This window comes from Luteibacter sp. 9135, assembly GCF_000745005.1.
Classification (GTDB): Bacteria; Pseudomonadota; Gammaproteobacteria; order Xanthomonadales; family Rhodanobacteraceae; genus Luteibacter.
In genome coordinates this window covers 2,646,882-2,877,567 of sequence record NZ_JQNB01000001.1, presented here as the reverse complement: position 1 = coordinate 2,877,567, position 230,686 = coordinate 2,646,882, and the positions used below count along the sequence as shown (strand labels likewise).

The 230,686-nt window shown below is 66.6% G+C and carries 200 protein-coding genes, 5 tRNA genes and 1 pseudogene (2 of these 206 only partly in view); 75 read left to right on the top strand and 131 right to left on the bottom strand.

What is annotated here, in order from left to right; genetic code table 11:
* The 8 genes from FA89_RS12410 to pdeM all read left to right on the top strand — a co-directional run.
* On the top strand, positions 1–16 hold the end of the coding sequence (locus FA89_RS12410; protein ID WP_036140874.1) for a GGDEF domain-containing protein. It extends 1,475 nt beyond the left edge of the window; only the last 16 of its 1,491 coding nucleotides appear in the window; its start codon lies off the left edge, out of view; the stop codon is at positions 14–16.
* 3 nt (positions 17–19) lie between these two features.
* Positions 20–496, top strand: a complete 477-nt coding sequence (locus tag FA89_RS12405; RefSeq protein WP_036140873.1) for a hypothetical protein — start codon at positions 20–22, stop codon at positions 494–496.
* Positions 493–1,089, top strand: coding sequence for an IMPACT family protein (locus FA89_RS12400; protein WP_036140872.1), 597 nt, complete (start codon positions 493–495; stop codon positions 1,087–1,089). Before FA89_RS12405 ends, FA89_RS12400 begins: the two co-directional genes overlap by 4 nt.
* Positions 1,090–1,162: 73 nt before the next feature.
* Positions 1,163–2,926 (top strand): ABC transporter transmembrane domain-containing protein, encoded by a 1,764-nt coding sequence (locus tag FA89_RS12395; protein WP_036140871.1) that lies wholly within the window; start codon positions 1,163–1,165, stop codon positions 2,924–2,926.
* A gap of 58 nt (positions 2,927–2,984) precedes the next feature.
* Positions 2,985–4,007, top strand: coding sequence for a ligase-associated DNA damage response exonuclease (locus FA89_RS12390; protein ID WP_036140870.1), 1,023 nt, complete (start codon positions 2,985–2,987; stop codon positions 4,005–4,007).
* Complete coding sequence (locus FA89_RS12385) at positions 4,007–5,605, top strand: ATP-dependent DNA ligase (RefSeq protein ID WP_036140869.1); 1,599 nt, start codon at positions 4,007–4,009, stop codon at positions 5,603–5,605. The genes FA89_RS12390 and FA89_RS12385 overlap by 1 nt, the downstream gene beginning before the upstream one ends.
* The gene (locus tag FA89_RS12380; protein WP_036140868.1) at positions 5,562–8,000 is read left to right on the top strand and encodes a ligase-associated DNA damage response DEXH box helicase; all 2,439 of its coding nucleotides are present in this window, start codon (positions 5,562–5,564) and stop codon (positions 7,998–8,000) included. The genes FA89_RS12385 and FA89_RS12380 overlap by 44 nt, the downstream gene beginning before the upstream one ends.
* Positions 7,997–8,644: a ligase-associated DNA damage response endonuclease PdeM gene (gene pdeM, locus FA89_RS12375; RefSeq protein ID WP_036140867.1), complete on the top strand. Its 648-nt coding sequence runs from the start codon at positions 7,997–7,999 to the stop codon at positions 8,642–8,644. The genes FA89_RS12380 and pdeM overlap by 4 nt, the downstream gene beginning before the upstream one ends.
* 98 nt (positions 8,645–8,742) lie before the next feature.
* On the opposite strand, the gene FA89_RS12370 is transcribed toward pdeM, so the two are convergent.
* The 12 genes from FA89_RS12370 to FA89_RS12315 form a co-directional block, all read right to left on the bottom strand.
* Positions 8,743–9,459 carry a copper homeostasis protein CutC gene (locus FA89_RS12370; RefSeq protein WP_036140866.1) on the bottom strand — a complete coding sequence of 239 codons (717 nt, stop codon included), beginning with the start codon at positions 9,457–9,459 and terminating at the stop codon, positions 8,743–8,745.
* 1 nt (position 9,460) lies between these two features.
* Positions 9,461–10,492, bottom strand: a complete 1,032-nt coding sequence (locus FA89_RS12365) for a N(4)-(beta-N-acetylglucosaminyl)-L-asparaginase (RefSeq protein ID WP_036140865.1) — start codon at positions 10,490–10,492, stop codon at positions 9,461–9,463.
* Positions 10,493–10,528: 36 nt separating this feature from the next.
* Positions 10,529–10,726 carry a hypothetical protein gene (locus FA89_RS12360; RefSeq protein ID WP_036140864.1) on the bottom strand — a complete coding sequence of 66 codons (198 nt, stop codon included), beginning with the start codon at positions 10,724–10,726 and terminating at the stop codon, positions 10,529–10,531.
* Positions 10,723–11,229 carry a prepilin-type N-terminal cleavage/methylation domain-containing protein gene (locus FA89_RS12355; protein WP_036140863.1) on the bottom strand — a complete coding sequence of 169 codons (507 nt, stop codon included), beginning with the start codon at positions 11,227–11,229 and terminating at the stop codon, positions 10,723–10,725. The genes FA89_RS12360 and FA89_RS12355 overlap by 4 nt, the downstream gene beginning before the upstream one ends.
* Complete coding sequence (locus FA89_RS12350) at positions 11,226–11,645, bottom strand: hypothetical protein (RefSeq protein ID WP_185754335.1); 420 nt, start codon at positions 11,643–11,645, stop codon at positions 11,226–11,228. The genes FA89_RS12355 and FA89_RS12350 overlap by 4 nt, the downstream gene beginning before the upstream one ends.
* A gap of 342 nt (positions 11,646–11,987) precedes the next feature.
* Positions 11,988–12,734, bottom strand: a complete 747-nt coding sequence (locus tag FA89_RS12345; RefSeq protein ID WP_036140861.1) for an S-methyl-5'-thioinosine phosphorylase — start codon at positions 12,732–12,734, stop codon at positions 11,988–11,990.
* A gap of 5 nt (positions 12,735–12,739) precedes the next feature.
* Entirely contained in the window at positions 12,740–13,291 is a 552-nt protein-coding gene (locus FA89_RS12340; protein ID WP_036140860.1) for a hypoxanthine-guanine phosphoribosyltransferase, read from the bottom strand.
* A 7-nt stretch (positions 13,292–13,298) separates the two neighbouring features.
* The gene (nagZ, locus tag FA89_RS12335; protein ID WP_036140859.1) at positions 13,299–14,300 is read right to left on the bottom strand and encodes a beta-N-acetylhexosaminidase; all 1,002 of its coding nucleotides are present in this window, start codon (positions 14,298–14,300) and stop codon (positions 13,299–13,301) included.
* The gene (locus FA89_RS12330; protein ID WP_036140858.1) at positions 14,294–14,818 is read right to left on the bottom strand and encodes a CYTH domain-containing protein; all 525 of its coding nucleotides are present in this window, start codon (positions 14,816–14,818) and stop codon (positions 14,294–14,296) included. Before FA89_RS12330 ends, nagZ begins: the two co-directional genes overlap by 7 nt.
* Positions 14,819–14,831: 13 nt before the next feature.
* Positions 14,832–16,130: a 23S rRNA (uracil(1939)-C(5))-methyltransferase RlmD gene (rlmD, locus tag FA89_RS12325; protein WP_036140857.1), complete on the bottom strand. Its 1,299-nt coding sequence runs from the start codon at positions 16,128–16,130 to the stop codon at positions 14,832–14,834.
* An 87-nt stretch (positions 16,131–16,217) separates the two neighbouring features.
* Entirely contained in the window at positions 16,218–16,823 is a 606-nt protein-coding gene (locus FA89_RS12320; RefSeq protein WP_036140856.1) for a YdbL family protein, read from the bottom strand.
* Positions 16,824–16,853: 30 nt separating this feature from the next.
* Entirely contained in the window at positions 16,854–18,875 is a 2,022-nt protein-coding gene (locus FA89_RS12315; protein ID WP_036140855.1) for a hypothetical protein, read from the bottom strand.
* 45 nt (positions 18,876–18,920) lie between these two features.
* Between FA89_RS12315 and FA89_RS12310 the strand changes: the two genes are divergently transcribed.
* Entirely contained in the window at positions 18,921–19,670 is a 750-nt protein-coding gene (locus tag FA89_RS12310) for a response regulator (RefSeq protein WP_036140854.1), read from the top strand.
* On the opposite strand, the gene recO is transcribed toward FA89_RS12310, so the two are convergent.
* The 9 genes from recO to rpoE form a co-directional block, all read right to left on the bottom strand.
* Complete coding sequence (gene recO / locus FA89_RS12305) at positions 19,667–20,359, bottom strand: DNA repair protein RecO (RefSeq protein ID WP_036140853.1); 693 nt, start codon at positions 20,357–20,359, stop codon at positions 19,667–19,669. The genes FA89_RS12310 and recO overlap by 4 nt on opposite strands.
* Before the next feature lie 21 nt (positions 20,360–20,380).
* Entirely contained in the window at positions 20,381–21,313 is a 933-nt protein-coding gene (gene era / locus FA89_RS12300; RefSeq protein ID WP_036140852.1) for a GTPase Era, read from the bottom strand.
* Positions 21,303–21,962 (bottom strand): ribonuclease III, encoded by a 660-nt coding sequence (rnc, locus tag FA89_RS12295; RefSeq protein WP_036140851.1) that lies wholly within the window; start codon positions 21,960–21,962, stop codon positions 21,303–21,305. Before rnc ends, era begins: the two co-directional genes overlap by 11 nt.
* A 9-nt stretch (positions 21,963–21,971) precedes the next feature.
* Positions 21,972–22,349, bottom strand: a complete 378-nt coding sequence (locus FA89_RS12290; RefSeq protein ID WP_036140850.1) for a DUF4845 domain-containing protein — start codon at positions 22,347–22,349, stop codon at positions 21,972–21,974.
* Between the two features lie 138 nt (positions 22,350–22,487).
* Positions 22,488–23,390 carry a signal peptidase I gene (gene lepB / locus FA89_RS12285; RefSeq protein WP_036140849.1) on the bottom strand — a complete coding sequence of 301 codons (903 nt, stop codon included), beginning with the start codon at positions 23,388–23,390 and terminating at the stop codon, positions 22,488–22,490.
* Between the two features lie 94 nt (positions 23,391–23,484).
* A complete protein-coding gene (gene lepA / locus FA89_RS12280) occupies positions 23,485–25,278 on the bottom strand; it encodes a translation elongation factor 4 (protein ID WP_036140848.1) in 1,794 nt (597 codons plus the stop codon).
* Positions 25,279–25,411: 133 nt separating this feature from the next.
* Positions 25,412–26,848: a Do family serine endopeptidase gene (locus FA89_RS12275; protein ID WP_036140847.1), complete on the bottom strand. Its 1,437-nt coding sequence runs from the start codon at positions 26,846–26,848 to the stop codon at positions 25,412–25,414.
* 112 nt (positions 26,849–26,960) lie between these two features.
* Positions 26,961–27,602 carry a sigma-E factor negative regulatory protein gene (locus tag FA89_RS12270; protein ID WP_036140846.1) on the bottom strand — a complete coding sequence of 214 codons (642 nt, stop codon included), beginning with the start codon at positions 27,600–27,602 and terminating at the stop codon, positions 26,961–26,963.
* Positions 27,599–28,195 carry an RNA polymerase sigma factor RpoE gene (gene rpoE / locus FA89_RS12265; RefSeq protein ID WP_036140845.1) on the bottom strand — a complete coding sequence of 199 codons (597 nt, stop codon included), beginning with the start codon at positions 28,193–28,195 and terminating at the stop codon, positions 27,599–27,601. Before rpoE ends, FA89_RS12270 begins: the two co-directional genes overlap by 4 nt.
* A gap of 236 nt (positions 28,196–28,431) precedes the next feature.
* Here rpoE and FA89_RS12260 point away from each other — a divergent pair, with 236 nt between their 5' ends.
* The gene (locus tag FA89_RS12260) at positions 28,432–28,800 is read left to right on the top strand and encodes a DUF427 domain-containing protein (protein ID WP_036140844.1); all 369 of its coding nucleotides are present in this window, start codon (positions 28,432–28,434) and stop codon (positions 28,798–28,800) included.
* A gap of 8 nt (positions 28,801–28,808) precedes the next feature.
* Here FA89_RS12260 and FA89_RS12255 read toward each other — a convergent pair whose 3' ends face one another.
* Together FA89_RS12255 and FA89_RS12250 are read right to left on the bottom strand one after the other, a co-directional pair.
* Positions 28,809–31,352 (bottom strand): putative bifunctional diguanylate cyclase/phosphodiesterase, encoded by a 2,544-nt coding sequence (locus FA89_RS12255; RefSeq protein WP_240003891.1) that lies wholly within the window; start codon positions 31,350–31,352, stop codon positions 28,809–28,811.
* Between the two features lie 3 nt (positions 31,353–31,355).
* On the bottom strand, positions 31,356–31,838 hold the full coding sequence (locus tag FA89_RS12250; RefSeq protein ID WP_185754334.1) for a hypothetical protein: 483 nt from the start codon (positions 31,836–31,838) through the stop codon (positions 31,356–31,358).
* A 127-nt stretch (positions 31,839–31,965) separates the two neighbouring features.
* On the opposite strand from FA89_RS12250, the gene FA89_RS12245 reads away from it, so the two are divergent.
* Positions 31,966–34,023: a 3-hydroxyacyl-CoA dehydrogenase NAD-binding domain-containing protein gene (locus tag FA89_RS12245; RefSeq protein WP_036140842.1), complete on the top strand. Its 2,058-nt coding sequence runs from the start codon at positions 31,966–31,968 to the stop codon at positions 34,021–34,023.
* Between the two features lie 33 nt (positions 34,024–34,056).
* Here the strand turns inward: FA89_RS12245 and FA89_RS12240 are convergent, their stop codons facing one another.
* The 5 genes from FA89_RS12240 to FA89_RS12220 form a co-directional block, all read right to left on the bottom strand.
* Positions 34,057–34,806 carry a DUF2058 family protein gene (locus tag FA89_RS12240; RefSeq protein WP_036140841.1) on the bottom strand — a complete coding sequence of 250 codons (750 nt, stop codon included), beginning with the start codon at positions 34,804–34,806 and terminating at the stop codon, positions 34,057–34,059.
* 23 nt (positions 34,807–34,829) lie between these two features.
* Positions 34,830–35,045, bottom strand: a complete 216-nt coding sequence (locus FA89_RS12235; RefSeq protein ID WP_036144230.1) for a SlyX family protein — start codon at positions 35,043–35,045, stop codon at positions 34,830–34,832.
* Positions 35,038–36,387: a UDP-glucose dehydrogenase family protein gene (locus tag FA89_RS12230; RefSeq protein ID WP_036140840.1), complete on the bottom strand. Its 1,350-nt coding sequence runs from the start codon at positions 36,385–36,387 to the stop codon at positions 35,038–35,040. The genes FA89_RS12235 and FA89_RS12230 overlap by 8 nt, the downstream gene beginning before the upstream one ends.
* Positions 36,388–36,499: 112 nt before the next feature.
* Positions 36,500–37,276, bottom strand: a complete 777-nt coding sequence (locus FA89_RS12225) for an FKBP-type peptidyl-prolyl cis-trans isomerase (RefSeq protein ID WP_036140839.1) — start codon at positions 37,274–37,276, stop codon at positions 36,500–36,502.
* Positions 37,277–37,441: 165 nt separating this feature from the next.
* The gene (locus FA89_RS12220) at positions 37,442–39,202 is read right to left on the bottom strand and encodes a cation:proton antiporter (RefSeq protein WP_036140838.1); all 1,761 of its coding nucleotides are present in this window, start codon (positions 39,200–39,202) and stop codon (positions 37,442–37,444) included.
* A gap of 205 nt (positions 39,203–39,407) precedes the next feature.
* Between FA89_RS12220 and FA89_RS12215 the strand changes: the two genes are divergently transcribed.
* From FA89_RS12215 to FA89_RS12205, 3 genes are all read left to right on the top strand, one after another.
* A tRNA-Ala gene (locus FA89_RS12215) sits at positions 39,408–39,483 on the top strand.
* A gap of 11 nt (positions 39,484–39,494) precedes the next feature.
* Positions 39,495–39,570 (top strand) — tRNA-Glu (locus FA89_RS12210).
* Positions 39,571–39,640: 70 nt separating this feature from the next.
* Positions 39,641–39,717, top strand: a tRNA-Asp gene (locus FA89_RS12205).
* Positions 39,718–39,950: 233 nt separating this feature from the next.
* Here the strand turns inward: FA89_RS12205 and FA89_RS12200 are convergent.
* Complete coding sequence (locus FA89_RS12200) at positions 39,951–40,424, bottom strand: DUF1249 domain-containing protein (RefSeq protein WP_036140837.1); 474 nt, start codon at positions 40,422–40,424, stop codon at positions 39,951–39,953.
* A gap of 32 nt (positions 40,425–40,456) precedes the next feature.
* Entirely contained in the window at positions 40,457–41,272 is an 816-nt protein-coding gene (ppsR, locus tag FA89_RS12195; RefSeq protein WP_036140836.1) for a posphoenolpyruvate synthetase regulatory kinase/phosphorylase PpsR, read from the bottom strand.
* Positions 41,273–41,453: 181 nt separating this feature from the next.
* Here ppsR and ppsA point away from each other — a divergent pair, with 181 nt between their 5' ends.
* The gene (gene ppsA, locus FA89_RS12190; protein WP_036140835.1) at positions 41,454–43,826 is read left to right on the top strand and encodes a phosphoenolpyruvate synthase; all 2,373 of its coding nucleotides are present in this window, start codon (positions 41,454–41,456) and stop codon (positions 43,824–43,826) included.
* A 59-nt stretch (positions 43,827–43,885) separates the two neighbouring features.
* On the opposite strand, the gene FA89_RS12185 is transcribed toward ppsA, so the two are convergent.
* The 4 genes from FA89_RS12185 to FA89_RS19255 all read right to left on the bottom strand — a co-directional run bounded on the left by FA89_RS12185 (position 43,886) and on the right by FA89_RS19255 (position 47,023).
* Positions 43,886–44,656 (bottom strand): DeoR/GlpR family DNA-binding transcription regulator, encoded by a 771-nt coding sequence (locus tag FA89_RS12185; RefSeq protein ID WP_036140834.1) that lies wholly within the window; start codon positions 44,654–44,656, stop codon positions 43,886–43,888.
* Positions 44,653–45,273, bottom strand: coding sequence for an HAD family hydrolase (locus tag FA89_RS12180; protein WP_036140833.1), 621 nt, complete (start codon positions 45,271–45,273; stop codon positions 44,653–44,655). Before FA89_RS12180 ends, FA89_RS12185 begins: the two co-directional genes overlap by 4 nt.
* Before the next feature lie 12 nt (positions 45,274–45,285).
* Positions 45,286–46,407, bottom strand: a complete 1,122-nt coding sequence (locus FA89_RS12175) for an MFS transporter (protein WP_036140832.1) — start codon at positions 46,405–46,407, stop codon at positions 45,286–45,288.
* Between the two features lie 76 nt (positions 46,408–46,483).
* On the bottom strand, positions 46,484–47,023 hold the full coding sequence (locus FA89_RS19255) for a hypothetical protein (RefSeq protein ID WP_185754333.1): 540 nt from the start codon (positions 47,021–47,023) through the stop codon (positions 46,484–46,486).
* A 73-nt stretch (positions 47,024–47,096) separates the two neighbouring features.
* Here FA89_RS19255 and lexA point away from each other — a divergent pair, with 73 nt between their 5' ends.
* The 4 genes from lexA (at position 47,097) to FA89_RS12150 (ending at position 52,982) form a co-directional block, all read left to right on the top strand.
* Positions 47,097–47,723, top strand: a complete 627-nt coding sequence (gene lexA, locus FA89_RS12165; RefSeq protein WP_036140831.1) for a transcriptional repressor LexA — start codon at positions 47,097–47,099, stop codon at positions 47,721–47,723.
* Positions 47,724–47,725: 2 nt separating this feature from the next.
* Positions 47,726–48,355 (top strand): translesion DNA synthesis-associated protein ImuA, encoded by a 630-nt coding sequence (gene imuA / locus FA89_RS12160; RefSeq protein ID WP_036140830.1) that lies wholly within the window; start codon positions 47,726–47,728, stop codon positions 48,353–48,355.
* 73 nt (positions 48,356–48,428) lie between these two features.
* On the top strand, positions 48,429–49,838 hold the full coding sequence (locus FA89_RS12155) for a Y-family DNA polymerase (RefSeq protein WP_036140829.1): 1,410 nt from the start codon (positions 48,429–48,431) through the stop codon (positions 49,836–49,838).
* A 6-nt stretch (positions 49,839–49,844) separates the two neighbouring features.
* Positions 49,845–52,982, top strand: coding sequence for an error-prone DNA polymerase (locus tag FA89_RS12150; RefSeq protein ID WP_240003890.1), 3,138 nt, complete (start codon positions 49,845–49,847; stop codon positions 52,980–52,982).
* 48 nt (positions 52,983–53,030) lie between these two features.
* On the opposite strand, the gene FA89_RS20210 is transcribed toward FA89_RS12150, so the two are convergent.
* The 3 genes from FA89_RS20210 to FA89_RS12135 all read right to left on the bottom strand — a co-directional run bounded on the left by FA89_RS20210 (position 53,031) and on the right by FA89_RS12135 (position 54,941).
* Positions 53,031–53,471 carry a hypothetical protein gene (locus FA89_RS20210; RefSeq protein ID WP_185754332.1) on the bottom strand — a complete coding sequence of 147 codons (441 nt, stop codon included), beginning with the start codon at positions 53,469–53,471 and terminating at the stop codon, positions 53,031–53,033.
* 85 nt (positions 53,472–53,556) lie between these two features.
* On the bottom strand, positions 53,557–53,781 hold the full coding sequence (locus tag FA89_RS12140; protein ID WP_036144222.1) for an RNA-binding S4 domain-containing protein: 225 nt from the start codon (positions 53,779–53,781) through the stop codon (positions 53,557–53,559).
* Between the two features lie 47 nt (positions 53,782–53,828).
* A complete protein-coding gene (locus FA89_RS12135; RefSeq protein ID WP_036140827.1) occupies positions 53,829–54,941 on the bottom strand; it encodes an S-(hydroxymethyl)glutathione dehydrogenase/class III alcohol dehydrogenase in 1,113 nt (370 codons plus the stop codon).
* 131 nt (positions 54,942–55,072) lie between these two features.
* On the opposite strand from FA89_RS12135, the gene FA89_RS12130 reads away from it, so the two are divergent.
* From FA89_RS12130 to FA89_RS12120, 4 genes are all read left to right on the top strand, one after another.
* On the top strand, positions 55,073–55,969 hold the full coding sequence (locus tag FA89_RS12130; protein ID WP_036140826.1) for a LysR family transcriptional regulator: 897 nt from the start codon (positions 55,073–55,075) through the stop codon (positions 55,967–55,969).
* 389 nt (positions 55,970–56,358) lie between these two features.
* Entirely contained in the window at positions 56,359–56,520 is a 162-nt protein-coding gene (locus tag FA89_RS20205) for a hypothetical protein (protein ID WP_185754331.1), read from the top strand.
* A 615-nt stretch (positions 56,521–57,135) separates the two neighbouring features.
* Positions 57,136–57,741, top strand: a complete 606-nt coding sequence (locus FA89_RS12125; protein ID WP_036140825.1) for a flavodoxin family protein — start codon at positions 57,136–57,138, stop codon at positions 57,739–57,741.
* A gap of 104 nt (positions 57,742–57,845) precedes the next feature.
* A complete protein-coding gene (locus FA89_RS12120; RefSeq protein WP_036140824.1) occupies positions 57,846–58,028 on the top strand; it encodes a CsbD family protein in 183 nt (60 codons plus the stop codon).
* Between the two features lie 58 nt (positions 58,029–58,086).
* Here FA89_RS12120 and FA89_RS20805 read toward each other — a convergent pair whose 3' ends face one another.
* Positions 58,087–58,212: a hypothetical protein gene (locus FA89_RS20805; protein WP_255349640.1), complete on the bottom strand. Its 126-nt coding sequence runs from the start codon at positions 58,210–58,212 to the stop codon at positions 58,087–58,089.
* Positions 58,213–58,388: 176 nt separating this feature from the next.
* Here FA89_RS20805 and FA89_RS20200 point away from each other — a divergent pair, with 176 nt between their 5' ends.
* Entirely contained in the window at positions 58,389–58,538 is a 150-nt protein-coding gene (locus tag FA89_RS20200) for a hypothetical protein (protein ID WP_185754330.1), read from the top strand.
* On the opposite strand, the gene FA89_RS20195 is transcribed toward FA89_RS20200, so the two are convergent.
* Positions 58,535–58,711, bottom strand: a complete 177-nt coding sequence (locus tag FA89_RS20195) for a hypothetical protein (RefSeq protein ID WP_185754329.1) — start codon at positions 58,709–58,711, stop codon at positions 58,535–58,537. The two genes, FA89_RS20200 and FA89_RS20195, sit on opposite strands and share 4 nt — an antisense overlap.
* Before the next feature lie 210 nt (positions 58,712–58,921).
* Between FA89_RS20195 and FA89_RS12115 the strand changes: the two genes are divergently transcribed.
* Complete coding sequence (locus FA89_RS12115; protein ID WP_036140823.1) at positions 58,922–59,635, top strand: Crp/Fnr family transcriptional regulator; 714 nt, start codon at positions 58,922–58,924, stop codon at positions 59,633–59,635.
* Here the strand turns inward: FA89_RS12115 and FA89_RS12110 are convergent.
* The 4 genes and pseudogenes from FA89_RS12110 to FA89_RS12095 form a co-directional block, all read right to left on the bottom strand.
* Positions 59,632–59,913, bottom strand: a complete 282-nt coding sequence (locus FA89_RS12110) for a DUF3820 family protein (RefSeq protein WP_051938721.1) — start codon at positions 59,911–59,913, stop codon at positions 59,632–59,634. The genes FA89_RS12115 and FA89_RS12110 overlap by 4 nt on opposite strands.
* Positions 59,906–60,142 carry a hypothetical protein gene (locus FA89_RS12105; RefSeq protein ID WP_036140822.1) on the bottom strand — a complete coding sequence of 79 codons (237 nt, stop codon included), beginning with the start codon at positions 60,140–60,142 and terminating at the stop codon, positions 59,906–59,908. Before FA89_RS12105 ends, FA89_RS12110 begins: the two co-directional genes overlap by 8 nt.
* Positions 60,143–60,210: 68 nt before the next feature.
* Entirely contained in the window at positions 60,211–60,456 is a 246-nt protein-coding gene (locus FA89_RS12100; RefSeq protein WP_036140821.1) for a DUF2188 domain-containing protein, read from the bottom strand.
* Positions 60,457–60,607: 151 nt separating this feature from the next.
* Positions 60,608–61,336 (bottom strand): annotated as a pseudogene (locus tag FA89_RS12095) (NADPH-dependent F420 reductase); the annotation flags it as partial.
* A gap of 114 nt (positions 61,337–61,450) precedes the next feature.
* On the opposite strand from FA89_RS12095, the gene FA89_RS12090 reads away from it, so the two are divergent.
* Positions 61,451–62,473, top strand: coding sequence for a TraB/GumN family protein (locus FA89_RS12090; protein WP_036140819.1), 1,023 nt, complete (start codon positions 61,451–61,453; stop codon positions 62,471–62,473).
* Here FA89_RS12090 and FA89_RS12085 read toward each other — a convergent pair.
* From FA89_RS12085 to FA89_RS12070, 4 genes are all read right to left on the bottom strand, one after another.
* On the bottom strand, positions 62,440–63,462 hold the full coding sequence (locus FA89_RS12085; protein WP_036140818.1) for a DUF4105 domain-containing protein: 1,023 nt from the start codon (positions 63,460–63,462) through the stop codon (positions 62,440–62,442). The genes FA89_RS12090 and FA89_RS12085 overlap by 34 nt on opposite strands.
* 32 nt (positions 63,463–63,494) lie before the next feature.
* A complete protein-coding gene (locus FA89_RS12080; protein WP_036140817.1) occupies positions 63,495–63,908 on the bottom strand; it encodes a PAS domain S-box protein in 414 nt (137 codons plus the stop codon).
* 1 nt (position 63,909) lies between these two features.
* A complete protein-coding gene (locus FA89_RS12075) occupies positions 63,910–64,281 on the bottom strand; it encodes a response regulator (protein WP_036140816.1) in 372 nt (123 codons plus the stop codon).
* 115 nt (positions 64,282–64,396) lie between these two features.
* Positions 64,397–64,927: a tetratricopeptide repeat protein gene (locus FA89_RS12070; RefSeq protein WP_185754328.1), complete on the bottom strand. Its 531-nt coding sequence runs from the start codon at positions 64,925–64,927 to the stop codon at positions 64,397–64,399.
* A gap of 125 nt (positions 64,928–65,052) precedes the next feature.
* Here FA89_RS12070 and FA89_RS12065 point away from each other — a divergent pair, with 125 nt between their 5' ends.
* Entirely contained in the window at positions 65,053–66,033 is a 981-nt protein-coding gene (locus FA89_RS12065; protein WP_036140814.1) for an NAD(P)H-quinone oxidoreductase, read from the top strand.
* 12 nt (positions 66,034–66,045) lie between these two features.
* Here FA89_RS12065 and FA89_RS12060 read toward each other — a convergent pair whose 3' ends face one another.
* The 5 genes from FA89_RS12060 to tpiA form a co-directional block, all read right to left on the bottom strand.
* Complete coding sequence (locus FA89_RS12060) at positions 66,046–66,504, bottom strand: hypothetical protein (protein WP_036140813.1); 459 nt, start codon at positions 66,502–66,504, stop codon at positions 66,046–66,048.
* 19 nt (positions 66,505–66,523) lie between these two features.
* Positions 66,524–68,587, bottom strand: coding sequence for a putative bifunctional diguanylate cyclase/phosphodiesterase (locus tag FA89_RS12055; protein ID WP_036140812.1), 2,064 nt, complete (start codon positions 68,585–68,587; stop codon positions 66,524–66,526).
* A 194-nt stretch (positions 68,588–68,781) separates the two neighbouring features.
* Positions 68,782–68,866: transfer RNA gene (locus FA89_RS12050), tRNA-Leu, on the bottom strand.
* Between the two features lie 33 nt (positions 68,867–68,899).
* Positions 68,900–69,319, bottom strand: a complete 420-nt coding sequence (gene secG, locus FA89_RS12045) for a preprotein translocase subunit SecG (protein WP_036140811.1) — start codon at positions 69,317–69,319, stop codon at positions 68,900–68,902.
* 24 nt (positions 69,320–69,343) lie between these two features.
* Positions 69,344–70,093, bottom strand: coding sequence for a triose-phosphate isomerase (gene tpiA / locus FA89_RS12040; protein WP_036140810.1), 750 nt, complete (start codon positions 70,091–70,093; stop codon positions 69,344–69,346).
* Between the two features lie 160 nt (positions 70,094–70,253).
* On the opposite strand from tpiA, the gene FA89_RS12035 reads away from it, so the two are divergent.
* Positions 70,254–72,707, top strand: coding sequence for a DUF3772 domain-containing protein (locus tag FA89_RS12035; protein ID WP_036140809.1), 2,454 nt, complete (start codon positions 70,254–70,256; stop codon positions 72,705–72,707).
* 4 nt (positions 72,708–72,711) lie between these two features.
* On the opposite strand, the gene FA89_RS12030 is transcribed toward FA89_RS12035, so the two are convergent.
* The 5 genes from FA89_RS12030 to FA89_RS12010 all read right to left on the bottom strand — a co-directional run bounded on the left by FA89_RS12030 (position 72,712) and on the right by FA89_RS12010 (position 79,857).
* Positions 72,712–74,349, bottom strand: a complete 1,638-nt coding sequence (locus tag FA89_RS12030; protein ID WP_185754327.1) for a serine hydrolase — start codon at positions 74,347–74,349, stop codon at positions 72,712–72,714.
* A gap of 64 nt (positions 74,350–74,413) precedes the next feature.
* Positions 74,414–75,319 carry a DMT family transporter gene (locus FA89_RS12025; protein WP_036140808.1) on the bottom strand — a complete coding sequence of 302 codons (906 nt, stop codon included), beginning with the start codon at positions 75,317–75,319 and terminating at the stop codon, positions 74,414–74,416.
* 103 nt (positions 75,320–75,422) lie between these two features.
* Positions 75,423–77,255 carry an ABC transporter ATP-binding protein gene (locus tag FA89_RS12020; RefSeq protein WP_036140807.1) on the bottom strand — a complete coding sequence of 611 codons (1,833 nt, stop codon included), beginning with the start codon at positions 77,253–77,255 and terminating at the stop codon, positions 75,423–75,425.
* Between the two features lie 23 nt (positions 77,256–77,278).
* Positions 77,279–77,923 (bottom strand): Pr6Pr family membrane protein, encoded by a 645-nt coding sequence (locus FA89_RS12015; protein WP_036140806.1) that lies wholly within the window; start codon positions 77,921–77,923, stop codon positions 77,279–77,281.
* A 2-nt stretch (positions 77,924–77,925) separates the two neighbouring features.
* On the bottom strand, positions 77,926–79,857 hold the full coding sequence (locus FA89_RS12010; protein WP_036140805.1) for a M1 family metallopeptidase: 1,932 nt from the start codon (positions 79,855–79,857) through the stop codon (positions 77,926–77,928).
* Between the two features lie 161 nt (positions 79,858–80,018).
* Between FA89_RS12010 and FA89_RS12005 the strand changes: the two genes are divergently transcribed.
* Positions 80,019–80,990, top strand: coding sequence for a glutathione S-transferase family protein (locus FA89_RS12005; protein WP_036140804.1), 972 nt, complete (start codon positions 80,019–80,021; stop codon positions 80,988–80,990).
* A 71-nt stretch (positions 80,991–81,061) separates the two neighbouring features.
* Positions 81,062–82,066: a phosphogluconate dehydrogenase (NAD(+)-dependent, decarboxylating) gene (gene gnd, locus FA89_RS12000; protein WP_036140803.1), complete on the top strand. Its 1,005-nt coding sequence runs from the start codon at positions 81,062–81,064 to the stop codon at positions 82,064–82,066.
* 256 nt (positions 82,067–82,322) lie between these two features.
* On the opposite strand, the gene FA89_RS11995 is transcribed toward gnd, so the two are convergent.
* The 5 genes from FA89_RS11995 to FA89_RS11975 all read right to left on the bottom strand — a co-directional run bounded on the left by FA89_RS11995 (position 82,323) and on the right by FA89_RS11975 (position 88,078).
* Positions 82,323–83,291 (bottom strand): cation diffusion facilitator family transporter, encoded by a 969-nt coding sequence (locus tag FA89_RS11995; protein ID WP_036140802.1) that lies wholly within the window; start codon positions 83,289–83,291, stop codon positions 82,323–82,325.
* A gap of 90 nt (positions 83,292–83,381) precedes the next feature.
* Complete coding sequence (locus tag FA89_RS11990) at positions 83,382–84,365, bottom strand: malate dehydrogenase (protein WP_036140801.1); 984 nt, start codon at positions 84,363–84,365, stop codon at positions 83,382–83,384.
* A 37-nt stretch (positions 84,366–84,402) separates the two neighbouring features.
* A complete protein-coding gene (locus FA89_RS11985) occupies positions 84,403–85,602 on the bottom strand; it encodes an aminotransferase class I/II-fold pyridoxal phosphate-dependent enzyme (RefSeq protein WP_036140800.1) in 1,200 nt (399 codons plus the stop codon).
* A gap of 99 nt (positions 85,603–85,701) precedes the next feature.
* Positions 85,702–86,208: a peptidylprolyl isomerase gene (locus tag FA89_RS11980; protein ID WP_036140799.1), complete on the bottom strand. Its 507-nt coding sequence runs from the start codon at positions 86,206–86,208 to the stop codon at positions 85,702–85,704.
* A 127-nt stretch (positions 86,209–86,335) separates the two neighbouring features.
* Positions 86,336–88,078, bottom strand: a complete 1,743-nt coding sequence (locus tag FA89_RS11975; protein ID WP_036140798.1) for a 3-hydroxybutyrate oligomer hydrolase family protein — start codon at positions 88,076–88,078, stop codon at positions 86,336–86,338.
* Between the two features lie 202 nt (positions 88,079–88,280).
* Between FA89_RS11975 and FA89_RS11970 the strand changes: the two genes are divergently transcribed.
* The gene (locus tag FA89_RS11970; RefSeq protein WP_036140797.1) at positions 88,281–88,712 is read left to right on the top strand and encodes a hypothetical protein; all 432 of its coding nucleotides are present in this window, start codon (positions 88,281–88,283) and stop codon (positions 88,710–88,712) included.
* On the opposite strand, the gene FA89_RS11965 is transcribed toward FA89_RS11970, so the two are convergent.
* Positions 88,690–89,979 (bottom strand): glycosyltransferase, encoded by a 1,290-nt coding sequence (locus FA89_RS11965; protein ID WP_036140796.1) that lies wholly within the window; start codon positions 89,977–89,979, stop codon positions 88,690–88,692. The two genes, FA89_RS11970 and FA89_RS11965, sit on opposite strands and share 23 nt — an antisense overlap.
* Positions 89,980–90,126: 147 nt before the next feature.
* Between FA89_RS11965 and FA89_RS19250 the strand changes: the two genes are divergently transcribed.
* Together FA89_RS19250 and typA are read left to right on the top strand one after the other, a co-directional pair.
* On the top strand, positions 90,127–92,319 hold the full coding sequence (locus tag FA89_RS19250; RefSeq protein ID WP_051938720.1) for a pilin: 2,193 nt from the start codon (positions 90,127–90,129) through the stop codon (positions 92,317–92,319).
* 127 nt (positions 92,320–92,446) lie between these two features.
* Positions 92,447–94,291, top strand: a complete 1,845-nt coding sequence (gene typA / locus FA89_RS11955; RefSeq protein WP_036140795.1) for a translational GTPase TypA — start codon at positions 92,447–92,449, stop codon at positions 94,289–94,291.
* Between the two features lie 113 nt (positions 94,292–94,404).
* Here the strand turns inward: typA and FA89_RS19660 are convergent, their stop codons facing one another.
* Together FA89_RS19660 and FA89_RS11945 are read right to left on the bottom strand one after the other, a co-directional pair.
* Positions 94,405–95,553, bottom strand: coding sequence for a M35 family metallo-endopeptidase (locus FA89_RS19660; RefSeq protein ID WP_081916509.1), 1,149 nt, complete (start codon positions 95,551–95,553; stop codon positions 94,405–94,407).
* 370 nt (positions 95,554–95,923) lie between these two features.
* Positions 95,924–96,997: a mechanosensitive ion channel family protein gene (locus FA89_RS11945; RefSeq protein ID WP_185754326.1), complete on the bottom strand. Its 1,074-nt coding sequence runs from the start codon at positions 96,995–96,997 to the stop codon at positions 95,924–95,926.
* A gap of 71 nt (positions 96,998–97,068) precedes the next feature.
* Between FA89_RS11945 and FA89_RS11940 the strand changes: the two genes are divergently transcribed.
* Complete coding sequence (locus FA89_RS11940) at positions 97,069–97,599, top strand: mismatch-specific DNA-glycosylase (protein WP_036140793.1); 531 nt, start codon at positions 97,069–97,071, stop codon at positions 97,597–97,599.
* Here the strand turns inward: FA89_RS11940 and FA89_RS11935 are convergent.
* Together FA89_RS11935 and FA89_RS11930 are read right to left on the bottom strand one after the other, a co-directional pair.
* Positions 97,575–98,807, bottom strand: coding sequence for a cytochrome c (locus FA89_RS11935; RefSeq protein ID WP_051938719.1), 1,233 nt, complete (start codon positions 98,805–98,807; stop codon positions 97,575–97,577). The two genes, FA89_RS11940 and FA89_RS11935, sit on opposite strands and share 25 nt — an antisense overlap.
* A 4-nt stretch (positions 98,808–98,811) precedes the next feature.
* Positions 98,812–99,513 carry a c-type cytochrome gene (locus FA89_RS11930; RefSeq protein WP_051938718.1) on the bottom strand — a complete coding sequence of 234 codons (702 nt, stop codon included), beginning with the start codon at positions 99,511–99,513 and terminating at the stop codon, positions 98,812–98,814.
* A 129-nt stretch (positions 99,514–99,642) separates the two neighbouring features.
* Here FA89_RS11930 and FA89_RS11925 point away from each other — a divergent pair, with 129 nt between their 5' ends.
* Complete coding sequence (locus FA89_RS11925) at positions 99,643–101,226, top strand: amidase (RefSeq protein WP_036140792.1); 1,584 nt, start codon at positions 99,643–99,645, stop codon at positions 101,224–101,226.
* 22 nt (positions 101,227–101,248) lie between these two features.
* Here the strand turns inward: FA89_RS11925 and FA89_RS11920 are convergent, their stop codons facing one another.
* From FA89_RS11920 to cmk, 9 genes are all read right to left on the bottom strand, one after another.
* Entirely contained in the window at positions 101,249–101,653 is a 405-nt protein-coding gene (locus FA89_RS11920; protein ID WP_036140791.1) for a DUF2628 domain-containing protein, read from the bottom strand.
* A 127-nt stretch (positions 101,654–101,780) separates the two neighbouring features.
* Positions 101,781–102,659: a UTP--glucose-1-phosphate uridylyltransferase GalU gene (gene galU, locus FA89_RS11915; protein WP_036140790.1), complete on the bottom strand. Its 879-nt coding sequence runs from the start codon at positions 102,657–102,659 to the stop codon at positions 101,781–101,783.
* On the bottom strand, positions 102,656–104,554 hold the full coding sequence (locus FA89_RS11910) for a polysaccharide biosynthesis protein (RefSeq protein WP_036140789.1): 1,899 nt from the start codon (positions 104,552–104,554) through the stop codon (positions 102,656–102,658). Before FA89_RS11910 ends, galU begins: the two co-directional genes overlap by 4 nt.
* Complete coding sequence (locus FA89_RS11905) at positions 104,541–105,578, bottom strand: MraY family glycosyltransferase (protein WP_240003889.1); 1,038 nt, start codon at positions 105,576–105,578, stop codon at positions 104,541–104,543. The genes FA89_RS11910 and FA89_RS11905 overlap by 14 nt, the downstream gene beginning before the upstream one ends.
* Positions 105,575–106,747 carry a lipopolysaccharide assembly protein LapB gene (gene lapB / locus FA89_RS11900; protein ID WP_036140788.1) on the bottom strand — a complete coding sequence of 391 codons (1,173 nt, stop codon included), beginning with the start codon at positions 106,745–106,747 and terminating at the stop codon, positions 105,575–105,577. The genes FA89_RS11905 and lapB overlap by 4 nt, the downstream gene beginning before the upstream one ends.
* Positions 106,744–107,004, bottom strand: a complete 261-nt coding sequence (locus tag FA89_RS11895) for a lipopolysaccharide assembly protein LapA domain-containing protein (protein WP_036140787.1) — start codon at positions 107,002–107,004, stop codon at positions 106,744–106,746. The genes lapB and FA89_RS11895 overlap by 4 nt, the downstream gene beginning before the upstream one ends.
* 73 nt (positions 107,005–107,077) lie before the next feature.
* Complete coding sequence (locus FA89_RS11890; protein WP_036140786.1) at positions 107,078–107,380, bottom strand: integration host factor subunit beta; 303 nt, start codon at positions 107,378–107,380, stop codon at positions 107,078–107,080.
* Positions 107,381–107,464: 84 nt separating this feature from the next.
* On the bottom strand, positions 107,465–109,138 hold the full coding sequence (gene rpsA, locus FA89_RS11885) for a 30S ribosomal protein S1 (RefSeq protein WP_036140785.1): 1,674 nt from the start codon (positions 109,136–109,138) through the stop codon (positions 107,465–107,467).
* Between the two features lie 169 nt (positions 109,139–109,307).
* The gene (gene cmk / locus FA89_RS11880; protein WP_081916507.1) at positions 109,308–109,988 is read right to left on the bottom strand and encodes a (d)CMP kinase; all 681 of its coding nucleotides are present in this window, start codon (positions 109,986–109,988) and stop codon (positions 109,308–109,310) included.
* Between the two features lie 119 nt (positions 109,989–110,107).
* Here cmk and FA89_RS11875 point away from each other — a divergent pair, with 119 nt between their 5' ends.
* The 4 genes from FA89_RS11875 to FA89_RS11855 all read left to right on the top strand — a co-directional run bounded on the left by FA89_RS11875 (position 110,108) and on the right by FA89_RS11855 (position 113,244).
* Entirely contained in the window at positions 110,108–110,371 is a 264-nt protein-coding gene (locus tag FA89_RS11875) for an acyl-CoA-binding protein (RefSeq protein ID WP_036140784.1), read from the top strand.
* Positions 110,372–110,738: 367 nt separating this feature from the next.
* Positions 110,739–111,877 (top strand): IS3 family transposase gene (locus tag FA89_RS11865; protein WP_185754187.1). Its coding sequence is split into 2 segments (ribosomal slippage): positions 110,739–110,985 and positions 110,985–111,877, totalling 1,140 coding nucleotides; the frame shifts between segments, so codons are not numbered across the junction.
* Positions 111,878–112,078: 201 nt separating this feature from the next.
* Positions 112,079–112,384 (top strand): transposase, encoded by a 306-nt coding sequence (locus tag FA89_RS11860; protein WP_036137204.1) that lies wholly within the window; start codon positions 112,079–112,081, stop codon positions 112,382–112,384.
* On the top strand, positions 112,375–113,244 hold the full coding sequence (locus FA89_RS11855; RefSeq protein WP_185754475.1) for an IS3 family transposase: 870 nt from the start codon (positions 112,375–112,377) through the stop codon (positions 113,242–113,244). Before FA89_RS11860 ends, FA89_RS11855 begins: the two co-directional genes overlap by 10 nt.
* 568 nt (positions 113,245–113,812) lie before the next feature.
* On the opposite strand, the gene treY is transcribed toward FA89_RS11855, so the two are convergent.
* From treY to asnB, 15 genes are all read right to left on the bottom strand, one after another.
* Entirely contained in the window at positions 113,813–116,422 is a 2,610-nt protein-coding gene (gene treY, locus FA89_RS11850) for a malto-oligosyltrehalose synthase (protein ID WP_036140783.1), read from the bottom strand.
* Complete coding sequence (gene malQ / locus FA89_RS11845; protein WP_051938716.1) at positions 116,419–118,497, bottom strand: 4-alpha-glucanotransferase; 2,079 nt, start codon at positions 118,495–118,497, stop codon at positions 116,419–116,421. The genes treY and malQ overlap by 4 nt, the downstream gene beginning before the upstream one ends.
* A gap of 3 nt (positions 118,498–118,500) precedes the next feature.
* On the bottom strand, positions 118,501–120,252 hold the full coding sequence (treZ, locus tag FA89_RS11840; protein WP_036140782.1) for a malto-oligosyltrehalose trehalohydrolase: 1,752 nt from the start codon (positions 120,250–120,252) through the stop codon (positions 118,501–118,503).
* A complete protein-coding gene (gene glgX / locus FA89_RS11835) occupies positions 120,249–122,357 on the bottom strand; it encodes a glycogen debranching protein GlgX (RefSeq protein WP_036140781.1) in 2,109 nt (702 codons plus the stop codon). Before glgX ends, treZ begins: the two co-directional genes overlap by 4 nt.
* Positions 122,358–122,368: 11 nt before the next feature.
* A complete protein-coding gene (gene glgB, locus FA89_RS11830; RefSeq protein ID WP_036140780.1) occupies positions 122,369–124,555 on the bottom strand; it encodes a 1,4-alpha-glucan branching protein GlgB in 2,187 nt (728 codons plus the stop codon).
* Complete coding sequence (treS, locus tag FA89_RS11825; RefSeq protein ID WP_051938715.1) at positions 124,552–127,869, bottom strand: maltose alpha-D-glucosyltransferase; 3,318 nt, start codon at positions 127,867–127,869, stop codon at positions 124,552–124,554. Before treS ends, glgB begins: the two co-directional genes overlap by 4 nt.
* A 3-nt stretch (positions 127,870–127,872) precedes the next feature.
* Positions 127,873–131,154: a maltotransferase domain-containing protein gene (locus FA89_RS11820; RefSeq protein WP_036140779.1), complete on the bottom strand. Its 3,282-nt coding sequence runs from the start codon at positions 131,152–131,154 to the stop codon at positions 127,873–127,875.
* Positions 131,155–131,300: 146 nt separating this feature from the next.
* Positions 131,301–131,936, bottom strand: coding sequence for an FMN-binding negative transcriptional regulator (locus tag FA89_RS11815; protein WP_036140778.1), 636 nt, complete (start codon positions 131,934–131,936; stop codon positions 131,301–131,303).
* 1 nt (position 131,937) lies between these two features.
* Positions 131,938–133,035: a cell division protein ZipA gene (gene zipA, locus FA89_RS11810; protein ID WP_036140777.1), complete on the bottom strand. Its 1,098-nt coding sequence runs from the start codon at positions 133,033–133,035 to the stop codon at positions 131,938–131,940.
* 26 nt (positions 133,036–133,061) lie between these two features.
* On the bottom strand, positions 133,062–136,562 hold the full coding sequence (gene smc / locus FA89_RS11805; protein ID WP_036140776.1) for a chromosome segregation protein SMC: 3,501 nt from the start codon (positions 136,560–136,562) through the stop codon (positions 133,062–133,064).
* A gap of 67 nt (positions 136,563–136,629) precedes the next feature.
* On the bottom strand, positions 136,630–136,893 hold the full coding sequence (locus FA89_RS11800) for a BolA family protein (protein ID WP_036140775.1): 264 nt from the start codon (positions 136,891–136,893) through the stop codon (positions 136,630–136,632).
* Positions 136,890–137,189 carry a YciI family protein gene (locus FA89_RS11795; RefSeq protein ID WP_036140774.1) on the bottom strand — a complete coding sequence of 100 codons (300 nt, stop codon included), beginning with the start codon at positions 137,187–137,189 and terminating at the stop codon, positions 136,890–136,892. Before FA89_RS11795 ends, FA89_RS11800 begins: the two co-directional genes overlap by 4 nt.
* 25 nt (positions 137,190–137,214) lie before the next feature.
* Positions 137,215–138,741 (bottom strand): lysine--tRNA ligase, encoded by a 1,527-nt coding sequence (lysS, locus tag FA89_RS11790; protein WP_036140773.1) that lies wholly within the window; start codon positions 138,739–138,741, stop codon positions 137,215–137,217.
* A 57-nt stretch (positions 138,742–138,798) separates the two neighbouring features.
* Positions 138,799–139,924, bottom strand: a protein-coding gene (gene prfB, locus FA89_RS11785) for a peptide chain release factor 2 (RefSeq protein WP_185754325.1) whose coding sequence is annotated in 2 segments (ribosomal slippage) — positions 138,799–139,848 and positions 139,850–139,924 — 1,125 coding nt in all. Because the reading frame shifts where the segments join, the coding sequence is not laid out codon by codon here.
* A gap of 217 nt (positions 139,925–140,141) precedes the next feature.
* Positions 140,142–141,812 (bottom strand): asparagine synthase B, encoded by a 1,671-nt coding sequence (asnB, locus tag FA89_RS11780; protein ID WP_036140772.1) that lies wholly within the window; start codon positions 141,810–141,812, stop codon positions 140,142–140,144.
* Between the two features lie 367 nt (positions 141,813–142,179).
* On the opposite strand from asnB, the gene FA89_RS11775 reads away from it, so the two are divergent.
* Positions 142,180–142,617 (top strand): hypothetical protein, encoded by a 438-nt coding sequence (locus tag FA89_RS11775; protein ID WP_036140771.1) that lies wholly within the window; start codon positions 142,180–142,182, stop codon positions 142,615–142,617.
* Here the strand turns inward: FA89_RS11775 and FA89_RS11770 are convergent.
* A complete protein-coding gene (locus FA89_RS11770; RefSeq protein ID WP_081916505.1) occupies positions 142,581–143,939 on the bottom strand; it encodes a formimidoylglutamate deiminase in 1,359 nt (452 codons plus the stop codon). The genes FA89_RS11775 and FA89_RS11770 overlap by 37 nt on opposite strands.
* Positions 143,940–144,109: 170 nt before the next feature.
* On the opposite strand from FA89_RS11770, the gene FA89_RS11765 reads away from it, so the two are divergent.
* From FA89_RS11765 to FA89_RS11755, 3 genes are all read left to right on the top strand, one after another.
* Positions 144,110–145,513 (top strand): chloride channel protein, encoded by a 1,404-nt coding sequence (locus FA89_RS11765; RefSeq protein ID WP_441295039.1) that lies wholly within the window; start codon positions 144,110–144,112, stop codon positions 145,511–145,513.
* Positions 145,510–146,754 carry an imidazolonepropionase gene (gene hutI / locus FA89_RS11760; protein ID WP_036140769.1) on the top strand — a complete coding sequence of 415 codons (1,245 nt, stop codon included), beginning with the start codon at positions 145,510–145,512 and terminating at the stop codon, positions 146,752–146,754. The genes FA89_RS11765 and hutI overlap by 4 nt, the downstream gene beginning before the upstream one ends.
* Before the next feature lie 125 nt (positions 146,755–146,879).
* On the top strand, positions 146,880–147,605 hold the full coding sequence (locus tag FA89_RS11755; RefSeq protein WP_036140768.1) for a hypothetical protein: 726 nt from the start codon (positions 146,880–146,882) through the stop codon (positions 147,603–147,605).
* A 63-nt stretch (positions 147,606–147,668) separates the two neighbouring features.
* Here the strand turns inward: FA89_RS11755 and FA89_RS19655 are convergent, their stop codons facing one another.
* The 3 genes from FA89_RS19655 to FA89_RS11745 all read right to left on the bottom strand — a co-directional run bounded on the left by FA89_RS19655 (position 147,669) and on the right by FA89_RS11745 (position 149,364).
* Positions 147,669–147,836 (bottom strand): 30S ribosomal protein THX, encoded by a 168-nt coding sequence (locus FA89_RS19655; protein ID WP_081916503.1) that lies wholly within the window; start codon positions 147,834–147,836, stop codon positions 147,669–147,671.
* Between the two features lie 93 nt (positions 147,837–147,929).
* The gene (locus tag FA89_RS11750; protein WP_036140767.1) at positions 147,930–148,871 is read right to left on the bottom strand and encodes a cation diffusion facilitator family transporter; all 942 of its coding nucleotides are present in this window, start codon (positions 148,869–148,871) and stop codon (positions 147,930–147,932) included.
* A gap of 37 nt (positions 148,872–148,908) precedes the next feature.
* A complete protein-coding gene (locus tag FA89_RS11745) occupies positions 148,909–149,364 on the bottom strand; it encodes a MerC domain-containing protein (protein ID WP_051939094.1) in 456 nt (151 codons plus the stop codon).
* A gap of 87 nt (positions 149,365–149,451) precedes the next feature.
* Between FA89_RS11745 and FA89_RS11740 the strand changes: the two genes are divergently transcribed.
* Positions 149,452–151,464, top strand: coding sequence for a TonB-dependent receptor (locus tag FA89_RS11740; RefSeq protein ID WP_036140766.1), 2,013 nt, complete (start codon positions 149,452–149,454; stop codon positions 151,462–151,464).
* A gap of 133 nt (positions 151,465–151,597) precedes the next feature.
* Here FA89_RS11740 and FA89_RS11735 read toward each other — a convergent pair whose 3' ends face one another.
* From FA89_RS11735 to gltX, 3 genes are read right to left on the bottom strand one after another with little or no spacing between them, the layout of a single operon-like run.
* Entirely contained in the window at positions 151,598–152,077 is a 480-nt protein-coding gene (locus tag FA89_RS11735) for a transcriptional repressor (RefSeq protein WP_185754513.1), read from the bottom strand.
* A 34-nt stretch (positions 152,078–152,111) separates the two neighbouring features.
* Positions 152,112–152,396 (bottom strand): hypothetical protein, encoded by a 285-nt coding sequence (locus FA89_RS11730; RefSeq protein ID WP_036140764.1) that lies wholly within the window; start codon positions 152,394–152,396, stop codon positions 152,112–152,114.
* Positions 152,389–153,792, bottom strand: a complete 1,404-nt coding sequence (gltX, locus tag FA89_RS11725) for a glutamate--tRNA ligase (protein WP_036144194.1) — start codon at positions 153,790–153,792, stop codon at positions 152,389–152,391. The genes FA89_RS11730 and gltX overlap by 8 nt, the downstream gene beginning before the upstream one ends.
* 143 nt (positions 153,793–153,935) lie before the next feature.
* On the opposite strand from gltX, the gene FA89_RS11720 reads away from it, so the two are divergent.
* Together FA89_RS11720 and FA89_RS11715 are read left to right on the top strand one after the other, a co-directional pair.
* On the top strand, positions 153,936–155,096 hold the full coding sequence (locus FA89_RS11720; protein WP_036140763.1) for a glycosyltransferase family 4 protein: 1,161 nt from the start codon (positions 153,936–153,938) through the stop codon (positions 155,094–155,096).
* Positions 155,068–155,610, top strand: a complete 543-nt coding sequence (locus FA89_RS11715) for a phosphatase PAP2 family protein (protein ID WP_036140762.1) — start codon at positions 155,068–155,070, stop codon at positions 155,608–155,610. The genes FA89_RS11720 and FA89_RS11715 overlap by 29 nt, the downstream gene beginning before the upstream one ends.
* Before the next feature lie 4 nt (positions 155,611–155,614).
* Here the strand turns inward: FA89_RS11715 and accD are convergent, their stop codons facing one another.
* The 5 genes from accD to truA are packed head-to-tail and all read right to left on the bottom strand — an operon-like array spanning position 155,615 to position 159,912.
* Positions 155,615–156,487 carry an acetyl-CoA carboxylase, carboxyltransferase subunit beta gene (gene accD, locus FA89_RS11710; RefSeq protein WP_036140761.1) on the bottom strand — a complete coding sequence of 291 codons (873 nt, stop codon included), beginning with the start codon at positions 156,485–156,487 and terminating at the stop codon, positions 155,615–155,617.
* A 27-nt stretch (positions 156,488–156,514) separates the two neighbouring features.
* Complete coding sequence (gene trpA / locus FA89_RS11705; protein ID WP_036140760.1) at positions 156,515–157,315, bottom strand: tryptophan synthase subunit alpha; 801 nt, start codon at positions 157,313–157,315, stop codon at positions 156,515–156,517.
* Positions 157,315–158,526: a tryptophan synthase subunit beta gene (gene trpB, locus FA89_RS11700; RefSeq protein WP_036140759.1), complete on the bottom strand. Its 1,212-nt coding sequence runs from the start codon at positions 158,524–158,526 to the stop codon at positions 157,315–157,317. Before trpB ends, trpA begins: the two co-directional genes overlap by 1 nt.
* A gap of 13 nt (positions 158,527–158,539) precedes the next feature.
* Positions 158,540–159,148, bottom strand: coding sequence for a phosphoribosylanthranilate isomerase (locus tag FA89_RS11695; protein WP_036140758.1), 609 nt, complete (start codon positions 159,146–159,148; stop codon positions 158,540–158,542).
* Entirely contained in the window at positions 159,145–159,912 is a 768-nt protein-coding gene (gene truA, locus FA89_RS11690; RefSeq protein ID WP_036144191.1) for a tRNA pseudouridine(38-40) synthase TruA, read from the bottom strand. Before truA ends, FA89_RS11695 begins: the two co-directional genes overlap by 4 nt.
* 137 nt (positions 159,913–160,049) lie before the next feature.
* Between truA and bla the strand changes: the two genes are divergently transcribed.
* On the top strand, positions 160,050–161,123 hold the full coding sequence (gene bla, locus FA89_RS11685; protein ID WP_240003888.1) for a subclass B3 metallo-beta-lactamase: 1,074 nt from the start codon (positions 160,050–160,052) through the stop codon (positions 161,121–161,123).
* A 165-nt stretch (positions 161,124–161,288) separates the two neighbouring features.
* Here bla and FA89_RS11680 read toward each other — a convergent pair whose 3' ends face one another.
* From FA89_RS11680 to FA89_RS11675, 3 genes are read right to left on the bottom strand one after another with little or no spacing between them, the layout of a single operon-like run.
* Complete coding sequence (locus tag FA89_RS11680) at positions 161,289–161,624, bottom strand: helix-turn-helix domain-containing transcriptional regulator (RefSeq protein WP_036140757.1); 336 nt, start codon at positions 161,622–161,624, stop codon at positions 161,289–161,291.
* Positions 161,625–161,666: 42 nt separating this feature from the next.
* A complete protein-coding gene (locus tag FA89_RS20475) occupies positions 161,667–161,840 on the bottom strand; it encodes a hypothetical protein (protein ID WP_221174298.1) in 174 nt (57 codons plus the stop codon).
* Positions 161,841–161,842: 2 nt separating this feature from the next.
* Positions 161,843–162,070 (bottom strand): hypothetical protein, encoded by a 228-nt coding sequence (locus FA89_RS11675; protein WP_221174297.1) that lies wholly within the window; start codon positions 162,068–162,070, stop codon positions 161,843–161,845.
* Positions 162,071–162,348: 278 nt separating this feature from the next.
* On the opposite strand from FA89_RS11675, the gene FA89_RS11670 reads away from it, so the two are divergent.
* Positions 162,349–163,377, top strand: a complete 1,029-nt coding sequence (locus FA89_RS11670) for a metallophosphoesterase (protein WP_036144187.1) — start codon at positions 162,349–162,351, stop codon at positions 163,375–163,377.
* A gap of 69 nt (positions 163,378–163,446) precedes the next feature.
* Here FA89_RS11670 and FA89_RS11665 read toward each other — a convergent pair whose 3' ends face one another.
* From FA89_RS11665 to hisN, 8 genes are all read right to left on the bottom strand, one after another.
* A complete protein-coding gene (locus tag FA89_RS11665; protein ID WP_036140756.1) occupies positions 163,447–166,143 on the bottom strand; it encodes a FimV/HubP family polar landmark protein in 2,697 nt (898 codons plus the stop codon).
* A gap of 192 nt (positions 166,144–166,335) precedes the next feature.
* Complete coding sequence (locus FA89_RS11660; RefSeq protein ID WP_036140755.1) at positions 166,336–166,611, bottom strand: hypothetical protein; 276 nt, start codon at positions 166,609–166,611, stop codon at positions 166,336–166,338.
* A complete protein-coding gene (locus tag FA89_RS11655; protein ID WP_036140754.1) occupies positions 166,611–167,639 on the bottom strand; it encodes an aspartate-semialdehyde dehydrogenase in 1,029 nt (342 codons plus the stop codon). The genes FA89_RS11660 and FA89_RS11655 overlap by 1 nt, the downstream gene beginning before the upstream one ends.
* A complete protein-coding gene (locus FA89_RS11650) occupies positions 167,636–168,670 on the bottom strand; it encodes a 2-hydroxyacid dehydrogenase (RefSeq protein WP_036140753.1) in 1,035 nt (344 codons plus the stop codon). The genes FA89_RS11655 and FA89_RS11650 overlap by 4 nt, the downstream gene beginning before the upstream one ends.
* Positions 168,667–169,776 carry a chorismate synthase gene (gene aroC, locus FA89_RS11645; protein WP_036140752.1) on the bottom strand — a complete coding sequence of 370 codons (1,110 nt, stop codon included), beginning with the start codon at positions 169,774–169,776 and terminating at the stop codon, positions 168,667–168,669. Before aroC ends, FA89_RS11650 begins: the two co-directional genes overlap by 4 nt.
* A gap of 16 nt (positions 169,777–169,792) precedes the next feature.
* Positions 169,793–170,713: a 50S ribosomal protein L3 N(5)-glutamine methyltransferase gene (gene prmB / locus FA89_RS11640; protein ID WP_036140751.1), complete on the bottom strand. Its 921-nt coding sequence runs from the start codon at positions 170,711–170,713 to the stop codon at positions 169,793–169,795.
* A 524-nt stretch (positions 170,714–171,237) separates the two neighbouring features.
* Positions 171,238–173,388, bottom strand: coding sequence for a phosphocholine-specific phospholipase C (locus FA89_RS11635; RefSeq protein WP_036140750.1), 2,151 nt, complete (start codon positions 173,386–173,388; stop codon positions 171,238–171,240).
* A gap of 5 nt (positions 173,389–173,393) precedes the next feature.
* The gene (gene hisN / locus FA89_RS11630) at positions 173,394–174,185 is read right to left on the bottom strand and encodes a histidinol-phosphatase (protein ID WP_036140749.1); all 792 of its coding nucleotides are present in this window, start codon (positions 174,183–174,185) and stop codon (positions 173,394–173,396) included.
* Positions 174,186–174,393: 208 nt separating this feature from the next.
* Between hisN and FA89_RS11625 the strand changes: the two genes are divergently transcribed.
* The 8 genes from FA89_RS11625 (at position 174,394) to FA89_RS11590 (ending at position 185,282) form a co-directional block, all read left to right on the top strand.
* Positions 174,394–175,371, top strand: coding sequence for an ABC transporter substrate-binding protein (locus FA89_RS11625; RefSeq protein WP_221174296.1), 978 nt, complete (start codon positions 174,394–174,396; stop codon positions 175,369–175,371).
* Between the two features lie 28 nt (positions 175,372–175,399).
* Positions 175,400–176,401, top strand: coding sequence for an ABC transporter ATP-binding protein (locus FA89_RS11620; protein ID WP_036140747.1), 1,002 nt, complete (start codon positions 175,400–175,402; stop codon positions 176,399–176,401).
* Complete coding sequence (locus tag FA89_RS11615) at positions 176,398–178,029, top strand: ABC transporter permease subunit (RefSeq protein WP_051938713.1); 1,632 nt, start codon at positions 176,398–176,400, stop codon at positions 178,027–178,029. The genes FA89_RS11620 and FA89_RS11615 overlap by 4 nt, the downstream gene beginning before the upstream one ends.
* Positions 178,019–178,774, top strand: a complete 756-nt coding sequence (locus FA89_RS11610; protein ID WP_036140746.1) for a DeoR/GlpR family DNA-binding transcription regulator — start codon at positions 178,019–178,021, stop codon at positions 178,772–178,774. The genes FA89_RS11615 and FA89_RS11610 overlap by 11 nt, the downstream gene beginning before the upstream one ends.
* Positions 178,775–178,840: 66 nt before the next feature.
* Positions 178,841–181,855 (top strand): TonB-dependent receptor, encoded by a 3,015-nt coding sequence (locus tag FA89_RS11605; RefSeq protein ID WP_036140745.1) that lies wholly within the window; start codon positions 178,841–178,843, stop codon positions 181,853–181,855.
* A 10-nt stretch (positions 181,856–181,865) separates the two neighbouring features.
* Positions 181,866–183,809: a CocE/NonD family hydrolase gene (locus FA89_RS11600; RefSeq protein ID WP_036140744.1), complete on the top strand. Its 1,944-nt coding sequence runs from the start codon at positions 181,866–181,868 to the stop codon at positions 183,807–183,809.
* A 44-nt stretch (positions 183,810–183,853) separates the two neighbouring features.
* Positions 183,854–184,708, top strand: a complete 855-nt coding sequence (gene asd, locus FA89_RS11595; protein ID WP_036140743.1) for an archaetidylserine decarboxylase — start codon at positions 183,854–183,856, stop codon at positions 184,706–184,708.
* Between the two features lie 130 nt (positions 184,709–184,838).
* The gene (locus FA89_RS11590) at positions 184,839–185,282 is read left to right on the top strand and encodes a hypothetical protein (protein WP_036140742.1); all 444 of its coding nucleotides are present in this window, start codon (positions 184,839–184,841) and stop codon (positions 185,280–185,282) included.
* A 17-nt stretch (positions 185,283–185,299) separates the two neighbouring features.
* Here FA89_RS11590 and FA89_RS11585 read toward each other — a convergent pair whose 3' ends face one another.
* A complete protein-coding gene (locus FA89_RS11585) occupies positions 185,300–186,841 on the bottom strand; it encodes a transglycosylase SLT domain-containing protein (protein WP_036140741.1) in 1,542 nt (513 codons plus the stop codon).
* Positions 186,842–187,091: 250 nt separating this feature from the next.
* Between FA89_RS11585 and greB the strand changes: the two genes are divergently transcribed.
* A complete protein-coding gene (gene greB, locus FA89_RS11580; protein WP_036140740.1) occupies positions 187,092–187,592 on the top strand; it encodes a transcription elongation factor GreB in 501 nt (166 codons plus the stop codon).
* On the opposite strand, the gene FA89_RS11575 is transcribed toward greB, so the two are convergent.
* Positions 187,583–191,125, bottom strand: coding sequence for an ATP-binding protein (locus FA89_RS11575; protein ID WP_036140739.1), 3,543 nt, complete (start codon positions 191,123–191,125; stop codon positions 187,583–187,585). The two genes, greB and FA89_RS11575, sit on opposite strands and share 10 nt — an antisense overlap.
* 109 nt (positions 191,126–191,234) lie before the next feature.
* Between FA89_RS11575 and FA89_RS11570 the strand changes: the two genes are divergently transcribed.
* The gene (locus FA89_RS11570) at positions 191,235–191,888 is read left to right on the top strand and encodes a response regulator (RefSeq protein ID WP_036140738.1); all 654 of its coding nucleotides are present in this window, start codon (positions 191,235–191,237) and stop codon (positions 191,886–191,888) included.
* Here FA89_RS11570 and FA89_RS11565 read toward each other — a convergent pair.
* A complete protein-coding gene (locus FA89_RS11565; RefSeq protein WP_036140737.1) occupies positions 191,877–192,665 on the bottom strand; it encodes a DUF3025 domain-containing protein in 789 nt (262 codons plus the stop codon). The two genes, FA89_RS11570 and FA89_RS11565, sit on opposite strands and share 12 nt — an antisense overlap.
* A gap of 4 nt (positions 192,666–192,669) precedes the next feature.
* Entirely contained in the window at positions 192,670–193,986 is a 1,317-nt protein-coding gene (gene rimO / locus FA89_RS11560) for a 30S ribosomal protein S12 methylthiotransferase RimO (protein ID WP_036140736.1), read from the bottom strand.
* A gap of 858 nt (positions 193,987–194,844) precedes the next feature.
* Between rimO and FA89_RS11545 the strand changes: the two genes are divergently transcribed.
* The 3 genes from FA89_RS11545 to FA89_RS19245 all read left to right on the top strand — a co-directional run bounded on the left by FA89_RS11545 (position 194,845) and on the right by FA89_RS19245 (position 196,604).
* On the top strand, positions 194,845–195,228 hold the full coding sequence (locus tag FA89_RS11545; protein ID WP_221174295.1) for a VOC family protein: 384 nt from the start codon (positions 194,845–194,847) through the stop codon (positions 195,226–195,228).
* 294 nt (positions 195,229–195,522) lie between these two features.
* The gene (locus FA89_RS11535; protein ID WP_036140732.1) at positions 195,523–196,194 is read left to right on the top strand and encodes a dienelactone hydrolase family protein; all 672 of its coding nucleotides are present in this window, start codon (positions 195,523–195,525) and stop codon (positions 196,192–196,194) included.
* On the top strand, positions 196,191–196,604 hold the full coding sequence (locus FA89_RS19245; protein ID WP_051938711.1) for an HIT domain-containing protein: 414 nt from the start codon (positions 196,191–196,193) through the stop codon (positions 196,602–196,604). Before FA89_RS11535 ends, FA89_RS19245 begins: the two co-directional genes overlap by 4 nt.
* A gap of 175 nt (positions 196,605–196,779) precedes the next feature.
* On the opposite strand, the gene FA89_RS11525 is transcribed toward FA89_RS19245, so the two are convergent.
* The 3 genes from FA89_RS11525 to apbC all read right to left on the bottom strand — a co-directional run bounded on the left by FA89_RS11525 (position 196,780) and on the right by apbC (position 199,066).
* Positions 196,780–197,271 (bottom strand): hypothetical protein, encoded by a 492-nt coding sequence (locus FA89_RS11525; protein ID WP_036140731.1) that lies wholly within the window; start codon positions 197,269–197,271, stop codon positions 196,780–196,782.
* Between the two features lie 83 nt (positions 197,272–197,354).
* Positions 197,355–197,921 (bottom strand): dCTP deaminase, encoded by a 567-nt coding sequence (gene dcd, locus FA89_RS11520; protein WP_036140730.1) that lies wholly within the window; start codon positions 197,919–197,921, stop codon positions 197,355–197,357.
* A gap of 59 nt (positions 197,922–197,980) precedes the next feature.
* Entirely contained in the window at positions 197,981–199,066 is a 1,086-nt protein-coding gene (gene apbC, locus FA89_RS11515; protein WP_036140729.1) for an iron-sulfur cluster carrier protein ApbC, read from the bottom strand.
* A gap of 186 nt (positions 199,067–199,252) precedes the next feature.
* Here apbC and FA89_RS11510 point away from each other — a divergent pair, with 186 nt between their 5' ends.
* From FA89_RS11510 to nth, 4 genes are all read left to right on the top strand, one after another.
* On the top strand, positions 199,253–199,705 hold the full coding sequence (locus FA89_RS11510; RefSeq protein ID WP_036140728.1) for a DUF2147 domain-containing protein: 453 nt from the start codon (positions 199,253–199,255) through the stop codon (positions 199,703–199,705).
* A gap of 157 nt (positions 199,706–199,862) precedes the next feature.
* The gene (gene metG / locus FA89_RS11505) at positions 199,863–201,980 is read left to right on the top strand and encodes a methionine--tRNA ligase (protein WP_036140727.1); all 2,118 of its coding nucleotides are present in this window, start codon (positions 199,863–199,865) and stop codon (positions 201,978–201,980) included.
* Between the two features lie 25 nt (positions 201,981–202,005).
* Entirely contained in the window at positions 202,006–202,614 is a 609-nt protein-coding gene (locus FA89_RS11500; protein ID WP_036140726.1) for an RnfABCDGE type electron transport complex subunit B, read from the top strand.
* Positions 202,611–203,249, top strand: a complete 639-nt coding sequence (gene nth, locus FA89_RS11495; protein WP_036140725.1) for an endonuclease III — start codon at positions 202,611–202,613, stop codon at positions 203,247–203,249. Before FA89_RS11500 ends, nth begins: the two co-directional genes overlap by 4 nt.
* A 298-nt stretch (positions 203,250–203,547) precedes the next feature.
* Here nth and FA89_RS11490 read toward each other — a convergent pair whose 3' ends face one another.
* The 4 genes from FA89_RS11490 to FA89_RS11475 all read right to left on the bottom strand — a co-directional run bounded on the left by FA89_RS11490 (position 203,548) and on the right by FA89_RS11475 (position 207,962).
* Positions 203,548–205,065, bottom strand: coding sequence for a SulP family inorganic anion transporter (locus FA89_RS11490; protein ID WP_036140724.1), 1,518 nt, complete (start codon positions 205,063–205,065; stop codon positions 203,548–203,550).
* 12 nt (positions 205,066–205,077) lie between these two features.
* Complete coding sequence (locus FA89_RS11485) at positions 205,078–205,767, bottom strand: carbonic anhydrase (RefSeq protein WP_036140723.1); 690 nt, start codon at positions 205,765–205,767, stop codon at positions 205,078–205,080.
* 176 nt (positions 205,768–205,943) lie between these two features.
* Positions 205,944–206,315 carry a hypothetical protein gene (locus FA89_RS11480; RefSeq protein WP_036140722.1) on the bottom strand — a complete coding sequence of 124 codons (372 nt, stop codon included), beginning with the start codon at positions 206,313–206,315 and terminating at the stop codon, positions 205,944–205,946.
* Positions 206,316–206,576: 261 nt separating this feature from the next.
* Positions 206,577–207,962: a hypothetical protein gene (locus FA89_RS11475; protein WP_036140721.1), complete on the bottom strand. Its 1,386-nt coding sequence runs from the start codon at positions 207,960–207,962 to the stop codon at positions 206,577–206,579.
* A gap of 203 nt (positions 207,963–208,165) precedes the next feature.
* Between FA89_RS11475 and rnt the strand changes: the two genes are divergently transcribed.
* The 6 genes from rnt to phoU all read left to right on the top strand — a co-directional run bounded on the left by rnt (position 208,166) and on the right by phoU (position 213,568).
* Positions 208,166–208,825, top strand: a complete 660-nt coding sequence (gene rnt, locus FA89_RS11470; RefSeq protein WP_036140720.1) for a ribonuclease T — start codon at positions 208,166–208,168, stop codon at positions 208,823–208,825.
* Positions 208,826–208,970: 145 nt separating this feature from the next.
* Positions 208,971–209,987 (top strand): phosphate ABC transporter substrate-binding protein PstS, encoded by a 1,017-nt coding sequence (gene pstS / locus FA89_RS11465; RefSeq protein WP_036140719.1) that lies wholly within the window; start codon positions 208,971–208,973, stop codon positions 209,985–209,987.
* 120 nt (positions 209,988–210,107) lie between these two features.
* Positions 210,108–211,139: a phosphate ABC transporter permease subunit PstC gene (pstC, locus tag FA89_RS11460; protein ID WP_036140718.1), complete on the top strand. Its 1,032-nt coding sequence runs from the start codon at positions 210,108–210,110 to the stop codon at positions 211,137–211,139.
* Positions 211,139–212,008: a phosphate ABC transporter permease PstA gene (gene pstA, locus FA89_RS11455; RefSeq protein WP_036140717.1), complete on the top strand. Its 870-nt coding sequence runs from the start codon at positions 211,139–211,141 to the stop codon at positions 212,006–212,008. The genes pstC and pstA overlap by 1 nt, the downstream gene beginning before the upstream one ends.
* The gene (pstB, locus tag FA89_RS11450; RefSeq protein ID WP_036140716.1) at positions 212,001–212,834 is read left to right on the top strand and encodes a phosphate ABC transporter ATP-binding protein PstB; all 834 of its coding nucleotides are present in this window, start codon (positions 212,001–212,003) and stop codon (positions 212,832–212,834) included. Before pstA ends, pstB begins: the two co-directional genes overlap by 8 nt.
* Positions 212,835–212,860: 26 nt before the next feature.
* On the top strand, positions 212,861–213,568 hold the full coding sequence (gene phoU, locus FA89_RS11445; RefSeq protein ID WP_036140715.1) for a phosphate signaling complex protein PhoU: 708 nt from the start codon (positions 212,861–212,863) through the stop codon (positions 213,566–213,568).
* Positions 213,569–213,758: 190 nt separating this feature from the next.
* Here the strand turns inward: phoU and sugE are convergent, their stop codons facing one another.
* The 4 genes from sugE to rnr all read right to left on the bottom strand — a co-directional run bounded on the left by sugE (position 213,759) and on the right by rnr (position 218,135).
* Positions 213,759–214,082: a quaternary ammonium compound efflux SMR transporter SugE gene (sugE, locus tag FA89_RS11440; protein ID WP_036140714.1), complete on the bottom strand. Its 324-nt coding sequence runs from the start codon at positions 214,080–214,082 to the stop codon at positions 213,759–213,761.
* Positions 214,083–214,219: 137 nt separating this feature from the next.
* The gene (locus tag FA89_RS11435) at positions 214,220–214,537 is read right to left on the bottom strand and encodes a CBU_0592 family membrane protein (protein WP_051938710.1); all 318 of its coding nucleotides are present in this window, start codon (positions 214,535–214,537) and stop codon (positions 214,220–214,222) included.
* On the bottom strand, positions 214,534–215,280 hold the full coding sequence (rlmB, locus tag FA89_RS11430; protein ID WP_036140713.1) for a 23S rRNA (guanosine(2251)-2'-O)-methyltransferase RlmB: 747 nt from the start codon (positions 215,278–215,280) through the stop codon (positions 214,534–214,536). Before rlmB ends, FA89_RS11435 begins: the two co-directional genes overlap by 4 nt.
* The gene (gene rnr, locus FA89_RS11425) at positions 215,277–218,135 is read right to left on the bottom strand and encodes a ribonuclease R (RefSeq protein ID WP_343123034.1); all 2,859 of its coding nucleotides are present in this window, start codon (positions 218,133–218,135) and stop codon (positions 215,277–215,279) included. The genes rlmB and rnr overlap by 4 nt, the downstream gene beginning before the upstream one ends.
* A gap of 120 nt (positions 218,136–218,255) precedes the next feature.
* Here rnr and FA89_RS11420 point away from each other — a divergent pair.
* The 3 genes from FA89_RS11420 (at position 218,256) to FA89_RS11410 (ending at position 219,980) form a co-directional block, all read left to right on the top strand.
* Positions 218,256–218,340: transfer RNA gene (locus tag FA89_RS11420), tRNA-Leu, on the top strand.
* A 101-nt stretch (positions 218,341–218,441) separates the two neighbouring features.
* A complete protein-coding gene (locus FA89_RS11415) occupies positions 218,442–219,524 on the top strand; it encodes a DUF4272 domain-containing protein (protein ID WP_051938709.1) in 1,083 nt (360 codons plus the stop codon).
* A gap of 9 nt (positions 219,525–219,533) precedes the next feature.
* Positions 219,534–219,980, top strand: a complete 447-nt coding sequence (locus FA89_RS11410; protein WP_081916495.1) for an HIT family protein — start codon at positions 219,534–219,536, stop codon at positions 219,978–219,980.
* A gap of 52 nt (positions 219,981–220,032) precedes the next feature.
* Here FA89_RS11410 and FA89_RS11405 read toward each other — a convergent pair whose 3' ends face one another.
* Positions 220,033–220,638 carry a helix-turn-helix domain-containing protein gene (locus tag FA89_RS11405; protein ID WP_036140712.1) on the bottom strand — a complete coding sequence of 202 codons (606 nt, stop codon included), beginning with the start codon at positions 220,636–220,638 and terminating at the stop codon, positions 220,033–220,035.
* A 54-nt stretch (positions 220,639–220,692) separates the two neighbouring features.
* On the opposite strand from FA89_RS11405, the gene FA89_RS11400 reads away from it, so the two are divergent.
* The gene (locus FA89_RS11400; RefSeq protein WP_036140711.1) at positions 220,693–221,313 is read left to right on the top strand and encodes a LysE family translocator; all 621 of its coding nucleotides are present in this window, start codon (positions 220,693–220,695) and stop codon (positions 221,311–221,313) included.
* A gap of 56 nt (positions 221,314–221,369) precedes the next feature.
* Here FA89_RS11400 and FA89_RS11395 read toward each other — a convergent pair whose 3' ends face one another.
* Positions 221,370–230,686: the 3' portion of a non-ribosomal peptide synthetase gene (locus FA89_RS11395; RefSeq protein WP_081916493.1), read on the bottom strand. It continues 1,459 nt past the right edge of the window; only the last 9,317 of its 10,776 coding nucleotides appear in the window; its start codon lies off the right edge, out of view; its stop codon occupies positions 221,370–221,372.

Sequence of the window (230,686 nt, the reverse complement as noted above, 5' to 3'; positions counted from 1 at the left end):
AACCTCGCGGGCCTGACGCGTGTCGCGACGCTGGCCCTGGATCGTCGGAGCGGGCATCGTGCTCGTGCTGACACTGGTATGGGCCATCGCGTGGCAGGCGCGCGATACCCGGCCGCTGGCGCTACGTCCCGAGGGCCGCACGTCAGCACCCCTGGCCGTCTCGCCCGCCGGTCGCCTTCCGTCACGGTCGCCCGGTGCCATCGAGCCGCGCACCCCCGCCAGCGCAGGATCCGCCGCCGCGACGCCTGCATCGCCCGGTCCTGTGGCGTCGTCGACCCGCTCTAACCTCCGGAAGGCCCCGGCGGTCGATGGCACGTGGCGGGATGAAGCGCGGTATCCTGCGACACCCGTGCTGCCACCGGACGATGCCGTCGGCGAGATCCGCCGGTTGCTCGGGCGCGGCGAACGCGCCGAGGCGTTGCGCCAGCTGCGCGACCTTCGCCGCCGGCATCCCCGTTACGACCTGCCACAGGACCTGCTCGATCTCCACCCATGAGTGTGCCGTTGGATACCCTCGCCGCACCGTGGCGGCACGAGGAAGACATCAGGAAAAGCCGTTTCCTCGCCCAGGCAGCGCCGGTGGCGTCGGCGGAGGATGCCCTCGCCTGGTTCGGGACGGTCGGTGACCCGAACGCCACGCACAACTGCTGGGCCTACCGGGTGGGCGATGCCTACCGCTTCCATGACGACGGCGAACCCGGCGGCACGGCCGGACGCCCCATCCTGCAGGCGATCGACGGCCAGGGCTGCGACCGCGTGGCCGTGCTGGTGACGCGCTGGTACGGCGGCATCAAGCTGGGCGCGGGTGGCCTCGCCCGTGCCTACGGCGGCAGCGCCGCCGAGTGCCTGCGACTGGCGCCGCGCACGACCATCGTCCAGGTCGGCCGGCTGGGCCTGCACTGCGACTTTGCCGAGCTGGCCCTGGTGACGGCACGGATACGCGACATGGATGGAACGGTGGAGGACGAAACCTTCGTCGCCGACGGTGCCGACCTGGTCGTGAGTGCGCCGGTGGACCGCCTGGAAGCGCTTGCGGCGCGTATCGTGGACCTCTCGCGCGGCCGGATCGCGCCCAGGCGCGTCGACTGAGCCGCCCGCGCATGTTGAATACGCCCTCCCCCGGCCCCATCCGGTGGCGGATGACCCAAAGAATGGACCACGCATGACCGTCGAGCGCAGGGAAAAGTCGAAGAAGGTCGGCGTGCTCCGCAACCTCTGGCCGTTCCTCCGGCCGCACAAGTCACTGGCCATCGGCTGGCTGGTGTTCCTGGGCATCTCCTCCGGTGCGTCGCTCACCTTGCCGGTCGCCGTGCGACACATCATCGACCACGGCTTCCTCGCCTCCAACCTGGCCTCCATCAACGGCACCTTCCTGGGCCTGTTCGGCGTCGCCATCGTGCTGGCCATCGCCACGGCGGCCCGCTACTACTGCATCGCGTTGCTGGGCGAGCGTTCGCTGGCCGAACTGCGCAGCTCCCTGTACCGCCACGTCATCGGCCTGGATGTGGGTTTCTTCGAAAGCACGCGCGTGGGCGAGCTCACCTCGCGCCTGGGTACGGACACCGAGGTGGTGCAGACCCTGATCGGCTCCGGCATTTCCGTGGCGCTGCGCAGCGCGGTCATGCTGATCGGCGCCGCCGTGGCCATGGCCTGGACCAGCCCACGTCTGGCCGGGCTCACCGCCCTGGTCATTCCTGCCGTGATGCTGCCCATCCTGGTGTTCGGTCGTCGCGTGCAGAAGCTGTCACGCTCCAGCCAGGATCGCATCGCGGATGCGGCGGCCGTCGCCAACGAAACCCTCAACGCGGCCCAGGCGGTCAAGGCCTATGCGCGCGAACCCACTGAAAGCCGGCGCTACTCGGAGGCGATCGCCCTGGCCCTCGCCACGGCGCGTCGCCGTATCGGCATGCGCTCGCTACTCACGGCGGCGGTGATCGTGCTGATCTTCGGCGCGATCACGCTGGTGCTCTGGGCCGGCGCGCGTGATGTCATCGCAGGCGAGCTCGCCCCAGGCGTGCTCAGCCAGTTCGTGCTCTATGCGATCTTCGCCGCCGGGTCCGTGGCCGGGCTTTCCGAAGTCTGGGGCGACGTGCTGCGCGCCGCCGGCGCAATGGAGCGCATCGGTGAGCTGTTCGCCGAAACCGCCACCATCGCCACGCCCGCCGCGCCGGAACCGCTGCCCACGCCCGTCACCGGCGCCTTGCGTTTCGACCACGTGCAGTTCCGCTATCCGTCACGTCCCGACGTGGCCGCGCTGTCGGATTTCGACCTTAGCATCGCGCCGGGCGAAACCGTGGCGCTGGTGGGGCCGTCGGGTGCGGGCAAGAGCACCGTGCTGAGCCTGCTGTTGCGCTTCCACGATCCGGTGTCCGGGTCCATCCGCCTGGATGGCGTCGACCTGCGCGCGCTGGCCTTGCCGGAACTGCGCGGCGCCATCGCCCTGGTGCCGCAGGAGACCGTGATCTTCGGCGGCAGCGCCGCCGACAACATCCGCTTCGGCCGCGAAGACGCGACCGCCGACGAAGTGCGCGAGGCCGCACGCCTTGCCGAAGCCGACGGCTTCCTCTCCGCCCTGCCCGACGGCTACGACGCGGCGCTGGGTGAGCGCGGGGTGCGGCTGTCCGGTGGACAGAAGCAGCGCATCGCCATCGCGCGGGCGATCCTGCGCGATGCGCCGTTGCTGCTGCTGGACGAGGCCACATCTGCCCTGGACGCACAGTCGGAAGCGGCTATCCAGCAGGCGCTGGAACGCCTCGAAAAGGGCCGCACCACGCTGGTGATCGCGCATCGCCTGGCCACCGTGCAGCGCGCCGATCGCATCGTGGTGATGGACGGCGGCCGCATCATCGCGCAAGGCACGCATGAATCGCTGCTGCGCGAGGGTGGCCTCTACGCGGAACTGGCGCGGTTGCAGTTCGTCGCCTGACCCGCCGCGTTTCGCTCTGCGCACGTCGCGTTGACGTGCGGCTGCCTAACGTCGGCGGATGGACAGCGACGTGCTGCTACCCCGCCCCCAGGGCCTCTATTGCCCCGCCGGCGACTTCTACATCGATCCGATGCAGCCGGTGCCGCGGGCGGTGGTGACGCACGCCCACGGCGACCATGCGCGCTCCGGAAGCGGCCTCTATCACGTGGCGCGAGCCGGCGGCGGATTGATGCGTGAGCGGCTCGGTGCCGCCTCGGTCATCCAGGAATATGCCTACGGTGAGCGTTTCACGCTCGGCAACACGGTGATTTCGCTGCATCCGTCGGGCCACGTGCTGGGCGCCGCGCAGATCCGCATCGAGACGCCCGACTTGGTCGCGGTAGTCTCCGGCGACTACAAGCGCGATCCCGACCCGACCTGCGTGCCGTTCGAGCCGGTGCCGTGCGACATATTCGTCACCGAATCCACCTTCGGCCTGCCGATCTACCGCTGGCCACCGATGTCCCGCGTCATCGACGACATGCTGGCCTGGCTGGACGAGTGCGCGGCACGCGGCGTGCCCGCGGTGCTGTTCTGCTACGCCCTGGGCAAGGCCCAGCGCATCCTGGCCGAACTGGCCCTGCGTACGGATCGCACCGTGCACCTGCACGGCGCCATGGTGCGACTGGTCGAGGCGTATCGCGATGCGGGTATCCGCATGGTGCCTACCCAACCCGTGAGCGACTCGGCCAAGGGTCGCGACTTCGCGGGTGAACTGGTCATGGCGCCTCCCTCCGCGGCCGGCGCACCCTGGATGAAACGCTTCGGCAAGGCATCGACCGGGTTCGCCTCGGGGTGGATGCAGGTGCGCGGGGCGCGTCGCCGTCGCGGCTACGATCGCGGCTTCATCGTGTCCGATCACGCCGACTGGCCCGGCCTGATCCGCAGTGTCGAGGACTGCGGCGCGAAGCGTATCTACGTGACCCACGGCGACGGCGAGGCGTTGATCCATTACCTGCGCGACAAGGGCCACGACGCCCGTGCGCTGCGTTCGCTGGGCGGCAGCATGCCCGACGAGCGCAGTAGCGAGGAAGGCGACTGATGCGCCGCTTCGCCCGGTTGTTCGAGGCGCTGGACCGGACGGCGTCCACCACCGCCAAGCGCGAGGCGATGGCGACGTACTTCGCCGATGCACCGGCGGAAGACGCGGCGTGGGCGGTATACGTGCTGGGCGGCGGCAAGCTGAAGCGCACCGCCAGCTCGACCGAGATGCGCACCGCGCTGGCCATCGAAACCGGGTATGCCGACTGGCTGATCGACGACAGCTACCAGCACGTCGGCGACCTGGCCGAGACCATCGCGCTGATGTTGCCCGGTACCGACGACGACGAGAACGAGGACACCGCCCTGCACGTATGGATGGAGGCGCGCCTGCCCTCGCTGGGCAAGCTGGAGGCCGGCGAGCGGATCGCCATGCTGCGCGAGTGGTGGCGGTCCACCCCGAAGGAACAGATCTTCCTCGTCAACAAGCTGCTCACCGGGTCGCTGCGCGTCGGCGTGTCGCAACGGCTGGTGGTACAGGCACTGGCCCAGTGGTCGGCGCTTGCCACCGACCTCATCGCCCATCGCATGAGCGGCACGTGGAAACCCAGTGCGGAGGCGTTTCAAGCACTTGCCGGACCCGAGCGCGACGACGAACACGCGGGTGAACGCCCCTACCCCTTTTTCCTGGCCTCGCCGCTCGAACAGGACGTCGATGCGCTCGGTGCGATCGACGACTGGCTGGCCGAATGGAAGTGGGACGGCATCCGCGCGCAGCTCATGCGCCGTGCCGAAGGTGCGCTGATCTGGTCTCGCGGCGAGGAGCGCATGGACGGCCGCTTTCCGGAACTGGAGCTGGCCGCGGCCGCCCTGCCCGACGGCTGCGTCATCGATGGCGAGATCCTGGCCTGGTCGCCGGGCGAGGACCATCCGCTGTTGTTCGCCGCCCTGCAGAAACGTATCGGCAAGCTCAAGCCCGGTCCGAAACTGCTGGCCGACACGCCGGTGCGCCTGATGGCGTACGACCTGCTGGAACTCGACGGGCACGACCTGCGCGAGCGTCCGCTGGCGGAGCGACGTTTGCTGCTCGAACGCCTCATCGCATCGCATGGTCCCACGCTGACGCTGTCGCCCGAAGCGCGCGCAAGCGACTGGGCAAGCCTGGCTCAGTGGCGCACCGAATCGCGCGAGCGGCGCACGGAGGGGTTGATGCTGAAGCGGCGCGACTCGCCCTATCGCGTCGGCCGCAAACGAGGCGACTGGTGGAAGTGGAAGGTGGAGCCTTACACGGTGGACGCCGTGCTGCTCTATGCGCAGCCCGGCCATGGCCGGCGCTCCGGCCTGTTCACCGACTACACCTTCGGCGTCTGGGACGGGGAGACGCTGGTCCCTGTCGCCAAGGCGTATTCCGGCCTGGACGACGCCGAGATCGGCCGGCTCGATCGCTGGATACGCGCACACACCATCGACCGTTTCGGCCCGGTCCGCTCGGTCGAACCCACGCATGTCTTCGAACTCGCCTTCGAGGCGATCCAGGCCTCCGGCCGTCACAAGGCCGGCGTGGCCGTGCGCTTCCCGCGCATCCTCCGCTGGCGCACCGACCTGGCGATCCGCGATGCCGACAAACTCGACGACCTCCGCCGCCTGGCGGCGGGCTGAGGCACGCCTCGTCGCGTGGTTCGCCACGCAGGAACGAAAACCCGCCGCGTTCCAGCGCGCGGCATGGCGCGCATGGGCCGAAGGCCGTAACGGTCTTATCCATGCACCCACCGGCACCGGCAAGACCCTGGCAGCGGCCGGCGGCCCGCTGATCGACGCCGTGCTGCGTCCGCAGAGCGGGTTGCAGTTGCTCTGGATCACGCCGCTGCGTTCGCTGGCCACCGACACCGCGCAACACCTCACCGCCGCCGTCGAGGCGATGGAGCTACCGTGGCGGGTGCTTCGCCGCACGGGCGACAGCGGCAGCGCCGAGCGCGCCCGCCTGCGCCGGGGTGCCTGCGAACTGCTGGTAACCACGCCGGAAAGCCTCGCGCTGCTGCTCAGCTACCCCGATGCGCGCGAGCGGTTCGCCTCGCTGCGCGGCATCGTGGTGGACGAATGGCACGAACTGCTCGGCAACAAGCGCGGCATCCTGCTGCAACTGGGACTCACGCGCCTGCGCCACTGGCTGCCGCAACTGCGCACCTGGGGCCTCTCGGCCACGCTGGGCAACCTGGACGAAGCCCTGCACGCGCTATCCGGCGACGGCGTGCTGATCGGTGGCGGTGGCCGCAAGAAGACCGTGATCGAGACTGCCCTGCCGGAAGGTGGCGAGCGCTTCCCGTGGGCCGGGCACCTTGGCCTGTCGCAACTGCCGCGTGTGTTGAAAGCCGTGCTGGACGCCCGCAGCAGCCTCGTCTTCGCCAACACGCGCTCGCAGGCGGAGCTGTGGCACGAAGCGCTGGCCTCGGTATGGCCGGAGGCACCCGAATCGCTGGCGCTTCATCACGGCTCGATCGATCCGAAGTTGCGCCTGGCTACCGAGGAAAAACTGCGCCAGGGCGCACTGCGTTGCGTGGTCGCCACGTCCAGCCTCGACCTGGGCGTGGATTTTGCCAGCGTGGAGCGGGTGATCCAGATCGGCAGCCCGAAAAGCGTCGCCCGCCTGCTCCAGCGCGCCGGGCGCAGCGGCCACCGGCCGGGGCTGCCTTCGAAGATCCTGTGCGTACCCACCCACCTGCTCGAGCTGGCCGAGATCGCCGCCGCGCGACGCGCACTGGCCGAAGGTCACCTGGAGCCGCGTCACCCGATGCGCGGCTGCCTGGACGTGCTGGCCCAGCACCTGCTGACGATGGCACTGGGCGGCGGCTTCACGGCCGATGAGGCCTACACGGAGATCACCTCGTCGCTGGCGTACGCCTCGCTACCGCGCGAGCGTTTCGACGCCGTGCTGTCCTATCTGCGCACCGGTGGCTCCGCGCTCGCCAGTTACCCGGAGTATCGCAAGCTGGCCGATACGGAAGGCCGCTTCCATGTCGAGAGCGGTCGCGTCGCCCGTATGCACCGTCTGTCCATCGGCACGATCACGTCGGACGGTAGCCTGGCCGTGCGTTACATGAAGGGCGCGCGGCTGGGCACGGTGGAAGAGAGTTTCCTGTCGCGCCTGCGTCCCGGCGATCGCTTCCTCTTCGCCGGCCGCCACCTCGAACTGGTGCGCGTGCGCGACATGACCGCCTACGTGCGCCCCGCACCCAACCGCCGCGGTGGCGTGCCGCGCTGGATGGGCGGTCGGCTGCCTCTGTCGGGCGAACTGTCCGACGAACTGCGTCGCACGCTGGCCGGCGAAGGCCGCGAAGCCGAGATGCGCGCCCTCGCCCCCTTGCTGGATATCCAGCGCCGGCAATCCAGCGTGCCGTCCATGGATGCCACGCTGTGCGAGCGAACACGCACCCGCGAGGGCGATTACCTGTTCGTCTACCCGTTCGCGGGCCGGCTGGCACACGAGGGCCTGGCCGCCGTACTCGCGCTGCGCCTCGCGCGCATCCAGCCGGGCGACTACGGCTACGCCGTCAACGACTACGGGCTCACGATCACGGCCGCGCGCATGCCCGCACTGGACGCGGAAGCGATGCGCGTCCTGCTGCATCCGCAAGGCCTGCGCAGCGACATCCGTGCAAGCGTCAACCTGTCGGAGCTGGCCAAGCGCCAGTTCCGTGAGATCGCGCGTGTCGCCGGGCTGGTCTTCAACGGCTACCCGGCGCACAACAAGACGATGCGGCAGCTGCAGGCATCCAGTGGCTTGCTGTACGACGTGCTGCGTCGTCACGATCCCGAGCATCCCCTGCTGTGGCAGGCCGAACGCGAAGTGCTCGACCAACAGCTCGACTACACGCGCCTGCGCCATTGCCTGGTGCGCATCGCGCGTGCGCAGCTGCTGTGGAACGAGCCCAAGCGGCTCAGCCCGCTGGCGTTTCCACTATGGGTGGAGCGACTACGTGGCGGCATCGCCGCCGACGACTGGAAGAGCCGTGTCGAACGCATGCTGGCCAAGCTGGAAGCAGGCGCCGGATCATGAACACACTGGACATCGAGGTGGCCGGCGAACGGCTCACGTTGCATGGCGAACGTGCGATCCACTGGTCGGCCCGACGCACGCTCATGGTCACCGACGTGCACTTCGGCAAGGGCGCCGTGTTCCGCCGTGCCGGCATCGCGGTGCCCAGCGGCGATACGGACGACGACCTGGCACGCCTGGACGCGCTGATCGCCACGTTCCAGCCGGAAACGCTGGTCGTGTTGGGCGATATGGTGCACGGCGCCGCGACGGAACGCAGCGCGTGGGTTTCGCGTGTGCGCGCCTGGCGCGAGGCACATGCCGGGGTGGCGATGATACTTGTCGCCGGCAACCACGACCGGCACTTCGACGTGGGCACGCTGGGCGTGGAGGTGCGGCCGGATCGCATGCATGCGCCACCGTTCGTGCTGGCCCATCATCCCGAGCCGCATGCCGATGGCTACACGCTATCGGGCCACGTGCACCCGGGGGTCGTGGTGCGCGACGGCTGGCGCAAGCATCGCCTGCCCGCCTTCGTGTTCGACCGCCACGTCGGCATGCTGCCGGCCTTCGGCACCCTCACCGGCCTGCACGAGACGCCGCCCGCGCCCGGCCGCCGCATTGTCGCGGTGACACCGGGGGGGCTGTTGCCGGTCAAGGTTTAGAGCGCTCGCCTGGATGTTGTGCATGGCCTCGTTCGCTGTAGGTGGGCTGAGGGTTCGCCCACATCGTGGGCTCCTACGCCAGCCCACATCGTGGTCTCCTACGCCAGCGCGGCGACGATGGCCCTTACCGTGTCCACGTCGGTACGCGTCTCGCCTGCGCCCATGCCCAGTGCATCGGCCGGCGACCGCATGCCCGAGGGTAGCCGCCGCTTCGCCGACGCATGGAACTCGCGCGCACGCGTCGCGGCCCGCAGGTTGTCGGCGTTACCCGGCTCGATGCCGGCGCCGGGCATCACCACGATACGATCGCCGGCCTGCGCGACCAGCTGCGCGATCGAGGCCGCGCCCGCCACGGCACTCTGCATGCCGCCCGATGTGAGAACCCGCTCGAAGCCGAGATCGATGACGGTTTCCAGGGCTTCACGGCGATCGGGCACCAGGTCGAAGGCACGATGGAAGGTGACGCCCATCCTGCCCGCCGCACGCACGAACAAGGCGCACGCCTCGGTATCCACGTCGCCCTCCGCCGTAAGCGCGCCGACGACGACGCCGTCGCAGCCCAGGTCGCGGCAGTGTTCGATGTCGTCGAGCATGCACTCGATCTCGATGTTCTCGTAGAGGAAGTCGCCCCCGCGCGGGCGGATAAGGACATAGAGCGGGATGGTCAGCCCCTCGCGCGCGAGCATGATCGTGCCATGCGAGGGGGTTACACCCCCCTCTTCCAGGCTGGCGCACAGTTCGATGCGCCCGGCGCCGCCTTCCTGCGCCGCGAACGCCGAGGCGACGGAATTGGCTGCCACTTCGAGCAACGCCATCTCAGTAGGTGCTCTTGCCGGGATGCAGGGCATCCTGCTTCGACGCATCGCACACCGCGTACGAGAAGCCCTTCTGGATCGACCACGCGCCCACGTTGCCCTTCTTGTCGAGGGCGAGGAAGCCGACCTGGAGATCCTTCGCCTGCGGCTTGCGCCGGAGGATGCGTTCCACCGCCTCGCGGCAGGCGTCTTCGGGTGATCGGCCCTGGCGCATCAATTCCACGACCAGGAAGCTGCCGACGTTACGGATCACTTCCTCGCCCACGCCGGTGGAGGTTGCCGCGCCCACCTCGTTGTCGACATACAGGCCTGCGCCGATGATCGGGCTGTCGCCGACACGGCCGTGCAGCTTCCACGCCATGCCGCTGGTGGTGCAGGCACCGGAGAGATTGCCCCTGGCATCGATGGCGAGCATGCCGATGGTGTCGTGGTTGCTGGCATCGCCCGGCGTGCCGCCTGGACCGGCGTTGTAACTCTTCACTTCGCTGTTGGCCACCGGCTTGTACTTCGCCGACTTGAGCCACTCGTGCCAGGCCTTGTCCGACTCGGGCGTAAGCAGTTCCTCGCGGGGAAAGCCCTGCTCGAGCGCGAATTGCAGCGCGCCGTCGCCGACCAGCAGCACGTGCGGCGTACGCTCCATGACGCGGCGCGCGACGGAGATGGGATGCGCGATGTGCTCGATCGCCGCGACGGCGCCGCAGTTGCCGTTCTCGTCCATGATGCTGGCATCGAGCGTGACCTTGCCGTCCCGGTCGGGATAGCCGGCGCGTCCCACGCTGTGGTTGCGCAGGTCGGCCTCGGGCACGCGTGCGCCGGCTTCGACCGCATCCAGCGACCGACCGCCGCCGGCGAGCACCTTCCACGCGGCCTGGTTGGCGGCTACGCCGAAGTCCCACGTGGAACACACGCGCGGCAGCATGCCGCCGGCCGGGGGCTGCTTCGCCGCGCCCGCCACATCCGCCGCCAGACCCTTGGCAGTCAACGCCATGCCCGAAGCGACCGTCGCCCCCTGAAGAAACCGCCTGCGATCCATGGAACCCTCATGTGCGACGACGCGCCGGTTGCGCCTTTACCGATGGTCGCATGCGGCGACATCCTCCTGCCAGCGAGCCCGGTCATGCCCGACGGCGACGCAGACGCGGTCCCGGTATTCGGCGGCGGCCAGGCGCCGCGAGGCCGCACCGCGTGACAAGCCTGCACCGATCAGGCTGAGAGCGGCCAGCATGACCAAGACGAAGACCAGTACGCAACCACGCGGACGCTTCATTGGCGTTTCGCCACGACGCGAGAAAAACGCGTGCCATCGGCGAGGATCACGCCTACCTCCAGCAGGCGTGCCGTGTCCCTGTGACGTTCCTGGAACGGAAGGCGTCTCACCTGCCCGGCAGCATCGGGCAGGTCGGCGACGACATCGAGGCGAACGATCCCCTCGATCAGTGACTCGCACTGCTTTACGCACCGTCGCAGCCCGTCACCGACCAACCAGTCCGCGACGTCCGTGTGCAGCAGATACGACCGATACGGGCGATGCCTGACGGTGACATCGCAGTCCCTTGCCTCCGTGCAGGCAAGCCACCGGGACGAGTTGGCAAGATCCTCCGCGAGCACGGCCAGCGCCATACGCGCGGCATCCTCGCGCTGGACCCGATCGAGATGACGACGCGACGCCATACCGGCCGCCCCTGCCCCCGTCGCGACGACCGCTGCCACCATGCCCGCCACGGCGAGCGAGACCAGCAGTTCCACGAGGCTAGACCCGTGCTGGCTCACGGCCGGAACGATGTGGCGGCGACGACATGGCGGCCGAGCGTGACACGCACGAGGCAGCCCGAGATGTCCTCGCAGCGGACGACGGACGCCGTGGACGATCCGACGTGCCGACGAAGGCTGGCGCGGAACCGCGCGAGGTCGTCGGCGGCAAGCTGGTCAGGCGTGCAGCCGCCCGCGCAACCGGCGTCCGATGGCGTGGTGGCGTTGTAGGAACCGCCTGACACACCGAGCGGATTGGCGCGCATGCGCTCGCGCAGATCGGCGATGGCGGTCACGGTGGCCATCGTCCGCGATGCCGCCGCATCCATGGCCATCGACGCGTGGAACCACGCCCCGCTGGCCGCGCTGCCGACGGCAAACACCGACAGGGCAGTCAGTGATTCAATCAGTGAGGCACCGTGGCAGTGAGGTTTCATGGAGCTAGCGTGGGCCAGTCGCGCCCTGCCCGCTGCGGGTCCAGGGTGGGGTATCGCGTCGGCTATGCACCGCAGCCCGCGCGCAACGTTGCCGCAGGGCGACGCACGGCATCGGCCGCCGCGTCATGCCTGGTTTCGGCGTACGTCATCGCACCGCAGGATGGCAACGGGCGTAGGGTTCGCGTATCGCGGACATCGTCCGCTCCTACACAGCGCCACGTAGGAGCGGACGATGTCCGCGATCCACGGTTGTAGCAGCAGACGATGTCCGCGATCTGAAGTGCGGAAACATACGATGCCCGCAATCCGCGGTTGTAGGAGCGGACGATGTCCGCGAAATGCCTACAAGACTGCCAGCAAACGCCCAAGAATAGCCGGAACGTTGGCCGTCGCAGCGGCCAGGTGGGCGAAGATTTCCTCGATGCTGATCTCCGCCTCGTCGCCGGCGCCGGCGGCGAAGTTGGCCACCAGTGCCAGGCAGGCGAATTCCAGGTCCAGCTCGCGGGCAAGCACGGCCTCGGGCATGCCGGTCATGCCGACCAGGTCGCAGCCGTCGCGCTTCATCCGCGCGATCTCCGCGCGCGTCTCCAGGCGCGGCCCCTGGGTCACGCCGTGGCAACCGCCATCGATGATCGCCAGGCCCTCGGCGCGCGCCGCGGCCAGCAGGGCCTGGCGCAGTGCGGCGCTGTAGGGCTCGCTGAAATCGATGTGCCGCACCTCGGCACCCTCGACATCGTTGAAGCTGGTGTAGCGGCCATGCGTGTAATCGATGATCTGGTCGGGCACCACCAGCGTGCGGGGGCCCATGTCGTCGCGGATGCCGCCCACGGCGTTGACGGCCACCACGCGCCGCGCGCCCATCGCATGCAGGGCCCACAGGTTGGCGCGGTAGTTCACCCGATGCGGCGGCACGGTGTGGCTTTCGCCGTGACGGGCGAGGAAGGCGAGCCGCCTGCCGCGGAAGTCGCCCGTCACGACGTCACCCGAGGCCGGGCCGAACGGCGTCTGCACGGCGTGCCGCTCGGTGTTTTCCAGGCCTTCGAACTGATAGAGGCCACTGCCACCGATCACGGCCAGGTCGATGCTCATCGGAATCAGTCCTTCAACGCGTGGATGGCGGGCAGGTTACGCGCCTGCTCGTGGTAATCCATGCCGTACCCGAACACGTAGCGATCGGGCAGGTCCACGCCGTTGAAATCGGCCTCGATGCCATGCGCGCGGCGATCGTGGCGCTTGGTGCAAAGCACGGCCAGCAACACCCGCTTCGCGCCCATCTCGACGCACGCATCGCGCACCGCCTTCAGCGTATGGCCTTCATCGAGGATGTCGTCCACCAGCAGCACCGTGCGCTCGTGCAGCGGCACTTCCGGACGACGCAGCCAGTGCAGGTCGCTGCCGCTGGTTTCCCCGCGGTAACGCGTGGCGTGCACGTAGTCGAACTCGAGGTCCGTGCGTATCGACAGCGCCAGCTGGCCGGCGAACACCAGCGCGCCGTGCATCACGGTGAGGAACACCGGCACTTCGCCGTCGAGCGCGTGGTCGATCTCGCGGCCCATGCGGGCGATCTCGGTGTCGAGCTGTTCGCGATTGAAGAGGATGTCGGAGTGCGCAAGCGCATGGTCGAGCGAGGCGGTGGTGGTGGTCATGATCGGATCAGGGCTCCAAGGCGGTCACGCGCGCGATGAATCGATCGCGCTGGGGATTGTGGACGAGGCCTTCCCAGGTGGAACCGATCGCACCGCGCAGCGGGGCGATACGTTCGACCGGTGAAGGGCGACGGTGCTGCACCGCCACGATCGCCTCGGGAACGACATCGGGAAAACAGGCGAGTACGAGGTCGCAACCCGCATCGAGGTTGGCGGCCACGCGGGCGGCCACGCCGCCGACACTGCCGGCGGCGGCCATGCTGATGTCGTCGCCGACGACGCAACCGCCGAACCCGAGCTCACCGCGCAGGATCTCCTCGATCCACACGTGCGAGTAACCGGCTGGCTGGTCGTCCACCGCGGTATAGACGACATGCGCCGCCATGACGGCCTCGGCACGTGCCTCGATGCCGGCGATGAAGGGCTGCAGGTCGGTCGCGAAGATATCGTGCTTGCTGCGCGGATCGACGGCGGATGCGAGATGCGTGTCCTCGCGCACCGAGCCATGCCCGGGGAAGTGCTTGAGCACGGCGGCCATGCCGCCCAGGTGCATGCCGCGCACGTAGGCCTGGACCAGCTCGGCGGCAACCGCCGGGTCCGCATGCAGCGCCCGGTTGCCGATGGCGGCGTTGCCGCGTTCGAGGTCGGCCACGGGTGCGAAACTGAAATCGACGCCGATGGCGCGCATCTCGCTGGCCATGATCCACGCGTGTTCCTCGGCCCGGTCGATCGCGGCGCCGGGGTCGCTGTCGTGCAGCCTGCCCAGCGCGGACAACGGCGGTAGCCGCGTGAATCCTTCGCGGAAGCGCTGCACGCGGCCGCCTTCCTGGTCCACGCAGATGAGGATCTCATCGCCGGCCACCTGACGCACGTGGTCGATCAGGGCCGTGACCTGCTCGCGCGAGGCGAAGTTGCGCGAGAAGAGGATCACCCCGGACACGCCGTGGGCCGTCAGCAAGACGTGCTCGTGCGGCTCCAGTTGCGTCCCCGATAGACCGATGATCAGCATGCCATGTCCTCCGTGCCGTCCCGTTCCGCATCCGACCAGTCGCTGTACGGTCGGTCGATCAGGTTGACGTTGTAATAGCGCAGCGTGCCGCTGACCTCGCGGCCGAGCCATGCCGGTGTCGGGTAGGCCGCGTCCGTGGACGGCAGTTCCACCTCGGCGACGATCAGGCCGGCGTTGGCGCCGACGAACTCGTCGATCTCGAAGTGTGTGCCTTCGACCATGACATGATGACGAATCTTCTCCACGCGACCGTCGGCCAGGTCATCCAGCATGCGCGCGGCATCAGCCACCGGCACGGGGTATTCGTATTCCTGCCGCTCGATACCCAGCGTGGCCGACTTGATGTTGAGCCAGGCCTGCTCGCCGGACACGCGCAGCCGTACCGACGACTTCGCCTGTCCGGATGCCACGGCCGCGCCACTGATGAGGTAACCCTGTGCCATGCGCTCGCTGCGCACGATCTGCTTGCGCCAGGCGTCGCTGGCCAGGAGGAACTTGCGCTCGATCTCGATGCCCATGGGGTCTCCGGGGTCAGCGGCGCTCGAACAGCGCGATGGATTCGACGTGGGCGGTGTGCGGAAACATGTCCATCACCCCCGCGGCGGCGAGACGAAATCCCTTCTGCACGAGGATGCCCGCGTCGCGCGCCAGCGATCCCGGATGGCAGGAGACGTAGACGACGCGGTCGGTGCCCTTGCGCGGCAGGTACTCCAGCAGCTCGTTGGCGCCGGCGCGGGGCGGGTCCAGCAGGATCTTGTCCCAGGCCTGCTTCGCCCAGGACTCGTTGCGCTGGTCCTCGAACAGGTTGGCTACCTGGAACGAGGCATGGCCCAGGCCGTTGCGCGCGGCATTGGCCGACGCCCGTTCCACCAGCCCGTGCTCGCCTTCCACGCCCACCACCTCGGCGGCGTAACGTGCGATCGGCAGCGTGAAGTTGCCCAGGCCGCAGAACAGATCGAGCACGCGATCGGCCGGTTGCAGGTCCAGCAGCTCCAGGGTGCGCGCCAGCATGCGCTGGTTCATGCCCGCATTGACCTGCACGAAATCCAGCGGGAGGAACTCCAGCTCCACATCCTGGGCGGGAATGGCAAAGGCAAGACGCGGCGCCTCCGGCCACAACGGATGCACCGTGCTGTGGTTGCCCGGCTGCAGGTAGATGGCCAGGCCATGCGCCTTGCCGAAATCCACCAGCGCCTGGCGATCGGCCTCGGTCAGCGGCGCGAGGTGGCGGAAGACCAGCGCGACGGTGTCGTCGCCGGCGGCGAACTCGATCTGCGGAATGTCGTGCGCGGCGGACAAGCCGCCCACCAGTGCCGCGATCAAGCCCACCTTGGGGCCCAGCGCGGGATGGATCACTTCGCAATGTTCGATGTCGGCGACGAAACGCGGGTTGGATTCCTCGCGGAAACCGACCAGCACGCGTTCCTTCTTCGCCACGTAGCGCACCGAAAAACGGCCCTTGCGGCGGTATGCCCACGGCTCGCCGGCCAGCGGTGGCAACCACGCATCCGGCGTAACCTTGCCGATGCGTTCGAAGTTCTCGGCAAGCACACGCTGTTTCGCGGCGATCTGCGCGGCGGGCGCCATGTGCTGCAACGCGCAGCCGCTGCACTGGCCGTAATGGCGGCATTTCGGCTCGACACGCGCGGGGGAGGCCTCGACGATGCCGACGAGATCGGCCTCGTCGTACTTGCGGTGGCGCTTGTGATATACCAGCCGTACGCGCTCGCCCGGCAACGTGCCGGGCACGAACGTGGCCTTGTTGTCGATGCGGGCAACGCCCCGGCCGTCGTGGGTGAGGCCGATGATGGTGGCTTCGAATTCGATCATGCGCTCTGAAACGTAAAGCCCGGACGACGAAGGCCCGGGCTGGCTGGGAGGACGCCCGCGCGATGGCGGGCGGTCCTGGCGGGTGCCTTACTTGCGCTTCCAGGCACCGGAGGCATCGCGATAATACCAGCCCGGCGGCGCGCGCTGGACCCAGCCGTCCGCGAATGCCTTGCGGATCTGCGGCTCCCATTCCGGGTGACCGTTGGCCTTGGCGACGGCGGCATACAGGGCATCGCGGTCGCTGTTTTCCTGGTCGACCAGGCCGTTGGCCTGCGAGCGCTGGTCCAGCGGTAACGCGCTGGCATCGCGCACGGCGACCAGGCCGTTGGCCGTAAAGCCCACCGCGCCACTGTCGAACAATGCCTTCAGTTGGCCGCCGAAGCGGCTAGTCATGCGCAGCCGGATGGCGTCCGTTTCCGGAGTGCGCACCTGTATATCCGGCGATTCCGCCGCCTGCGCCGAGGGGATCACCAGGTCCAGCAGGGACGCCGAGGGCTGCTTGCCCGTTGCGGCCGGACGGGCTTTTTCCGGCGTGGCGGACGGTTTGGCAACGCCGCTGTCGTCGAGCACGGTGCCGATGAACTGGTCGGCCGCCTTCTGCGCCGCGGCTTCGGGAAAATAGACGTTGATGGTGACGCAGCCGACCAGGGCGACGGCGGTGGCAGCCATGAGAGCGATGAACGATTTACGCATGGTTTTTCCTTGTGGGGGCGGCTTGCCCGCTCAACGGACCACCGGGCCATCGCCCTGGGTGGCGGCTTGCAGGCGGCGCACCAGGGTGGGCCAGTCGACCTCACGCTGGTGACCGACCACGGTCAGGCGGGGCAACCCGCTTCCTTCGACGATAGTGTAGCCATCCTTCGCGGCGCCCAGTCCTCCCATGGCGCATACATCGCCGCGCAGGCGGCACGACAGCCCGATGCGCTTGTAGCCGAACGTCTTGAAGATCTTCAGCACCGTGCCCTGCAGGCCCGCGGCGATACCGCCCCCGCCGACGGAGGTGAGGTTGTTCACCGCCTTCTGGCTGATCCGGCCGCCACCGCCCGCCAGCAGGTGGGCGTCGAACGCGGCGGGCTGCCAGGCGACCAGGCGCAGGTTGTCGATGCCGCCATCCAGTCGGCCGGTGATGCTGCCGAAGTCGAAGACGGAGGTCATGAGGCCCAGGTCCAACTGGCGCAGCGAGAGCGTGCCGGTGAGGATCGGCGCCACGCCGAACGGCTGCGCGAGGCTCATGCCGGTGATGTCGACGAAACCGTCGAATATGTTCAGCGACAAGCCGCCGGCCATTTCCACGCGATCGTCTACATAGCGAAGCGACGGCACCGCGCCGCCCAGCGTACCCTTGAATTCCGGCCAGCCCAGTGCGCGACAGAATGCGGCCATGTCGATTTGCGTCAGCACCAGCGAGGTCTGCAGGCGGTCGCCCGCGGTGGCCGCGGGCTTCCACGCCAGGCGCTGTACTCGCAGCTGGCCATCCAGGACGGGAATGACCAGCGGTGCCAGCAGGCCCAGCGTGCCGCCGGTGCTGCGCAGTGCCGCCTCGGCGGCGCCATTCGGAATCCGCTGCATCTGCAAGGCACGCCAGCCGAGCTTCGTGGCGGGGCGATCCTCCGTGGCACTCCAGTCGACCGCGCCATGCAGGCCCTGCACCCCGAAGCGTCCTTCGCCGTTGGAGATATCCAGCCCCGTGGTCTGGAACGCGAAGGCCTGGGGGCCTTTCGCGCCCATCGTGAGGTGCCCCGTGACATCGCCCCTGGCATCGAGCGCATCGACGCCGAAGCTGCGAGCCAGGCCTTTACCGTAGCGTGCATAGGCGGCGGGAAAGCGTGCATCGAAACGGTCCAGCCGGAGCGAGGCGAGACTACCGTCCGCCGCGAGGCCTACCTCACCTTCCAGTTGCAGGGCGTCGGGATCGGTCAGCCTCAGGCGCCGGATCGCCATGGCACCCTTCTGCGCCCGGGTGGAAAACGACAACTGCACCGGGTGGGCGGGAAGATCGACATACAGGGGGCCCAGCAGCAACGAGCCACCGCGCAGCGCGGCGTCGAGTTCGATGACGGTGGCCTCCGCCTGGCTGTCCACACCGAGCCGACCGCTGCCCGACACCGTTTCACCGGCCAGCGTGCCGCCCGGGCTGTCGAAGCCCACGCCAGCCAGCGCGAACTGGCCGCCGGCCTGCACGCCGCCGGGAAGCAGGTCGAGCGCCAGGTCGGCATCCACCCGGCCGGTCGTCAGGCGACCGGACCACACCGTCGAGAGCAGCCCTTGCAACCAACCGGCAGGCAGGTCTTTCAGGGTGATCTGCGCATGGGTGGTCTGGTCCATCGGCATCGCCACGCGGGCCAGCGAGGCATCCTGGCGCACGGTCAGCTCCAGCGTGTTCGCGGCGGTGTCGGCCACCATGCGTACGGTGGCCCGCGGCCAGGGGTCGCCCGACGCACCGCGCATACGCAGGTTGCCCGCGAACGTCCAGCGACCGGGCTCGTCGCGGGCAAGCGTGCCGTCCAGGTCCAGCGTGGCCTTGTGCCAGCCCATGGCGGCCAGGTCGGCTCGCTGCACGGTCAGGGCGACGCCCACGCCATCGCCCGCGGCGGTCAGGTCGGCATGCAGTCCGTCCAGCACCACGCCGGGTAACGACATGCCCTCCGCGTCCACGGACACGGTCGCCCGCGCCCCATCCGCGCCGACCAGGGCGACCAGAACGATGAACAGGAAGCTGAACGTGCGGGTTGATACCGGGAACATGCTCCGCCATTCTGCCAAATCAAGATGAACAACACGGAACGTTGCATGATCGAGCAGTATCTGTCCGCCCCTTCCGCGCCGACGCCACGGCATGTCCTGGTGGCTGACGACGACGAGGCTACCCGTGTGTTCCTGGCGCAGGCGCTGCGATCGCTCGGCTATCGGGTAGACGTCGCGGCCGATGGCGACCGCGCCCTGGACCTCGCCAGGCGACAGCCGTTCGACGCGCTCCTGCTGGATTGCCGCATGCCGGGCGCCGGTGCCGAGGCCTTGCTGCCGGCGCTGCGCGCCGATCCTTCCGCCCGGTCGCGCGACGCCGTGGCCCTGGCCACCAGCGCGGAGATTCCCGCCCGTTTGCGCGAGGCCTTGCTGGCGGCGGGCTTCGCCGGCGTGATCGAAAAACCCTGCCAGCTCGCGGCGCTCAGCCACGCACTAGCCGCCACGCTCGGCATCGAGGGACATCTGCAGGTGCTGGACGACGACGCGGGGCGCGCGGCCAGTGGCGATGCCATCACCCTGCTGGCACTGCGCCAGTTGCTGCGTGTCGAACTGGTCGAACTGGAGGCCGCGCTGGACGACCTGGCGCGTCGTCCGACCGACCTGATCGACCGCCTGCATCGCCTGCGTTCCGCTTGCGGGTTCTGCGGTACCGCGCGCCTGGGTGCCCAGGCCAGGGCCTTGCAAAACCACGTGCTGGAAACCCGCACCGTCGTTCCGCTCGCTGCCATAGAGCGCTTCCGCTACGAACTGAACGAGGCGTTGGCCGCCCTGCCCCGCGACACGCCCGCCGTTTAACGCAGCACGCGCCAGGCCTTCAGCTCGCCGCCGCCCAGGTGGAAGGAAATGATCTGGCGCATCATGCGGCGCAGCGAGGCCAGCCCCGCCACGTCGGGGGAGCGGTCGGCGGCCAGCGCCAGCAGATCGGCGCCGCGAATGCCGCGGGCATCGCCCGCGCGTCCGGGGCGTACCCCCGACTCCGGGTCGTAGAAGTAGGTGAGCGCCGGGTCCAGCGGCTCACCATCGATGGCGTCGATATCCAGCGGCAGCGCATAACCCAGCGCGTCCAGCATGTCGCGCTCGAAGCGGCGCAGCGTCCAGGCCAGGGCATCGCCCGTCGCCATGCGGCGCAACGTGCGCTCGTAGTGCGCGAACAGCGTGGGGTTGGGGTCCTGGCGGCCGGTCAGCCGCACCACCAGTTCGTTGAGGTAGAGGCCGGCCATGCCCGCGTCGCCCGTCAGGCGTTGCGGCGCGCCCACGTGCTCGGCCGTGCGCAGCGTGGCCAGTTCTCCCTTGAGGATGAGGTCGAGCTCCACCCGCTGGAACGGCTCCAGCTGCGCACGCTGCAATCGCGCGCCTTCCTTGCGCACCCCGCGGGCGACCACGCCCAGGCGGCCGTGGTCGCGGGTCAGGCACTCCACCAACAGGGATGTCTCCCGGTAGGGCCGGGCGTGCAGGACGAAGGCGGGCTGCTGTTCGACGCGCATGACGCGGTACGGCGCGCCGGCTTATTCGTAACCGAAGCGCTTGAGCAGGTTCTCGTCGTCCGCCCAGCCTTCGCGTACCTTCACCCACAGCTTGAGGAACACCTTGCGCTCGAACAGGTGCTCCATGCCCTTGCGCGCCGAGGTGCCGATCGCCTTGAGCTGGGCGCCGCCGTTGCCGATGACGATGGCTTTCTGGCCGTCGCGCTCGACCCAGATCACCGCATGCACCTCGGCCACGCCATCCGGGCGGTCCTCGAACTGTTCGATTTCCACCGTGGTGGCGTAAGGCAGTTCCTGGTCCAGGCGCAGCATGAGCTGCTCGCGGACCATTTCCGCGGCGAGGAAACGCTCGCTGCGGTCGGTGATCTCGTCTTCGCCATAGACGGCCGGCTGCACGGGCAGGCGCTTGAGGATGCCTTTTTCCAGGCCTTCCAGGCCCTTCGACTTCAGGGCGCTGACGTAATAGACATCGTCGAATGGGTGCTTGGTCATCAGGTCGGCCACGAACGGCAGCATCGCCGTCTTGTCCTTCTGCAGGTCCACCTTGTTGATGGCCAGCAGGCGCGTCATGCCCTCCTGTTCGGCGAGTGCCGCATACATCGCGGCGTCCTCGTCGGTCCAGCGACCGGCCTCGATCACCTGCACAGCGAGATCGACCTCGGTGATCGCGGCGCGCGCGGCACGGTTGATGCTGCGGTTCATCGCACGCTTGGCGCCGCGGTGCAGGCCAGGCGTGTCGACGTAGAGGATCTGGCCCGCGGGCTTGGTCGAGATGCCCAGGATGCGATGGCGGGTGGTCTGCGGACGATGGCTCACGATGCTCAGGCGCACGCCGATCATGGCGTTGAGCAGCGTGGACTTGCCGACGTTGGGTCGACCGGACAGCGCCACGTAACCGCAGCGGAAGTCGCCGTCGACGGGGGTGTCGTTCTCGGGAGTATTGTTATCGTTCATTCTTTTTTTCCAGCAATCGGCGTAGCACCGCTTCCGCGGCGTCCTGTTCGGCGGCACGCCGGCTGCCGCCGCGTCCTTCCACGCGGATCGGTTCCGGTTCGTCGATGCAGCAGCTGACGTCGAAGGTCTTGGCGTGGTCTTCGCCGTAGCTGTCGGTGAGTTCGTAGACGGGCAGCGGCAAGCCCCTGCCCTGCAGCCACTCCTGCAGGCGCGTCTTGGCGTCCTTGCTGGAGCGTTTGAGTTCGGCCACGCGCGGCATGAACAGCCGGCGCACGACCTGGCGACAGGCGTCGAAGCCGTCATCCATGTAGACGGCGGCAATCAGCGCCTCGAAGGCGTCGGAGAGGATGGAATCGCGGCGGAAGCCGCCGCTCTTCAGTTCGCCCGGACCCAGCTTGAGCACGTCGCCCAGTGCCAGCTCGCGCGCGATCACCGCCAGGGCCTCGCCGTTGACCAGTTGCGCGCGCAGGCGGGAAAGTTCGCCCTCGCTGGCATTGGGGTGCACCTCGAAGAGCAGCTCGGCGACGATGGCGCCCAGCAGCGCGTCACCGAGGAATTCCATCCGCTCGTTGTTCGGCTTGCCGACGCTCCGGTGGGTGAGCGCCAGCGCCGCGAGGGTCGGATTACGGAAGGAATGCGGGAACTGCACGAGACCTCATCATTGCCCGACGGCACTCTTGAGCGGGACCGAATGGTCGAAATGCAACAGGAAGGAAATGTTGTAGAGGAACGGAATCTGCTTGTCGTAGTCCACGTGCAGCACCGCGCCGTTGTTGGCACGCTCCACCGTCACGTCCTGTGGCTTGATCGTCGAATCGTCGACGTACTGGAAGCTCATCTTGAAGGCCAGTTGGCGACGTGCCTGGCCGACGTCCTCGTTGCCACCCTCGGTCGACATCTGGTTCATGGCCTTCACCACGCCCATGTACTCGATGTACGACGGCACCAGCTTCATCGCCATGAACGCGAAGAAACCCAGCACCGCCAGGAGGATGACGAAACCGATGAGGGTGATACCCGATTGCCTGGATTTCATGCGTGTGTTCCGCCGAGGACGGCGGCTCCCCTGTTCAAGACCGTGAATGGCAACGGGGCGCGCGGGCGCCCCGGAGCGGAGATTACCTTGTCCACGGCCATCCGCAACGTTATGCCGCGCAATAGGGCCATGCCGCCGTCAATGGATGACCTTGCCCATCTTCGAGAAGTCGAGGATACCGTTGCCCAGCCCACGCCAGGCCATCCAGACGAAGAACGCCTTGCCCACCAGGTTTTCCTCCGGCATGCAGCCCCACCAGCGGCTGTCGGTGCTGTTCATGCGGTTGTCGCCCATGACGATGTAGCAGCCCTTGGGCACCTCGGAAGGCACCATGGCGTTGGGGATGTCCATCGGCACGTTGTAGGCGGGGGTCAGGGCGATCGTGTGGTTGATGCTGCCCAGGTGCTCCGTGTACAGGTGCGAGCCGTAGGTCATCAGCATGCGGTCTTCCGGGCGGTTCATGTTGCCCTTGAACGCACCGAGATCGTCGGCGCCGACCCGCTCGCCATTGATATAGAGCTCGCTGCCGCGGGTCTCGATGCGATCGCCCGGCAGGCCGATCACGCGCTTGATCCAGTTTTCGCCGGGCACCGGCGCGTGGGGATCGGCGCAGGAGACATCGCCACTGCGGATAGTGCGGCCGCTTTCGTCCCGGCAGAGGTAACCGGGGAAGCGGAAGACCACGACATCGCCACGACGCGGCTCACCGTTTTCCAGCAGCTTGTTGTTGAACGCGGGCATGCGCAGGCCATAGGCGAACTTGTTCACCAGGATGAAGTCGCCGACATCCAGCGTGGGCATCATCGAGCCGGAGGGAATCCGGAACGGCTCCGCCACGAACGAGCGTAGCAGCAGCACGACGAGGATCACCGGGAACAGCGACCGCGCCCAGTCGACCGGCCACGGCTCGGGTTGTTCGGTGCCGGAGGCTTCGGTACGCGCACGGCGCGCCTTGGCGAGGAAGAGCCAGTCGATCAGCCAGATCACGCCGAACAGCACCGTGAGGCCGAGAAGAATCGCCGAAAAATCGAATGACGCCATGCCAACTCCGTAAGTCGTGTCGAGGGGCCGGTGGCCCGTTCCGGCGCGTCCGGCGCCGGCTATCCGTGATGAAACGCCGTCGCAGCCGGTAAGGCTACTTGTTGTCCTGCCTGAGCACCGCCAGGAAGGCTTCCTGGGGGATTTCGACGCTGCCGACCTGCTTCATGCGCTTCTTGCCTTCCTTCTGTTTCTCGAGCAGTTTCTTCTTGCGCGAGACATCGCCGCCGTAGCACTTGGCCAGCACGTTCTTGCGCAACGCCTTCACCGTGGAACGCGCGATCACCGCCGCACCGATCGCGGCCTGGATGGCCACGTCGAACTGCTGCCGGGGGATCAGGTCCTTCATCCGCTCCACCAGTTCCCGCCCGCGGCGGTCGGCGTGCGAACGATGCACGATGAGGCTGAGCGCGTCCACGCGATCGCCGTTGATGAGCACATCCACACGCACGAACGGGCCCGCGTCGAAACGCTCCAGTTGGTAGTCCATAGAGGCATAGCCGCGGGATACCGACTTCAGGCGATCGAAGAAATCCAGGACCACTTCGGCCAGCGGCAGCTCGTAGGTCACCTGCACCTGCGTGGCCAGGTACTGGATGGTGCGCTGCACGCCGCGTTTTTCCTCGCACAGCTTGATGACGTTGCCGACGTACTCACCGGGGGTGAGGATATTGGCGACGATGATCGGCTCGCGGATCTCGACGATCTGCTGCGGCGGCGGCAACTTGGCCGGGTTATCCATCGCCAGGATGGTGCCGTCGGTCTTGGCCACCTCGTACACCACCGTGGGCGCGGTGGTGATCAGGTTGAGGTCGTACTCGCGCTCCAGGCGCTCCTGCACGATCTCCATGTGCAGCATGCCGAGGAAGCCGCAGCGAAAGCCGAAGCCCATCGCCTCGGAGCTTTCCGGCTCGAAGAACATCGCGGCGTCGTTCAGGCGCAGCTTGTCCAGGGCCTCGCGCAGGGCCGGGTAATCGTCGGCGGACACGGGGAACAGGCCCGCGAACACGCGCGGCTGCATGGTCTGGAAGCCGGGAAGCGGTTCGCTGGCCGGCTTGCCCGCCAGCGTCAGCGTATCGCCTACGGGGGCGCCGTGGACATCCTTGATCGACGCGTTGATCCAGCCGACTTCGCCGGCGCAGAGTTTTTCGAGTTTCTTGCGCTTGGGCGTGAACACGCCCACGTCGTCGACCAGGTGGGTGCGACCGGTGGACATGACCAGGATCTTGTCGCCCGGCTTGATCTCGCCCTGCATCACGCGGACCAGCGAGACCACGCCCAGGTAGTTGTCGAACCAGGAATCGATGATCAGCGCCTGGAGCTTGTCCGTATTGCCCGGCTTCGGTGCCGGAATGCGGTGGATGATGGCCTCGAGCACCTCGATCACGTTCTGCCCGGTCTTGGCGCTGACCGCGATGGCGTCGCTGGCGTCGATGCCGATCACCGCCTCGATCTCGGCCTTGGCCTTTTCCGGATCGGCCGTGGGCAGGTCGATCTTGTTGAGCACGGGAATGACTTCCAGCCCCTGTTCGATGGCCGTATAGCAGTTCGCGACCGACTGCGCCTCCACCCCCTGCGCGGCGTCGACCACCAGCAGCGCACCCTCGCACGCGGACAGCGAACGGCTGACTTCGTAGGAGAAGTCGACGTGGCCGGGCGTGTCGATGAAGTTCAGCTGGTAGGTTTTTCCGTCGCGCGCCGTGTACGGCAACGACACGGACTGGGCCTTGATCGTGATGCCACGCTCCCGCTCGATCGGGTTGTTGTCGAGGACCTGCGCTTCCATTTCGCGCTCGGACAAGCCTCCGCAAAGCTGGATGATGCGATCGGCCAACGTCGACTTGCCATGGTCGATGTGGGCAATGATGGAGAAGTTGCGGATGAGTTCCATGGAGCGCCGTGGTCACGTTCACCATCGCTCGCGGCGCGAACGACGCGCAGCGGCCCTGGGGGCCGGTGCGAATCCGGCATTATCGCATGGAAGGCCACCCGCCGCCGATCGGCGACGGGTGGCCTGCGCGGGATCAGCGATCCTGGGGCACCGTGATGCCCATGAAACGCGTGGTGTCGTCGCGGCGAATCAGCAGCATGGCCGTGTCGCCCGGCTTGATGCCCTGGGTAGCCTCGCGGAACGCCGCGGCCGAGCCGACCCGTTTCTGGTTGACCATGAGCACGATATCGCCTGCCTGCAGCCCCGCCCCGGCGGCCGCGCGACCGGTGACGCGGCTGACCACCACGCCCTCGCCGGCCTTCAAGCCGAGCTCGGTGCGCGAGGAGGCATCGATGTCCTGCACCGCCAGACCCAGCGCGGCGGCCGAACCGCCCGCCCCCGCACCCGCATCGCCGGCCTGGGCCAGCGCGTTCTTGTCGCGCGGCAGTTCGCCGACCTTGACCTCGAGCGCCTGCTTCTTGTGATCGCGGAGGACCTCGACCTTCGCGGTCGAGCCGGGACGGGTGATGCCCACGAGCGGCGGCAGGTCCGCCGACTGTGTGACGGGGGTGCCGTTGAACGAAAGGATGACATCGCCCTGCCGGATACCGGCCTTGTCCGCGCCGCTCCCCGGGGTGACCTGGGCGACCAGTGCGCCGTTGGCGTCGGGCAGGTCGAGGTTTTTCACGAACGGGTCCACCGGCTGCACGGTGACGCCGAGCATGCCGCGGGACACGTAGCCCTTGTCCTTGATCTGCTGCACGACGTTCATTGCGACGTCGATCGGGATCGAGAAAGACAGGCCCTGATAGCCGCCCGAAGTGGAGTAGATCTGCGAATTGATGCCGATCACCTGGCCCTGCAGGTTGAACAGCGGACCACCCGAATTGCCGCGGTTGATCGGCACGTCGGTCTGGATGAACGAGGTGTAGGGCTGGTCGCCGCTACCCAGGTTGCGGCCGACCGCGCTGATGATGCCGTGGGTGACCGTGGCATCCAGCCCGAACGGCGAGCCGATGGCCAGGGCCCACTGGCCGCGCCGCACACTGCGGGAGTCGCCGATGGTCACGGTGGGCAAGGCGCTGCCGTCGATCTTGAGCAGGGCGATGTCGTACTGAGGATCCTTGCCGACCACTTTCGCGGTGAAGGTACGGCGGTCCTGGAGGCGAATCTTCACCTCGTCGGCGTCGTCGACCACGTGATCGTTGGTGAGCACGTACCCGTCGGGGGAGATGATGAAGCCCGAGCCCAGCGAGGTCTGCTCGGGCGATGGCGCCGGCGTGCCCGGAGGCATGCCCGGCATGCCGAAGAAGCGCCGCAGGAGTTCCTGCTGGTCGTCCTGACCGCCGCTGTCGGGCCCGCTCCGCCCTTTGCCCCTGGATGAACCGTTGGTCTTCGCTTCCACATGGACGACCGCCGGGGCGTTCTTTTCCACGATGCCGGTGAAGTCCGGGAGCGATTGGGCCTGCGCTGTCGCGCCGGCCATCACGAGTGCGCCGCCCAGGAGCGCGCGTACCTGCCAGAAAGCCATCTTTTCCTCCTTTTTCCAGCCACGACTGCCCGTGCGGCGATGGCACCGCCGGGGATCAACAGAAGGGGATGCGCCCGCCGGGGACGGCGGCGGGCGCGAATACGACCGCGGCTCAGCGAGCCTGCGGGACGGACACCGGCTGCGCATAGCGGCTACCGTCAGGACGGGTCAGCAGCAGGTAGCCGTTGCCCTCGGGATTTTCCGACGCCCGGGCGCGGTGGATCTGGTAAGGCATGGAACGCGGCAGGTACGCGGTGCCGGCTTCGCTCGAACCATCGAACGCCGCCTTCTGCGTGAACTGAGACGCATCGTTGCCCGACAGCCACTGCGGTGCGACGGGAGCGGCGGTAGCGGCGGGAACATCCGCCACGGTAGCGCCTTGCATGGCCGGGGCCTGTTGGGCCACGTCGGTCGCCGTGGAGTGGCGACCCGCCGGCTGTGACAGCATCAGCGCGGCGACAGCGACGCTAGCGGCGATGGCGCCACCCGCGGACCAATGCAGCCAGCGACGTCGCGGTGCCGCCGAGACGACCACGGACTCCGCGTCGATCGCCGCCATGACACGGCTGGCGAAATCCGGCGACACCGCCAGGTGGGCTTCGCCGCGCAAGCGATCACGCACCGTGTGATAACGCGACCATGCGCCCGCCAGGCTGGCGTCGGCATCGACGCGGCGCAGCAGGAAGCGCATTTCCTCCCGTGACAACTCCCCGTCCATGCCGGCGGAGAGAATTTCGCGATTGGTTTCGCTCATGGGGTGTGATCCTCGCGGTCGGATAGCAACGGCCGCAGTTTTTCGTCAATGGCTTCGCGAGCCCTGAAAATACGCGAGCGGACAGTCCCGATGGGGCAGTCCATGAGAACGGCGATTTCATCGTAACTCTTGCCGTCCACCTCGCGAAGGGTGATCGCGACCCGAAGTTCCTCGGGCAAGGCTTGGACAGTGGAAAAGACCGTTTGTTCCACCTGTTCCCGCATCAGCTCGCGCTCGGGCGTAGCGCTTTCGTGCATGCGCGTGGCGCCGGGCACGTAGACAGCGTCTTCCACATCGATGTCGCCCGTCGGGGGCCGACGCCCCATGGCGACGAGGTGGTTCTTCGCCGTATTGACGGCGATCTTGTAAAGCCATGTATAGAAAGCGCTTTCGCCGCGGAACGAGGCCAAAGCACGCCAGGCGCGCACGAAGGCCTCCTGCGCGATGTCCTCGCACTCCGTACGGTCGTGGACGTATCGCGAGATGAGCGCGATGACCTTGTGCTGGTACTTGCGGACAAGCAAGTCGAACGCGCGGCGGTCACCCTGCTGCACACGCTCGACAAGTGCTTGATCCAGTTCGTTTTCGCCCATCCGGGCCGTCTCCTTAACTCATTCGGGGCCAGTCGCGGGCGCAGCTGAGACAAGCGCCGCGCGGGCAAGTTCACTTACGGGCCAGGCCCAGCCGGTGGGAATATGCCCACCAATGGCTGAACGGCACGTTGGACAGAGACCCCGATAACCACCGCCGGCCGCCATGATCATCGGCACCAACATTTTGGCGGCCCATGCCGCCGGCTTCGGCATCCGTCATCACCCGAGAGGTTCACATGCAAGGTGGCAAGCAACCGGGACCGCATCATCCCATCACCGTGGAACCAGCCGCGCAGCGAGTGATCGTCCGGGCGGGCGGCGCGGTGCTGGCCGATAGTCGTAACGCTCTGCTGCTTCGCGAGGGTAGCCTGCCGCCGGTTTTCTACATTCCGCGCGACGAGGTAGCGATGCAGGAACTCATGACCAGCAGGACCCGAACCCATTGCCCTTTCAAGGGCGATGCGAGTTATTTCAGCACGAAGGACCACAAGGAAGACATCGCGTGGTCGTATGAAGACCCGTTCGACCACGTACTGGCGATCAAGGGGCATCTCGCCTTCTATGCCGGGCGCGTCGACGACATAGAGACATACCCCCGGGATTGATTCGTGCACTACGCCCGAAAAGCGGGCCGATCCTGGGTGCCGTCGCCGACCAGGCGCTCACGCTCGCCCAGTAGCTTGTCGAAGCTGGCGACCGGCAGCGGGCGGCAGAAAAGATAGCCCTGCAGTTCCTCGCAGCCGTTGCTGCGCAGGAACTGCAGGTGCTGCTCGATCTCCACGCCCTCGGCGACCACCGCCCGTTTCAGCTGGTGGGCTACGTCGATCGTGGCCTTGACGATGGCTTCGTCGTCGGGATCGACCCCGATGTTCCGCACGAAACTCTGGTCGATCTTGATCCGGTCCGCCGGCAGCCGGCGCAGGTAGTCCAGTGAGGCGGCACCGGTACCGAAATCGTCGATGGCGATCTGGCAGCCCAGGGCATGTAGGGCATCGAGAGTCTCGACGAGCCGGGGCACCGTCTTGACGCTGATGCTTTCGGTGACCTCGAGCTCGAGCAGCTCGGGCGGCAAGCCGCTGTCGCGCAGCGCGGACGCCACCACCCCGGCCAGGTCCGGCTGCATCAGCTGCACCGCCGAGAGGTTGACGCCCAGCCGCAGCCGCAGGCCAAACCGATCGTCCCACGCCTTCGCCTGGGCGCAGGCGGTACGCAGCACCCATTCGCCCAGCGGCACGATCAGGCCGCTGGCCTCCGCCAGCGGAATGAAAAAGGCGGGGCTGATCATGCCCAGCTCGGGATGCTCCCAGCGGACCAGGGCCTCCATGCCGACGATATCCTCGCTGGCCGCCGCCACCTGGGGCTGGTAGAACACGCGCAGCTCGTCGTTGCGCACGGCGTGACGCAGGCGGGCCTTGAGTTCGGCGCTCTGCCGCTGCGCCACACCGGTATCGGCGGCATAGAGCTGGTAATTGTTGCGGCCGAGGCTCTTTGCGCCGTACATCGCCTCGTCGGCATGGCGCAGCAGCACCTCGCCCCGGTTGGCGTCGTCGGGAAAGAACGCGATGCCGACCGACACGGTGACCTGCAACTCCGACCCGTCATCCAGTGCCAGCGGCACCTCCATCGCCTGGACCACTTTTTCGGCGATCCGCAGCACGTCGTCGCGCTTGATGATGTGGCGCAGGATCAACGTGAACTCGTCCCCCGCGAACCGCGACACGGTATCGGACGCACGCACGCTGGCGCGCAGCCTCCGCGCCACGGCGTCGAGCACCTGATCGCCCACCGCATGGCCGAGCGATTCGTTGATGCCCTTGAAGCGGTCCAGGTCGACCAGGAGGATGGCGAACAGCTCGCCGGTGCGCTCTGCTTCGCGAATGGTGGTGTCCAGGCGATCGTTGAACAGCAGCCGGTTGGGCAGCCCGGTCAGCGTGTCGATGAGGCCCCGCACCCGGCCCTGCTCGCGCGCCCGGCGCAGTTCCAGCGCCGAGGCGAATCGGGCGGTGGCTGCGCGCAGCGCCAGGGACAGCACGCGGCCGTCGCTGCCTTGGCGACGCCGCCCCGCCAGCATCGCGCCGATCACATTACGGCGCTCGTCCAGCAGCGGCATGAAGGCGAACGACACCAGCCCCAGCAGGTCGACCAGCGGATCGCTGGAAGCGGTATCGTCACCTTCGACCAGCCTGGACAGGGTCGCGCCGCCAAGGCATGTCCTGAGCAGGGGCAGGCCGTCGGGCGATGGCCACTCCACAGGCGTCGGGCCGTTGTACAGGTGGGTGATCAGCGATGGGCCCATCTCGCTCTCGGGAAGCGCCGACCAGACCGCGAAGGCGTCCAGGTCGAGGGCGTCCGCGATAAGGGCCGCCGCCTCACCGATGCCCTCGTCGTCACTGGGGCAGCCCTCGAGCACGGCCAGCAAGGAAAGCGCCCGCGACGCCATGTCGGTGGCACGCAGGTCGCGGAAACCGACCGCGATGCGATGCTCCCCATCGTCGGTGCGATGCCGTACGTCGATCTCGCCGACGATCTCCATGCCATCGCGCCGGCGAAGCGTGCACGCGATGGCGTCGCCATCCGGCAGCGGCCAGGCGGCGCCCCCGGCGGGATGGAACACCTCGGCCAGCAAGCGACCCTGCGCCGGGCCATCCCCCGCGCACAGGCGATCCATCGCCTCGCCTGTCTCGAGGATGCAGCCCTGGGGGATGGACGCCACCACCCATGCCGCGCCCGCATCGAACGCGAACCGGTAATCCCGTGCCGAAGCGACCGGCACGACGGGAACGAGGGACGTCGTCACCGCCTGCCGCACGCGCTGGGCGAGTTCGGTGGCGATCGCGCCCTGGCGAAGCCAGTCGGCACCGCCCGCGGGTGCGACACCCGGACGATCGTCCACGACATGCACGGCCGGCAGCGAGGCATAGCGATCGCAGGCACGCAGGATGCGCAGCCCCCGGACGATCTCGGGATCGCCCTCGGCACCGACCACCACCACGTGCAGCGGAGGAGCATCCTCGAGCAGCGCCTCGAGTTGCGTGGCGTCGCGTGCGCTCAGCAGCACGAAGTCGCCATCCAGGTCGAGGGCGTCGAAAATGGCGCGCCGAACGTCGCGATGCGGCGTGAAGATGAGGATGCCGAGAGGCGCTGGACGGATCGACACGGGTCAGACGATCCAGCGACCGTCACGAAGCCGTGGCGCGGTTGCCGGGCCCGGCGGTTGGGCGTCCACCTTGACCACGTCGTCCTCGAACGTCGCCAGCAGGCTGGCGCTGGCGCCCATCAGCACGACGCGGCGCACGTGCCCCGTGCTCGTTCGGGCCAGTTGCCGCAAAAGCGCACCATCGGTGGCGCTGGGCGGGCCCGGCGGCATGTCCATGAGGTAGACGCCAAAATGCAGGCTCTGCAGGATGTAGCGCAGGGCATCGCCCAATCGTACGCAGCCGGGCACCCGCATCTGCGCATCGCGCAGGCTGGTCAGTCCGTCTGCATGCCGCCAGAGGTAGACGGCCTGGCCCGTGCGGCGTGCCACCAGTCGGAACTGCTCGACCAGGATCGCCGGGTCGGCCGACTGCAACGCGACCAGCGGGCACGTCGACGCCAGGATGCGCTCGAAGACATCGGAACCTGCCTGGGTGTCGGGCGCCATGGGCATCACTTGCATGAGGTACGCGCAGTATCGTGGCAACGCGGGGGCGCGCGCCAGCGGGTATCTCGCATTCGCCGCGGCGGGAAGGTAAGGTGATGCGCTCACTCGCCAGCCCACGACTTTCACCATGTTCGAAGGACTCCGATTCAAGCACTGGACCACCCAGGCCGAGGACGACGGCATCGTCGTCCTCACGCTGGACCGCGCCGGCTCCAGTGCCAACGCGCTGTCGCGCGAGGTACTCGACGAACTGGACCGGCTCGTCGAGCGCCTGGCCATCGAGGCACCGCGCGGCGTGGTGATCCATTCGGCCAAGCCGTCGGGGTTCGCGGTAGGTGCCGACATCCGCGAGTTCGTCGAATACGCCCAGGCCGGCTCGGTCCTGGAAAACATCGAGAACGGCCAGCGCATTTTCGAAAACCTGGCCCGCCTGCCGTGCCCCACCGTGGCCGCCATCCACGGCGCCTGCATGGGGGGCGGTACCGAACTGGCCCTGGCCTGCCGCCTGCGCATCGCCGCGGACGACGACACCACGAAGATCGGCCTGCCCGAGGTCATGCTCGGTATCCATCCCGGCTGGGGCGGCTCGGCTCGGCTGCCGCGGCTGATCGGTGCGCCGGACGCCCTCCCGGCCATGCTCACGGGCAAGCCGTTCAACGCGCGGCGTGCCCGCGCCGTCGGTCTCGTCGACCGCCTGGCGCGCCCGGAAGCATTGCTGACCGAAGCCATACAGCTGGCACGGCGCCCCTCGTCGCGTCCCTTCGCGCTGCGTGCCAAGGCCTGGGCCACCAACACCGTTCTGGCACGGGCCATCCTCGCGCCGATGGTTCGCAAACAGACCGCCGCCAAGGTGCGCAGGGAGCACTACCCTGCCCCCTTCGCGCTGATCGACGTATGGGCACGCGGCGGCGCCGGTATCCAGCAACGGCTGAAGCTCGAGGCGAAATCGGTGGCGAAGCTGGCCACCACGCCCACCGCGCGCAATCTGATCCGCATCTTCTTCCTGCAGGAACGCCTCAAGGGGTTGGGCGGCGGCATCGAGCACGGCATCCGGCATGTACACGTCGTCGGCGCGGGCACCATGGGCGGTGACATCGCCGCGTGGTCCGCACTGAAAGGCTTCGACGTCACGCTGCAGGATCGCGAGCTGCGCTTCGTCGAGCCAGCGCTGCAACGCGCACGGTCGCTCTTCGAGAAGAAGCTCAAGGCACCGGCGAAGGTCGATGCTGCCGTCGCGCGGCTGCGTGCGGACGTGGAAGGCCACGGGGTCGCGCAGGCGGACCTCGCCATCGAGGCGATTTTCGAAAACGCCGATGCCAAGCACGCGCTTTACGCGACGATCGAACCCCAGTTCACCGCCGAGCAGATCCTGGCCAGCAACACGTCGTCCATTCCGCTGGACGAACTGCGCCAGGGCCTGGCGGCACCGCAACGCTTCCTCGGCCTGCATTTCTTCAATCCGGTCGCGCAGATGCCGCTGGTGGAGGTCGTTCGTCACGACGCACTGGATCCCGCCATCGAAAAACGCGCCCTCGCCTTCTGCAAGGCGCTGGGCAAGCTGCCGGTGCCGGTCAAGGGCACCCCTGGCTTCCTGGTCAACCGCATCCTCATGCCCTACCTGATGGAAGCGATGCGCCTGTACAACGAGGGCGTGCCCGGCCCTGTGCTGGATCGCGAGGCGAAGAAGTTCGGCATGCCGATGGGCCCGATCGAACTGGCCGACACGGTCGGCCTCGACGTATGCGCCTCCGTCGGTAAGGAACTCGCGCCCTTCCTGGGCCTGGCCATCCCGGCCGGACTCGACGAGAAACTCGCCGCGAACAAGCGCGGCAAGAAGGACGGTGAAGGTCTCTACGTCTGGAAGGACGGCAAGCCGGACAAACCCGAAGTCGATCCCGACTACGTACCACCGACCGACATACAGGACCGGATGATCCTGCCGATGGTGAACGAGGCCGTCGCATGCCTTGCCGAAGCTGTCGTGGACGACGCCGATCTCCTGGATGCGGGCGTCATCTTCGGCACCGGCTTCGCGCCGTTCCGTGGCGGCCCCATCCAGTACCTCCGCACGGAGGGCGTCGTCGCCATCGGCGAGCGGCTGGCCCGCCTGGAACAGAAGCACGGCGCACGCTTCGCGAAGAAGGAAGGCTGGGACAACCCCGCGCTGGCCATGCCGCCAGCGTGACCTGACGTCACGCTGGCGCAGGCAGCCGGCGTGTCACCACATCAGGTCGTCGGGAACGCCGTCGTCGGCCACGGGAGCATCCGGGTCGACCATGAGCGCAATGAACTCCGGCGCGAGCGCACGCAGTTCATCGATCACCGCCTTGTCGACGATGAGGTAACGCCCGCCCTGCTGTACCACGCCCAGTTCGCCGGCGTTGAGCGCCGCCAGCTGGGCCGTGTCCACATAGACGCGACGAATCTTCTCGCCATACGGGAAATGCCTGACCTGGTCCGCGTCGGCCAGGTTCTTCGCCTTGCCCTTCAGGAGCTCCTCGACCTTGCGCTTCTTTTCCTTGCGCAGCCGGGCCACCTCGGCGGCCTCGGCTTCGGCACGGCGACGCTCGGTCGCTTCGGCCTGTGCACGGATGGCGTAAGCCTTGGCCAGGTCCATCTCGCCATCGGTGCGTGCGGGCTTGGCTGCCTGCGGCGGCCGGCCCCCACCACCCTGGGAGCGAGCGCCACCGGAGCCGCGACGGCCGTCCTGAGCGCGATTACCGCCGCCCGCGGGACCACCGCTTCCGGCCCGGGCACTGCCACTGCCACTGCCAGCCTGCCGCTCGCCTTGCGGCCGACCGCCCTGGCCCGACGAGGGCTTGCCGCCGTGACGCGGATTACGGCCCGCATAAGGCTGGCCGCTGCCCCCCGCCTGTTTCGGTGGCGACGGCGCGGTGGTCCTTTTCTCTTCGCGGACCTCCTTGACGAGGCCGCTTTTCAACAACTGGTCGCGCAGGGACTCTGCCATGATCGGTAAGACTCGTTCGGGTGTCAGTAATGCGGAGGCGGCGGTTCGTTCGCCGGGTCGCTGCCGATGCCGGCGCGCATGTTGATCAGGTCGGAACGCAGGTCACGCACGGCACGCTCCAGCCGGTCAAGGCGCCGCGCGATTTCCGTATCGGCCGACGACAGCCCGTTGACGGTGTCGTCGATGAAGGAAAGACGCACCTCGAGCTCGGTCAGGCGGTCATCGACGGGTTCAGTCATGCGCATGTCCCGCCAGGCTACGGCCGCGGCCGATACCGTAATAGGCGATGCCGGCTTCCTCGACCTGCGCGGGGTCGTACAGGTTGCGCCCGTCGAAGATCACCGGCGTGCGCAGCATGGCCTTGATCCGCGAGAAATCCGGCGCGCGGAAGGCCTTCCACTCGGTGACGATGACCAGCGCATCGGCGCCCTGCAGCGCATCGAACGGACGGTCGACCAGCACGAGGTCGTCGCGTTCGCCATAGATACGGCGGGTCTCGTCGGCGGCCTCCGGATCGAACGCGCGCACGCTCGCGCCGGCATCCCACAGCAACTCCATCAGGCGACGGCTGGACGCCTCACGCATGTCGTCCGTGTTGGGCTTGAAAGCCAGGCCCCACACGGCGATGCAGAGGCCATCCAGCTTGCCTTGGAAGTGCCTGGACAAGAGCGAGAAGAGCCGCGATTTCTGTGCATCGTTCACCGCCTCCACCGCGTCGAGCAGCCGGGCGTCATAGCCCACGCCCTGCGCCGTACGCGCCAGTGCCTGCACGTCCTTGGGAAAGCACGACCCGCCGTAGCCGGCGCCGGGATAGATGAAGTGGTAGCCGATACGCGGGTCGGCGCCGATGCCCTGGCGGACCAGCTCCACATCGGCACCGACGTGCTCGGCGATGTTGGCGATCTCGTTCATGAAGCTGATCTTCGTCGCCAGCATCGCGTTGGCCGCGTACTTGGTCAGCTCGGCTGAACGCTCATCCATCACCACCATGCGATCATGGTTGCGGTTGAACGGCGCATACAGCTTGCGGAGCACCGCGACGGCACGATCGCTCGACGCGCCGACCACGATGCGGTCGGGGCGGAGGCAGTCTTCGACCGCATCGCCTTCCTTGAGGAATTCGGGATTGGAAACCACGTCGAACGGCACGTCCACGCCGCGTGCGCGCAGCCGCGCCGCGATCGCGTTACGAACGCGGTCGGCGGTGCCGACGGGCACCGTCGACTTGTTGACCACCACCGTGTAGCGGTCGATGTGATCACCGATGGTGTTGGCCACGGCCACGACATATTGCAGATCCGCGCTGCCGTCCTCGTCGGGCGGGGTGCCCACCGCGATGAAGACGACCTGGCCGTGATCGATGCCGGGCGCGGCCTCGGTCGTGAAATCCAGCCGGCCATCCGCGTGGTTGCGGATCACCATCGGCTTGAGGCCAGGCTCGTAGATCGGGATGTCGCCCGACTTCAAACGCGAGACCTTGGTCGCGTCGACGTCGACGCAGACGACATGGTTGCCCATTTCCGCCAGGCAGGCGCCGGTGACGAGGCCGACGTATCCGGTTCCGAAGATCGTGACTTTCATGCGACTCCCAGGGTGGCTCCGGCAAGCGATGTAACGGCCGATTGTAACGGGGACGCACGAAAAAGGGCGCGGATTGCTCCGCGCCCTTTTTGTTTACCGATGGAGCTGAGGCTTACTTGCCGCCCGGCGCCGGACCAGCGCCCGGACCCTGACCCGCGGGGGTCGGACCGGTCTTGAGCAGCTCGACGTCGAAGATGATGGTCGCATTCGGCGGGAAGCCGTTTTCCGGCTTGGCGCCGTAAGCGATGTTCGACGGGATGAACAGCTTGTACTTGCCGCCGGTCTGCATCAGCTGCAGGCCTTCGCGGAAGCCCGGGATGACCGCGGCGAGCGGAATCTGGGCCGGGCCGGCCGGCTGGTGATCGGCCGAGGAATCGAACTTCTCGCCGTTCACGAACGTGCCGGTGTAGTTGATGGTGACCGTGTCGTTAGGACCCGGACGCTGACCGGTACCGGCCTGGACGACCTGGTACTGCAGGCCCGAGGCCGTGACCTTCACGCCGGAAGCCGACTTGTTCTTGGCCAGGAAGGCATCGCCCTCGGACTTGTTCTGAGCGGCGACCTTGTTGTACTCGGCTTCGGCCTTGACCTTCAGCTGGGACACGAAGGCTTCACGAACGGACTTGGCTTCCGCTTCCGACATGGTCGGCTTCTGGCCGGACAGGGCGGCCTGCAGGGCCTTGGCTACCGTGGCGGCATCCACTTCCTTCGCGACGAGCGGCGGCAGCGAGCTGGCAAGGTCCCAACCCACGACGTAGCTGGCCTTCTGCTTATCGACCGGTGCCCCGGAGGCAGCCGGCTTGGCGGCCTGGGCGGATGCGCCCGCAGCCGTACCCAGCGCAACCGCCAGGGCGACGGCCGTCATCGTGGGACGCAAAAAGTGCTTCATTGAATACTCCCTCTCTTGGAAAGATTCGGCGACGCCGCCGGTTGACACCTCCTTGTGGAGGCAGAATCGCCATTGTGCGGTGGTTCGCATCCTGCTTGCAATGACGGGTCGAAAGACAAGGTTTCACATGGAAAGTTCAGAAACCTTTCAAAAATCGTGACCGGCTCATTCGTGGGGGTCCGCCCCGGGCTTGTCCAGGGTGTCGCGCAGGGCGGCCTGGAGTCGGGCATGCACCTGCACCAGCACCCGCCACATCAGCCAGGCCAGCCCGATCCCGACCAGGATCAGCAGGCCCGCCACTTCGCGTGGGGGCAGGATCGTGGACGCCAGCGCCGCCACCAGCAGCCCCATCACCAGCATCGCCATGAGGGGCACGATCCGCGCCAGCACGGCACGAATCCGGTAGGTGCTGCTGCCGAAACGGTCCGGCACGGACAACTCCGCCAGCAGCATGCCCAGGGCTTCCGCCTTGCGGTAGGTGGCCACGATCATCGGCAGCGAGACCAGCGCGGCCATCGACCAGGCCAGGCTGCGCCGGACCGTCGCATCGCCGCTGAGGATGTCCAGGTGGAGGAACCCGCGGCGATACGCGAAGGCCGTGGCAATGAACACCGCCACCACCAGCGCCGTGTTGATGACCACGTGCCAGACGAGCCGGCGGATCATCTTCATCACGATGGCGCCCTGCCCCTGCAGCCCCAGGTTGCCCATCCATTCGGTATAGGCGCCGAACACGCCCGTCACGCGCACGGGCAAGACGCGGGAGAGGACGTTGGCCAGGGGGTCCGACGAGCGGATGAGATAGGGCGTGAGGAAGGTGGTGATGGCGGAGACCGCCACCGCCACGGGATAAAGGAAATTACTGGTGACCTTCAGGGTCAGGCCGAGCGAGGCGATGACGAACGAGAATTCGCCGATCTGGGCCAGGCCCATGCCTACCCGCAACGAGGTGCGCCCGTCGTTGCCGGCCACGAAGCTGCCGAAACTGCACGTCACCACTTTGCCCACGACCACGGCGATGGTGACGATCGTGATCGGCCACGCATAGGCCGCCAGCAGGGCCGGATCGATCAGCATGCCGATGGCGACAAAGAAGATGGCGCTGAACATGTCGCGCACGGGCATGATGATCCGCTCGATGCGTGCCACGCTGTCCGACTCGGCCACGATGGCGCCGATCATGAAGGCACCCAGCGCCACGCTGTAGCCCATCTCGGTGACCAGCAGGCAGAAACCGAAGCAGATGCCCAGCACGGCCACCAGCAACACGTCGTTGCGACTGACGCGCGCGATGTAATCGACCACGCGCGGCACCAGCAGCAGGCCCACCACGAGCGATACGGCCATGAACAGGCCAAGCCGGCCGACCGCGGCGAACGCCTGCCCCGCCTCGACGCCGCCGGTGCTGGCGATACCCGTGAGCAGCGCCATCAGCACGATGGCCAGCAGGTCTTCCACGATGAGGATGCCGAACATGAGCTGGGCGAAGCGCTCGCGCTTCAGGCCCAGGTCTTCCAGCGCCTTCATGATGATGGTGGTGGAGGAAATGGACAGCATCGCGCCGAGGAAAATCGAATCCATGGCCGACCAGCCGAAGAACCGGCCGATCTCGTAGCCGATCCACACCATCAGCACGATCTCGGAAAACGCCGCCACCAGTGCGGCACCGCCGACGGCGCGCAGCTTCTTCAGGCTGAACTCGAGCCCGAGCGCGAACAGCAGCAGGATCATGCCCAGTTCGGACAACGTGCGGATGGTCTGCTCGTCGTGGATGAAGATGACCGGCAGCGTATGCGGACCGATCAACAGGCCGGCGATGATGTATCCCAGCACCACCGGTTGGCGGAGGCGCTGGAAGATCACCGTGGTCAGCCCCGCGACGAGCATGACCGTGGCCAGGTCCTGGATGAAAACGATGCCGTGCATGCCTGTCCCTGTGATGTCGAACCTACAGGTTAACCCGTGCCTGCGCGACGCGACACGCGGCGAGCGAAACGGCATGCGCTACGTGACACGCGCAAGTGGCCGTCACGCCTCGTCATTCTCGTTTCGTGGAAAAAAAATTCAAGAAAAGTGTAACGAATGCTTGACGAACGGATGGGTCGGACGTAATCTTTGCGGCTTCCAGCAGGGGGCCATAGCTCAGCTGGGAGAGCGCCTGCATGGCATGCAGGAGGTCGCCGGTTCGATCCCGGCTGGCTCCACCAACTTCTAAGACGTCCCCATCGTCTAGAGGCCTAGGACATCACCCTTTCACGGTGGCGACCGGGGTTCGAATCCCCGTGGGGACGCCACTTTCTGGTCCGCCAGGAAGTGAATGGACGAGAAGTTGGTAGTTGTTGGAACGTGTTGGACGGTAAGTGTGGAGCGGTAGTTCAGTCGGTTAGAATGCTGGCCTGTCACGCCGGAGGTCGCGGGTTCGAGTCCCGTCCGCTCCGCCATTACTTCCAAAAGGAATCCGCCATCTGGCGGATTTTTTTTGCCTGGAATTTGCCCGGTCTCCCCATGAACCGGCATAGACATGCAGGAGCGCACGCACGTGCGCGACATCTTTTCGGGACAATCGGCGGTCGGCGCGCCAGCTCCATGTCTCGGCCTCGACATAGGTCGCGCACATCGTGCGCTCCTACATGGGCGCTGGCGCGTTATGGCGGCATGCCAAGGCCCCAGACCATCAGGGAGCCGGGGTATCGATCCGCTGAAGCGTGCCGATCGAATGGCCCTGTTCGGCCAGGTATTCCAGCCAGCGGCTGAGGAAGCCGTTCATGCGCAGACGGTGCTGGAAGACCGAATGCGCGGGCGGGAATGGCCCCAGCACCTGCCACAGCTTGCGGCCCGGATGGCAATGCATGGCCTCGGCCACATGGGCATCGGTGTACATGCGCAGCTGTGCCGAGGGCGAGGGATGCCCGGTGGCCTCGTCGACGAAGTCGTAGGTGAGCTCGAGCTCCAGCGTGTACGGATGCTTTTCCTGGACGTCCAGCCGCACCATCAACCCATCGTCCACGTCGGATACATAACGCCCGGGCGCCAGCCGCTCCGGCGCGAACAGGCGCGCCAGCCGATGGTAGTTTTCCGCGTACAGGCCCATCAGGAACTCGAAGCGGCCCGGGATCAGCGCGGTGGGGCGTTCAATCACAGCAGTCATAAAGGATGGCGGTCTCCGTATCGTTTACTCGATCAGTACATGTGTCGTTCGATGCCGAGGTACTCGAAGATCTTGCTGGAAATCTCCTCGATCGATGTGTGCGTCGTGTTGACGACGGGGATGTTCTCCCGCCGCATCAGCCGATCGGCCTGTTCGAGTTCCCAGCGGCACTGCTTCAACGTGGCGTAGCGGCTGCCGGGGCGGCGCTGCTCCCGGATCTGCGCCAGGCGCACCGGGTCGATGGTGAGCCCGAAGAGGCGGCTGCGATAGGGGCGGAGGCGAACCGGCAGCTCCAGCTTGTCCAGGTCGTCGTCCGTGAGCGGATAGTTGGCGGCACAGACCCCGTAATGCAAGGCCATGTACAGGCAGGTGGGGGTCTTCCCCGAGCGGGACACTCCCACCAGCACCACGTCCGACTGGTTGTAGTCCACGTCCAGGCCGTCGTCGTGGGCCAGGGCATAGTTGGTCGCCTCGATGCGCGCCTCGTACCGCTCGAAATCCACCAGGCCGTGCGACCGGTTGACCGCACCCGACTGCTTGGCGCCCAGTTCGGCCTCCAGCGGCTCGATGAACGGCGCGAAGACGTCCAGCATCAGGGCGCCGCTGCCGGCGACGATGTCGCACAAGGCCCGGGAGGTCATCGTGTTGACCACGATGGGGCGATGCCCGTCCTGGGCGTACTTGGTCTTGATCCGCAGCGAGGCCGCCTCGGCCTTCTGCGCGTTGTCGATGAATGGCAGCCGGTGGGTATCGAACTGTACCCCGTCGAACTGGGCCAGCATGCTGTTGCCGATGGTCTCGGCGGTGATGCCGGTGGAATCGGAGATGAAGAAGACGGTGCGCCGCATCGAACGGTTTCCTTGGCTGGTTCCCGACCCTCACCTTAAGACCAATACGTCATCATAACCATCCACCCCGCAGAATCACGGCGCGTTTGGTGCATCGCGGCTTGTAAGCCGACCATACCACCGCGACAATGCGCCGGTTTTCCAGCGCGGCCCGCCGCCCAACCGATGTGAGGAACTTCCTTTGAGCGACCTGGTACTTTGGCTCGACGCGCTACGCATGACCGACCTCGGCAAGGTGGGCGGCAAGAACGCCTCACTGGGCGAGATGATCGGCAACCTGGCGAAACTGGGCGTCTCGGTGCCGGGGGGCTTCGCCACCACGGCCGACGCCTTCCAGACCTACCTCGAGAAGAGCGGCCTCGCCACGCGCATCCAGCAGCGCCTGGCCACCCTCGACGTGGACGACGTAGACGAACTGACCCGGGGCGGCAAGGAGATCCGCGGCTGGATTGTCGACACCGCCCTGCCCGGCGACCTCGAACAGGCCATCCGCGACGCCTACATCAAGCTCTGCAAGAACGCCGGCGCGGACGACATCGCGGTGGCCGTGCGCTCCTCCGCCACCGCCGAGGACCTGCCTGATGCTTCGTTTGCCGGCCAGCAGGAAACCTTCCTGAACGTCGTCGGCATCGACGACGTGCTGCACAAGGTGAAGGAAGTCTTCGCCTCGCTCTACAACGACCGCGCCATCGCCTACCGCGTCCACCAGGGCTTCAAGCACGAGGACGTCTTCCTCTCCGCCGGTGTGCAGCTGATGGTCCGCTCGGACGTCGGCGCCTCGGGCGTGTTGTTCACGCTGGACACCGAATCCGGTTTCCGCGACGTGGTCTTCGTCACCGGTTCCTACGGCCTGGGCGAGATGGTCGTGCAGGGTGCGGTCAACCCGGACGAGTTCTACGTCTTCAAGCCCACCCTGCGCGACGGCAAGCCGGCGGTGCTCCGTCGCAGCCTCGGCGCCAAGCAGCAGCGCATGGTCTATTCCGACCAGCCCGGCGAGCGCGTCCGCATCGAGGAAACGCCGGCCGAGCTGCGCCACCGGTTCTGCCTGGTCGACAGCGATGTCGAGGAACTCTCCCGCCAGGCGCTGATCATCGAAAAGCACTACGGCCGCCCGATGGACATCGAATGGGCGAAGGACGGCAACACCGGCAAGCTCTATATCGTGCAGGCCCGCCCCGAGACGGTGAAGTCGCGCTCGCACGCAACCACGCTCGAGCGCTTCCAGCTCAACGAGAAGGGCAAGGTCCTCACCGAGGGTCGCGCCATCGGCCAGAAGATCGGCTCCGGCAAGGCCCGGGTCATCCGGTCGCTTTCCGACATGAACAAGGTGCAGCCCGGCGACGTGCTGGTGGCCGACATGACCGATCCCGACTGGGAGCCGGTAATGAAGCGCGCGGCCGCCATCGTCACCAATCGCGGTGGCCGTACCTGCCACGCGGCGATCATCGCCCGTGAGCTCGGCGTGCCGGCCGTGGTCGGTTGCGGCAACGCGTTGCAGTCGATTCCGGACGGCGCCGAGGTCACCGTGTCCTGTGCCGAAGGCGACACCGGCACGATCTACGAAGGCCTGCTGAAGTTCGATCGCATCACCGCCGACCTGGGCGCGATGCCGGAAGCGCCCCTGAAGATCATGATGAACGTGGCCAACCCCGAACGCGCCTTCGACTTCGGCATGCTGCCGAACGCAGGCATCGGCCTGGCCCGCCTGGAGATGATCATCGCCAGCCACATCGGCGTGCATCCCAGGGCGCTGCTGGAATACGACAAGCAGGATGCGGAGACGAAAGCACGGATCGATACGCGCATCGCCGGCTACAAGGATCCGGTCTCGTTCTATGTGGACCGCCTGGCCGAGGGCATCTCGACCATCGCCGCCTCGGTGTACCCGAAGCCGGTGATCGTGCGCCTGTCCGACTTCAAGTCGAACGAATACGCCGGCCTGCTCGGGGGCTCGCGCTATGAGCCGCACGAGGAAAACCCGATGATCGGCTACCGCGGCGCCAGCCGTTACGTCTCGCCGGATTTCGCCGAATCGTTCGCCCTGGAATGCAAGGCCGCCAAGTACGTACGCGAAACCATGGGCCTGACCAATGTATGGGTCATGATCCCGTTCGTGCGCACGCTGGACGAGGGCCGCAAGGTGATCGAGGTGCTGCGCAAGAACGGCCTCGTGCAGGGCGAGAACGACCTCAAGGTCATCATGATGTGCGAGGTGCCTTCCAACGCGCTGCTGGCGGACGAGTTCCTCGATATCTTCGACGGTTTCTCGATCGGTTCCAACGACCTGACCCAGCTGACCCTCGGCCTGGATCGCGACTCGAGCATCGTCGCCAACCTGTTCGACGAACGCGACCCGGCGGTGAAGAAGCTGCTGTCCATGGCGATCAAGACCGCGAAGGCCAAGGGCAAGTACATCGGCATCTGCGGCCAGGGCCCGTCGGACCATCCGGACCTTGCCGAATGGCTGATGGAACAGGGTATCGAATCGGTGTCGCTCAACCCGGACACCGTGGTCGACACCTGGCTGCGCCTGGCGAAGAAAAAGGCCGGCTGACCGACCTTCCGATGGGTATCGCAGAACGGCGCCCTCCAGGGCGCCGTTCTTTTTCCAGGTCAGCAGTGCACGGTGACCCCGGCGTCGCGATACGTTGCCACCACCGTCGCCTCCGTATCGGCTGCCACCACCAGATGCGAGATGCCGGTGATGGGCACCGTGTGGTGCGTGGCCGAGGCCACCAGCTTGTCCGGTGTGGCGATCGCCACCGTCTCGCCGCTGGCTTCGATGATCGCCTGCTTGAACACCGTCTCTTCTTCGTCGTAGGTCCACAACCCCCGCTCGGGATCGATGGCGCAGACCCCCGGGAAACAGATGTCCGCGCGGATATCCTGCGCCTGGCGTACGGTACGCGAGCCGATCGCACCGCCGATGGAAGGATCGACCCGGCCACCCAGCAGGATCACCTCGAAACCGGGGCGACCCAGCACGGCAAGGGCGACATCGGGGGCGTTGGTCACGACGGTGAGGTCCCGGTGTTCGGGAAGCATCCTTGCCAGCACCGTATTGGTCGACCCCGCGTCGATGAAGAGGATCTGTCCGGTACCGACCAGGCCGACCGCGATACGGGCCAGTGCGTGCTTCAGTTCCGTGCGCTCGGCGTGACGCTCGCCCAGCGGCGGGATGTTCACCGCGAGCAACGCACCGCCATAGACCCGGCGACAAAGGCCTTGCGCTGCAAGATCGCGCAGGTCGCGGCGAATGGAGTCTTCGGACACCCGGAATTCCTGGGCCAGATCCGCGGCCACCACCCTGCCGTCGCGACGTAGCCGCTGCAGGATCAAGGGTTGCCGCTCACGTGGCAGCGTGGTGTCGGGCGATGCGCTCATGCCGCAAGGAAACCCAGGGCAATCAGTTCGTCACGCAGTTGCCTTGGCGTGTGGAAATGGATGCCGTGGATACCCAATGCCTCGGCGGCGTCGACATTAGCCTTGTTGTCGTCGATGAACACGGCGCGCGCCGGGTCGATGTCGTAGCGTTCGAGGAGTGTCCGGTACAGCTTCGGGTCCGGCTTGATCGTGCCCTCTTCCCCCGAGACCACGATGCCGTCGAACAGGCGGAGGAAATCGAAGCGTTCCCGTGCGAAGGGGAAGGTTTCATGCGACCAGTTGGTCAGTCCGTACAACGGATGGCCGGCCTCCTTCAGTTCCCTGAGGATGTGCAGGCTGTCGTCGATCGCGCCCCCCAGGGTTTCTTCCCAGCGATGCTGGTAGGCGGCGATCAGTTCGGCCTTGGTCGGATGTTCCGACGTGAGCACGCGGACGGCCTCGTCCCACGAACGGCCCGCATCCTGCTGCAGGTTCCATTCCGGTGTGGTCACCTCGGCGAGGAACGTCTCCATGCCCTCGACATCGTCACCGAACAGCTTGCGGTAGAGATAGCGGGGATTCCAGTCGATCAGCACGCCACCGAAATCGAAGATCACGACATCGCGTTTGTTATGCATGGAACACTCCTTTCAGCGGCGAACGATGGATGCGCAAAGGGATACCGCGACAAGCAGGGCGGCCACGCCCGCCAGGGCGATGGACAGGCTGCTGGCGTGGGCGACGAAACCGATGACGGCCGGCCCCGCGAGCATGCCCGCGTAGCCCAGTGAGGTGACGGTAGCGATGGCGATACCGGGTGAGGTGCTCACCTGGCGTCCCGCCGCGCTGAACAGCACGGGCACGATGTTGGACGCACCGATGCCCACCAGCACGAAACCGAGCAGTGCCATCGGGCCCCACGGCAGCAGCGTGGCGAGGAAGAAACCGGCGGCGGCGACCAGGCTGCCGACCCGCACGATGGTCGTGGCGCCCAGCGATGCCGTGATGCGGTCGCCGAGCAGGCGGCCCACGGCCATCGCCACGGAAAACGCCGCATAGCCCAGGCCGGCCGTGGCGGGATCGAAACCGCGCGAGAAGCGCAGGAACACGGCACTCCAGTCGAGCATGGCGCCCTCGGCCAGGAAGACGACCATGCACAGGAAACCCAGCAGGAACACCGCCCCGCCCGGCATACGGAACCGCGCACGCGCCTCGCCCGAGCCGTCGTCGTGACGCACGAGGAAGTGTCGCCACTGGGTGCCGACGATCAGCAGCAGCAGCACCGAGACCGCGATGGCGCTACCGGTCAGCGGCGATCCGAACCGGAGCAACGCCGCCATACCGGCGGAACCCGCCAGGCCGCCAACGCTGAATAGCCCGTGGAAGCCCGACATCATCGGCCGGCCCTGCTGTTTCTCGACATCCACCGCGTGCGCGTTCATGGCTACATCGACCACACCGAGCGATGCACCGAAGAACAGGAGTGCCGCACCCAGCCCCCATGCATTCGGCGCAAGGGTGAGCAGGGGCAGCGCGAGGCAGACCAGCAAGCCGCTGACACCGATGACATCGCGGTGACCGAACCGGTGGGTGAAGAACCCCGCGAGGGGCATGGCCGCTGTGGCGCCGCAGCCCATGCAGAGCAAGACGAGACCGAGCGTGGCGTCGTCCAGGCCAAGGCGTTCCTTGGCATAGGGCACCATCGGGGCCCAACTGGCCATGCCGATGCCGGAAAGAAGAAAGATGAGCCGGGTGGCGCGGACGGGATTCATGCGTAGGCCGAAAGCAAGGAATACGCATCAATGTAATTAAACGTGCAAAAACGTGCAAGCCCGATGCGCGTTTCGGTCAGATCCAGTGAAACCCCTTGGCCATCAGGGCAGCCATGCCCAGGGCAAGACTGATCATCGCGCCAAATAGCACGCGAAAATCCATACGCGACTGGTCACGTAAATGGCTCATATCGTTACGCGACTGGTCACGCAAATGGCTCATATCGTTACGCGACTGGTCACGTAAATGGTTCATATCGTTGCGAAGGTCGCGGAAATCCGTACGGAGACCGTTGAGGTCTTCCCCGATGTGCTCGAGGGTGACTTCGACGCGCGCAAGGCGGGTGTCGAGTTGGGTCGTGGCGACTTCCAGTCGGCTGAGGCGATTTTCCATGGCGGGATACTCGGCTGTGATGTGCTCGCTTGCAAGTTGCGAAGGTTGGCAGGAGACGACAACCGTTTCGTTTCCGGCACCGGATCGATCCATGATCATGCTGTTCTCCCACGGGAATGAAGGGGCCGGGGCCTGCTGACAGGATCCGAGGTGAGCATTCACCTTGGCTGCCAGAATCGACAGTCGCGCTTGCCCACCGCTTTCTGTAAGCGTGGACGACACGGCTACGTTTCCGGATTTTCTCAACAGGCCTACCCTCTTGCACCGGCGGCCCGACATCTGTACAAATGTACACATGTCGACACCTACCCTCACCGAGCGCCAGCAAAAGACCCTCGCCTTCCTGCAGGAATACCTGCAGACGCAGGGCCTGCCGCCCACATTGCGCGAGATCGCCGATGCCCTGGGCTTCCCCAGCCATAGCTCGGCGCAGGCCTGTGTGGAATCGCTGGTCCGCAAGGGTGTCCTCGAGCGCTCCCCCCAGCACCGGGGCCTGCGCCTGTCGGCGGGTAACGCGCCCCTCATGCGGGCCGCCGCGGCCAACGATCTTCCGCTGATCGGCCGCGTGGCCGCAGGCTCGCCGATCCTGGCGGAAGAAAACATCGAAGCACAGCTCGAGGTGGACCCTGCCCTGTTCCGGCCACGCGCGGACTACCTGCTGCGCGTCGTCGGCCTGAGCATGCGCGATGCCGGCATCCTCGATGGCGACCTGCTGGCCGTGCACAAGACGGCCACCGCCACCGACGGGCAGATCGTGGTGGCCCGGCTCGACGACGAAGTCACCGTCAAGCGCCTCCGGCACGAACGCGGCCGCCTCCTTCTTCTGCCTGAAAACCCCGACTTCCAGCCCATCGAAGTCGATCCCCGTCGCCACGCGTTCGCCATCGAAGGGCGTTACGTCGGCATCATCCGCAGGACCTGACCATGAATGCCATCGCTGCCCCGACCCTCGCCCAGGTGCTCGACCATCCCGGTATCTGGCGCCGTTCCGCCGATCGTCAGCCGCGCACGCGCGCGCTTTCCACGGGCTGGACGTCCCTGGACGCAAAGTTGCCTGGCGGGGGATGGCCGCAGGGTGCGCTCAGTGAAATCCTGTTCGAACACGATGGCCTGGGCGAACTGGATCTTGTGATGCCCGCGCTGGCCGCGCTCACGCAGGAACACCGCCGCGTGATCTTCGTCGCTCCTCCTTATCTGCCTTATGCGCCAGCGCTCGCGGCCGCCGGGGTCGATCTGCGCTTCCTGCATGAAATCCATGCCGGCACGACCGAGGCGGCCTGGAGCATGGAGCAATGCCTGCGCTCCGGCTGCTGCGGCGCCGTGGTCGGCTGGCTGCCGGATATCGACTATCGCAGCCTTCGTCGCCTGCAGCTGGCCGCGGAAAGTGGCGACGCCTGCGCCATGATCTTCCGTCCCGCCGCGCATGCCGCGCAGAACAGCCCTGCGGCACTCCGTCTCAAGGTCAGCAACAGCGACGAGGCCACCTATGTGGATGTCCTCAAGTCGCGCGGACTGCTGACCACCACCGCTCCGCTGCTGCGCATGCGGGCCTGATGAACCTCGTCATGACGACGTGTTCCACCCGCCGTCGTGACGAACGCTTCGTCGCCGCCTTTCCTACGCAGCCATGCTTTGGGCCTGCCTCCGTTTTCCCGGCCTGGCGTTCTCCGCCGCCTTCGCCGCGACCTCGGAGGCAGGCCCCTCTGCCTTGCTCGACACCCGGTCACGCCAGCGCCTGATCGCCGCCGCCAATACGGAAGCGGCCACCGCCGGTGTTCGTCGGGGACAGAGCCTCGCCGCGGCGCGCGCCCTTTGCCCCGCACTGGATGTACGCCCACGCGATCGTGCCGCCGAGTCCCGCCTGCTCGCGGAACTCGCCGCCTGGTGCTACCAGTTCAGCGGACACGTCAGCCTGGTACCCCCTGCAGCCATCCTCCTCGAACTCGGCGCCAGCCTGAGGCTGTTCGACGGCTGGCCGGTGATCGCCGAACGCCTCCGTCATGGCCTGGGCGAACAGGGCCATGTCCACACCATGGCGGCAACGCCCTTCCCTGCTGCCTCGTGGGTGTTCGCGGCGCACGCTGATGGCATGGTGCTGCCCGAACCGCAAGGCGTCGTCCGCATGTTGGGCGCCTTGTCGCTGGGACAGGCCGGCCTGCCTGCCGCGACGGTGAAATCGCTCCAGGCCATGGGGTTTCGCCGGCTCGGCGACATTTTCCGGCTGCCGCGCCCGGAGCTCACCCGTCGCATCGGCCGCGATGGCGTGAACTGGCTGGATCGTCTCCGTGGTCAGGCCGCCGCACCGCTGCCCGCGTGGCAGCCACCGGCAAATTTCCGACAGAAGATCGAGTTCGACAGCGAACTGGACGGCAGCCAGCCACTGCTGTTTCCCTTGCGCCGGCTGACCCGCTCGCTCGCCAACCTGCTCGCCGCACGCGACGGTGGCGTGCAGCGTTTCACCCTGACGCTCGAGCATGCCCGCGGCGCCACCACGCGCGTGGTCGTGGCGATGGCCGCACCCCAGCGCGAGGCGGAACGCCTGTTCCAACTGGCCCGCACCCGGCTCGAACGCACTGCGCTGCCCGCACCGGCGCGCGCCATCGAACTCGATGCCGAGGAACTCCCGGTCTTCCGGCCACCGGTGCGCGACCTTTTCGAGCCCATCCGCGGCGACGGACTGGACTGGCCCACGCTCGACGAACGGCTGCGCGCCCGCCTGGGCGATGCGGCACTCCGGCAGATCGCCATGGTGGCCGACCATCGACCGGAGCGCGCCATGCGCTACGGCCCGCCAGATACCACGGTGGCCCTGCCACGCCGCCGACGCCCGTTATGGCTGTTGCCACGTCCACTACCGATGCGTCCCGAGCCCGTTGCCGTGCTGGCCGGGCCGGAGCGTATCGAAAGCGGTTGGTGGGACGGCGACGACACGCGTCGCGATTACTACATCGTGCGCACGCCATCCGGGCAGCAGGCCTGGGCCTACCTGCCGCCGGGCACCCTCGACGGCTGGATGCTGCACGGCTGGTTCGCCTAGGTCGCCGTGCTGCCCTTTACCCTGCCGCCGCCCGCAAACGAGGGCGAAGTCGACCTTCCCGCCTATGCCGAGCTGCATGCTCTGAGCGACTTCAGTTTCCAACGCGGCGCCTCCAGCGCGCGTGAGCTGTTCGAGCGCGCCAGGGACATCGGCTATACCGCCCTGGCGATCACCGACGAGTGTTCGCTTTCCGGCATCGTCCGGGCACTGGAAGCCTCGCTGGAGGTCGACCTGCCAATGATCGTCGGCAGTGAGTTCCGTCTGGCGGACGGCACCACGCTCGTGCTGCTGGTAGAAAACCAGGACGGCTATACCGAATTATGCCGATTGATCACGCTGGGCCGACGGCGCGCCCCGAAAGGACGCTACGAGCTGCACCGTGCCGACCTGGAAAACCTCGCCCATGGCCTCTGCCTGCTGTGGGCAACGGGCCCGTTGGCGGCCCACGATGCCGCCACCCATGACGACCGCGCAGCGTGGGTGGCCACGCATTTCCGCGATCGCGCCTGGCTGGCCGTGGAACTGCACCGCGGCCAGCACGATGCGGCCGAACTGGCGGCGTGGCGTCACCTGGCGGAACGGCATGGGCTGCCATGCGTCGCCGCCGGCGACGTGCACATGCACCTGCGCGGGCGTCGCGCCTTGCAGGATGTGATGACGGCGATCCGCCTCAACCGCAGCGTGGCCGAGGCCGGCCACCACCTCTTTCCCAACGGCGAACGCCACCTGCGTCGGCGTGAGGCACTCGCGCGCATCTATCCCCGCGACATGCTGGAGCAAAGCCTCGTGGTGGCCGCCCGCTGCACCGGTTTCGACCTCCGCAAGATCCAGTACGTCTACCCGCGCGAACTGGTGCCCGAAGGCACCGATCCTGCCGCTTACCTACGCCGCCTCACCTACGAGGGCGCGGCGCGGCGATGGCCCGGGGGCATGAAACCCGACCTCGTCACACGCATCGAAAAAGAACTGGACCTCATCGCCAAGTGCCGTTACGAGGCATTTTTCCTCACGGTGCAGGACATCGTCAGGTTCGCCCGCTCGCAGCAGATCCTTTGCCAGGGCCGCGGCTCCGCTGCCAATTCGGTGGTCTGTTTCTGCCTGCACATCACCGAGGTCAACCCGGACCAGATCACCACGCTGTTCGAACGGTTCATCTCGCTGGAACGTGACGAGCCACCGGACATCGACGTCGACTTCGAGCACGAGCGCCGCGAGGAAGTCCTGCAGTACGTCTTCGAGAAATACGGCCGCGAACGGGCCGCGCTGGCGGCTACGGTCATCAGTTACCGGCCCAAGAGTGCCGCCCGCGATGTCGGGCGTGCGCTGGGGTTGTCCGAAGACCAGCTCGACCAGCTCAGCCGTGCTTATTCGCACGCGCATGGCGAGGTGCCGATCATCCAGCGCCTGCAGGAGCGAGGTTTCGACATCGCCAGTCGCACCATCCGGCAGCTGATCGTGCTGGTGCACGAACTCAACGGCATGCCTCGCCACCTGTCCCAGCACGTAGGCGGTTTCGTCATCTCGGATACGCCGTTGCATCATCTGGTGCCCGTCGAGAACGCGGCGATGGATAACCGCACCATCATCCAGTGGGACAAGGACGACCTGGAAACGATGAAACTGCTCAAGGTGGATTGCCTGGCGCTGGGCATGCTGACCTGCATGCGCAAGGCGATCGACCTGCTGCGTGCCCGTGGCGGCCCGGACTACCGATGCATGGCCGACATCCCCATGAAGGACCCGGAAACCTACGCGATGATCCAGGCCGCCGATACCGTGGGTGTGTTCCAGATCGAATCGCGTGCGCAGATGTCGATGCTGCCGCGCCTGAAACCGGCCATCTACTACGACCTGGTGATTCAGGTGGCGATCGTGCGGCCCGGTCCGATCCAGGGCGGCATGGTTCACCCCTACCTGCAACGACGCCAGCTGCCGCCGGACCAGATCGTTTACGAACCGGGCGTCAAGGACGTCCTGGAACGCACCCTGGGCGTGCCGATCTTCCAGGAGCAGGTGATGAAGCTGCTGCAGGTGGTCGCGGGTTTCACCGAAAGCGAGTCGGACGACCTGCGCCGGTCGATGGCCGCATGGAAGCGCCGTGGCGGGTTGCAGAAATTCGAGCCGAAGATCCGCGCCAACATGGAGGCGAGGGGTTACACCCCCGAGTTCACCCAGCAGATCATCGACCAGATCCAGGGTTTCGGCAGCTACGGCTTTCCCGAATCGCACGCGGCCGGCTTTGCGTTGATCGCCTATGCCTCGTCGTACATGAAATGCCACCATCCGGAAATCTTCTGCTGCGCCTTGCTCAACAGCCAGCCGATGGGCTTCTACGCGCCGGCGCAGCTCGTCGCCGACCTGCGTCGGCACGGTGCCGAGGTGCGCCCACCCGATGTCACCGCCAGCCAATGGGATTGCACGCTGGAAGCGACCCGGACCCCACACCCTGCCTTGCGCCTGGGTCTACGCCTGATCGGCGGCCTATCGGCCGACCTCGGCGCACGCATCGTGCAGGCACGCGACAGCGCGCCCTTTCGCGATCTTGCCGACCTCGCCCACCGTGCACGCCTTAGCCGTTTCGAGCGCGAACGCCTGGCGGATGCCGGTGCCCTGCGCGTGCTCAGCGGCCATCGTCATCGCGCCCGCTGGGAGAGCTCCGGCATCGAACGCAGCCTGCCGCTACTGGAGGCCGTGGCGGAACAAGCTACGCCACTGCGCCCACCCAGCATGGCCGAAAACGTCTTTGCCGATTACGCCACCACCGGCCTGTCGCTGGCGGGCCATCCCCTGCTGCTGATTCGCAAGATATTGCAGTCGCGCCGTGTCCGTCGTGCACGGGACATGGAAGACACACGCAGCGGCACGTGGTTGCGTCATGCCGGCCTGGTCACGATGCGCCAGCGTCCCCAGACCGCCAGCGGGATCACCTTCGTCGCCCTGGAGGACGAAACGGGCCAGGTCAACGTCATCGTGCGACCCGCGGTGGCCGAGGCCTGTCGGCAGGCGCTGCTGGAAGCCGTGCTGTTGGCGGTCGACGGCCGCTGGCAGTCGATCGAAGGCGTGCGCCACCTCGTGGCAAGCCGTCTTCATGACTACAGCGACCTCCTGCCGGAACTCGGTGCCGTGTCACGGGATTTCCACTGATCGTGTCATGAATCGCACGACCTTGCCGTTACTTAACGCCGGCTAATTTTACCCTGAACGGTTAACCGGAATTTGCTGCTTCGCAAGAACACTGTTCAGCGGAAACGCGATAGCGTCTATCCCATCGACACACCCGGATATCCGGTAAGCGATGCTCATGCGCCGTGCATCGCGAAGTTCGACCAAGGCGCCACAAGTTCCAGGAGATTTCGTCATGCGCAACACGAAACTGATCGTCGCCATGCTGGCTGGTTGTATGGCTTTCGGCGGCGCCGCCATGGCCCAGGATGCTTCGCAGTCGGCGTCCCCCACGCCGTCTTCCAGCGCGGGCTCGCAGACCCAGACCACCAGCGACGCCATGAAGAGCACTGGCACCTCCGGTTCCAGCGCCGCCAATTCCAACGGTTCGATGAAATCCACCCACAAGAAGCATAAGAAGAGCACCTCGACCACCGGCACCGAACCGGCCAAGTCGTCCAGCTCCGGCATGTAATTCCGCATCTGCGGAACAACCGCCCAAAGAAAACCCGGCGCCGCGAGGCGCCGGGTTTTTTCATGCGGACGATGGGACGCGTCAGTCCACTTCGGGCAGGACGCTGATCTCGTCGCTACCGATGGTGACCACCTGGCCCGCGCGCACCTTGTAGGTCTTGCGCATTTCCGTCACGCCGTCCACGGCGACCAGGCCATCGGCCACCCGATGCTTGCCCTCGCCGCCACTGGCGACGATGCCGGTCAGCTTGAGCAACAGGTTGAGTTCGACGTAGTCGCCTTCGAGGCGGAATTCATGAAACGGCATGACGGTGGTTTCGCTTAGGTAACGGTACGCCATTAGAACACGAGTATTCAGTAGAGGATGACCGAGCGAATAGCCTTGCCCTCGTGCATCAGATCGAACGCCCGATTGATCTCCTCCAGCCCCATCGTATAAGTGATCATCGGGTCGATCTTGATTTCGCCTCCCATGTATCGATCCACATAGCCCGGCAACTGGCTGCGCCCCTTCACGCCGCCGAACGCCGAGCCGCGCCATACGCGCCCGGTCACCAGCTGGAACGGACGGGTGCGGATCTCCTGGCCGGCACCCGCCACGCCGATGATGATGGACTCGCCCCAGCCCTTGTGGCAGCACTCCAGGGCAGCGCGCATCACGTCCACGCTGCCGATGCACTCGAATGAATAATCCACACCGCCATCGGTCAGGTCGACGATCACCTGCTGGATCGGGGTATCCGGGTAGTCGCGGGGATTGATGCAATCCGTAGCCCCCAGCATCTTCGCCATCTCGAACTTCGACGGATTGGTGTCGATCACCACGATGCGACTGGCCTTGGCCATGACCGCGCCCTGCACCACCGACAGGCCGATGCCGCCCATGCCGAACACGGCCACCGTCGAACCGGGCTCGACCTTGGCCGTGTTCAGCACGGCACCGATACCGGTGGTGATTCCGCAACCGAGCAGGCAGACCTTCTCCAGCGGTGCGTTCTTGTTGATCTTCGCCAGGGAGATTTCCGGCAGCACCGTGTATTCGCTGAAGGTGCTCGTGCCCATGTAGTGCAACAGCGGCTTGCCCGCCAGCGAGAAGCGTGACGTCCCGTCCGGCATGACGCCCTTACCCTGGGTCAGCCGGATCTTCTGGCACAGATTGGTCTTGCCCGACAGGCAGAACCGACACTCGCCGCACTCCGGGGTGTACAGCGGAATGACGTGATCGCCCGGCTTGAGCGACGTCACACCCTCACCAACCTCCTCGACGATGCCACCGCCCTCGTGACCCAGGATGACCGGGAAGGCCCCTTCGGGGTCGTCGCCCGAGAGCGTGTAGGCATCGGTATGGCACACGCCGGTCGCCACGATGCGGACCAGCACCTCGCCCGCCTTCGGACCCTGGACATCCACTTCTTCGATGGATAACGGCTTTCCTGCTTCCCAGGCAACAGCGGCGCGAGACTTCATGGCGGGCAATTCCTCTTACACTAAAGGCGGAACCGGCATGGCAGCCGGCGGTAGCGAGGATTTTAGCCATCCCCGGGCCTGTCGATTAGCCGCCCTGCAGGTGAAGCATTTTTACCGGGGAGCAAAGATCGATGCGTGCTTGGGACGGAATGGACGCCTTTGTCGAAGTGGTACGGCTAGGCAGCTTCTCCGCCGCCGCCCGCAGCCTGGGGCTGTCCACGGCCTTCGTCAGCCGCGCCGTAAGCGCGCTCGAGCAACGACTCGGCACCCAGTTGATGCACCGGACCACCCGCAAGCTCCGCCTCACCGACGCCGGGCGCCTTTACTACGAACACGCGCGACACCTGCTGGAGGGCTTCGATGCCGCCGACCAGGCTATCGTGGACTTCCAGGACGGATTGCGAGGCAACCTGCGCATCAGCCTGGCAACCACCTATGGCGAGCGCTACGTGGCGCCACTGGTCAATGCCTTTCTTGCCCTCCATCCCCAACTGGGCGTGGACATGGATTTCTCCAACCGTACCGTCGACCTCATCGAGGAGGGCTACGACCTGACGATACGCACTGGCCTCCTGCCGGACTCCAACCTGGTGGCCCGACGTCTGGGCGAGCGGCGGCTGTTCGTCGTCGCCTCGCCCGCCTATCTATCGAGGAATGCAGCGCCAGCGACACCCGACGACCTCGCCGGGCATACGCTCCTGCTGGGATCGGCCAGTCACTGGATCTTCGCCGAGCACGGCCAACCGCGGCAGCGACCTGTCCAGGGCCGCTATCGGGCCAGTTCAGGCCAGGCCTTGCTCGACGCAGCGCACCGCGGGCTCGGCATCGCTCAGTTGCCCGACTTCTACGTGGAGCAGGCATTGGTCGAAGGAAGCCTGGTCTCCCTGCTCGATCCATGGCGTTACGAGCACGGTGCGGTGTGGCTGGTGTACCCGCAGAGCCGCCACCTTTCCCCCAAGGTTCGCCAGCTTGCCGACTTCCTGGTGGAGCGGCTCCAGACACCCCCGTGGCGCCGAACGATCGTTTGAGTTAAACTAGGGTTAACGGATACAGCTGAAACGGTGAACGAAAGCCCGCGGTAAGGGTCTCTGGAAAGCGCTCCGACACACCGTCCGACGATTTTCTTGAACCTTTTCCTCACAAGCCTGTCCAACCTTTCAATGCCCGGGACCCCTTGTAATGTCCCGAGCCGCCCATACAAAAGGCGTGTAGTAAACTCGTTAGTTCAGGAATTAAGCCCTATCGGGTGATGACGAAAGCCTAACGAACCGATTGTTCACCAAACGAAACGGACTAACCGCCCAGCGCGCCTTCTTCAAGGCCATGCACCGGCGTAAGGTCCCCACCACGTCAAAGACCGGCGACGTTGGTGCCAGAGCATTTCGCATCCGGTCACAGACGACTGGGAGACACGACCATGAACGAACTTCGCAACGAATACGGCATCACCACCTTCGAATACTCGACCGGCTTCCGTGCAGGCGACAGCAGCACCGGCCTCGATCTGTTCGGCGGTGAAATGGACGGTTACGACTGGCTGGGCGAGGTTGCCAGCCGACTCAGCGGTGACGCGGTCTAGGATCGCGTCATAGCCCGAAGCGCTTGCGCTCGGGTCATGGTTCCTGAAAAACGCATCGAGGCCCGTCATACGACGGGCCTCGATGCAGTAAAGACGACGCGAGGCCTGGTGGCCCGGTCGTGGCGGATAAACCGACGTCCGCCCCCTCAACCTTCCCCTTAGCCTCCGGCCCACCGGCGGCTTTCGCTTGCCTGGAAGCCTTCGGCCTGCCCGGGCACGCGGTAGAACGCCTCAGGGTTCAAGGAATCCGGATAGCCAACGCCTCGGGTGCCACAGGCGACGGGCCGCTGTCGTCTTCCGGTTGATCCGGGTGAGCAGGCCGTTCCTGCGGTTCCGTGCCCGGGCTACCGCCCGGTGTCTCGGGCCGCGGATCGGTCGGCGACTCTTCGGGAAGGACCGGTGAGCGACCGGGGGTTTCGGGCACGTAAGGACTTTGCATAGCGTCGGCAACCGTCAGCGTCATGGTGCATGCACGTTGCGCGACCCCGCGTGATATCGCTGTCACTTCGATGTCATCGGTGCAGGCCGTTACCGACGACATGCACATCCGAACGACATGTGCTGCACACCCCTTGTCCGAGGTTGGCGCTCCCCCTCGAACGAACGGAGCGTTGTATGGCACTCAAGGCCCTCGGACTGAACTGCACGCTTACGCGATCGCCCAAGCCGTCATCCAGCCAGAAATTGCTCGACCAGTTACTGGAAGGCCTGGAACGGCATGGCGTGGATGTCGACAGTGCGCGCGTGGTCGACCTGGACATCAAGCCCGGCGTCAGCCACGACGAAGGCGACGGTGACGCCTGGCCAGCGCTGCGCGAGCGCATCATGGCAGCGGACATCCTGGTCATGGTCACACCCATATGGATGGGCCAGCCCTCGAGCGTCAGCAAGCGTGTCGTGGAGCGCATGGACGCCATCCTGGGAGATATCGGAGACGATGGACGCTACCCGACGTTCGGCAAGGTCGGAATCGTCGGTGTGGTGGGCAACGAGGACGGCGCCCATCATGTCACCGCCGAGCTCTACCAGGCGCTGGCCGATGTCGGCTTCACGATCCCTGCGGGAAGTTCCGCTTACTGGGTGGGTGAAGCCATGTCGGATACCAACTACATCGACTTGAAGAAGACACCGGCGAAAGTTTTGCAGACCATTGCAACGCTGACGACCAACGCTGCACATCTGGCCAAGCTGCTCAAGGCGTCCGGCTATCCGGCACCCTGAATACCATCAACCGGTGCCCACGCTTGCTTCACGCGGCGCTCATGGCGTCGAGGCGTAAACAGGGGACGCTGCGAATGACGCAGAGCCTGCAGAGGAACACCACCATGGACAAGAATCGCACCGAAGGCACCAAGCACGAAGTCAAGGGCGCCGTGAAGGAAGTGGTCGGCAAGGTCACCGGCAATCACGCGAAGGAAGCCGCCGGCAACATCGAGAAGAACGCCGGCAAGGCGCAGAAGGAAGTAGGCAAGGCCGCCGACAAGGTGCGCGACGCCGGCAAGCACTGAGTGCTTTGCACGAGGGACCCCAAGGGGTCCCTCGCTTTACGGGTACGCCCAACTACCCTCAGGTACAACCCCTGACCAGGAAGATCAGCAGCAGAACGGGAATGGGCACGCCCAGCACCCACAACAGGATGTACCCGATGCCGCCTTTCTGTTTGTCAGCCACCGCAATCTTTCCCTCGTCCATCGGACGTCCCTCCTCGTTGTTAACCGGAAGGCAGCGTCCATGGACAAGCGTGCATCCTGTGTGACGCGCACGACATGAGCCGTTTCGCAATAACGAAAGGCATGCACGCCATCGACGTGCCGGCGGTAACGCTGGACACTTGATCGGCACGACGCCGTGATCGGGAAATCGTACGCATGAACCGCACACGCTATTACGCACTCATCGCGCTGATTGTCGCGATGGTGGCCATCGTGGTCGTGGGAGCCATCCACAAGGGTGGTCCGGCCGGCGACACCCCGGACGACGGTGCGCGTGCGCCGGCAAGTCACGCCGCCGAGCGCTAGGCCGTCTGTTCTTCCACTGACTGGGCCGCGTCGTGGACGGCGGCGGCGCGCTGCATGGCCACCAGGAATTCGGTGCCGTAACGCATGACGAACGGCGCCACGGTGCCGGGCACGAAGCCCTCGGGCAAGCTGACGGTCTCTGATTCGGGCAAAAGCGTGGATCGACGTGCCATGGCCTGTAAGGCCCCCCTTGTGGTTCCCCCAAGCGCTCTTTACTAAGGCAAATGCCAAACGGCGTCAAGCCTCCGCGATGCCATGGCCCCGTGCCATGACATGACCTCCCTTGCGGCAAATCGGCGCAAGCACCTGATCGGCTCCATGACTGTGCACCCGGCGGCGTAAAATGAAGATGCACGCCCTTCCGGCGTGCATGGAGGTCTACCGTGCCGCACCGTCTCGCCGCCGACAAGCGCCCCGCTCCCGCGCGTCGCACGTCGGCGTGCTGCAATGCCGCCTGTCGCCATGCCGAAGCGTGCGAAGCCACACGAGGTGGCGACCCTGCCCTCCTCGACATGCGCGATGTCGTCGAACGGGTGGGCCCCTTCTCGGATGGCGATCGCCTCGTGCAACCGGATGCCCCTCACCGAGCGGCCTTCGCCGTTCTCAACGGCATGGCCAAGACCGTCGGCGACGGCCGCGTGCTGGCGTTTCACCTGCCCGGCGAACTGTTCGCCCTGGAGGTCGCACGGAACGGAACGCACGGGCGTTCCGTCATGGCCGTGGGCAAGACATGGTTTTGCCGGTTTCCCCGCGAGGCCGTCGATGCGCTATGCGTGGAAAACGACGCGCTGACACGCCACCTCCGCATGCTGCGTCGGCGGGAACACACCGTCACCCGACATGCCGCGGAGGGCGTTGCCGCATCGAGGGTCCGCGACTTCCTCATCGACCTGCTGGACCGACGCCGCCGTTTCGACGAACACGCCCGCACGATCCCGTTGCCGATGTCGCGCGACGACATCGGCTCCTACCTGCGAATGAGTTCAGCCACGGTGACGCGCATGCTGGCGAAGCTGCGCGGCGACGGCATCATTGCCGTACATGCGGACGGTGTGGACATCATGGACGACATCGCGCTGCGGCATTCACCCGCTTAGGTCGGTCCACGCGTGTCCCGTCGCCGTGAGGGCTGCCTGAGCGGATCGAGCAGGCTACGCAAGCCGTTGTGGTCGAGTTCCAGCATGATGGACAGCAAACGCCCCAGTTCACCAGGAGGGAAGCCCTCACGCGCGAACCAAGCCAGATAGTGACCAGGCAGTTCCGCGACCGGCTTTCCCTTGAATTTACCGAACGGCATGATGGCCGTCGCGAGACGTTCCAGATCGGCGCGAAACGTATCGGACGGTTCCGTCGGCGGCTGCGCGGGATCAGTCATCGCCCGGATCGAAGCCCTCGCGCTCCTTCATGAGCTTGCGAGCGGCTGCAATGCCCAGGTTAAGGCCTTCCGCGCAGGCGTCTTCCTCGTTCTCGTGCAGTGTGGTACAGAGCTTTTCGGCAACCTCGTCGCCGTCTTCGCTGATGACGTATTTGCCGCGCCAGCGCCCCGGCTTAGCCACGTAACATGAGCCTTCCACGTCGAAGTAACCGATCTTGCGATGCGTCATAGGTGGGATGATCCTCGTTCCAGCGCACCATCCTAAGCATCGGGCATCAAAACGACGTGCACTGGTGGCTACAGCAGTCCGCTGACCGGGCGTTTGGCAGTGGATTCGAACTCGCGCCAGATGCCATCGGCACCTTCGACCGAAACGAGCGCCTGCAGACCGTTCTGTGCACCGAGCAGCTTGGACTGCTGTACGGCATAGGCGATGGCGGCGACCCGCGTGTCGAAATTTTCCGTGGGCACGCCATTCATCTGCACATGCCATAAGCCAGCAAGGTCCGGACTGAACGGGATGTCGTAAATGACCAGGGCCATGGAAAAATGCGTAACCTCGAAATTCCGTCGATGCGCTCGCGACGAGCGAGACAGTCCTGCCACGGAAGGGATGCGAAAGACTATCCGTTCGCACGTGTCGCCACAATGGAAGAAATGCCCAAAAAAACCTTCACATGAAAGTCACGGCACGTCAGCGCGGCGAGCCTTCATCACCGGGGCTGCGTGGGGTGGCGCGCCATTCGGGGAGGCGATCGTGGCCGGCATCGAGCAACCCCTGGCGCACACCTTCGATGTCACGGTTGGACCCGTAGACGGGCGTGCCGGGCTGCTGCTTCCAGGAGTCCGCCAGCGTGCCGGCATCCACGCCATCGAAGCCGATGTCGTCGACCAGCTTCAGCACCTTGGCCTTGGCGTTGGGGTCGTCGCCCGCCACAGGCAGGGCGATTCGGCGCTCGGCTGTCGATGGGACGCCCAGGTTGCCCAGGTGCTCGGCGTGGATATTGTTGAAGGCCTTGATCACCGGGCGCTTGAGTTGTTCGGCCACCCACTGGCTCTCGGTCAGGCCTTCCTCGATGCCGGCGATATGGCCATCGCGCTGCTGCGGATAGTAATTGCCGGTGTCGACCACCACCGTTTCCAATGGCACGTCGGCGAACAGGTCGCCCGGCAGGTCGGGAATGCGGGACTCCGGAATGGTAACGACGACCACCTCGCCCCCCCGTGCAGCCGCTTCCACCGTCACCGGCACCGCGCCGGTCTCCGCGGCAACGGCGGACAAGGTCTCCGGTCCGCGCGAGTTGGCGATGAGGACGTCGTGACCCGCCTCGCGAAAACGCCTGGCAAGCGCCCTGCCGATGTGGCCTGCGCCGATAATGCCGATCTTCATGTGCGGAACTCCGGTCCGGGAAAGTGATCCATGTTCACGATCCCATGTGAATGCCGGGCGAGCACCCGGTTAAGCGGTCACCCGGGCCAAGCGGCACTCCTCCCTTCAGCGTTCCTCCTTTAGCCTAACGCCATGACCCCGAACCGCATGCTCAGAGCCCTTGCCGCCCTCGGCCTCGTCCTGGCGGCAGCCCTCCCCGCTGCCGCGCAGACGCCACCGCCCGCCGTGCCACCGCCGGCCACGTCGGTGCCCCTGCTGGAGGCGGTCACGGTCAGCGGCGAGCAGCCGGGCCCGGGCTTGTGGCGGGCAAGCCGCGGCGGCCACACGCTGCTGATCCTCGGCACGCTCACCCCGCTGCCCAAGAACATGACCTGGCAGACGCGGGAGATCGACGAGGCACTGGCCCATACAGGGGCGCTCATCCTTCCGCCCAAGGTGGAGATCAAGCCCAATGCCGGGTTCTTCGGTCGCCTTGCGCTACTGCCCTCGCTGATCGGGGTGCGCAACTCGCCCGATGGCAAGACGCTGCAGGAGACCGTGCCAGCCGACGTCTACGCCCGCTGGCTCACGGTGAAGGCGAAGTACATCGGCGACGATCGCAAGGTGGAGCGCTACCGGCCCCTTTTCGCCGTGCTGGAGCTGTACAAGGCGGCCATACGCAGCAGTGGCCTGGCCCGCTCGGGCGGCGTCACGCGCACCGTCATGGACCTGGCGACACGCCACGGCGTAAAGCAGGTACCCGTCGAGTACACCCTGCTGGTCGACGATCCGCGCGCCGTCGTGAAGTCGTTCAAGCGTTCGAACCTCGACGACGTGGCGTGCTTCGCGCAGAGCATCGACAACATCGACGCGCAGCTGGCCGACATGGCCCGACGTGCCAATGCATGGGCGACGGGCGATATCGCCGCGCTGAAGGACGAGCGCACGGCACGGCAACGCATCACCTGCATGAACGCGGCGACCGACAGCGGCATAGCCCAGCAGATCGGCCTGACCGACATACCCAAGGCCGTGCGGGAGCGCTGGCTCGCCGCCGTGGATACCGCGGTGGCCGCCAACGACCAGACCCTCGCCATCGTGCCGCTGGACGACCTGCTGGGCGCCGACCGCTACCTGAGCGCGCTAAGCGCCAGGGGCTATAAGGTGTCGGCACCCGACGATGACGACTGAGCCGAAGGCACGCCGACGCGTATGGCCGACGAAAAGTCGTCTTTCGCGGTGGTGGCCCGGGCACGGTCTGTAATGCGCCCGAGGCGCCGCCAGGTCTCCACGCCCAGGCGTGGGTCGAGCGCACCGACGTCCATGAAGTACTCCGGCAGGTAACCCGTGAGCAGCAGGCGCGGGTCCAGCGGCAGGCCGCTGTCGATGCGCCGTGCCATGCGATAGACGATGGTGGTGCAGTTGGAAGTCACCGTGTTGTAGAAACGCGGCTCGTGCGTCATCCGGTTGGCGGCTTCCACGTAGGACACGAACAGCGAGCGCATGGCCTCGCGTGGCATGCGCAACGGGAACAGGTAGTCGTCCTCCCCGCGCACGTTGGTCCTGACGCGAACGATATCGCGCTCGTCGGCGGCAAGCAGGATCAATTCGAACTGCTTGAAGAACCCACCCACCTCGGAAAAGGCCTCGCCCCGCTCCCGCCGGATCTCGACCGAGAAGACCAGGTGGCGTCCGTCGTCGAAACCGAACGAAAGCATGGCGTGCGCGATGGCCTCGCCCGACCAGTAAGAGAGGATCGCGTCCACCCCGGCGAGGTGATCGAGATCGTACTGGCGGGTTTCCCAACGTGCGTCGTAGTCGTCATCCCCGCGCCAGTCGAAATGGCGAACGTTGTGCAGGGTGACGCGCGAGCCGTCGATGGTTCCCGACACCAGCCGACTCACGTCGTCCGCCCAGACGCGATCGTTCGACGGCCGCACGGTGGTCCACCACAGGCCCAATGCCGACAACGCGATCAGCATCGCCACCGGCGCCCACCAGGGGCGCCAGACGACCAGGGCGGCGCACAGGCCCAGCCACGCCACCGACCATGCGCCCGCGCCGACGATCCGCACGTAGGACGGCCCGGGCAGCTGGTAGCTCAATGCAAGCGTGCCCCATGTTCCCGAAACAAACAGCACAAGCCCCACCGCCGCGCCGACAAGGACACGGGCAAGCATGCGATATGTCCCGCCACGCGCGACACGGCTTCTCATCCGGGGCGCGGCTCGCCGATGGCGTCGTGGACCAGCACCGCCCCCACCTGGTCACCGTCCCGATCGCAGACCGGATACGACGTACCCTGCATGACCTGACGGCTGCCGTCGGGGCGTCGCACAACCCATCGGGCATGCCGAACCGTCTCGCCGTGTTGGACGGAACGGGTCAAGGGCAGGTCATCGGAGGGATAGGGACGCCCTTCCTCCGTGAACAGGCCATACATCCGGCTGTAGTCTTCGGGGATCACCGCCAGCCGCACCCATCCGTGCAACTGGGCGGCGCGATCGTTGACATGCACGATGGCGCCGGCGGCATCCACGACGATAACTCCGAAATCGGTGTCCTTCAGGCTGTGCCACGGCTGTCCACCGTACGTCCACGGCTCGTCGAAATCGATACGCGACATGTCACCCCCTGGTCGATGTCGCCTGGTCCAGTGCATTTTCCAGCTGGTGAAGACTATACGGTTTGCAGACGACGGGCGCGCGGTACGTTTCGGGAATATCCATGCTGAGCGTACCGGTGGCCAGCACGTAGGGAATGCCCCGCCGCTGCAGCTCGTCCAGTACCGGATAAGCCATGACCCCCTGCAGGTCGAGGTCGACCACCGCCACGTCGAAGTACTCCATCCGGGCGAGCCGGAGCGCATCCGTCAGGCAGGACGCGGACGCGACGATGTCGAATCCCAGCCGCTCCCTGAGCAGGTCCTTCAGCGCGGCAGCCAGGTCCTCATGATCTTCGAAAACGATCACGCGCCGCGCGACATGGATGCTGCTCATGGAACCCCCGGACCTGCGATGCTGTCTCCCCTTGCAGGCACGCTACACCGGTTGCCCACTGCCAGCCATACACCGAGTGGCAAGGGCGCGCCGTCCCTGCCGAACGAGCCGAACCTCATGGCGCGGACGCATCGTTCGCTGCTTCGACGATGAACGGTGGCGCGCCGCCATCGGCCTTGCCGTGGGAGCCGAGGTCGTCGCCGACCTTGGCCAGCCGCTGGGCGATACGTAGGCCGTCACCGCGCAACGGATCGCCGGGCTTGCCCGCTTGTGCGCTGTCGAGCATCGCCGCCTGTGCCTGCTTCAGGCGGACCACGCCCAGGTTGTAGAGGGCCCGTGCATCGCCTGGACTGATCTGGATCGCGCGGTCGTACGCCAGCACGGCGTCGTCCTGTCGCTGCAGCCGGAAACGTGCATTACCCAGGTGGAACCAGGCATCGGCGTCGTCCGGAGTATCACGCACGAGCGCTTCGTAGAGGTCGGCGGCACGCTGCATGTCGCCATGGGCATACGCCAGGTGGGCCTCGCGCTCGCGCTGCGCCACGTCCGCGCCCTGAGGCGATTCAGGCAAGGTCCCATGTGCGGCGCAACCCGCCAGCGCCATAAGGCCGGCAAGGAGCGAAACCCGCAGTGTCACGTTCGTCATGGGCATCCCATCTCCATCGGCTTTGCCGTGCAGCTTGTCCCCTGGCCTGCAGCGCGTCAATGCGGCACACCCGCGCACGCGTATCTTCACCCTCGCCTCGCGCGGGCGGCGCGATGCTCACTGGCATGAAAGCCATCATCTTCGACGACTTCGGCGCGGCCGACGTACTGCACCTGGGCGAGGTGGACGATCCCACCCCGCGCGACGACGACCTGCTGGTGCGCGTGTATGCGGCGGGCGTAAACCGGGCGGACATCATCCAGCGCACCGGCGGCTACAAGCGCGACAACTTCGGCGACTCCCCGGTCATGGGCCTGGAGATCGCTGGTGAGGTGATCGCCGTCGGGCGCAACGTGCACGGTCATGCCTTGGGCGATCGCGTCATGGGCATCGTCGGCGGCGGCGCCTACGCCCCGCTGGCGCGCATCGACCATCGCATGGCCATGGCGATTCCGGACGGCATGGACTATGCCGACGCCGCGGCGATTCCCGAGGCCTTCGTCACCGCCCACGAGGCGGCCTTCCACCTGGGTCGCCTGGAATCGATGGACGCCATCCTGGTGCATGCCGGCGCCAGTGGCGTCGGTTCGGCCGCCATCCAGTTGGCCCACGCCGCCGGGGCACGCGTGTTCGCGACCGCCAGCGAGGGCAAGCTGGACCGCGTCCGCGGGTTCGGTGCGGATGTCGCCATCGACTACCGTGGCAGCGACTTCGCCGAGGCGATCGCACGCGAAACGGACAAGCGCGGCGTGGACGTGATCGTCGACTTCATCGGTGCCTCCTACTTCGACCGCAACCTGGCCTCGCTCAACCATGGCGGACGCCTGGTCGAGGTGGGCCTGCTGGGCGGCAGTGCGAAGGCCGGCCTGCCCCTGGACCAGTTGCTGTACCGGCACCTGCAGATCATCGGCACGGTGATGAAATCCCGTCCCGCGGCGGTCAAGCAGGCTATGACACGGCGGTTTCGCGAGCGCTGGCTGCATCGTTTCAACGACGGCACGCTGCGCCCGGTGGTCGATAGCCGCTTTCCGCTCGCGGAGGCCGCGGCGGCCCACGCCCACATGGAATCGGGCAAGAGCGTGGGCAAGATCGTCCTCACGATGTGAGGACGATCGCTGTCAGGCCTTGAAGAAGGCGTCAGGTGTTTCCACCGCCAGCGGCTCGTGCAACTCGAGCGTGCGACCCGCGTCGGCATAGGGCGCATACGGGACGTAGATCAAGCGCGCGATGCCCGGCGCTTCGATATGCACGCGTATACCGCTCCTGACAGGTGCGTTCAGTTCGGCCGGAATGGTCACGGGCGCAAGGAGGGCAGCCGCGGCGACGCCGCCGTCGGCACAGGCACGTGTAAGCGCCTCCGCCGTCGACCAGTACACATCCAGGACGGGCGACTGCTCCACGTCAGGCGCAACCTCCCCTTGCACGGCCGAAAATTCGCCGTGCACGGCCGAAAACTTGCCATCCGTCGAAATGACCATGCCGAACGGGTAGAAGTCGCCGTCTTCTTCCAGCCTGCCCTTGGCGAACGAGACAGTGAACTCGAAGAGTCGGTCGATCGGATCGGCAGTCTGGTTCATGGCGGTTCCGGTGGGTGCGTCAGCGCGCATCGTAATGCACCGGCATCGACAACGCGACCTGCGCGGGAGGCACCGGCCTGCCCAGCAGGTATCCCTGCAGTACATTGCAGCCCAACCGCGTAAGCAAGGCCTGCTGCTCGGCGGTTTCCACGCCTTCGGCGACGATCTTCAGACCTAGGGTCTTGCCCAGGGCGATGATGGCCGAGACGATCGCCTCGTCGTCGTTGCCTTGCGTCAACTCGGCGATGAAGCCCCGGTCGATCTTCAGTTCGTTCGCCGGCAGCTGCTTGAGGTAGAGCAGGCTGGAATAGCCGGTGCCGAAGTCGTCGATGGAAATACCGATGCCCAGCGCCGCCACCTGGTTGAGGATGGCCAAGCTGGTGGCCGCGTCACGCATGGCGGTTGATTCGGTCACTTCCAGCACGAGGTGCCGCGGCTCGAGCTGGTGGCGATGCAGCGTGTCGCGCAGCACGTCGAGCAGGCCGGCATGAGTCAGCTGCACCGTGGACAGGTTGACCGCCACGGTCCAGTCCGTGTGCCCCTGCGCCTGCCATACGCGCATCTGCCGGCAGGCTTCGTCGATCACCCAGTTGCCGATGGGCACGATCAGCCCCGTGCGTTCGGCAAGCGGCAGGAATTCGTCGGGCGCGATGATCCCCCGCCCGGGCGGTTGCCAGCGCAGCAGGGCCTCCACGCCGATCATGGGCCCCGCGGGAGACACTACCTTGGGCTGGTAGTGCAACAGGAATTCGCCGTTATCGACGGCCCGCCGCAGGTCATGCTGCAGCTGCAGCTGCTGGTGCACGTTGGCATTCATCGCTTTTTCGAAGAAGCAGTAGCCATTACGCCCCTGCTCCTTCGCGTGGTACATCGCCGCATCGGCATTGACCATCAGCTCATGCGTGGTTCGCCCGTTCTCGGGATAGATGGCGATGCCGATGCTGGCGGCGACATGGATGGCGTGGTCGGCGATCACGTACACCGCCGCCAGCTGGTCGACCAGGCGCTGCGACAGTTCCGCGGCGTCTTCCGGGCCACGGATGTCGAGCACCAGCACGAACTCGTCGCCACCCAGCCGTGCCACCGTGTCCTGTCCGCGCCCCAGCTTCAGGATACGAGCCGCTACTTCCTTGAGCAGCAGGTCGCCGACGTGATGTCCGTAGACGTCGTTCACGGCCTTGAAACCATCCAGATCAACGAAAAGAACGGCCAGCTGGCGCCGGTCGCGTTCCGCCATGTCGATGGCGTGTTCCATGCGATCGCCCAGCAACACGCGATTGGGCAAGCGCGTCAGGTTGTCGTGCAGCGCGAGCTGCACGAGTTCGCTGTTCGCCCGGTCCAGCGACATGGCCAGCGCGTCCGCGCGAACGTCCAGCATGGACACGATGAGCGTGATGGCGAACACGGCAAGGCTGACGACGATGACGACGAACGCAAGCCATTTCGCATCGATACCGGTATAGGCGGCACCGCACCAGCTGTCCGAGGGGAACGCGGAAGCGGCCATCCCGGTGTAATGCATGCCGACGATGGCGCAGCCCATGACCAGCGACGCGCCCAGACGCGCCAACACCACCCGCTCGCTATCGTGACGCAGGCGAAATGCGATCCACAAGGCGGCACCCGACGCCAGCACGGCGATCGCCACCGATGCCGCGAACAACCAGGGATCGTAGATCACCGCCGGCTGCATCTTCATCGCGGCCATGCCCGTGTAATGCATCGTGGCGATGCCCGCCCCCATCAGCAACGCGCCGCCACAGAGGCGCCGACGAGGCAACTGCTCCAGGCAGACCAGCCACAGAGCGAAGGCGGATGAGCCGACGGCGATCACCAGCGACAGCGCGGTGAGGCCCAGGTCGTAGCCCACGGCGATGGGCAACCGGAACGCCAGCATGCCGATGAAATGCATCGACCAGATGCCGAAGCCCATGGCCACGGCACCGCCGATCAGCCAAAGCAACGAGGCACGGCCTCGCGCACCCGCCACACGGCTGGCCATGATCAGCGCCGTGTAGGACGCAAGCACGGCGACAACGAGCGAGAACACGACGAGGATGCCGCTATAACTGCTTGCGAGCATGGAAAGGGGGTTGCCTGATGACGTCACCGCAGCATGCGGCTATGGGCAAGTATCGGCAAATTTACCGAATTATTGAGCTTTCGCGATCATCGAGTGTCGGTACGTTCAGGCAGCGATACCGAGTGTCCGGGCACAAAAAAACCCGCTTTCGCGGGTTCGATTGCGATCCGGTTGAGGTACTCCGAATCTTGCGTTGGTGCCCAAGGGGGGACTCGAACCCCCACAGCCTAAGCCGCTACCACCTCAAGGTAGTGCGTCTACCAATTCCGCCACCTGGGCATAACTTTTACAGCGTGTTGCAGGTATCGCTGATTACTTCTTGGCCGGTTCGGCGGGTGCCTGCGAGGCATCCTGCTTGGCGGCCGGGGTGTCACCATTGGCGGCGGCGGGTGCCTGCGGCACATCCGACGCGACCGGCTTCACCGGAGCGTTGCTGGCGGGAGCGGCCGGCACCGAGGCACCTGACATCACGCCGAGATCCGCGGCCGGCTGCGGAGCACCCGAGCGACCGAGATAAATACCCATACCCAGGCTGAGCACGAAGAACAGTGCGGCGAGGATGGCGGTGGCCCGCGTCATGAAGCTGGACGAGCCGCGCGCACCGAACACGGTGGCCGACGCGCCGCCACCGAAACCGGAACCTGCGTCCGCACCGGCGCCGCGCTGCATGAGGATCAGCACGATCATCGCCGCGGCGATCAGGATATAGAAAACGCTGAAGAGGATGAACATGTCTTCTTGTTTGCCGTGTCGCGATTATCGCGCCGCGGCGCATATATCCAGGAAATCGGACGCTACGAGAGCCGCACCGCCGATGAGTCCCCCGTCTACGTCTGGCTGGGCGAAAAGTTCGGCCGCATTGGCCGGCTTGACGCTTCCACCGTAAAGCACCCGGGTCAGGAGCGAGATATTAACATCCTTTTTTGCCAGTTGGCTACGGATGAACGCATGAATTTTTTGCACCTTGTCCGGGGTGGCGGTTAGCCCCGTGCCGATGGCCCAGACCGGCTCATAGGCAATCACGATGTCACGGAAAGCGTCCACGCCCATCTGGTCCAGCACGGCGTCCAGCTGGCGACCGATGACGGACTCGGCCTGGCCCGCCTCGTGTTCGTCCTGCGTTTCGCCCACGCAGAGGATGGGTGTGAGGCCCGCCTGCCGCGCGGCATCTACCTTCCTGGCCACCAGCGCGTCGGATTCGCCGTGGTACTGGCGACGTTCCGAGTGGCCCGCCAGTACCCAGGCGGCGCCCACGTCGCGCAGCATGCTGCCTGCGACTTCACCCGTGTAAGCACCGGGCTGCGTGTGCTCCGACAGGTCCTGCGCCCCGAAACCCAGACCGCGACCGTCGTAGCGCTGTGCCAGGTCGTGCAGGAACACGGCCGGCGGAAACGCCACGACGTCCACGTTGCCGGGCACGTTACCCACCACCGCACGGATCAGGTCGTCCGCCATGCCCAGCGAGCCATGCATCTTCCAGTTACCGGCGACGAGCTTCGTGCGCATGGGTCGGGTTTCCGTACGTGGACTAAGGGCGGCAGGATAACGGCGGGTCGCGGCATGGCAAAGCTGCATTGCCGCATCGTCGGCCCGCGCGTGCCCTTGCCGTCAGCGTACCGCAGGCACGAGGCGTCCGACGCGGCCCGGCCTGCCTTATGATCCCCGCATGCGCACATTGAGAATTCTCTTCATCGCCCTGCTCGTCGTCACGAGCGGCCCCGTCTTCGCCCAGAGCGACGACGATTCCACGGCCTCGCCGGCACCTGCCGCGGTTGCCACGCCAGCCCAGCAGCTGGACGACCTTCGCGGCCAACTCGACCAGGTCGAGAAGGCCATGAAGGACGACCAGATCACGGACGGCAAGATCGACGACCTCCGCAGCAAGGCCACGGATATCGTCTCCAGCGCGCAGGCCGTCTCCGGCACGCTGCGCTCCGGCCGCGACGCCGCCAAGGCGCGCCTCGACCAGCTCGGCCCCGCGCCGGCGGCCGGCACAAAAGAAGCGCCCGAGCTGGCAGCCTCACGCAAAGACGCGACCAAGGCGTTCAACGCGGTGGACGCCCAGGTCAAGCAAGCCGACGGCATCGCCCTGGAAGCCCAGCAGACCTCCGGTCAGCTGGCCGACCTGCGCCGCATCCGCTTCCAGCAAACCATCTCGCAGCGGACCAACTCGCCGCTGTCCCGCGCGTTCTGGTCCGATCCGGCGCAAGCCTTCCCGCGCGACTCGTCCAACCTGCGGGATTTCGGTAACCAGGTGAAGACCGATCTGGTCGCCAGCTGGACGCAGGGCAACCGCACTGCGCTGGTCACGTGCGTGCTGTTCGGCCTGCTACTGATGACGGCCGTGCGCTTCTACATCGAACACCGGGTGCGCCACCTCACCGCCAACCGCATGCCGCCGGGCCGCCTGCGGCGTTCGGCACTGATCCTCGGCATCGCGCTGACCTCCACCCTGACCACCGGCCTGGGCACACAGTTGCTCTACCTGGGCATCAACTGGAACGACACGCTCAGCCACGACACCGACGAAATGGCCCGGCACGTCGTCGGCCTGGTGTTCTTCAGCGCCTTCGTCGCCGGTCTCGGCCGCGCGCTGATCTCCGCCAAGCGGCCCTCCTGGCGGTTGCCCTCACTGGCCGACGAGACGGCCATGCAGCTGCGGCGTTTCCCCATGGCGTTCTCCCTCGCCATCGTGCTGTTCCGCTTCCTCGAAGACCTCAACCGCACGATCGGCACCAGTCTTGCCGCGACGGTGATGACCAGCAGCGTGCAGGCCGTTGTGCTGACCGTGCTTGCAGCGCTCGTGCTGATCCGGCTCGGACGCAGCCACCGCACCGAAGGCGAGGACGAGGCGCCTCCGTCGCGCCCGGTCTGGACCAGCGTGCTGATCGCCGCCGCGTGGATCGCCATCGTCGCCGCATGGGTCGGCCTGCTGCTGGGTTATGTGTCGTTCGCGGCCTTCATGGCCGGGCGCGTGGTCTGGATCACCATCGTGATCGCGGCCACCTACCTCGCGATGCGCCTGGTCGACGACCTCTTCGAAACGCTGCTTTCGGAAAAGGGCCCGATGAGCGCCCGCGCCCAGGCCGTGTTCGGCACGCATCCGCGACTGCTGGACCAGGCCGGCGTGCTGCTGTCCGGTGTCGTGCGCCTGGGCCTGTTCCTGCTCGGCTTGTCCGCTGCGGCGGCCGGTGCCGGCGGGAGCGTGCCCGACCTGCTCGAACTGGGCGGCAAGCTGCAGTCGCTGAAGATCTACAACGTCGAGCTGAAGCCCGACCAGATCCTCACGGCGATCGGCCTGTTCTTCGTCGGCCTGCTGGCAGTACGCACGGCGAAGAACTGGCTCGCCGACCAGTACCTGCCGCGGACCAACCTCGATCCGGGCATGCGCAGTTCGCTGACCACCCTGCTGGGGTATGTCGGCGTCGTCGTCGTGGTGGCGATCGCCCTGCTGGCGATGGGCCTGTCGGTACAGAACGTGGCCTGGGTCGCCTCGGCACTTTCCGTCGGCATCGGCTTCGGCCTCCAGGCCATCGTGCAGAACTTCATCTGCGGCCTGATCCTGCTGGCGGAGCGACCGGTCAAGGTGGGCGACTGGGTGGTGCTCGACGACGCGGAAGGCGACATCCGGCGCATCAATGTCCGCGCCACCGAGATACAGGTAGGCGACCGGTCGACCATCATCGTGCCCAACTCGTCGTTCATCACCAAGCCGGTGCGGAACATGACGATGGCCAACCCGCAGGGACGCGTGCAGATCAAGATGCCGATGCCGCTGGACAGCGATCCGGTGGACGTGCGCAGCCACATGCTGGAAGCCATGGGCGCGCACAACGCCGTGCAGGAGAGCCCTGCCCCGTCGGTCACCCTGGACGGCATCGATCGCACGGCGATGATGTTCGTCGCCACCTGCTACGTGGGCAGCCCGCGCGACGTGGGCAACGTCAAAAGCGACCTGCTGTTCGACATCATCGCGCGCCTGCGAGGCGCGGATATCCCGCTGCTGCGTCCGCAGGACCTGGTGCTGCGCTCCGGCGGTGCCATGCCTGAGATACCCGGGCCGCCAGGCCCGACCGCCGCCGGTGCGCCGAAGGCATCGACAGACGATCCGGCAGGCTGAAGGGTTACTTCACGGGCGTGAGCCGCAGGTCCTGGAAGTCGAAGCTGAAATCCGTCAGCGGCGATACCGGTTCCATGCGGATCTCGCGGACCTTGCCGTCCGGGTCCAGCGCGAAGTTGACGAACGCGTCGCCGTTGAGCGAGCGATCGTCCCAGTGGGCGATGAACGTGTCGTGCTGCCACGGCTCCAGCGTGCCGGTGAGCTGGGCGGTCTTGGTGAACGTCATGACCAGCTTGCCGCCCTGGCGGGTTACCTTGACGTCGCCGTACCAGGGATCGCGATACGTGCCGACGTAGCCGTCCAGTGAGAGCGACGGTTTCGTGCCTTTCATGCGCGCCGCTTCGTGTGTCTTCATGCTGTCGTCAGCGTTGCCCTCGGATTTCTTCACGCCGGCCGCGTAGGCGGCGATCCAATCCGTCTTCGGTGCATCGGTGAAGGCATCGAGAGCGCGCATGGTGACCGCCTGGAAGGCGGCGCCGCTCTCCTGGTTGGTCAGCACCACGATGCCCAGCTTGAGATCGGGCACCATGGTCACGCGCGAGACCATGCCGGGCCAGCCGCCGGTGTGCCAGACCAGCTTGTGGCCGCGGTAGTCGGAGACGAACCAGCCCTCGCCGTAGCCCGAGAAGTTCGGCCTGGCCGCCTTCAGTTCGGGCACGGTGGGTTCAGGAATGCGGATGGGCGTGATCAGCGACCACATCTCGGCCTGGCGCTTCTCGCTGAACAGGCGTTGCGACTTGCCGGCGGCGTCGGTGTAGGTACCGCCGGCCAGCTGCATGGTCAGCCACTTCGACAGGTCGTGCACGCTCGAATAGATGCCGCCGGCGGACGGATTGTTGCTCCACGACATCGGCCCGACCGGCTTGAGGTCCTTGAAGTCGAACTTGGCATGGCCCGTGGCGATATCGTCGTTCGGCCCGATCGTGGTCGGTGCGTGCGTCTGCGATTCGGTCATACCCAGCGGCACGAAGATGCGGTCGCGAACGAAGTCGGCCCACGGCTTGCCGGTGACTTCCTCCACCACCAGGCCGGCCACGGCGAAGAGGATGTTGTCGTACGCGTACTCGGCGCGGAAGCTGTTGGTCAGCGGCACGTAGCGGAGGCGCTGCACCACTTCGCGGGTGGTGTACGAGGTGGTCGGCCAGTACAGCAGGTCGCCCGCGCCCAGGCTCAGACCGCTGCGGTGCGCGAGCAGGTCGCGGATGCGCATCTCGCGGGTGACGAACGGATCGGACATCTGGAACCACGGCAGCCGGTCGACCACGCGATCGTTCATGTCCAGCTTGTTCTCGTCGGCGAGGATGGCCAGCGACGCGGCGGTGAACGCCTTGGTGTTGGATGCGATGGCGAATTGCGTGTGTGCGTCCACCTTCTTCGGGTCACCCAGCTTACGCACACCCGAGCCCATCTCCAGCACGATCCGGCCGTCCTTCACGATGGCCACCGCGATGCCGGGCACGTCGAACTGCTTGCGCGTGGCATCGACGTAGGCGTCGAAGTCGGCCAGGGCGGCTGGACGGGCCGGTGCCGCGGTCGTGGCCGCGGCTGGCGCCGAAGCCGCATCCTGCGCCGGCGCGGCCAGTGCGCAGGCGAGGCCCGCGCCACCGACGGCGAGGATATGACGAACACGAAGACGCGACATGCAACACCCCTGCGACAAAACGATGGCGGGACTATTCCACGCATCGTCGTCCGGGGAAAGGGGCTCAGGACACCTTGCGCTGCTGGCTGAGCAACACGCTGCCCAGGATGATCGCGCCGGCCAGCGCCATCGTCGGAGTCAGCGCCTCGCCCAGGAACATCCATGCCCAGGCGACGCCGAACAACGGCACCAGGTAGGTCGCGGTGGCGGCGCGCGGTGCGCCGATGCGCTGGATCAGGCGAAAATAGAACGCATAGGCCAGCCCCGTGCAGAGCACGCCCAGGGCGATGACGGCCAGCCACGACTTCACGGGTATGGGCGCGTCCGGCCAGGTCAGCGCGGCCAGTGGCGCGGTCAGCACGGTGGCGCCGAGCAGGCACCCGGCGGCGACGGCGGTGGGGGCGATATCGGCGAGGTAGCGCTTGATGAGATTACCCGCCAGCCCGTAGCAGAAGGCAGCCGCAGCACCGGCCAGCGCGGCGGGCGCCACGTTGTCGCCGGCGGTCCGCCCGCTGGCCAGGATCAGCACGCCGGCGAAACCGGCCACCAGGGCGATCGCCTTGCGCGTGCCGATGCGCTCGCCGAAGCCGATGAACGCGACCAGCGCGGCGAACAGCACCGTCATGCTGTTGGCGATGGCACCGATGCCCGCGGGAGCGCGCTCGGCGCCCCAGGCGAACAGCGTGAACGGCACGGCGGCGCTGAGCGCACCGAGTGCCAGCATTTTCCACAGGTGCGAGAACCGCAAGGTCTTGCGCGCCCTCAGCAGCAGCGGCAGCAACACCAGCGAGCCGAACAGCAGCCGGGTTGCCACCATCGGAAACGGCCCGAAGTCTTTCGCCGCCACCCGCATGAACAGGAACGAGCCGCCCCAGATGGCGCCCAACGCGACCAGTTCCACGGGTGTGCGCCAGTCGCGGTCCACGGCGGCGAGGCGGTTGTCGATCGGAGCATCGCTGGCGGCGGACATAGGTGACTCTCCCTTGGGTAACGCCCATTGTCGCCGGAACCGCACGGGCGACAAAGCGCATTGCGTGCAAGTCAGCCTCGCATTCGTTTCATGTCGGCGGTGTTTATTCCGCGCCGACGAAACCGCCGGTCTGGTGCGCCCACAAACGCGCGTACAGCCCCCCATGCGCGATCAGCTCCACATGGGTGCCGGTTTCCACGATGGCGCCGTGATCCATGACCACCAGGCGATCCATCTTCGCGATGGTGGACAGGCGGTGCGCGATGGCGATGACGGTCTTGCCGCGCATCAACGTTTCCAGGCTTTCCTGGATGGCGGCCTCGGCTTCGGAATCCAGCGCCGAGGTGGCTTCGTCCAGTACCAGGATGGGCGCGTCCTTGAGCAGCACCCGCGCGATGGCGATGCGCTGTCGCTGCCCGCCGGACAGTTTGACGCCGCGCTCGCCCGCGTGGGCGTCGTAGCCGGTGCGGCCCTCGCCGTCGGACAGCAGCGGAATGAACTCGTCCGCGCGTGCCTGGCGCACCGCCTCGGCCATCTCGGCCTCGGTGGCATCGGGGCGCCCGTAGAGCAGGTTGTCGCGAATGGACCGGTGCAGCAGCGAGGTGTCCTGGGTGACCACGCCGATCTTCGAACGCAGGGATTCCTGGGTCACCCCGGCCACGTCCTGGCCATCGATGAGGATCTGGCCGTCCTCAAGGTCGTAAAGGCGCAGCAGCACGTTGACCATGGTGGACTTGCCCGCGCCGGACGGGCCGACCAAGCCGATCTTTTCACCGGCGCGCACCGTGAGATCGAGGCCGCCGATGATGCCGCCGGCCTTGCCATAGTGGAAGTGGATGTCCTTGAAGTGCACCTCGCCGCGGGTGACCTCCAGCGGCGCCGCGTCGGCACGGTCCACCACCGTGCGCTCCTGCGCCAGCGTGGTGATGCCGTCCTGCACGGTGCCGACATCCTCGAAGATGCCGTTGACCACCCACATGATCCAGCCGGACATGTTGTTGATACGAATGACCAGGCCCACCGCGAGCGCCACCTGACCGGTGGACACGGTGCCGCGCGACCACAGCCACAGGGCCAGGATGCTGGTGCCGGCGATCAGCAGACCGTTGAGGGCGGTGATCGACGCGTCCATGGTGGTGACCATGCGGCTGGACGAGCGCACCTTGTCGGTCTGCTCGACGATGGCTTCCTTCGCGTAGGCTTCTTCGCGGTTGGTATGCGCGAACAGCTTGAGCGTCATCACGTTGCTGTAGCCGTCGACGATACGGCCCATGAGCTTGGAACGAGCCTCGGAGGCCTTCCAGGAGCGCTCCTTCACGCGTGGCACGAAGAACACCAGCATGCCGACGTAGCAGGCGATCCAGCCCACCAGCGGCATCGCCAGCCAGATGTCCGCCCGCGCGAACAGGTAGATGGAGGTGCCCGCGTACACCGTGACGTACCACAGCGCATCGACCACCTGCACGGCGGACTGCCGCAGCGACGGTGCCGTCTGCATGATGCGGTTGGCGATGCGCCCGGCGAAATCGTTCTGGAAGAACGAGAGGCTCTGCTTCAGCACGTAACGATGGTGCTGCCAGCGCATCATGCTGGTCATGCCGGGATTCAGCGCCTGGTTGACCAGCAGGTCGTGCAGGCCGATGGAGACGGGACGCAACACCACTACCACGAAGCCCATCCACCACAGGGTGCGGGCATGGGTGGCGAAGAACGTGGCGGCGGGCGTCTTCTGCGCCATGTCCACCAGCCGGCCGAGGAAGTCGAACAGCGCGACTTCGATCAGGGCCACGGCCAAGCCCACGACCAGCGCGGCACCGAAGATCTTCCATACCTGGCGGAGGTAGAACGCGTAGAAACGCACGACGCCCTTCGGCGGGGTCTGGTCGGGGACCTCGCGGAAGATGTCGATCAGGGATTCGAACCAGCGAAATATCATGCGTTCATTGTAGACCGGGAAGGTTACGGGCGTGCCCGAAGACCACGTGCGAGTGCACGGTCCATCGCGACCAGGCCCATGCCCAGCCCGAGAAACAGCGCACCCACAAGCGCACTGTTGAGCAGTACGGCGGCATAGCCCAGGTGCCTCACGTCCATGAACGGGTACGGGTATTCATGCACCACGGCGCCCCGCGCAAGCGTCCAGGCGAGGAACACCACGGGAAACCCCAGCCAGCGCAACGCATCGCCCCAGTCCAGCGACCCGTGGGGCAACAGGGCGATCCACCAGACCAGGAACAGGAACGGCACCACGTAATGGAGGGCCCGATCGGCGACGAGTTCCGGCCCCATCGGATGCCACAGCGACTGCAGCACGGCCGCATAGACCAGGCAGGTGACCGAGATCGACAGCGCCGCCAGTCCGCGTACCCGCGGACCGCGCCAGAACCGCACGGGCGCCCAGCTGCCACCAGTGACCCACGCGGTGGCCACGAGGGCCACCAGCAGGTTGGACAGGATGGTGAAAAAGCTGAAAAAGCGCAGGGTCGCCTCGGGCCATGGCGCGGACCACAGCGACAGCCAGTACTGCAGCATCAGCGCCGGCCACGCCACCGCCGCGACGACCAGGGCGAACAGATGGGAGACGGCACCCACGCGTGGCGACATGATCAGCGCGGCCAGGCGTTGTTGATGCGGTCGCGGTCGGGCAGCGCGTGGTCCGGATCGATCACCGCGCGGACGATCGCTTTCGTCCCGGGCAGGGTCACGTCGAACGTGGTGTGCTGCTGCCAGGTTTCCACGGGGATGCGGATGTCACGCGTGCTCTTGTCGTCGAAGGTCACCCGCAGCGTGGCCGGCATGACCAGGCGGTCGAGATTGGCCAGGGTGACCTTCGTGCCGGCGACCCTGGTCACCGCGAGGTCCAGCTCCCAGTTGTTGGCGTACCAGCCTCGCCAGAACCAGCCGAGGTCCTCGCCCGTCTCGCTCTCCATCAGGCGGAAGAAATCGGAGGGCGTGGGATGCCGGAAGGCCCACGTGGCGATGTACTTGCGGAACGCGGGGTCGAACCGCTCCGGGCCCACGATCTGCTCGCGCAGCAGCACCAGGCCGAGCGCCGCCTTGAAGTACGTGGCCGGGTGGCGGTACTTCTCCTTGACCATGTCCGCGCCGATCAGCAGGTTGGGCGCATCGCGGTCGGCCAGCAGCGGCAGGATCTCGTCCACCGGGTTGCCGCCCTTGGGGGCGTATTCGCCGTCCCGCTTGGGCGCGAACTCGCCGCCGTGGAACGCGTCGGCCTCGTACACGTCGATGAAGGTGTTGAAACCTTCGTCCATCCAGGCGTTGCGGCGTTCATCGGTGCCCACGATCATCGGGAACCACGTATGGCCGATCTCGTGCGCCGTCACCATGTGCAGGTCCTTGGGCGAGGCCTTCATCGGATCGAACACGATGCCCGGATATTCCATGCCGCTGGCAGCGGAGCCGGCTTCGTTCACCGCCACCGGGTACGGATACGGGTACCAGCGCGCCGAGAAGTGTTCCACCGCGGCTTTCAGGTATTCCGTCGAGCGGCCCCAGGCGGTGTCGCCCACACTCTCCACCGGATAGACCGACATCGCCAGCGCCTTGTGGCCTTCCGGCAGGTTGATGCGTGCGGCATCCCAGACATAGCTGGTCGAGGCACCGAAGGCGGCGTCGCGCGTGTTCCGCATGCGGAACTTCCAGGTCAACGTGCCGCCTTTCGCGGGCCGGCTGCCCGGGTCGGTCACTTCGGCCGGCGTACGGATCATCACCGTGGCGTCGCTGTCGCGCGCGCGGGCCAGGCGATCGCGCTGCGTAGCCGTGAGCACGTCTTCCGGATTGACCAGCTCGCCGGAGCCCGCGACGATCATGTTGGCGGGCACGGTAACGGCGTAGTTGAAATCACCGTATTCGAGGTAGAACTCGCTGTTGAGGTAGGGCGCGGTGTCCCAGCCACGCAGATCGTCATACACGCACATGCGCGGGTACCACTGCGCCATCTCGTAGATATTGCCGTTTTTCGACGGCGCGAAACCCGTACGACCGCCAAAATCGCCCGGCAGGTCGTAGGAATATTCGATCGTGAGCGTGATCTTGCCGCCGCGGGCCGGCAACGGCTGCGGCAGACGCACCTGCATGCGCGTGTCGCTCACCACGTAGCTCGCCTTCACGGCCCGACCGCCCTGCTCCACCGTCACCGTGGCGATGCGGTACCCATCGGTATGCGACGTGGGCATCGCGCCGGCCGTGAAGTTGCCGCGGGCGTCCTGGGTGAACCGGTTTTCGTCCAGCTGCAGCCAGAGCACCTCGAGCGCGTCCGGACTGTTATTGGTGTAATGCACGGTGGCCTTACCCATCAGCGTGTTGCGGACCGGGTCGAGCGTGGCGGCCAGGTCGTAGTCCGCACGGTTCTGCCAGAACAGCGGGCCCGGCATGCCGCTGCCGGAACGGTAGGCCGTGACCGGCTGCGGATAGGTGAACGGCGCGAACGCCTCCCGGGGATCGAACGTACCGGCGGCAGCGCCGAGCGATGCCGCCAGGGCGAAGCCGGCAAGCGAGAGACGGACTGGGTTTTTCATCGGGGACACCCTGGGGACGACCGCTCAGCGTAACCGGCAAACCAAGCCGACCTCTACCGTGCCAGAAGTCAGGTCGACGCGCGTCGATCCTGCCCTCACGTGACGTAATCTTCGCTCGGCGTGCGCTATCAAAGCGGTTTATCCACGAGGGAGGGCTCCCCATGGGGCTGCTCGTCGAAGGCAGATGGACCACCGCGGGCTACGACACCGGCAAGAGCGGTGGACGCTTCGAGCGCGAGCCGACCCGTTTCCGCCACTGGATCACCCCCGATGGCGCGCCCGGCCCGACCGGCGAGGGCGGCTTCACGGCCGAGCCCGGCCGCTATCACCTTTACATCGCCCGGGCCTGCCCCTGGGCGCATCGCACGGCGATCTTCCGCGAGCTTAAGGGACTGGACACCCTGATCGGGCTGTCGGTCACCCACTGGCTGATGGGCGATGAGGGTTGGACGTTCGAGCCCGCCGACGGCGTGATCGCGGACACGGTCAACCACACCCGCTGCGTCCACGAGCTCTATCGGTTGTCCGACGCGACCGTGTCGGGGCGCGCCACCGTACCGGTCCTTTGGGACAAACAGCGACGCTGCATCGTCAGCAACGAGTCGGCGGACATCATCCGCATGCTCAACACGGCATTCGACGGTATCGGCGCCACCCCGGGGGATTTTTATCCGGAGTCGCTGCGCGGGCAGATCGACGGCTACAATGCGCGTATCTACGATACGGTGAACAATGGCGTGTACAAGGCGGGCTTCGCCGGTACCCAGGCGGCCTACGACGAGGCCGTCCACCCGCTTTTCAATACGCTGGACTGGCTGGAAAGCCACCTGCGCGACCATCGCTACCTGTGCGGCGACACCGTGACCGAGGCCGACTGGCGGCTGTTCACCACCCTGATCCGCTTCGACGCGGCGTACCACGGCCACTTCAAATGCAATCTTCGCCGCCTGGTCGACTATCCCGCGCTCCAGGCGTATACGCGCGCGTTGTATCAAGTGCCCGGCATCCGCGGAACGGTCGACTTCGCGCACATCAAAAAGCACTATTACCTGAGCCACCCCTGGCTGGACCCGACGGGCATCGTTCCCGTCGGCCCGGATGCCGACTTCGACGCGCCCCAACCGGCGCCTTGATCCGGCCATGCCTTGCATCCTGACCAGACAGCCACATATTCCCCCCCGATAAACACACGAGGATCCCACGCATGAAAATCGGCTTGATCGGACTGGGCAAGATGGGCGGCAATATCGCCCGCCGCCTGATGAGGGACGGTCACCAGACCGTGGTGTACGACAACAACGCCGACGCGCGCACCACGCTGGCGAAGGATGGCGCCGAAGCCGTCGAGTCCCTCGAGGCGCTGGTGCAGGCCCTGCCCTCGCCCAAGGTGGTGTGGGTCATGCTGCCCTCCGGCGAGATCACCGAGACCACGATCGCCAAGATCAGCGGCATGCTGGGCAAGGACGACATCATCATCGACGGCGGCAATACGTTCTACAAGGACGATGCCCGCCGTGCCGAGGAACTGGCCGCCAAGGGCCAGCATTACGTGGACGTCGGCACTTCCGGCGGCGTGTGGGGCCTCGATCGCGGCTACTGCATGATGATCGGCGGCGACAAGGCCACCGTCGATTTCCTCGACCCGATCTTCAAGACCCTCGCCCCGGGCGCTGGCGACATCCCGCGCACGGAAGCCCGCGATGGCCGTGATCCGCGCGTCGAGAACGGCTATATGCACGCCGGTCCGGCCGGTGCCGGTCATTTCGTCAAGATGATCCATAACGGCATCGAGTACGGCATGATGCAGGCCTTCGCGGAAGGCTTCGACATCCTGAAGAACCGTAACGGCACCCAGCTGCCGGAACGCGAGCGCTACCAGCTCGACATGGCCGACATCGCGGAAGTGTGGCGTCGCGGCAGCGTGGTGTCCTCGTGGCTGCTCGACCTCACGGCCAGCGCGCTGGCCAAGGGCCCCGAGCTGGAGAACTACTCCGGTTACGTCGATGATTCGGGCGAAGGCCGTTGGACGATCAACGCCGCGATCGAGGAAGCCGTGCCCGCCGAGGTGCTCACCTCCGCGCTGTTCGCCCGTTTCCGCTCGCGCCAGGACCACACCTACGGCGAACGCCTGCTGTCGGCCATGCGCATGGGCTTCGGTGGCCACATCGAAGGCCGTGGCACCCCGCCCAAGGAAGGCGAGCATTCCTGAAAGGAACGCTTGCGACGGTGAAACAAAAGGCCCCGCAAGGGGCCTTTTGTTTGGAACGACACCTGCGGAACGGCATGTAGGAGCCCACGATGTGGGCGAACCCTCGACCTGTCTATTGCGAATCAAGACGATTCTGCCTACGAGGGCCTCTGCGGGGGTGCGCTGGCTTCTTTCCGCGCCCGGTAACGCCTTTGCTTATCGCTGCACGGCATCCCTCGCGTGATCTGCGTTTTGGGTTCGCCGACATCGTCCGCTCCTACGGGGTCGGGCCATGCCCCGCGGAAGGGGCGCCGTCGAGTTCGGCCAGGCGCTCGCGCCAGCGTTCGGGCGTCTGCGGCTTGATGAAGAGCGCCACGATAGGCAACTCGGCGGCCTCGGTGCGCCGTTCGATCTCGCGAATGCATTCCTCGATCTGCACGGTGGTCAGCGCATCGTCGAAGGCCGCAGACAAAGCCACCATCACATGATCCGGTCCGATCTGCACCGTCAGCACGCCGTTGACAGCCTCGATGCCCGGCACCTCGCCGGCGATCCGGCACACCTTTGTCAACAGCCCCGGCTGCGCCGGCTCGCCGATCAACAGCTGCTTGCTCTCGCGAGCCAGTGCGAGGGCGGCCAGCGCCAGCACCAAGGCGATCCCGACCGATGCCCAGCCGTCGATGCGCGCGTCGTTGAACCGGTGCGAGCAGTAGACGCCGATCGCCGCGATGCCCAGGCCCAGCAGCGCCGCCGTGTCTTCGAACAGCACAGTGAAGGTGGTCGGATCCTTGCTACGTCGAAACGCCTCGAAATAACCCAGGCTCCCCTTCTTCCGCCGCACGCTCTTCAGCGACAGCCACCAGGACGCGCCCTCGAACAGCGCACTCGCCGCCAGCACGATATAGGCGACCTTCGGGTCTTCCAGCGGGGCCGGCGCCAGGATGTGGTTGACCCCTTCGTACAACGAAAAGCCCGCGCCCAGCGAGAGCACCAGCAGCGCGACGATGAAACTCCAGAAGTACAGTTCACGGCCGAAGCCCAGAGGATGCAGGCGATCGGGCGGGCGCTGCGAGCGTTTCAGCCCGTAGAGCAGCAACACCTCGTTGATGCTGTCGACCAGGGAGTGCACGCCCTCCGACAGCATCGCGGCACTGCCGGTGAGCGCGGCCGCGACGAACTTGGCCGCGGCAATAGCGACATTGGCGGCAAGCGCCACATAAACGACGAGTCGGGAACCTTCAGCCATCCGCCATCGTCGCGGCTGCGGTGTGTTCCGGAGGTAAAACGAAAAAGGCCGCACCTCGCGGCGCGGCCCTCGATCGGTATCCTGTGCCGCTTACTTCGCGAACAGGTGCTCGACGCCGGCGCGCTCTTCGCGCAGTTCCTTTTCGGTCGCGTCGATGCGCGCCTGCGAGAACGCGTTGATCTGAAGACCCTGCACGATGGCGTACTTGCCATCCTTGACCGTGACCGGGTAACCGAAGATCACGCCCGGCTCGACGCCGTAGGAACCGTCGGACGGGATGGCCATCGAGACCCAGTCGCCTTCCGCGGTGCCGAGCGTCCAGTCACGCATGTGGTCGATGGCAGCCGACGCGGCCGACGCGGCCGACGAGGCGCCGCGCGCCTTGATGATCGCCGCGCCGCGCTGCTGCACGGTCGGGATGAAGTCGCCCTCGTACCAGGCCTGGTCGACCTGTTCCAGCGCTGCCTTGCCTTTCACCGTGGTGGTGTGCAGGTCCGGGTACTGGGTGGAGCTGTGGTTGCCCCAGATCGTGAGCTTGCGGATATCCGTCGAATGCGCGCCGGTCTTCTCGGCCAGCTGCGACAGCGCGCGGTTGTGGTCGAGGCGGACCATCGCGGTGAAGCACTTCGGATCCAGATCCGGGGCGTTCTGCTGGGCGATCAGCGCATTGGTGTTGGCCGGGTTACCGACCACCAGCACGCGCACGTCGCGCTTGGCATGGTCGTTCAGTGCCTTGCCCTGCGGGCCGAAGATGGCACCGTTGGCCTCGAGCAGGTCCTTGCGCTCCATGCCGGGGCCACGCGGACGCGCGCCGACCAGCAGCGCGTAGTCGACATCCTTGAAGGCGACGTTGAGGTCGTCCGTGGCGACGACGCCCGCGAGGGTCGGGAACGCGCAATCGTTGAGTTCCATGACCACACCCTGCAGCGTGGGCAGCGCCGGGGTGATCTCGAGCAGGTGCAGGATGACCGGCTGGTCGGGGCCCAGCATGTCGCCGGCGGCGATACGGAACAGGAGGGCATAGCCGATCTGGCCGGCTGCGCCGGTAACGGCAACGCGAACGGGTGCTTTCATCTTTCGACTCCTCAGGGATATCGCGTGGGACTTTCGATCAGTTGAGTTCGGCGAAGAACTCGACGATGCGGGCCATGCCCTTGTCGAGCGCCTCGTCCGGGCACGAATAGGAAATACGCAGGGCGCGCGGCTCGCCGAAGGCGGAGCCTGGCACGCAGGCCACGCCCTTGGCCTCCAGCAGCGCGGCGCAGAAGTCGACGTCGGACGTGATCGCGACACCGTTGTGCGTCTTGCCGAACGCCACCGAGATGTCGGGGAACGCGTAGAACGCGCCCTGCGGGCGTGGGCAGACCACGCCGGGAATGGAGACCAGCGCGTCGTAGACACGATCGCGCTTGGCGGCGAACTCGACGCACTTGGCGAGTGGCACGTCCTGCGGACCCGACAACGCGGCCACCGCGGCGGCGGTCACCACTTCGGGAAGGCTGGTGATGTGGTTGGAATTGAGGACGGTGACCGCACGCGCCACGGCCACCGGCGCGGCGATAAAGCCCACGCGCCAGCCGGGCATACCGTAGGTCTTCGACAACGAGTCGACGAAGATGGTGCGGTCTTTCAATTCGGGACGCGCGTGCACGAAGTTGTGATAGCCCACGCCGTCGAACACCATCGTGTTGTAGATGTCGTCGGTGATGATCCAGGTGTCCGGATACTTCGCGATCACCTCGGCCAGCGCGGCGATTTCATCGCGCGTATAGACCATGCCCGTGGGATTGGACGGATTGTTGAACAGGAACACGCGCGGCTTGCGCGCCAGTGCCTCTTCCAGCTGCGCAGGACTCAGCTTGTAGTGCTGCTCGGGCGGGCACGGCAGGATGTTGATCTTCGCGCCGACGATCTCGGCGATGTCGAGGTAGCTGGTCCAGTACGGCGCCGGGAAGGCTATTTCGTCGCCCTCGTCCAGCAGCGCCTCGGCGAGGTTGTAGAGGATCTGCTTGGCGCCGACGCCGGTGGAGACGTTCTCGCGCGTGTACCCGGTGAGCCCGAGTGCCTCTATATGGCCCAGGAAGGCATCGACCAGCGCATCGGCGCCACGGTTGCTGCCGTACTGGCCGGAATCCTTCGCCAAGGCTTCTCGCGCGGCGGCATACACATGCTCACCGGGGAGGAAATTGGGCACACCGATCGAGAAACTGACGATGTCGCGGCCTTCGGCCTTGAGGCGCTTGGCCTTTTCGGCGATGACCATGATCGCACTGGGTTTGGCGCGACCCATTCGCGTGGCAAGCTGCGGCATCGTTTCCTCGGCGGGGCTGGGGCAAAGGCCGTCATTTTAACACGGCGCCCAAGGAAAACGCCGCCCGAAGGCGGCGTCTGAAGCGAAGGCGCGGGGCGCTCAGCGCGCGTCGAGCACTTCGTTCCACTTGGCCACCTGGGCGGACTGCTTCTCCAGCAGCGCGTCGACATCGCCCTCGACGATCACCTTCTCGATGGTGTCGTCACCGGCGATGGTGTTGACCACGGCCTGATCTTCCGGACCCATCACTTCACCGAACACGCTGTGCTTGCCGTCCAGCCAGGGCGTGGCGCCATGGGTGATGAAGAACTGCGAACCGTTGGTGCCCGGGCCGGCGTTGGCCATGGACAGGACGCCCGGCTTGTCGTGCTTCAGGCTGGCATCGAACTCGTCGCCGAACTTGTAGCCGGGGCCGCCACGACCGGAACCCTCGGGGCAGCCGCCCTGGATCATGAAATCGGGGATCACGCGGTGGAAGGTCTTGCCGTCGTAGTAGCCGCGCTTGGCCAGGTTGACGAAGTTGGCCACCGTCATCGGGGTCTTGTCGTCGTGCAGGCGCAGGTGGATGTCGCCCTTGTTGGTCTTCATGGTGACGTTGATGGTCATCGCGATTCCTGTAACTCGTTGAAAAATAGGTCCATCCGCATCGCGCGTCCGGTCCTGGGGGCAGCAAAGGCTACCGAAGATGGTGGCCTGGACCCAAGAGTTCAAGCGTGACGATGTGACGGCATGGTCATGGCGGTGGCAAAGCAAGAGCCTCGGCGGTCAGGGAGCCACCGCCACGGGGTCGCGCATCCCGTACCAGGGCATCCTCCGGGAGCGCCCTGCCCTCGGTCAGGTGTGCCCATGCGCGGTCCAGCGCGGCGAAGCCATACGGCAGCAGCGGCACATGGCGGTCGCCGAAGTCGGGAAAGGAGAGGAAGGCATCGAAATGCTGGGCATACGGCACCTTCCAGAACACGGGCGACCGGCCGGACGCGCGCAGCCATGCCACGTACGGCTCGGAACTGAAGGCGACAGGGATCAGGCCGTCCTGCGCGCCGTGCACCACCAGCACGGGAAGATCGGCGCGCGGCAGCTTCGCGGCGGTGGATGCCACGCCGGCACGCAGGTCGGTGGCGTCCTGCCCCTGCCCTTCCCACAAGCTCCGCAGACACCGCACGCCCGGCAACGTGGGGTCCAGCGACACGTCCGTGCCGCCGGCCAGGCTCACGCCTGCGCCGGGCGGCACGCCGGACCCGTCGGCCCACCAGGACGCCCTGACCGCCGCATCGAAGGGAGCGCCGACGTCGGCGTGGTAGGCGAACCCGCAGGGCATGTGACCCGCCGCACGCCGTGTATAGGCCGATGCATAGGCGACGGCGACGGAGCGCCACAGGTCCAGCGACGTGGATGCCGCGCCTACCTTCATGGCGTCGTCCTGCCAGCCCGCCGCGCGTAGCCGGTCCAGGACCTCGTCGGCCTGGGCGCCGGGCATCGCCGCATGCAGAAGGCCATGCGCTCGCAACATGGCGGCGCGCAGGGCCCAGCCGGGTGGCGAGGCGAGCCCTATCCTGGCGAACGGCACTCCGTCGAAGAAGCGCGAACCCAGCGCCGCAGGAAGCCACAGTGCGGCTTCCGTGGCGTAGTCATAGAACGCGCGACCGCGGCCCTCGACATGGATGTTCGGTTCCAGCGCCACCACCGCCGCGAGGATGCCCTCGTCGTCGTCCCCCGCGGCGCGCAGCACGGCACCTCCGCCGTTGGAAATACCGGTGGCGAGGATGCGCGTGTTGCGTGCGGTGAACGGCGCTTCGTCGGGAAATGCCCGATCGAGCATGGCCAGGCCGAATCGAGCAGCCTGCAACACATGCCGGCCCCAGTCCGCCTCGGGATTGTCGCCCGAGTGCGCATGCTTCACCGCGATCCCTGCATCGGTAGGTGCATCAGCCGGCTCGAATTCCAGCGGTATGTCACCCGCCTTCGCGCGGGTACCGTCGAGTGCCACGCCAGTGCGATCCGCCGTGTCGAAGTAGCCCGTTCCGGCGCCCTTGTCGGTGTAGGCCACGGCGCAGCCGCGAGGCAGACCCCAGCCGCCCGCCAGAGCGATGGAACCGTAGATACCCCGCGAGCCCGGCGATGCCGTGACCACGAGGCAACGCTGTCCGTGGTCGAACGCATCGGGCACCTGCACCAGTACCCGATGCGGCGCGCGGGCACCCGGCAGCGTGGCGAACGCGGTGTACTCGCGGCCCGGCACCGGTGGCATGCGGCCGTAGAGCGTGCCAAAACCACCGAGCGGACCGAGATCGGCGATGCCCTTCCAGCTGCTGTGGATCGCGCGGCGACGCAGTTCCGTCTGCGTGGGCGCCGTTGGCCGGGCGAAGGCCGACGGAGTGCCGGCCAGACCGCGAAAGCCCAGCCCGGCGCTGAGCAGGTCGTCACCGTCGCGATGCGTGGTGACGCGGACATCGCCGACAGTGTCGGTGAGGGACATCGACGTTTCCTTTCCTTTCGGCCGAGTCAGGAACGGAGGACGATGCGCCACCTCGCCGCTGGATAGCAACACCGTGACCCTGCCGATCCAAGCAGCGAATGATCCGCCCACGGGCTAACGCCACTCTTCTAACGGGGTCCTAACAAAACAACTGCTCCCCGCCACTAGCATCGGCCATGCATCGATCCCCAAGGAGCGACGGATGGAACGCGAACTGAAGCTCGGCGACAAGCGGATTGTCATCCAGGACCCTAACGGTGCCCTGGCGCATACCATCGATGCGCGCAGCGGTCGGCCGCCGCCCGATACGTCTCGAACCCAGGCGAGCGAGGCGGCTACGCTGCCACCCCAGGGGTTTCCCGATACCTCCGATCCGCTCGGCGTGGCGCATGCCGAAGGGCAGCTCTACGGCGCCATCTACCAGGGCAAGGTGGGTCCAGCTACGTTCGTCGTGAGTGGGTTGTTGTCGTTGCTAGGCGTCCTGTGCGCCGTCGCAGTGATCAGCGAGCAGGCATGGAGCGCCCCGCTTCGTGCCGTGGCGGGGACGCTCGTGGTTCTGACGGATGCATGGATCTTCTGGGTCGTCTTTCGCCGTATGCGCGAGCGCAGACTCAAAAACGCACGATCGAGCTGACCACTCGCAGCACCTCGGCCCGCGTGTCCAGGCGGCGGTGCGCATCCGCCAGCGCCATGGCCCCGGCCTTCAAGGATGGATCGGTGAGCAGTCGCTCGACCGCGATGCGCACGTCTTCGACACGGGCAGCGTTTGTCTGCAGATCGATGCCCGCTCCGGCCCACGCCACGCGTGCGCTGACGTCCGCCTTGTCCTCGGTGAGGCCCGCGGCCACGATGGGAATACCGTGGACGAGCGCCTGGTTGACCGTGTTGTAACCGCCGTTGGTCACCAGCACGTCCACCTTCGGCAGCAGCCATTCGAAGGGAAGATAACGGGCGACCCGCGCATTGGAGGGAAGGGCGCCGGTGAGCGATTCCACCGGTCGGCCGCCGGTGGTCACGACCACGAGCGCATCCGGCCTGTCCGCCAGGGCAGCCAGCGTGGGTTCGACGAGCTGGCTGAAGTCGTGGTTGGACAGTGTGCCCTGCGTGACCATGACGACCTTGCGCGCGCCGTCGAGGTCATCGGACCACGCGGGTAGCGGTGCCTGGTTGGGCGTGATGGGCAGCGCGCCCACGAAGCGAACGGCGTCCGGCATGTCGGGACGCGGGTATTCGAAGTCGGGCACGGTGAGCTGGATATGGGCGTCGGGCAGACAGGTCACCGCGTCGAGGATGTCCATCGGCAACGGCGGTGCGCCGGCCGACGCCAGGCAACGGTCGATATGGGCGGCAAACGGATGGGCGAAGCAGCTTTCCACCTCGTCGGCGACGGCGGCATAGGCAGCTTCCTCGGCGGCGTCGCGAGCGGGTGGCAGCCCCATGTTGCACGGACCGCGATCCGGCCGGTGCCACAGCAGAAAGGTGGTGCCGCACAGCAGGATGGCCGGCCGTGCCGAACGCTCGCCGAGCAGGAAGGGAAGGACGCCGAAGAAGAGGTTGTCGGCGACGATGAGATCGGCGGCGACATTCGCCATGACCTCGCGCAAGCCGCGGTACTGGGCGCCGAGGGGATCGGCGAAGACCCGCTTGAAATAGAAGAGCGTCATGGCGGGGCCGGGTTGGAGCTCAGCGAACTCCGGATAGGCCGCGAGCATGTCGCTGGCGTCCACGTCGGCCTCGCCAGGAAAGGGATGGAACCTGGCACCGATCGCTTCGATGCGGTCGCGGAAATGGGTGGCCGACAGGCCGACGACCTCGTGGCCGGCGTCGACGAGCATGCGGCCGACGGCGAGGACGGCGTTGAGGTGGCCCAGCAGAGGGACCGAGGTGATGATGATCTTCATCCGGGCATTGGACGACGCGCGGGTCGCGGAATCTGTCGGCGTAGAACCCGTCAGCACGTCGGCCGATAAGCCTGCCGAAGCCAGCCCGACGACTGCTATCCTCCGGGTCCCGGCAGGAGCCGGACGAACCCAAGGGGATACAGAGCAATGATTGCCCGCCGTACCGTCGTGCTGTCCGCCGCCATCGTCGCGGCTCTCGGGCTGGCCGCCTGCCACCGGAAAGACGAAGCACCCGCCGCCGATCCGAAGGCCATCGCGGCCGCCCAGACCGCCATCGCCTCACCGGCGTGGCTTCGCCAGCACCTGCCCGCGCAGACCGTCGCCTACATGCGGTTCCCCTCGCCATGGGCTCTTGTCGGCGGCGTCCCCACGGGACGACCGCTGGACGCCGCCCTGTCGACCAAGGCGAACATCGACGCCATTGCGAAGGTGCGCGAGGCCATCGCCAAGGACGCCACGCTGGCCGATGCACGGATCGGACCGGCCTTGAGCCTGCTGGTGGGCGAACTGCGCTCGCCGGTCGAGGTGGCATTGATCGACCCGCTCGGCATCCCTGCCCCCACTTCGCGCGTGGTCGCCACGGCGGCGCTCTCGTTCGATTCGGTGGATGCCTTCAACAAGCAGGTCGCGACCCTGTTCACCACGCCGGTACTCGCCGCACCGCTGGATGCCCGGGGCAACGGCAAACTGGTCTCCGGCGGCGCCATCCGCTATGTCGCCGCCGAGCACCGCGTTTGGATAACGCAGTCGATGCAGCAGCCCAGCGACGGTGCCACCCTCGACGAACTGGTCGCCACGTTCGGCAAGTCCACGGCGGCAACCGCCCCGGCCACCCTTTCCGCACTGGAAGCCCGCATCGATACCTCGGGCCAGGGCCTGTTCGGCTGGGCGTCCGTGCGTGGCGTGGGCGGTGTCGCCGCCGCGCAGGCTGGTGACAATCCCCTGGGCAAGCTGCCGGCCGATTTCGCCAGCAAGGCCGACGCGGTGGCGTTCGGCGGAGGCACGGTGGACGGACGCGGCCAGTTCCGCATGATCGTGCACGCACCGCAGGCGCGCCTGCTGCAGTACATCGCCCCGCGCTCGTTCGCCCCGGATTTCAAGACGGTCGGCAAGCCGCGCTGGGCCATGAGTGTCGCCTTGCCCAGCGCCGAGGGCTACAAGGCGTTCGAGGACAACCTCAACCTGGACTTCGGCTCCGAGAACGCCGGAAAGGTGCGTGGCGCCCTGGCAAAGATGCGCCAGACCTACGGCTTCGACGTGGCCGACTATACGAAGTGGCTGGGCCCGGAGTCGGTCGCCTTCGCGGACGATGCAGGCGAGTTCTTCGCCATCCGTACGCGCGACCGCAAGGCCTGGTACGCCCGCATCGACGAGATGACCAAGGCGGGCCGCTGGCGCAGCGGCGAGACCACCATCGACGATGCCCATGTCCACTGGCTGTTCATGCCCGGCGCGCCGTACCTGGCCGACGATGCCAATCCCTCCAGCGAGCAGTTCAAACCCTTCCTGGCGCTGGCCCAGCGGGTGGGAACACGCCTGTACTGGGTGGAGGAAGGCGACTGGATCGTGCTGGCCAAGGTGCCCCAGGCGCTCGCCGATCGCGCCGCCGGCAAGCCCGATACGTCCATCGCGGACTGGTTCAAGGATCGCAGCTATCCGGGCGTACGCACCTTGCTCGGCTTCACCGTCACCAGCCACGGCGCCCAGCGCGACGCGTACTACGCCTATATCCAGTTCCTTCAGTTCATGGGTGGCATCGCGGGCAGCGATATCGACGTTTCCGCCCTGCCCGCCGCCCATACGCTGGGACTGCCCTCCGACGGCGTGCTCGGCGCCGCGCTGGAGACCGACCAGGACACGCTGGGGCTGTCGCTCACATACGAACAGGCCCCGACGGAATTCATCGGCCACAGTGGCGCCGGTGGCGCGGTGGCCGGCATGGCCATCATCGCCGCCATCGCCGTACCGCAGTACCAGCAGTACATGCTGCGCAGCCAGGTGACGGCCGCGCTGACGGCGGCGGAGCCTGCGAAGAAGGCGGTCGCCGAACGACGGCTCGCCAGCGGCAAGTTCCCGTCGAGCAACAAGGCGGCCGGACTGGGCCCTGCCGACTCGCTGGGCAACGACTACGCCGGTTCGGTCGAGGTCGGCCAGGGCGGCGAGATCGCCATCACCCTGGACGGCGAGGCGCCGCACAAGGCCGACGCCAAGCTGATCGGCGGTCGCCTGGTGCTCATGCCCGAGATCGAGGCGGGCCGGGTGAACTGGACGTGCGCCGGCGACGGCATAGACGCGAAATATCTGCCGGCGACCTGCCAGGGACAGCTTCCGGGGCTCTGAACCGAGGTCGGGGGGCGGGGTTGCCTGAACGGCGCCCCGCCAGTCATGCGAAAGTCGTCAAATTCCTTTATAATCGGCGGCTTCCCAACCTAAAGAGGCGATCCGGCTGTACGCCGGCGCATAACGCATGTCGATCGAATTCCTGCGCAACATCGCTATCGTCGCTCACGTCGACCATGGCAAGACCACCCTCGTCGACCAGCTTCTGAAGCAGTCGGGCACGCTCAACGAGCGTACCGTGCTCGCCGAGCGCGTCATGGATTCGAACGACCAGGAAAAGGAGCGTGGCATCACGATCCTGGCCAAGAACACGGCCATCACCTGGGAAGACAAGAAAACGGGCGTCAAGAACCGCATCAACATCGTCGACACGCCGGGACATGCCGACTTCGGCGGCGAAGTCGAGCGCGTGCTGTCGATGGTGGACACCGTGCTGATCCTGGTCGACGCGATGGACGGCCCGATGCCGCAGACGCGCTTCGTCACCCAGAAAGCGTTTGCGATGGGCTTCAAGCCGATCGTCGTCGTCAACAAGGTCGACCGTCCCGCCGCACGTACGGAATGGGTGGTCGAGCAGGTGTGGGATCTGTTCGCCAAGCTCGGCGCCACCGACGAGCAGATGGATTTCCCGATCGTCTACGCGTCGGCGCTGAACGGCTACGCCTCGCTCGACGAGAATGCCCGTGAAGGCGACATGACCCCGCTGTACGAAGCGATCATGCAGCACGCACCGAAGCCGGACGTCGATCCGGAAGGCCCGTTCCAGATGCGCATCAGCCAGCTGGACTACAACAACTTCGTCGGCGTGATCGGCATCGGCCGTGTGCAGCGCGGTACCCTGAAGAAGGGTATGCAGGTCGCCGTGATCGACCGCGAAGGCAAGAAGCGCCAGGGCAAGATCGTCCAGGTGCTCGGCTTCCTGGGCCTCGAGCGCATCGAGCAGGACAGCGCCGAAGCCGGCGATATCGTCGCTATCTCGGGCATCCCCGACCTGACCATTTCCGACACGCTGACCGCACCGGATACGCCGGAAGCGCTGCCGGCGCTGAGCGTCGACGAGCCGATGATCAGCATGACCTTCCAGGTCAACAACTCGCCGTTCGTCGGCAACAAGGATCTCTCGGGTGGCAAGTTCCTGACCAGCCGCCAGCTGCGTGAGCGCCTGGACCGCGAGAAGGTGCACAACGTCGCCCTCCGCGTCGAGGACGGCTCCGACGCCGACAAGTTCCTGGTCTCCGGCCGTGGCGAACTGCACCTGTCAGTGCTGATCGAGAACATGCGTCGCGAGGGCTACGAGCTGGCCGTGTCGCGTCCGGAAGTCATTCTCAAGGAAATCGACGGCCAGAAGATGGAGCCGATCGAGGAACTGGTGATCGACATCGAAGAGATCCACCAGGGCGGCGTGATGGAGCGCCTCGGCATCCGCAAGGGTGAGCTGAAGAACATGGTCTCGGACGGCAACGGTCGCGTGCGTCTCGAATACGAGATCCCGGCCCGTGGCCTGATCGGCTTCCAGAACCAGTTCAAGACCCTCACCCAGGGTTCCGGCCTGCTGTTCCACGTATTCAAGGAATACGGCCCGTACACCCCGGCTCCGATCGCCAAGCGCCAGAACGGTGTGATGATCGCCAACGCTGGCGGCAACACCCCGGCCTACTCGCTCGGGCCCCTGCAGGAGCGCGGCAAGCTGTTCGCCGCCGAGGGTGACTCGGTGTACGAAGGCCAGCTGATCGGCATCCACGCGAAGGACAACGACCTCACCGTCAACGCGATCAAGCCGAAGCCGCTGACCAACATGCGCGCCTCCGGCAAGGACGATGCGATCCAGCTGACCCCGGCCACCAAGTTCACGCTGGAACAGGCCCTGGACTTCATCGACGACGACGAGCTGGTCGAAGTCACGCCGAAGGAAATCCGCATGCGCAAGAAGCACCTGACGGAACAGGATCGCAAGAAGGCGTCGCGCGGCTAAGGCCAGGCGATACCTGCGATCCAAAAAGAGCCCGGCACATGCCGGGCTCTTTTTTTGTCACGTTGAACGGCTGGCAGGTAGGAGCCCACGGTGTGGGCGAACCCTCGACCCACCTATTCCTGGTAAGGCGTCGTATCTGTAATAAAGAATTCGAAGTTATCAGCATTTCTTACCGCCACGGACCGCCGCTCCCTCGCAAGCTTTTCAACGGCTGGATGTCCATACAGGTAATCCCCCGTGCCCGGATAAAAAGCGTTGTAGTGTGTGTATTCGTGTGCAATAGCGCCAGTTTGCGAAGCATAGGCGTCAAACAAAGGCAACTCGAAAAACTTCTTACAGAAATACATGGTGTAAGTTGATTCCGCCTCGGCATGCGCAGCAACGTTCGGTTCAAAACCCGGACATCCGCAATGTATTGTCGGAGCGCCGGCTCCTACTCTTTTGCCGGTGGCTATGACCGTTTCATAAACACGCGCATTGTCATTGACACCCCACTCGCTGGAGCCAAACTCAGGCTCCGCATCGTCATGCACGCCGAACCATCGCACGTAACGAGGATGGGGATTGAAGCGATACCTCAGATGACCGGCCTCTATGTAAGGGACGTAGCGATCACGCATGAATTGTTCCGCTGCGAATATTCGTCGCGTGGCCTCCAATCGCGCTGAGGCTATAGCCGCTTGCTGCGGCATGGAACACTTCAACTCATCCTCAGACAAGGATACTTTGGTTCCTGCTACCGACTCTGCAAAGAACACGGTGACCGCGTTGGACACGGCGCGACTCTGGGATGGCTTTACAAAACCTGCTCGTTCAGCCGACGAGACGACGGCTACGTCCGGTTCGCGCGTCAGGTCGATCTCATACCGTACTTCGTAAGCTTTGTTAGCTTCGAATCGATATTCGGGTGCCAGATTTACTTCCTTTGTAATCACCTCACCGGGCAGAACATGGCGAAAGGAATCCATACCAAGGCGTCCGACGTATACCCACGACCCGCGGTAAGCCACCTCCTTGCCCGCCATGTCGGTGACTTTGAATATCGCCCCCGGCAACCTTCCACCCGAGGCAGGAAAGGGCGTATCCCACGACATGATGGACACAGGCGCATCACCTGTATTGGTCAGCTTCAAGATGACCAATGCGCCCGGATCGTGGGGGTTGGAAAGCGTCAGCGACACATCGATATGTCCGTCCGCGCTCGCTATACCAGGCAGTGAGAGTAGAGCAGCGAATACAGTTCGGCGAAGTAGATCCTTCATGGTCTAGCTATCCTCATTTTTCATTGGACCCACGCCGGCTCCGGCAGGGTTGCTGAAGAATTTAAGGATCGCGACCTACTGTAGACATACGACTATTCTGAAAAAATGCATGAATCTTTCTGTCGACCCTGGACACAGCGACAAGCTTCTTTGCGCATTCGATGGACGCGCAAGGTCGATCGAGGCGGCAGGTAGGAGCCCACGATGTGGGCGAACCCTCGAGGTAACTATGGCGACTGAGGCCATGCACCTCATCCATGCGGGCGTTTCCGGGTGTTGAACGGAGATGCTTTTAAGGCGCTTTAAAAGCCGTCTTAGGAGGGTCTAAAGACGCTCGCCTGTGCGAAAGGAGCTGCCTCATCCGCGATAGCTACCTTGAGGGTTCGCCCACATCGTGGGCTCCTACGCGGTAACGGGGCATGTAGGCGGGGAAATCGCGGCGGACGAAGGCGATCAGGCCTTCGCGCACCTTGCAGCGCAGGTCGAACGACTTGCCGGAGTCCATCGAGCTGACCAGGGCGCGGATCTGCATCGCCTTGTCGTTCGCCTCGACCACCTGCAAGACGATGACGCGGCCGTCCCACTCGGCGGCGTCCTTGCAGATGCGCTGCAACTCCGTGCGCAACGGGTCCAGCGGCAGGCCGTAGTCGAACCACAGCAGCACCGAACCGAGTATCTGCGAGTTGTTGCGTGTCCAGTTCTGGAACGGCGTCTCGATGAAGTATTGCAGCGGCACGATCATGCGGCGCTGGTCCCAGATCGCCACCACCACGTAGGTGCTGGTGATTTCCTCGATCCGGCCCCACTCCCCTTCGACGATCACCACGTCGTCGATACGGATCGGCTGCGTCAGCGCGATCTGGATGCCGGCGATGAGGTTGCCCAGTACCGGCTTGGCGGCGAGGCCTACCGCGAGGCCGGCCAGGCCGGCGGACGCTAGCAGGCTGGCGCCGAACTGGCGCACGGTGGGGAACGTCATCAACGCCACGCCCAGGCCGAGCACGATGACTACGACCATGCCGGTGCGTGCCAGCACACGGACCTGCGTCTGCACGCGTCGTGCGCGGAGATTGTCTTCCAGGTCGATGGGATTGAAACGGGATACCGTGGCTTCCAGCGCGCCGATGCAACGGACCAGGAACCAGGTACAGGCCCCGATCAGCAGCACCGCGATCAGGTGTTCCAGCCCATCGATCAGGCGCTCGGGTTGCTCCGGCGCGGCACGGAAAGTCAGCAGCAGCATCGCCAGCGGCACGATCACTTCCATCGGCGCCTTGGCGCGCGCGATGATGCTGGCACCGCGTGGGTGTCGCAGGGTGAAGCGACGCAACAACAGGTCGACGAAGCGGCGGAGAATACCCGCGACGGCCAGCGCGATCACTACGATCAACGCGAAACGCGTCCACGGATGCGAAAAATCGGGCATCCAGTCGGAAGGGTTCATGGGCGACGAGCCTAACGCCCCGGATGTCCACATTTTGTTGTGATGCAGCAATCGGGAGGTAAAACGTCCGTATGAGCCACGACGATCCACACGGTTTCATCCTCCCCGACGTGCTCGAAACGGGCCTGGCGCTGGTGTTCTGCGGCACGGCGGCAGGTACGCGATCGGCCCGCGACAGCGCCTATTACGCCCACCCGGGCAACATGTTCTGGCGCACGGTCCATGCGGTGGGCCTGACACCGCGGCTGCTGGCACCCGCCGAATACCCCTTGATGCCGGATTTCGGCATCGGCCTGACCGACCTGTCGAAATTCCATTACGGCAACGACGCCGAGCTGCCCCGCGACGCGTTCGATGTCGCCGCGCTGCGCGAAAAGCTGGCGCGATTCGCCCCACGCACCCTCGCTTTCACCAGCAAGCAGGCGGGGCGCTCCGCGCTCGGCAGGCCGGTCGACGTGGGGCGACAACCCGTAGACATCGGGTGCACCGCCGTCTTCGTGCTGCCCTCCCCGTCCGGCCAAGCGCGGCGATCGTGGGACGTCGAGCCCTGGCGACAGCTTGCCGCCTTCGTGCGCGATCAGCCGCCCGGCGTCGATCGATAGGCGCGCACGTCGCCAGGTGACACCGCCGAGGCCTTGTTCGACCAGGCCTGCCGGATGTAGGTCACGACCGCCGCCGCATCGTCGTCGCCGAGTTTCTGCGAGAACGGCGGCATGGAATAGGGTCGCGGGTTATCGCGCGTGGCGGGCGCGAAGCCGCCGCTCAGCACGATGCGGATCGCGTTGATGCCCGTGGGTTCGGTGACCGAGGCGTTGCCGTCCAGCGCCGGGTAGGCGTCGCGCTTGCCGCGCCCGTCGTCGCCATGGCATTGCGCGCAGTGTGCCGTATAGGCTGTCTTGCCGTTACGCGCGAGGTCGTCCGCACCGGCCGCGGATTCGCGTTGCTCCGCGGGTTCGCGTTCCGGCAGCGCGGCCAGGTAGCTCGCCATGGCGGCAAGGTCGGCATCGGTGAGGTGCTGCGTGCTTTGCAGCACCACCTCGGCCATCGGCCCCAACGCCGTGCCTTTCGCGGAACGACCGGTCTTCAACAGTGCCACCACGTCCGCCTCCGTCCAGCCGGACAGTCCCCCATGGCGGCCCATGGACAGGTCCGGCGCGTACCAGTTTTGCGTGGGGATGATGCCGCCGGCGAGATAGGGCTCGGTGACCATGGCACCGAAACGGTTGCGGCTGGCGTGGCACTCGTTGCAGTGGCCCAGGCCCTGCACGAGGTAGGCACCGCGGTTCCACGGCGCCGATCGTTTCGGATCGGGCCGGAACTCGCCCTCGTCGAAATACAGCGCACGCCACGAGGCCATCAGCGAACGCATGCTGTAGGGCCAGCGCAGCGTCGGCTCGGGTACCGCACGCTTCACCGGCGCCAGGCTCTTCAGGTAAGCGAAGATGGCATCGGTGTCCGCGCGCGTCACCTTCGTGTACGAGGTGAACGGGAATACGGGATACAGCGAGGTATCGTCATGCCCCTTGCCTTCATGCATCGCCCGGTAAAAATCGTCGGCATGCCATGCGCCCAGGCCGGTCTCCCGGTCGGGCGTGAGATTGGGCGCAACGATGGCGCCGAACGGCGTACCGATAGCGCGGCCACCGGAAAACGGCACGCCGCCACGCGCGGTATGGCACGACGCGCAATCGCCCGCAAGGGTGAGGTAACGGCCGCGCTCCTCGACGGTCTCGGCATGCACGGGAAAACCCGCGAAAACCAGAAAAACGAGGTACAGGCAACGTACGGGATGACGGATCGGCAGGTTCATCGACTCATCCTCCCAACACGCCGCAGCGCATCGGTGGCGTGACACTGCCGGCCGGTTCGGCATGGGTATCCTCGGGCACGGGGCGCGTGGCCAGCCACGCCGATACCGCGCTGATGTCCGCATCGCTCAGTCGGCTGACGATCGTCGCCATGCAGTCGGGTGCCGTCGTACTGCGCGTGTCGGTGCGCCAGGCACCCAACTGCGCGCTGATGTAGTCATACGGCAGGTTGACCAGTCCCGGGATATCCGGCTGGACCCCGGCCAGGCGCGCACCGTGGCAGGCGACGCACGCGGGCACGCCCTTCTGCGCATCGCCGCGCAGCACCAGCTGCTCGCCACGTGCCGTGTCGCGTGGCGACATCGCCGGTGCCGGCTGCTTCGTATAAGGCACCTGCTGGGCGGAGAAGTAATCGGCGATCTCGCGAAGGTACGCGTCGCTCAGCGGGGCGACGGTGTATTCCATGATCGGGTAATGCCGCAGGCCTTTCTGGAAGTCCTGCATCTGCCTATGGAGGTAGCCCGCCGGCTTGCCGGCCAGGCGCGGGTTGAAGCCATTGTCCCCACCCTCCCCGTGCACGCCATGGCAGCTGGTGCAGGCGGCGATACGTTGCACGAGGGTATCGGGCACCGTGGTCGTATCCTGCGCGCGCACCGCGAGGGCGCACAGCGCGATGACGGCGACGGTGAGTCGGCTCGGAAGACGCATGGACACTCCCTGGCGTAACGTGGGCAAGGCCCACCGCAGGCGCGGTCGGGCATGGCAAGGTTCGAGTATAGCCATGCGCGACAGCCGTCAGATCGGGCATCATCGGCAGACGTCGCCAGGGGGAACGCCATGCAGCACCTTTCCAGAAAACCGGTCGCGCTCGTTGTTGCACTGACACTCGCGCTGACCGGGGTCGCCGCAAGCGCCCGTGAACCGGTCGACGACGATGCCTTTGCGTCCATCGCGGTCGTGCGGCAGGCCTATGCCACCGGTGCGCTGACGCCCGAAAGCCTCACCGCGTTGTTCCTCCGGCGTATCCAGGCCCTCGACCGTGCAGGCCCCTCGCTGCACGCGGTGCTCGAGACCAACCCCGACGCGCTGTCCATCGCGGGCAAGGCAGGCCGCAAGGGCTCGCTGGCGGGCATCGCGATCCTGCTCAAGGACAACATCGACACCGGCGACCGCATGCTCACCACGGCCGGTTCGCTGGCCCTGGCGACTAAGCCGGCGCCGCACGACGCCACCGTGGCGGCGAAACTGCGCCAGGCCGGCGCCGTGATCCTCGGCAAGACCAACCTCAGCGAGTGGGCGAACATGCGCTCCACGCACGCCACCAGCGGCTGGACGGGGCGCGGCGGCCTGACCCTCAACCCGTACGTGCTGGATCGCAACGCCTGCGGCTCGAGTGCGGGCTCCGGCGCGGCGGTCGCCGCCGGCCTTGCCACGGTGGCGATCGGCAGCGAGACCGACGGTTCCATCATATGCCCTGCCTCGATGACCGGACTGGTCGGGATCAAACCCACGGTCGGGCTGGTCAGCCGTGCCGGCATCATTCCCATCTCCAGTAGCCAGGACACCGCCGGCCCCATGGCACGCAGCGTGGCCGATGCCGCGACGGTGCTGGGCGCGATCGCAGGCAGCGACCCGCGCGATCCGGCCACGAAGGACGCGGACAAGCACGCCACCGACTACACGCGGTTCCTCGACCCGAACGCCCTCCGTGGCAAGCGCATCGGCGTGGTGCGGCAGCTGGCGGGCATCGAGCCCAACGCCGATCGCGCCCTGGAGCACACCATCGCCTTGCTCCGGGCACAGGGCGCCACCGTGGTCGACAACGTCACCCTTCCGCACCTGAAGGAACTGAGCGAGCACGAGCTGGACGTGATGCTCTACGAGTTCAAACACGGCATCGACGCCTATCTTGCCGGCCGTCCCGACCAGCCGATGAAGAACCTTGCCGACCTCATCGCGTTCAACGACCGCGAGGCCGCGCGCGAGATGCCGTGGTTCGGCCAGGAACTGTTCCTGCAGGCACAGCAGAAGGGTGACATCACCGATCCGGCGTATATCGCGATGCGTGACGACAACCAGCGCCTCGCGGGGCCCGAAGGCATCGACGCCGCGCTGGCGAAAGACCACCTCGACGCCCTGCTGGCGCCCAGCTGGGGACCCGCCTTCGTCAACGATCTGGTCCTGGGCGATCATGTGGTGAGCGGCGACCCGACCGTCGGTGGTGTGTCCGCACCCGCGGCAATCGCCGGCTACCCGTCGATCACCCTGCCCGTCGAGTTCGCGCACGAGCTACCCGTGGGCGTGGTGTTCTTCGGCACGAAGTGGAGCGAGCCGACCCTCATCGCCATCGCCTACGGCGTGGAGCAGAAAACCCGGGCCTTCCGGCGTCCGGGGTTCCTGCCGACGCTGCCGACATACTGATCGGCAGCGTCGTGGTGCTACATCAAAGGCGCATGCCTTCGAACGGGTTCCAGCTGTCCTGGCCCTTGACGCGCTTGAGGTAGAACGAGTAATTGACCACCAGCATGTAGAACACACTGAAGCCCGTGCCGAGGCCGCGATACACGACGTCCGGCGCGTTGAACACGGTCATCAGCACCATGACCGCCACCTCGAGTCCAAGGATGGCGAGCGCCTTCTTCCACAGGCCCAGGATGCAGAAATAGATCGGGCCGAAGAAGAACGCGAAGAAGTTGGCGTTGACGATGAGCTTCTGCTTGAACGGAAGCTTCTTCAACTCTTCCTTATAGCGCGGGGAACTGGGACCGCCGAAACGCTCGAAGAAGGCGAAGCGGGTGTTCCACTTCGCATTGAGCGTGGGATCGGTAACGAACTCGGCTTCTGCCATGGCATAACTCCTGTGGGGATACCGCGCGGGACACGCGAGCGCAGGATGTTACGCACGTAACGCCGTTACGTAACCACAAAAAACCCGCACCTTTCGGCGCGGGTTTCTGTAGGGCCGAGCCCGGAACTCAGGCCTTGTTGGCGAACTCGCGGACGATCGGCGCGAGCTTGGGATCTTCCAGGGCCATCGCCATCGTGGCGCGGACCAGACCGGCCTTGTTGCCGCAGTCGAAGCGCGTGCCGGCGAAGCGGTAGGCCAGCACCTTGCCCTTGGCCTTGAGCAGGTCCTCGATCGCATCGGTGAGCTGGATCTCCCCGCCGGCGCCCTTCTCCGTCTTCTTCAGGTACTCGAATATCTCGCACGGCAGGACATAGCGACCCACCACGGCGAGGTTCGACGGGGCATCGGCCGGCTTGGGCTTCTCCACCATGTGGCGAATGATGGTGGCGCGATCCGTGACCGCCTCCGTTGCATCGACGATGCCGTACTTGTCGGTGTCCTGCTCGGGCACTTCTTCCACGGCGATGACACCGGCGTCGTTGGCGTCGGCCACCTCGGCCATCTGGCGCAGTGCGCCCGGGCCGGTCTTGTTCCAGATCAGGTCGTCGGGAAGCATGACGCCGAAGCGCTCGTTGCCCACCACCGGCGCGGCGCGCAGCACGGCGTCGCCGAGACCGAGGGCTTCCGGCTGCGTGACGAACACGCAGCGCACGTGCCGCGGCAGGATGCCCCGCAGGATGGAAAGCAGTTCATCCTTGTGCTTCTCGGCCAGCTTCTCTTCGAGTTCGTAGGCCTTGTCGAAGTAATCGGCAATGGCGTGCTTGTAGCGATTGGTGACGAACACCAGCGTGTCGGCACCGGCGTCGACGGCCTCGTCCACGGCGTACTGGATCAGCGGACGATCGAGCACCGGCAGCATTTCCTTGGCTACCACCTTGGTCGCGGGGAGGAAGCGCGTACCGAGGCCAGCCACGGGAAATACGACCTTGCGCAGGGGTTGGGTCATGCGATGTCTCCACTTTCGTTACGACGTAACGGCAGCACGTTGTCGCTTTGCGGCTCGCTCCAGCGGAACGACGGCAGCAGCTGCGACACGCACCGACGCAGGGTTTCTTCATCGAACGCCGCCACGGCCTCCTCGGCCCTGGCCAGCTGCACCTGAAGCATGTCCCACGAGACCTGGCGATGCTGCGCCTGGAAGATCTTCGCGTGGGTCGTGCTCGTATAATTCTCCAACGGGTGGAACAATTCTTCGAACAGCTTCTCACCCGAGCGAAGACCGGTATAAACGATCTGGATGTCCGAGCCGGGACGCTTGCCGGCCAGGCGGATCATCTGCTCGGCGAGGTCGCGGATCTTCACCGGGTCGCCCATGTCCAGCGCGAAGATCTCGCCACCCTTGCCCAGACTGGCCGCCTGCAGGATCAGCTGACAGGCCTCGGGAATGGTCATGAAGTAACGCGAGATCTCCGGGTGGGTGATCGTCACCGGACCGCCCTGGCGGATCTGCCGGCGGAACAACGGGACCACCGACCCGGCGGAATCCAGGACGTTACCGAAGCGAACCGTAATGAAACGTGTAGACGTATGCGCGGCAAGATTCTGACACCAGATCTCCGCCATGCGCTTGCACGCACCCATGACCGAGGTGGGATTGACCGCCTTGTCGGTGGAGATCAGTACGAACGATGCCGCGCCGCAGCGCACTGCGGCATCGGCGACGACGCGCGTGCCGAGCACGTTGTTGCGGAAGGCCTCGCGCAACTGGCCCTGCAACATGGGCACATGCTTGTACGCGGACGCATGGAAGACGATCTGCGGCTGCGTCTCCTGGAACAGGCGGTTGATCGCCGTGGCGTCGCGCGCGTCGGCCAGCACACCGTTGAAGATCAGCTCCGGATAAGCCGAGGTCAGTTCCTGCCCGATGCGGTAGAGGTTGTATTCGGACATCTCCACCACGGTCAGCGACGCCGCCCCCAGGCGGGCCACCTGCCGGCAAAGCTCGGAGCCGATCGAGCCGCCGCCACCGGTCACCAGCACCCGGCCGCCGCTGATGTTTTCGCGGATCGCCGTCCAGTCCAGTTCCACCGCGTCGCGACCGAGCAGGTCCTCGATCGCGACTTCCTTGATTTCATTGAACTGGGCACGCCCCGCGACGACATCTTCCAGACGCGGCACCGTGCGGAACGGCAGGCCGGTGCTTTCGCAGAAAGCGACGATGCGGCGCATCTGCGCCGTGGTGGCACCCGGGACGGCGATGAGCAGCATCTGCACAGCGACGGCCTTGGACAACTCGGCCAGCTGGTCCACGGTACCCAGCACCGGGATGCCGCCGATCTGGGCCCCACGCAGTGCCGCGTTGTCGTCGACGAAACCGATGACGCTGTAACGGCTGTCCCGACGCAGGTCGCGCGACAACGCCTCACCCGCGCGATCGGCGCCCACGATCAGCACGCGCTTGGTCGGCGTGGACTGGAATAGGTCGATGCGGCTGTCTTTCCAGAAACGGTAGCTCAGGCGCGGCACGCCGAGCAGCACCACCAGCACCACGGGATAGATCATGAAGACCGACCGTGGGACCCCATCCAGGCGCGAATACATGACCATGGCCAGGCCGATGATCAGGGTGCCGAAGCACGTGGCGCGGATGATGTTCCACAGGTCGGGCAGGCTGGCGAATCGCCATACACCCTTGTAGAGGCCGGTCCAGTTGAACACGGCACCCTGCACCAGCAGCACGATGGGAAATTCCATCGGCAGGTAGGATATCGGTGCCAGGTCCGGCATCAGGGCGTAACGGAGGGTCTTCGCAATCCACCAGGCGAACGCGGCCATGGCCAGGTCGTGGGCGACGACCGCCGTGCGGGGATGGATGATGCCGATGAACTTACGCAGAAACATGTCGCTCCCTTCGACGCAAGCCGTATCGCTTGCCAGTACGCCAGACCGCGGCTCCCGCCAGGTAGGTCGCCGCGAAACACACGGGCGCCGCCGCCGGGAAGCGGAACGCGATCCATGCGACGGGAACACAGACGAGAACATTCCATGCGAGGTAGGCCAGGCCTACCCTGCGATGCGATGCGCCACGCCTCACCAGCCATTGGTAAAGGTGTTCGCGGTGCGGAGTGTACCAGCGCGCACCGCGCAGCATTCGCACGAGCAACGTCAAGGTCGCGTCGATGACGAAGGCGGAAGAAAAGACCAGCGCCGGCCAGAGGAGTTCCGTGCGCCATGCCCAGAGCATGGCGGACAGCGCGAACACCATGAGGCCGAGGGTGGCGCTGCCCACGTCACCCATGAAGATACGGGCCGGAGACCGGTTGAACCACCAGAAGCCCAGCGACGCGGTGGCCATCGCCAGGCCCGCGCCCGCGAGGGCCGGGCTGCCTGCCGACCAGGCCAGCGCTGCGCAGGCGGCACTGAAGAACATGGCCTGCTGGGCCGCCAAGCCGTCGATGCCGTCCATGAAGTTGTGCAGATTGATGCACCATACGCCGGCCAGCAGCAGGGGCACGGCCCACCAGAGGCTGGCAGTGACGGACGCCACGGCCAGGCACAGCAGGAGCGTCGCGGCCAGCTGGATCGCCAGGCGCGGCCGGATCGGCAGCGAACCGTGGTCGTCGAGCCAGCCGATGCCCGCCACCGCAATCACGGCAACGGAAAACGCTGCGGTGATCGCAGCACCCGGTGAGACCGGGAGGAGCAGCAGCGCCGCCGGCATCCCGGCCAGTGCGCCCAGCACGATGCCGATGCCTCCGCCGCGCGGCGTGGGCACGCTATGCGAGCGGCGACGCCCCGGGGCATCCAGCATGCCGCGCCGGCGGGCGTAGGCGATGGTGGCCCGGACGGCGGCGAACGAGACGAGGAAGGCAGCGAGGCCACAGGCGACCAGCGTCGGCAGGAGGCTGACGACGACGGGCATCATTCGTTGGCGACGCCATGGATGGGACGAACGGTACCCCAGCTCTTGCAGCTGGGGCATTGCCAATGATGGGCCTTGGCGCCGAAACCACAGCGACTGCAGCGATACATGGCCTGGCCCTCGAGCAGCTTGCGCGTGAGGTCGCGCAGGATCAGGTAGTTCTCCCGCGCCTCACCGGACACCTTGTCCATCGTGGCGTCGATGAGCGCCATCAGGCCTCGCACGGACGGCCGCTTGCGCAGCTGCCCGGTCAGGAAATCGATGGCGGTGCGTTCACCGTCCCTGCCCTCGTACAGACGTGTCAGCGCCAGCACCGGCGAGATGCCGTGGTAGCGCTCCATGATCTCGCGCAGGAAGGTCTCGGCACGGTCCATCTGCTGCGAGCGCGCATAGCAGTTGAGCAGCGGCGGCAGGATTTCCGGAACGAAGGCGATATCGGCGGCGATGGCGGCCTCGTACGACGTGATGGCGTGCGGCAGGTCATCGTCTTCGGACGAAAGGCGCCCGGCGATCATGTGCGCGCGCACGCAGTCGTGCTGGCAGGCGAACGCCTCGCGGACATAGTCGCGCGCTTCGGTGCGGGCGCCGTGCTGGCGCGACTGCTCGGCCAGTTCGCAGTAGAACTGCGCGATCATCGGCGACTCGTCTTCGCTGGTCATCGTTTCCAGCCGACGCGCGTGATCGATCGCCTTGTGCCATTCGCGCTCGTGCTGATAGATGGCGATGAGGTGCCGCAGCGCCGACGGGGCCAGCGCATCCATGGCCACCAGATCGGAAAACAGGGTTTCGGCACGGTCCAGCAGGCCCGCACGCATGTAATCCTCGCCCAGTTCGAGCAAGGCCACCGTCTTCATTTCGTCGGAAAGCCCGGGCCGCGAGACCAGGTGCTGGTGCAGGCGAATAGCGCGATCCACCTCACCGCGCTTGCGAAACAGGTTGCCCAGGGCCAGGTGGGTCTCCACCGTATCCCGGTTGTATTCGGCCAGGCGCAGGAAGACCTCCAGTGCCTTGTCCTGCTCCTCGTTGAGCAGGTAATTCAGGCCACGGAAGTAATCGGAGGAAAGCGCATTGACCCGCTCACCGGAACGGCGGGTGTGCGTACGGCGGGCGAACCACCAGCCGCTGACGAAGGCCAGCGGGGGGACGAGCGCCAGCAACCAGATCGGATTCATGCGGTCGTTGCGCTGCCTACCTTGCGTTCTTTGCGCTCACGCCGGCGCAGGCGCCGATGGGCGAAGGACGTGCCCAGCCAGGCGGTGAGCCCACCCAGGATCCAGCCGACCAGAATGGCGGCGAGGATGGTGCCGCCCTTGGGCAACGACGCCCGGGCAAAGCCGAAGTCGAACGCCACGAGATCGGCGTTGAGTGCCCCGAAGACCACCCCGGCGGCGACGAACAACAAAAGGAAAAGGATGACGAGAAGGCGCATCCCCGGACTGTACCCGAATCGTGAACACGATGGTGCAGCGCGGTGGGGCTTTCGTACATAAAAAAACGCCGCGTCAGAGCGCGGCGTCGGTTTCCTCGATCAGGTTTACGCGTTCGCGTAATTCCTTGCCGGGTTTGAAATGTGGCACGTGCTTGCCCGGTAGGGCCACCGCTTCGCCGGTCTTGGGGTTGCGCCCCATGCGCGGCGGACGGAAGTGCAGCGCGAAGCTGCCAAAGCCGCGAATCTCGATGCGCTCACCCGTGGACAAGGCATGGCTCATCTGTTCGAGCACGCTCTTCACGGCGAGTTCCACATCGCTGAAGGCAAGGTGGGTCTGGCGCCGCGCCAGCGCCTCGATCAGTTCCGACTTGGTCATGGGTCCCCTGGTTCTTCTTTAAAGCTGAAGCAAAACACCAGTCAAACAACAGCGAGGGGCGGTGAACCGCCCCTCGCCCGACGGTTAGTCGGCCTTGTTCATCTGCTCCTTGAGGAGCGCACCGAGCTTGGTGGTACCGCCTGCGGCCGAGGCGTAATCGGCCATGGCGTCAGCCACGTCCTCTTCGTCCTTGGCGCGGATCGACAGCTGGAGCTGACGGCCCTTGCGGTCCATGCCGGTGAACTTCGCCTCGATGGCATCGCCGACCTTGAGGTGCGTCGTGGCGTCTTCCACGCGCTCCTTCGCGATGTCGTTGGCACGGATGTAGCCTTCGACACCTTCGCCGAGGTCGATGATCGCACCCTTGGCGTCCACTTCGCGGACGGTGCCGGTCAGGATCGTGCCGCGCGGATTCGTGGCCATGAACTGACCGAACGGATCCTGCTCCATCTGCTTGATGCCGAGGGAGATGCGCTCACGCTCCGGATCGACCGCCAGAACCACGGCTTCGACTTCGTCGCCCTTCTTGAAGTTGCGGACGAGGTCTTCACCCGAGGCCTGCCAAGAGATGTCGGACAGGTGGACGAGACCGTCGATGCCGCCGTCCAGACCGATGAAGATACCGAAATCGGTGATCGACTTGATCTGGCCGGACACCTTGTCGCCCTTCTTGTGCATGGCGGCGAAGGCTTCCCACGGGTTCGAGCGGGTCTGCTTGATACCGAGGGAGATACGACGACGCTCCTCGTCGACGTCCAGAACCATGACTTCCGTCTCGTCGCCGACCTGAACCACCTTGGCCGGGTTGACGTTCTTGTTGGTCCAGTCCATCTCGGACACGTGCACCAGGCCTTCGACGCCCGGCTCGATCTCGACGAAGCAGCCGTAATCGGTGACGTTGGAGACCTTGCCGAACAGGCGGCTGCCGACCGGGTAGCGGCGCGCGATGGCGACCCACGGGTCGTCGCCGAGCTGCTTGAGGCCGAGCGACACGCGGTTGCGCTCGCGGTCGTACTTGAGGACGCGGACGTCGAGTTCGTCGCCGACGTTGACCACTTCCGACGGGTGACGCACGCGCTTCCACGCCATGTCGGTGATGTGCAGCAGGCCGTCGATGCCGCCGAGGTCGACGAATGCGCCGTAATCGGTGAGGTTCTTGACCACACCCTTCACGACCGCACCTTCCGTCAGGCGCTCGAGCAGCTTCTCGCGCTCTTCCGAGAACTCCGTCTCGACAACCGCGCGGCGGCTGACGACGACGTTGTTGCGCTTGCGGTCGAGCTTGATGATCTTGAACTCGAGGTCCTTGCCCTCGAGGTAGACCGGATCACGGACCGGACGCACGTCGACCAGGGAACCGGGCAGGAATGCGCGGACGTCCTTGATGTCGACGGTGAAGCCGCCCTTGACCTTGCCGGAGATCTTGCCGGTGATGGTCTCTTCCTTGTCGAACGCCTGCTCGAGGTCGTCCCACACCATCGAACGCTTGGCCTTCTCACGGGAGAGCTTGGTCTCGCCGAAGCCGTCTTCGAGCGCATCGAGCGCGACCTTAACTTCGTCGCCCACTTCCACTTCGAGCGCGCCGTTCTCGTCCTTGAATTGCTCGATCGGGACGATGCCTTCGCTCTTCAGGCCGGCGTTGATCACCACCACGTCGTTGCGGATTTCCACAACGATACCCGTGACGATGGAGCCGGGCTTCAGCTTCGAAATGGCCTGCTGGCTCTGTTCAAACAGTTCGGCAAAACTTTCAGTCATCTTGATTCCAGGGTTATGAAAGGTCGTACCCGGCGCCTGCGTAACATCTATGAACGCCTGCGGACAGGGGACCCACCGGTTGTGGGCGCTGGAAGACCCCTGAGAGGTCGCTCCGCGCCGTTGCCATTGCCCCGTGCACACTGCACGGGAATCGTGCCGTGACCCGTCCTTACGGACGCACCACCGCGAATACGTTTGCCACCACCGTGTGGATCGGCATGCCGGTGGTATCGATGACCACGGCGCCCTCGGCGGGCTTCAACGGGGCGACCAGCCGCGACGCGTCTCGCTCGTCGCGCGCCTCGATCTCACGTTGAAGAACGGCAAGTGTAACGCTCAGGCCCTTATCCTTCAACTGCTTATAGCGCCTTTTCGCCCGTTCGGCGGCGCTGGCGGTCAGGAAGACCTTGTGCCCGGCATCCGGGAAAATCACCGTACCCATGTCGCGACCGTCGGCCACCAGCCCCGGCGCCTTGCGGAAGCCGTGTTGCAGGTCCAGCAACGCCTGGCGAACGCTGGGGATCACCGCGATGGCCGACGCCGCAGCGCCCGCCGTCTCCGTGCGCAGCTCGTCCGTGGCGTCGTGCCCGTTGACCAGGATGTGCGTCTCATCGCCCGCGGGACTGGGCTTGAAGCGGATCTTGACGGTCTGCGCGCAGCGAGTGACCGCGTCCACGTCGGACAGGTCGATACCCGCCTCCCCCGCCGCGTAGCCCACGGCACGATAGAGGGCACCGGAGTCAAGCAGGTGCCAGCCGAGCTTCTCGGCCACCCGCCGGCTGATGGTGCCCTTGCCGGAGCCGGAGGGGCCGTCGATGGTGAGGACCGGAGCGGCAGCCGATGCGGGCATGTGGGAAACCTCGTTCGCTAAACCGGCATGATATCGCGTCGGCGCGCGGCCGTCGGTGCATGGACGCATCGGCCGCGCCATGCTACAAGGCGCCGAACGATCCACCGGGGCCTCCTCCCATGTCCGACGACCTCCAGAGCCAGTTCGAGCAGGCTTACCTGGACATCACCCGTCTGGGGACGCGGCCGGACAACCATACGCTGCTGCGCATCTACGCCCTCTACAAGCAGGCGACCCAGGGCGACGCCTCCGGACCGAAGCCCGGCTTCTTCGATTTCGTGGGGACGGCAAAGCACGAGGCCTGGTCGCGCCTGGCCGGGTTGCCGCGTGAGCAGGCCATGCGCGATTACGTCGCGCTGGTTCGGTCGCTGGAGGGGGGCTGATGTGAGTCTGGATGTGAAGGGCTCGCCTTTGGCTTCGCTTTGGGCTTGGGGCCTGGGGCCTGGGGCCTGGGGCCTGGAGCAAGAGCCGGCGGGTGCCACCCTCGGGGCCACGCCTGCGGCGACCCGTCAATGAAGGGCCGCGTGCGCGGCCGTTTATTGATTGCCCTTCGGGCCGGGTCGGGCTTCGAACGGGGGTTTCCGATTCGCCCTCCGTGGCTCAGCGGAAACGGCCGGCCGTCCTGGCCGGCCCCCTTCAGGCCTTGTCCGTTCGAACCCCTCGCCTGCGGCTACCGGCCCCGAAGGTGGCTGAGGTGGTCTAATCTTTCTGGACAGTCCGATAGGATTCACGGGCAGAAGGAGGTGAGCTATGGGACGTAAAGAGATATCGCAATCGCAGCGAGACGACGCCGTGCATCTGGTGGTGGCCGAGGGGCATACGGTACGACAGGTATGCCAGCTGATGGATGTAGGCCCGACAGCGTTGAGGCGCTGGCTGGCGATACATGAAGAGGCTAAGTCGACCGGGGTTCATGCCCCCACGGCGGCGGATGATCGGCGGCGTATCGTCGAGCTTGAGTCGCAGGTACTTCAGCTAAAGGAGGAGCGCGAACTTTTAAAAAAATCCATCGCCTTCTTCGTTCGGGAGAGCGATCGCCCACGGCGGTGATCGACGAGCTGAAGGAGGCCTACCCGGTATCGCGGCTGTGCGAGGCGATGGAATACCCCCGTAGCAGCTATTACGCCAAGCGGGCAGAAGAGGTACAGCCGGCGGTTGCCGATCCGGCGCTAGTAGCGAGGGTCAAGCAGATTCATCGCCAGAGCCGAGGCAGTTACGGCACCCGTCGCATGGCGGCTGAGTTGGGTCGCCAAGGCATGCCGACAGGGCGATATCGGGCGCGCACGTTGATGAGGCAGGCCGGTCTATGGGCCGAGCGGGTGCGTCGGCACGTGTACCGGACGGCGAGCAAGGCGGCTGTGCCGGCCCCCAACCGCCTCGAACGGCAATTCAACGTCGCCCGGCCCGATCAGGTTTGGGTCGGTGACATTACCTTTGTGCCTACCCGACAGGGTTGGCTCTATCTGGCCGTTGTCGTGGATCTTTATGCACGCCGGATCGTGGGCTGGGCCTTTTCAACCCGGCCGAATGCACAGCTGGCCGTTGCCGCCCTGGACATGGCAATCAGAGAGAGGAAACCGTCGGGGAATCTCATGTTCCACTCCGATCAAGGTGCGCAGTACAACAGTTTTGACTTTCTCGGACGCCTCAAGGCCCTGGGGATTACCCAAAGTATGAGCAGGCGCGGCAACTGTTGGGATAACGCGGTTGCCGAGCGCGTCTTCGCCACGTTGAAAACCGAATGGGTGACATCGACTTACAGCAACCGCGATGAAGCCCAAAGCGACATCACTGTTTTCTTGACGTCGTACTACAACTACCGGCGCCTACATGCGGCCAACGGGCAGGTGCCGCCAGCCATTTACGAGATGATGGCGGCCCGAAAATAACGCCCTATCGGGTGTCCAGAAATACTTGACCACGACAGGCACCCGCCGGCTCTTTCCAGCACTGAGGTTGCGTGTGGGGAGAGCGAAAGAGCGGGGTTTCGCTTCGTTGCTGGGAACGCTCGCTTGCCTGGTGTGCATGTGAGCTTGCCCGGATTTGATGGACACCCATCGTGAGCCGTAAGGTTCGTTCAGAGGTGTCCCATGTCAAAAAGAATTCGTCGTCAGTTCACACCTGATTTCAAGGCCGGCGCGGTTGCCCTGGTCCTTGAGCGAGGTCAGCCGGTGTCTCGGGTATGCCGTGACCTGGATCTGGTCGAGAGTGTCTTCAGGCGCTGGATCGAGAAGGTTCAAGCCGGTTCTGGAGCGCCTTCGCGATCGCCCCCCGCCGTTCCGCTGACGGCCGAGCAGGCCGAGATACAGCAGCTTCGACGCGAGAACGAGATCCTGCGGATGGAGCGTGACATCCTAAAAAAAGCGACGGCGTTCTTCGCCAAGGAATCGAGCTGAGATGCCGGTTTATCGAAGCGGAGAGCGCGTCGTACTCCATCGTGGTCCTCTGCCGGCTGCTCGAGGTGGGTCGCAACAGCTTCTATGCCTGGCGGCATCGCCAAAAGCATCCGAGCCCCCGCGTGCTTCGTGACCGCCAGCACCTGGCGCAGCTGAAGCAGTTGCATGAGCGCAGCCGAGGGCTTTACGGCAGTCCCCGGCTATGGCATCTGGCTCGTGAGCAGGGGCTGAGCCTGGGGCGCCATGCGACCGCCCGCTTGATGCGCCAGGGCGGTCTCGTCGGGCGCAGCTGGCGTACAAGCAAGGCATCACGACGGGCCGCCACGGTGTCCGCGGTGGCCGATAACCATGTTGATCGATGCTTCACCACGGCCGCGCCTGATCAGGTCTGGGTAACGGACATGACACAGTTCGCCACGCAACAGGGTCCAATGTATCTGGCCGTCGTGATCGATCTGTACGCCCGGCGAGTGATTGGCCACGCAACGGCTGCGACTATGCATACCGACTTGCCCTTGCAGGCTTTGCGCATGGCCGTAGGCCAGCGCGGTTCGGCGCAGGGAGTGCTCCATCACTCCGACCAGGGCAGTCAGTACACGAGCGCGGCCTATCAGGCCGAACTCGCTCGACTGGGTATGCGGGTAAGCATGAGCCGGCGCGGCGAGTGTTGGGACAACGCGGTGGCTGAGAGCTTCTTCAGTACGTTGAAGTGCGAGATCGCAGCCCCACGCCGCTACGCCTCGATCGAGGAGGCACGCCACGTGGTTTTTGAATACATCGAAGTGTTTTATAACCGGCAGCGCTTACACTCGACCAACGGCTATCGATCGCCTGCGGCGACCGAAGCTGCTATCCCATAACTTGAGTGTCCATTAAACCGGGGCAAGCTCAATGGCATCGGTCGCCTTAGGTACGTCGAGGGTTCGCGCACGTGCGTGCGCTCCTACCCCCAGCCGGCAGATCACGCGTTGGATAGTCTCTGGCCTGCCCTACCCCTGGGGTAGGAGCCCACGATGTGGGCGAAAAGCCAACAAAGCGGCGACGCCACACCCTGCACGTCTGCGGTCGCTCGCGTAACAACCTGCCTCAGTCTTGGGAAGAGCTGGCGGGTAGCCCCCTCGGGGCCGGTAGCCGCAGGCGAGGGATTCGAACGGATAAGGCCCGAAGGGGGCCGGCCAGGACGGCCGGCCATTTTCGCTGAGCCATGGATGGCGAATCGAAAATCCCCGTGCGAAGCCCGACCCGGGCCCGTAGGGCCATAGATAAACGGCCGCGCCAGCGGCCCTTCCTTAGCGGGTCGCCGTAGGCGTGGCCCCGAGGGGGCTACCCGCCGGCTCTTGCCCCCAAAACGCCAAAGCTCCAAGGCTCCAAGGCCAAACGCGATGCCGAAGGCGAGCCCGCCCCGGGCTTCCGGGAGGCCCTCTCAACCTAGCCCTCGACCTCGCGCCAAACAGCCACCGGCAAGCCTTCAAAAACTCGCTCAAGGCCAACACGACCACCCGCCAGGTCCGCACCTGAGAAAACGCTCACCCAGCGCCTCTCAGGCAAAGCCACCGACGTACCCGCCCAGCAATCGTCGGCAATGGCTGGCGTGTCCTGGCCAGCGACCCACTCCGCCGTGTGCCGTGCCACGGCCACGAACAGCCGCTGTCCCCGGTACTCGCGCGTAAAGCCGATCACGTGCTCGCTGGCCGAACCCTCGGCAGTCAGCGGGCGGTAGTCGCCGCGGGCGAACAGGTCGGGGTACTCGCGGCGCGTGTCCAGCAGACGGGCGATGACCGACTGCTTGACCGCGCCGTCGCGCCAGTGTCCGATCGCCTCGCGGGGCGATTCGGCCTGCGCCAGCGAAGCTGCGCGCGCCGGGAAATCCACGGGGCGGCGATTGTCCGGATCCACGAGGCTGAAATCCCAGTAGTCGCTGCCCTGGTAAAGATCGGGCACGCCGGGCGTGGTGATGCGCAGCACCGTCTGCGCCAGGCCGTTGGCCGCACCCGGCGTGGCGATGTAATTCGCGAACGCGGCGAACTCCGCCGCCACCTCGCTGGACAGTATGGTGCGCAGGAAATCCTCGCAGGCGTCTTCGTAAGGCTCGTTGGGCGAGGTCCAGCGCGACCAGCGCTTGGCTTCGCGCAGGGCCTTGCGCTGCCATGCCGCGATACGCGAGGCGAAGCGCTCGACGCCCTCGGTATCGTCAGGGGCGAGGTTCAGTGGCCACGCCCCCACCAGCATCTGGTAGAGCATCAGTTCGTCGCCGGCGGCCGGTGCCATGCGGCCCTCGGCGCGCTGGCGGAAATCCGCATGGCGGACACGCCAGCGCTCCGCCGTGACCACCCAGCGCTCGGCCACCTCGGACAGCACGGCCAGGCGGGCGCGCAGGTCTTCGCCGCGCTTGTGGTCGTGGGTCGCCGTGGCCAGCAGGTTGTGCGGCAGGGTCTGGATCCTTTCTACGCAGCGGGCATGGAAATCGTCCACCGACATGGCCAGGCGACCGGCATCGACCCCCACTTCGTTACGTGAGAGCAGTCGGCCGTACCGATACCCCGCCGTGTCCTCCACGGCCTTGGCAGCCACGGGCGACGTGGCCTGCTGGAACACCGCTATCGCGCGCTCGCGTGCCCGGCGCACGGGGCCCGGGGGCAGCGAACGCGGCGCCTCGCCGCCCAGCCACGACGACACCAGGGTCAGCAGGTCGCCGTCCTCCGTGCGCAGCGTGCGCGACGCACCTTCGACGGCGCGGGAGAAGAAGGCTTCGTCGATCTCGTCCCGGCCCATGCCGCCGGCATAGGTGCGGTACACGGGAAAATGGACCAGCAGTTCGACGAGGACGCGGCGCACCGCGGCCAGCGACACGTCGCGCGTGGCGACATCGGCACGCGCCGCGGCGAACAGGGCGCGCGCGGTACGGTCCAGTTCGGATTCGAAACTGTCGACCAGTATCTGCCGGCGTGCCCGCACCGACTGCGTCCCGAAATCCGCCGACTCACCGGTCAGCTTGCGCCACAACTCGGTCAACGGAGCCTCGCCACGCTGGCAGTGCAGCACCGCCGAGACCTGGTCCATGAACTCGTAGCCGGTGGTGCCGTCGGTGCGCCAGTCGAGGCGCAGGCCTTCGTCCTCGGCCAGGATCTTCTCGACCACGATGTACGCGCCGCCTTGCGGTGCCGACGCCGGGCGCTGCGGACGCAGCTTGTCCAGGCGGTGACGCAACTGACGGCAATAGCGACGCGGATCAGCCAGACCGTCGACGTGGTCGCAGCGCACGCCGTCGATCAGGCCTTCGGCGTATAGGCGGAAGATGGTCTTGTGCGTGTCCTCGAACACTGCCGTGCGCTCGATGCGCAAGCCGACCAGTTCGTTGACGTCGAAGAACCGTCGGTAGTTGACCATATCGCTGGCCAGCTTCCAGAAGGCCAGGCGATAGTGCTGTTTTTCGATCAGCGCGTGCAGCCGCTGCCGGCCCTCGTCCGTCGAGGGATCGTGCGCGGCGGCCGCGTCGTCGCCCAGGCCGGCGACCGATGCCGGCGACAGCGGCAGGCGATCATCGTACACGCCGAGCATCCAGGTCTCGCCGCGGCGGACCAGGCGAAGGTGGCCCGCGCGCAGCGTTTCGTCATATCCGGCGCCCAGCATCGGCAATAGCAGGCGTCCGCGTAGCAACGGATCGGGCGTGGTCCACTCGATATCGAAGTAACCCGCGTAACGGCTTTCCCGGCCGTGCCGCAGCACGTCCATCCACCAGACGTTCTCACTGCCGACACCCATGTGATTAGGCACGATGTCGACAACCAGACCCATGCCGTGTTCACGCAATGCAGCGATGAGACGGCGCAATGCATCTTCGCCACCGATTTCTGGATTGACCTCGTGGCAGTCGACCACGTCATAGCCGTGTGTCGAGCCGGCACGGGCGCGCAGGATGGGCGAGGCATAGAGATGGCTCGCACCGAGGCTGGCGTAATAAGGGACGACCGGCACGGCGTCGTCGAGCGTGAAGCCGGCATGGAACTGCAGGCGAGCCAGGGCGCGTGGTGGGGTCATGTACGGTTCCGGGTCTGGTCGATCGCCGCGCAGACGGCATGGGCAATGGGGCCGTCGAAAAGTCGTGCCGACGAATCAGGCATGCGCCGCCGCCAGTTCGGATGAATGGCGTCGGTGGGGCCCGGGAGGTTGGGTTGTTCGTGCAGGCCGAGCACATCCTCCACGGGGAAGATCGCCAGCGGCGCGGGCGCCTGCGAGACGTGGCGCGCGGCAGCCACGACCACCGGCGAGATGTCGTCGACTCCGGGCGGAGCGTCCTCGTTCCAGGCCGAACCGGAAGCGCACATCGCACGCCAGAGCGCAGTGCGCTCTCCCGCGCGCTGGGCCTCCTCGTCCACGGCGGGATCGTCCAGGCCGGTGAGCTTGCGCCACGCCACGTCGCGCCCGCTCCACCATCCCGCGACGGTCGGGATGTCGTGCGTACTGGTGGTGGCCATGGCGTTATCGGACCATTCGCGCGGCGAGACGAAACCGCCGTCCTCGGCGCGTTCGAACCACAGCACGCGGATGCCCAGCACGCCCTTGTCGGCAATCGCATGACGAAAGTCGGCCGGCACGGTGCCGAGATCCTCACCGATCACGATGGCGCGATGCAGGTGCGACTCGAGCGCGATCAGCCGCAGCATGTCGGCCAGCGGGTAACGCAGGTAGGCGCCTTCGGTGGCACCGGCCCCGTGCGGCACCAGCCACAAGCGCTTCAACCCGAGCACGTGGTCGATACGCACGCCGCCGGCATGCGCCAGCGCGGCGCGCAGCATGCCGATGAAGCCGCGGAACCCTGTCTCACGCAGGCCGCGGGGCGAGAAGGTGGTGAGGCCCCAATCCTGGCCCAGGCGGTTCAGGGCGTCCGGCGGTGCACCGACGGACAGGCCGGAAAGCATTTCGGTCTGATGGGCCCAGGCATGGCTGCCACCGGAGTCCGCACCCACCGCCAGGTCGGCGACGAGGCCGATGGCCATGCCCGCATCCCGGGCGGCTTTCTGTGCCCCTTCCAGCCCCTGCGCGGCCAGCCACTGCAACCACGCGTGGAAGGCCACCTCACGGGCGTGCTCGTTGACGAACGAGGTAACCTCGCGCGATGCGGGGTCGTGGTACTCCGTCGGCCAGCCCTGCCAACCGCCCGGGCGGCCGTGCGCGGTGAAATGGCCATGCAGCGCCTCGAAGCGCGCATGGCGTTCCAGCGGCTCGCCCTGCTCGCGCCGGAACGCCATGAAGCGTTCGGAGTGCGCCAGGTCGACGGACGCCCATTCGAACAACGAACGCAAGACGGTCATCCGCGCGCGGGCGGCGCGTGGCCAGTCGATCAACTCGAGCCATTCCAGCTCGGCCAGTTCCTGGCGCAGGTTGTGCGTATCGATTACGGCACGTACCGTCTGCTCGCCGCTGGTGCGCACGGGATCGACATACAGCCCGTTGAGAAACAGACGGCTGGACGGCGCGTAAGGACTGTAACGTTCCGGCGCCGCGGCAAACAGCGCGTGCAGAGGGCTGATCGCCAGGGCGTCGGCGCCCTTCTCCGCGGCGGCTTTCGCACAGAGCTCGAGTGCGCTGAAGTCGCCGATGCCACCGTCGCCGGGACGACGCAGGGCGGCCATCTGCACGGCCATGCCCCACGGCCGGCGGGCACCGGCGATATCGCCGACGCCGAAGCCTCGTGGCGGTGCGACGGCAAGGGTGATCTCGTCCTCGTCCAGCATCAGGGTGTAGTACCCCGGGATGGACGGCGCGGCGATGTCGCCGACGCCCGAGGCCAATTCGCCTTCAGCCACGCGGCCACCTTCGCTGTCCAGCACCTTCCACACGCGTCCGCGTGGCAGCGGGGGAATAGCGACCCGCTCGCCCGCGTCAGCGGTAATCATGCGCGGCGGTCGGCGCCCCGTGCGCTCCAGCTCGAGCAGGCGCAGGCTGGCTTCGACATCGTCGCCGTTGTCGGCAGGCAAACCCACGGCGCGGAGCACCGCGCGAAGGGTGGCATCGGGCGTCGTCTGCGGCCGGCCCAGCGCATCGCGCCAGTCGACATCGATACCGGCCTGTCCGGCGAGCAGCGCAAGACGATCGTCGAGGGGGACGTTCACGGATCAGGACTCCAGGCAGGCTACAGTGCGACGGGCCGGAACGGACCCGCGCGAAACGGAAGCGACGTCCGCGGCATCGCCGTGCAGCCAGGCCGCGGACGGCGATGGTGGCTGCTGGATCGTGATGTCGGTGTCGCCGAGGTTGACGTACAGGGTCAGCGTAGCAGTACCCAGTTTCCATGCGGCACGGAAGGCTCGATCGCCCAGGGCCTCCGCACCGCTGGCGGTGGCTTCGCCGATATGCGGCGCCACGTGCTTGTTCCGCTGCGCGATCAGTTCCTTCAGCAGGTGGCGCCGCGCTTCGCCAGCGCCTTCCTCGCGAACGGGAATGGACGCGGTAAACGTGTCGTAGGCGTTGGGATCGGGAATTTCCTCACCGCCAAAACCGGTAAATGCCTCGAATTCCCGGCGCCGGCCTTCGCGCACGGCCTTGCGGAGGTCTTCATCCTGAAAATCGGTGAAGAACAGGAATGGCGTACGGCTGGCCCATTCCTCGCCCATGAACAGCATCGGTACGAAGGGCGCCAACAGCAACAGCGCCAGCGCCGCGTCCATCGTTTCCGCGTGCACCAGCGTGGTCAGGCGATCGCCGAAAGCACGATTGCCCACCTGGTCGTGGTTCTGCAGGAAGTTGACGAAACGGCTGGCAGGCAGGTGCGCGCTTGACTCACCCCGGCGCTTGCCACCCATGTCCTCGCCCTGGAAGACGAAGCCCTCCTGCAGGCTGCGCAACAGCTTCGGCAACGCCGGATGGTAATGCTGGTAGTAGCCCTCGTCCTCGCCGGTGAGCAGCGCGTGCAGGGCGTTGTGGAAATCGTCGTTCCACTGCGCATCGAAACGATCCCGCCCGAGCAGACTGGCCTGGTTGGCTTCGTTCTCCAGCACCAGGTGCACGTGCCGCTCCGGCCCGACGGCCGCATGCACACGCGCGGCCAGCGAGGCGAGCCAGCCCGGGTTACCGATGGCGTGCACGGCATCGAAGCGCAGGCCGTCGAAGCGGAATTCCTCGATCCAGTACAGGGCGTTGTGTACGAAGAAGTCACCCACCTGAGGCGTGGCGACCCCGATGGCGGCACCCCATGGCGTATGCACCGACGCGTCGAAGAACGGCGATGCATAGGCGCCGAGGTAATTGCCGTCCGGACCGAAGTGGTTGTAGACCACGTCGAGGAAGACCATGAGGCCCAGCCCGTGGGCCGTGTCGATCAAAGACTTAAGGTCATCGGGCGAGCCGTAGGCATCGGCGGGCGCATACGGCAGCACGCCGTCATAGCCCCAGTTGCGCTCGCCGGGGAACTCGCCGATCGGCATGAGTTCGATCGCGGTGATGCCCAGCGAGACCAGGTGCGGCAGCATCATCTCCACGCCATGAAACCCGCCCAGGGCGCCGACATGCAGTTCGTAGAGGATGGTTTCGTGCCACGGCCGGCCCTGCCAGACGGTATGCCGCCATGAGAACGCGCGCGGGTCGACCACCACGCTGTAGCCGTGCACATCACCGCCTCGCTGGCGGCGAGATGCCGGGTCCGGGACGACCGTGCCGTCGGCCAGGCGGAACCGGTATCCGGTGCCCGCTTCCGCGGGACAGATGCACTCGAACCAGCCGTCGTCCAGGGCGCGCATCGTCGAGGCCTGTCCCGTATCGCATTCGATCGAAACCTCCTCGGCGTCGGGTGCCCAGAGCCGGAAGCGTGCGGTGCCCTCCCCGGTGAGTTGCGCACCGTACGGCATGGTGTGCACGTAGTCGCGGGTCATGCCGGCTCCGTCCGTACCGTTGCCGCCAGCAGCACCACGCTCCTGCCCTCCACATCGATCGTCGGTTCGGTCCACGGTAGCTCCGGCGCCAGTGGCGCGGCAGTGTTGCAACGCAGCCGCCAGTTCGCGGCGGGCTGCGGCAAATGAAAGAGGTGCGTCTCCGGCGTGGCGTTGACCAGGATCAGGGTCACGTCGGCACGTTTTTCGGCATGCACCTGGGCACGTCGCAAGGCAAGCAGGCGGCCCTCGGTGTAGCCCCAGGTATCCAGGGTCATCTCCGCGCCGCTCTCGTCGAACCACGCGACTTCGCGCATGCCGGGGGCCACCTCGGTGTCGCCGCGGAGGAAGTGCGCGGCGCGCAGCGTGGGGTGCTGCTCGCGCAGGCGGACCAGCCGCGCGACGAACTCGGTCAGCTCACGCCCCCCATCGGACGTGGCCAGTTTCCAGTCGTACCACGATAGCTCGGTATCCTGGCAATACGCGTTGTTATTGCCGTGCTGGGTGCGGCCGAACTCGTCGCCACCCAGCAACATGGGCGTGCCGTGCGAGAAGAACAGTGTGGCCAGCATGGCCCGCTTCTGCCGGTCGCGCTGCAGACGGATGGCCGGATCGTCCGTTGGGCCCTCGACGCCGTGGTTGAAGCTTTCGTTGTCGTTGCCGCCGTCCCGGTTGTCTTCACCGTTGGCGTCGTTATGTTTGTCGTTGTAGCTGACCAGGTCCTGCAGCGTGAACCCGTCGTGCGCGGTGATGAAGTTGACCGACGCCCACGGCTTGCGTTTCTGGTGGTCGAACAGTTCGCCAGAGGCCTGAAGACGACCGGCCAGCGCGCCGCGCATGTTGGAATCGCCCTTCCAGAACCGGCGGATATCGTCGCGGAACTGCCCGTTCCACTCCGCGAAGCCGGGCGGATGGTTGCCCAGTTGGTAGCCGCCGGGACCGATGTCCCAGGGCTCGGAGATCAGCTTGACGTTGGCCAGCACCGGGTCCTGACGCATCGCGTCGAACAGGCCGCAGCACGGATCGAAACCGTGCTCCTCGCGGCCCAGGCTCACGCCGAGATCGAAGCGGAAACCGTCCACGTGGAAGGTCTGTACCCAGTAACGCAGGGAGTCCATCACCAGCTGGAGCACGCGCGGGTGGGCCGTGTTCACCGTGTTGCCGGTGCCCGTGTCGTTGATGCAGTAACGGGGGTTGTCCGGCATCAGGCGGTAGTAGCTCTTGTTGTCCAGCCCGCGGAACGACATGGTGGTGCCCAGCTCGCTGCCCTCGCACGTGTGGTTGTAGACCACGTCCAGGATGACTTCGATGCCCGCGGCATGCAGCGCCTGCACGGCGGCGCGAATTTCGTTCAGGGCACCCTCGGCGAGATAGGCGGGCTCCGGTGCGAAGAACGCCAGAGTGTTGTAGCCCCAGTAGTTGCGCAGCTTCATCTCGGCCAGACGACGATCCTGCAGGAACGCATGCACGGGCAGCAGTTCCACCGCGGTGATGCCCAGCTTGACCAGGTAGTCGATGACGTAGGGATCGGCCAGCGCGATGAAGGTACCCCGCTCGTGCGGGCGGATGCGATGCAGCATCCGCGTGATGCCCTTCAGGTGGGTCTCGTAGATGATCGTCTCGTTCCACGGGGTGTGCGGACGATTGTTGTGGGTCCAGTGCATCGGCTCATCGACGACCACGGCCTTGGGCATGGCCGCGGCGCTGTCACGCCGGTCGAATGAAAGGTCCGCACGCGGCGACGCCACCCGGTAGCCGTGCAGCGCATCGGACCAGCGCACCTGCCCGTGCAGCAGGCGCGCATAGGGGTCCAGCAGCAGCTTGTTGGGATTGAAGCGGTGCCCCTCTTCCGGCGCGTACGGGCCGTGCGCGCGAAAGCCGTAAAGGGTGCCGCCACGCACGCGTGGCAGGTACCCGTGGAAGACCTCGTCCGTGCACTCGGGCAGATCGTAGCGGGCGATCTCGCGCTTGCCGGAGGGATCGAAAAGGCAGAGTTCGATGCGTTCCGCATGGGCGGAAAACACCGCGAAGTTCGTGCCCATGCCGTCGCACGTGGCACCCAGGGGGTGCGGCGTGCCGGACTGCATGCGCTCGGGAAGTGCAGGCATCGGATTCCTCGTCAGTCGGCCACGAAGATGACCGTGGACAGTGGTGGCAGGCTCGCCACCAGCGAATGGTCGAAACCGTGGGCGGGTACGGCCTCGGCATGCCGCGCCCCCTCGTTACCCACGCCCGAACCGCCATAGTCGACGGCATCGGAATTGAAGGCCTCGCGCCAGCGCCCGCCCTCGGGCACGCCGAGGCGAAAACCGTGCCGCGGCGTCGGCGTCATGTTACTCACCACCAGGGCAGGACGGCCACCCTCGGCAAAGCGCAGCCATGCGAACACGCTCTGCCCGGCATCGTCGCCGACCACCCAGCGGAAGCCACGCGGATCGGCATCCCATGCGTGCAGGGCCGGCGTGGCGGCATAGAGATGGTTGAGGTCACGCACGGCCTTCTGCACGCCCAGGTGCAAGGGTGAATCCAGCAGTTCCCAGGCGATCTGGGCGTCGTGGTTCCACTCGTGCGGCTGGGCGATTTCCGCGCCCGTGAACAGCAGCTTCTTACCCGGATGCGCCCACATGAAGCCATAGTACGCGCGCAGGTTGGCGAAACGCTGCCATTCGTCGCCGGGCATCCGGCCCAGCAGCGAACGTTTGCCGTGCACCACTTCGTCGTGCGACAGCGGCAGCACGAACTTCTCGGAATACGCATAGACCATGCTGAAGGTCATCTCGCCATGGTGGTACTGGCGGTATAGCGGGTCGCGCGACATGTATTCCAGCGAGTCGTGCATCCAGCCCATGTTCCACTTGAAGTCGAAGCCAAGGCCGCCCTGCTCCACCGGCTGCGTCACGCCCGGCCAGGCCGTGGATTCCTCGGCGATGGTCATGCAGTCGGGGTGGCGCTCGGCCACGAGCTGGTTGACCCGGCGCAGGAAGGCGATGGATTCCAGGTTCTCGCGACCACCGTACTGGTTGGGCACCCACTCGCCGTGCTTGCGCGAGTAATCGCGGTACAGCATGGAAGCCACCGCATCCACGCGCAGGCCGTCGATATGGAAGCGCTCCAGCCAGGCCAGTGCGCTGGCGACCAGGTACGCCGACACCTCGTTGCGCCCCAGGTTGTAGATCAGCGTGTTCCAGTCCTGGTGGAAGCCCTCGCGCGGGTCGGCATGTTCATACAGCGGCGTGCCGTCGAAATGGGCAAGCCCATGGATATCGGTGGGGAAATGGGCAGGCACCCAGTCCACGATGACGCCCACCCCGGCTTCGTGACAGCGATCCACGAAACGGGCGAAGGCTTCCGGCGTACCGAAACGCGACGCCGGCGCGAATTGGCCCAGCGGCTGGTAGCCCCACGATCCGCCGAACGGGTGCTCCGATACCGGCAGCAGTTCGATATGACTGAAACCCATGCCAGCCACGTAGGGAATCAGGCGTTCGCCCAACTCGTCCCACTGCAGTTCGTGTCCGTCCTCGCCGCGCAGCCACGAGCCGGCGTGCACTTCGTAGATCGACAGCGGCGACCCGGCGTGATGCATGGCACCGCGTCGACGCAACCACTCGTCGTCGGTCCAGCGGAAGGCGGTGGGGTCGGCGACGATCGACGCCGTGGACGGCGGCAGTTCGGCGGACAAGGCCACCGGGTCCGCACGCTGCAACACCGAGCCGTCGGCGCCCCAGATCTCGTACTTGTAGCGCGCGCCGGGCAACAGGCCCGGCACGAACAGCTCCCACACGCCGGCCGGCACGCGTTTGCGCATCGGCAACCGCCGACCGTCCCAGCTGTTGAAATCACCCACGACGCTGACGCGCTGCGCGTTCGGCGCCCATACCGCGAAGCGCACGCCGGTCACGCCGTCGATGGTCATGGGATGCGCACCGAGGCAGAGGAACAGTTCGGTATGCGTGCCCGCTGAAAGCCGCGCCAGATCGTCGTCACCCAGCAGGTTGCCGAAGCGATAGGCGTCGTCGATCTCCTGCGTGGCGGACGGCCAGTGGATGCGCAGCCGATACGCCGCCTCGCTGTCGGGGAAACCGGCAAACAGGCCACCGTCATGCACGCGTTGCAGCTGGCCCAGCGTGCGGCCGTCGACGTCGATCAACTCGACGGCCTGCGCACCCGGTTGCAGCGTGCGCACCACGCGGCGCCCGTCCACGGTGTGCGCGCCGAGCAGCGCGAAGGGGTCGCCATGCCGCCCGTCGACGAGCGCGTCCACGGCGGCGGTATCGTTCAGGCCATAGGTACGGGGATCGGTCACGTCGCATCCTTCAATTCGTTGGACATGTCGCCGCGGGCGGCATGGAGCAGTCCACGCACCGGCACGTCGACCCAACCGGGTCGGTTCGCGGCTTCATAATTCACTTCGTAGGCAGCCTTCTCGATGACGTAGAGCTCCACGATCGGCGCGAGGGCATCGGGCTCCACCCAGCGCACGGGGGCCGCGTCGAGCACGCGACGGTACGCCTCGAGGAACGTGCGCGACGAACGCTCACGGAACCGGGCGAGGTAATCGACGAAGCCTTCGTCCTCGACCGGGGCCAGCCCATCCTCGCCACGGCGTGCCATGGCGGCGGCATAGTCCAGCGAGCGCAGGAAGCCGGCCACATCGCGCAGCGGCGAGCCCTTGGCCCGACGCTCATCCAGCGTGCGAGCCGGCTCGCCCTCGAAGTCGATGATGTAGGCATCGTCCTGCACCACCAGGATCTGACCGAGGTGGAAGTCGCCATGCACACGCGTCTTCAACGAGGAGACGCCAGCACTTGCCAGCTTGCCGACCCGCGCGTCGAGAACGCCTGCCACGCCGCGGAGGGATGCGATGTCCGAAGACGCCGGCTCGGCCACATCCTTGAGTTGATCGATCGAGGCCATCGCCCGGGCAATTTGCGCGCGGATGCTTTCCTGCACCGCCTTGACGTCCGCGTCGCCGGCTCGCTCCGGCGAAAACGCCGACAGGTCGGACGGCTGCGCCAACAGCGCGTGCAATTCACCCAGGCGCGTGCCCACCGCCGTGGCGAAGGCATCGTATCCGCCATCGATTTCCGTCTGGCGCGCCACGTCCTCCGAATGGCTGTATTCGTCGTAGCTGCGGCGCAGATAATCGAGCGTCCAGCGCCACGCATCGCCCTGGTTACGCAGGAAACCCTGTAGCACGGCGAGCGTGGTTCGTTCGCCGCCTTCCTGGATGCGCACCACCTCGCCCAGCAGCGGCGACGTGTTGGCGTAGCCCCGCTCGGTCAGGTAACGGCCCATCTCCACTTCCGGATTGATACCCACGGCAGTGCGGCGGAACAGCTTCACCACGCCGGCGTCGTGCATGATCATGGAACTGTTTGACTGCTCGGCGGACAACCAGCGGATGGGGATCTCGGCATCGAAATGCACGCCGGCGAACGCATCCGTGGTCTCGAAACGCACCACGCCGCCGTTGACCGGCAGCTCGGTGCCCTGGCGCAGGCCGATCAGCAGGCCGGAGGCGAAGGCATCCAGGGTGAAGCCATCGGTAAGCAGGCCGATGCGGCGGCCGCGACGCACGCGTGCCAATGCCAGCTGCTGCGCGCGTGCCGTGGGATTCTCGTCCTCCCAGACGATACCGGCCGGCAGGCTGTAGTGCTCGACGCCGCCATCGGCCAGACTGACCTCCACCTCGGTAAAGATCAGGTCGTCGCCATGGTCGGGCCAGGGCACCGCGTAGAGAATCCGGGCGCTGGCGATGCCACGGTCCTTCGAGGCGAACCAGCGACGCACGCCGAGGTAGCCCGGCAACACCTGGGTTTCGATTACGCCACGGTGGTGGGCCATGACCGGGCCTTCGATGAGCGCACCACGCACCACCAGCGTCTCGTAGTCCGGCAGCGGCTCGGCCGGCACCTCGTGCCAGTCGGGCATCTGCGCGTTTGCGCAGATCTGGAACGCGTAGAAACCGTATGGCGGCAGGGTCAGCAGGTAAGGCAGCTGCCCGATCGGCGGGAACGACGAACCGCCCATGATCTCGATCGGCACCTGGCCGTCGAAGGCGGCCACGTCCAGCTCCACCGCCTGTAGCGAGCGCGACATGTTGGCCACGCACAGCAAGTGCTCGCCCTCGAATTCACGCAGGTAGGCCAGCACCTTGCGGTTGCCCGGGTAGAGGAACTTGAGCGTGCCGCGACCGAACGCCTTGTAGCGCTTGCGCACGGCCAGCATGCGCCGCATCCAGTTCAGCAGGGAATGCGGATCGCGCCCTTGCGCCTCGACGTTGATCGCCTGGTATCCGTACAGCGGATCCATGATCGGCGGCAGCACCAGGCTGGCCGGATCGGCACGCGAGAAGCCGCCGTTACGGTCGACCGACCACTGCATCGGCGTACGCACGCCATCGCGGTCGCCCAGGTGGATGTTGTCGCCCATGCCGATCTCGTCGCCGTAATACAGCACTGGCGTGCCGGGCATCGATAGCAGCAATGCATTCATCAGCTCGATGCGTCGGCGATCGCGCTCGAGCAGCGGCGCGAGGCGACGACGGATGCCCAGGTTGATGCGTGCCCGGCGATCGGCGGCGTAGGTCTGCCACAGGTAATCGCGCTCGTTGTCGGTCACCATCTCGAGCGTCAGCTCGTCGTGGTTGCGCAGGAAGATCGCCCACTGGCAGTTCTCCGGGATGGCCGGGGTCTGCCGCATGATGTCGGTGATCGGGAAACGATCCTCTCGGGCGATCGCCATGTACATGCGCGGCATCAGCGGGAAGTGGAACGCCATGTGGCATTCGTCGCCGTTGCCGAAGTAATCCTGTGTATCTTCCGGCCACTGGTTGGCCTCGGCCAGCAGCATGCGGTCCGGGTAATGCTGGTCGATCTCCGCACGCATCAGCTTGAGGATGTCGTGGGTCTCGGGCAGGTTCTCGTTATTGGTGCCCTCGCGCTCGATGAGGTAAGGCACCGCATCCAGGCGCAGGCCGTCCACGCCCAGGTCGAGCCAGAACCGCATCACATCGAGCACGGCCTTGATCACGGCCGGGTTGTCGAAGTTCAGGTCGGGCTGGTGGGAGAAGAAGCGATGCCAGAAGTACTGGCCGGCCACCGGGTCCCACGTCCAGTTCGACTTTTCCGTATCGAGGAAGATGATGCGCGTGCCGTCATAGGCCTGGTCGGTATCGGACCAGACGTAGAAGTTGCGCGCGGCCGACCCCTTCTTGGCCAGGCGCGCGCGCTGGAACCACGGATGCTGGTCGGAGGTGTGGTTGATGACCAACTCGGTGATGACGCGCAGGCCGCGTCGGTGCGCCTCGGCGATGAACCGCTTGGCGTCGGCCAGCTTGCCGTAGTCCGGGTGCACGGATTTGTATTCGGCGATGTCGTAGCCGTCGTCACGCCGCGGACTGGGATAGAACGGCAGTAGCCACAGCGTATTGACGCCCAGTTCGGCGATGTAGTCCAGCTTCTGGATCAGGCCCTCGAAATCGCCCACGCCATCGTCGTTCGCATCGAAATACGACTTCAGGTGCACCTGGTAGATGATCGCGTCCTTGTACCAGAGCGGATCGTTCGAAAAATCGGGTGCGCTCGCCTGCTTCTTGCCTTTGGCACGTGTAGCCATGGATCAGACTCCCGGGAGACGGACATGCCATATGGCGTAAGGCTGGCCGAGGCCGAGCCATACGTTCTGCTGGGCACCGCGCCACGCGATGGGCTGGTTATGAAGAAGGTCGTGCACGTCCAGCGCGGCATCCGGGGCAAGGCCCCAGTCGTCCAGCGGCAGCGTGAGGTCGGAGGACTGGGCGTTGTGCGGGTCCAGGCTGATGGCGACCAGCACGAGGTCGTTCTGCGAGCGTTTTTCGAAGAACAGCACCTGGTCGCTCCCGGACGGCAGGAAGCGGACGCCGAGATGCGATTGCAGCGCGGGGTGGGCGCGGCGGATATGGTTGAGCTGGGTGATCTCCGCCACGATGTTGCCGGGCGCGTCGAAGTCGCGCACGCGCACCTCGAACTTCTCGGAGTCCAGGTACTCTTCCTTGCCCGGCAAGGGTGCTGCCTCGCAGATCTCGAAGCCGGAATACATGCCCCACAGGCCGGACAGCGTCGTCGCCAGTGCCGCCCGGATCAGGAAGCCCGGCCGCCCCGAGGTCTGCAGGAAGTACGGGTTGATATCCGGCGTATTGACGAAGAAATTCGGGCGGAAGAAATCCTTCGGCGCGGTGGTGGTCAGCTCGGTCAGGTAGTCGATGAACTCCTGCTTGGAGTGACGCCAGGTGAAATAGGTATACGACTGGCTGAAGCCGACCTTGGCCAGGCGATACATCGGCTTGGGCCGGGTGAAGGCCTCCGACAGGAACAGGGCGTCCGGATACTTCGCACGCACCCGCCCGATCATCCATTCCCAGAACGGGAACGGTTTGGTATGCGGGTTGTCCACGCGGAACGTGCGCACGCCTTCGGCGGCCCAGAACAGCACGGCATCGCACAGCGCCTGCCACAGCGACGGGATGGCACCGTCCGCATAGAAATCGACGTTGACGATGTCCTGGTATTTCTTGGGCGGGTTTTCCGCGTACTTGATGCTGCCGTCCGGGCGCCAGTCGAACCACTCCGGATGCTCCTTCAGCCACGGATGGTCCTGCGAACACTGGATGGCGAAGTCCAGCGCCAACTCCAGGCCGTGCTCATGGGCGGCGTCGCGTAGTGCGCGGAAATCGTCCATCGTGCCCAGTTGCGGATGCACCGCCGTGTGGCCGCCGTCCGGCGAACCGATGGCGTACGGGCTACCAGGATCGTCCGGGCCCGGCGTCAGCGTGTTGTTCGGCCCCTTGCGGAAGGCCTTGCCGATCGGATGGATCGGCGGGAAATACAGCACGTCGAAGCCCATGTCGCGGATGGCCGGTAGCCGCGCGATCGTGTTGCGGAACGTGCCGTGTTTCGCCTTGTCGTCGGTCATCGAACGCGGGAACAATTCGTACCAGCTGGCAAAACCGGCCTCGCGACGATCCACTTCGAGCGTGAACGTTTCGGTGGCGGACGAGCGAGTGCGCGGATCGGTGGCCATCATCAGGGCGACGGTGGCCTCGTCCAGCAACGACGCAAGACGTTGTTCGTCGTCGGCCTTCGCCAGCAATGCCGCCAGGTTGCGCAGCGCCTTGGCCTTCGGGCCGGCGGCGTCCTTCGCCCGGGCCTCGACCATCAGGCGGCCCTCTTCCAGCTCCAGGCCCAGCGGTACGCCCGCGGCATGCTTGACCTCGATTTCATGGTGGTAGCTGGCGAAGCGATCGTGCCATGCCTCCACCTGGAACTCGTAGCGCCCGACCCGCGTCGGCACGAAGCTGGCCGTGTGGATATCGTTATTGACCGGCTGCATGACGACCTCGCGCCAGGCACGTTCGTCCTGGGCGCGATAGCGAAGCCGTGCGGCCAGCACCTCATGCCCGTCCATGAAAATGTCGGCGGTGACGTCCACGGACTGGCCGACCACGCGCTTGGCCGGGAAGCGCCCTGCATCCACGACCGGCTGCACGTTCTCGATCATGACGCGATCCGCTCGCGATGCTGCCTGTAGCCATTCTTTCTGCACGCTGCTTCCCAGTTTGCGTTTCGCCGGAACAGCCGGCTGTCCTGCCAGCGTCAGGACGCCGCCCGGTGCCAGCACCAGGCTGTCGCCCTGGTCGAACACCTTGCGCCCTTCCGCCGAGGTCCACGGGGCGAAGTGCGTCGCCGCACCTACCAGTCCCTGCGACGCGGTGACTACGGCATCCCGATCCAGCGAGGCGTTGACCAGCGTAAGGGTCGCGCCGGGCGCGGTCCTCGGATCGGGACCGTGCACTGTGAGGAACGACGCGACGCCATGACCGACGGCGACGAAAGGTGCCGATGGCACCTCCTCGCGCACGGCCGCATTCGCGGCACGCACGGTATCGCTCACGTCGAGGATCGCACCCTGCGCAAGCGATGCCGGTGTGACCGGCTGACCACGACGCGGGTCGAGGCGGTCGTGCTGGGCGAACTCGAAGCCCATCGGCATCATCCAGCCGCCCGGGGACGTGGCGGCGAAGGCGATCGCACGCTGGTGCGCGTGTTCCAGCTGGTTGTGCTCACCCATCTGCTCGCCGAAACGCGGACCGAACGGTTCTTCCACGCATGCCAGGGCCGGTGCCACCGCGGCGAGGCGCGCGGCCTCGTCCGCGAACCACGGCGCCCTGAAATCCCACCAGTTGGCGGAGGACACCACCGCGTCGAATCCCGCACCGGCCAGCGCGGCGAGATCCTCGGGCGCCAGGCCCGGCGTCCAGGCGAGAAACGCTGCGTCCGCGGCATCGGCATGCGTACCACGCACGGCTTCGATCAGCGGCTTCCAGCGTTCGGCACGCAGGCGTTGCGGGTGCACCACGCGAAAACCCTCGACGCCGGCGGCAGTCCAGCGATGCATGCGGTCGACCCACCACTGCGTGGCCGCCTCGGCCACGTCGGGATCGTTGAAACGCCAGCGCACGCTGTCGCTTTCGGCCGGCGTCCAGCGCGGGTCCGGCGTGCCGTGCTGGGCGGCCACGGCGCGAAACCAATCGGGATGCGCCTGGCGTACCGGCGCATCCGAGGACACCTCATCCAGTGACAGGTCCAGCCACAACTCCATGCGATGATTGCGACACGCCTTGGCGATCTGGGCCAGCCGGTCGGTGGCCTCGCCCTCGTCGGAAACGGACGTGTTAAGACGATCGAAATCCCGTGTAACGAAAACGTCACCGGTATCGGAGGCATCGAAGGGCGGCGCTATCAGCAACTGGCGGAAGCCGAGCGAGGCGGCATGCTCTATCCAGGCGTTCCAGGCGGTAAGCGGACCTGCCAGCAATGGATGCAGGTAGTAGATTCGGAAGGGGGCACGCGTACTTGCAGGCATGTGACTCGTGTTCCTCGAAGGGTAATCACAAGCATGCCGGGCATCATGTATGCATCGTGCCAATCCCGGACATGCCAAGACCTTCACAGTGACGCACAGGGGTGTTGCGGAAGCGTGAACAGGGGTCGTGGATTTGTACGCGTGGTTCAGGCCCCGACATCGCGCATGAGCGCTGCGACGGCCTGCTCGTCGTCACCCTGTCTCTGCGCCAGCAAGGCGGCGGCACCAAGGCGATCGGCCCCCGTGCGGTTCTGGCCGAGCTTCCATTTTCCTTCCATCCGGGCGATGGGGATGCGGACGCCCACGATGCCGCGATACATGGCGGCGAGATAGTCGTCGGGGGCATCCCCGACCCGCCAGGGTGTGGGCTGGGCGGCATCGTGCTCGGCCTGGGCCGTCAGCCGCTCGAGCAGGTCGCGCAGCGACTCAGGGTCGGTGAACGTATGCGCCGGGCCGTAGGCATGGACGGCGATGTAGTTCCAGGTGGGCACCTCGCGATGGTGCTTGGCCTTGCCCGGATAACCGTTGGGCGAGATATAGGCGTGCGGCCCGGCGAAGATCGACAGGACCTCGCCCTCGCTGCGGTTTACGTGGTCGTTGCCTCTGGCCACATGGCAATACAGCGTGCCCAGAGGACCTTCGTCGGGGGCCAGTACGAAGGGAACATGACTGGCCTCGATGCCACCCTCCCCCGCGGTGACCAGCGTGCCGAAGGCGATACGTCGGATCGCCCCGTGCAGGATGTGCGGCCGGTCTTCGACGAACGCCTTCGGGGTATACATGTCAGTGCCCGAACTTGATCTCTTCGCCTTCGTGGCCGCGGTCCCAGCCGCGCAGTTCGTCGCGGATGTGCGCGATGCGCTGACGCCCGAGGGCATTGCGTTCCTCGTCCAGCACCAGGCCGTCGAGCAGTTCGCCCAGGCGCTGCGCCGTAGGCAGCATGGCGTCCCAGGCATCCAGGGCGGGCACCGGACCCGGCAGCGCCATGAAGAACGACAGGCCGGACGTCTGCAACGTGGCGATGCGCGCCATGTCGAAATTGCCCGGCTTGGTCAGGTTGGCCACGCTGAAGATCGGCCCCTGTTCGGGATGGCCGTCCACGAGGCGGTGGTAGATGCCCATGTCGCCGAATTCGAGGCCGGCTTTCTCGGCGGCGACGATCAGGTCGGAACCGTTGAACCGGCTGCCCTCGCGGGCCACCACGTAGAGGCTGACGATGCGCTCCACGGGTGCGTTCGGCGGGCGGCGGCCGAGGTCGGAGCGCGGCGGCGTGCGCGCGGGAGCCGGTGCGGGCGCAGGGGCTTGCGGGCGGGGCGGCGGCACCGGTGAGGGCGCAGCAGTCGAGGCGTGCGTGCCGCGCGGGTCGTCCAGGTCGAACGGCAGGTCGAGGTCCAGGCGCGGCTCGACACGCTGCGATTCATGGCGCGGCGCGGCCGGACGCGGCGGCTCGGCACGTTGCGCATCGCGGGCCGCGAGGTCGTCGGCCAGGGGTGCCACGGAGGCGGTACGCTCGCCGGCCAGCGAGGCGCCCAGGCGTTCCAGTTCCGCGCGCAGGTCCACATCCAGCTCGGTGTGCCGCGGACGCGGATTGAAAAGCGGATCGTTGGCGTCGTCGGCCACCTCGTGCGCGGCGTCACGCGCACTGAAAGAGGCGTGGTCCCGATCGTCGAACTCGTCGTCCTCGGCAACCTCCTCGCCATCGTTGAACACCGGCTCACGGCGTTCGCGGGCACGCCCGGGCTGCTCGGGCACCGGCTTGCGGCGGCCCTGCTCCTTGCGTGGCTGGCCGAAGAGCCAGAGCAGCACCATCACGACGATGCCGACGAAGAGCATCGGGATGCCCACGGCAGGGTTCCAGGCGAGGCCGATGGCGGGATTCATGGTTCGATTTCCTTGAAGAGCGGTACTTAGGCGACGCCGACGAGCTTGGACGCCTCGGCCAGGTCCACCTGGACGAGGCGAGAGACACCCGGCTCGCGCATGGTAACGCCGCACAGCTGATGCGCGGCCTCCATGGTGGCCTTGTTGTGGCTGACGAAAATGAATTGCACCTTCTCGCTCATTTCACGAACCATGGCCGAGAAGCGCCCGACGTTGGCTTCGTCCAGCGGCGCGTCCACCTCGTCCAGCAGGCAGAACGGCGCGGGATTGAGGCCGAAGATGGCGAACACCAGCGAGACCGCGGTGAGCGCTTTCTCGCCGCCGGACAGCAAGGTGATGTTGGACACGCGCTTGCCGGGCGGCCGGGCCATGATCGACACGCCGGTGTCCAGCAGGTCGTCGCCGGTGAGTTCGAGATACGCATGGCCGCCGCCGAACAGGCGTGGGAAAAGTTCCTGCACGCCGGCGTTGACCCGGTCGAAGGTTTCCTTGAAACGCTGGCGGGTTTCGCGGTCGATCTTCTTGATCGCGCCTTCCAGGGTTTCCATCGCGCTGGTCAGGTCCAGCAGCTGCGCATCGAGGTATTCCTTGCGCTGCGATTGCTCGGCGTGTTCCTGGATGGCGGCCAGGTTGACCGGCTCCAGGCGGGCGATCTTGCCGGACAGGTCCACCAGCTGCTGCTGCCATCGCGCCGGCTCCGCGTCCTCGGGCAGTTCGGTGAGCAGGGCATCGAGTTCCAGACCGGAGGCGACGATGGCCTCGGCAAGTTGTTCGGCTCGCAGCTGCAGTGCCTGCGCCGCCAGGCGCTTTTCGGACACGCTTTCGCGCACCTGGCCCAGCACCTGTTCGACGCGCTGGCGCTCCTGCTCGAGGCGACGGAACTCCGCGTCGCAGTCTTCCAGCGCACGGCGTGCCTCCACCAGCTGGCGATCGACCAACAGGCGCTGGTCGAGGTAGGTCTGCCGCTCGGCTTCCAGTTCGGCGATGGGATCGGAGCCCGCCGCCAGTTGCTGGTCGATCTCGTCCCGCCGGGCCACGACCTGGCGTAGCTGCGTGTCCAGTCGGGCCAGCGCCTGCTCCAGCGAGCCGAGCGCGGAGCGCTTGGATTCCATGCTGAGGGCCAGCTGGTGCGACTGGTCGGCGGCCTCACGCGCGTTGATACGTGCTTCCTCGCGGGCTTCCAGCAGCTCGCGGCGCTCGTTTTCAAGGCCACGGCGCTCGTCCTCGCGATCGCCCATGAGGCCCACGGCCTCGTCGAGTCGGGCACGCGCCTCGCGGGTCTGGCCCTGCAATTCGTCCAGCTGATCGACGATTGCCGAGATTTCGCCGCCGACCTTCTCGGCGCGTGCGCGCGCCGTTTCCATCTTGCCGCGATGGCTCTGCAACTGGCCGGCCAGCTCGGACAGCCGACGGTGGGCCGCATAGAGATCGCGCTGCGCGTCGTCGCGCTGGCGCTCGGTCTCGAACTTGCTGGCGCGAAGAGCTTCCAGTTGTTCGGTGCGCTCGTCGATCGTGGCTTCGAGGGTTTCGATCTGGCCGGCCAGCTGGCGGATCTCGCGCTCGCGGGCCAGCACGCCCACCTGGTTGCCCTGCGCGCGCAGGATGCGTGCCCAGCCCGGACCCATCCAGGCGCCGTCCGGCGTGATGACCGACTGGTGCGGCTGCAGCGTGGCAACGCGCGCGGCGGCAGCTTCGGCCGATTCCGCGACCATGACACGACCGAGCAAGGCCATGGCGGCCACGGGGCCACGCACGTGCTCGGCCAGCGTGCCGGCCGGCCCGGCCGCACCGTCTTCCCGGGCGAACAAGGCGACATCGGCCTGACCCAGAGCCTCGAATTCGGGCACCAGCGCTTCCGGCGCATCCACCAGCACGCCGTCGAGCAGGCCGGCCAGCACGGTTTCCACGGCCGATTCGTAGCCGGCATCCACCTGCAGCGACTCGCCCAGGCGGCGCGAGCGATCCAGCCCCAGGCGCGCCAGCCAGCCGCTGGCGGCGGTTTCCTCCTGGCCCAGCGCGGCGCTTTGCAGGGCTTCGAGCGAGGCCTGGCGGCCACGCGCGGTCTGCAACTGCTGGCGGCCATCGTTCAGCGCGGTCTGCACCTGGCGCTCTTCGTCCAGCACGCGCTCGTAGGCCACCTTGTGCTGGTCGAGCACGCCGCCCAGGTGTTCCACGCGCTCGCGCTGCGTATCGTGTTCGGTGTCGAGTTGTTCCGCCGCGGCGTCGAGGGCGGCGATATCCGTGGCACGCTGTTCGGTATCCAGGGCCTCCTTGCGGCGCGACAGGTCCACCGTCTGCCGGTCGAGGTAGGCCAGCTTGGTCCGCTCCACCTCGGCCGCCCGGCTGGATTCCGATGCACTGCGGGTGTGCGTGTCCCAGCGCTGCTGCCAGTCGGCCAGCTTGGCCTCGGTGGCACGCATCGCGTCGCTCGTTTCGTCCTGCATCTGCTGCAGCGATTCGAGCTTGGGCTCGCCCTCGGCCAGCGCCATGCGCAGGGTTTCCACCTGCTCGCGGTCGGCACCTATATGGCCCTGCAGTTCCTCGAATTCGCGCTCGGCATCCGCGCGGGCGCGGGTCAGACGCTCGCTCAGGTCGCGGTTGTGCCGCACCTGTTGCTCGACGCGGGCGATTTCCGCGCCCACCTTGTACACCTCGGCCTGGACCTGGTTGAGGTGTTCGCTGGCGCCCTGGTGACGCTCGCGCACGCTTTCCATCTGGGCTTCCACCTGGCGCTGCCCGGCCAGATGCTTCTCGATTTCCAGCTCGGCCTCGCGCAGGCCGGAGCCCTCGCCCTCGTGCCGACGGTGCAGCGTGCGGTATTCCAGCGCGCGCAGTTCGGCCTCGCGCCGGGTGTGTTCTTCCTTGAAGGCCTTCCAGCGCTCGGCCGCGCGGGCCTGCCGGTTGAGGTGGTCCAGTTGCTTGTCGACCTCGTCGCGCACGTCGCGCACGCGGTCGAGGTTCTCGCGCGTGGCCTTGATGCGGCTTTCGGTTTCCTTGCGACGCTCCTTGTACTTGGAGATGCCGGCGGCTTCCTCCAGGTGCGTGCGCAATTCTTCGGGGGCTGCCTCGATGATCTGGCTGATCATGCCCTGCTCGATGATCGAGTAGGACCGCGGGCCCAGGCCGGTACCCAGGAACAGATCGGTGATGTCGCGCCGGCGGCAGCGCGCGCCATTGAGGTGATAGGACGACTGGCCGTCGCGGCTGACGATGCGCTTGACCGATATCTCGGCGAAGCTGGCGTACTCGCCCTGGATGGTGCCGTCGCTGTTGTCGAAGATGAGTTCGACCGCGGCCTGGCCCACGGGCTTGCGCGCGCTGGAGCCGGAGAAGATGACGTCGGTGAGCGAGTCGCCGCGCAGGCGGCTGGCCGCGGACTCGCCCATGACCCAGCGGATGGCGTCGATGATGTTGGACTTGCCGCAGCCGTTCGGCCCGACGACGCCGGTCATGTTGGTGGGCAGGTGCAGCGTGGTGGGGTCGACGAACGACTTGAATCCCGCCAGCTTGATCGTGGTCAGACGCATGATGGTTTCCGTGGGGACGCGGCCGCGAGCTCCTACAACCGATAACCGGCAGTGTAGCGACTTTGGCTTATTCGCCGGGGGCCCTGGCCTCGATCGCCAGCGCGTGGATGCCGTCGGGCATCATCTCGGCAAGGGCGGCATAGACCATGCGATGGCGCTGGATGGGGTTGGTGCCGGCGAAAGCCGGGCTGACGATGCGGGCGAAGAAGTGCCCCCTGCCCTCGCCCGCGTGCCCGGCGTGCTTGTGGCCCTCGTCGATCACGTCCAGCTCCAGCGGGGCCAGTGCTGCGGTGAGCAGGGCCCGGATTCGCTCGACCTTTTCGACCGTCACGGCAGCACGGCGCGGAACGGCCGCACGCTGACATCGCGGTAGACGCCCGCCTCGACGTATGGATCGGCCTTGGCCCAGGCCTCGGCGGCCGCCAGGTCGGTGAACTCTGCCACGATCATGCTGCCGGTGTAGCCGGCCTCGCCCGGGTCGTTCGCATCGATGGCCGGGAACGGGCCGGCCAGCTTCAGGCGGCCTTCGTCTTTCAGGGCATTCAGACGTGCAAGGTGCGCCGGGCGCGCGGCAAGGCGCTTTTCCAGCGAATTCGGGTGATCGAGCGCGACAATGGCGTAGAACATGGGATGTCTCCGTAGGCGAGGCCGGTCAGGCCTCGGGGCGCATGGTCGGGAACAGCAGCACGTCGCGGATGGATGACGAGCCGGTCAGCAGCATGACGAGACGATCGATACCGACGCCGAGGCCACCGGTGGGCGGCAGACCCACTTCCAGCGCACGGATGTAGTCGGCGTCGTAATGCATGGCCTCGTCGTCGCCGGCATCCTTGGCGTCCACCTGGGCCTGGAAGCGTGCGGCCTGGTCTTCCGAGTCGTTGAGCTCCGAGAAGCCGTTGGCGATCTCCTTGCCGTTGATGAACAGCTCGAAGCGGTCGGTGATGCCCTTGTCGGTATCGCTCTCGCGCGCCAGCGGCGAGACCTCCACCGGGTGGTCGGTGATGAAGGTGGGCTGGATCAGCGTGTGCTCCACCGTCGCCTCGAAGATCTCCAGCAGCAGCTTGCCCCAGCCGTACGACGGCTTGACCTGGATATTCAGGCGTGCAGCGTGCGCGGCCATCGCGGCGCGGTCGCGCAGGTCGGCCGGCTTGATCTCAGGGTTGAGCTCGAGCACGGCGTCTTCCATGCGCCAGCGGCGGAACGCCGGGCCCACGTCGACGGCGGCCCCGTCCCACTCGATCACGGTGTTACCGATGACCTCGGCGGCCGCCGTGCGGATCATGCCCTCGGTGATGTCCATGATCTCGTGGTACGTGGCGTACGCCTGGTACAACTCGAGCATCGTGAACTCGGGATTGTGCCGCGTGGACACGCCCTCGTTGCGAAAATTGCGGTTGATCTCGTAGACGCGATCGAAACCGCCGACGACCAGGCGCTTGAGGTACAGCTCCGGCGCCACGCGCAGGAACAGCGGGATATCCAGCGCGTTGTGATGCGTGGTGAACGGGCGCGCGGTGGCGCCGCCCGGGATCACGTGCATCATCGGGGTTTCCACTTCCATGAAGCGGCGCGGTTCGGCTTCAAGCCAGCGACGCACGTGGCTGATGATCTTCGAGCGCAGCGCGAAGGTGCGGCGCGATTCCTCGGTGACGATCAGGTCCACATAACGCTGGCGGTAGCGCTGTTCCACGTCGGCCAGGCCGTGGTGCTTGTCCGGCAGGCCGCGCAGTGACTTGGTCAGCAGGCGGAGGGTCTCGACCTTGACCGAGAGTTCGCCCGTCTTCGTGCGCATCAGCACGCCTTCGGCGCCCACGATGTCGCCCAGGTCCCAGCGCTTGAAGGTGTTGTAACCCTCCTCGCCTACAGTGCCCTGGTGGACGAACAACTGGATGCGGCCGGTGCCGTCCTGCATCTGCACGAAGCTGACCTTGCCCTGCCCGCGCATCAGGATGATGCGGCCGGCCACGGCGACCCGGCGAGGCGTGGCCTCGATGGCTTCGGCCGTCCAGGTGTCCTTGTCGGCGAACTCGTCCTGCAAGTCGCCCGCGAAGCTGTCGACCCTGAAGTCGTTGGGATAGGCGATGCCCTGCGCACGCAGCGCTTTCAGTTTCTCGCGGCGCTCGGCGATCAGTCGGTTTTCGTCGCTGCCGGAGGTCTCGTCGCGGGTATCGTCAGTCATGGCTTCGCTGGTGGTGGCTGGGGGGAAGACGGGGGCACCCATGCGCCCCCGGTGGGATCAGGCGTCGACGCGCTTGGAGCCGGCCTCCAGGCCGGATTTCAGGCTGGCTTCGACGAATTCGTCGAGGTCGCCGTCGAGCACCTTCTGCGTGTCGGAACGTTCGATACCCGTGCGCAGGTCCTTGATGCGGGACTGGTCGAGCACGTAATTGCGGATCTGGCTACCCCAGCCGATGTCGGACTTGGTGGCTTCCAGGGCGTCCTTTTCCGCATTGCGCTTCTGCACTTCCAGCTCGTAAAGCTTGGCTTTCAGCATCTTCATCGCGCGGTCGCGGTTGGCATGCTGGCTGCGCTCGGTCTGGCAGGCCACGACCGTGTTGGTCGGCACATGGGTGATACGCACCGCCGACTCGGTCTTGTTGACGTGCTGGCCGCCGGCGCCCGACGACCGGTAGACGTCCGTACGCAGGTCGGCCGGATTGATGTCGATCTCGATGTTGTCGTCGACTTCCGGCGAAACGAACACCGAGGTGAAGCTGGTGTGCCGGCGGTTGTCGGAATCGAACGGGCTCTTGCGGACCAGGCGATGCACGCCGATCTCGGTCTTGAGCCAGCCATAGGCGTAATCGCCCTCTACGCGGAAGGTGGCGGACTTGATGCCGGCCACTTCACCCGCGCTGACTTCCATCATCTCGGTCTTCCAGCCACGCGACTCCGCCCAGCGCAGGTACATGCGCAGGAGGATTTCCGCCCAGTCCTGGGCCTCGGTACCGCCGGCGCCGGCCTGGACATCGACGAAGGCCGCCGCCGAGTCGAGCTCGCCGGAGAACATGCGCTGGAATTCGAGCTTGCCCACGCGGGCGTCGACTTTCTTCAGGTCGTCGACGATGGACTGCACCGTGGCCTCGTCGCCATCGGCGGCGGCCATCTCGAGCAGTTCGTTGGAGTCGTCGAGCGAGCCGGACATCTCTTCGATGCCGGTGACGATGCCGTCGAGCTGGGCGCGTTCGCGGCCGAGCTCCTGCGCGCGCTTGGGGTCATCCCATATCTTGGGATTTTCCAGCTCGCGGTTGACTTCTTCTAGGCGTTCTTTCTTGACAGCGTAGTCAAAGATACCCCCTAAGCGACTCGACGCGGCCCTTGAGGTCCGCGATCTGCGCAAGGATCGGATTGGTCTCGATCATGGTGTGGCTGGCCTGGTAACGCGCCGCTGGGGCGCCGACTAAAGCGCCCAATCCTAGCAAATAAGGAGGTGTAGGAGCGCACGCACGTGCGCGAAAGGGGTATGAGGCGGCCCACAAGCCAGCGCATGACATCCGGGCGTTCGGCGAAAACATGTCGCGCACGTGCGTGCGCTCCTACACCCCCGCCTCGGGTTGGCGGCCCGGGGGCGGGGGCGGCTCAGGCTGGCAGCGACTCCCGGTGCACGCCGCGGACGGCCCGGCCGGACGGATCGGCGGCGGCGGCGAAGGCCGGGTCCCAGGCCAGGGCGGCCGGGGACGAGCAGGCGATGGACTTGCCGCCGGGCACCGTGGCGGCGCAGGCCTCGCCCGGGAAATGCGTCTCGAAGATGCTCCGGTAGAAGAACGCCTCCTTGGTGGCCGGGGTGTTGGTGGGGAAACGGGACGCGGCGGCGGCGAACTCGCGATCGGAGACCATGGCCTCCGCGTGGGCCTTCAGCCCGTCGATCCAGCCGTAGCCGACGCCATCGCTGAACTGCTCTTTCTGGCGCCACAGAATGGCATCGGGCAACACGCCCTCGAACGCCTCGCGCAGCAGGCCCTTCTCGATGCCCTTGCGGGCGACCATCTTGGCCTCGGCGTCGATGGACATCGCCGTCTCCAGGAACGCTGTGTCGAGGAACGGCACGCGTGCCTCGACGCCCCAGGCCGACATGGACTTGTTCGCGCGCAGGCAGTCGTAATAGTGCAAGGCATCCAGCTTGCGCACCGTTTCCTCGTGGAAGGCACGGGCCGACGGCGCCTTGTGGAAGTAGAGGTAGCCACCGAAGATCTCGTCCGCGCCTTCGCCCGAGAGCACCATCTTCACGCCCATCGCCTTGATCCGGCGGGCCAGCAGGAACATCGGCGTGGAGGCGCGGATGGTGGTGACGTCGTAGGTTTCAATATGCCGGATGACTTCGGGCAGCGCGTCCAGGCCCTCCTCGAAGGTGTAACGGAACCCGTGGTGGACCGTGCCCAGCGCCTCGGCGGCGACCTCAGCCGCCTTCAGGTCCGGCGAGCCCTCCAGCCCGATGGCGAACGAGTGCAGGCGCGGCCACCAGGCCTCGCCACGGTCGTCTTCCTCGATGCGCCGGCGTGCGAAGCCCGCCGCCACCGCCGCCACCAGGGAGGAATCCAGCCCGCCGGACAGCAGTACGCCGTAGGGCACGTCGGTCATCATCTGGCGGTGCACTGCCGCCTCGAACGCCGCACGAAGGTCTTTCGGCGAGATGGTCTTTCCGGCGGTGGCGTCGTAGTCGCGCCATGTGGGGGTCCAGTAGCTCACCGCCTCGCCGGTCTCGCTGTCGTAGACATGGCCGGGAGGAAACGGCGCGACATCCGCGCATACGCCTACCAGCGACTTCATCTCGGAGGCCACGCACAGGCGACCGGCACGATCGTGTCCCCAGTACAGCGGACAGACACCGACCGGATCGCGCGCGACGATCAGCCGCTTGCGCCCGGCATCCCATAGGGCGAAGGCGAAGATACCGTTGAGCTTGCCGGGGAAATCGGCGCCGTGCTCGCGGTAAAGCGCGTTGATGACCTCGCAGTCCGAGCCGGTGGTGAAGGCGTAATCGCTGATCGCGCGCAGTTCGCGATGGTTGTAGATCTCGCCGTTCACGGCCAGGGCCAGGTCGCCCTCGGGAGACCGCAGCGGCTGCGCCCCGCTGGCCGGATCGACGATGGCCAGACGCTCGTGCACGAGGATGGCGCCCTCGTCGACATAGACCCCGCTCCAGTCCGGACCGCGATGGCGCTGGCGTTGCGACAGCGCCATGGCCTCGCGGCGCAACGCGAGAAGGTCGTCACCGGCCTGCAGGCCGAACATCCCGAAGATCGAACACATGGTGTTGCTCCTGACTGGCAAGGTTTAAGACATGGTTGGGAAGTACGAACACGAACGGCGGAAAACCTACGGACCGACAGAACGAAAAAAGGCCCGCCTGGTGAGGGCGGGCCTTCGATGTATTCGGTGGTTTCAGTTGCAACCGCCTACACGCCGACCCTCCCGAGGTTCCGGGTATTATTGGTATTGGCGTTATTGGCGGCGAAGCGGCTCATGCCCCGAATAAACCACGATCCCCGCCGCATTGCAACAACCCGCAATCCCTGCCAGATCGTGCGCCGAGGCGTGCCTATCGCGCACGTCGTGCGCTCCTACATCCGGCGTGTGTGCGGGTATCGTTGGATGTCCGCAAAAAACAGGTCTTCCCATGCTTAACCTGCTTGCCCTCGCCCTGCTCTCCACCGCCCCCCAGCCCGCGGCCGCGCCGGCGTGGCTGCTCGGCGACTGGGAGCCCTACAGCAACGCCTTCACCGGCCTGCGGCTACTGAGTGTGGGCAAGAACGCGCTCAGCTGGCGCGGATGTACCGGCGCGCGCTTCGAGGTGATCCAGAGCAAGGATGACCGGCTGACCTTGCGCCTGGCCGGGGACAGCACCTGCCGGCTCGACGACGAGCCGCCTTCGCGGATGGACACGGTGCGCTTCACGCTGCGCGAGAACCGTTGCGACCTGGCCGTGTCCATCTACGCCTCGCCGGAGGCGGCCGCGAAAGACCAACCGTCGGCCGAAGGCCTCTACGGCCGGTTGAAGTGCCCGTCAGGGCCGGCGCCTCATGCGGCGGCCAGCCTCTCGACGACGCCACGGTAAGCCTCCGCCGCCCGCGCTTCGGCTACGTGCGCGAAGTCGCGTACGCGCCAGTGACCGCCGACCATGACGTCGCGTACCAGCGGTGTGTTACCGGCGAACAGGAAACTGTCGATCACGTCGGCTTCGCCGCGGGCCGCCAGCAGGGGCGAGGTATCGTCCAGCACGAGCAGATCGGCGCGCGAGCCGCGGGCCAGCCGGCCCACGTTCACCGCAGCAGATTGCGCGCCGCCGTCCAGCGCGCGCTGCCACAACACGGTGCCCACGCTTTCTTCCGGACGACGGGCGGCGACGTTGCGATGCCGCGTGACGAGGCGCTGCCCGTACTCCAGCCAGCGCAGTTCCTCCACCGGCGACACGGAGATGTGCGAATCCGAGCCGATACCCAGCGTGCCACCCGCGTCGATGAACGCTCCCAAGGGGAACACGCCGTCGCCCAGGTTGGCCTCGGTGGTCGGGCACAGGCCGGCGACCGCGCCGGTCTTCGCCAGGCGGTCGGTCTCGTGCGGGGTGAGGTGCGTGGCGTGGACCAGCGTCCACCGCGCATCTACCTCGGCATGATCGAGCAACCACTCGACGGGGCGTGCGCCCCGTGCCGCGAGGCAGTCCTGCACCTCGCCGATCTGCTCGGCGATGTGGATATGGATGGGCATGTCGCGGCATACGCCGGTGGCCAGCAAGGTCCGCATCGCATCCTCGGGTACGGCCCGAAGCGAATGCAGCGCCACGCCGATCCGCAGCATGTCGTCCTGCAAGGGCGCCAGGCTTTCCAGCAGGGCGACATACTGGCCGACATCGTGACGGAACCGCTGCTGGCGCTCGTTGAGGGCACGGCCGTCGAAGCCGCCGGTCATGTACAGCACGGGTAGCAGTGTCAGGCCGATGCCGGCATCGCGAGCCGCCTCGATGAGCGCCAGCGACATCGCCGCGGGGTCCGCGTAGGGCACGCCGCGCGGGCCGTGGTGCAGGTAGTGGAACTCGCAGACCTGGGTATAACCGGCCTTCACCATCTCGACGTAGACCTGGGTCGCGATGGCCTTCATGTCGTCGGGATCGATCGCCTCGGCGAAGGCGTACATCGTCTCGCGCCAGGTCCAGAAGCTGTCCTCGCCCGGGCCCCGCCGCTCGGCCAGGCCGGCCATCGCCCGCTGGAAGGCATGCGAGTGCAGGTTGGGCATGCCGGGGAGCACGAAACGGCCGACGCGCTCCCGCGGGCCGGCCGTTTCGTCGGCGAAGCGCCCGTTCGCCACGGCGATACCGTCGCCTCCCGCGCGCCACGCGCGGTCGTGCCAGAAGTAGTCGGCGGCAAGCGTGGCATGCGACATGGCGGCAATCCTCGAAAGATGTCCCGTCATGGTATCTCGCGGCGACGCCGCGGCCACGGGCCGGCAGCGTGCTGTCGGCCGCCCGGCCCGCGGGCGCATAATGTGCGGATGACCCCGATCATTCCACCCGAACGCCAGGCGACACCGTCGGCGCGCATGCCGGAGACCCCGTGAGCGACCTGCCTCCCCACGATGACGCGGACGCTCCGCACCACCCGCGCTTCCAGCGCCTGCGCAAGCTGCGCCAGCACGACCTGCTCTCCCCCCTGCAATGGCGGCGACGCGTGCTGTTCTGGACCGGCGCGATCGTGGTCGGCCTGTCCGCAGTCTTTTTCGCCAAGGCGGCGGACTACGCGTTCGAACTCTTCCACAGCGTGGCGTCGCATGGCTGGTGGGTGCCGCTGCTGATCACCCCGCCCATGTTCGCCCTGCTCTGCTGGCTCACCCAGGGCGCGCTGAAGGCGACGCGGGGCTCGGGCATCCCGCAGGCCATCGCGGCGCTGAAAGTGGAGGACGAAGACTTCCGCACGCGCCTGCTGGCCCTGCGCGTCGCGCTGGGCAAGATGGCGCTGACGCTGGCGGCACTGCTCGGCGGCGCGTCGGTCGGACGTGAGGGGCCCACGGTGCACGTGGGCGCCGGCCTGCTCTATTCGATGGGACGCCGCTTCGGTTTCGACGATCCCACCGCGGCGGGACGCTTCATCCTCGCCGGCTCCGCCGCCGGCCTGGCCGCCGCGTTCAACACGCCGCTGGCGGGCATCGTGTTCGCCATCGAGGAAATGTCCGGCACGTTCGAGCACCGGATGAGCGGCACGCTGCTGACCGCCGTCTTCGTCGCCGGCGTGGTCTCGCTGGGCGTGCTGGGCAACTATGCCTATTTCGGCGATATCAGCGCGTCGCTTCCGCTCGGTCGCGCGTGGCTGGCCGTACTGCTCACCGGCATCGTCGGTGGCCTGGCCGGCGGACTGTTCGCGCGCCTGATCATTCCCTCGACCCTGGGCCTGCGCGGCGTGGTCGGTCGGCTCCGTGCACGGCAGCCGATCGCGTTCGCCGCCGCCTGCGGCCTGGCGCTGGTGCTGCTGAGCCTGCTGAGCGCCAATGGCCTGTACGGCACCGGCTACGCCCAGGCGCGCGACATCCTGCAGGGCCACAGCGACACCGGCCCGCTGTTCGGCGTGCTCAAGTTCCTCGGCAACATCGCCTCGTCCTGGGCAGGCATCCCCGGCGGCATCTTCTCGCCGGCGCTGGCCGTCGGCGCTGGCCTGGGTGGCAACATCGCCCACCTGCTCCCGGGCGCGGACACCTCGGCCGTGGTGCTGCTGGGCATGGCGGCCTACCTCTCCGGCGTGACGCAGGCCCCGCTCACGGCCACGGTGATCTCGCTGGAGCTGACCGCCAACCACATGATGGCGCTGCCGATCATGGCCGCCTGCCTGCTGGCGCGCGGCGCCTCCGCCCTGGTCTGCCGCGTGCCGGTCTACAAGGCCCTGGCGGATGCCCTGATCGTGCAGTACGAAGCCGAACGCGCCCGGCGTGAGCCGACGCCGGCCACGGAACCGGGACACGCGCCATGAGCAACGGGGATCGCTGGGACTACCTGCTGCTCGATGTCGGCCTGGCCACGCTGGCGCCGACCGGCACGGCCTATGGCGCCATGGAGGACGCTGCGATCGGCTGGCGGGACGGCGTGATCACGTTCGTGGGCCCACGTGCCGAGCTTCCCGGCGACCCGCATGCGCTCGCCCATCGGGTCGAATCGCTGCCCGGCCATTGGGTCACTCCCGGCCTGGTCGACTGCCACACGCATCTCGTCTTCGGCGGCGAACGTTCCCGCGAGTTCGAGCAACGGCTGGAGGGCGCGACCTACGAGGAGATCGCCCGCGCGGGCGGCGGCATCGTGTCCAGCGTGCGGGATACACGCGCCGCGGATGAGGACGAACTGCTGCGCCAGTCGCTGCCCCGTGCGCAGGCCCTGCTGGCCGACGGCGTGACCACCCTGGAAATCAAGTCGGGCTATGGCCTGGCGCCCGATGCCGAGCGGCGCATGCTCCGCGTCGCCCGTCGCATCGGCGAGACGCTGGGCATCGACGTGCGCACCACCTTCCTCGGCCTGCACGCGCTGCCGCCGGAGTATGCGGACCGCCGCGACGACTACGTTGCGCTGGTCTGCGACAGCATGCTGCCCGCGCTGGCCGACGAAGGCCTGGTGGATGCCGTGGATGCCTTCTGCGAGGGTATCGGTTTCACGCATGCGGAAACCGAGCGCGTGTTCGCCCGAGCCGCGGCCCTGGGCTTGCCGGTGAAACTGCATGCCGAGCAGTTGTCCGACCTGGGTGGCGCGGCCCTGGTCGCCCGCTATGCCGGCCTGTCCGCCGATCACCTGGAGTGGACCAGCGACGAGGGCGTGCGCGCCATGGCCGCGGCCGGCACCGTGGCGGTGCTGCTGCCGGGCGCGTACTACGCGCTGCGTGACACGCGCCCGCCGCCGATCGCCCGCTTTCGGGAACACGGCGTGGCCATGGCGGTGGCCACCGATCTCAATCCCGGCACCTCCCCGCTACTGTCGCTGCGCCTCGCGATGAGCATGGCCTGCACGCTGTTCCGCCTCACGCCCGAGGAAGCCCTGCGCGGGGCGACGGTGCACGGCGCCCGTGCCCTCGGGCTGGACGATCGCGGCACCCTGGAAACCGGCAAGCGCGCGGACCTGGCGGTCTGGCGTGTCAGGCACCTTCCCGAGCTGTGCTACTGGATCGGCGGCACGCTGCTGCGCGAAAGCTGGATCGCCGGCGTGCGGGTGTCGTCGCCCAGGGCCTGACCGCCACGGGCAACATCCGGACGATTTTTCCGAAAACTTCCATCGATCGCACGGGCGACGCGCTCTAACATCGCGGTCCCTTCGCCCATCCGGGCGTTGGCGACCCTGGCTGTCGAGGATCGTCGATGTTGCGGCCTGCCGCCTGTCTCACGCTGCTGGTCTGTCTGCTCACGGGCTGTGCCGGCGCCGACGACCCGGACGACCGGCGTGCACGCCGCGCCCGGCAGATGCGCGATGTATCGCGCATGCTCGACGCCATGGAACACCCCGACCGGCCACCCGGTCCACGCGAAACCGCGTCGCTCCCCGCGGGCGCGCCCGCTGCACCGGGCGTCGGCTCCACACCCAGGCGTCTCCCGTGGCAAAGCGGATCGGGGATGGTCACGGCAGCCATTGCCCTGGGCCTGCTGGGCCTGGCCGCAGCCAGGCCGCTGGTCCGGCGCCGGCGCCTACGCCGGTCGCGGCGCCTCAAGGAAGCACCCTCCGCCGCCGTGCACTTCGCGGAAACCCCGGTCATGCCTATCCAGGGCATAACGGGCGCCCAGGCCCGTCCCACGTGGATATACCGCACCTCGCCTTACGAGACGCCCCTGCTGCACATGGTGCCGGAGCCCGTCGACCTGCTACCGCCCTGGCCGCCCGAACCCGACCCCTCGGATGCGCTGGCCCTGGCACGCACGGCGCTGCAGCGGGCGCGATCGCTCACCGGCGTCGAGGCGGACGATGCCTGCTCGTTCGCGCTCATGCATGCGTTCCTCGCCGAACAGGAGCCCTCGCTGCGCGCGGAAGCCGCCGCATGCCGCCAGGAAGCCACGGCCCTGTACGAAGCCTTGCCGCATCGTCGGCACTGACCCGACCACCACCAACGAAAAACCCCGCCGAAGCGGGGTTTCTCGTCTCACGCAAGGCAGGCTTTACGCCTTCTTGCGCGGCGCGGCCTTCTTGGCAGCGGCGGCGGCCGGCTTAGCGGCAGCCGGCTTGGCCACGGCGGCGCCGGTGACGACGTCGACGTGCGGACGGGCATTGCCGTAGCTGGAACGGTAGATCTTGCCGCGACGGGTGCGGCGGTCGCCCTTGCCCATGGGAAACTCCTTGATTCGGAATGATGAAGAGGATCGGCCGGCCATCGTATCAGCGGCGGCGCAAATGGCAAGCACCGCCCTTGGGCGGCAGGGTCAGTGGGCGTGGCTGCCGCCGTCCTGGCCACAGCCTTCCAGGTCGTCCTGGCAGTGGCCGGGATCCACCTGAACGGTGGCGTGGCCTACGCGCCAGCGCTCGCTGAGGGTCGTCTTGATCGCGGTCAGCACCCGCCCGACATCGGCGCCCGGGGCCAGTCCCGCATGCAGGGTTGCCATGCGCGAGCCCGACGTGACCTGCCAGATGTGTACGTGGTGGATGTCGACAATGGCCGGGTCCGCCGCCATCAGCTGCCGTTGCACGTCAGCCAGGTCGACCCCATCCGGCGTGCCTTCCAGCAGGATGTGCCCGGAACGTCGCACCAGCGACCACGCGCTGCGCAGGATCAGCAGGGAGACCAGTATGGAAAGGACCGGGTCGGCCCAGTTCCAGTCCATCCAGCGCACGGCCAGGGCGGCGAGGACGGCCGCCACCGAGCCCAGCAGGTCGCCCAGCACGTGCAGGCTTGCGCCGGCGATGTTGACATCGTCGGGGTCGTGGCCGTGCAGGGTGCGCAACACGATGACATTGGCGGCCAGGCCGACCAGCGCGACTGCCAGCATGATGCCGGAAAGAATGGGCGCGGGATGGAACAGACGCATTACCGCTTCGTACACGATGAAGGCGACCAGGGCGAACTGGGTCAGCGCGTTGACGAAGCCGGCCAGGACCTCGATACGGCCATAGCCGTAGGTGCGCCGGGCATCGGCCGGCCGTGCGGCGAAGCGCGCGCCCAGGAAGGCCAGCAGCAACGCCAGCGCATCCACCAGCATATGGCCGGCATCGGCCAGCAGGGCCAGGGAGCCTGAGGCCAGTCCGCCCGCCGCCTCGACGACGAGCATGATCGTGGTCAGGACGAAGGCGAACAGCAGCTTGCGCTCGCTGCCACCGGCGGCGTGGGCATGGTCGTGGTCGTGCGAATGGGCGTGATCGTGTGACATGGGCGGAAGGCTAGGCGCCGGGGCCGCGGTTACACAATCACGGGTGGACGCAGGACGGCCCGTGGATGTGCCCCGCATGATCGCCGTGGTCGACGCGCAGGTTGACGAAGTGCGCCGAGGCCACCAGCAGGCCCCCGCAGGTCACCAGCGCGCTATGCACCAGCAGCGAGCCCTCATGCAGCACAGTGACGCCCGCCACCAGCAGGACGAGCCCGGGTACCGCCAGTATCAGCGGCAGGCGGCGGCGATGCCGCCGGTAACCGGAGACCAGCGCCAGCGTCGCCAGCACGCAGGCGAAGCCGACGAAGCCTGCTTCGAAGCGGTGATCCGCCAGGAACGACAGGCCCAGCACGGGCAGCAGCGCAATCACGAACGGCATGGCCGCGCAGTGGATCGCGCACAGGAACGACGCCGTGGCGCCGAAACGATCGGCCACATGCCACCAGCGGCGGGGCGTGGCGGCATCGTCGGAATCGAGGCGAAGGTCGGTCATGGGATGCATAGCGTGACTTCTTGCACAGGTCCAGGCAAATGATGATACTTTATAACATCTCAGAACACACCATGGAGTGACCTCCCGATGCGCCGAACCCTTCTCGCCCTGACGCTCGCCACCACGTTCGGTAGCGCCGTTCCCGCCATGGCCGAAGATGCGCCGCAGGATGCCACCGCCCCCGCCTCACCCAAAGAGGGCCAAGGCAAGTCGCGCAAGAACGCCGACAAGCTGGACGCCATCGTGGTGAACGCCGTGCCGCTGGGCCAGAGCGCGGACCAGATCGTCGCGCCCGTGGCGGTACTGGCGGGCTCCGCCCTCGACGACGCGAAGGCCGTGTCGCTGGGCGAGACGGTGTCGGCCATTCCGGGCGTGCAGAGTTCGGCCCTGGGCACCGCCGTGGGTCGTCCGATCATCCGCGGTCTGGATGGCCCGCGCGTCGCGGTACTGGAGAACGGCCTGTCCTCGCAGGATGTTTCGAACGTCAGCCAGGATCACGCGGTCACCCTGGAGCCGTTCCTGGCCGACCAGATCGAGGTGCTCAAGGGCCCGGCCACCCTCCTCTACGGCTCCGGCGCCATCGGCGGCGTGGTCAACGTCGTCGACGGTCGCGTGCCCGAGAAGGCACCCGACAACGGCTTCGCCGGCCGCGCGGAGTTGCGCCACGATTCCGTCTCCGACGGCAAGACCGGCCTGCTCCGCCTCGACGCGGGTAACGATACCTTCGCGATCCACGTGGACGGCATGCATCGCGACAACGAGGATTACGACATCCCCGGCGGCACGCTGGCCAACAGCGCGGTGAAGACCACCTCCGGTGCCGTCGGTGCGTCGGTACTCGGCTCGTGGGGCTATGTGGGCGTGTCGGTGTCGCGCTTCATGGACCTCTACGGCAGCCCCGCCGAACCCGGCGATGCGGCCGAGGGCGAGGACCCGGTACACATCAAGATGGCGCAGACCAACTACAGCCTGAAGGGCGGCCTGGTCCAGCCCATCGACGGCATCGCCAGGGTCGAGTTCAACCTGGGGCATGGCGCCTACCAGCACGTGGAATACGAAGGCGACACGCCGGGCACCACGTTCACGACCAACAGCAACCAGGGCCGCCTGGTCGTCACGCACGAGGAATTCGCCGGCTGGAACGGCGCGTTTGGCGTACAGACGCAACATCGCCGGTTTTCCGCGGTGGGCGAGGAAACCTTCGTGCCGCCGACGACGACCAAGGGCGCGGGCGTCTTCCTTACCGAGCAGCGCGAATTCGGACCGGTGAAAGTGGAACTGGGTGCGCGCCACGACAAGCAGGACGTCGAGCCCGACAACGGCGCGAAGCGCAACTACAGCCCCAACAGCTTCTCGGCCGGTGCCGCCTGGCGCTTCGCGGATCAATGGCACCTGTCGCTCAACCTCGATCACGCCGAACGCGCGCCGTCGGAGGAAGAACTCTTCGCCAACGGCCCGCACGCCGCATCCAATACGTTCGAGATCGGCAGCGACCTCAACAAGGAAAAATCGAACCAGGCGGAACTGGGCCTGCATTTCCATGGCGATGCGGTCGAGGGCAAGGTGGCGGTGTACTACAACAAGTACAAGAACTTCATCTACCTGGCCGACACCGGTGAAGTGCAAGACGATCTGCCCGTGCGTATCTGGTCGCAGAACGATGCGACCTTCCGCGGCGCGGAGGCGGAAGCGACCTTCCACCTGGCCAAGGGCACGTCGGGCAACTGGGACCTGCGCGTGTTCGGCGACACGGTACGCGCCACGTTGTCAGATGGCGCAGGCAACGTGCCGCGCATCCCCGCCGGCCGGTTGGGTTCCACGCTGAGCTGGAGCGCCGATAGCCTGCGCGCCAGCCTGGGCGCGGTGCGCTACATGAAACAGGACAAGATCGCCGCGTTCGAAACGGATACGGCGGGCTACACCCTGGTCAACGCGCACGTTGCGTGGACCTTCGTCAACGACGATCGCAGCCAGTGGGAAGCCTTCGTCGACGGCAACAACCTGACCAACCAGACGGCGCGCCCCGCCACCTCGTTGTTCAAGGACGTGGCACCCATGCCCGGTCGCAACATCTCGGTGGGCGTGCGCGCGTTCTTCTGAGTGACCGACCCGGACGCCCCCCTCCCGGCCCGGTCGGAAACGGAACGGGGCATCGCAGTGATGCGACGCCCCGTTTTTTTTGCGCCGGAGCCCTAACGTGGCGTAGGAGCGCACGATGTGCGCGATAGGGTTTCTAGCGGCAGTTCTTGCAGATGCCGTGGACTTCGAGCGTCTGCGCCTGTGGCCGAAAACCCAGCGCTCGGGCCTGCGCCTCGATCAGTTCGGCAACGCGTTCGTCGCAGACTTCCTGCGCGCAGTGGCACTTGTCGCAGATGAGGAACGGCACCTGGTGCGCTTCCGCCGGATGGTGGCAGGACACATAGGCGTTGATCGACTCCAGCTTGTGGATGAAGCTGTTTTCCAGCAGGAAATCGAGCGCGCGATAGACCGTGGGCGGCGCCGCGTTGCCGTGTTTCTCGCGCAGGCGATCCAGCAGGTCGTAGGCCTTGATCGGCTTGCCCGCGCCGGCGACCAGTTCGAGCACCTCGCGCCGCAGGGGCGTGAGGCGCAGGCCGCGCTGGATCGACGCCTGCTCGACCGCCGCGACGAAGCCGCGGGCATCGTCGTGGTGGTCGTGGGCGTGTTTATGGACTGCGGGCGTGGTCACATCGATATCCTCGTGTGCGTCATCCTAACATGCGGGCCGTTCAGCGCTTTTTCGACCCTGGGAGCGGCGGCGGCAAGCGTGGCGGCTTGCGAGGAAGGAACGGCACCACCCAGCCGAAGGGGCCCAGCACCAGCGCGGCGACGATACCGGCGACGAGGCGACCGCGCCACCAGCCGAGCGCGGCACCGACCACGATGAACACGACCTGCCACAGGATCAGTTCGCCCCATGGCACCAGCCGCATAAGGTTGGCGAAGATCGCCAGAAACGCACCGGGGGCGTCGGGGTCGACGCCCTGCATCGCCCGGGCGAGCAGTTCATCCACGGGCGCGGGCGCACGCCTCGTCGATCCGTGACAGCGCGCCGTCGCGGCCCGCCAGGTAGATGGTGTGCTCGATCGACGGCGAGACCTGGGTGCCGGTCATGGCCACGCGCAGCGGCGCGGCCACCTTGCCCATGCCCAATTCCAGCGCGGCGGCCACACGCTCGACGGCGCCATGCACCGCTTCGGGCGTCCACTCGGCAAGCGCGGCAAGTTCGGCCCTGGCCTGTTCGAGTGCCGCCACCGCGGTATCGGTGCGCAGGTGTTTTTCGACCGCCTTGTCATCCCACGCCACGATCGGGCCGTACCAGATCTTTGCGCGCTCGGCCATTTCCTTGAAGGTCTGCACGCGATCGCGCAACGCCACCACGACATCCGCGGGGCTCGGACCCTGCGAGGCGTCGATGCCGATCTTCGCCAGGTGCCAGGCCAACTCGGGACCTAGCGTGGCGGGGTCGTCGTGCTTGAGGTAATGCTGGTTCAGCCATGACAGCTTGGTGACATCGAAACGCGACGCGGCCTTGTTGACGTCGGCCACGTCGAACAGCGTTTTCATGTCGTCGACGGAGAAGATTTCCTGGTCGCCGTGCGACCAGCCCAGCCGGACCAGGTAATTGAGCAGCGCGTGCGGCAGGAAGCCGTCGTCGCGGTACTGCATGACGCTTACCGCGCCGTGGCGCTTGGACAGCTTCTGCCCGTCCGGGCCGAGGATCATGGGCAGGTGGGCGAACTCGGGCACGGGTGCGCCCAGCGCCTTGTAGATGTTGATCTGGCGCGGCGTGTTGTTGACGTGGTCGTCGCCGCGGATCACCTCGGTGATACCCATGTCGATGTCGTCGACCACCACGGCGAAGTTGTAAGTCGGGAAACCATCCGAACGGAAGATGACCAGATCGTCCAGTTCTTCGTTGGACCACTCGATGCGACCCTTGACCTTGTCGTCGAACACCACCGACCCCGTGGACGGGTTCTTGAAACGGATGACGCGGTTGGGGTCGTCGCGCAGCGGCTCGTTACGGTCGCGGTAATAGCCGTTGTAACGCGGCTTGACGCCCGCCTCCATGGCGGCGTTGCGCATGGCCTCGATCGCTTCCTTGGTTTCGTAGGCGTAATACGCCTTGCCCTCGCGCAGCAGCTGGTCGGCCACCTCGCGATAGCGATCCATGCGCTGGGTCTGGTAGTACGGACCTTCGTCGTGGCCGAGGCCCAGCCACTGCATGCCGTCGAGGATGGCCTGCACGGCCTCCTGGGTGGAGCGCTCGCGGTCGGTGTCCTCGATGCGCAGCACGAATTCCCCGCCGCGGCGACGCGATTCCAGCCAGCAATACAACGCGGTGCGGGCACCGCCGATGTGGAGGTAGCCCGTGGGGCTGGGAGCGAATCGGGTGCGGACGGTCATCGTGGGGATCATCGGGCTGACAAGACCGGGATTTTAACCGATACGCCTGGCGCGCGTCGTAACCGCGCGGTCATCTGGCCATCATGCCCGCGACATGCCCGCACGCAAGGATGGCTCAGGCTCAGGACACAAGGGGCACCGCCATGCGACTCGGCATCGTTACCGAGACCTACGCACCGGACGTGAACGGGGTTGCCCTGACCGTCCAGTCGCTGGCCCGCGGCATGCTGCGGCGGGGCCATACGGTCGACCTCATCCGTCCGATCCACCCGGATGCGCCGGCCTCGGCGGATGCCGGCATGGATGTACTGGCGGTGGAAGCCGCCGCCGTACCCCGCTACGACAGCCTACGCTTCGGCTTGCCCTCCCGCTTCCGCCTCGAACGCCGCTGGCGCTCCGATCGCCCGGACGCGATCTACGTGGCCACGGAAGGCCCGCTGGGCTGGAGCGCGGTCAGTGCCGCGCGCCGCCTGGGCATCCCCGTTGCCACCGGCTTCCATACCCGCTTCGATTTCTACGTCGGCCATTACGGCTTCGGCGCGCTGACGCCCCTGGTACGCCAGTACCTGGCTCGCTTCCACCGCCGCGCGCACGCCACGCTGGTGCCGACCGGCCATCTGGCCGCCGAACTGAACGACCTGGGCGTGCACGACGTGCGCGTGCTGCGTCGCGCGGTGGACACGCAACGCTTCCACCCGGACCGCCGCGACGACCGCCTCCGCGACGCCTGGGGCGCCGCTCCCGACGCGCCGGTGATGCTCAGCGTGGGCCGCCTCGCCCCGGAAAAGAACCTACAGGTGGTCGTCGATGCCTATCGTGCCCTGCAGCGACGCGTGCCGACGGCGCGCTGCGTGATGGTCGGCGACGGTCCGGCCCGCGCCGCACTGGAAGCCACCCATCCGGACATCGTCTTCCCCGGCACGCGCCGTGGCGACGAACTGGCGGCGTGCTACGCCAGTGCCGATCTTTTCGTGTTCCCCAGCCTCACCGAAACCTTCGGCAACGTGGTGCTGGAAGCCATGGCCTCGGGGACGCCAGTGGTCGCCTACGCCGAAGCCGCCGCGCGGGAGTTCATCCGCAACGGGCAGAACGGCATCCGCGTGGCGCCGGGCAACGAAGGCGGCCTGATCGAACGCGCCGCGGTGCTGGGTGCGGACCTGCTCGCCTGCCGTTCCATGGGCAACGCCGCACGCGCATCGTTGGCCGGTTCGTCCCCGGACTCGGTCATCGCGGAGTTCGAACTGATCATGACATCCCTGTCCGAGGAGAACGTCCATGCATCGCGTACCGCCGTCGCCGCGTAGGGCCAACCTCGACCGCCGCATGTGCGTCGCCGCCAACCGGTGGGGCGCACGCCGGGCCATCGGGATCTTCTTCGGTGCCGTCAGCCGGCTGGGCGACGGCGTGTTCTGGTACGCGCTGATGAGCGTCATCGCCCTGGTCGGCGGCTGGCACGGCGTGGCCGTGGCGCTGCAGATGGCCGTCACCGGGCTTACCGCGCTGATGCTCTACCGCGTGCTGAAGCGCTGGACGCGTCGTCCGCGACCGTTCCGCACCTGCCCCGGCGTCATCGCGCATATACCGCCCCTGGACGAGTTCAGTTTTCCTTCGGGGCACACCCTGCAGGCCGTGTCGTTCACCGTCGTGGCGGTGGCGCACTACCCGATGCTGGCACCGTTCCTGATCGGCTTCGCCGCGCTGGTCGGCGCATCGCGCGTGGTGCTGGGGCTGCATTACCCCAGCGACGTGCTGGCGGCCACCGTGATCGGTGGCGCCCTGGGTACGCTGTCGCTGTGGGCGGAGCGCGTGCTGGTCTGATCGATCAGGCGACGGCGCGCGGCGCCTTGCCGAGGATGCCGAGGACCGAGCCCAGCGTATCGCGCATCTCGCGACGGTCGACGACCATGTCGAGGGCGCCGTGTTCGACCAGGAAGTCCGGACGCTGGAAGCCTTCCGGGAGGGTCTCGCGCACGGTCTGCTCGATGACGCGAGGGCCGGCAAAGCCGATCAGGGCCTTGGGCTCGGCGACGTTGAGGTCGCCCAGCATGCCCAGGCTGGCCGAGACGCCACCGGTGGTCGGGTGGGTCAACACCGAGATGTAGGGCACGCCGGCATCGCGCATGCGCGCCAGGGCGGCCGAGGTCTTGGCCATCTGCATCAGCGAGAACAGGCCTTCCTGCATGCGCGCGCCACCCGTGGCGGCGAAGCAGACCAGCGCACTACGATCGGCCAGGGCCTTCTCGGCGGCGCGGGCGAACTTCTCACCCACCACCGAGCCCATCGAACCGCCCATGAAGGCGAATTCGAAAGCGACCGAGACCACCGGACGCTCCAGCAGGCGACCGGACATCGCGATCAGCGCTTCGCGCTCGCCGGTGGACTTCTGTGCGGCGACGACGCGGTCCTTGTACTTCTTCTGGTCCTTGAACTTCAGCGCGTCGACGGCCTCGAGCTTCGGCCACAGCTCGGTGGCGCTGCCCTCGTCGAAGAACGCATTGAGGCGCACGCGCGCCGATATGGCGTGGTGATGCCCGCACTTGGGGCACACCATCAGCGATTTCTCGAGCTCGGGTTTGTAGAGCACGGTGCCGCAACCGGCACACTTCTCCCACACACCTTCGGGCACCTTGCCCTTGCCGGCGGCCGCGCTGGGTGCGCGGGTCTTCGGCGTCATGATTTTCTGCAGCCAGTTCATGGTGGTTCTCCGAAAGGGTGGTGCGGATCAGCGCGCGTCGAGCGCGGCGCGGATGGGCGCAAGGAAATCGTGCGCGCGGCCGGCGGCATCGTCGGCAGACGCGGCGCCGGCCAGGCGATCGACCAGCGCGCTGCCGATGACCACGGCATCGGCGAAGGCCCCGATCGCCACGGCGCTGGCTGCGTCGCGCACACCGAAACCGACGGCCACCGGCGCGTTGGACCGCGCCCGGATACCGGCCACGCGCTCGGCGATGTCGCCGGTGCTGAGCTGGGCCGACCCTGTGATCCCGGCGAACGACACATAATACAGGAAGCCCGAAGCCGCCTTGCAAAGGGCGTCCAGCCGGGTTTCCACGGTCGTGGGCGAGGCCAGCACGATCTGGTGCAGCCCCGCCGCGCGCAGGGGCTCCAGGACGTGGGATTCCTCCAACGGGCAGTCCACCATCAGCAGGCCGTCGACGCCTTTCTCCGCGGCGTCCTCGGCGAACTCCGCGTAACCGTACATCTCCACCGGGTTGAGATAACCCATGAGGACGATCGGCGTCTCGTTGTCGGTCTCACGGAACGCCGCGACCCAGGCCAGCACGTTGTTCAGGCCTACGCCCTGGGCGATGGCCCGCTCGCTGGCGTGCTGGATGACCGGACCATCCGCCATGGGATCGGAGAACGGCACGCCCAGCTCGATGACGTCGGCGCCGGCGGCCACCAGCGCATGGAGCATGGGGACCACGGCGTCAGGCAGGGGATCGCCCGCGGTGACGAAGGTGATCAGGCCGGTGCGACCGGCGGCTTTCAGTGCGGCGAAACGCGTGTCGAGGCGGTTCATCAGAGCAGGATCCCCTCGCGCTCGGCGATGGTGTGTACATCCTTGTCGCCACGCCCCGAGAGGTTGGCCAGGACCAGGCCGTCCTTCGGCAGTTCACGCGCCAGCTTGATCGCCTGGGCGATGGCGTGGCTGGACTCCAGCGCCGCCAGGATGCCTTCGGTGCGAGCCAGCAGGTGGAAGGCCTCGAGGGCTTCGTCGTCGGTGACGCCGACGTATTCCGCCCGGCCGGCATCTTTCAGGAACGCGTGTTCCGGACCGACGCCGGGGTAGTCGAGGCCGGCCGAGACGGAGTGCGTCTCCACGATCTGGCCGTTGGCGTCCGACAGCACGTAGGTACGATTGCCGTGCAGCACACCGGGCTTGCCGGCCGCCAGCGAGGCGGCATGGCGACCCGTGTCGATGCCGTCGCCCGCAGCTTCGGCGCCGACGATGCGCACGTCGCGGTCGTTGAGGAAGGCGTGGAACAGCCCGATGGCGTTCGAGCCACCACCGACGCAGGCGGTGATGACGTCCGGCAGGCGACCGAACTGCTCGAGGGTCTGCTCACGCGCCTCGCGACCGGCGATGGCGTTGAAGTCGCGGACCATCTGCGGGTACGGGTGCGGGCCGGCGACGGTGCCGATGATGTAGAAGGTGTCGGTCACGTTGGTGACCCAGTCGCGCATGGCCTCGTTGAGGGCATCCTTGAGGGTCTTGGAGCCGGACGTGACCGGCACCACCTCGGCGCCGAGCAGGCGCATGCGATAGACGTTGATCTTCTGCCGCTCGATGTCCACCGCGCCCATGTAGACGATGCACTTCAGGCCCAGGCGGGCGGCCACGGTGGCGCTGGCCACGCCGTGCTGGCCGGCGCCGGTCTCGGCGATGATGCGGGTCTTGCCCATGTGCCGGGCGACCAGCGCCTGGCCCACGGTGTTGTTGATCTTGTGCGCGCCGGTGTGGTTGAGGTCCTCACGCTTGAGGATGATGCGCGCGCCACCGACGTGGCGGGTCAGGCGCTCGGCCAGGTAGACCGGGCTGGGACGGCCGACGTAATACTTGAGGTCGCGGTCGAGCTCGGCGATGAAGGCGGGATCGACACGCAGCTTCTCGTACGCCGCGGTCAGCTCGGCCAGCGGTTCCATGAGCGTCTCGGCCACGTAGATGCCGCCGTAGTCGCCAAAACGGCCGTGCGCGTCGGGGTAGGCGTGGAAATCCGTGATCTCGGTCATTGCGTTCTCGCTATCATCGTACGGCGGACATGAAGCGTTCCATCTTAGCCGCTTCCTTGATGCCCGGCGAAACCTCGATGCCGCTGGAGACATCCACCGCCCACGGCCGCGCGATGCGGATGGCGTCCGCCACATTGTCTGCGTCCAGGCCGCCGGCCAGGATCAACGGCTGCGCAAGATCCTGCGGCATGGTCGACCAGTCGAACCGCTGCCCGCTGCCGCCCTGCTCGCCCAGGCCGTGCCCGTCCAGCAGCAGCCCCGCGGCGCCGGGAAACAGGTGCAGCCGGGCCAGGGCCGGCGCACCCTCGCCCATCGCGATGGCCTTGGTATAGCGCACGCCATGGGCGGCGCACTGCGCGTCGGTTTCCGTGCCGTGGAACTGGAGCATGTCCGGGCGTACCACCCTGACCACTTCATCGATGAAGGCGGGCTCGTCATCCATCACCAACGCCACGACGCTGACATAGGGCGGCACGGCGTCGCGCAGGCGCGCCGCCGCCAGGGGATCGACGAAGCGCTTGCTCCGACGCGTCATCACCAAACCGATGGCGTCCACGCCGAGGCGTACAGCCAGTTGCACGTCGTCGATGCGGGTCAGGCCGCAGAACTTGATCCGGGTCATAGCGTCACTTCCCGTGGAAGCCCCCAGTGGGCTTCATAAAGCGGACCGAGGAAGGTCAGGCCTTCCGCGGGCGCGGTGGCACCGGCCACCTCGCGGTCGCGGCCGGCCAGCAGCTCGGCCATCCAGCCGACGGCTTCCTCGCCGCGGCCGATCCGCAGCAAGGACCCGACGATGTTGCGGACCATGTGATGCAGGAAGGCATTGGCCTCGATCTCCACCACCACGTGGATATCCTCGCGGAACACCCGGATGGCGCGCACGTTGCGCCGTGCATGCGCGGCCTGGCAGGAAATGGCACGGAACGCCGTGAAGTCGTGCTCACCCACGATCGCCTGCGCCGCCTCGTGCATGGCCTCCGCATCGATCTGCCGCCGCTCCCAGGCGACGAACCGCGCGTCCAGCGCGGGGCGCACGAAGCGCGGCAGGATGCGATAGCGATAGCGACGGGCCCGCGCCGAGAAACGCGCATGGAAGTCATCGGCCACCGGCTGCGCCCAGGTGACCGCGACGCTGTGCGGCAGGTTGGAGCACGCACCGAGTATCCAGCCGCGCATGTCGCGCACCACCTCGGTATCGAAATGGACCACCTGGCAGCGCCCGTGCACGCCGGCATCCGTGCGGCCGGCCGCGGTGACCTCCACCGGCGCGTGGGCAACGAAGCCGAGCGCCTTCTCCAGCGCACCCTGCACGGTCTTCGCATGGCTGAGCCGCTGCCAGCCGAAGAAATCGGTGCCGTCGTATTCGACGCCAAGGGCGATGCGCATGAGAAGGAGGTCGGGGCCGTGGAAACCGCCAAGGGTACCATTCGCGCGCCAGGCGGTGCGTTCGGGGGCGTAGGGACACACCCACGCCGACCCGGGGTTGCCACAATCACGCCTCCGGGAGGCCCCGTGCGGCCCGCATGCTCGCAGCGGACTACCGATCACGCAGGCCTTACCCCATGGCATCGTTAACCTACACACGCCTCCTTTGCGCCCTACTCGTCCCGATAGCCTTCGCCTGTACCGCGGCGCCAGCCAGCGACGCCGCCCGGGGCGAAGCGACCGCACGACCCGCGACGACGGCATCGAACGCGTCGTACCGGATGTCCACGGACCTGCGCCGGAACATCGCCGCAAGCCCATCATGGACCGCGCCGCAGAAGCCCTTCCGCATCTACGGCAATACGTGGTTTGTCGGCCCCAGGGGTCTGGGCGTTTTCCTCATTGCGTCGCCTGCAGGACACATCCTGATCGACGGGGGCGTGCCGGGCGATGCTGCCCTGATCGAGGCGAACCTGCGCCAACTAGGCATACGCCTGCACGACATCAAATGGATACTCAACACGCACGCGCACTCCGACCATGCAGGCGACCTGGCCCGATTGGCCGCCGATACGGGCGCACAGGTGATCGCCAACACGGCCGATGCCGCCTTGTTGGAACGTGGCGGTACCGACGATCCCCAGTACGGTGACCGGTTCGCTTTCCCGCCCGTGCGCGTGGACCGAACGGTCGTGGACGGCGACGTGCTGCACCTGGGCGACCTGACGGTAACGGCCCACGCGACACCTGGCCATACCAAGGGCAACACGACCTGGACATGGACGTCCTGCGAGGGAAAGCGCTGTCTTGCCGTGGTCGACGTGGGCAGCCTTTCCGCCCCAGGCTTCCATCTGGTAGGAAATGCCCGATATCCCGACATCGTCCGGGATTTCGAACACAGCTTTGCCGTCGTCGCCGACCTGCCCTGCGATATCCCCATCGCCCCGCATCCGGAGATGGTCGATTTCTGGGAACGCGTCGCAAAGCGCAAGCAAGACGGCACGGACGCCATGATCGACCCCGCCGGCTGCCGCGCCTATGCCACCGACGCACGGCAAAACTTCGAGGCCGAACTGGCCACCCAACAAAAGTCCATGCCGGCCGCCCAACAAAAACCCGGACTGGCCACCCACCAAACGCCCGGACTGACTACCCAACAAATGCCCAGGTAGGAGCGGACGATGTCCGCGAACCCTCAAGGCATCCGCCACGAAAGAAGCCCTCCACAACATCAACGCAGGCGTCTCACACCGCAACACGAAGCCAGCTCTTCAGACAACGAGTCTCACCCACGTCTCCGTTTGGTCGTCATGAAGATCAACCTGGTCCACCCAGCTTCAGGCGACGAGAGGCTCAGCGCTTACATGCACCAATGCCCGCGCATGGATCGTGGCCTTCACAAGTTCGGCAAAAATGCCGGACAGTACATTCATGCTCGGATTGCCGCGAGGCGAAAGCATCCGATGTAACGATTTGGACGGCGTTCCCGTGGCCTGGGCGAGGGTTTCGAACCCGACCAATCCATGGGTGAGGTCACGCATGAGGAGGCGTGCAGCCTCGGCTTCACCATTCACCATGAGTGCCATGGCTTCGTCAAGAAGCGCGCTTGCGAATTCAGGATCTTCTTTGATGCGATTCGCGATGGTTTCGCGATAGTCTACTGTCAGTGCCATAAAGGCTCCTTGATCAGGATGTTCATACCGTCATTTGGACGGCTATTTTTTCTTGCCGGCTTTGCTGGTTTTATTTCCTACGTGTTTGCTGGCAATTTTTTCTGCTGATCTGACCCACTTCGTAGCTGCTTTTTTGCGCACTTTATATTCCGCGGCCAGCGCCGCCGCCGCATTGACTGCAGCAGACTGATCGCCTTTGTCGCTGCCACCGAGCATAACTACGAGCCGGTCACCGTCCTGGTGTACATAAAGGCGAATTCCAGGACCCCAATCGTTTTCCACTCAGCCAACGCATTGCCAATGCCTTTGAGATTTGAGGTATTGCCCGCCGCCATACGGGCAACGGCCGTGGCCGCTTTGGCGGCGGCAGGCGCGGTGAGGCTGTTGAACCATTCACGGTAATAGTTGCGCCCGTCGTCTGCGACGTATTCCTGAATTGTGACCATCCACCAATCCTTTGTTCAGGAGGATATGGTGCCATATATGTTACCATAAGGCAAACGCAACGCATGTGTAGGAGCGGACGATGTCCGCGAACCCTCAAGGCATCCGCCACGAAGGAAGCCCTGCACAACATCGACTCAGGCGTCTGCACCCGAAAAACGAATACATCGTGCAACGCGGCGAGGATGGTACCTTCCGCCGGCATGCCAGCGACGACATCGCATGCACCGGCAAGCGCATCTCCACCACGTCCCCATCGCAACAACACAGAAGGCAAGCCATGGCGCTCATAGGAAAGCTGTTCGACGGACCGCTCGACCTGATCGGCGATGTGCACGGCGAAATCGAGGCACTGCATCAGCTTCTTTCCCGCATGGGCTACGACGCACAGGGCCACCACCCCGAGGGGCGACGCCTCGTCTTCGTCGGTGACCTGTGCGACCGCGGCCCGGACAGCCCCGCCGTGCTCGACCTGGTTGGCGCGCTGGTCGCCGCGGGACGTGCGCAATGCGTACTCGGCAATCACGAGCTGAATATCCTGCGGGGCTCACGCAAGGAAGGAAACGGCTGGTTCTTCGAGGACAACCACGACCGCGACGAAGGCAAGTTCCTCACCTCGACCGATGCGGATGCCGGTAGGCGGAGCGACTACCTGTCCTTTTTCGGCGACCTGCCCATCGCCCTCGAAAGCCCGGAACTACGTGTCGTGCATGCCTGCTGGAACGAAACGTCCGTGCAGGAGATCAAGACAGCGACCGTCGACACCGTGGCCGACCTGTTCACGGTGGCTGACGACGCCGCGGAAGCGCGGCTGGTGAGCAGTGGCCTGCTCGTCGCGGCCGACAACGACGCGAAGCACATCGGCGACTCCCTTCGCGACCCGGATGCCGCCATGAGCATGCTCCACGGCATGGCGCAGGTCGACGAGATCCGCCAGATGGGCAACCCCGTTCGCGTGCTGACCTCCGGCGTGGAGCGGATCGGCGAGGCGCCTTTCTTCAGCAGCGGAAAATGGCGGATGGTCGAGCGGGCCGCCTGGTGGAACGATTATCGCGGCACCGTGCCCGTCGTCATCGGCCACTACTGGCGCTGGCCGGTGTCGGTGGACAGGCGCGCCTTCGGCAAGGGCGGCAAGGATCTGTTCGAAGGGGTTCCCTTCGACGAGGCGCTGGGGCCCGACCGCAACGTCTATTGCATCGACTATTCGGTGGGCCGACGATTCCAGGAGCGCATGGCGGCGCAAGCCTTCCTGACCCGGCTGGGCGCCCTTCGCTGGCCGGAACGCGAACTCGTGTTCGACCGGACATAAGTGCCCTGACACGAAACGACGAAGGTCCCGGTGCACGCACCGGGGCCTTCGCAGGGGCGAACCCCCGGATCAGACGATGTCGTCGAGGATCCGCTTGGCCGTGTCCTTCTGCATCTGCGTACCTTCGGCGATCACCTCGTCGAGCATCATGCGGGCGCCTTCGGCGTCGCCCATGTCGAGGTAGGCACGGGCCAGGTCGAGCTTGGTGTCGACCGGGTCGTCGCTGAAGTTGTCGCGCACGTGATCCGTGAGCGGCTCCTCGTCGGGGAACGTCGGGAAGGCCGGCGGCTCGTCGAAGCGGGGCTCGTCCAGACGATGCTCGTCGGGACGCCCTTCATCGAAGCGGGGCTCGTCGAATCGCGGCTGCTCTGCGTGATGTTCGTGCCCTTCGACCAGCGTATCGGCGCGGTGCGACTCGTCGAGCGGTGCAGGCACCTCGGCCAGCCCGTCGCGATCCTCGTCGAACGACCAGCTCGGCGCGGGTTCCTCGTGCGCGCGGGTCTGCTCGCCCAGGATATCGCCGAAGGTGGAGGCCGGCGGCACGTGCCGCTCGTCGGCCGCATCGGTGTCGTGGTGTGCCGCGTCGTGCAGCGGCGCCTCGTTGTACGGCGATTCGGGCGCGTCCACGTCGAAGACATCGGGCGCGTTGGCGCGATGCTCGGCCTCGGCGCGCTGGACCGGCGTCAGGTCGAAGTTGAAGTGGTACTCGCTATGCTTCTGCGGCTCGGGACGCAGCGGCAACTCGTCGTCTTCCGGGCTGGTCACGTAGTGACCCAGGTCGAATTCCTCGAGCGCGGCGACCTCGTCGGCGGTGTGGGGCGAGCCGGCGGTATAGGTGTCGTACGGCTCGTCGATCTCGTCCACCGGGACGCCACCGAACAGCGGATGGGTGGGCGCAAGATCCTCACCCATGGTCACCACCTCGCGCCACTCCGGCTGATCCGGGTCGGCGACGTGGGCGAACATGGCTTCGGCGGCGGCCTCGAAATGGTCGACGTCGCGGCGGCGGTAGTACAGGCTGACCAGTTCCAGGTGCAGGCCGATGTCGTCCGGATGCTCGGCCAGGACGTCGAGGATCTCGCGCTGGTCGGGGTCGATCGCATCGTTGTGGCCGTACTCGCCGAAGGTCGGTTCCTGCTGGCCGAACCGGTCGGCCAGCGAGGCCGGTGTCGCCTCTTCCGGCTTCGGCTTGCGACGGCCGAACACGGCTGCCACCAGAAGCAGCAGGATGACGACGGCGCCGCCACCCCACGCCCAGGGCTGCATGTACCAGGGATTGTCGTCGACCTGCACGGGCGTCACGCCGGCGGGTTTCGGGACCGGCGTCGCGGCCGGTGCGGTGTTCGCGGCATCCTTCAGCGGCGCGGTGGCCACCGTGGCGGCCGGCGCCGCCGATGCGGGCCGGGCCGGGCCGGACGATGCGGGCGTCGCCGGCGAGGTCGCTACGGCCGGTGCCGTCGCGGCGGGCGAGGCAGCGGCGGGTGCCGCGACCGGCGGCTGCGCGGACGCAGGCGTCGGCTTCGCGGCGGCGGTAGCTGCCGGGGCCGCCTGATCGCCCCCCTTGCGCGCGTCGGCCAGCTTGCGCTGGAGCTCGGCGATCTCGGCGTCCTTCAGGCTGAGCAGCCGCTGGTTCTTGGTATTGATCGCCTCGAGATCGCTGACGCGGGAGGTGAGCTCGGCGCCCTGCTGCTTGAGCGAGGCGACGTTTTCCTGCTGGGTGGTCAGCGCCTGCTTCAGGCCGGCCACCTGCGCGTCTCCCTTGCCGTCGCGGGTGCCGGCGCGCGTGGATGCCGCTTCACCGCCATCCTTCGACGGGACGATGGCAAGGCGGTCGTTGGCGGGAGTCGTGGCCTTGCCGGTGTCCTGCGTGGCACCGGTGGCCGCGCCATCGGCGACGACAGACGGCTTACGAGCCGAGCCGGCGCGCCATGCCTCGTTCTGGCGACGCACCTCGGCCAGCGCGGACGCCGCGGACTGGGCCTGGACATCTTCCGGTGACGGCACGCGCAACACCGCGCCGGTTTTCAGCGCATTGATGTTGTCGCGATAGAACGCATCAGGATTGGCCTTGTGCAGGGCCAGCAGCATCTGGTTCATGTCGCCGCCGCCGGCATGGTCCCGCGCGATGGCGGACAGGCTCTGGCCCCGCTGCACCGGACCGTAGGAGCCGCCGGCGGCCGGCGCCGCACGCGGGGACGAGCGCGTCGGCGCACTGTCCGGCGCGGCAGACGGCGCTGCGGCGGCGGACGGTGCCGCGGCTTCACTGCGCGATGGACGGGGCTGGGCGGCTTCGGCCGTGCGCGAGGGCACCTCGGAGGTACGCGACGGACGCGCCGTGGGCGTCGGCGCACCGACGGACGGCGCGGAGATCGGGGTGCCCGGCGGGTCCAGCAGCATGGTGACCTCGCGGACCACCTTGTTGCCGCCCGTGTACACCTCGACGAGGAAATCGAGATAGGTGTCGCGCACGGGCGCGCCACTGGTCACGCGGATGACGGGTTGGCCACCGGCGTTGCGGGCCACGGTGAAGTTGAGCGCGACAGGCAGGCCCTCGCGGCTGAGGCCGGCGCGGGAGAAAGCCTCGTCGGAGGCCAGGGCGACATGAACGCTGTCGAGGCTACCCGACACGCCGCTCAGCGGGATTTCCGCGACCAGCGGCTGTTCCATGGTGGAGCGCATCTGGACCGGGCCCAGGTTCTGCGCCCATGCCTGGCCGCCTCCCGTGAGTAGCGCCAGCATGATCGACAGCTTCAACGTACGGTTCATTACGACTTCCCCCGAACTAAAATCATGCTGACGGCGCGCCTCTTTCGGGCGATCGGCCGCGAAGGCGCCACTGTAGTGCACCCCAGCAACAACTAACAATAGCGTACACGGGTAGTTACGCGACAACCCTGCTGTCGTTCGCGAACCCTGTACACGCCCCCTTTGTTCGTCAAACCGTGCCGACCGAGGCCGTCACGGGTGTTGTCCGGCGAGTTGCTTCTGCAGCTCGGCGATTTTGCGATCGCGCTCGGCCAGGGCTTTCGCCGCCGCGTCGGAATGCGACTCCAGCGTATCGACCCGGGCCTTGAGTTGCCTGACCCGGACGTTTTCGGCGTCCGCCTGCCGCTGCGCGGCCTCCAGCCTCGCGCGTGCGGCGGCGGGGCTTTCGGTCGGCGTCACCTGCGATGCCGCCATCGCCCAGGGCGACAGCGACACGAGCAGACAGGCGACGACGACGCGTCGATGCATTACAGGTAATCCTCGATCAGGATCTCCGCGATCTGCACGGCATTCAGCGCAGCGCCCTTGCGGATGTTGTCGGCCACGACCCAGAGGTCCAGGCCGCGCTCGTGGGAGATGTCCTCACGGATGCGCCCGACGAACACCGGGTCCTTGCCGGCCGCGTCGCCGACCGGGGTCGGATAGCCGCCGGCCTTGCGCTCGTCCTGCACGACGACGCCCGGGGCCGCCTCGAGCAGTTCGCGGGCGCGCTCGGCCGTGATCTTGTCGCGGGTCTCGATGTGCACGGCCTCGGAATGGCCGTAGAACACCGGAACGCGCACGGCGGTCGGATTCACCTGGATCGACGGATCCTCGAGGATCTTCCGGGTCTCCCAGACCATCTTCATCTCTTCCTTGGTATAGCCGTTGGGCTGGAAGTCGTCGATGTGGGGAATGACGTTGAAGGCGATCTGCCTGGGGAACTTGCCCGCTTCCACTTCCTGGAAATTGAGCATCTGGGCGGTCTGCTTGCCCAGTTCCTCCAGGCCGCTGCGGCCTGCGCCGGACACCGACTGGTAGGTCGCCACATTGATACGCTCGATGCCTACCTCACGATGGATCGGCGCCAACGCCACCAGCATGCCCATCGTCGAGCAGTTGGGGTTGGCGATGATGCCGCGCGCCGTGTAGTCGGCGATGGCGTGGGGGTTCACTTCCGAGACCACCAGGGGGATGTCGTCCTGGTAACGGAACTCGGAGGTGTTGTCGATCACCACGGCACCGGCCGCCGCCGCGCGCGGGGCATGCTCGCGGCTGACCGAGCCGCCGGCCGAGAAGAACGCGATGTCCACTCCGTCGAAATCGTAGGTGGCCAGGTCCTGCACCACGTGCGGTTTTCCCGCGAAATCGACCGTACCGCCCGCCGAGCGCTCGCTCGCCAGGGGCACCAGTTCACTGATCGGGAAATCCCGTTCGGCGAGGATCGAAAGGAGGGTTTCGCCGACCGCGCCGGTCGCGCCCACCATGGCCACCTTGTAACTCGTCTTCTTGCTCATCGGTCGCTTTCGTCAGGGCGTGGGGAACCGGGAAGGCCGGCGTCGGCCAGCACCCCCGGATTGAGAATCGAGGGGGGCCGGCCGGCGTGGGGACCGTGTCCGAACGCCGCCAGCACATTGTCCACAGCCAGCGCCGCCATATCGCGACGTGTGTCGCGGCTTGCACTGGCGATGTGCGGGCTGAGGACGATATTTTGCAGCCGAAGCAGGTCGGGATGAACCTGGGGCTCGCCTTCGAAGACGTCCAGGGCGGCCGCGCCGATGCCGCCCTCGGCCAGCGCCTGGGCCAGGGCCGCGTCGTCGACGATGCCACCACGCGCGATGTTGACCAGCGTCGCCGTGGGCTTCATCGCCTTCAGCTCCGCCTCGCCGATGGCGTGCCGGTTGGCCGGCGTGAACGGCAGCACCAGGATCAGGTGGTCGGCCTGGGCCAGCAGCGTCGCCTTGTCGACATAGGTAGCAGCGCATTCGCGCTCGATCGAGGCATCCAGGCGCGAGCGGTTGTGGTAGATCACCCGGGCGCGGAAACCGGCGGCGCGTCGCGCGATGGCCTGGCCGATCCGACCCATGCCGAGGATGCCGATGGTGGATCCATGAACGTCCGCCCCCAGCCAGCCCTCGAAGCGCGGGCCCTTCCACTGGCCATCGCGCAGCCAGCGCTCGGCCTCGCCGACGCGCCGCGCGGCGGCAAGCATCATGGCCCAGGCGTAGTCGGCCACCGTCTCGTTGAGCACGTCGGGGGTATTGGAGGCCCCCACGCCGGCGGCGGTCAGGGCATCCACGTCGAGGTTGTTGTAGCCCACGCCCAGGTTGGCCACGAAGCGGAGCCGGGGCGCGCGTTCCAGCACGCCCGCGTCGATCCGCTCGGCCAGCCCGATGATCGCGGCGTCGGCGTCGGCCAGGCGCTCGGTCAGCTCCGCAGGAGAAAACGAGCGTTCCTCGGTCTCCGCGCGCACCTCGAAATGCTCGCGTAGCCGGTCGACGATGTCGGGAAAGAACGGGCGGGCGACCCAGACCGTCGGCCGCGTCATGCGCCGTTCCCCACACTGCCGGGGATGCGCGGCGGCACCTCGCCCACGTCGCCGCACTGCGCGCGGTGGCGCAAGGCCTGGTCCATCAGCACCAGGGCCATCATGGCCTCCGCGATAGGCACCGCACGGATGCCCACGCAGGGATCGTGCCGGCCCTTGGTCACCACCTCGGCCGGCTGCCCTGCCCGGTCGACGCTGCGGCCCGGCACGAGGATGCTGGACGTGGGCTTGAACGCCATGGACACCACCACCGGCTGTCCGGACGCGATGCCGCCGAGGATGCCGCCCGCATGGTTGGAGAGGAAACCGTCGGTGGACAGCTCGTCGCGGTGCTGCGTGCCGCGCTGGGCGACCGCGTCGAAACCATCGCCGATCTCCACGCCCTTCACCGCGTTGATCGACATCATGGCGGCGGCCAGTTCACCGTCCAGCTTGCCGTAGATGGGTTCGCCCCACCCGGCCGGCACGCCGTCGGCCACCACCGTGACCTTCGCCCCCACCGAATCGCCCGACTTGCGCAGCGCATCCATGTAGGACTCGAGCTCGGGCAGCTGTGACGCATCGGGCCAGAAGAACGGATTGCCCTCGATGGCCGCCGCGTCGAAGCCGCCCGGCACCAGCGGGCCGATCTGCGCGACGTGACCGCGCACGGTTACCCCGTAGCGTTGGGCAAGCCACTTCTTGGCGATGACACCGGCGGCCACGCGCATGGTGGTTTCGCGTGCGGAGGAACGTCCGCCGCCGCGCGGATCGCGCACGCCGTATTTCTGCCAGTAGGTGTAGTCGGCATGCCCTGGACGGAACGTCTCCAGGATGTTGCCGTAATCCTTCGAGCGCGCATCCGTGTTGCGGATCAGCAGCGCGATGGGCGTGCCCGTGGTGACGCCCTCGTAGACGCCCGAGAGGATCTCGATCTCGTCCGCCTCGCGCCGCTGCGAGGTGTGCCGCGAGCGACCGGTGGCGCGCCGTTCGAGGTCGGTGCGGAATTCCGCCGCCTCCAGGGGCAGGCCGGGAGGGCACCCGTCGACCACGCACCCGATCGCCGGGCCGTGGCTTTCGCCGAAGGTGGTGACGCTGAGGAGCTTGCCGAACGTATTGGAGGACACGATGTTTCCGATGGGGTCAGTGTCTTGCGGCGCGCGCCGCGGCGAGGTCGGCCGCGTGCTCGATCAGGTCGCGACGTTCCAGCGCGAAGATACCCATCTGGCCGACCTTGAACTCCAGCCAGACGAAGGGCACCCGCGGCAGCAGCGCGACCAGCGCATGCTCGCTGTCGCCCACCTCGACGATCAGCAGGCCATCCTCGCTGAGATGGTCGGCGGCCTCGTCGAGCATGCGCAGGGTGAGGTCCAGTCCATCATCCCCGGAGGTCAATCCCAGGACCGGCTCATGGCTGTATTCGGGCGGCATGGCGGCGTATTCGTCGTGCGTGACGTACGGCGGGTTGGAGACGATCAGGTCGTAGACCTCGCCCTGGACGCCGGCGAACAGATCGGACTTGATGGCGCGCACGCGGTCTTCGACGTGCTGGAAGGCGATGTTCTCGTTGGCCAGCGACAGGGCGTCGTCGCTGACGTCGACCAGGTCGACCTGCCAGTCGGGGTTGTATTCGGCCATGGCGATGCCGATGCAGCCCGAGCCCGTGCACAGGTCCAGCGCCCGGGTGACATGGCGATCGTCCAGCCAGGGGGTGAAGCGGCCTTCGATCAGTTCCGCGATGGGCGAGCGCGGCACCAGGGCGCGGCGGTCGCTCTTGAACTTCATCCCGGCGAACCAGGTTTCGCCCACCAGATAGGCTACCGGCACGCGCTCGGTCACGCGGCGCTCGATCAGCTCCAGCACCCTCGCCTTCTCGTCCGCCACGAGGACACCGGCGCCGTAGGCCGGCGGAATGTCCGGCGGCAGGTGCAGCGCGGCCAGCACCAGGTGCGTGGCCTCGTCGATCGGATTGTCGTGGCTGTGGCCGAACGTGAGGCCGGCGGCCGAGAAGCGGCTGGCGCCGTAGCGGATGAAATCGATGATCGAGGCGAGTTCGTGGGTCACGGGGAGACTTTCGCTGGGGCTGACCGGAGAGTATAGCCATCCGCGCCCCTGGTCGCTTCCAACCGGGGCTCGCCGGGCATGGGCCGCCCGCTCCGGCTAGCTGCGTACCAGGCACGAGGGCTAGTGCCGTCGCTTGTCCGTCGCCGGGAACCGCCGTTGTTCGTACGGGTGCGGCGAGGAGGCGCCGGGTGGCTACACTCTGCGCTCGAGCAGCGGCCGCAAGCGGCCGAACTCGCTCAGAGCGTAACCACCCGCCACCTCTGCGACGACAGAGGTACTCCGAATGGAGAGCAAGGTGTCGGTGACCTCGGGTGGTAGGCGCTGGAGAGTCCTCTTCGGCGACGCCGCGAGCGTTGCTTTCCCAACCCGCAACCTCAGTCGTCTGGGAGGTGTCGGGGGGTCATCCTCTGAGCGAGTTCGGCCGCTTGCGGCCGCTGCTCGAGCGCAGAGGGTGACCGCCCGACGCCTCCTCTCCGCAGAGAAAACGACCGCCAATGACGGCGAGCCCTTCCAGTCATCGCTGATCATTGCGAAACGGCTAGTCGATGCGCTGCACCGTAGCCCGGATCGCTCGTCGCCGGCTTTCCGTCATCGTGATGCCCGGCAAACCGACGCAGGTATCGAGGTGCGTCGGGCAGATCGATCCTCACGTCGTACCACCCCGCGCTGGCACCCAGTTCCAGCGGAAAAGTCGATTCACTGCCCGGCTCGACGACGACACGATGCGCCGACTCGCCACCGTATCGCTCCGTCACGCGAACCTCGACCGGCAGGCGCCCGCGGTTGCTCAGGTGCACGTCGAGCCGGCGCTCACCGCCGACGCCCGACACCGACGCTTCGATCATGTGCTGCCTCGATCCGCGAAGATGTGCGAGAAACGACTGCGGGCCATGGATGCGGCGATCGTAGGCATCGCCGGCGTGTGGCATGTCCCACCGATCCGCCACGCGCGTGCCCGCGCTCACCGCGTAGCGACGCGGCGGCGCGTCGCGCTGCAAACCGTCGTAGACGAGGAAGGCCGCGCCCAGGCGCCCGGTGTTCTCGAAGACGATGCGGCTGCTTTCGCCATCCAGCGTGTGCTGAATAGTCCAGGCATAACCCAACGCCCGCGACGGGCGGGTGCCGGCTTCCTGCACCGGCATCGACGGCGTGCGCGGCACCTGGATCGGTGCCTTGCCGTTGGAGCCTTCCGGCACACCCAGCGTCGGCATGCGCTCGTCGACCTTGCCCGCGAAGTCGAAGGCGCTGGTCAGGTCGCCGCAGATCGAGCGACGCCACGCACTAATGTTCGGCTCCTCCACGCCGAAGCGTTTTTCGAGGAAGCGCAGCACCGAGGTGTGGTCGAAGGTTTCCGAGCACACCCAACCGCCGCGGGTCCACGGCGACACCACGATCATCGGCACGCGGTTGCCCAGGCCGACCGGTTGCCGGCCGCGCGGATCGCTGCCGGGAACGATGGGCGCGGAGATGCGCGGGTGCGCATCCAGGTCCATGATCTCGTCGTCGAGCCCGGCGACCAGATCGTCCGACACCCTGCCCTGCGCGTTTTCCTCGCTGCGCAACGGCGGCGCCGGCGGCACCACATGATCGAAGAAACCGTCGTTCTCGTCGTAGTTGAGGAACAGCACCGTGCGCGACCACACTTTCGGGTTGACGGTGAGTGCATCGAGCACGCGGCGGATGTAGAACGCGCCGTCGGCTGGGGATGAGGTGGGATGTTCGCTGTATTGATAAGGCGCGACGATCCAGCTGACCTGCGGCAGCCGGCCGTGGATCACGTCGTCGCGCAGTTCGCGCAAGGTGTGGGTGGAGGCACCGTTGCGCACCAGCGCGCCGTGCGGGTCCGCGCCCTCCTTCACCTGGTAGGCGGCGAAGAACTCCAGCGAGTTGTCGGTGTAATTGTCGGTGGGCGAACCCGGCTCGCCCGTGCCGCCCTGGTAGACGCGCCAGCGGATGCCCGCTTTCTCCAGGCGTTCGGGGTAGGTCGTCCACGTATATCCGTTGGTGTCCGCACGTTCTTCGGTACCCGGGCCGTTCGACTTGCGCCCCAGGCGCCCCGACGGATCGCACGAGCCGCTCCACAGGTAGATGCGGTTGATCGCGGTGTCGCCCAGCGCGGAGGCGTGGTACGCATCGCACACGGTGAACGCGTCGGCCAACGCATAGTGGAATGCGGCGTCCTCACGACGCAGGTAGGCCATGGTCAGCACATCCTGCTTCTGCTCGATCCAGCGATCGTTGCGGCCCAGGTTCCAGGCGCCGTGTCCGGTGCTCCACCCATGATCCGTGCCTTCGTGATGGTCGCCGCTGGCACGGGTATCCAGGTGGAAGGGATAGACCCAGGCCACGTCGTCGGCCAATCCACGCGGCTTCCATACCCTGGTGTGCGACGTGGCCACCGGTTGCTTCCAAACCGGATCGCCGTTGCCCAACTCCAGCACGCGCGTGTCGCCAAACCCACGCACCCCACGCAGGCTACCGAAATAGTGATCGAACGAGCGGTTTTCCTGCATGAGGATGACTACGTGCTCGACGTCGGCGATGCTGCCCGTGCGTCGATCGGGCGCCGTGGCAAGCGCGCGTGCGATCGCAGCCGGGAACCCCTGCGCCACCAGCGAGGCGACGACGCTGGTGCCGGTAGCCTGGAGGAAACGGCGACGATCGCGCGAGACCATGCAGGTCAGTCCTGTTGCAGTGAAGCGATGATCGCCCGGTGCAGGGCAGGCGTGGCTGCGGCGACGACGCGGCCACCGCTGTCGAGGCCCAGGTCGCGGCCTTCCCAGTCGGTCATGACCCCACCGGCCGCCTGCACCACCGGCGCGATGGCCAGGTAGTCGTACGGCATGAGGTTCGCCTCGATCACGGCATCGATATGCCCGGAGGCCAGCATGCCGTAGCCGTAGCAATCACCGCCGAAGCGACGGCTATAGGCCGCACGGCTGGTGCGATCGAAGCGTGCCCACTCCGCCGCGTCGAACATGTCCGGCGTGGTGGTGTAGAGCGTGGCATCGGCCAGGGCCTCGCAGCCCGTGGTGCGGCATGGCCGCCCGTTCATGGTGGTACCGACCCCCACGTGACCGATCCAGCGTTCGTCCAGGGCGGGCATGTCGAGCAGGCCCATGACGGGGCGGCCCCGATGCAGCAGCGCCAGCAGGGTGCCCCACAGCGGCCAGCCGGAGATGAAGCTGCGGGTGCCGTCGATCGGGTCGATCGACCAGACGAATTCCGCGTCCGTGCGCGTGGCGCCGTATTCCTCACCGAGCAAACCATGGGTGGGCCAGGCGTGCTCGATGCGCTCGCGCAGCATCGATTCCACGCCGCGGTCCACGGCGGTCACGGGGCTCATGTCGCCCTTGAGGGTGACGTCGACGGGCCGACGAAATCGCGGCAACGACAGCGCGCGGGCGTTATCGGCGATGCCGGTGGCGAATGCCTCGAACTCCTTCCGCCCGGCGGCGGACAACGATTCCATCGACAGAACTCCTGGGATTGGCCGTGCGCCCCTTAGCGGCAACACGTTTCGGTGGGATGACAAAAACGAAAATTCTCTGCTGGAAGTAAAACCACAGCTTTGCAAATATACCCAAAATGCCACATGGGTGGGGTATGGTACCCCCTCAGGTGGAAGACAACCCGCGCACAGCATAGGGCCATCCATGCGTCCATTCCGCAGCATTGCCATGACAGTCGCCCTGGGCATGGCCTGCGGCGTGGCGCAGGCGGGCCAGGTCACCGTGTATTCCGCGCTGGAAAGCGACGAGATAGCCAGCTACCTGGATGCGGCCAGGCATGCCTTGCCGGATCTGGACATCCATGTGCTGCGTCTTTCCAGCGGCGATCTTGCCGCACGCCTGCTGGCGGAATCCGCACAACCACGCAACGACGCGATCTGGGGCATGGCCGTGACCGACCTGCTCGATCCGCGCATCGCCCCGCTGCTGACGCCGGTCCATGGCGAGCACATCGACGCCATGCCCGCACGTTTTCGTGGAGCGGACAACACCTGGTTCGCCCCTACCGGCTATCTCGCGGCGCTGTGCGTCAACCGGGAAGCACTGGCCGAGCGCGGCCTGCCCATGCCGCGTACCTGGCGCGACCTGGCATCGCCCCGTTACCGCGGCCAGGTCGCCATGCCCGATCCGGCATCCTCCGGCACGGGTTACATGGTGCTGTCCTCACTCACCGACGCGGGGCGCGATGCCCGCGGCATGGTGCTGGTGACGGCCATCGCTCGCAACGTCGGGCAGGTCACGCTATCCGGCTCCGCGCCCTGCAAGCTGGCGCGCATCGGTGAATTTCCCATCGGTATCTCGTTCGCCTTTTCCGCCATGCAGTCCATCCGCCAGGGCTATCCGATCACCATGGTGATCCCGGCCGACGGCGCGGGTTACGAACTGGAAGGTTCGGCGCTGATGAAAGGTTCCGCGCACGCGGCGGAGGCACGCCGGTTCCTCGACTGGACGGCATCCCCGCAAGCGGCCGCCCTCTATCGCGGCTTCAAGGAAATCGTGGCCGCACCCGGCAGCGTGCCCAGTGCCGAACAGCAACGGCAGGGCCTGCCGGCCGACGTCGTCGCCACCCTGCCCGCACGTGACTTCGCCGGCGCGGCGCGCGAACGCGCCGCGCTCATCGACCGCTACAAACGATCGACGCGCTGACGCCGCGGCCATCGGAGACCAGGGGACCATGCACCTTCGCATCGACGACATAACCAAGGCTTGGAGCGGTCACACCGTGCTCGACGGCGTGTCCTTCCAGGCCGGCGAAAGCGACCTGGTCTGCCTGCTCGGCCCCAGCGGCTGCGGCAAGACGACCCTGCTGCGCATCGTCGCCGGCCTCACGCCGCCCGACCGCGGGCGCGTGATCCTGGGCGACCGGGACATCACCGCGCTGCCGCCACGCGATCGACGCATGGGCCTGGTGTTCCAGTCGTACTCGCTGTTTCCCGACATGACCGTCGCAGCCAACATCGGGTACCCGATGCGCCTGCGTCGCGAGAGCCACGCCGCGATCGCCGCGCGCACGAGCGACCTGCTGGCCCGCGTCGGCATGGGCGACCTGCACGCGCGTTTTCCCGATCAGTTGTCCGGCGGACAACAGCAGCGCGTCGCCCTGGCACGCGCCCTGGCCAGCGACCCGGCCATGCTGCTGCTGGACGAGCCGCTGTCGGCGCTGGATCCGGCCATCCGTGCGCAGTTGCGTGCGGAGATCCGTTCATTGCAGCGATCGCTGGGTATTCCGACGCTCATGGTCACCCACGACCAGGACGAGGCCTTGTCCATGGCCGACACCGTGGTCTGCATGAACGAAGGGCGCGTGGAACAGGTCGGCTCGCCGCGATGCCTCTACGAGCGGCCGCGCACGCGCTTCGTCGCCGGCTTCATCGGCAAGGCCAACCTGCTGCCGACGGATCTGGTGCGGGACGCCCTGCCCGCCTTCCTCGAACGACGGCCGCCCGGCGCGGATGCCACGTTCGAGCTGTGCGTGCGCCCGGAAGACCTCACGATCGCCGCCGACCCGCACGGCGAAGGCGTGGTCGAGGAACTGACCTTCCTGGGCAGCCTCGCGCACGCCCGCGTCGCCTGGCGCGGTCGCTCGCTGCTCACCGAACTGTCGGGCCGCAGCACGCTGGCGCAAGGCGAGGCCGTGACCGTCGATGTATCGCGCGGCGCCTGGGTGACGACATGAAGCGTTCGCTGCTGCCCGGCCTGCCGATGGTGGCGCTGCCGTTGCTGGGCCTGTGCGTGTTCTTCCTGCATCCCTTGCTGAGCGTGTTGATGCGCAGCCTCGTGGACGACGGGGGCACGCTCACGCTGGACAACTACGCCCGGCTGCTGGACGACCCCGGCCTGCCGCGTGCGGCATGGCACAGCGTGGTCATCGGCGCGACCACCACCTTGGGCACCCTCGCCATCGGCCTGTGCGTGGCGATGGCCCTGCACCGCTCGCGCCTGCCCGGCAAGGTGCTGATCCGCGGCGCGCTGCTGCTGCCCATGCTGGCGCCCTCGCTGGTGCTCGGCCTCGGCCTGGTCTGCCTGCTGGGACGCAACGGCCTCGTGCATCGGCTGACCGGCTGGCCCACCGATATCTACGGTTTCTGGGGCCTGCTGCTGGCCAACCTGATGTATGGCCTGCCGCAGGTGGTCGTGATCGTCTCGGCCGCGCTGGAACGCACGCCCGCACGTCATTACGACGCCGCGGCGTCGATGGGTGCCACGCCCTGGCGGCAGTTCGTCGACGTGACCCTGCCGCGGATTCGCTTCGCCCTCTGGGCCGCCGCCTTCCTGGTCTTCACCGAGACGCTGACCGACTTCGGCAGCGCCGTGGTGGTCGGTGGCAACTACCGCGTGCTGGCCATGGAGATCTACAGCGAGGTGGTGGGCCAGCGCGATTTCGCCATGGGCGCCACGCTGGGCATGCTGCTGCTGGCACCGGCGCTGTTGTCGGTGTGGCTGGGACGACTGGCGCGACGCCGGCAGGACCTGGGCGACGCCAGCCCCGGCCATGCGCTGCGGCCGGAACGGCATCCCTGGCGTGACGCCGCCCTGGGCGGGGTTGCCGCGCTGGCGGCGCTGTCGATCGTCGTTACCCTGGGCACGGTGGTGTACGTGAGCGTGGTCAGGCTGTGGCCGTACGATCGCACGCTCACCCTCGCCAACTACCTGGGCGGCATGCCGGAAGGCTACGGACCCGTGGCGACGTCGGTGGGCATGTCGCTGCTCGCCGCGACCGTCGGTGTGGTCGGCGTGTTCATGCTGTCGGCCGGCCTGCGTCGCCTGCCCGGATGGCTGGCCCGCCCACTGCAGGTACTGGCGGCCCTGCCCGCCGCCGTTCCCGGCATGGTGCTGGGCCTGGGCTACGTACTGGCGTTCAACCATGGCGTGCTGTCGACATGGCTGTACGGCAGCGTGGCGATCGTGGCGGCATGCAGCCTCTACCACTATCACGCACCCACCTTCCTGACGATGCAGACGGGCATGCGCCGCGTGCCCGACGCCCTGGAAGATGCGGTGGCCGTGTGCGGCGGCGATACGCGCCACGTGCTGCGCGACGCCGTGCTGCCGTTCGCGGCGCCAGCCGCGATCTCGGCGTTCTTCTACCTGTTCATGCGCTCGATGGTGACGCTGTCGGGCGTGATCTTCCTGGTGACCGCCGACCTGGGCCTGGCCTCGGTGTCGGTGATGCGCCTGGACGAAAACGGCTTCCTCGCCCCGGCCGCTGCCTACGCGACATGCGTGGTGGCCGCCGGCGGCCTCGCACTCGGCGCCATGCGCCTTCTCCTCCACACACTCAGGGACCGACGCCATGTGGCATGAAGAACGACACACCCGTATCCGTGACCTGCTCAGCACCAGCGGCCAGGTATCCGTCGAGCGCATCGTGACCGAGCTGGGCGTGTCGCGCGAGACGATCCGCCGCGACCTGGTCGAACTGGCCGCCCGCGGCGAGATCCGTCGCGTACACGGCGGTGCCGTGCTCACCGGCGACGAACCGCCGATCGCCGTGCGCCACGCCACCCGCGTTCGCGAAAAACGCGCCATCGCGCGGAAGGTGGCCAGCCTGGTCGAGAGCGGACAGACCATCTTCATGGACGCCGGCAGCACGATGAACCTGGTGGCCGAAGCGCTGGCCACCCGTACCGGGCTCACCATCGTCACCAACGCGGTGGACGTGGCCGCGCGCTTCGCCTCGCGTCCCGGGAACGACGTGCACCTGCTGGGCGGACGCTTCGATGCGCAGATCGGCTGCACCAACGGCTCGGGCACCATCGCCGAGATCGGGCGCTACCAGCCGCACATGGTGATCCTCTCGCCGGTGGGCATCGATGCCAAGGCGGGCGCCAGCAGTTTCGAGATGGAAGAAGCCGAGATCGCACGCGCCATGTGCGCGAACGCGCGACGCATCGTCATTGCCGCCGACCATTCCAAGATCGGCGTGCGCAGTCGCGTCGCCTGGTGCCCCGCGGATCGCATCGACCTGCTGGTCACCGACCGGCGCGCGGAAAAATCCCGCGGTATCGCCGCCCTCGGCAAAGCCGTCGGCGATATCGCCTATGCCTGACCCGAAAACCATGCGCCAGGACGGCCGACCCACCCTTGTCCTTATCTGTCCTTCCCGGAGCAACCCATGATTCCCCGTCCTTATCTTCGACGCAGCCTGTTATGTGCCGCCGTCGCGGCTTCGCTCACCGGCGTGGCCTACGGCCAGGCCACCACCGGCCGCATCGCTGGCAGCGCGCCGGTCGCCGCCGGGGAAACCGTGCTGATCGAAGGCAGCAACGGCCTCACCCGCGAGGTGGCCGTCGATCCGCGCGGCCGTTATGTCGCCGAGGCGCTGCCGCTGGCCACGTACAAGGTGTCACTCAAGGCCAACGGCCAGGTGATCGATTCGCGTGACAACGTCACCCTGCGCGTCGGTGCAGCCACCGATGTCTCGTTCGCGTCCGCCGGCTCGTCGGCCTCGGCACAGCAGCTCGACCAGGTAACCGTCTCGGCCACGCAGGTGGCGAAGATCGACGTCGCCACCGTCGCCTCCAGCACCGTGATCACGGCGGCCGACATGGCGCGCCTGCCGCTGCAGCGCTCGGCCGAGGCGATCGCCCTGCTGGCACCGGGCGCCTCGCCCGGCTATTCCGGTTTCCAGAACGCGTTCGGCGGCAGTCTGGTCAGCTTCGCGGGTTCCGCGGTCTCCGAGAACGCGTATTACATCAACGGCATGAACACCACCGACCCGCTCAGCGGCTTCGGCGGCGTCACCCTGCCCTATGGCGCGGTGGACCAGCAGGAAATACTCAGCGGCGGCTACTCGGCGATGTACGGCCGCTCGGACGGCGGCGTCATAAGCCAGGTGGGCAAGCGCGGCACCAACGAATGGCACTTCGGTGTGCAGGTGTTGTGGGAGCCGGATTTCGCGCGCGCCAGCGCACGCAACATCACCTACGGCCACGACAACCCCGCGCCACCGGGCACGATCAACCAGCGCAACGACGACAACCACGAGTGGAGCACCACGGTCAGCGCGTATGCCGGCGGCCCCCTGATCAAGGACACGCTTTACGCCTTCGCCGCGGTGGAAATGCAGCGCAGCAAGGGCAACAGCATCGGCGACGTCAACCACGCCTACGACACCCGTTACACGTACAAGGACCCGAAGTGGTACGGCAAGCTGGACTGGAACATCAACGACAGCAATATCCTCGAGCTGACCGGCGTCAACCAGACCCACCGTTCCAACGGCAACAAGTACAATTATGACTACGACACGAACACGGTGGGCGATTTCGCCAGCACCGATTCGACGTACAAGACCCGCGCCATGGTTTATTCGGCCAAGTTCACCAGCTACATCACCGACAACCTGACCCTCACCGCGCTGTACGGCAAGTCGAAGCTGACTTACTACAACGAACCGCCGGCCACCGGCGTCACCGGCCCGTTCCTGGGCAACGTCAGCCAGCAGAACCCGGCCTTGAACGGCGGCACGCCGATCAGCAACGGGCAGACGCTGGACACGGTGGACAACCCCGATCACCAGTCGACCAACCGCAACCTGCGCGTGGACCTGAACTACAAGGCCGGCGACCACTCGATCACCGCGGGCATCGACAACCAGGACTCGCGTGACATCGACGATGGCACCACCATCGGCGGCGACGGTTACGAACTTTGGTATGCCAAGGGCGATCCCAACCTCAACATCAGCGACAGCCCGTTCGTCGACAAGCCGGCCAATTATCCCGGCGGCCAGACGGGTTACTACGGGTATTACCGGCACTACAACACGCTGGCCTCGGTGCGCGTGAAGCAGCGCGCGCAATACGTCATGGACGACTGGCAGGTCACCGACCGCCTGTTGCTCTCGCTGGGCCTGCGCAACGACCAGTTCACCAACTACAACCCCGCCGGGCAGCCGTACCTGAAGCTCACCAAGCCGCAGTGGGCGCCGCGCCTCGGCTTCAGCTGGGACGTGAATGGCGACTCGAGCATGAAGGTGTACGGCAACGCGGGACGCTATTTCCTGGCCATGCCCGCCTCGGTCGCGCTGCGCACCTCGTCCGGGTCGCTGGCCACCAACCAGTACTTCACCTATACGGGTATCGACGCCGGCGGCCTGCCCACCGGGGTCACCTTCGTGCAGTCAGCCACCGGCGGCGCGGTATCGCCCAACGGCGAATACGGCCAGCCGCCCGACCCGAAGACGGTCAGCGCGAAGAACATCAAGTCCGAGTACCAGGACGAATACATCCTCGGCCTGGACAAGCAGCTCGATCCCAGTTGGGTGGCCGGCGCGAAGGCCACGGTGCGCAAGCTGCGCAACGCACTGGACGACGTGTGCGACAACGGTGCGATCACGCGCGCTGCGGTGGCCCAGGGGGCGGACATCGACGCAGTGACGGTAGGCAGCTGCTACCTGTCCAATCCGGGCCGGGCCAACGTCTACCAGCTGGCCAAGGCCAGCGGCGGCTACACCGATGTCACCGTGACCAACGCCGACTTCGGCTTCCCGCACCTCAAGCGCAACTACTACGGGCTGGACCTGTACCTGTCGCATCCGTTCGACGGCACGTGGTCGGGCAAGGTCGATTACCTGTATTCGCGCAGCTACGGCAACACCGAAGGCCAGGTGCGCTCGGATGTGGGCCAGGGTTCGGTGGCCGCCTCGCGTGACTGGGACTACGCCACGCTGATGAACTACGCCAACGGCTACCTCGCCAACGACCGCAAGCACCAGATCAAGCTGTACGGCTCGTACCAGGTCGCGCCGGAATGGATGGTCTCGGCCAACCTGCTGATCCAGTCGGGCCTGCCGAAGTCCTGCCTGGGCCGCTACGGTGCGGACGAGAGCGACCCGTCCGGCTACGGCAGCTACTACCACTTCTGCTTCGGCGAGCCGTCGGCGTATGGCGCAAAGGGTCGCGAGCCGTGGGAGGAACTGGTCGACGTCAACATCGAATACCGTCCGCTATGGGCCGATCGCAAGCTGGCCTTCACCGCCTCGGTATTCAACGCGCTGAACCAGCAACGCTCGCAGCGCAGCAACCCGGTGTCGGGCAGCAAGAACTCGGTGAACGACGGCTACCAGCAGGTCATCGGTTACACCCAGCCGCGCTACGCACGTTTCGGCGTCACCTACGACTTCTGACGGAACCGCCATGCATCCACTCCTGCGACTGGCCATCGTCGCACTGGCCGCCGGGGTCCTCGCGACCCCGGCGTTCGGCGACACGGCCCCGGACACTCCCCTGCCGACCGAAACGCCGGCACACTTCGTTCCCACCGACACCGGTTTCGACTACGTGCGCCGCACCGTCGAGATTCCCATGCGCGACGGTGTGAAACTGCACACCGTGATCCTGGTGCCCAAAGGAAGCACGCATGCCGGCATCCTGCTCACGCGCACGCCCTACGGCGCGGACGGCATGGGCCACCGCAACGACAGCCCCCACCTGGACAGCACCCTGCGCGGCTACGACAACCCGGCCGACGTCGTGGTGCAGGACGGCTATATCCGCGTGATCCAGGACATTCGCGGCAAGCACGGTTCGGAAGGCGACTTCGTCATGAACCGGCCGCCGATCGGCCACGGCAACCCCACCGCCATCGACGAATCGTCCGACATCTACGACACGATCGACTGGCTGGTGAAGCACGTGCCGGAGTCCAACGGCAAGGTCGGCATCATCGGCATCTCCTACGACGGTTTCGAGGCGATGGTCGCCACCATCCGCCCCCATCCCGCCCTCAAGGTGGCCGTGCCGATCAACCCGATGATCGACGGCTGGATGGGCGACGACTGGTTCCATCGCGGCGCGTTCCGCCAGCAGATGATTCCCTACATCTACGGCATGGTGAACTCGCGCGGCAGCGACATCGGCTGGAGCACCGGCTACCGCGACGACTACGACCTTTATCTCAAGGGCGGCTCCGCCGGCGACATCGGCCGTGCCTACGGCATGGAAGCCCTGGGGTTCTGGCAGAAGATCCTGGCGCACCCCGCCTACGACAGCTTCTGGTCGGACCAGGCGCTGGACAAGGTCGCAGCGAACGAGCCCATGACCGTGCCGACCATGCTCGTGCACAGCCTGTGGGACCAGGAAGACAATTACGGCGACATGGCCGTGTACCGGGCGCTGGCCCCGCGCGACCCGAACCACGAGAAACTTTGGCTCGTGCTGGGTCCCTGGCGCCACGCCAAGACCTGGGAGAAGGGCAACACCATCGGTGCGATCGACCTGGGCAGCAACACGGCCACCACGTTTCGCCAGACGATCCTGCGACCGTTCCTCGCCCGCTACCTGAAGGATGATGCGCCGCGCGCGGACATCGCACCGGTCAACGCCTTCGTCACCGGCGCGAACACCTGGCGCCAGCTGGACACCTGGCCGTCCGCTTGCCGCACGGGCTGCGCGCCGACGATGCAACGCTGGTTCGTGGGCGCGGACGGCACGTTTGGCACGACGGCACCCGCGACGGGCGAGGACGCCTATGTGTCCGATCCGGCGAAGCCGGTGCCGTACCGCATGCGTCCCATCCAGTCGTGGTCGCACGGCGTGGCCGACCGTGAAGACAGCTGGCCCGAATGGCTGGTGGACGACCAGCGTCAGTTCGCCACGCGCACCGATGTGCTGACCTACGTGTCGCCGGTGCTGACCCAGCCGATGGGCATCGCTGGCGAGCCCCTGGTCCACCTGCTCGCTTCCACCAGCGGCACCGACAGCGACTGGGTGGTGAAGCTGATCGACGTCTACCCGGACGAGGTGGAAGCGGAACCGTCCATGGGTGGCTACCAGTTGCCGGTGGCCATGGAGATCTTCCGCGGGCGCTACCGCGAGGGCTACGCCACCGCGAAAGCCCTGGTACCAGGCAAGGCCCAGGCCTATCGCTTTCCGCTGCCCACGGTGAACCACGTCTTCCTGCCCGGGCACCGCGTGATGGTGCAGGTCCAGTCCAGCTGGTTTCCGCTGTACGACCGCAACCCGCAGACGTTCGTGCCGAATATCTTCAATGCGAAGCCGGGCGACTATAAAAAGGCTACGCAAAAGGTGTTCCGCGGCGGCGCCGACGGCACCTGGCTGGAGCTGCCGGTGGTGAAGTAGCCGGGGCGCTGCGGCGAGGGCCGGCGGTCGCCTATACTCCCCCGATGAAGCCAAAGGTCCTGCTGCAGTACATCCTCCCGCACCGGTTCCTCTCGCGGATCGTCTATTGGGCGACGCGCTGGGCATGGGCGCCCTGGAAGAACTTCCTCATCCGGGAGATCGTCCAGCGCTACGACGTGGACATGAGCCAGGCCGCGCAGCCGGACCCGCTGGCCTACCAGCACTTCAATGCGTTCTTCACCCGCAAGCTGAAACCGGGCGCGCGCCGCCCGGACGACGATCCCACGACCCTGCTGTGCCCGGCCGACGGCCGAATCAGCCAGTCCGGCCGGATTCGTGACGGCCGTATCTTCCAGGCCAAGGGCCAGGAATACACCGCCGCCGAGCTGCTGGGCGACGACGCCGCCGCCGTACCTTTCCGCAATGGCAGCTTCGTCACGGTTTACCTCTCGCCGCGCGATTACCACCGCGTGCACATGCCGCTGGCCGGCACCCTTACCGGCACCACCCACGTGCCGGGCCGGATCTTCAGCGTCGCACCATTCGCGGTGCAGGACATCCCGCGCCTTTTCGCCCGCAACGAGCGCCTGGTCTGCCATTTCGACGGCGAACACGGGCCGTTCGTCTCGGTGATGGTCGGGGCGATCCTGGTCTCCAGCGTGGCCACCGTCTGGGACGGCATGGCCATCCCACCCTATGCCTCGTCCATCATCCGCAAGGACTGTCGCGGGCGCGGCGTGGCCCTGGAGCGCTTCGGCGAAATGGCCCGGTTCAACATGGGCTCCACCGTCATCCTGCTCCTTCCCGAGGGCTACGCCCTGGACGACCTACAGCCCCAACAGCAGGTCATGGTCGGGCAGCGCCTCGGCCGCTGGGTCGGTGCGCGACCCCACGACTGACCTCCCGCGTCACAAAGTGACGAAAATATCTTCATTTCGGGATGCTCAGGGGGTATGCTCCCGGCGACCGGCCACTCCATGGGGGAGGAACCCGGTGCCTGCTGAAAGCGTCAGCCCGAGGTAAGTCATCATGCGCCTGGTCACCCATCTCATTGCCGTGAGCCGCGAGATCCGCCTGCGTCGACAGCTTGCCGATATCGAGCGCGTGGTGCTTTCCCTGCCGGTCCGGGCCCATGCCGACCTGCAGCAGCTGGTCAGGCGCGAGATGGAGCAGGCCGCGGCCTGCGATTTCCCTCACCGCTACGGCACGCCGCCCGACGAGCGCTACAGTGCCCATGGCCACGGCCCCGAAGTGGGCCTGGGCAAGGCGCGGTCGGACAATCCGCTGATTGCCGCGCGTGGCGTCGCCCTGTGGGTCGCCGCGGTCTACCACGAGACCCTGGGCTCACGCCGTCCGGGCATGGATGAACTGCATCGCCAGATCCTCCGGCTGATGCGACAGATCAAGGAACTGTCCACGTCGGATACGCGCGAGGCGTCTTCGCGCTGGATGGCGCCCAGCGCGCTGGCGTAATACGGGGCCCTTACCGCTTACCGGCAGACCGGCACGCGGATGGATTGCCCTACCTTCAACTGGTGGCCCTTGAGGCCGTTCAGGCGTGCGATGTCCTCGACATCCGCGCAGCTGCTCTTGCGCGCGATGCTGACCAGCGTGTCGCCGCTGCGCACGGTGTAGCTGCGCGAGGCGGACGATGACGCCCGCGACGATGAGGACGACGACGATCCGCCACCGGCCAGAGCGGCCGAGGTCGCGGCGGGCGGCGGCGGCGCGACGATCTTCGCCGCGTTGTGCAGGTCGGACGCGAGGATGGGCCAAGGGCCGTCGGCACAGCTGGACGCGTAGGCTTTCTCCAGTTGCTTGGGGACCTCCAGGCGCGCACCCACCGGCTGGCTGATCTGCGGGTCGAGGCGCGGATTGAGGTTGCGCAGCGTGCGAAACCAGCCCTCGGGCATGTCCTGCGACGAGCCCAGGCAGATTGTCAGCTCCGACAGCGAGGCCGGTCGCTTGAGCACGATCTGGCCCGGCTCACCGTCGATCTTGGGCCAGCGCAGGTGGTAGCTGTCCGGATGCAGGAACAGCCAGGCGGCGGCCAGTACCATGGGCACGTAATCGCGGGTTTCGGCCGACATCTGCCCGTAGATCTGCGGATCGTAGAAGCTGGCACCCGGGCTGCCGGCGGCAATGCGGCGCATGCGCCCTTCCCCGCCGTTATAGGCGGCCAGGGTCATTTCCAGGTTGTTGTTGAACGCGGCCAGCTGTTCGTCGATGTACTCCGCGTTGGCCTGCGCGGCCATGGTCGGATCGAAGCGCTGGTCGAAGCCGTCGGCGTTGCTGAGGCCGAAACGCAGGCCTGTGGCGTACATGAACTGCAGGGGGCCCGACGCGCCCGAGCGCGACACCGCATGCACCTTGCCGCCGGATTCCTTGGCCATGATGCCGAACAGCAGCGCCTCGGGAAGGTCGGCCTTCTTGTAGGCCGGCCACATCTTGTAACGCATCATCTGGTAGTTGACGTAGGCGTCCATCAGGTTGGGCCGCAGCTGCGTCAGCCACAGCTCCAGCGCCGCCTTGACCGGCCCGTTCATCACCATCAGGTCGGAGAACTGGTGGCCCTTCAACATGGTGACGCTACGCTGCGCCGCGGGCAGCGAGCCGACCGCCACCGATCCGGGCAGGTTGGCGTCGCCGGGCTGTACGCCCACCTCGGCACCCTGCTCGGTATCGTCGGCGTCCTCGCCCTCGATGAAGCTGCCATCCTTAAGACGCAGCAGCCGGTCGAAAACGGCGGCGAAACGCTGGGGATCGCAGCCCGGGGTAAGGCTGCAGCGGGCGGAGGCATCCTTGAGCTGGTCGAGGGCCTGCTTGCGCGTCTGCGCCGCCTGTGGGGTATCGCCGCGACGCGCCTGGTCGATGGCCGCCTCGTAGCCCTTGCTGGCCTGGTTCATGCGGTCGTAGAGGGCATTGACCTGGGGCGTGACCTTGCCCGCGCGCGGTGTACCGCCGCTGGAAGCGCAACCGGCGAGGACCGCCAGGGGAAGCAAGAGAAGCGGACGCGGCACGCGAAAGGACATGTAGGGACTCAGGGTCAGGCAGTGGCGGCCACGTTACCCGCCGCACGCCCCGGACTCAAGCGGGCATATGACGATTTTTCTCGTAACGGCATATCGTTGCGTACACTTGTTCAGGAGATTCTTAAGGATTAGCCATGCCGCGCCATGCCCTCGCCGACGCCGACACACTTTTTCCGCAGCGAGCCCTGACGGGCGTCCGCTATGCGCTAGGCGGCGGCGCGCGCATATCCCTGGTTCCGAAGGCGACGCCATGAGTCGCTGGCGCCCGCCCTCCCCCTCGTCCACCGCGATCATCACGCGCGAGGGATTCGAACGCCTGAAGGCCGAACTGGACCACCTGTGGCACACGGTGCGGCCCGAAGTGGTCAAGGCGCTGGCCGCGGCCGCCGCCGAGGGCGATCGGTCGGAAAACGCCGAGTACACCTATCGGAAGAAGCAGCTCGGCGAGATCGATCGTCGCGCACACTACCTCAGCAAGCGCATCCCGGCGCTGAAGGTGGTCGAGGCCGCGCCCTCGCAACGCGACGCCGTGTTCTTCGGCGCCACGATGACCCTGGAAAACGTGGAAAGCGGCGAGACGGTGCGTTATCGCATCGTCGGGCCCGACGAGACCGACGCACGCAAGGGCTGGATCAGCATCGACTCGCCCATGGCTCGCGCCGTGCTGAAGAAACGCCTGGACGACGAGTTCGACGCGGAACTGCCCGGCGGGCGCACGCGCTTCGCGATCATGGACGTGTCCTACGACTGAGCGTCCGGCGGGGCGGGCGCGTTCCGGCGCAGGCGAATCGCGAGGCGCTCCAGCCCATCGGTGAACGTGGCGACATCCGCGGCGAAGTCGCGCAACGCATCGTCATCCACCGCGGCGCCTTCGCGCAGGGCGAGCTCCATGCGTTCGCCCCGGTGGCCCACCGGCGAGTGCCCGAACACGTGCACGCCCCCGAGCACGTGATGAATCCAGCCGGCCACGGCCTCTGTCTCGGCATGCACGGCCACCGCATCCAACCGCGCCAGCGCCTCGCGCGTGGCCTGCACGCCGGCATCGATGACGCTGGCGATGTTCTCGTCCGAACCGAACGCGCGACGCATCCGGTCCATGTCCACATCGGGTATACGCTCGTCGCCGAGCCAACGGGCCACGGCCGCGTGGAAGGCGTCCAGCCGGATCGGCTTGCGCAGCAGGTCGTCCATCCCCGCGGCGCGGCACAGCTCGCGCTGCTCGGCGCGCGCATCCGCGGTCATCGCCACGATGGGCAGGTGGCGCGTGCTCCCGGCTTCACGACGACGCACCTCCGTTGCCACCGCATAGCCGTCCATACGCGGCATGTGGCAGTCCACCAGCAACAGGTCGTATTCCCGCGCGGCCAGAGCCTCCAGCGCGGCCACGCCATCGTCCACCACGTCGCAGCGGTAGCCGCGCAAGGCCAGCTGCACGCGGACCAGCTCCTGGTTCACCGGATGGTCTTCCGCCAGCAGGATCCGTGCATCGCGCGCCGGCACCGACGCTACGGACGCATCGCCACCCTGCGCCTGCGCGGGCACGGGCACCTCGGCGATCATCAGTTCCAGGGTGACGGTGACCGTGGTGCCCTGCCCAGGCTCGCTCTCGATGACGATGTGGCCGCCCATGCGTTCGACCAGTCGCCGGGCGATGGTCAGGCCCAGGCCGGTGCCGCCGAAACGGCGGGTGGTCGAGGATTCGGCCTGGCTGAACGGCGCGAACACGTGCCGCAGCTTGGCCGCATGGATGCCGATGCCGGTGTCGCGCACGACGAAACGCAGGCGCTGGCGTGCGCCGTGGTGTTCATCCACGTGTACCGCCATGAGCACCGAGCCTTCGGCCGTGAACTTGATCGCATTGCCCAGCAGGTTGAGCAACACCTGGCGCAGGCGCCCGTCGTCGACGGTCAGCGCCGGGGCCAGCGCCGGATCGAACGAGGCCTCCAGGCGCAGTCCCTTGGATTCCGCCTGCGCCGCCATGATCGCCATGGCGCCTTCGACGATGCCGCGCGGATCGGCCGGACGCGGGTCGAAGGTGAGGTGCCCCGCTTCGATCTTGGAGAAATCCAGCACGTCGTCGAGGATGTGCAGCAGGGCTTCCGCTGAGTGCTCGATGGTCGAGACCATCTTGCGCTGGTCGGTATCCAGCGACGTGCGTTCCAGCACGTCGAGCAGGCCGATCACGCCGTTCATCGGCGTGCGGATCTCGTGGCTGATCGTGGCCAGGAAGTCGCTCTTGGCACGCGTGGCGGCCTCGGCTTCGTCGCGGGCATGCGCCATGCCGCGGGAGGCCAGCTCCTGTGCGGTTACATCCACCCAGTAGCCGTTCCAACGCACGCTGCCGTCGGCGGCGGCCAGCGGTACCGCGTCGGAGCTGAGGTAGCGCGTGCGCCCGCCGACGTGCGCGCGCACGGTGACATGCAATGGCGTGAGCTCACGCGCCGAACGCTCGAAGGCGGCGCGCAGGGCCTCGCGGTCGTCTTCCGGCACGGGCGCCAGCATGGCCTCGCCCGCGGCCAGCAACTGGCCGGGCTCCATGCCGAGGATGCTTTGCGGATCGCCGCCCACGTAGGCCATGGCATACGTGCCGTCGAGACCGCGCACCGCTTCGTACACCACCGCGGGCACGTGGGCAGTGACCTCGGCGAGGCGCCGCTCCGTGCGTTCGCGCCGGCGAGTCTCGCGACGCAGGTTGAGGTAGGCGTAGCTGATCGCGATCAACGAGGCCAGCAACACCGCCACGAACGGCGCCACGCGTCCGGCGATCTCGCGCCAGGTGGGGCCGACCACGTAATGCGAGGCGAACCAGGTGTTGCGGATCTCCTGCTGGCGGTGCGTCGACAGGTTGACCAGCACGCGGTTGATCAGCGGCACCAGCGGCGCGAGCTCGCGCCGCACGCCGATGGCGATGGCCTCGCTGTCGCCCGTGGGCGCGGCCACCTTGAGCTGGCCGAGGAAGTTGTCGCGGATCAGGTAATCCACGGAGGCCAGGTTGCCGACGAACGCATCGCCCTCGCCCGCCGCGAGCCGGCGCAAGCCTTCCGCCTCGGTATCGACCGACACCACCTGGACGCCCGGGATACGCGACAGCAGCCGGCGGATCGGCTCACGGGTCGTGTTGCCCAGCACGCGCTTGCCGGCGAGGTCGTCGCGACCGGCGATGGTGGGTGCCCCTTCGCGGGTGACGATCATGATCGGGAAGTCGAGGTAGGGCACGCTCGGCTCCAGGAAGGGTGCCGTGGCGCTCTGCGGATTGATCGCGGCCACCACATCCACCTCGCCTCGGTGCACGCGCTCCACGGTGCCGGCCCAGTTCTCGCTGGGCACCTGGGTGACCCGGATGCCCAGTTCCGCGGCGATTTCGCGCACGTAATCCAGCGACAGACCCTCCGCCTCGCCCCGGCCGGTGATCAGGCTGAAAGGCGCATAGCTGGGGTCCACGCCCAGGCGCAGCGGCGGCAGCGCCCGCAGCCAGTCTTTTTCCTTCTCGCTCAGCGGAATACCGGCCTCGCGGGGCCGCGGAGCGATGTCGCGCCCCACCCAGCGCGCGCGCAGGCGGCCGTGGTCGGCGGCCGTGAGTTCGCCCAGGGCGTGATCAAGCGCGCGGCCCAGCGGTGCACGGGAGGCCGGCACCGCGAAGGCCAGCGCGCTGATCGGCAGCGCCACGGGGCTGCCGACGCGCAATTCGTGGTCCAGGCGCAGGCGCGCGACGAACTCGCGCGCCGAATAAGGGTTGTCCAGGTAGGCATCCACATCGCCCCGGCTTACCCGGCCCAGCGCCTCCGCGGTGGAGGCCGTCTCCACCAGCGTGGTATCGGGCAACTCGCGGCGCAGCGCGGCGATGTCGAAATACCCGGTGTGCACCGCCAGCCGCTTGCCGCGCAGGTCGCCCGGGCGATGGACGATGGGCGCATCGATGCGCTCCACCAGCGCGGGAAGCGATTCGAAGTACGTGGCGCCCACCCGGATACCCGGCATGCCCTGTTCGAGCGGGGTGACCGAGGTCGCCACGTCGATCTCGCCTTTCGCCAGCGCGGCCAGCAACGCCGGCCAGCTGGGGTATTCCCGCGTCTGCAGCGTCACGCCCAGCTCGCCGGCCAGTTCGCGCAGGTAATCCGGGCCCAGGCCTTCCAGCTCGCCGTCGCGCAGTTCCTCGAAAGGCGGGTAGCCCTCCGGATACGCCCCCACGATGAGCACCGGATGATGGCGCAGCCATTCCGCGTCGGCAGGGCGCAACGGCACATCCGGCATGGCCATGGCCATGCGGGCGAGCACAAGCAGCATTAACGGGAACAGGCGTCGGATCACACGGGAGGCTTCGTCAAGGTAACCTTCATGGGCATAATCGAGTCGAAGCCCGCTGTATCGCAACGTATTCAGGAGAACGCAAGGCATGCCACTCAAGGTCATTCTGGCAGACGATCACCCCCTCGTTCTTGTTGGGGGGCGGCTTGCGCTGGAGAACGCGCACGTCGAAGTGGTCGGTGCGGCCAAGGCCGCGGACGAACTCCTGGCCATGCTGGCCGACCGCGCCTGCGATGTCGTCATTACGGATTTTCTCATGCCGAGCGATCGGCAGGACGATGGATTTCCCCTCCTGGAAACCATCAACCGGGATTATCCGCATGTCGCGCTCATCGTGCTGACGATGATCAACCGTCCGGCCGCCCTGCAATCCATGCTGGGGCGCGGCGCGCGCGGCATCGTCGACAAGCGCGCCCCGATGGACGAACTGGCCACGGCCGCGCGCGCCGTCGCGGACGGTGAAACCTACCTCAGCGAAACCCTGCTCGACATCCTCAACGAGGCTGACGACACCTCGGTGGCCATGCCGGGTGCGCCGCTATCCCCGCGCGAAACGGAAGTCATCCGCGCCTTCGTCGCCGGCATGTCGCTGCAACAGATCGCCGACCGCGAAGGCAAGTCGGTAAAGACCATCAGCCGGCAGAAGCGCGACGCCATGCGCAAGCTGGGCGTCGACCACGACAGCCTGCTGGGCGACTACGTGCGCGACCACGGCCTGGCCGATCCGGCGTCAAAGCGGTAACGGATAGGTCCGACCTTCGCGCAGGGGCTGGAAACACGGTGCCGTCGTGTAGAACGACGGCCGATCCGTCTCGACATGCCAGCCAGGCACACCGGACACGGGCAGTGGCCTCAGTTCCTGCGGGTCGTTGAGAACGCTGCCGGCGGCGATGGCGTCCGCACAGATCGCCCGCGCATCGCCCTCCCCCATCACCACGAGGGCCTTGCCGACCAGCAGCTTGCCGGGCGTCAGTGCGTGCTCAAGCAAGGCATGACCGAACACCTCGACGCGGGCCCCGCCAGTCAGCCACGCTTCGCGGTGCGTCCAGAACAGCGTGGTCCAGTCGTGGGCATCCCAGGCCGCCAGCATGGCCGGCTCACGCAGCGTGACGATCATCCCCGCCTCGTCGAAATGCGTCAGGGCGCATTGCGGCCGTGAGCGCTCCCGCCGCCCCATCACGGCGATCTCCGCCATCTGCCGCGCATTGAGCGCGCGTTTCAGCGCCGGATAGCGCAGCCATACCAGGGCGTTGATCAGGTCGTGCCAGTTGTCCGGCCGCGTGGCGATGGCACGGCGATGCGCGATGCGTTCCTCGTAATGCAGGCCGTCGTCGAGCAGTGCCTTGTCCTGGGTGACGAAGTGCACGTCGGCGTCTGCCGGCAGCAGCGCGTTCAGGGCTGCGATATCGGGCCACGCCTCCCCACCCAGCAGCGTGGCGTAGTCGCGCCAGCACGACAGCGGCGGCGACGCGAGCACGCTCCGCTCGAGCGATTGCCGCGTCGGCGCCACGTACCGCATGGGCTCAGGCCAGGCGACCGTAGAGGTCGTGAGCGTCGGCTTCCTCGACCAGCACGTCGACGAACTGGCCGGGCTTGAGCAGCTGGCCGTCGTCGATGCGCACGGCGCCGTCGATTTCCGGCGCATCGGCACTGGAGCGACCCCACGCGCCGTCGGCGTCGATCTCGTCGATCAGCACCTTGATGGTCCGGCCCACCTTGCGCTGCAGCTTGGCCGCGGAAATCTCCGCCTGCACCGCCATGAACTGTTCCAGGCGATCTTCCTTCAGTTCCTCGTCGATCTGGCCCGGCAGGTCGTTGGCCTTCGCGCCATCCACCGGCGAATAGGCGAACGCGCCGACCCGATCCAGCTCGGCTTCACGCAGGAATCCGAGCAGCTCCTGGAATTCCTGGTCCGTCTCGCCGGGAAAACCGACGATGAAGGTGCTGCGAATGGTGAGGTCGGGCACCTCGCGGCGCCACGCCTGCACGCGCTCCAGGGTGCGCTCGACATTGCCGGGACGCTTCATCAGCTTGAGGATGCGCGGGCTGGCGTGCTGGAAAGGGATGTCCAGGTACGGGAGTATCTTGCCCTCCGCCATCAGCGGCATGATCTCGTCCACGTGCGGGTACGGGTAGACGTAGTGCAGGCGGGTCCAGATGCCCAGTTCGGAAAGACCCTGGCACAGCTCTGTCATGCGCGTGCGATAGGCCTTGCCGCGCCACTCGCGTTCGGCGTAGCGCACGTCCACGCCGTAGGCGCTGGTGTCCTGCGAAATGACCAGCAGTTCCTTCACCCCGCCACGCGCCAGCTTCTCCGCTTCGATCAGCACCTCGTCCACCGGGCGGCTTACCAGGTCGCCACGCATCGAGGGAATGATGCAGAAGCTGCAACGGTGGTTGCAGCCCTCGGAAATCTTCAGGTACGCGTAGTGCTTGGGCGTCAGTTTCACGCCCGTGTCCGGCACCAGGTCGAGGAAGCGGTTGCGCACCGGCGGGATCGCCTGGTGCACCGCGCTCATCACGCTGGCGTAATCCTGCGGACCGGAGATGGCCAGCACCTCGGGGTAGCTTTCGCGGATCAGCTCGGAGCGCTTGCCCAGACAGCCGGTAACGATCACCTTGCCGTTCTCGTGGAGCGCCTCGCCGATGGCGTCGAGCGACTCCTGCACCGCCGAGTCGATAAAGCCGCAGGTGTTGACCACCACGGCATCCGCCTCGCCGTAGCTGGGCACGATCTCGTAGCCCTCGACCTTCAGCTGGGTGAGGATGCGTTCGGAATCGACGAGGGCTTTCGGGCAGCCGAGGCTGACGAAACCGACTTTGGGAGCGGCCTGGGACATTGCCGTGGGTACCGGGGGTATAGGGAAGCCGGGCATTATAGCGGGTTGGCGGCGACAGGGCCGGACGGCCCTTCACATCCGGATCGTCGACCAGGCTTGAAGCGAGCGGGTGGCTTAAGACACCTGCAACGCAAGGCCCGCTATAGATCGAAAGCGGACATAACGGCTACATAGCCTGAGGGTCAAAGTAGGCCTCCCAGGTCTCGGGATTCCGCTCAAAATGCACCCCTTCGTCAAGCGCAGCACGGGCATCTTCCATAGCCTCACTGTCGAGCATCGCGACGAATAGATTGATGTAGGTATTTCGATCGGTTGACCCCAACTGCACCGCCCGCTCCAAGTATTCCCGTGCCTTTGCATATAGGCGAAGGTCACATAGCACCGCCCCGAGGCAAGTCAGGACAACCACGTTTCTCTGATCAGCCTCCAACGACTTCTCGAGTATCGCGCGAGCCTCTTGAAGTGGCTGATCGGACATTGGGCTACGCCACGCTAGCTTCCAAAGCGCTCGAGCCGAAGTGACGCAATCTGCCTCTCGGTCGTGCATAGCTTCGTTCCGCAGGTTGGTTTATGAGTTGCCAGTAGGCCTGAGCTCGATCCATATCGCCACCTAGCCTCTGGTCATCGTCGCCTCTGATCATCATCAATATCATTAGGTTCGCTTCGGGTCGATGTGGACACTACGGGTGCGCAGCTTTTGCTCACCGACCTCAGCGCCGAAATCGGAAATGCAAATTTCGACTCTCTGCTGGAACTGCTGGTTGGCATGTCGATCGAATGACATGGCCGATTTCTTCAAGCAGGTCGAGGTAAGGTCCCCTACGCTGCACCCCATCACCACGGGAGATGACGATGCGCTTGGGCTATACGATCATTTACGTGCCGGACGTCGCGGCGACGGTGGAATTCTACGAACGCGCCTTCGGCCTGCAACGTCGCTTCGTCCACGAGAGTGGCTTGTATGCGGAGATGGCAACCGGCGAGACCACGCTCAGTTTCGCCGGCGAATCGATGGCGGAACTCAACGGCGTCGCCATTCGTCCGAATAGCCGGAGCGAGCTTTGTGCCGGCTTCGAGATATGCCTTGTTACCGAGGCACCCGAGCAGGGTTATAGCCAGGCCGTCGAAGCAGGTGCATTGGCGCTCAAGGCGGTCGAGGCAAAGCCCTGGGGCCAGCGCGTCGGTTACGTGCGAGATATCAACGGGTGCCTGGTTGAAATCTGTTCACCCATGGCGGGGTAAGACCTTCGCCTCAGTGGATCCAGCCCAACCTCTCACAGATCGACGCGGCTATAAGCACGAATGCCAGAAACGTCGTGATGCCACAAAGTCGCCGCGTTACTGGCGTCTTCGGGACATGTTTCAGGAGAGCGAAAATAACCCCGCCCGCCAGCACTGCGCACCCGATCATGAGGGCTTTTACGTAAGATATCGCGATATCTACTTCCTCGTTGCTGTCCGGCACCGCCCCGCACATCCCCGCGACATGCCTACAGGTTACCCTTGTCTCCTTACCCACTCTTCCGGAGACCTCCCATGGGCCGCACGCTTATCCTCGATACCTCCCGCCCGCCCGAGAGCATGGACGCCTACATCGCCGAGCCCGCTGGTACCCCGAAGGGCGGCATCGTGGTGATCCAGGAGATCTTCGGCGTCAACGCCCATATCCGCAGCGTGGCCGACCGCTTTGCCGCCGAGGGCTATGTCGCCATCGCCCCGGCACTGTTCGACCCCGTGGAAAAGGACGTGGAGCTGGGCTACGACCAGGACGGCATGCAGAAGGGCATCAAGCTGATCGGCGAACTGGGCCTGCTGCGCCCGCTCCAGGATGTCGCCATCGCCGCCAAGCTGATCGCCGACCAGTACAAGGTCAAGGTGGGTACGGTGGGCTACTGCTGGGGCGGCACCGTCGCGGCACTGGCGGCGCTGCGCCTGGGCCTGCCCTCGTCCAGCTACTACGGTGCGCGCAATGTGCCGTTCCTGAGCGAGCCGGCCAAGGCCAACGTGATTTTCCACTTCGGCGAGCGCGATCACTCCATCCCGCCGGACATGGTGGAAAAGCACCGTGAGCTGAAGCCGGAGATGGATACCTGGGTCTATCCAGCCGACCACGGCTTCAACTGCGATGTTCGCGGCAGCTACGACGAGCCCAGCGCCAAGCTGGCCTGGGAGCGCACCCTGGCGTTCTTCGCCCGCGAACTGGCATGAGTGACGGCTTCATCCTCGATGCCCGGCTGGCCGGCGACACCCTTGTCGTCGGCGACCTGCCATTGACCCGTGTGCTGCTGATGCGCGACGCGCGGTACCCCTGGCTAGTGCTGGTGCCGCGCAAGGCGGGCAGGATCGAGGTATCGGACCTGGATGCGGACGACCAGGCCCGGCTCTGGCAGGAAGTCAGCCTGGCCGGCGCCGCCCTGCGCGCCGTGGCGCCGTGCGAAAAGCTCAATATCGGTGCGCTGGGCAATATCGTCCGGCAATTGCACGTGCATGTGGTGGCGCGCAACGCCGGCGATGCGGCGTGGCCGGGGCCGGTGTGGGGTCTTGGCCAGGCTGAAGCGTATCCGCCCGGCGAGGCCGAGCGGTGGATCGACGCACTGAGTGAAGCGCTGGGATTGTAGCCAGCATCAAGCCTGCCGCTGGCACCGAGGCTGTTCCCAGCCCAGCTCAGTGGCCGGCCGATGACCTACCTGGCGTATCGCCGAAACGACAACGGGGCAGGTGCCAATGGCACCTGCCCCGTCTTCTGCGTTACAAGCTCGCTAAGAACTAGCGACGAGCCGCCGCCTTCGGCGATTACGGCTGGGTCTGCGGGTTGTAGGCGCCGCTGGCGGCGTCCTTGCCCTGCATGCGATCCGGCAGGTTAGCCTTCTGCGGGGTGTCCTCGAGCTGGCGGGCCTTCTCTTCCACGGCGTTCAGGCGGGTGAGCTCGCCCTTCTTGTCGTAGTACACGGCAAAGCCGTAATCCAGCTGCATGCGGGCCATGAAGCCGAGATGGATGTCACGGATCTTGGAGTCGTCGCTGGGGATCAGCAGCACCGTCTTGGGCAGCTTGCCCTGGTCTTTCAGGTAGGCGAAGTGGCTACCGGTGTCGGCTGCGGAAAGCACGGCGTTGTCGACGACGAACTGACCGCTCTTGTAGGCCTTGATGGTGACGTCGAACTGGCCTTGCTCGGTCGGCACGTGGTCGCTCTTGGACACGCCACGATGGCAACCGCCCAGCACGAGCAGGCTGGCAAGCAGGACCGCGGCGGCGGCGCGGGACAGGAGGGTGGTAACTCGGATCATGCGTGTCTCCGTGGATCGGCGTTCATGAAGAGGGAAAGTTTACCCCGCGCCTTTCTCGCGCGCGGCTGGGACGGCACGGGCGTTCAGGTACTCGGCAGGGTCACGCCCCGCTGGCCCTGGTACTTGCCGCCGCGATCGGCATAGGACACCTCGCACTCTTCGTCGGATTCGAGGAACAGCATCTGCGCGACGCCTTCGTTGGCGTAGATTTTCGCGGGCAGCGGCGTGGTGTTCGAGAACTCCAGCGTGACGTGGCCCTCCCACTCGGGCTCCAACGGCGTCACGTTGACGATGATGCCGCAGCGCGCGTAGGTGCTCTTGCCCAGGCAGATCGTCAGCACCTGGCGGGGGATGCGGAAATACTCCACCGTGCGGGCCAGTGCGAACGAGTTGGGCGGGATGATGCAGACATCCGACTTGATGTCCACGAAGCTGCGCTCGTCGAATGCCTTCGGGTCCACTATGGTGGAGTTGATGTTGGTGAACACCTTGAATTCGTCGGCGCAGCGCACGTCGTAGCCGTAGCTGGAGGTGCCATAGGACACCAGCCGATGGCCGTCGCGCTCCTTCACCTGACCGGGCGCGAAGGGCTCGATCATGCCCTGCTGCCCGGCCATGCGGCGGATCCACTTGTCGGACTTGATGCTCACGTGCTGTCTCCCTCGCTGGAGCCGGAAAGGTATAGGAACGTCGTCGAAGACGCCACTTCTCAGGTGTTCTGGATGACGATCTTGGGGAACGAGATCGCCTTGTTGCGCGCCTGCAGCGACAGCTTCGCCGCCGTGGAGCGGGCGATGGCGCGGTAGCGCTCCGCCAGGTCCGAGGTGGGGATGGCGGCCACGGTGGGCATGCCCTCGTCGGCCTGCTGGCGGATGCGGATATCCAGCGGCAGGTCGCCGAGGTAGGCGATGCCCGCCTCCGCGGCCATGCGCGCGCCGCCGCCGTGCCCGAAGATGTGTTCCTCGTGGCCGCAGGCGGAGCAGATATGGGTGGCCATGTTCTCGATGACGCCCAGCACCGGCACTTCCACCTTGCGGAACATGCCCAGCGCCTTGCGCGCATCCAGCAGCGCGATGTCCTGCGGGGTGGTGACGATCACCGCGCCGGAGACGGGCACTTTCTGCGACAGGGTGAGCTGGATGTCACCCGTGCCGGGCGGCAGGTCGATGACCAGGTAGTCCAGGTCGTCCCAGCGGGTGTCGTTGAGCAGCTGCATCAGCGCCTGGGTGACCATCGGGCCACGCCAGATCATGGGCGTGTCCTCGTCGATCAGCACGCCGATGGACATGGCCTGCAGGCCGTGGGCCAGCATCGGCTGGATGCTCTTGCCGTCCGGCGACACGGGCTTGCCGGTCAGGCCCAGCATGCGGGGCTGGCTGGGACCGTAGATGTCGGCATCGAGGATGCCGACGCGGGCGCCCTCGGCGACCAGGGCCAGCGCCAGGTTGACCGAAACGGTGGATTTGCCCACGCCGCCCTTGCCGGAGGCCACGGCGATGATGTTCTTCACACCCGGCATGGGCGCCAGCTGCCCCTGCACCTTGTGCGGGTGCACCCGCCAGCCGACCGACACGGCCGCCGCGGCGATGCCCGGCTCGGCTTCGAGCGCCGCACGGGCCTGCGTCGTGGCCTGCTCCACGTAGCCGACGGCGGGGTAGCCGAGCTGGATATCGACGGAGACGCGGTCGCCATCGACGCCCACGGCGCGCACGGCGGCGCTGAGCGACTGGCCCGAATAGGGGTCGATGACGCGGTCGAGGACACCGCGCACGAGGGTTTCGCTGGGCTGGGTCATGGGGGATGTTGAGCAAAATCGAAGATTGCCCATTATGCCAGCTAGCGGGGTGGCACCGGACCGTCGGCCCCCGCTTCCCGCCCATCCTGCCCTTGGCGGCGCATCTGGCGCGGTGCAGCTTGACGGCGTCGATGGCCCTCGTCAGGCTCCGGCCATACCTTACCGTATGGGGAGTACCGCAAACTTATGAAGTCCATGATCCGCGCCGCCCTAGGACTCGCCCTCGTCGCGAGCGCCCTCCCCGCCTTTGCCGCCAGCGACAGCCCGGTCGGCAAATGGAAGACGATCGACGACACCACCAAGGAAGTGAAGTCCATCGTCGAGATCACCGAGGGCGCCAACGGTCAGCTGGAGGGCAAGGTGCTGCAGGTGCTCAAGTCCGATCATGGCCCGCATCCCGTCTGCGCCCAGTGCGACGGCGAGCGGAAGAACAAGCCCATCGAGGGTATGACCATCATCTGGGGCCTGAAGAAGGACGGTGACAACGAGTGGTCGGGTGGCCAGATTCTCGATCCGGCCAAGGGCAAGATCTACAAGCTCACCGTGAAGCTGGAGAACGGCGGCAAGACGCTCGACGTCCATGGCTACATCGGTTTCTCGCTGATCGGGCGTAGCCAGGATTGGGTGCGGGTGGAATAAAGCGGGTGGAATGAGGGGAGCGCCGTAGGGCACGGCCACAAAGGCATCGCGCACATCGTGCGCTCCTACGCCGTCCTTGCGAGGCGGGTGCCCGCGAAAAACCGCCTAACCGCGCCCCATGCCATAATCGCGGGCCCCGAAGCCGACCGCGATCCTCATGGCCCGCCGCATCCTGGTTACCAACGCCCTTCCCTACGCCAATGGCCCGCTGCACCTGGGCCATATGCTCGGCTACATCGAGGCCGACATCTGGGCGCGGGCGCAGCGGATGCAAGGCAACGAGGTGTGGTACGTCGCCGGTGAGGACGCCCACGGTACGCCGATCATGCTGGCCGCCGAGAAGGTCGGGCTGACGCCGGAGGATTACATCGCCGGCATCCGGGCGTCGCACGAAGCGGACTTCACCGACTTCCATTTCAGCTACGACCAGTACCACACCACGCATTCCCCGGAAAACCGGGATATCGCGACGGCCATCTACACGCGCCTGCGCGACGCCGGCTACATCGCGCGCCGGGATATCCAGCAGCTATACGACCCCACGCGGGACATGTTCCTGCCGGACCGCTACGTCAAGGGCACCTGCCCCAAGTGCGGCACCCCCGACCAGTACGGCGACAACTGCGAGAACTGCGGGGCCACCTACGCGCCCACCGATCTGCTGAACCCCTATTCGGTGATGTCGGGTGCCACCCCGGTACTGCGGGATTCGGAGCATTACTTCTTCGAACTGGGCAAGTTCGAGCAGCTGCTGCGTGACTGGTTCGCGGGCAAGTTCACCGAAGGCAAGCCCACCGCCGACAGCGGCGTCGTAGCCAAGCTGGCGGAATGGATCGACGGCGGCCTGCGCGACTGGGATATATCCCGTGACGCGCCCTACTTCGGCTTCCCGATTCCCGACGCACCGGGCAAGTTCTTCTATGTCTGGCTGGACGCGCCGGCCGGTTACCTCGCCGCATTCAAGGCCCTGTGCGATCGCACGGGCCTGGTCTTCGACGACTTCCTGCGCGCGGACAGCACGGCCGAGATGCATCACTTCGTCGGCAAGGACATCATCAACTTCCACGGCCTGTTCTGGCCGGCCATGCTGCACGGTGCGGGCATGCGCGTACCGACCGCGTTGCATACCAACGGCTACCTGACGGTCAACGGCGCGAAGATGTCCAAGTCGCGCGGCACCTTCATCCAGGCGCGCACCTTCCTGGATGTCGGCCTGGACCCCGAAGCCCTGCGCTACTACTTCGCCACCATGCTCAGCCCGCAGCCGGTGGACGTCGATCTCGACCTGAAATCGTTCGAGGAACGCGTCAACTCGCACCTGGTCGGCAAGTGGGCCAATATCGCCAGCCGTACCGCGGGCTTCCTGCACACGCATTTCGCCGGCACATTGTCCGATCGCTTCGACCCCGAGGCGTCCGCGCTGTGGACCGACCTGCTGGGGCAGTACGACGGTATCGATGCACTCTACGAGGCCGACGAGTACGCGGAAGTCACCCGGCGCTTCGTGGCCATGTCCGATGCGGTCAACGGCTATATCGCGGCGAAGGCGCCCTGGGTCATCGCCCGTGACGAGACGCGCCGCGACGAATTGCACCAGGTGTGCTCGTTCGCGATCAACGCCTTCCGCCTGCTGTCCGGGCTGCTCAAGCCGATCCTGCCGACCACGGTCGCTGCCGCCGAGGCCTTCCTCGGCGCGCCCATCGCCAGCTTCGACGATGCGCGGCGCGAGCTGTTCGGCCATACCGTGAATGCGTTCTCGCCGCTGTTCTCGCGCCTGGATCCGAAGAAGATCGCCGCGATGGTGGACGCCTCGAAGGAGTCGCTGTCGCCCTCCGAGCAGGTCCGCGAAGCCGTGGCCGAAGCCAAACCGTCCAAGAAACCCAAAGAAAACGCCAAGCCCATGACCGAAGCCACGCCTGCCAACACCGCCACCGACACCGCCGCCACCGTGTCCATCGACGATTTCGCCAAGCTCGACCTGCGCATCGGCAAGGTGCTGGCCTGCGAGTTCGTCGAAGGATCGGACAAGCTGCTGCGTTTTGAACTGGACGCCGGCCCGCTGGGCTCGCGGCAGATCTTCTCCGGCATCCGCGCGGCTTACGCGGAGCCGGAAAAACTCGTCGGTCGCAGCGTGGTGTTCATCGCCAACCTCGCCCCGCGCAAGATGCGCTTCGGTCTTTCGGAAGGCATGATCCTGTCCGCCGGTGACGGCGGCGCGGACCTGTTCCTGCTGGATGCCGACCAGGGTGCGGCACCGGGCGCCACCGTCCGCTGATCCGCCCACCGGCCGCGCGCCAGCCATGACGCCAACGCTCGCCGACCGCATCGACGCCCTCCTGCCGCAGACCCAGTGCGAGCAGTGCGGTTTCCACGGCTGTCGCCCCTATGCGGAAGCCATCGCCGCGGACGCGGCGGGCATCGATCGCTGCCCGCCCGGCGGCGCGGCGGGCATTCGCCGGCTGGCCCATCTTCTGGATCGCCCGGCCGTGCCGCTGGACCCCGCCCATGGCGTGGAAAAGCCGCGTACGCTGGCACGCATCGTCGAAGCCGACTGCATCGGATGTACCAAGTGCATCCAGGCGTGCCCGGTGGACGCCATCGTGGGCGCCTCGAAGGTGATGCACACGGTGCTCAGCGACCTCTGCACCGGATGCGAGCTGTGCGTACCCGCCTGCCCGGTCGATTGCATCCGGCTCGATCCCATGCCTGTCTCCCAAGCCGAGGACCCCGGGCACGCTGATGCCGCGCGACGGCATTTCCAGCGCCGGGAGGCCCGGCTTACCCATGAACGCGCCGAGCGCGAACGCCAGCTGGCGGCGAACAAGGCCGACGTGGCCGCACCTGCCGCGCGTAACGCCGTCCTCGAGGCCCTTGCCCGGGCCAGGGCACGGAAGAAGGACAGCCCGTGAAGAAAGCCGATGTGGTCGAGATGTTCAGCCGCCTGCGCGAGCTGAATCCGCATCCGAAAACCGAACTGGCGTACACCACGCCGTTCGAGTTGCTCGCCGCCGTGGCGCTTTCGGCCCAGTCCACGGACGTGGGCGTGAACAAGGCCACGCGCAAGCTGTTTCCGGTGGCCAATACGCCGCAGCAGATCCTCGACCTGGGCCTGGACAGGCTCAAGCCTTACATCAGCACGATCGGCCTTTACAACAACAAGGCGAAAAACCTGATCGCGATGAGCCAGATCCTCGTCGACCGCTATGCGGGCGAGGTGCCCAAATCGCGCGAGGCGCTGGAATCGCTGCCGGGCGTCGGGCGGAAAACCGCGAACGTGGTGCTCAACACCGCCTTCGGCGAACCGACCATCGCCGTGGACACGCATATCTTCCGCGTGGCCAACCGCACCGGACTGGCCCCCGGCCCGGACGTGCGCAAGGTCGAGGACAAGCTGGAGAAGGTCATCCCGGCGGAGTTCATCCAGGACGCCCACCATTGGCTGATCCTGCACGGGCGTTACGTGTGCAAGGCGCGGAAACCGGAATGTCCCAGCTGCGCCATCGTGGATCTTTGTGCGTTCAAGCAAAAGACGAAAGCAGCCTGACGGAATGCGCCCGATGGGATGCGTAACGCGCCCGACGTGATGCGTGATGCGCCTGAAGGGATGTGGGACGCGCTTGATCGGATGCGTGTGTAGGAGCGCACGATGTGCGCGAACCCTCAACACCGCTATGGCGAACGAAGCCATGCAAAACACAGAAAACGGCGTTTCCAAGCGCAAAACGAAGCAAGACGCAGGTAACAAAACGCCGGCTAGTGCCGGCGTTTTGCCTCATTCGATGTAGCTACGTTGAGGGATCGCGCACATCGTGCGCTCCTACACGGGCCCTCGTGGGCCGGAGCTACGCCGCCTGGGGCGCGCCTTCGACGCGGCGGCCGAGTTCGTGCCAGTCGACGACCAGTTCGCAGCCTCGCTTGGACGCATTGCGGCCCCACTCTCGTAGCAACTCCAGCGACGCCTGGTCGACGTGGACCAGGCGATCCATGCGCACGTTGAGGCGGGTGTTGGCCGGCACGGCCTCCAGCTTGCGCGCCATGGTCGGCACCTTGAGGAACGTGGCGGAGCCTTCCAGATGCAGCGTGGCGTGGCCGGGCTCGTCGTGGTGCTGCACATCCATCTTTAGCTTGGACGAGAGCAGCGCCAGGCGGAACAGCGACAGGCCGAAGCCGACGATCACACCGGTGAGCAGGTCAGTCGCAACGATGGCGACCGTGGTGGCGACGTACACCGCCGCCGTGCCCTTGCCGTAAGCCGCCAGCGACTTGATCTGGCCGGGGTTGACCATCTTGACGCCGGTGAAGACAAGGATGCCGGCCAGGCACGAGACCGGTGTCATCCGCATCAGCCACGGCAGCAGCATGACGAAGGCCAGCAACCAGCCACCGTGCAGGATGGCGGCCATGCGCGTGGCGGAGCCCGCCTGCACGTTGGCCGCACTGCGCACGATCACGCCGGTCATCGGCAGTGCACCGAGGAAACCACAGATGAGGTTGCCCACGCCCTGCGCGGTCAGTTCGCGATCGTAGTTGGTGCGTACGCCGTCGTGCATGCGATCCACCGCCGCCGCCGACAGCAGCGTTTCGGCGCTGGCGATGAAGGCGAACGTGGCGGCGGCTACCAGCAGGGTGGCGTCGAACAGGCCGAACAGGCTGCCCATGCTGGGCAGGCTGACCGCCGAGAACAGGTTGGCCGGCACGTCCACGCGCTTCACGTCCACGGCGGTGAGCTGCGCGATCAGGGTCATCGCGACCACCGCCAGCAGCGCACCGGGCACGAAACGCAGCTTGGCCGGGCGCAGTTTCTCCCAGCCGAGCATGATGGCGATGGTGCCGAGGCCGATCATCAGGGCGGCCGGGGCCTGCCCCTCCGCCGCACCGGTCACCGACTCCCACGCCGCGGCGGGCAGCGCCGCGAAATTCTCCAGGCCACGGGCCTTGGGGATGGCGTCGAGCAGCACGTGCGACTGCGACGCCACGATGAGGATGCCGATGCCCGACAACATGCCCGCCACGACGGCAGGCGAGGTCATGCGGAACCAGACGCCGACCTTGCACAGGCCGGCGACCACCTGGATAAGGCCCGCCAGCAGCACGACGGGACCGAGGGCGGCCACGCCGTGCTCACGCACCAATTCGAACACCAGGACCGCGAGGCCCGCCGCCGGGCCGCTGACCTGCAGCGGCGAACCGGCGATGGAGCCGACGATGATACCGCCCACGATGCCGGTGATCAGTCCCGCGCTGGGTGGCATACCCGACGCGATCGCGATCCCCATGCACAACGGCAGAGCGACAAGAAAAACGACCACCGAACCGAGGAGGTCGCGGCCAAAGAGGCCCTGGGAGAAATAAGCGCGCATGTCTGGCTTTCCTTAAGCGGCGTTTGCCACCGGCAGCGGCGTAGAGAAACGCGCGTGCGGTGTCGCGTCGGGCGCATGGGCATCGCCGGCGACGAGGGGGCGGAACCGGCCTTCGAGGGGATCGAAGGCGGTGATTTCCGTCTGGGCGATGTCGTAGATCCAGCCGTGGATACGCAGGCTGCCGTTGGCGATGGCGGCGGCGACCGCCGGCAAGGTGCGCATGTGTTCCAGCTGGCCGACCACGTTTTCTTCGGTGAGGTAGCGCAGGCCTTCCTCGCCCATCATGGTGGGACGGTTCTCGGCGACGACGTAACGGGCCACGTCGGCATGCTTCAACCACTGCTCCACGGAGGGCTTGCCCTTCAGTACCGACGGGTTCTGCAGCGCCTTCATCGCGCCACAGTCGGAGTGGCCGCAGATCACGATGTGCTGGACCTTCAGCGCCGTGACCGCATACTCGATGGCCGCGACCACGCCGCTGACGTGCTGGGCGTACGGCGGCACGATGTTGCCGACGTTGCGGTAGACGAACAGGTCGCCCGGCTGCGCGTTGAAGATCAGCTCGGGCATGATCCGCGAGTCGGCGCAGGTGATGAACATGGTGTGGGGTGTCTGGCCGGACGCCAGGCGGGTGAAGACCTCGCGCTGGTCGTCGGTCATGTTGCGGCGGAAGTTGTCGAAGCCCTGGATGAGACGTTCCATGGTGGTTTCTCTCTTCTTGGCGGAAAGGGGGCGCGAGCGCTCACGCTCGCGGCGGCCGGCAAAGGCGCCGACACGCGGGGAAAGGGAAAGGAAATGGGGTTGCACAGGCCCCGGCATGGCGACGACGGTCGCGACACGGGCTGGCGGAAGCGGCGCGCGCGGGCGCCGCGAGGACATCAGGCGATGGGAGGGCGCAGGTCCAGGCTGGGGTGATGCGCGTGCGGTTGGGGGCGCACGTCCGCATGGCCGGTGGTGGCGATGCGGGGTATCGACACGATGTGCAGGGGCGGCACGTCGAAGGTGTCGTCGAGGCCGCCGCCGCTGTTGTCTTCCAGCGAGGGCACGGCGTCTTGATCGTCGAAGGCGACGGTGTCGTCCGCGGCCGCGACATGGGCATGCTGCGTTGCATGTTCCTGGGCCATCGTCACCGACAGCGCCTCCGCCGCAGCGGGTACGGCGCTGACGCCCATGCAGGCGACGAGCAACGCAACGAACACGAAGATCGTGCTTGCGAAGCGGCGCATGACGAGGGCGGCGGGGGTGTCCATGCGCCGAACCTACGACAGGCGCATTGGCGACCGCAAGTGTGGCGACGCAGCAAATTCAGGCATGACGCAGTTTTCTGTTCGAAAACGTGACGTGACAACGGTTTTGACGGCCTTTCGCCCATCCCGACGGGGTGCGGGCATTCAGTTTGGACGTCCGGATGACGGCCCCGAGGGCTGAGATCATTCGCAACGCACAAAAAAACGGCGGGCTTGCGCCCGCCGTCCGGTTCGTCCTTGAGCAGAACTCCGTTAGGATGCCCGTTAGAAGCTCAGCATGCCCCAGAAACCCACTTCGTTCGTCTTGTAGTGGTACGGGGTAGCAAAGGGACCGTCCAGCTTGTTGTGCTTGTAGACGAGTGCCAGCTTCAGATTCTTCAGCACATCGTACGACACGCCTGCGTTGTAGTACTTGTCGTTGAGCTTCTCTTCGACGTTCAGCAGGTTGTTGTACTTGTAGTTGAGCTTGTCGGCGCGTGCGAAGACGGCGAACTGCTCGTAGAAGTGCCAGTCGGCCCAGACCGAGTAACCGTCGGCCTTGTCCTTGGTGGTGTTGGTAGCGGCGCCCACACCCGGACCCGCGCCCTGGTACTTCAGGATGTCGTCCCAGTTCTCGGAGTGGAAGTACTCCACGCCCGCGCCCCAGGTCTTGTCGCGCCAGGCCAGCAGCACATCGCCACGGGTGGCGGTGCGGGTCGGGGCGCCGTTCTCGACGTCGTTGCCGCGCTTGCCGGTGTAGCCACCGATGGCGATCACCATCTGCTCGATCGGCGAGTAGGCGAAGCGGCCTTCGGTGTCGACGCTCTTGGAGCGGCTCAGGTTGCGGAAGCCGCGACCGTTGACGACCGACAACTGGTAGTTGACGGCGTTGTCGCCGGTGGTGGCACCCATGGCATGGATACCCCAGTCGGACGAGTTGCCGAACGAGCCCACGCCGCCAGCCGTCGCGGTGCCGCCACTGCGGCCGCCTTCGAACGAACGATCGGTGATGGTGTTCTCGACGTAGCGGTAGCCGTACCACTTCTCGACGAACGGGATCCAGGGCATGTCGGCCGCACCGAAGCGCACGGTGAAGAGCGGATCGAACTTGCCCTGCACGTAGGCCTTCTTCACGAAGAGGCTGGTCTGCGAAAGCGTAGACTGGTAGTTGAAGTCGGTGGTCAGGTTGGCCGACCAGACATCGTCGAACTTGTGGTCGACCGTCAGGTAGAAACGCTTGACGTCGAAGCCGGTGCCGTTGGTCGAGCCGTGGCCGTCCTTCTGCAGCGAGCGGGCGTTGCCGATCTTCTCGTCGTGATCCTGGTTGGTGGCGTCGAAGAACATCGTGCCGCCGACCTTGGTGTTGTCCACCAGCTTGTTCAGCGCGTCGAGCTTCTTGGCCAGTTCGTCGGTCGGCTTGGCCGCCGCCACCTGCGTGTCGTTGACGACCTTCGCGGTTTCGATCTGCGCGTCCGCCTGGGCCTCCTGCTTGGCCTGCAGGTCGGCGACCTGGGACTGGAGGGCGGCCAGCTGCGCCTGCAGCTGCTGGAGGGTGGCGGCGTCAACCGTGACACGGGCCGGCTGCTGCGACTTCGGCGTGGCCGCGAGGGCCGCGAAGCTCGTCAGGCCCAGACCGGCGGCGATGGCCACCGTGAGCAACTTGGAACGCATGGGATTTCTCCGCTATATGGAATGTGTGTGGACCCCTGTGCCCCTGCTGAGTCTTTTCTGTCCGAAAATCCTCAAGCAGGGCCAACGGCGCGAAGAATGAGCCGTGGGGTTTACCGTTCCATGCCCTTTTTGTGACAGATCGAAGACACGCGCACATCCGCTTAACGCGGACGCACCCCACCCCCGGCTGATATCCTTTAAGGATGGATACGACGAGTAACAGCACCGCTTCGAGCATGTCAGCGCGGTTCCGGGGTTTTTTGCCGGTGATCGTGGATGTGGAAACCGGGGGATTCGACGCGGAGCGCGACGCGCTGCTCGAGATCGCGGTGGTCGTGGTGACGATGGAGCCCTCGGGCCTCCTGGTGCCGCAGCCGGCCGTGGCCGCCAACGTGGAGCCCTTCCCGGGCGCCAACATCGACCCGCGCTCGCTGGAGATCACCGGGATCGACCCGGATCACCCCTTTCGCGGCGCCCTGCCCGAGCGCCAGGCCCTGGACCATGTGTTCCAGGCCGTGCGCGACGCCGTCAAGGCAGCCGATTGCCAGCGTGCCGTGCTGGTGGGCCACAACGCCGCGTTCGACCTGGCCTTCCTCAACGCCGCCGTGCGCCGCACGGGGCACAAGCGCAACCCCTTCCATCCTTTCAGCTGCTTCGACACCGCCACGCTGGGCGGCCTGGCCTACGGGCAGACGGTGCTGAGCAAGGCCGTGCTGGCCGCAGGGCTGTCGTTCGACACCCGCGAGGCCCATTCGGCGATCTACGACGCGGAGCGGACGGCCGAGCTTTTCTGCCGGATCGTCAACCGCTGGCGCCACCTGGAGCTTGCCGAACGTGATCAGGCGGCCTCGATTGTCGTTTGAGGCGTTTCGTAAGTTCCTGAATATGACACCAAAAAGGCGAGTGTCATAAGGCTGCAACATTCAGTACGTCTCATTGCAACACGGCAGGGCTGCAATACGGCCCCAGGCGTACAAGCCTGACACTCATCCATCCGAGGACCACCCCGTGTTCACACGTAAACTCCGCATCGCCGCGCTCGTCGCCGCATCCCTGTTCGGTATGTCCGCCCAGGCCACCGATATCACGGGCGCAGGCTCGAGCTTTGTTTACCCCGTGCTGTCGAAGTGGTCCGCCACCTATGCCGAAGCCACCGGCAACAAGCTGAACTACCAGTCGGTCGGTTCGGGTGCGGGCATCGCCCAGATCAAGGAAGGCACCATCGACTTCGGCGCGTCCGATGCCCCGATGAGCGCCGAAGACCTCGCCAAGTTCGGCCTGGGCCAGTTCCCGGTCGTGGTCGGCGGCATCGTGCCGATCGTCAACCTGCAGGGCGTCGCCCCGGGCCAGCTGAAGCTCAACGGCAAGGTGCTGGCCGACATCTACCTGGGCAAGGTCGCCAAGTGGAGCGATCCAGAGATCGCCGCGCTCAACCCGGGCGTGAAGGTTCCCGACGTCAAGATCACCGTCGTGCACCGTTCGGACGGCTCCGGCACCTCGTTCAACTTCACCAACTACCTGTCCAAGGTCAGCCCGGAGTGGGCCTCGAAGGTGAAGTTCGGCACCGCCGTGGAATGGCCGGCCGGCGTCGGCGGCAAGGGTAACGAAGGCGTATCGCAGTACGTGCGCCAGATCCCGGGCTCGATCGGCTACGTCGAATACGCCTACGCCACCAAGAACAAGCTCTCGTACACCCAGATGCAGAACGCCGCCGGTACGTGGGTGCAGCCGAACGCCGAGGCCTTCGGTGCCGCCGCTGCCACCGCCGACTGGAAGTCCGCCAAGGACTTCAACCTGATCATGACCAACGCTCCGGGCGCGCAGGCCTGGCCGATCACCGCCACCACGTGGGCGATCATGTACAAGAAGTCCAAGAACGCCTCGCACAGCAAGGTCGCCTTCGATTTCTTCAAGTGGTCGCTCGAGAAGGGCCAGGCGCAGGCCGCTTCGCTCGACTACGTCGCCCTGCCGGCGCCGCTGGTCCAGCAGATCGAAGCCTACTGGGCGTCGGAGTTCAAGAACTGATTCGACACCGATGGGTCGGCTGACACATCCGCGGCCCACAGTATCGTCCAGGCGGGTCGCCGTTCCGACAGGAGCGGCGACCCACATGTTTGAAAGGCCTTTCGGGAATTCGCACCGACCATGCACGCCACCGTCAGCAACGCCGTAGCCGATCGGGAACGCCAGGCGGAAGCGTCCCGCAACGCGCGGGACACGCGTAACGACCGGATATTCGGCTGGGCATTGAAAGCCTGCGCCCTCCTGGTCCTGGTGTGCCTCGTCGGCGCCGCCGCCTCCACGCTGTGGCTGGGCCGCGACGCCTTCGCCACGTTCGGCTGGGGCTTCCTCACCAGCGCCGAGTGGGATCCGACCAACAACCGCTATGGCGCCCTGGTTCCCGTCATGGGCACCGTGGTTACCGCGCTCATCGCCCTGATCTTCGCCGTGCCGGTCAGCTTCGGCATCGCCCTCTTCCTCACCGAAATCGCGCCCGGCTGGCTGCGCGGTCCGGTCAGCTCGGCCATCGAACTGCTGGCCGGCATTCCGTCGATCATCTACGGCATGTGGGGTCTTTTCATCTTCGCGCCCTTCGTGGCCGCACATATCAAGCCGTGGCTGATGAACAACCTCAGCACGGAGCCGCCGGACGGCCAGGTGTCGTGGCTGGTGCAGCACGTGCCCTGGATCGCGAAGTTCTTCTCCAGCGAATACCCGTTCTTCGGCGCCGGTGTGCTCACCGCGGGCCTGGTGCTGGCGGTGATGATCATCCCGTTCATTTCCTCGGTGATGCGCGAGGTGTTCCAGACCGTACCCACCCGGCTGAAGGAATCGGCATATGCCCTGGGCTCCAGCACCTGGGAAGTGGTGTGGGACATCGTGGTGCCGTACACCCGCACGGCGGTGATCGGCGGCATCTTCCTCGGCCTGGGCCGCGCGCTCGGCGAGACCATGGCGGTCGCCTTCGTGCTGGGCAACACCTTCCAGTTCACCCCGTCCATCCTCGAGACCGGCAGCTCCATCGCCTCCACCATCGCCAACCAGTTCGGCGAAGCGGAGGGCCTGCAGAAATCGGCACTCATGGCGCTGGCCTTCCTGCTGTTCGTGGTGACCTTCATCGTGCTGCTGATCGCGCGACTCATGCTCCGCCGCCTGGCGACCAAGGAGGGCACCTGATGTCCGCCTCGCTGTATACCCGGCGCCGTATCAAGAACATCCTCGCGATGGTCTTCAGCGTGCTCGCCACCGGCATCGGCCTGCTGTTCCTGGCGTGGATCCTCTGGGAAACCCTGAGCCAGGGCATCGCCGGCCTCCGGCCGCAGCTGTTCACCAAGATTACCGCGTACCGCGAGGAAGGCGGCCTGGCCAACGCCATGGTCGGCAGCCTCATCCTCAACGTGATCGGCATCCTGATCGCCACGCCCATCGGCGTCGCCGCCGGCACCTGGCTGGCGGAATACTCGCGCCGCTCGCGGCTAGGGCCGACCATCCGCTTCCTCAACGACATCCTGCTCTCGGCACCGTCGATCGTGCTGGGCCTGTTCGTCTATACCGTGATCGTGCTGCCATCCAAGTGGCTGACCGGCGGCGATGTGACCTTCTCCGGCATCGCCGGCGGCATCGCCCTGGCCCTCATCGCCCTGCCCGTCATCGTCCGCACCACCGACGAAATGCTGCGGCTGGTACCCGGCACGCTGCGCGAGGCGGCGCTGTCGCTGGGCGTGCCGCAGTGGAAGCTGACCCTGCAGATCCTGGTGCGCTCCGCGCGCTCGGGCATCGTCACGGGCGTGCTGCTGGCCCTGGCTCGCATCAGTGGCGAAACGGCGCCCCTGCTGTTCACGGCGTTCGGCAACAACTTCATGACCTTCAACCCGATCGACAAGATGCCCAGCCTGCCGCAGGTCATCTACGAATACACGAAGGACCCCAGCCCGGACATCAACACCCTGGCCTGGGCCGGCGCCTTCGTGCTCACCATGTTCGTGCTGGCGCTCAGCCTTACCGCCCGCTTCGTCTTCTCGCGTTCCAAGGTGTCCAATGACTAATCTCAACGAAGTCGCGTCCAAGCCCGGATTCGGCACCTCGCCGCACGCCGCCGCCGTCGACCTCGGCCAGGCGGCGCCGAAGATGACCGTGCGCGACCTCAACTTCCACTACGGCGAGTTCCACGCGCTGAAGAACATCGCGATGGACGTGCCGGAGAAGAAGGTCACCGCCATCATCGGGCCGTCCGGTTGCGGCAAGTCCACCCTGCTGCGCATCTTCAACCGCATCTACGCGATCTATCCCAGCCTGCGCGCCAGCGGCGAGATCGTGCTGGACGGCGAGAACATCCTCGACCCGAAGTACTCGCTCAACCGCCTGCGCAGCAAGGTCGGCATGGTGTTCCAGAAGCCGGTGCCGTTCCCGATGACCATCTTCGAGAACGTGGCCTACGGCATCCGCCATCACGAAAAGCTCAACCGCAGCGACATGGAAGGCCGCGTGGAGCAGGCCCTGCGCGGCGCGGCGCTGTGGGACGAGGTGAAGGACAAGCTCAAGCAGAGCGCGCTCGGCCTCTCCGGCGGTCAGCAGCAGCGCCTGTGCATCGCGCGCGGCATCGCGCTGAAGCCGGAAGTGCTGCTGCTGGACGAACCCACCTCCGCGCTGGACCCGATCGCCACCAGCCGCATCGAGCAACTGGTGGAAGAGCTGAAAAGCCAGTTCACCATCGTGATCGTGACGCACAACATGCAGCAGGCGGCGCGCTGCTCGGACATGACCGCGTTCATGTACATGGGCGAGCTGATCGAGTTCGACCGGACCGAGAAGATCTTTACCAAGCCGGATAAGAAGCAGACCGAAGACTACATCACCGGCCGGTTCGGCTGAGCGTTCCCCACTTCGAGGCACCCGCGATGAACAACCCGCACGAACACATCATCAAGAGCTACGACGGCGAACTGAAGCGCCTCACCGGCGAGATCGTCCGCATGGGCGAACTGGCCGTGGCGCAGCTGGAAGCCGCCATCGACGTGGTGGAACGTCGCGACGAGCGCGCGGCGCAGCGGGTGGTCGACAACGACGACGCGCTGGATGCCCTGGAGCAGGAAGTCAGCCAGGACGTGGTCCGCCTGCTCGCCCTGCGCGCGCCCATCGCCGGCGACCTGCGCAACGTGTTCGCGGCGCTGCGCATCGCCGCCGACATCGAGCGCATCGGCGACTACGCCGCCAATGTCGCGAAGCGTTCCATCCCGCTCAGCCGCGTGGCGCCGATCAGCGCCGCCGGCGGGCTGAAGAACCTCGCGGAACTGGCCGCCGAGCAGCTGCGCAACGTGCTCAAGGCCTACGACGCGCAGGACGCCGAAGCCGCCTATGAAGTGTGGAAGTCGGATGCCGACCTCGACGAGGCGTACACCGTGGTGTTCCGCGCGTTGCTGACGTACATGATGGAAGACCCGCGCAACATCACGCCGTGCACCCACCTGCTGTTCATGGCGAAGAACATCGAGCGCATCGGCGACCACGCCACCAACATCGCCGAGAACGTCTGGTTCGTCGTGCATGGCGAGCCGCTGGTCGCGCCACGGATCAAGCGCGATACCACCGCCAATCCGGATATGTAACGTCGATCGGGCGCGCGTCGATCGGGCGCGCATAGGGGCCGTTTCGCACGTGATCGCAAATCGCGCACATCGTGCGCTCCTACCCCGACGGTAGGAGCGCACGATGTGCGCGAAAAGCCAACGCAGCGGCGACACACCCCCATCGCCTCATACGCTCCACCCCGATCGCCCCAACCAGCGCGATCCACGGCTACGCAGACGATGACGTGAGCTTCAACCCCACAATCCCCAGCACGATCAGCCCGACGCACACCAGCCGCAACGGCTGCGCCGACTCACCGAACAACACGATACCGAAAATCACCGCGCCGACGGCGCCTATGCCGGTCCACACCGCGTACGCCGTGCCCAGGGGCAGCTGTTTCGTCGCGAAGGCCAGCAGCACGATGCTCACCAGCATCGCGCCCGCGGTGAGGACACTGGGCACCATACGGGTAAAGCCCTCGGTGTATTTAAGGCCGACGGCCCAGGCGATTTCGAACAAGCCGGCCACGACAAGAATCAACCAATACATGGGAGTGTGCTCCGCAAGAGCGGGGTCGTCCCCGCGGAGATGGTGCGCGTTCCGGGGTCGTCCCCGGAAGCGAGCCGGCATTGCGCCGGCCCGTTGCCATTATACGGAGCGTGTGTAACCCCGCACTGACCCGCTCGTCAGACCGAGGGGCCGACGGTCGGGCCGGTCGAACCGGTAGAACCGCTCGTGGGATCGCTCGCGGCCTTGCGTACCTTCGTGCCACGAACGATGCCGTAGACGCTGATCAGGAACCAGGCCATCTCCTGCACGAATGCCGACAGGTTGAACATGCCGAACACCAGCGACAGCAGGATGCCGAACGCGCCGAGCAGGTTCATCACCTGATAGGCGTAACCCTGGCCGGACAGCTTGTGCGCCTGGAGCAGGAGGAAGGCGATCAGCACCAACGCCACGCCGACCAGACCCGCCCAGTCGTGCCAGAACATCGCATTCATTTCTTCGCACCTCGCTGACGCAACGCCTCGAACAGGACGACACCCGTGGCGACGGAGACGTTGAGGCTCTCCATCCCGCCGGGCATTGGTATCTTCGCCACGAAATCGCAGGTATCGCGGGTGAGTCGGCGCATGCCGTCACCCTCGCTACCCATCACCAGCGCCACCGGCCCCTTCAGGTCGATCGCGTAGATGGACTGGTCGGTGTCGCCGTCCAGCCCGGTGATCCAGACGCCCGCGTCCTTCAGCAGGCGCAGGGCGCGGGCGAGGTTGGTCACCGCGATCAGCGGCACCAGGTCGGCGCCACCGGCGGACGCGCGGCGCACCGTGGGGGTGATGCCTACTGCGCGATCCTTCGGTACCACCACCGCCGTCACCTTGGCCGCTGCCGCACTGCGCAGGCATGCGCCCAGGTTGTGCGGGTCGGTCACGCCGTCCAGTATGAGCACCAGCGCATCCGCCCCTGCCGCCTCGAGCAACGCCGGCAAGGCGCTCTCGTCGCGCAGCGGCGGCGTTTCGTAGCGTGCGATGACGCCCTGGTGGCGTGCTTCGCCACCGAGCTTTTCCAGCTGTTCCTTGGCCACCGGCTTGACGATCAGGCCGAGCTTGCGCGCCTGTGCCGCGATCTCGGCGATACGGGCGTTCTTCGAACCCTGCTCGATCAGTACTTCACGGATACGATCCGGGTCGTTGACGAGTGCGCCCTCGACCGGATTGATGCCTACGATCCACGACTCGCTCATGCTTGCGGCTTGCTCCTGGGTTTACGCGGACCACGACGCGTCGTGGACTTCTTCGCCGGTGCCTGCTCCGCCGTCGGTGTGTCCGTCGTCGGTGCGTGCGATGGTGCCGCGGCCTGCTTCCTGGCGGTTTTCTTCGCGGCCGGAGCCGACGAGCGGCCTTCGGTCGACACACCCGCACCCGCCGGCGCGCCACCGCGCTTCGATGTCGCCCTGCCCCGTGCCGGAGCCTCCGAAGATGGCGACGGCGACGTGTCGCGCGTGTCGTCGCGACGCGGCCCACGACGGTTGCCCGAGCGGTTGTCGTCCTGGCGCGGTTCACCACCGCCCGCCTGACGCGGGCCGCGCTGGAGGGAGCCCCGCTGCGACGAACGCTCCGAGCGATCGGCCGTGGTTTCCGCCGCCGCCGAACGCTCCGGACGGGCTTTCGGCGCGATCGGTTCCTCGACGGCCACCGGTGCCGGAGTCTTCTTGCCGAAGATGCGGCCGACGGCTTTCTTCGCCGCACGACCCATCGCCCTGCCCGCTTCCATCATGCCCGAGCGCGGCGCGGCGACCGGTGCGGCCACCTTCGGCGCGGGCTTGGGCAGCGCGGCCAGCCGTGCGATGAGGCGGAAGTCGATCTTGCGGTCTTCCAGGCTGGCGCGCAGCACCTGCACGCTTACGTAGTCGCCCAGGCGATACGCCGCGCCGGTGCGCTCACCCTGCAGGAGGTGACGTACCGGATCGAACTTGTAGTAATCGTTGGGTAGCTGCGAGACATGCACCAAACCCGACACGCGCGAGGCGGCCAGCTCGACGAACAGCCCGAACGAGGTGACGCCGGTGATGGTGCCGGCGAATTCCTCGCCCACGTGTTTCTCCATCCAGGCGCACTTGAAGCGCTCGTCCACGTCGCGCTCGGCTTCCTCGGCACGCCGCTCGCGCTGCGAGCAATGGATGGCCATGGCGGACATCTGCGTGTCGCTGTAGACGTATTCCGACGGCTTGCCCCGCGTGATCGCGTAGCGGATCGCACGATGGACCAGCAGATCGGGGTAACGGCGGATCGGCGAGGTGAAGTGTGCGTACGCATCCAGCGCCAGGCCGAAGTGACCCTGGTTTTCCGGGTGATAGATGGCCATGCTCTGCGCGCGCAGCAGCACCGACTGGATCAGCTCCGCCTCGGGGCGGTCCTGCACCTTCTTCAGCAGCGCCGAGAAATCCGCAGGCGTGACTTCGTCGGCCGGCGGCATCTTCAGCTTGAACTCCTTGAGGAACTGCAGGAGGTCTTCGTATTTCTCGGCCGGGGGCGTGGCATGCACGCGGTACAGCGCAGGCACCTTGCGCTTGGTGAGGAACCGCGCCGCCTGCACGTTGGCGGCGATCATGCATTCCTCGATCATCTTGTGCGCGTCGTTGCGATCCGAAGCGCCCATCGACTGCACATCGCCCGCCGGCCCCAGGCGGAATTTGACTTCCGGGGTCTCGAAATCGATGGCGCCGCGGCGCTTGCGTGCCTTGGCCATCACCTTGTACAGCTTGTGCAGGGTTTCCACCTGCGGCAGCACGTCGGCGATCTCGTCGCGCACGTCGGCATTGCGTTCGCCCACGGCCTGCCAGACCTTGTTATAGGTGAGGCGCGCATGCGAGAACATCACGGCGTCGTAGAACTTGGAGCGGGTGACCTCGCCTTCCTCGTCGATCTCCATGTCGCAGACCATGCACAGGCGCTCGACCTTCGGCATCAGCGAGCAGATGCCGTTGGACAAGGTCTCCGGCAGCATCGGCACGACGAACCCGGGGAAATAGGTGGACGTGCTGCGGTTGTAGCCTTCGACGTCCAGCGGGGTACCCACCGGCACGTAGTGCGAGACATCCGCGATGGCCACGATCAGGCGGAAACCGCCGTCCTTCAGGGACTCGGCATACACCGCGTCGTCGAAGTCGCGTGCGTCCTCGCCGTCGATGGTGACCAGGGGCAGCTTGCGGATGTCCGTGCGACCCTTGCGTTCTTCCGAGGTGACCTTGGGCTCGATTTCCTCGGCCTGGCGGATGACCTGCGGCGGGAACTCGTGCGGCAGGTCGTGGCTGGCGATGGCCATCTCGACCACCAGCGACGGTTGCAGGCGCTCGCCGAGCACGGCGCGCACGGTGCCCATGGGGCCGCGCTGCTGGGTCGGCGGATCGGTGATTTCCACCACGACGATCTCGCCCGAGCGGGCACCGGCGTCGCGGCCGGCGGGAATCATGATGTTCTGGTGCAGGCGGCGATCGTCCGGCTCCACCAGGGTCACGCCGTTCTCGATCACCACGCGTCCGACCATCCGCGGCGAGCGGCGCTCCAGCACTTCCACGATGGCGCCCTGGCGCCGGCCGCGACGGTCGATGCCGACCACGCTGGCGAGCACGCGATCGCCGTGGAGCACGCTGCGCATCTGCTGCGGCGAGAGGTAGAGGTCGTCGCCGCCCTCGTCCGGACGGAGGAAGCCGTAGCCCTCGGCATTGGCGATGACGCGGCCGGGGATCAGGCTGAGTTTCTGCGCCGGCGCGTAGTCGCCGCGGCGGTTACGCAGCAGCTGGCCATCGCGGACCATGGCGCCCAGACGCTTGTTGAGGGCGACGATCTCGTATTCGTCGAACAGGCGCAGCGCCCGGGCGATGTCGTATTCAGCCAGCAGCTCGCCGCGTTCCTCCAGCAGGGCCAGGATGGCCTCGCGGCTGGGGATCGGCTTCTCGTAGCGCTGGGCTTCGCGCTCGGCATGGGGATCGACCACGGCATGCACCGGGGTATTGCCTTCCGGCGCCTTGCCGGCGCGGCTGGCCTTGGGTTTACGGGGACCGCGTTCGGTATCCGAACCTTTCGTTTTCTTTGTCACGTAAGAACCTTTGAAGGGGGATGGGAAATAGTTTCACATCCGGGGTGCAAAATAGTTGACAAGCATACTCGACCTACCTAATCTACGCGGCTCACGGGGCAGCGATGCTTCGGGACACCTGCCCAGGTGGCGGAATTGGTAGACGCACTAGTTTCAGGTACTAGCGGGTAAAACCGTGGAGGTTCGAGTCCTCTCTTGGGCACCAATTATAGACGAAGCCTCGCAGCGATGCGGGGCTTTGTTGTTTCCGGGGTTCAGGAAAGCCTCGCGATAGAATCGTCGGAACCTGCGAAGGAAGCCTCCTCCATGTTCACACGCCTCACATCGATGCTCTCGTCCCCCACGGGCGACGACCGGGATGCAAGCGAACTCCGCTTGAACGTCTATGCCACGGTAAGCACGCTACCCGCAATCGATTTTCCCCATCGCGTGCTCGGACAGCGCGACCTGGGCGACCCCGACCTGCACGAGCACCTCGAGGGATTCATCGGTTACGTGCTCAGCCGCGGCGACGGTGAGATGACGCGCGTGCGCTATCACCTGATGCGGCATCTGCAGAGGGTGCAGCATCACGTGAGCCTGAGCGTCGCGCCATCCTCCCTCCCCGCGTTCTCGCAATGGACCGAACGGGCGAACGCGGTGATCTTCCACGATGACGGAAGCGTCCGCGACACGGCTGGCCGCGTGCTGATCGACAGTGAGGGCAACGGCGATCCCGCCGCGAACGTCCCCTATCCCGCCGATGCCGTGGCGAGGAAAGCCGTCATCGAGACCGAACTCTCGGAGAAAGGCATACACACCTCGACCAGCCTGCCACCGGTGGTCGGTGAGGAAGAAGCCCAATGGCGTACACCGGCGGACGTCGTCGGACGCGTGATGGCCTTGCTTATCGTAAGCGCCTACGCGGAAGGCATCCGCGACGACGAACGGCTCGATGTCGAACAGATGCGCGAGCGCCTCCCAGAAGCCTTCCCGTATCTGTCGCCGGACGAACAAGCGTTCCTCCAGGCCGAGAACCCGGACGAGCATCTCGTCACCCAGATGGGTTGGCGCTACGAGAGCATAGCGACCCTCGCCTGGGCGGCAGGACTTTGGCCGGACCACCCTGCGCCGGATACGATTTGCGATGTCGCCGGCCTCACGGCCAGCCTGCTCGACGATGCGGAGCATGGCATGCCGACTACGCGTGGCCTGCGTCTCACCGATGATATCCTCGACGCGCTCGACATGACCTTCCGCATGCATTGGGTCATACGCGAGGCTGAGCTCGGCCGCCGCGACTTCCCTCCCAACGTCATCCCGGGCGTGATCCAGGAACGTCATCACGCGCTGAACTGGCTTGTGCGTTTTGAGCAGGCCGCATGGGATGATGTGACGACACCGACATAGTGGATATGCATGAAGAACGCACCTCCCGGATACCTATGCCCGTTCTGCGGTATCGCCGAGACGCTGCCGCTGCCGGCGCCGGAATCGGCGGTCGTCCTGATCGAAAGCACTGTATTCGCGCTGGTGCCCACGCACTATTACGGTGGGATAAAAGGCAATTGTCTGGTGATACCGCGGAAGCACCATGAAAACGTCTTGGATATCCCGGACGATTTTGGAAACGACTTCTTTCGCGCCACGCGCCGACTAGCGCGGGCGATGCGGAACGTTTTTAAGTGCGATGGAATCTCCACCCGCCAGCATAACGGACCTGCCGGCAACCAGGATGTCTGGCACTACCATTTGCATGTCTTTCCGCGATACGACAACGACGGACTGTACAAAGGTCAGAAGGTGCCCTACTCGACCGAGGAACGGATCGAGCTTGCTGCCCGTCTGCGAACCGCCTTGCATTGACGTCATATAAGACACGCAAATGTTCGTCCGCGGACGCATGGATCATTCAGAGCTACCTTGATCGATGCAGCTCCGCCACGGACATCGTAAACACAAGCTCACCCTTCCCTGCATTCGCATAGTGATGCGCGACATCCGTCCTCGCGATGGCGGAATGCCCCTTCGGCACGACGAACGCGGCAGCTCCGATCGTCAACGAAAGCTCGCCCTTTTCGACATGGAATAATTCCATCGTTCCCGACGGGTGCGCCTGCGACTCATAAGCCTCTCCGGGTTTCATGATCCAGCGCCACAGTTCGATCATGTCGGGGCCCGACGTGCCAGCCAGCAAACGGGCGGTGCCGCCGCCAGCGCCGTTCCACAGGATGGGGATGTCGCTTTCGGACACGACCCGAACCGGCGATGCCGGCGCGGCGCTTACGATGTCGGCCACCGAGATACCGAAGGCTGCCGCAATCTTGCAGAGCGTGCCGATACTCGGATTGGCCGTACCTTTCTCGATCTCCACCAGCATGCCCTTGCTGACCCCGGCGCGCTTCGACAGCGCATCGAGGGTAAAGCCCGCTTCGCTCCGCAAGCCCTTCAGTCGTGAGGAAAGTGCCTTGCCCATATCGGCCACACCCTCCTCCACGGTCGATATATTGACTTTATCGGTCATTGGTTAGTACCTTGAACCATCCTGGTCACTATATTAGACCGTTGAGGCACGCCGATGATCCCCTCGCTCGCTTTCCTCCTGGCTGCGCTCGCCTTGGCCGTCGTGCCGGGGCCCGGGCTCGCTTATGTCGTCGCCCGCACTGTTGCCGGTGGTCGCGGCGAAGGCGTGGCATCGTCGTTCGGCACCGCCGCCGGCGGCATGGTGCACGTCGTGCTGTCCGCGCTCGGGCTCTCCGTGGTCATTGCCACGTCGCCGGGGCTCTACGCTCTTATCAAGTATCTGGGCGCCGCTTACCTCCTTTATCTCGGCGTGCGCATCCTGCTGACGCGGACAAGCCCGGACGTAGCGCCGGAACTTGCACGCGAGGGTGCCGGCAAGGCGTTCCGCGACGGCGTCGTGGTCGAAGCGTTGAACATCAAGACGGCCATGTTCTTCATCGCCTTCATCCCACCGTTCGTCTCGCCAGCGCATCCGTTCGCGCTTCAGTTCGTGATACTCGGCTGCCTTTGCGTCGCCATGAATACCTGCGCCGACCTTGTCGCGGTCATGGCGGCCAGCCACTTCCTCGCCGCGGGGGAAGCACGCGCGTCCCGTGAGCGCGTACTTGCTGGCGTATCCGGTGCCGTCATGATCAGCCTTGGCCTTTGGCTGGCGTTCTCCACGGTGCGCGGCTGATCCGGTTCCGCCGGCATGAAAGCGGGCAACGGGTTTGCCTGCCCGCCCTACTTCGATCAAGCCGGCTGCACCATCTGCCCATAACGCCACCGCACATACATGCCCAATAGCTCGGGCGTCATCGCCGTAGCGCGCACGCCCTCGCCAGCGAACTCGACCATCGCATTGCCCAGATCGATCGGCACACGGGTCTGCGTCCCGGCCGGCGGCGCCGACAGCTCGACCGGCATCACGGTGGCGAGGCGACGGGTGGCGGGATGCTCGCCGAGCCGCTGCCGCCACTGCCGATAGTCCACGCGCTGCACGTCCAGCTCGTCGATCACCGCGACCTGTCGGGTCAGTTCGCCGAGCATGAACGACCGTGGATGGATCAGGTTGAGGCTGCGTCCGCCCGCGTCGCCTCGCAGCGACAAGGTCACGATCGCGTCGGCCATGTCGTCCACCGGGAGCGAGTTGATCGCCGTATCGATGTCCGGCACACACTCGAGAACGAGGCACGCGTCGATGAACATGCTCCAGGTATCGGTGGCGTTGCTGGCGCCGTTCGTGCAGGCGCCCGCGATATGCGTGGGACGGTAGACCGTGTACGGAATACCACGCTCATCACCGACGCGCAGCAGCCGCTCGGCCACCCACTTGCTTTGGGCATAGCCTGAAGGAAGACCACGCCAGTGCTCGGCCAGCTGCGTCTCGTCCACGATGTCCGGTCCGGCGCTCTCGACCGGCGGTATCGTGCTGAGCGTGGATACATAGTGGATGTGCTTGGGCGTGCCCCGGGCCGCCAGGCGCAGGATCTCCTGGGTGCCCGTCACGTTGGACGATTTCAGACTGGCGTACGTGTGCAACGAATCCACCCATGCCCCGTTGTGGTGGATCGTGTCGATCATCCCGGCCAGGCGATCGAAACACGCCTCGGTCAGGCCGAGCTTCGGCTGCGCGAGATCGCCCGGCACGATCACCACGCGGCCGGGATCGATCCCGGCGATGCCGAACCGCCGGATGGTCGCTGCCAGACGCGACCATCCGTCCGCGGGGTCGATACAACGGACAAGACAGTGCACCGTCGCCTGCGTCTGCCGCAGCAACGATGCAAGCAGGAATACCCCGAGAAAACCCGACGCGCCGGTGAGCAGGATATGTAAAGGTGGCGCGTGGTCGCGTGGTCGCGCATCGGCACGGATGAGCTCGTCCAGCACGATCTCCCTGTCCAGGTCGAGGACGGGTGACGGCGGGAGCGTATCGGCCGGAGACATCAGTTGCGCCATGTCCGTCAACACCGGACAGCGGAACACATCGCGTACCGCCACCGACATGTCCATGACCTCGTTGATGCGCATGACCAGTTGCACGACCAGCATCGAGTGGCCGCCGAGCTCGAAGAAATGATCGTGACGACCCACACGCCCGACACCCAGCACCTCGCGCCACAGCCTCGCCAGCGCGGTCTCGGTACCGGCGTGCGGCGGCTCCCAGGCACGCCGGGCGTACGCACCGTCGTCCGGCATGGGAAGCGCCTTGCGATCCAGCTTGCCGTGCGCGGTGAGCGGCAGCGCCGCGAGCACGACGAACGCCGCGGGCAGCATGTAGTCCGGCAGCCGCGCGGCCAGGTGATCGCGCAGGACGGCGACGTCCGCGTCGCCATCGGCATGCGCCGCCACATAGGCCACCAGGCGCTGCTCGCCGGGGCGATCCTCGCGGGCCATTACGACACACTCCCGCACCATCGGATGCGTCGCCAGTTGGCTCTCGATCTCGCCTAGCTCGATGCGGAAGCCACGCAACTTGACCTGATGGTCGTTGCGTCCCACGAAGACGAGATTGCCGTCCGGCAGGTAACGCACAAGGTCGCCCGTGCGGTACATGCGTGCGCCGGGCCGCGCATCGAACGGATCGGGAACGAACCGTTCGGCCGTCAGTACGGGCCGGTCGAAGTAGCCGCGCGCGACCCCTGCCCCGCCGATATGCAACTCACCGACGCTGCCGCGCGGCACCGGCAGACACTGGTCGTCGAGCACATACAGTCGCGTGTTGGCGAGTGGCCTGCCGATGGGCACGCTGGTCGGTTCGCCGGACTCGTCAGGGGCCAGCCATACCGTGGCGCATACCGTGATTTCGGTCGGGCCGTACGCGTTGGCGATACGGGCATGGCGTTGCCAGGTGGCCACCAGCCCCGGCGCGGATGCGTCACCCACGAAGACGAGCGTGGGTCGATGCCTCCAGCGAGGGGTTTCGAGGTGGCCTTGCAGGAAGGCAGGCGGCAGCGAGGCGTGGGTTATGCCGTGGCGCCCGATGAAGGCGAGGAAAGCGGCCGGATTCAGCCGCTCCGCCTGCGTGGGGAAACACAGCGCACTGCCCGTGGCGAGCGCCATCACGCTCTCGAAGACGCTCGCATCGAAACCGGGCGAGGCGAACTGGCTGATCCGGCTGTTTGCGTCCACGCCCAGCCGCTCGCTCAGCGACAGCGCAAGGTTGACCACCGCGTGGTGCTCCACCATGACGCCCTTCGGCGTGCCGGTGGAGCCGGAGGTATAGATGACGTACGCGAGTATGCGTGCATCGAAGCCGCCTACGTCCGGGTTGTCGGCCCCCTCGTCGTCCCGGTCGAGCCGATGCGTCAGCTCGAGCACATCGCGCGCCGCGAGCGCCGCCGCGCCGAGCGCCGCGCGTCCGGCGTCGTCGTAAAGCAGGAGCCCGGGCGCGGCATCGTCCAGGATATGGTCCAGGCGCGCCGAGGCATACGCCGGATCGAGCGGCACGTACGCGGCGCCGGTCTTCAATACGGCGAGGAGCGCGACGAACAGGGCCGAACCCTTCCCGACACACAGCGCCACCCGGCCGCCCGGGCGCACGCCACGCGCGATCAGTTCATGGGCGAGACCATTGGCGCGCGCATTCCACTGTGCGTACGAGAGTGTTTCCGGGACATCGACCAGCGCGGGCGCGTCCGGTGTGTCGCGCGCCCAGCGCTCCACCAGCTGGTGCATGCCCGTCTGCGTGGGATACGGTGCCTCGGTACGGTTCCACTCGTCCAGCAGCTGTCGCCGCTCGGGCACGGCGAGCAACGGGATGGCCGCTATCGTCGCGGTGTCGTCGGCCACCATGGCTTCAAGGACGGTATGCAGGTAGCCGGCGTGACGCGCCATGGTGTCGTCGTCGAACAAGGCGGTGGCGTAGTTGAAGCCGCCCTGGATACTACCGTCCACGTCGCTCAGGATCAGCTCCATATCGAACTTCACCCAGTCGAATGCGGGCAGCGGTTCCACCGCGATGCCCGGCAATGACAACCGGCCTTCGTCGTGGCTCTGCCAGGCGAACAGCACCTGGACCAGCGGCGTGCGATCGACGCGCCGGGGCACCTGCGCGATCTCCACTACCTGGTCGAACGGCAGGTCCTGGTGCGCCTGCGCATCCAGCGCGACCTGCCGCACGTGGTCGAGCAGCGAGGCGACGTCGTGTGGGGCGGCGAGGTCGATGCGCAGCGCGAGGGTATTGATGAAGAAGCCGATCAGCGCTTCCAGTTCTTCCCGGCCGCGTCCCGCAGTGGGCGTGCCGATCATCACCTCGGATTGACCGGCGAGCCGAGACAACACCGCTGCCCAGGCTGCCAGCACCACCATGAACAGGGTCGTGCCGTGCTTGTGGGCAACACGTTTGAGTGCACGCGTCAGCGTGGGGTCCAGTGTCAGTGGAAGGAACGCACCGGCGAACGACTGACGTGCCGGACGCGGCCTGTCCGTCGGCAGGGTCAGCAGGGACGGTGCGTCCGCGAGCTGACGTCGCCAGTACGCGGCTTGCGCCGTGAGGCGGTCCCCGCTCATGCGATCGCGTTCCCAGAGGGCGTAGTCGGCGTACTGGATCGGCAACGGCGGCAGGAGACTATTCACGCCGTCCACGCAGGCGGCATAAAAGGCGCCGAGTTCAGCGGCGATGATGCCGAGCGACCAGCCGTCGGCCACGAGGTGATGCAGGGTCAGTTGCAGCACATGGCGGGTCTCGCCCACCCTGACCAGGCTGGCGCGAACCAGGGGACCGGCAGCGAAGTCGAACGGACGGTTCCTGTCCTCCGCCAGGAAGCGTGTCAACGCGGCTTCGACGTCAGGCCCGTCACGCAGGTCGTCGTCGTGCAGGTCCGGGCCACGATCCTCGCCGAGTACCACGGTGTGCGCTCGCCCGTGCTCGGCGACGAACATGGTGCGCAGGCTTTCATGGCGCGCCACCAGGCGGCGGAATGCGCTGCGCAAGGCCGCCACGTTGAGGCCACCCTCGAGACGCACCGTCAGTGGGATGTGATACGTGGCACTGTCCCCCTCGAGCTGGGCGAGGAACCAGAGCCGCTGCTGGGCGTGGGACAGCGGCGCGCTGTCCCCGCGAAACGCGCGCGGGATGACCTCGATGCCCGTGTCGCCTGACCGGAGCCGGCTGTCGGCCAGCACGCCGGCCAGCTCGCTGAGTACCGGGTGCGCGAACAGCTCGGCCAGCGGCAACGCCACGCCGAAACGCTGCGACAGACGACTCAGCAACCGTACCGCGATCAGCGAATGGCCGCCCAGCTCGAAGAAGTGATCGTGCCGCCCGACCCGTTCCACGCCGAGCAGGCCCTGCCACAACGTGGCCAGCCCCTCCTCGATCTCGCCTTGCGGCGGCGCGTAGACCGAGCGCGCAAACGCCTGCTCGTCGGGTAACGGCAACGCGTGGCGATCCAGCTTGCCGTGCGCGGTCAGCGGAATGGCGGCCAAACGCATGAACGCCGCGGGCACCATGTAGCCCGGCAACAGGCCGGCGAGGTGCGCATGCAGCGTGGCCGCCAGGCCGTCGTCCTGGCCCGGCGCGACGACATAGGCGGCCAGTTGCGTCTCGCCACGCGTATCCGGACGCGCGATCACCGCACACTCCCGTACCAATGGATGATCGGCGAGATGGACTTCGATATCGCCCAGTTCGATGCGAAAACCACGGACCTTGACCTGATGATCGTTACGGCCGAGACAGATCAGTCGTCCATCCGGCAGGTAACGGGCCAGATCGCCGGTGCGATACATGCGCGCACCGGGGTGGGGGTCGAACGGATCGCGCACGAACCGCTGGGCGGTCAGCTCGTCGCGACCGAGGTACCCACGCGCGATGCCGGCGCCGCCGATGTACAGCTCGCCGACGGCACCCAGCGGCACCGGCACGCCTTGGGTGTCGAGCACATAGGCGCGGGCGTTGGCGACGGGACGCCCGATGGGTACGTGGCTGGGCGAGTCACCGATCGATCCCGGGCCGAGCGTCTGCGCCGTGACCACATGGGTTTCCGTGGGTCCGTAGTGATTGTGCAGGGCGCACGCCGGCAAGCGCGCGAACAGGCGCTTGATCTGCGGGGTGAGGCGCAACTGCTCGCCGGCCACGGCCACCTCGCGAAGGTCGGGCAGCAATTCGCCATGAGCGGAACCCTCGTCGATCGCCTCGGCAAGCGACTGCAAGGCGATGTACGGCAGGAAGACGCGCTGCACGCGTTGCTCGCGCAACACGTCCACCAGCACGTCGAACTGGAGACGAACCGCCGCATCCACCAGGACCAGCGCTCCCCCGAAACAAAGCGTGGCGAATATCTCCTGGAACGCCACGTCGAAGCCGAGCGCGGCGTATTGCAGGGTGCGCGGTGCCGGGGCGCCCGCATGTTCGCTCTGCGTTCGTTGCCAGTGCACCAGGTTGGCCAGCGGCCCGTGCGGCATGGCGACGCCTTTCGGCGTTCCCGTGGAGCCGGACGTGTAGATCACGTAGGCGAGGTTGGCATCCGTCGCCCCGGGCAACGGGTCAAGGTCGTTCGATGCTATCGCGTCGTCTTCGGGCGGCGCGCTGTCGAGGTCGATCGTACGGTGGGCCGCGAGCGACAGGTCGCCCACTGCGCGTCGCCCGGCGCCGTCGGCAAGCAGCAGCGTCGCGCCCGCTTCATCGAGCACCTGCTGCAACCGTTCCGCGGGATAGGCGGGATCCAGCGGTACATAGCAGGCGCCCGCCTTGAGGATGGCGAGCATGGCGGTGACCATGGCGAAGCCGCGCTCGGCGCAGAGCGCAACGCGCTGGTCGGTTCGTCCCTCGGCGCCGATGCCGAGCGCGCGCAGATGACGCGCCCGGCGGTTCGCCTCCCTGTTGAGCTCGCCATAGGCCAGCTGTGCCTCGCCGTGGATTAGGGCGATCGCCTCCGGCGACCGCGCCGCCTGCCGTTCGAAGAGCCGGTGGATGCCCTCCTCCCGCGCGACGGATACCCCCGTATGGTTCCAGCGTTCGAGCAAGGCCTGTTCGTCGGCACCGGCCAAGGCGATGCGGGACAACGGCAGCGGCGTCTCGGCGGCCATGGCATCCAGCACGGCTCCCAGGTAGCCCACGTGGCGCTCGATCGATGCCTCGTCGAACAACGCGGTGGCATAGCCGAGTCCGCCGACGATGGCGTCGTCGTCCTCGTAGAGATGCAGTTCCAGGTCGTAGCGGATCGCCGCCAGGGACATATCCACCTGGCTCACCTCGATGCCTGGCAACGCGAAACGCCCGCGGTCGTTGCTTTGCCAGGCGATGAGCACCTGGAACAACGGCGAATGATCCAGCCGTCGCGACGGACGCGCGATCTCCACCACCTGCTCGAACGGCAGGTCCTGGTTTTCCTGTGCCGCGAGGATGCGCTGGCGTACCCGTGCGAGCATTCCGGCGGTATCCGGCTCGCCGGACACGTCCAGGCGCAGGGCCAGCGTGCTGACGAAGAAGCCGATGAGCGGCTCGATCTCGCGCTGCCCCCGATTGGCGGACAGCGTTCCGATCACCACGTCGTCCTGACCCGAGAGACGCGCCAGCACGCTCGACCACGCCGCCGTCAGCAGCATGAACAGGCTCACGCCGTGCCGGGCGCACACCTGCCTGAGGCGACCGGCCACGTTGCCATCGACCCGCAGCGGCACCACCGCACCCGCGAACGACTGTCGCGCCGGGCGCGGACGATCTGTCGGCAGGTTGAGCAAGTCCGGCGCGCCGGCCAGCGTGTGCCGCCAATAGTCGACCTGGCGTTGCAAGCGCTGGGGTGTCAGTACCGCACGCTGCCAGGCGGCATAGTCGGGATACTGCACCGGCAACGGCGGCAGCGCGTCGTCCTTCCCTTGCGCAAAAGCGGTGTACAGCGTGCCGATCTCGCGCGCCAGCAGGTGCAGGGACCAGCCATCCGCGACGATGTGGTGCATGCCCAGCAGCAATGTGCAGTCGCGGTCAGCGACACGCACGAGGCAGGCGCGGACCAGCGGCCCGTGTTCGAGGTCGTACGGCGTGCGCGCATTATCGTCGGTGTATCGGGCCAGTGCGCCGTCGAGGTCACTCGTCCCGCGCAGGTCGTGTTCGACGAACGGGAACGCGGTATCCGTCGGCAGCAGCGCGGCATGCGGCTCGCCGTCGATGGCTCGGAACACGGTACGCAAGGCCTCGTGGCGCGCCAGCAGGTGGTCCAGGCTGCGGCGAAGCAGCGCGCCGTCCACCTCGCCTGCCATGTGTACCACCAGCGACACGTGATAGATCGCACTGTCACGGTCCAGCTGGTCCATGAACCACAGGCGTTGCTGCGCGTAGGACAGCGGCAACGTCGCCCCGTGGACGACGGGACGGATGGGCGGCAGGACAGGATGCGCGTCTTCGCGCCCAAGCGCCTCGACGGCCACGGCCAGCTCGGCCACGGTAGGGTGACTGAACAGCATGGCCAGCGGCAGCACACGACCGAAGGCCTGCGCCATGCGACCGAGCAGGCGAATGGCGACCAGCGAGTGGCCGCCGAGTTCGAAGAAGTGATCGTGACGCCCGATGCGCTCGACACCCAGTAATTCCCGCCACAGCGTCGCCAGTACGTTTTCCGCCTCGCTCCGGGGGGCCTCGTAGGGCCGCAGCGCGAACGCCTCGTCGCCGGGCTCGGGCAGCGCCTTGCGATCGAGCTTGCCGTTCGGCGTGAGTGGGAAGGCGTCCAGACGGACGAAGGCGGACGGCAGCATGTAGTCGGGCAAATCGACGGCGAGATGCGCTCGCCAGAGTCCGGCGAGCGCGGCATCGTCGGCCTCGCCGGCGCGGGTCACCACGTAGGCGACGAGCCGTCGCGCCAGCCCCTCGCCCAACGCGAGCACCACCGCTTCATGTACGGAAGGATGCTTCGCGAGACGAGCCTCGATCTCACCCAGTTCGATGCGATACCCGCGCACCTTGACCTGGTGATCGTTGCGACCCAGGAATTCGATCGCGCCATCCGGCAGATAACGACCCAGATCGCCCGTGCGGTACATGCGTGCACCGGCACGGTTCGCAAACGGGTCGTCGATGAAACGCTCGGCGGTCAGCGTCGGCCGGTGGAGATAGCCTCGCGCCACGCCGCTCCCGCCGATGTAAAGCTCACCGACGGCTCCCACAGGCACGGGCTGTTGCCGGGCATCGAGCAGATGCACCTGGGTATTCGTTACCGGGCGTCCGATCGACGGGACGCGGGGCGCCTCGTCCATGCGCAACAGCGTCGCGTTGACGGTCGCCTCGGTGGGTCCATAGGCGTTGAACAGCGTGGGTCGGTGCCCTGCCCTCGCAAACCATGCGGCCACCGCGGAAGGACTGATGGCATCCCCGCCCACGCTGACCCGGCGCAAGGTGGCCGGCAGCGGCAGTTCGGGGCGTTCCGTGGCCAGCTGCGCCCAGAACGTGCTGGGAAGGTTGATCCAGGTCAGGCAGTGCTCGGCACAGAAGGCGGCAAACGCCGTCGGCGAGGCCAGGCAGGCATCAGTGCGCAACACGAGCGTGGCGCCGGTAACCAGCGCGGGAAAAATCTCCTCCACCGACATGTCGAAGGCCAGCGAAGCGAACTGCAACAGACGGTCGTCTGGCCGCAGGTCGTAGGCACGCTGCAACGCGACGACCTGATGGACGACGTGACGATGCTCGACCATCACCCCCTTGGGCTGCCCGGTGGAGCCGGAGGTATAGATGACGTAGGCCAGGTGCTGCGAGGTCACGCCAGCCAGCTCGGGGTTGCTCGCCGGCAGCGTGATCCACGATGGCGAAGGCAGGTCCAGCCGCATGTGCGTCGTCGCGTCTACGGAGGCACCCAATGCGCGGCACCCCGTCTCGTCCGTCAGCAACAGGCGCGGTTGCGCATCCTGCAGCAGGTAGGCCAGGCGCTCGGGTGGGTATGTCGGATCGATGGGTACGTAAGCGCCCCCCGCCTTGAGGATGGCCAGCAGGCCGATCACCATCGATACGCCGCGTTCGAGGCAAAGGACGATCCGGTCGTCCGGCTGCACACCCGTCGCCAGCAGATGGTAAGCAAGCCGGTTGGCCCGTCGGTTGAGTTCGGCGTAGCTGAGCGATACATCGCCGTGCACCAGGG

What these genes read in the sequence shown, in the direction of transcription:
- FA89_RS12025 (WP_036140808.1), bottom strand. Translation starts at nt 75,319, where the DNA reads ATGTCCGCCGCCAGCGATGCTCCGATCGACAACCGCCTCGCCGCCGTG.
- FA89_RS12220 (WP_036140838.1), bottom strand. Translation starts at nt 39,202, where the DNA reads ATGCACGGCATCGTTTTCATCCAGGACCTGGCCACGGTCATGCTCGTC.
- FA89_RS12080 (WP_036140817.1), bottom strand. Translation starts at nt 63,908, where the DNA reads ATGTCGCGTATCGATTTCGACGAGCCGTGGACGTACGGTGGACAGCCG.
- FA89_RS12235 (WP_036144230.1), bottom strand. Translation starts at nt 35,045, where the DNA reads ATGACTGAACCCGTCGATGACCGCCTGACCGAGCTCGAGGTGCGTCTT.
- hutI (WP_036140769.1), top strand. Translation starts at nt 145,510, where the DNA reads ATGAGCAACGGGGATCGCTGGGACTACCTGCTGCTCGATGTCGGCCTG.
- FA89_RS11985 (WP_036140800.1), bottom strand. Translation starts at nt 85,602, where the DNA reads ATGCCGCAGCTTGCCACGCGAATGGGTCGCGCCAAACCCAGTGCGATC.
- imuA (WP_036140830.1), top strand. Translation starts at nt 47,726, where the DNA reads ATGAATGCCATCGCTGCCCCGACCCTCGCCCAGGTGCTCGACCATCCC.
- FA89_RS12100 (WP_036140821.1), bottom strand. Translation starts at nt 60,456, where the DNA reads ATGGCCCTGGTCATTTACGACATCCCGTTCAGTCCGGACCTTGCTGGC.
- FA89_RS12225 (WP_036140839.1), bottom strand. Translation starts at nt 37,276, where the DNA reads ATGAAGCACTTTTTGCGTCCCACGATGACGGCCGTCGCCCTGGCGGTT.
- recO (WP_036140853.1), bottom strand. Translation starts at nt 20,359, where the DNA reads ATGCGCGTCGAACAGCAGCCCGCCTTCGTCCTGCACGCCCGGCCCTAC.
- FA89_RS11895 (WP_036140787.1), bottom strand. Translation starts at nt 107,004, where the DNA reads ATGCGCCTTCTCGTCATCCTTTTCCTTTTGTTGTTCGTCGCCGCCGGG.
- FA89_RS12180 (WP_036140833.1), bottom strand. Translation starts at nt 45,273, where the DNA reads ATGCATAACAAACGCGATGTCGTGATCTTCGATTTCGGTGGCGTGCTG.
- FA89_RS11475 (WP_036140721.1), bottom strand. Translation starts at nt 207,962, where the DNA reads ATGCGTTCCAAGTTGCTCACGGTGGCCATCGCCGCCGGTCTGGGCCTG.
- FA89_RS12230 (WP_036140840.1), bottom strand. Translation starts at nt 36,387, where the DNA reads ATGAAAGTCACGATCTTCGGAACCGGATACGTCGGCCTCGTCACCGGC.
- FA89_RS12090 (WP_036140819.1), top strand. Translation starts at nt 61,451, where the DNA reads ATGCTCAGAGCCCTTGCCGCCCTCGGCCTCGTCCTGGCGGCAGCCCTC.
- FA89_RS12250 (WP_185754334.1), bottom strand. Translation starts at nt 31,838, where the DNA reads ATGGCGCCCGACACCCAGGCAGGTTCCGATGTCTTCGAGCGCATCCTG.
- FA89_RS11820 (WP_036140779.1), bottom strand. Translation starts at nt 131,154, where the DNA reads ATGCCTGCAAGTACGCGTGCCCCCTTCCGAATCTACTACCTGCATCCA.
- FA89_RS12310 (WP_036140854.1), top strand. Translation starts at nt 18,921, where the DNA reads ATGATCGAGCAGTATCTGTCCGCCCCTTCCGCGCCGACGCCACGGCAT.
- FA89_RS12320 (WP_036140856.1), bottom strand. Translation starts at nt 16,823, where the DNA reads ATGCGTAAATCGTTCATCGCTCTCATGGCTGCCACCGCCGTCGCCCTG.
- FA89_RS11620 (WP_036140747.1), top strand. Translation starts at nt 175,400, where the DNA reads ATGCACCTTCGCATCGACGACATAACCAAGGCTTGGAGCGGTCACACC.
- FA89_RS20210 (WP_185754332.1), bottom strand. Translation starts at nt 53,471, where the DNA reads ATGCCGGAGCTGGACGACTTGGCCGGTTCGGTGCCGGTGGTCGAGGTG.
- FA89_RS12060 (WP_036140813.1), bottom strand. Translation starts at nt 66,504, where the DNA reads ATGAACCAGACTGCCGATCCGATCGACCGACTCTTCGAGTTCACTGTC.
- FA89_RS11490 (WP_036140724.1), bottom strand. Translation starts at nt 205,065, where the DNA reads ATGCGCGCTTATTTCTCCCAGGGCCTCTTTGGCCGCGACCTCCTCGGT.
- FA89_RS12360 (WP_036140864.1), bottom strand. Translation starts at nt 10,726, where the DNA reads ATGAAGCGTCCGCGTGGTTGCGTACTGGTCTTCGTCTTGGTCATGCTG.
- FA89_RS11650 (WP_036140753.1), bottom strand. Translation starts at nt 168,670, where the DNA reads ATGACGCGGCCGACGGTCTGGGTCGCCCGCCCGTTCTTTCCCGACATC.
- FA89_RS12175 (WP_036140832.1), bottom strand. Translation starts at nt 46,407, where the DNA reads ATGAATCCCGTCCGCGCCACCCGGCTCATCTTTCTTCTTTCCGGCATC.
- FA89_RS12130 (WP_036140826.1), top strand. Translation starts at nt 55,073, where the DNA reads ATGCGTGCTTGGGACGGAATGGACGCCTTTGTCGAAGTGGTACGGCTA.
- FA89_RS19250 (WP_051938720.1), top strand. Translation starts at nt 90,127, where the DNA reads ATGATTGCCCGCCGTACCGTCGTGCTGTCCGCCGCCATCGTCGCGGCT.
- FA89_RS12035 (WP_036140809.1), top strand. Translation starts at nt 70,254, where the DNA reads ATGCGCACATTGAGAATTCTCTTCATCGCCCTGCTCGTCGTCACGAGC.
- FA89_RS11935 (WP_051938719.1), bottom strand. Translation starts at nt 98,807, where the DNA reads ATGAACCTGCCGATCCGTCATCCCGTACGTTGCCTGTACCTCGTTTTT.
- FA89_RS12330 (WP_036140858.1), bottom strand. Translation starts at nt 14,818, where the DNA reads ATGGGCATCGAGATCGAGCGCAAGTTCCTCCTGGCCAGCGACGCCTGG.
- apbC (WP_036140729.1), bottom strand. Translation starts at nt 199,066, where the DNA reads ATGACCCAGCCCAGCGAAACCCTCGTGCGCGGTGTCCTCGACCGCGTC.
- FA89_RS20205 (WP_185754331.1), top strand. Translation starts at nt 56,359, where the DNA reads ATGAACGAACTTCGCAACGAATACGGCATCACCACCTTCGAATACTCG.
- ppsR (WP_036140836.1), bottom strand. Translation starts at nt 41,272, where the DNA reads ATGCGGCGCACCGTCTTCTTCATCTCCGATTCCACCGGCATCACCGCC.
- FA89_RS12110 (WP_051938721.1), bottom strand. Translation starts at nt 59,913, where the DNA reads ATGACTGATCCCGCGCAGCCGCCGACGGAACCGTCCGATACGTTTCGC.
- pstA (WP_036140717.1), top strand. Translation starts at nt 211,139, where the DNA reads ATGTCCGCCTCGCTGTATACCCGGCGCCGTATCAAGAACATCCTCGCG.
- smc (WP_036140776.1), bottom strand. Translation starts at nt 136,562, where the DNA reads ATGCGTCTGACCACGATCAAGCTGGCGGGATTCAAGTCGTTCGTCGAC.
- FA89_RS11890 (WP_036140786.1), bottom strand. Translation starts at nt 107,380, where the DNA reads ATGACCAAGTCGGAACTGATCGAGGCGCTGGCGCGGCGCCAGACCCAC.
- lapB (WP_036140788.1), bottom strand. Translation starts at nt 106,747, where the DNA reads ATGAATCCGATCTGGTTGCTGGCGCTCGTCCCCCCGCTGGCCTTCGTC.
- sugE (WP_036140714.1), bottom strand. Translation starts at nt 214,082, where the DNA reads ATGTATTGGTTGATTCTTGTCGTGGCCGGCTTGTTCGAAATCGCCTGG.
- lepB (WP_036140849.1), bottom strand. Translation starts at nt 23,390, where the DNA reads ATGGCGTCATTCGATTTTTCGGCGATTCTTCTCGGCCTCACGGTGCTG.
- nagZ (WP_036140859.1), bottom strand. Translation starts at nt 14,300, where the DNA reads ATGCTGATCATCGGTCTATCGGGGACGCAACTGGAGCCGCACGAGCAC.
- rlmD (WP_036140857.1), bottom strand. Translation starts at nt 16,130, where the DNA reads ATGATCGAATTCGAAGCCACCATCATCGGCCTCACCCACGACGGCCGG.
- FA89_RS11535 (WP_036140732.1), top strand. Translation starts at nt 195,523, where the DNA reads ATGGGCCGCACGCTTATCCTCGATACCTCCCGCCCGCCCGAGAGCATG.
- FA89_RS11975 (WP_036140798.1), bottom strand. Translation starts at nt 88,078, where the DNA reads ATGTCCCTCACCGACACTGTCGGCGATGTCCGCGTCACCACGCATCGC.
- FA89_RS12120 (WP_036140824.1), top strand. Translation starts at nt 57,846, where the DNA reads ATGGACAAGAATCGCACCGAAGGCACCAAGCACGAAGTCAAGGGCGCC.
- trpB (WP_036140759.1), bottom strand. Translation starts at nt 158,526, where the DNA reads ATGACCGAGATCACGGATTTCCACGCCTACCCCGACGCGCACGGCCGT.
- FA89_RS12030 (WP_185754327.1), bottom strand. Translation starts at nt 74,349, where the DNA reads ATGTCGCGTCTTCGTGTTCGTCATATCCTCGCCGTCGGTGGCGCGGGC.
- treZ (WP_036140782.1), bottom strand. Translation starts at nt 120,252, where the DNA reads ATGACCCGCGACTACGTGCACACCATGCCGTACGGTGCGCAACTCACC.
- FA89_RS12275 (WP_036140847.1), bottom strand. Translation starts at nt 26,848, where the DNA reads ATGGCTTTCTGGCAGGTACGCGCGCTCCTGGGCGGCGCACTCGTGATG.
- FA89_RS11525 (WP_036140731.1), bottom strand. Translation starts at nt 197,271, where the DNA reads ATGATCCGAGTTACCACCCTCCTGTCCCGCGCCGCCGCCGCGGTCCTG.
- FA89_RS11795 (WP_036140774.1), bottom strand. Translation starts at nt 137,189, where the DNA reads ATGTTCTACGCCATTGTCGCGCTCGATCACCCGAATTCGCTGGAAAAG.
- FA89_RS12240 (WP_036140841.1), bottom strand. Translation starts at nt 34,806, where the DNA reads ATGGCAGAGTCCCTGCGCGACCAGTTGTTGAAAAGCGGCCTCGTCAAG.
- FA89_RS12070 (WP_185754328.1), bottom strand. Translation starts at nt 64,927, where the DNA reads ATGACGAACGTGACACTGCGGGTTTCGCTCCTTGCCGGCCTTATGGCG.
- FA89_RS11565 (WP_036140737.1), bottom strand. Translation starts at nt 192,665, where the DNA reads ATGCGGTACGTGGCGCCGACGCGGCAATCGCTCGAGCGGAGCGTGCTC.
- FA89_RS12270 (WP_036140846.1), bottom strand. Translation starts at nt 27,602, where the DNA reads ATGAGCGAAACCAATCGCGAAATTCTCTCCGCCGGCATGGACGGGGAG.
- FA89_RS20195 (WP_185754329.1), bottom strand. Translation starts at nt 58,711, where the DNA reads ATGGCACGTCGATCCACGCTTTTGCCCGAATCAGAGACCGTCAGCTTG.
- FA89_RS11745 (WP_051939094.1), bottom strand. Translation starts at nt 149,364, where the DNA reads ATGACCGACCTTCGCCTCGATTCCGACGATGCCGCCACGCCCCGCCGC.
- greB (WP_036140740.1), top strand. Translation starts at nt 187,092, where the DNA reads ATGAGTCGCTGGCGCCCGCCCTCCCCCTCGTCCACCGCGATCATCACG.
- FA89_RS12385 (WP_036140869.1), top strand. Translation starts at nt 4,007, where the DNA reads ATGCGCCGCTTCGCCCGGTTGTTCGAGGCGCTGGACCGGACGGCGTCC.
- FA89_RS11995 (WP_036140802.1), bottom strand. Translation starts at nt 83,291, where the DNA reads ATGGCTGAAGGTTCCCGACTCGTCGTTTATGTGGCGCTTGCCGCCAAT.
- FA89_RS20805 (WP_255349640.1), bottom strand. Translation starts at nt 58,212, where the DNA reads ATGGACGAGGGAAAGATTGCGGTGGCTGACAAACAGAAAGGCGGCATC.
- FA89_RS11715 (WP_036140762.1), top strand. Translation starts at nt 155,068, where the DNA reads ATGCATCGCGTACCGCCGTCGCCGCGTAGGGCCAACCTCGACCGCCGC.
- FA89_RS12185 (WP_036140834.1), bottom strand. Translation starts at nt 44,656, where the DNA reads ATGAGCGCATCGCCCGACACCACGCTGCCACGTGAGCGGCAACCCTTG.
- treS (WP_051938715.1), bottom strand. Translation starts at nt 127,869, where the DNA reads ATGGCTACACGTGCCAAAGGCAAGAAGCAGGCGAGCGCACCCGATTTT.
- FA89_RS12065 (WP_036140814.1), top strand. Translation starts at nt 65,053, where the DNA reads ATGAAAGCCATCATCTTCGACGACTTCGGCGCGGCCGACGTACTGCAC.
- secG (WP_036140811.1), bottom strand. Translation starts at nt 69,319, where the DNA reads ATGTTCATCCTCTTCAGCGTTTTCTATATCCTGATCGCCGCGGCGATG.
- FA89_RS12020 (WP_036140807.1), bottom strand. Translation starts at nt 77,255, where the DNA reads ATGATATTTCGCTGGTTCGAATCCCTGATCGACATCTTCCGCGAGGTC.
- FA89_RS11940 (WP_036140793.1), top strand. Translation starts at nt 97,069, where the DNA reads ATGAGCCACGACGATCCACACGGTTTCATCCTCCCCGACGTGCTCGAA.
- FA89_RS11665 (WP_036140756.1), bottom strand. Translation starts at nt 166,143, where the DNA reads ATGAACCGTACGTTGAAGCTGTCGATCATGCTGGCGCTACTCACGGGA.
- FA89_RS11480 (WP_036140722.1), bottom strand. Translation starts at nt 206,315, where the DNA reads ATGGACACCCCCGCCGCCCTCGTCATGCGCCGCTTCGCAAGCACGATC.
- FA89_RS11625 (WP_221174296.1), top strand. Translation starts at nt 174,394, where the DNA reads ATGACAGTCGCCCTGGGCATGGCCTGCGGCGTGGCGCAGGCGGGCCAG.
- lepA (WP_036140848.1), bottom strand. Translation starts at nt 25,278, where the DNA reads ATGGAACTCATCCGCAACTTCTCCATCATTGCCCACATCGACCATGGC.
- hisN (WP_036140749.1), bottom strand. Translation starts at nt 174,185, where the DNA reads ATGGAATCGTTGTCCGCCGCCGGGCGGAAGGAGTTCGAGGCATTCGCC.
- FA89_RS12345 (WP_036140861.1), bottom strand. Translation starts at nt 12,734, where the DNA reads ATGAGCATCGACCTGGCCGTGATCGGTGGCAGTGGCCTCTATCAGTTC.
- FA89_RS12085 (WP_036140818.1), bottom strand. Translation starts at nt 63,462, where the DNA reads ATGCTTGCCCGTGTCCTTGTCGGCGCGGCGGTGGGGCTTGTGCTGTTT.
- asnB (WP_036140772.1), bottom strand. Translation starts at nt 141,812, where the DNA reads ATGTGTTCGATCTTCGGGATGTTCGGCCTGCAGGCCGGTGACGACCTT.
- FA89_RS12260 (WP_036140844.1), top strand. Translation starts at nt 28,432, where the DNA reads ATGCAAGGTGGCAAGCAACCGGGACCGCATCATCCCATCACCGTGGAA.
- FA89_RS11610 (WP_036140746.1), top strand. Translation starts at nt 178,019, where the DNA reads ATGTGGCATGAAGAACGACACACCCGTATCCGTGACCTGCTCAGCACC.
- trpA (WP_036140760.1), bottom strand. Translation starts at nt 157,315, where the DNA reads ATGAACCGCCTCGACACGCGTTTCGCCGCACTGAAAGCCGCCGGTCGC.
- FA89_RS11615 (WP_051938713.1), top strand. Translation starts at nt 176,398, where the DNA reads ATGAAGCGTTCGCTGCTGCCCGGCCTGCCGATGGTGGCGCTGCCGTTG.
- tpiA (WP_036140810.1), bottom strand. Translation starts at nt 70,093, where the DNA reads ATGCGCACGAAGCTCGTCGCCGGTAACTGGAAGATGCATGGCTCGCTG.
- phoU (WP_036140715.1), top strand. Translation starts at nt 212,861, where the DNA reads ATGAACAACCCGCACGAACACATCATCAAGAGCTACGACGGCGAACTG.
- FA89_RS11510 (WP_036140728.1), top strand. Translation starts at nt 199,253, where the DNA reads ATGAAGTCCATGATCCGCGCCGCCCTAGGACTCGCCCTCGTCGCGAGC.
- FA89_RS12400 (WP_036140872.1), top strand. Translation starts at nt 493, where the DNA reads ATGAGTGTGCCGTTGGATACCCTCGCCGCACCGTGGCGGCACGAGGAA.
- FA89_RS11860 (WP_036137204.1), top strand. Translation starts at nt 112,079, where the DNA reads ATGTCAAAAAGAATTCGTCGTCAGTTCACACCTGATTTCAAGGCCGGC.
- FA89_RS19655 (WP_081916503.1), bottom strand. Translation starts at nt 147,836, where the DNA reads ATGGGCAAGGGCGACCGCCGCACCCGTCGCGGCAAGATCTACCGTTCC.
- FA89_RS11930 (WP_051938718.1), bottom strand. Translation starts at nt 99,513, where the DNA reads ATGCGTCTTCCGAGCCGACTCACCGTCGCCGTCATCGCGCTGTGCGCC.
- FA89_RS11585 (WP_036140741.1), bottom strand. Translation starts at nt 186,841, where the DNA reads ATGTCCTTTCGCGTGCCGCGTCCGCTTCTCTTGCTTCCCCTGGCGGTC.
- FA89_RS12245 (WP_036140842.1), top strand. Translation starts at nt 31,966, where the DNA reads ATGTTCGAAGGACTCCGATTCAAGCACTGGACCACCCAGGCCGAGGAC.
- FA89_RS12075 (WP_036140816.1), bottom strand. Translation starts at nt 64,281, where the DNA reads ATGAGCAGCATCCATGTCGCGCGGCGCGTGATCGTTTTCGAAGATCAT.
- FA89_RS11920 (WP_036140791.1), bottom strand. Translation starts at nt 101,653, where the DNA reads ATGGCAGAAGCCGAGTTCGTTACCGATCCCACGCTCAATGCGAAGTGG.
- FA89_RS11635 (WP_036140750.1), bottom strand. Translation starts at nt 173,388, where the DNA reads ATGGTCTCGCGCGATCGTCGCCGTTTCCTCCAGGCTACCGGCACCAGC.
- FA89_RS11905 (WP_240003889.1), bottom strand. Translation starts at nt 105,578, where the DNA reads ATGATGCCCGTCGTCGTCAGCCTCCTGCCGACGCTGGTCGCCTGTGGC.
- FA89_RS12370 (WP_036140866.1), bottom strand. Translation starts at nt 9,459, where the DNA reads ATGGCGTTGCTCGAAGTGGCAGCCAATTCCGTCGCCTCGGCGTTCGCG.
- FA89_RS11925 (WP_036140792.1), top strand. Translation starts at nt 99,643, where the DNA reads ATGCAGCACCTTTCCAGAAAACCGGTCGCGCTCGTTGTTGCACTGACA.
- FA89_RS20475 (WP_221174298.1), bottom strand. Translation starts at nt 161,840, where the DNA reads ATGCTCGGTGGCAGCGACAAAGGCGATCAGTCTGCTGCAGTCAATGCG.
- rlmB (WP_036140713.1), bottom strand. Translation starts at nt 215,280, where the DNA reads ATGAGCGAGTCGTGGATCGTAGGCATCAATCCGGTCGAGGGCGCACTC.
- FA89_RS12005 (WP_036140804.1), top strand. Translation starts at nt 80,019, where the DNA reads ATGGGGCTGCTCGTCGAAGGCAGATGGACCACCGCGGGCTACGACACC.
- FA89_RS11655 (WP_036140754.1), bottom strand. Translation starts at nt 167,639, where the DNA reads ATGAGCAAGAAGACGAGTTACAAGGTGGCCATGGTGGGCGCGACCGGC.
- era (WP_036140852.1), bottom strand. Translation starts at nt 21,313, where the DNA reads ATGAACGATAACAATACTCCCGAGAACGACACCCCCGTCGACGGCGAC.
- FA89_RS11990 (WP_036140801.1), bottom strand. Translation starts at nt 84,365, where the DNA reads ATGAAAGCACCCGTTCGCGTTGCCGTTACCGGCGCAGCCGGCCAGATC.
- FA89_RS12200 (WP_036140837.1), bottom strand. Translation starts at nt 40,424, where the DNA reads ATGACTGCTGTGATTGAACGCCCCACCGCGCTGATCCCGGGCCGCTTC.
- FA89_RS11770 (WP_081916505.1), bottom strand. Translation starts at nt 143,939, where the DNA reads ATGTCGCATGCCACGCTTGCCGCCGACTACTTCTGGCACGACCGCGCG.
- gltX (WP_036144194.1), bottom strand. Translation starts at nt 153,792, where the DNA reads ATGACCGTCCGCACCCGATTCGCTCCCAGCCCCACGGGCTACCTCCAC.
- FA89_RS19245 (WP_051938711.1), top strand. Translation starts at nt 196,191, where the DNA reads ATGAGTGACGGCTTCATCCTCGATGCCCGGCTGGCCGGCGACACCCTT.
- FA89_RS12055 (WP_036140812.1), bottom strand. Translation starts at nt 68,587, where the DNA reads ATGCTCGCAAGCAGTTATAGCGGCATCCTCGTCGTGTTCTCGCTCGTT.
- FA89_RS12350 (WP_185754335.1), bottom strand. Translation starts at nt 11,645, where the DNA reads ATGAAACCTCACTGCCACGGTGCCTCACTGATTGAATCACTGACTGCC.
- FA89_RS11750 (WP_036140767.1), bottom strand. Translation starts at nt 148,871, where the DNA reads ATGTCACACGATCACGCCCATTCGCACGACCACGACCATGCCCACGCC.
- FA89_RS11720 (WP_036140763.1), top strand. Translation starts at nt 153,936, where the DNA reads ATGCGACTCGGCATCGTTACCGAGACCTACGCACCGGACGTGAACGGG.
- lysS (WP_036140773.1), bottom strand. Translation starts at nt 138,741, where the DNA reads ATGACTGACGATACCCGCGACGAGACCTCCGGCAGCGACGAAAACCGA.
- FA89_RS12140 (WP_036144222.1), bottom strand. Translation starts at nt 53,781, where the DNA reads ATGCCGTTTCATGAATTCCGCCTCGAAGGCGACTACGTCGAACTCAAC.
- bla (WP_240003888.1), top strand. Translation starts at nt 160,050, where the DNA reads ATGCTCGCAGCGGACTACCGATCACGCAGGCCTTACCCCATGGCATCG.
- FA89_RS12015 (WP_036140806.1), bottom strand. Translation starts at nt 77,923, where the DNA reads ATGTCGCCACGCGTGGGTGCCGTCTCCCATCTGTTCGCCCTGGTCGTC.
- FA89_RS11400 (WP_036140711.1), top strand. Translation starts at nt 220,693, where the DNA reads ATGATCCCCTCGCTCGCTTTCCTCCTGGCTGCGCTCGCCTTGGCCGTC.
- FA89_RS11680 (WP_036140757.1), bottom strand. Translation starts at nt 161,624, where the DNA reads ATGGCACTGACAGTAGACTATCGCGAAACCATCGCGAATCGCATCAAA.
- zipA (WP_036140777.1), bottom strand. Translation starts at nt 133,035, where the DNA reads ATGAATCCCGCCATCGGCCTCGCCTGGAACCCTGCCGTGGGCATCCCG.
- FA89_RS12105 (WP_036140822.1), bottom strand. Translation starts at nt 60,142, where the DNA reads ATGACGCATCGCAAGATCGGTTACTTCGACGTGGAAGGCTCATGTTAC.
- FA89_RS11590 (WP_036140742.1), top strand. Translation starts at nt 184,839, where the DNA reads ATGCGCCTGGTCACCCATCTCATTGCCGTGAGCCGCGAGATCCGCCTG.
- FA89_RS11570 (WP_036140738.1), top strand. Translation starts at nt 191,235, where the DNA reads ATGCCACTCAAGGTCATTCTGGCAGACGATCACCCCCTCGTTCTTGTT.
- FA89_RS11435 (WP_051938710.1), bottom strand. Translation starts at nt 214,537, where the DNA reads ATGAATGCGATGTTCTGGCACGACTGGGCGGGTCTGGTCGGCGTGGCG.
- treY (WP_036140783.1), bottom strand. Translation starts at nt 116,422, where the DNA reads ATGACCCCACCACGCGCCCTGGCTCGCCTGCAGTTCCATGCCGGCTTC.
- FA89_RS19660 (WP_081916509.1), bottom strand. Translation starts at nt 95,553, where the DNA reads ATGAAGGATCTACTTCGCCGAACTGTATTCGCTGCTCTACTCTCACTG.
- asd (WP_036140743.1), top strand. Translation starts at nt 183,854, where the DNA reads ATGAAGCCAAAGGTCCTGCTGCAGTACATCCTCCCGCACCGGTTCCTC.
- FA89_RS12395 (WP_036140871.1), top strand. Translation starts at nt 1,163, where the DNA reads ATGACCGTCGAGCGCAGGGAAAAGTCGAAGAAGGTCGGCGTGCTCCGC.
- FA89_RS11605 (WP_036140745.1), top strand. Translation starts at nt 178,841, where the DNA reads ATGATTCCCCGTCCTTATCTTCGACGCAGCCTGTTATGTGCCGCCGTC.
- FA89_RS11755 (WP_036140768.1), top strand. Translation starts at nt 146,880, where the DNA reads ATGTTGCGGCCTGCCGCCTGTCTCACGCTGCTGGTCTGTCTGCTCACG.
- FA89_RS11575 (WP_036140739.1), bottom strand. Translation starts at nt 191,125, where the DNA reads ATGCTGCTTGTGCTCGCCCGCATGGCCATGGCCATGCCGGATGTGCCG.
- FA89_RS11775 (WP_036140771.1), top strand. Translation starts at nt 142,180, where the DNA reads ATGCTTAACCTGCTTGCCCTCGCCCTGCTCTCCACCGCCCCCCAGCCC.
- FA89_RS12135 (WP_036140827.1), bottom strand. Translation starts at nt 54,941, where the DNA reads ATGAAGTCTCGCGCCGCTGTTGCCTGGGAAGCAGGAAAGCCGTTATCC.
- FA89_RS11415 (WP_051938709.1), top strand. Translation starts at nt 218,442, where the DNA reads ATGTTCACACGCCTCACATCGATGCTCTCGTCCCCCACGGGCGACGAC.
- FA89_RS12390 (WP_036140870.1), top strand. Translation starts at nt 2,985, where the DNA reads ATGGACAGCGACGTGCTGCTACCCCGCCCCCAGGGCCTCTATTGCCCC.
- pdeM (WP_036140867.1), top strand. Translation starts at nt 7,997, where the DNA reads ATGAACACACTGGACATCGAGGTGGCCGGCGAACGGCTCACGTTGCAT.
- lexA (WP_036140831.1), top strand. Translation starts at nt 47,097, where the DNA reads ATGTCGACACCTACCCTCACCGAGCGCCAGCAAAAGACCCTCGCCTTC.
- rnt (WP_036140720.1), top strand. Translation starts at nt 208,166, where the DNA reads ATGGATACGACGAGTAACAGCACCGCTTCGAGCATGTCAGCGCGGTTC.
- FA89_RS12380 (WP_036140868.1), top strand. Translation starts at nt 5,562, where the DNA reads ATGCCGACAAACTCGACGACCTCCGCCGCCTGGCGGCGGGCTGAGGCA.
- FA89_RS12010 (WP_036140805.1), bottom strand. Translation starts at nt 79,857, where the DNA reads ATGAAAAACCCAGTCCGTCTCTCGCTTGCCGGCTTCGCCCTGGCGGCA.
- rpsA (WP_036140785.1), bottom strand. Translation starts at nt 109,138, where the DNA reads ATGACTGAAAGTTTTGCCGAACTGTTTGAACAGAGCCAGCAGGCCATT.
- FA89_RS11945 (WP_185754326.1), bottom strand. Translation starts at nt 96,997, where the DNA reads ATGAACCCTTCCGACTGGATGCCCGATTTTTCGCATCCGTGGACGCGT.
- FA89_RS11405 (WP_036140712.1), bottom strand. Translation starts at nt 220,638, where the DNA reads ATGACCGATAAAGTCAATATATCGACCGTGGAGGAGGGTGTGGCCGAT.
- FA89_RS11600 (WP_036140744.1), top strand. Translation starts at nt 181,866, where the DNA reads ATGCATCCACTCCTGCGACTGGCCATCGTCGCACTGGCCGCCGGGGTC.
- rpoE (WP_036140845.1), bottom strand. Translation starts at nt 28,195, where the DNA reads ATGGGCGAAAACGAACTGGATCAAGCACTTGTCGAGCGTGTGCAGCAG.
- FA89_RS11485 (WP_036140723.1), bottom strand. Translation starts at nt 205,767, where the DNA reads ATGGAACGTCTCATCCAGGGCTTCGACAACTTCCGCCGCAACATGACC.
- FA89_RS12365 (WP_036140865.1), bottom strand. Translation starts at nt 10,492, where the DNA reads ATGGATCGCAGGCGGTTTCTTCAGGGGGCGACGGTCGCTTCGGGCATG.
- FA89_RS11410 (WP_081916495.1), top strand. Translation starts at nt 219,534, where the DNA reads ATGAAGAACGCACCTCCCGGATACCTATGCCCGTTCTGCGGTATCGCC.
- FA89_RS12155 (WP_036140829.1), top strand. Translation starts at nt 48,429, where the DNA reads ATGCTTTGGGCCTGCCTCCGTTTTCCCGGCCTGGCGTTCTCCGCCGCC.
- FA89_RS12315 (WP_036140855.1), bottom strand. Translation starts at nt 18,875, where the DNA reads ATGTTCCCGGTATCAACCCGCACGTTCAGCTTCCTGTTCATCGTTCTG.
- FA89_RS11675 (WP_221174297.1), bottom strand. Translation starts at nt 162,070, where the DNA reads ATGGTCACAATTCAGGAATACGTCGCAGACGACGGGCGCAACTATTAC.
- FA89_RS12290 (WP_036140850.1), bottom strand. Translation starts at nt 22,349, where the DNA reads ATGAAATCCAGGCAATCGGGTATCACCCTCATCGGTTTCGTCATCCTC.
- FA89_RS11695 (WP_036140758.1), bottom strand. Translation starts at nt 159,148, where the DNA reads ATGACCCGGATCAAGTTCTGCGGCCTGACCCGCATCGACGACGTGCAA.
- FA89_RS11875 (WP_036140784.1), top strand. Translation starts at nt 110,108, where the DNA reads ATGTCCGACGACCTCCAGAGCCAGTTCGAGCAGGCTTACCTGGACATC.
- FA89_RS11910 (WP_036140789.1), bottom strand. Translation starts at nt 104,554, where the DNA reads ATGTTTCTGCGTAAGTTCATCGGCATCATCCATCCCCGCACGGCGGTC.
- FA89_RS11740 (WP_036140766.1), top strand. Translation starts at nt 149,452, where the DNA reads ATGCGCCGAACCCTTCTCGCCCTGACGCTCGCCACCACGTTCGGTAGC.
- cmk (WP_081916507.1), bottom strand. Translation starts at nt 109,988, where the DNA reads ATGCCCGCATCGGCTGCCGCTCCGGTCCTCACCATCGACGGCCCCTCC.
- rimO (WP_036140736.1), bottom strand. Translation starts at nt 193,986, where the DNA reads ATGTCCCAGGCCGCTCCCAAAGTCGGTTTCGTCAGCCTCGGCTGCCCG.
- glgX (WP_036140781.1), bottom strand. Translation starts at nt 122,357, where the DNA reads ATGCCTGCACTTCCCGAGCGCATGCAGTCCGGCACGCCGCACCCCCTG.
- galU (WP_036140790.1), bottom strand. Translation starts at nt 102,659, where the DNA reads ATGACCCAACCCCTGCGCAAGGTCGTATTTCCCGTGGCTGGCCTCGGT.
- FA89_RS12125 (WP_036140825.1), top strand. Translation starts at nt 57,136, where the DNA reads ATGGCACTCAAGGCCCTCGGACTGAACTGCACGCTTACGCGATCGCCC.
- pstB (WP_036140716.1), top strand. Translation starts at nt 212,001, where the DNA reads ATGACTAATCTCAACGAAGTCGCGTCCAAGCCCGGATTCGGCACCTCG.
- FA89_RS11670 (WP_036144187.1), top strand. Translation starts at nt 162,349, where the DNA reads ATGGCGCTCATAGGAAAGCTGTTCGACGGACCGCTCGACCTGATCGGC.
- FA89_RS20200 (WP_185754330.1), top strand. Translation starts at nt 58,389, where the DNA reads ATGAACCGCACACGCTATTACGCACTCATCGCGCTGATTGTCGCGATG.
- metG (WP_036140727.1), top strand. Translation starts at nt 199,863, where the DNA reads ATGGCCCGCCGCATCCTGGTTACCAACGCCCTTCCCTACGCCAATGGC.
- FA89_RS11815 (WP_036140778.1), bottom strand. Translation starts at nt 131,936, where the DNA reads ATGTATACCCCGAAGGCGTTCGTCGAAGACCGGCCGCACATCCTGCAC.
- typA (WP_036140795.1), top strand. Translation starts at nt 92,447, where the DNA reads ATGTCGATCGAATTCCTGCGCAACATCGCTATCGTCGCTCACGTCGAC.
- accD (WP_036140761.1), bottom strand. Translation starts at nt 156,487, where the DNA reads ATGAACTGGCTGCAGAAAATCATGACGCCGAAGACCCGCGCACCCAGC.
- FA89_RS11965 (WP_036140796.1), bottom strand. Translation starts at nt 89,979, where the DNA reads ATGAAGATCATCATCACCTCGGTCCCTCTGCTGGGCCACCTCAACGCC.
- FA89_RS11660 (WP_036140755.1), bottom strand. Translation starts at nt 166,611, where the DNA reads ATGCATCGACGCGTCGTCGTCGCCTGTCTGCTCGTGTCGCTGTCGCCC.
- gnd (WP_036140803.1), top strand. Translation starts at nt 81,062, where the DNA reads ATGAAAATCGGCTTGATCGGACTGGGCAAGATGGGCGGCAATATCGCC.
- pstC (WP_036140718.1), top strand. Translation starts at nt 210,108, where the DNA reads ATGCACGCCACCGTCAGCAACGCCGTAGCCGATCGGGAACGCCAGGCG.
- FA89_RS12340 (WP_036140860.1), bottom strand. Translation starts at nt 13,291, where the DNA reads ATGACCACCACCACCGCCTCGCTCGACCATGCGCTTGCGCACTCCGAC.
- truA (WP_036144191.1), bottom strand. Translation starts at nt 159,912, where the DNA reads ATGCGCATCGCCCTTGGCGTCGAATACGACGGCACCGATTTCTTCGGC.
- FA89_RS11500 (WP_036140726.1), top strand. Translation starts at nt 202,006, where the DNA reads ATGACGCCAACGCTCGCCGACCGCATCGACGCCCTCCTGCCGCAGACC.
- FA89_RS11970 (WP_036140797.1), top strand. Translation starts at nt 88,281, where the DNA reads ATGGAACGCGAACTGAAGCTCGGCGACAAGCGGATTGTCATCCAGGAC.
- FA89_RS11980 (WP_036140799.1), bottom strand. Translation starts at nt 86,208, where the DNA reads ATGACCATCAACGTCACCATGAAGACCAACAAGGGCGACATCCACCTG.